The sequence below is a fragment of the Planococcus sp. VCh962 genome, from assembly GCF_057748275.1.
The window spans coordinates 687,341-918,026 of sequence record NZ_JBYLHS010000001.1 but is presented as its reverse complement, the minus strand read 5'-3'; the positions used below and the strand labels follow the sequence as shown (position 1 = coordinate 918,026).

The 230,686-nt window shown below is 42.9% G+C and carries 219 protein-coding genes, 1 tRNA gene, 2 pseudogenes and 2 riboswitches (2 of these 224 cut by a window edge); of the genes and pseudogenes, 86 read left to right on the top strand and 136 right to left on the bottom strand.

The genetic code is table 11. The annotated features are described in order from the left end of the window. From metG to acsA, 5 genes are all read left to right on the top strand, one after another. Positions 1-1,450: the 3' portion of a methionine--tRNA ligase gene (gene metG, locus AC3AQ9_RS04625; protein ID WP_488306270.1), read on the top strand. The gene continues 191 nt to the left of window position 1, outside the view; the window shows 1,450 of its 1,641 coding nt (coding positions 192-1,641); its start codon lies beyond the left edge, outside the window; its stop codon occupies positions 1,448-1,450. 388 nt (positions 1,451-1,838) lie between these two features. Continuing rightward, a riboswitch (SAM riboswitch) is annotated at positions 1,839-1,951 on the top strand. A 153-nt stretch (positions 1,952-2,104) separates the two neighbouring features. Beyond that, positions 2,105-3,094, top strand: coding sequence for an aliphatic sulfonate ABC transporter substrate-binding protein (locus AC3AQ9_RS04620; RefSeq protein WP_488306269.1), 990 nt, complete (start codon positions 2,105-2,107; stop codon positions 3,092-3,094). Between the two features lie 13 nt (positions 3,095-3,107). Next, positions 3,108-3,947, top strand: coding sequence for an ABC transporter permease (locus tag AC3AQ9_RS04615; protein WP_488306268.1), 840 nt, complete (start codon positions 3,108-3,110; stop codon positions 3,945-3,947). A gap of 14 nt (positions 3,948-3,961) precedes the next feature. Further along, positions 3,962-4,675 (top strand): ABC transporter ATP-binding protein, encoded by a 714-nt coding sequence (locus AC3AQ9_RS04610; RefSeq protein WP_488306267.1) that lies wholly within the window; start codon positions 3,962-3,964, stop codon positions 4,673-4,675. A gap of 1 nt (position 4,676) precedes the next feature. Continuing rightward, positions 4,677-6,401 carry an acetate--CoA ligase gene (gene acsA / locus AC3AQ9_RS04605; protein ID WP_488306266.1) on the top strand — a complete coding sequence of 575 codons (1,725 nt, stop codon included), beginning with the start codon at positions 4,677-4,679 and terminating at the stop codon, positions 6,399-6,401. Between the two features lie 163 nt (positions 6,402-6,564). Here acsA and AC3AQ9_RS04600 read toward each other — a convergent pair whose 3' ends face one another. Continuing rightward, positions 6,565-7,227 (bottom strand): class I SAM-dependent methyltransferase, encoded by a 663-nt coding sequence (locus AC3AQ9_RS04600; RefSeq protein WP_488306265.1) that lies wholly within the window; start codon positions 7,225-7,227, stop codon positions 6,565-6,567. A 53-nt stretch (positions 7,228-7,280) separates the two neighbouring features. Further along, positions 7,281-7,979 carry a DUF8832 domain-containing protein gene (locus AC3AQ9_RS04595; protein ID WP_488306264.1) on the bottom strand — a complete coding sequence of 233 codons (699 nt, stop codon included), beginning with the start codon at positions 7,977-7,979 and terminating at the stop codon, positions 7,281-7,283. Between the two features lie 395 nt (positions 7,980-8,374). Here AC3AQ9_RS04595 and AC3AQ9_RS04590 point away from each other — a divergent pair, with 395 nt between their 5' ends. From AC3AQ9_RS04590 to AC3AQ9_RS04495, 20 genes are all read left to right on the top strand, one after another. After that, the gene (locus AC3AQ9_RS04590) at positions 8,375-8,548 is read left to right on the top strand and encodes a hypothetical protein (protein WP_488306263.1); all 174 of its coding nucleotides are present in this window, start codon (positions 8,375-8,377) and stop codon (positions 8,546-8,548) included. Positions 8,549-8,791: 243 nt separating this feature from the next. Beyond that, positions 8,792-9,184, top strand: coding sequence for a hypothetical protein (locus AC3AQ9_RS04585; protein WP_488306262.1), 393 nt, complete (start codon positions 8,792-8,794; stop codon positions 9,182-9,184). Positions 9,185-9,885: 701 nt separating this feature from the next. Next, positions 9,886-10,455, top strand: coding sequence for a class I SAM-dependent methyltransferase (locus AC3AQ9_RS04580; RefSeq protein WP_488306261.1), 570 nt, complete (start codon positions 9,886-9,888; stop codon positions 10,453-10,455). A 205-nt stretch (positions 10,456-10,660) separates the two neighbouring features. Next, complete coding sequence (locus AC3AQ9_RS04575) at positions 10,661-11,044, top strand: DUF302 domain-containing protein (RefSeq protein WP_488306260.1); 384 nt, start codon at positions 10,661-10,663, stop codon at positions 11,042-11,044. Between the two features lie 172 nt (positions 11,045-11,216). Further along, positions 11,217-11,477: a metal-sensitive transcriptional regulator gene (locus AC3AQ9_RS04570; protein WP_488306259.1), complete on the top strand. Its 261-nt coding sequence runs from the start codon at positions 11,217-11,219 to the stop codon at positions 11,475-11,477. A 205-nt stretch (positions 11,478-11,682) separates the two neighbouring features. Next, complete coding sequence (locus AC3AQ9_RS04565; RefSeq protein ID WP_488306824.1) at positions 11,683-12,105, top strand: DsrE/DsrF/DrsH-like family protein; 423 nt, start codon at positions 11,683-11,685, stop codon at positions 12,103-12,105. A 24-nt stretch (positions 12,106-12,129) separates the two neighbouring features. Beyond that, on the top strand, positions 12,130-12,495 hold the full coding sequence (locus tag AC3AQ9_RS04560) for a rhodanese-like domain-containing protein (protein ID WP_488306258.1): 366 nt from the start codon (positions 12,130-12,132) through the stop codon (positions 12,493-12,495). 18 nt (positions 12,496-12,513) lie between these two features. After that, the gene (locus AC3AQ9_RS04555) at positions 12,514-12,810 is read left to right on the top strand and encodes a rhodanese-like domain-containing protein (RefSeq protein WP_488306257.1); all 297 of its coding nucleotides are present in this window, start codon (positions 12,514-12,516) and stop codon (positions 12,808-12,810) included. Positions 12,811-12,861: 51 nt separating this feature from the next. After that, a complete protein-coding gene (locus AC3AQ9_RS04550; RefSeq protein WP_488306256.1) occupies positions 12,862-13,431 on the top strand; it encodes a sulfurtransferase TusA family protein in 570 nt (189 codons plus the stop codon). 69 nt (positions 13,432-13,500) lie between these two features. Next, complete coding sequence (locus tag AC3AQ9_RS04545; protein WP_488306255.1) at positions 13,501-13,896, top strand: DsrE/DsrF/DrsH-like family protein; 396 nt, start codon at positions 13,501-13,503, stop codon at positions 13,894-13,896. 40 nt (positions 13,897-13,936) lie between these two features. After that, a complete protein-coding gene (locus tag AC3AQ9_RS04540; RefSeq protein ID WP_488306254.1) occupies positions 13,937-15,058 on the top strand; it encodes an MBL fold metallo-hydrolase in 1,122 nt (373 codons plus the stop codon). Positions 15,059-15,124: 66 nt separating this feature from the next. Then, entirely contained in the window at positions 15,125-15,352 is a 228-nt protein-coding gene (locus tag AC3AQ9_RS04535) for a sulfurtransferase TusA family protein (RefSeq protein ID WP_488306253.1), read from the top strand. A gap of 59 nt (positions 15,353-15,411) precedes the next feature. Beyond that, positions 15,412-16,188: a sulfite exporter TauE/SafE family protein gene (locus AC3AQ9_RS04530; protein ID WP_488306252.1), complete on the top strand. Its 777-nt coding sequence runs from the start codon at positions 15,412-15,414 to the stop codon at positions 16,186-16,188. 511 nt (positions 16,189-16,699) lie between these two features. Beyond that, positions 16,700-17,524, top strand: a complete 825-nt coding sequence (locus AC3AQ9_RS04525) for a hypothetical protein (RefSeq protein ID WP_488306251.1) — start codon at positions 16,700-16,702, stop codon at positions 17,522-17,524. Between the two features lie 62 nt (positions 17,525-17,586). Continuing rightward, a complete protein-coding gene (locus AC3AQ9_RS04520) occupies positions 17,587-18,270 on the top strand; it encodes a toxoflavin lyase-like VOC family protein (protein WP_488306250.1) in 684 nt (227 codons plus the stop codon). A gap of 104 nt (positions 18,271-18,374) precedes the next feature. Beyond that, a complete protein-coding gene (locus AC3AQ9_RS04515) occupies positions 18,375-18,833 on the top strand; it encodes a VOC family protein (RefSeq protein ID WP_488306249.1) in 459 nt (152 codons plus the stop codon). Between the two features lie 318 nt (positions 18,834-19,151). Further along, positions 19,152-19,580 (top strand): DUF4871 domain-containing protein, encoded by a 429-nt coding sequence (locus tag AC3AQ9_RS04510; RefSeq protein ID WP_488306248.1) that lies wholly within the window; start codon positions 19,152-19,154, stop codon positions 19,578-19,580. A 57-nt stretch (positions 19,581-19,637) separates the two neighbouring features. Further along, on the top strand, positions 19,638-19,853 hold the full coding sequence (locus tag AC3AQ9_RS04505; protein ID WP_488306247.1) for a hypothetical protein: 216 nt from the start codon (positions 19,638-19,640) through the stop codon (positions 19,851-19,853). Positions 19,854-19,965: 112 nt separating this feature from the next. Next, positions 19,966-20,106, top strand: a complete 141-nt coding sequence (locus AC3AQ9_RS04500; protein WP_488306246.1) for a hypothetical protein — start codon at positions 19,966-19,968, stop codon at positions 20,104-20,106. A gap of 327 nt (positions 20,107-20,433) precedes the next feature. Continuing rightward, positions 20,434-20,901, top strand: coding sequence for a DUF4306 domain-containing protein (locus AC3AQ9_RS04495; protein WP_488306245.1), 468 nt, complete (start codon positions 20,434-20,436; stop codon positions 20,899-20,901). 87 nt (positions 20,902-20,988) lie between these two features. Here AC3AQ9_RS04495 and AC3AQ9_RS04490 read toward each other — a convergent pair whose 3' ends face one another. Then, on the bottom strand, positions 20,989-21,762 hold the full coding sequence (locus AC3AQ9_RS04490; protein ID WP_488306244.1) for a Cof-type HAD-IIB family hydrolase: 774 nt from the start codon (positions 21,760-21,762) through the stop codon (positions 20,989-20,991). 246 nt (positions 21,763-22,008) lie between these two features. Between AC3AQ9_RS04490 and AC3AQ9_RS04485 the strand changes: the two genes are divergently transcribed. Further along, a complete protein-coding gene (locus tag AC3AQ9_RS04485) occupies positions 22,009-22,824 on the top strand; it encodes an undecaprenyl-diphosphate phosphatase (protein WP_488306243.1) in 816 nt (271 codons plus the stop codon). A gap of 147 nt (positions 22,825-22,971) precedes the next feature. Here the strand turns inward: AC3AQ9_RS04485 and AC3AQ9_RS04480 are convergent, their stop codons facing one another. Further along, complete coding sequence (locus AC3AQ9_RS04480) at positions 22,972-23,265, bottom strand: hypothetical protein (protein WP_488306242.1); 294 nt, start codon at positions 23,263-23,265, stop codon at positions 22,972-22,974. A 424-nt stretch (positions 23,266-23,689) separates the two neighbouring features. Between AC3AQ9_RS04480 and nikA the strand changes: the two genes are divergently transcribed. The 5 genes from nikA to nikE are packed head-to-tail and all read left to right on the top strand — an operon-like array spanning position 23,690 to position 28,805. After that, positions 23,690-25,312 carry a nickel ABC transporter substrate-binding protein gene (nikA, locus tag AC3AQ9_RS04475; protein ID WP_488306823.1) on the top strand — a complete coding sequence of 541 codons (1,623 nt, stop codon included), beginning with the start codon at positions 23,690-23,692 and terminating at the stop codon, positions 25,310-25,312. A gap of 19 nt (positions 25,313-25,331) precedes the next feature. Beyond that, positions 25,332-26,276, top strand: a complete 945-nt coding sequence (gene nikB / locus AC3AQ9_RS04470) for a nickel ABC transporter permease subunit NikB (protein WP_488306241.1) — start codon at positions 25,332-25,334, stop codon at positions 26,274-26,276. After that, positions 26,273-27,106 (top strand): nickel ABC transporter permease subunit NikC, encoded by an 834-nt coding sequence (gene nikC / locus AC3AQ9_RS04465; RefSeq protein WP_488306240.1) that lies wholly within the window; start codon positions 26,273-26,275, stop codon positions 27,104-27,106. The genes nikB and nikC overlap by 4 nt, the downstream gene beginning before the upstream one ends. Positions 27,107-27,121: 15 nt before the next feature. Continuing rightward, positions 27,122-27,949 carry a nickel import ATP-binding protein NikD gene (gene nikD / locus AC3AQ9_RS04460; protein WP_488306239.1) on the top strand — a complete coding sequence of 276 codons (828 nt, stop codon included), beginning with the start codon at positions 27,122-27,124 and terminating at the stop codon, positions 27,947-27,949. A gap of 34 nt (positions 27,950-27,983) precedes the next feature. Continuing rightward, entirely contained in the window at positions 27,984-28,805 is an 822-nt protein-coding gene (nikE, locus tag AC3AQ9_RS04455; RefSeq protein WP_488306238.1) for a nickel import ATP-binding protein NikE, read from the top strand. 88 nt (positions 28,806-28,893) lie between these two features. On the opposite strand, the gene AC3AQ9_RS04450 is transcribed toward nikE, so the two are convergent. Beyond that, positions 28,894-29,472, bottom strand: coding sequence for a YkuS family protein (locus tag AC3AQ9_RS04450; RefSeq protein WP_488306237.1), 579 nt, complete (start codon positions 29,470-29,472; stop codon positions 28,894-28,896). A gap of 300 nt (positions 29,473-29,772) precedes the next feature. Next, positions 29,773-29,881: riboswitch (SAM riboswitch) on the top strand. 194 nt (positions 29,882-30,075) lie between these two features. Between AC3AQ9_RS04450 and AC3AQ9_RS04445 the strand changes: the two genes are divergently transcribed. From AC3AQ9_RS04445 to AC3AQ9_RS04435, 3 genes are all read left to right on the top strand, one after another. After that, positions 30,076-31,461 carry an LLM class flavin-dependent oxidoreductase gene (locus AC3AQ9_RS04445; protein WP_488306236.1) on the top strand — a complete coding sequence of 462 codons (1,386 nt, stop codon included), beginning with the start codon at positions 30,076-30,078 and terminating at the stop codon, positions 31,459-31,461. Between the two features lie 186 nt (positions 31,462-31,647). Continuing rightward, a complete protein-coding gene (locus AC3AQ9_RS04440) occupies positions 31,648-32,100 on the top strand; it encodes a hypothetical protein (protein ID WP_488306235.1) in 453 nt (150 codons plus the stop codon). A 27-nt stretch (positions 32,101-32,127) separates the two neighbouring features. Next, positions 32,128-32,928, top strand: a complete 801-nt coding sequence (locus AC3AQ9_RS04435) for a S26 family signal peptidase (protein ID WP_488306234.1) — start codon at positions 32,128-32,130, stop codon at positions 32,926-32,928. Between the two features lie 80 nt (positions 32,929-33,008). Here the strand turns inward: AC3AQ9_RS04435 and AC3AQ9_RS04430 are convergent, their stop codons facing one another. Together AC3AQ9_RS04430 and AC3AQ9_RS04425 are read right to left on the bottom strand one after the other, a co-directional pair. Beyond that, positions 33,009-34,187, bottom strand: coding sequence for an MFS transporter (locus AC3AQ9_RS04430; RefSeq protein ID WP_488306233.1), 1,179 nt, complete (start codon positions 34,185-34,187; stop codon positions 33,009-33,011). Positions 34,188-34,255: 68 nt separating this feature from the next. Continuing rightward, positions 34,256-34,831, bottom strand: coding sequence for a TetR/AcrR family transcriptional regulator (locus AC3AQ9_RS04425; RefSeq protein WP_488306232.1), 576 nt, complete (start codon positions 34,829-34,831; stop codon positions 34,256-34,258). Positions 34,832-35,123: 292 nt separating this feature from the next. Between AC3AQ9_RS04425 and AC3AQ9_RS04420 the strand changes: the two genes are divergently transcribed. Continuing rightward, on the top strand, positions 35,124-37,058 hold the full coding sequence (locus tag AC3AQ9_RS04420; protein ID WP_488306231.1) for a fructose-1,6-bisphosphatase: 1,935 nt from the start codon (positions 35,124-35,126) through the stop codon (positions 37,056-37,058). Positions 37,059-37,163: 105 nt separating this feature from the next. Here the strand turns inward: AC3AQ9_RS04420 and AC3AQ9_RS04415 are convergent, their stop codons facing one another. Continuing rightward, on the bottom strand, positions 37,164-38,030 hold the full coding sequence (locus AC3AQ9_RS04415) for an STAS domain-containing protein (RefSeq protein ID WP_488306230.1): 867 nt from the start codon (positions 38,028-38,030) through the stop codon (positions 37,164-37,166). 255 nt (positions 38,031-38,285) lie between these two features. Here AC3AQ9_RS04415 and AC3AQ9_RS04410 point away from each other — a divergent pair, with 255 nt between their 5' ends. After that, the gene (locus AC3AQ9_RS04410; protein WP_488306229.1) at positions 38,286-39,044 is read left to right on the top strand and encodes an acyltransferase family protein; all 759 of its coding nucleotides are present in this window, start codon (positions 38,286-38,288) and stop codon (positions 39,042-39,044) included. Positions 39,045-39,131: 87 nt separating this feature from the next. Here AC3AQ9_RS04410 and AC3AQ9_RS04405 read toward each other — a convergent pair whose 3' ends face one another. Then, entirely contained in the window at positions 39,132-40,043 is a 912-nt protein-coding gene (locus tag AC3AQ9_RS04405) for a 1,4-dihydroxy-2-naphthoate polyprenyltransferase (protein WP_488306228.1), read from the bottom strand. Between the two features lie 270 nt (positions 40,044-40,313). Here AC3AQ9_RS04405 and AC3AQ9_RS04400 point away from each other — a divergent pair, with 270 nt between their 5' ends. The 6 genes from AC3AQ9_RS04400 to AC3AQ9_RS04375 all read left to right on the top strand — a co-directional run bounded on the left by AC3AQ9_RS04400 (position 40,314) and on the right by AC3AQ9_RS04375 (position 45,934). Next, positions 40,314-40,454, top strand: a complete 141-nt coding sequence (locus AC3AQ9_RS04400; RefSeq protein WP_488306227.1) for a hypothetical protein — start codon at positions 40,314-40,316, stop codon at positions 40,452-40,454. 84 nt (positions 40,455-40,538) lie between these two features. After that, a complete protein-coding gene (locus AC3AQ9_RS04395) occupies positions 40,539-40,967 on the top strand; it encodes an OsmC family protein (RefSeq protein WP_488306226.1) in 429 nt (142 codons plus the stop codon). Positions 40,968-41,317: 350 nt separating this feature from the next. Then, complete coding sequence (locus AC3AQ9_RS04390) at positions 41,318-42,679, top strand: ATP-grasp domain-containing protein (protein ID WP_488306225.1); 1,362 nt, start codon at positions 41,318-41,320, stop codon at positions 42,677-42,679. A gap of 388 nt (positions 42,680-43,067) precedes the next feature. Next, positions 43,068-44,363: a M48 family metallopeptidase gene (locus AC3AQ9_RS04385; protein ID WP_488306224.1), complete on the top strand. Its 1,296-nt coding sequence runs from the start codon at positions 43,068-43,070 to the stop codon at positions 44,361-44,363. 443 nt (positions 44,364-44,806) lie between these two features. Continuing rightward, complete coding sequence (locus tag AC3AQ9_RS04380) at positions 44,807-45,451, top strand: hypothetical protein (RefSeq protein WP_488306223.1); 645 nt, start codon at positions 44,807-44,809, stop codon at positions 45,449-45,451. A gap of 114 nt (positions 45,452-45,565) precedes the next feature. Then, complete coding sequence (locus AC3AQ9_RS04375) at positions 45,566-45,934, top strand: hypothetical protein (RefSeq protein ID WP_488306222.1); 369 nt, start codon at positions 45,566-45,568, stop codon at positions 45,932-45,934. Between the two features lie 69 nt (positions 45,935-46,003). On the opposite strand, the gene AC3AQ9_RS04370 is transcribed toward AC3AQ9_RS04375, so the two are convergent. Both AC3AQ9_RS04370 and AC3AQ9_RS04365 read right to left on the bottom strand, forming a co-directional pair. Next, a complete protein-coding gene (locus AC3AQ9_RS04370) occupies positions 46,004-46,219 on the bottom strand; it encodes a hypothetical protein (RefSeq protein ID WP_488306221.1) in 216 nt (71 codons plus the stop codon). After that, the gene (locus AC3AQ9_RS04365) at positions 46,216-46,728 is read right to left on the bottom strand and encodes a cysteine hydrolase family protein (protein ID WP_488306220.1); all 513 of its coding nucleotides are present in this window, start codon (positions 46,726-46,728) and stop codon (positions 46,216-46,218) included. The genes AC3AQ9_RS04370 and AC3AQ9_RS04365 overlap by 4 nt, the downstream gene beginning before the upstream one ends. A 210-nt stretch (positions 46,729-46,938) precedes the next feature. On the opposite strand from AC3AQ9_RS04365, the pseudogene AC3AQ9_RS04360 reads away from it, so the two are divergent. The 12 genes and pseudogenes from AC3AQ9_RS04360 to AC3AQ9_RS04305 all read left to right on the top strand — a co-directional run bounded on the left by AC3AQ9_RS04360 (position 46,939) and on the right by AC3AQ9_RS04305 (position 61,675). Continuing rightward, a pseudogene (locus AC3AQ9_RS04360) lies at positions 46,939-47,312 on the top strand (hotdog family protein). A gap of 160 nt (positions 47,313-47,472) precedes the next feature. After that, on the top strand, positions 47,473-48,894 hold the full coding sequence (gene cls / locus AC3AQ9_RS04355) for a cardiolipin synthase (protein WP_488306219.1): 1,422 nt from the start codon (positions 47,473-47,475) through the stop codon (positions 48,892-48,894). A gap of 261 nt (positions 48,895-49,155) precedes the next feature. After that, a complete protein-coding gene (locus tag AC3AQ9_RS04350; RefSeq protein WP_488306218.1) occupies positions 49,156-49,455 on the top strand; it encodes a hypothetical protein in 300 nt (99 codons plus the stop codon). A 690-nt stretch (positions 49,456-50,145) separates the two neighbouring features. After that, complete coding sequence (locus AC3AQ9_RS04345; protein ID WP_488306217.1) at positions 50,146-51,144, top strand: ATP-binding cassette domain-containing protein; 999 nt, start codon at positions 50,146-50,148, stop codon at positions 51,142-51,144. Continuing rightward, positions 51,141-51,983 carry an ABC transporter permease gene (locus AC3AQ9_RS04340; protein ID WP_488306216.1) on the top strand — a complete coding sequence of 281 codons (843 nt, stop codon included), beginning with the start codon at positions 51,141-51,143 and terminating at the stop codon, positions 51,981-51,983. The genes AC3AQ9_RS04345 and AC3AQ9_RS04340 overlap by 4 nt, the downstream gene beginning before the upstream one ends. A gap of 211 nt (positions 51,984-52,194) precedes the next feature. Next, positions 52,195-52,761, top strand: coding sequence for an NADPH-dependent FMN reductase (locus AC3AQ9_RS04335; protein ID WP_488306215.1), 567 nt, complete (start codon positions 52,195-52,197; stop codon positions 52,759-52,761). A gap of 328 nt (positions 52,762-53,089) precedes the next feature. Continuing rightward, positions 53,090-54,073: a ring-cleaving dioxygenase gene (locus AC3AQ9_RS04330; RefSeq protein WP_488306214.1), complete on the top strand. Its 984-nt coding sequence runs from the start codon at positions 53,090-53,092 to the stop codon at positions 54,071-54,073. 14 nt (positions 54,074-54,087) lie between these two features. Then, on the top strand, positions 54,088-54,681 hold the full coding sequence (locus AC3AQ9_RS04325; protein WP_488306213.1) for an NADPH-dependent FMN reductase: 594 nt from the start codon (positions 54,088-54,090) through the stop codon (positions 54,679-54,681). A gap of 320 nt (positions 54,682-55,001) precedes the next feature. Further along, on the top strand, positions 55,002-55,385 hold the full coding sequence (locus tag AC3AQ9_RS04320; RefSeq protein WP_488306212.1) for a DMT family transporter: 384 nt from the start codon (positions 55,002-55,004) through the stop codon (positions 55,383-55,385). Between the two features lie 629 nt (positions 55,386-56,014). Then, positions 56,015-56,296 carry a hypothetical protein gene (locus tag AC3AQ9_RS04315; RefSeq protein WP_488306211.1) on the top strand — a complete coding sequence of 94 codons (282 nt, stop codon included), beginning with the start codon at positions 56,015-56,017 and terminating at the stop codon, positions 56,294-56,296. A 365-nt stretch (positions 56,297-56,661) separates the two neighbouring features. Beyond that, the gene (locus AC3AQ9_RS04310; protein ID WP_488306210.1) at positions 56,662-57,219 is read left to right on the top strand and encodes a hypothetical protein; all 558 of its coding nucleotides are present in this window, start codon (positions 56,662-56,664) and stop codon (positions 57,217-57,219) included. Between the two features lie 277 nt (positions 57,220-57,496). Then, a complete protein-coding gene (locus AC3AQ9_RS04305; protein WP_488306209.1) occupies positions 57,497-61,675 on the top strand; it encodes a tetratricopeptide repeat protein in 4,179 nt (1,392 codons plus the stop codon). Between the two features lie 142 nt (positions 61,676-61,817). Here AC3AQ9_RS04305 and AC3AQ9_RS04300 read toward each other — a convergent pair whose 3' ends face one another. Continuing rightward, on the bottom strand, positions 61,818-62,447 hold the full coding sequence (locus AC3AQ9_RS04300; protein WP_488306208.1) for an HAD-IA family hydrolase: 630 nt from the start codon (positions 62,445-62,447) through the stop codon (positions 61,818-61,820). A gap of 295 nt (positions 62,448-62,742) precedes the next feature. On the opposite strand from AC3AQ9_RS04300, the gene AC3AQ9_RS04295 reads away from it, so the two are divergent. Next, on the top strand, positions 62,743-63,798 hold the full coding sequence (locus AC3AQ9_RS04295) for a glycosyltransferase (protein ID WP_488306207.1): 1,056 nt from the start codon (positions 62,743-62,745) through the stop codon (positions 63,796-63,798). A gap of 24 nt (positions 63,799-63,822) precedes the next feature. Here the strand turns inward: AC3AQ9_RS04295 and AC3AQ9_RS04290 are convergent, their stop codons facing one another. Together AC3AQ9_RS04290 and AC3AQ9_RS04285 are read right to left on the bottom strand one after the other, a co-directional pair. After that, complete coding sequence (locus AC3AQ9_RS04290) at positions 63,823-64,869, bottom strand: helix-turn-helix domain-containing protein (protein ID WP_488306206.1); 1,047 nt, start codon at positions 64,867-64,869, stop codon at positions 63,823-63,825. Positions 64,870-65,982: 1,113 nt separating this feature from the next. Next, positions 65,983-66,753 (bottom strand): alpha/beta fold hydrolase, encoded by a 771-nt coding sequence (locus AC3AQ9_RS04285; protein ID WP_488306205.1) that lies wholly within the window; start codon positions 66,751-66,753, stop codon positions 65,983-65,985. 211 nt (positions 66,754-66,964) lie between these two features. On the opposite strand from AC3AQ9_RS04285, the gene arsC reads away from it, so the two are divergent. The 5 genes from arsC to AC3AQ9_RS04260 all read left to right on the top strand — a co-directional run bounded on the left by arsC (position 66,965) and on the right by AC3AQ9_RS04260 (position 72,514). After that, positions 66,965-67,384 carry an arsenate reductase (thioredoxin) gene (arsC, locus tag AC3AQ9_RS04280; protein ID WP_488306204.1) on the top strand — a complete coding sequence of 140 codons (420 nt, stop codon included), beginning with the start codon at positions 66,965-66,967 and terminating at the stop codon, positions 67,382-67,384. A 237-nt stretch (positions 67,385-67,621) separates the two neighbouring features. After that, entirely contained in the window at positions 67,622-68,413 is a 792-nt protein-coding gene (locus tag AC3AQ9_RS04275) for a hypothetical protein (protein WP_488306203.1), read from the top strand. A gap of 142 nt (positions 68,414-68,555) precedes the next feature. Beyond that, on the top strand, positions 68,556-69,344 hold the full coding sequence (locus AC3AQ9_RS04270; RefSeq protein WP_488306202.1) for a hypothetical protein: 789 nt from the start codon (positions 68,556-68,558) through the stop codon (positions 69,342-69,344). A 369-nt stretch (positions 69,345-69,713) separates the two neighbouring features. Further along, positions 69,714-71,309: a long-chain-fatty-acid--CoA ligase gene (locus AC3AQ9_RS04265; RefSeq protein ID WP_488306201.1), complete on the top strand. Its 1,596-nt coding sequence runs from the start codon at positions 69,714-69,716 to the stop codon at positions 71,307-71,309. 482 nt (positions 71,310-71,791) lie between these two features. Beyond that, positions 71,792-72,514: a hypothetical protein gene (locus AC3AQ9_RS04260; protein ID WP_488306200.1), complete on the top strand. Its 723-nt coding sequence runs from the start codon at positions 71,792-71,794 to the stop codon at positions 72,512-72,514. 299 nt (positions 72,515-72,813) lie between these two features. Here the strand turns inward: AC3AQ9_RS04260 and AC3AQ9_RS04255 are convergent, their stop codons facing one another. Then, positions 72,814-73,026, bottom strand: coding sequence for a DUF3951 domain-containing protein (locus tag AC3AQ9_RS04255; protein ID WP_488306199.1), 213 nt, complete (start codon positions 73,024-73,026; stop codon positions 72,814-72,816). 224 nt (positions 73,027-73,250) lie between these two features. Between AC3AQ9_RS04255 and AC3AQ9_RS04250 the strand changes: the two genes are divergently transcribed. After that, the gene (locus AC3AQ9_RS04250) at positions 73,251-74,000 is read left to right on the top strand and encodes an oxygen-binding di-iron domain-containing protein (RefSeq protein WP_488306198.1); all 750 of its coding nucleotides are present in this window, start codon (positions 73,251-73,253) and stop codon (positions 73,998-74,000) included. Positions 74,001-74,240: 240 nt separating this feature from the next. Continuing rightward, on the top strand, positions 74,241-74,666 hold the full coding sequence (locus AC3AQ9_RS04245) for a hypothetical protein (RefSeq protein WP_488306197.1): 426 nt from the start codon (positions 74,241-74,243) through the stop codon (positions 74,664-74,666). A 50-nt stretch (positions 74,667-74,716) separates the two neighbouring features. Here the strand turns inward: AC3AQ9_RS04245 and AC3AQ9_RS04240 are convergent, their stop codons facing one another. After that, positions 74,717-75,550, bottom strand: a complete 834-nt coding sequence (locus AC3AQ9_RS04240) for an AraC family transcriptional regulator (protein ID WP_488306196.1) — start codon at positions 75,548-75,550, stop codon at positions 74,717-74,719. 261 nt (positions 75,551-75,811) lie between these two features. Between AC3AQ9_RS04240 and AC3AQ9_RS04235 the strand changes: the two genes are divergently transcribed. After that, positions 75,812-76,189 (top strand): VOC family protein, encoded by a 378-nt coding sequence (locus AC3AQ9_RS04235; RefSeq protein ID WP_488306195.1) that lies wholly within the window; start codon positions 75,812-75,814, stop codon positions 76,187-76,189. 422 nt (positions 76,190-76,611) lie between these two features. Here AC3AQ9_RS04235 and AC3AQ9_RS04230 read toward each other — a convergent pair whose 3' ends face one another. Continuing rightward, a complete protein-coding gene (locus AC3AQ9_RS04230) occupies positions 76,612-77,022 on the bottom strand; it encodes a GNAT family N-acetyltransferase (RefSeq protein ID WP_488306822.1) in 411 nt (136 codons plus the stop codon). A gap of 171 nt (positions 77,023-77,193) precedes the next feature. Between AC3AQ9_RS04230 and AC3AQ9_RS04225 the strand changes: the two genes are divergently transcribed. Next, entirely contained in the window at positions 77,194-77,730 is a 537-nt protein-coding gene (locus AC3AQ9_RS04225) for a cupin domain-containing protein (RefSeq protein ID WP_488306194.1), read from the top strand. Positions 77,731-77,781: 51 nt separating this feature from the next. On the opposite strand, the gene AC3AQ9_RS04220 is transcribed toward AC3AQ9_RS04225, so the two are convergent. From AC3AQ9_RS04220 to AC3AQ9_RS04150, 15 genes are all read right to left on the bottom strand, one after another. After that, positions 77,782-78,702, bottom strand: a complete 921-nt coding sequence (locus AC3AQ9_RS04220; RefSeq protein ID WP_488306193.1) for a bifunctional helix-turn-helix transcriptional regulator/GNAT family N-acetyltransferase — start codon at positions 78,700-78,702, stop codon at positions 77,782-77,784. Positions 78,703-78,828: 126 nt separating this feature from the next. Beyond that, positions 78,829-80,835 (bottom strand): ABC1 kinase family protein, encoded by a 2,007-nt coding sequence (locus tag AC3AQ9_RS04215; protein ID WP_488306192.1) that lies wholly within the window; start codon positions 80,833-80,835, stop codon positions 78,829-78,831. 212 nt (positions 80,836-81,047) lie between these two features. Continuing rightward, the gene (locus AC3AQ9_RS04210; RefSeq protein ID WP_488306191.1) at positions 81,048-81,554 is read right to left on the bottom strand and encodes a GNAT family N-acetyltransferase; all 507 of its coding nucleotides are present in this window, start codon (positions 81,552-81,554) and stop codon (positions 81,048-81,050) included. Then, the gene (locus AC3AQ9_RS04205; RefSeq protein WP_488306190.1) at positions 81,538-82,008 is read right to left on the bottom strand and encodes an NUDIX hydrolase; all 471 of its coding nucleotides are present in this window, start codon (positions 82,006-82,008) and stop codon (positions 81,538-81,540) included. The genes AC3AQ9_RS04210 and AC3AQ9_RS04205 overlap by 17 nt, the downstream gene beginning before the upstream one ends. 13 nt (positions 82,009-82,021) lie before the next feature. Continuing rightward, positions 82,022-82,810 (bottom strand): MBL fold metallo-hydrolase, encoded by a 789-nt coding sequence (locus tag AC3AQ9_RS04200; protein ID WP_488306189.1) that lies wholly within the window; start codon positions 82,808-82,810, stop codon positions 82,022-82,024. Between the two features lie 267 nt (positions 82,811-83,077). Beyond that, entirely contained in the window at positions 83,078-83,734 is a 657-nt protein-coding gene (locus tag AC3AQ9_RS04195; RefSeq protein WP_488306188.1) for a Yip1 family protein, read from the bottom strand. Between the two features lie 67 nt (positions 83,735-83,801). Continuing rightward, the gene (locus AC3AQ9_RS04190; protein ID WP_488306187.1) at positions 83,802-84,674 is read right to left on the bottom strand and encodes a phosphotransferase family protein; all 873 of its coding nucleotides are present in this window, start codon (positions 84,672-84,674) and stop codon (positions 83,802-83,804) included. 100 nt (positions 84,675-84,774) lie between these two features. Next, on the bottom strand, positions 84,775-85,311 hold the full coding sequence (locus AC3AQ9_RS04185; RefSeq protein ID WP_488306186.1) for a Rossmann-fold NAD(P)-binding domain-containing protein: 537 nt from the start codon (positions 85,309-85,311) through the stop codon (positions 84,775-84,777). Next, positions 85,299-85,811, bottom strand: coding sequence for an AAA family ATPase (locus tag AC3AQ9_RS04180; RefSeq protein WP_488306185.1), 513 nt, complete (start codon positions 85,809-85,811; stop codon positions 85,299-85,301). The genes AC3AQ9_RS04185 and AC3AQ9_RS04180 overlap by 13 nt, the downstream gene beginning before the upstream one ends. 124 nt (positions 85,812-85,935) lie before the next feature. Then, positions 85,936-86,388: an SRPBCC family protein gene (locus AC3AQ9_RS04175; protein ID WP_488306184.1), complete on the bottom strand. Its 453-nt coding sequence runs from the start codon at positions 86,386-86,388 to the stop codon at positions 85,936-85,938. After that, positions 86,385-86,528 (bottom strand): hypothetical protein, encoded by a 144-nt coding sequence (locus AC3AQ9_RS04170; RefSeq protein WP_488306183.1) that lies wholly within the window; start codon positions 86,526-86,528, stop codon positions 86,385-86,387. The genes AC3AQ9_RS04175 and AC3AQ9_RS04170 overlap by 4 nt, the downstream gene beginning before the upstream one ends. A 746-nt stretch (positions 86,529-87,274) precedes the next feature. Beyond that, the gene (locus AC3AQ9_RS04165) at positions 87,275-88,522 is read right to left on the bottom strand and encodes a hypothetical protein (protein WP_488306182.1); all 1,248 of its coding nucleotides are present in this window, start codon (positions 88,520-88,522) and stop codon (positions 87,275-87,277) included. An 864-nt stretch (positions 88,523-89,386) separates the two neighbouring features. Next, positions 89,387-89,836, bottom strand: a complete 450-nt coding sequence (locus AC3AQ9_RS04160; RefSeq protein ID WP_488306181.1) for an SRPBCC family protein — start codon at positions 89,834-89,836, stop codon at positions 89,387-89,389. A 109-nt stretch (positions 89,837-89,945) separates the two neighbouring features. After that, a complete protein-coding gene (locus AC3AQ9_RS04155) occupies positions 89,946-90,665 on the bottom strand; it encodes a 3-ketoacyl-ACP reductase (RefSeq protein WP_488306180.1) in 720 nt (239 codons plus the stop codon). Between the two features lie 475 nt (positions 90,666-91,140). Continuing rightward, entirely contained in the window at positions 91,141-91,512 is a 372-nt protein-coding gene (locus AC3AQ9_RS04150) for a nuclear transport factor 2 family protein (protein WP_488306179.1), read from the bottom strand. Between the two features lie 80 nt (positions 91,513-91,592). On the opposite strand from AC3AQ9_RS04150, the gene AC3AQ9_RS04145 reads away from it, so the two are divergent. Then, a complete protein-coding gene (locus tag AC3AQ9_RS04145) occupies positions 91,593-91,778 on the top strand; it encodes a hypothetical protein (protein ID WP_488306178.1) in 186 nt (61 codons plus the stop codon). 129 nt (positions 91,779-91,907) lie between these two features. On the opposite strand, the gene AC3AQ9_RS04140 is transcribed toward AC3AQ9_RS04145, so the two are convergent. From AC3AQ9_RS04140 to AC3AQ9_RS04120, 5 genes are all read right to left on the bottom strand, one after another. Beyond that, on the bottom strand, positions 91,908-93,140 hold the full coding sequence (locus AC3AQ9_RS04140) for an AI-2E family transporter (protein ID WP_488306177.1): 1,233 nt from the start codon (positions 93,138-93,140) through the stop codon (positions 91,908-91,910). Between the two features lie 208 nt (positions 93,141-93,348). Beyond that, complete coding sequence (locus AC3AQ9_RS04135; protein WP_488306176.1) at positions 93,349-95,445, bottom strand: sensor domain-containing protein; 2,097 nt, start codon at positions 95,443-95,445, stop codon at positions 93,349-93,351. 209 nt (positions 95,446-95,654) lie between these two features. Continuing rightward, complete coding sequence (locus tag AC3AQ9_RS04130; RefSeq protein WP_488306175.1) at positions 95,655-97,571, bottom strand: PTS fructose transporter subunit IIABC; 1,917 nt, start codon at positions 97,569-97,571, stop codon at positions 95,655-95,657. Then, on the bottom strand, positions 97,568-98,500 hold the full coding sequence (gene pfkB / locus AC3AQ9_RS04125) for a 1-phosphofructokinase (RefSeq protein ID WP_488306174.1): 933 nt from the start codon (positions 98,498-98,500) through the stop codon (positions 97,568-97,570). The genes AC3AQ9_RS04130 and pfkB overlap by 4 nt, the downstream gene beginning before the upstream one ends. Beyond that, entirely contained in the window at positions 98,497-99,249 is a 753-nt protein-coding gene (locus AC3AQ9_RS04120; protein ID WP_488306173.1) for a DeoR/GlpR family DNA-binding transcription regulator, read from the bottom strand. Before AC3AQ9_RS04120 ends, pfkB begins: the two co-directional genes overlap by 4 nt. 179 nt (positions 99,250-99,428) lie before the next feature. Between AC3AQ9_RS04120 and AC3AQ9_RS04115 the strand changes: the two genes are divergently transcribed. Both AC3AQ9_RS04115 and ptsP read left to right on the top strand, forming a co-directional pair. Continuing rightward, the gene (locus AC3AQ9_RS04115; RefSeq protein WP_036804699.1) at positions 99,429-99,695 is read left to right on the top strand and encodes a phosphocarrier protein HPr; all 267 of its coding nucleotides are present in this window, start codon (positions 99,429-99,431) and stop codon (positions 99,693-99,695) included. Further along, a complete protein-coding gene (ptsP, locus tag AC3AQ9_RS04110; protein WP_488306172.1) occupies positions 99,695-101,407 on the top strand; it encodes a phosphoenolpyruvate--protein phosphotransferase in 1,713 nt (570 codons plus the stop codon). The genes AC3AQ9_RS04115 and ptsP overlap by 1 nt, the downstream gene beginning before the upstream one ends. Positions 101,408-102,120: 713 nt before the next feature. Here ptsP and AC3AQ9_RS04105 read toward each other — a convergent pair. From AC3AQ9_RS04105 to AC3AQ9_RS04070, 8 genes are all read right to left on the bottom strand, one after another. Next, positions 102,121-102,936, bottom strand: a complete 816-nt coding sequence (locus tag AC3AQ9_RS04105) for an energy-coupling factor ABC transporter ATP-binding protein (protein ID WP_488306171.1) — start codon at positions 102,934-102,936, stop codon at positions 102,121-102,123. Further along, positions 102,929-103,792 (bottom strand): energy-coupling factor ABC transporter ATP-binding protein, encoded by an 864-nt coding sequence (locus tag AC3AQ9_RS04100; protein WP_488306170.1) that lies wholly within the window; start codon positions 103,790-103,792, stop codon positions 102,929-102,931. The genes AC3AQ9_RS04105 and AC3AQ9_RS04100 overlap by 8 nt, the downstream gene beginning before the upstream one ends. Beyond that, a complete protein-coding gene (locus tag AC3AQ9_RS04095) occupies positions 103,777-104,532 on the bottom strand; it encodes an energy-coupling factor transporter transmembrane component T (RefSeq protein WP_488306169.1) in 756 nt (251 codons plus the stop codon). Before AC3AQ9_RS04095 ends, AC3AQ9_RS04100 begins: the two co-directional genes overlap by 16 nt. Before the next feature lie 63 nt (positions 104,533-104,595). Further along, positions 104,596-105,198 carry an ECF transporter S component gene (locus AC3AQ9_RS04090; RefSeq protein ID WP_488306168.1) on the bottom strand — a complete coding sequence of 201 codons (603 nt, stop codon included), beginning with the start codon at positions 105,196-105,198 and terminating at the stop codon, positions 104,596-104,598. A 13-nt stretch (positions 105,199-105,211) separates the two neighbouring features. After that, positions 105,212-106,177, bottom strand: a complete 966-nt coding sequence (locus tag AC3AQ9_RS04085) for a nucleoside hydrolase (RefSeq protein ID WP_488306167.1) — start codon at positions 106,175-106,177, stop codon at positions 105,212-105,214. Between the two features lie 225 nt (positions 106,178-106,402). Beyond that, positions 106,403-106,768 (bottom strand): nuclear transport factor 2 family protein, encoded by a 366-nt coding sequence (locus AC3AQ9_RS04080; RefSeq protein ID WP_488306166.1) that lies wholly within the window; start codon positions 106,766-106,768, stop codon positions 106,403-106,405. 78 nt (positions 106,769-106,846) lie between these two features. After that, positions 106,847-107,803 (bottom strand): MBL fold metallo-hydrolase, encoded by a 957-nt coding sequence (locus tag AC3AQ9_RS04075; protein WP_488306165.1) that lies wholly within the window; start codon positions 107,801-107,803, stop codon positions 106,847-106,849. A gap of 123 nt (positions 107,804-107,926) precedes the next feature. Then, positions 107,927-108,670 carry a ZIP family metal transporter gene (locus AC3AQ9_RS04070; RefSeq protein ID WP_488306164.1) on the bottom strand — a complete coding sequence of 248 codons (744 nt, stop codon included), beginning with the start codon at positions 108,668-108,670 and terminating at the stop codon, positions 107,927-107,929. A gap of 150 nt (positions 108,671-108,820) precedes the next feature. Between AC3AQ9_RS04070 and AC3AQ9_RS04065 the strand changes: the two genes are divergently transcribed. The 4 genes from AC3AQ9_RS04065 to AC3AQ9_RS04050 all read left to right on the top strand — a co-directional run bounded on the left by AC3AQ9_RS04065 (position 108,821) and on the right by AC3AQ9_RS04050 (position 112,164). Next, on the top strand, positions 108,821-109,678 hold the full coding sequence (locus tag AC3AQ9_RS04065) for an NAD(P)H-hydrate dehydratase (RefSeq protein WP_488306163.1): 858 nt from the start codon (positions 108,821-108,823) through the stop codon (positions 109,676-109,678). Positions 109,679-110,274: 596 nt separating this feature from the next. Next, complete coding sequence (locus tag AC3AQ9_RS04060; RefSeq protein ID WP_488306162.1) at positions 110,275-110,973, top strand: Na-translocating system protein MpsC family protein; 699 nt, start codon at positions 110,275-110,277, stop codon at positions 110,971-110,973. Positions 110,974-111,047: 74 nt separating this feature from the next. Beyond that, positions 111,048-111,746, top strand: a complete 699-nt coding sequence (locus AC3AQ9_RS04055; RefSeq protein ID WP_488306161.1) for a Na-translocating system protein MpsC family protein — start codon at positions 111,048-111,050, stop codon at positions 111,744-111,746. An 82-nt stretch (positions 111,747-111,828) separates the two neighbouring features. Beyond that, entirely contained in the window at positions 111,829-112,164 is a 336-nt protein-coding gene (locus AC3AQ9_RS04050) for a hypothetical protein (protein ID WP_488306160.1), read from the top strand. Positions 112,165-112,249: 85 nt separating this feature from the next. On the opposite strand, the gene AC3AQ9_RS04045 is transcribed toward AC3AQ9_RS04050, so the two are convergent. The 3 genes from AC3AQ9_RS04045 to AC3AQ9_RS04035 all read right to left on the bottom strand — a co-directional run bounded on the left by AC3AQ9_RS04045 (position 112,250) and on the right by AC3AQ9_RS04035 (position 115,730). Then, entirely contained in the window at positions 112,250-113,242 is a 993-nt protein-coding gene (locus AC3AQ9_RS04045) for a bile acid:sodium symporter family protein (RefSeq protein ID WP_488306159.1), read from the bottom strand. After that, positions 113,239-114,642 (bottom strand): FAD-binding oxidoreductase, encoded by a 1,404-nt coding sequence (locus AC3AQ9_RS04040; RefSeq protein WP_488306158.1) that lies wholly within the window; start codon positions 114,640-114,642, stop codon positions 113,239-113,241. The genes AC3AQ9_RS04045 and AC3AQ9_RS04040 overlap by 4 nt, the downstream gene beginning before the upstream one ends. A gap of 386 nt (positions 114,643-115,028) precedes the next feature. Next, positions 115,029-115,730: a GDSL-type esterase/lipase family protein gene (locus tag AC3AQ9_RS04035; protein ID WP_488306157.1), complete on the bottom strand. Its 702-nt coding sequence runs from the start codon at positions 115,728-115,730 to the stop codon at positions 115,029-115,031. Between the two features lie 574 nt (positions 115,731-116,304). Between AC3AQ9_RS04035 and AC3AQ9_RS04030 the strand changes: the two genes are divergently transcribed. The 3 genes from AC3AQ9_RS04030 (at position 116,305) to AC3AQ9_RS04020 (ending at position 118,645) form a co-directional block, all read left to right on the top strand. After that, positions 116,305-116,571 carry a DUF378 domain-containing protein gene (locus tag AC3AQ9_RS04030; protein WP_488306156.1) on the top strand — a complete coding sequence of 89 codons (267 nt, stop codon included), beginning with the start codon at positions 116,305-116,307 and terminating at the stop codon, positions 116,569-116,571. Between the two features lie 248 nt (positions 116,572-116,819). Continuing rightward, positions 116,820-117,332 (top strand): GNAT family N-acetyltransferase, encoded by a 513-nt coding sequence (locus AC3AQ9_RS04025; protein WP_488306155.1) that lies wholly within the window; start codon positions 116,820-116,822, stop codon positions 117,330-117,332. Between the two features lie 737 nt (positions 117,333-118,069). After that, complete coding sequence (locus AC3AQ9_RS04020; RefSeq protein ID WP_488306154.1) at positions 118,070-118,645, top strand: TVP38/TMEM64 family protein; 576 nt, start codon at positions 118,070-118,072, stop codon at positions 118,643-118,645. A gap of 21 nt (positions 118,646-118,666) precedes the next feature. Here the strand turns inward: AC3AQ9_RS04020 and AC3AQ9_RS04015 are convergent, their stop codons facing one another. Continuing rightward, entirely contained in the window at positions 118,667-119,221 is a 555-nt protein-coding gene (locus AC3AQ9_RS04015) for a divergent PAP2 family protein (RefSeq protein ID WP_488306821.1), read from the bottom strand. 233 nt (positions 119,222-119,454) lie between these two features. On the opposite strand from AC3AQ9_RS04015, the gene AC3AQ9_RS04010 reads away from it, so the two are divergent. After that, on the top strand, positions 119,455-119,856 hold the full coding sequence (locus AC3AQ9_RS04010) for a DUF2512 family protein (RefSeq protein ID WP_488306153.1): 402 nt from the start codon (positions 119,455-119,457) through the stop codon (positions 119,854-119,856). A gap of 76 nt (positions 119,857-119,932) precedes the next feature. On the opposite strand, the gene AC3AQ9_RS04005 is transcribed toward AC3AQ9_RS04010, so the two are convergent. Both AC3AQ9_RS04005 and AC3AQ9_RS04000 read right to left on the bottom strand, forming a co-directional pair. Beyond that, positions 119,933-120,358: a DUF1259 domain-containing protein gene (locus AC3AQ9_RS04005; RefSeq protein ID WP_488306152.1), complete on the bottom strand. Its 426-nt coding sequence runs from the start codon at positions 120,356-120,358 to the stop codon at positions 119,933-119,935. Between the two features lie 79 nt (positions 120,359-120,437). Continuing rightward, positions 120,438-120,800 (bottom strand): GNAT family N-acetyltransferase, encoded by a 363-nt coding sequence (locus tag AC3AQ9_RS04000; protein ID WP_488306820.1) that lies wholly within the window; start codon positions 120,798-120,800, stop codon positions 120,438-120,440. A gap of 653 nt (positions 120,801-121,453) precedes the next feature. On the opposite strand from AC3AQ9_RS04000, the gene AC3AQ9_RS03995 reads away from it, so the two are divergent. Next, entirely contained in the window at positions 121,454-122,203 is a 750-nt protein-coding gene (locus tag AC3AQ9_RS03995; RefSeq protein ID WP_488306151.1) for an arylamine N-acetyltransferase family protein, read from the top strand. Between the two features lie 68 nt (positions 122,204-122,271). On the opposite strand, the gene AC3AQ9_RS03990 is transcribed toward AC3AQ9_RS03995, so the two are convergent. The 9 genes and pseudogenes from AC3AQ9_RS03990 to AC3AQ9_RS03950 form a co-directional block, all read right to left on the bottom strand. After that, entirely contained in the window at positions 122,272-123,174 is a 903-nt protein-coding gene (locus tag AC3AQ9_RS03990) for a proline iminopeptidase-family hydrolase (RefSeq protein WP_488306150.1), read from the bottom strand. A 172-nt stretch (positions 123,175-123,346) separates the two neighbouring features. Further along, positions 123,347-125,377 carry a Na+/H+ antiporter gene (locus AC3AQ9_RS03985; protein WP_488306149.1) on the bottom strand — a complete coding sequence of 677 codons (2,031 nt, stop codon included), beginning with the start codon at positions 125,375-125,377 and terminating at the stop codon, positions 123,347-123,349. Between the two features lie 77 nt (positions 125,378-125,454). Continuing rightward, positions 125,455-126,459 (bottom strand): HNH endonuclease, encoded by a 1,005-nt coding sequence (locus AC3AQ9_RS03980; protein WP_488306148.1) that lies wholly within the window; start codon positions 126,457-126,459, stop codon positions 125,455-125,457. A 169-nt stretch (positions 126,460-126,628) separates the two neighbouring features. Next, the gene (locus tag AC3AQ9_RS03975; protein ID WP_488306147.1) at positions 126,629-127,459 is read right to left on the bottom strand and encodes a carbohydrate ABC transporter permease; all 831 of its coding nucleotides are present in this window, start codon (positions 127,457-127,459) and stop codon (positions 126,629-126,631) included. A 12-nt stretch (positions 127,460-127,471) separates the two neighbouring features. Further along, on the bottom strand, positions 127,472-128,350 hold the full coding sequence (locus AC3AQ9_RS03970) for a carbohydrate ABC transporter permease (protein WP_488306146.1): 879 nt from the start codon (positions 128,348-128,350) through the stop codon (positions 127,472-127,474). An 86-nt stretch (positions 128,351-128,436) separates the two neighbouring features. After that, complete coding sequence (locus AC3AQ9_RS03965) at positions 128,437-129,702, bottom strand: extracellular solute-binding protein (protein ID WP_488306145.1); 1,266 nt, start codon at positions 129,700-129,702, stop codon at positions 128,437-128,439. Between the two features lie 383 nt (positions 129,703-130,085). Continuing rightward, a pseudogene (ade, locus tag AC3AQ9_RS03960) lies at positions 130,086-131,822 on the bottom strand (adenine deaminase). 33 nt (positions 131,823-131,855) lie between these two features. Next, on the bottom strand, positions 131,856-132,665 hold the full coding sequence (locus AC3AQ9_RS03955; protein WP_488306144.1) for an MBL fold metallo-hydrolase: 810 nt from the start codon (positions 132,663-132,665) through the stop codon (positions 131,856-131,858). Positions 132,666-132,837: 172 nt separating this feature from the next. Further along, on the bottom strand, positions 132,838-133,239 hold the full coding sequence (locus AC3AQ9_RS03950; RefSeq protein ID WP_488306143.1) for a peroxiredoxin family protein: 402 nt from the start codon (positions 133,237-133,239) through the stop codon (positions 132,838-132,840). A gap of 78 nt (positions 133,240-133,317) precedes the next feature. On the opposite strand from AC3AQ9_RS03950, the gene AC3AQ9_RS03945 reads away from it, so the two are divergent. After that, the gene (locus tag AC3AQ9_RS03945) at positions 133,318-133,731 is read left to right on the top strand and encodes a YgaP-like transmembrane domain (protein ID WP_488306142.1); all 414 of its coding nucleotides are present in this window, start codon (positions 133,318-133,320) and stop codon (positions 133,729-133,731) included. A 320-nt stretch (positions 133,732-134,051) separates the two neighbouring features. Here the strand turns inward: AC3AQ9_RS03945 and AC3AQ9_RS03940 are convergent, their stop codons facing one another. The 10 genes from AC3AQ9_RS03940 to AC3AQ9_RS03895 form a co-directional block, all read right to left on the bottom strand. Further along, positions 134,052-135,314, bottom strand: a complete 1,263-nt coding sequence (locus AC3AQ9_RS03940; protein WP_488306141.1) for a mechanosensitive ion channel — start codon at positions 135,312-135,314, stop codon at positions 134,052-134,054. Between the two features lie 232 nt (positions 135,315-135,546). After that, positions 135,547-135,634: transfer RNA gene (locus AC3AQ9_RS03935), tRNA-Ser, on the bottom strand. A gap of 138 nt (positions 135,635-135,772) precedes the next feature. Then, positions 135,773-136,924, bottom strand: coding sequence for a mannitol-1-phosphate 5-dehydrogenase (locus tag AC3AQ9_RS03930; protein WP_488306140.1), 1,152 nt, complete (start codon positions 136,922-136,924; stop codon positions 135,773-135,775). Further along, positions 136,925-137,362 carry a PTS mannitol transporter subunit IIA gene (locus tag AC3AQ9_RS03925; RefSeq protein ID WP_488306139.1) on the bottom strand — a complete coding sequence of 146 codons (438 nt, stop codon included), beginning with the start codon at positions 137,360-137,362 and terminating at the stop codon, positions 136,925-136,927. A gap of 39 nt (positions 137,363-137,401) precedes the next feature. Further along, positions 137,402-138,880, bottom strand: a complete 1,479-nt coding sequence (locus AC3AQ9_RS03920; protein WP_488306138.1) for a PTS mannitol transporter subunit IIBC — start codon at positions 138,878-138,880, stop codon at positions 137,402-137,404. Positions 138,881-139,398: 518 nt separating this feature from the next. Continuing rightward, the gene (locus tag AC3AQ9_RS03915; RefSeq protein WP_488306137.1) at positions 139,399-140,475 is read right to left on the bottom strand and encodes a YkvI family membrane protein; all 1,077 of its coding nucleotides are present in this window, start codon (positions 140,473-140,475) and stop codon (positions 139,399-139,401) included. Between the two features lie 29 nt (positions 140,476-140,504). Beyond that, positions 140,505-141,641 (bottom strand): o-succinylbenzoate synthase, encoded by a 1,137-nt coding sequence (gene menC, locus AC3AQ9_RS03910; protein ID WP_488306136.1) that lies wholly within the window; start codon positions 141,639-141,641, stop codon positions 140,505-140,507. Continuing rightward, the gene (locus AC3AQ9_RS03905) at positions 141,638-142,480 is read right to left on the bottom strand and encodes a GNAT family N-acetyltransferase (protein WP_488306135.1); all 843 of its coding nucleotides are present in this window, start codon (positions 142,478-142,480) and stop codon (positions 141,638-141,640) included. Before AC3AQ9_RS03905 ends, menC begins: the two co-directional genes overlap by 4 nt. A gap of 5 nt (positions 142,481-142,485) precedes the next feature. After that, positions 142,486-143,622 carry a M20 peptidase aminoacylase family protein gene (locus tag AC3AQ9_RS03900; RefSeq protein WP_488306134.1) on the bottom strand — a complete coding sequence of 379 codons (1,137 nt, stop codon included), beginning with the start codon at positions 143,620-143,622 and terminating at the stop codon, positions 142,486-142,488. Beyond that, positions 143,619-144,479: a MurR/RpiR family transcriptional regulator gene (locus AC3AQ9_RS03895; protein WP_488306133.1), complete on the bottom strand. Its 861-nt coding sequence runs from the start codon at positions 144,477-144,479 to the stop codon at positions 143,619-143,621. The genes AC3AQ9_RS03900 and AC3AQ9_RS03895 overlap by 4 nt, the downstream gene beginning before the upstream one ends. A gap of 206 nt (positions 144,480-144,685) precedes the next feature. Between AC3AQ9_RS03895 and AC3AQ9_RS03890 the strand changes: the two genes are divergently transcribed. Beyond that, entirely contained in the window at positions 144,686-145,333 is a 648-nt protein-coding gene (locus tag AC3AQ9_RS03890) for a chloramphenicol acetyltransferase (protein ID WP_488306132.1), read from the top strand. Between the two features lie 203 nt (positions 145,334-145,536). Here the strand turns inward: AC3AQ9_RS03890 and AC3AQ9_RS03885 are convergent, their stop codons facing one another. The 5 genes from AC3AQ9_RS03885 to AC3AQ9_RS03865 all read right to left on the bottom strand — a co-directional run bounded on the left by AC3AQ9_RS03885 (position 145,537) and on the right by AC3AQ9_RS03865 (position 151,032). Then, entirely contained in the window at positions 145,537-146,145 is a 609-nt protein-coding gene (locus AC3AQ9_RS03885) for a TetR/AcrR family transcriptional regulator (protein WP_488306131.1), read from the bottom strand. Between the two features lie 431 nt (positions 146,146-146,576). Further along, positions 146,577-147,068, bottom strand: coding sequence for a DUF1648 domain-containing protein (locus AC3AQ9_RS03880; RefSeq protein WP_488306130.1), 492 nt, complete (start codon positions 147,066-147,068; stop codon positions 146,577-146,579). 102 nt (positions 147,069-147,170) lie between these two features. Next, positions 147,171-148,772 carry a pyruvate oxidase gene (locus tag AC3AQ9_RS03875; RefSeq protein ID WP_488306129.1) on the bottom strand — a complete coding sequence of 534 codons (1,602 nt, stop codon included), beginning with the start codon at positions 148,770-148,772 and terminating at the stop codon, positions 147,171-147,173. 68 nt (positions 148,773-148,840) lie between these two features. Continuing rightward, positions 148,841-149,863 carry a zinc-binding alcohol dehydrogenase family protein gene (locus AC3AQ9_RS03870; protein ID WP_488306819.1) on the bottom strand — a complete coding sequence of 341 codons (1,023 nt, stop codon included), beginning with the start codon at positions 149,861-149,863 and terminating at the stop codon, positions 148,841-148,843. A 251-nt stretch (positions 149,864-150,114) separates the two neighbouring features. Then, a complete protein-coding gene (locus AC3AQ9_RS03865) occupies positions 150,115-151,032 on the bottom strand; it encodes an aldo/keto reductase (protein WP_488306128.1) in 918 nt (305 codons plus the stop codon). A gap of 112 nt (positions 151,033-151,144) precedes the next feature. Between AC3AQ9_RS03865 and AC3AQ9_RS03860 the strand changes: the two genes are divergently transcribed. After that, positions 151,145-152,173: an alpha/beta fold hydrolase gene (locus AC3AQ9_RS03860; protein ID WP_488306127.1), complete on the top strand. Its 1,029-nt coding sequence runs from the start codon at positions 151,145-151,147 to the stop codon at positions 152,171-152,173. 121 nt (positions 152,174-152,294) lie between these two features. On the opposite strand, the gene AC3AQ9_RS03855 is transcribed toward AC3AQ9_RS03860, so the two are convergent. From AC3AQ9_RS03855 to AC3AQ9_RS03810, 10 genes are all read right to left on the bottom strand, one after another. Then, positions 152,295-153,005 (bottom strand): class F sortase, encoded by a 711-nt coding sequence (locus AC3AQ9_RS03855; protein ID WP_488306126.1) that lies wholly within the window; start codon positions 153,003-153,005, stop codon positions 152,295-152,297. Between the two features lie 55 nt (positions 153,006-153,060). Next, entirely contained in the window at positions 153,061-154,401 is a 1,341-nt protein-coding gene (locus AC3AQ9_RS03850; RefSeq protein ID WP_488306125.1) for a copper amine oxidase, read from the bottom strand. Positions 154,402-154,713: 312 nt separating this feature from the next. Beyond that, positions 154,714-155,694: an aldo/keto reductase gene (locus tag AC3AQ9_RS03845; protein WP_488306124.1), complete on the bottom strand. Its 981-nt coding sequence runs from the start codon at positions 155,692-155,694 to the stop codon at positions 154,714-154,716. A 154-nt stretch (positions 155,695-155,848) separates the two neighbouring features. After that, the gene (locus AC3AQ9_RS03840; RefSeq protein WP_488306123.1) at positions 155,849-156,796 is read right to left on the bottom strand and encodes an L-lactate dehydrogenase; all 948 of its coding nucleotides are present in this window, start codon (positions 156,794-156,796) and stop codon (positions 155,849-155,851) included. A 75-nt stretch (positions 156,797-156,871) separates the two neighbouring features. Beyond that, positions 156,872-157,423 (bottom strand): alpha/beta hydrolase, encoded by a 552-nt coding sequence (locus tag AC3AQ9_RS03835; RefSeq protein WP_488306122.1) that lies wholly within the window; start codon positions 157,421-157,423, stop codon positions 156,872-156,874. Between the two features lie 128 nt (positions 157,424-157,551). Further along, positions 157,552-158,205: a vWA domain-containing protein gene (locus AC3AQ9_RS03830; RefSeq protein WP_488306121.1), complete on the bottom strand. Its 654-nt coding sequence runs from the start codon at positions 158,203-158,205 to the stop codon at positions 157,552-157,554. Positions 158,206-158,310: 105 nt separating this feature from the next. Next, the gene (locus tag AC3AQ9_RS03825; RefSeq protein ID WP_488306120.1) at positions 158,311-159,309 is read right to left on the bottom strand and encodes a macro domain-containing protein; all 999 of its coding nucleotides are present in this window, start codon (positions 159,307-159,309) and stop codon (positions 158,311-158,313) included. 238 nt (positions 159,310-159,547) lie between these two features. After that, on the bottom strand, positions 159,548-159,952 hold the full coding sequence (locus tag AC3AQ9_RS03820; protein ID WP_488306119.1) for a hypothetical protein: 405 nt from the start codon (positions 159,950-159,952) through the stop codon (positions 159,548-159,550). 51 nt (positions 159,953-160,003) lie between these two features. After that, positions 160,004-160,813, bottom strand: coding sequence for a M6 family metalloprotease domain-containing protein (locus tag AC3AQ9_RS03815; RefSeq protein ID WP_488306818.1), 810 nt, complete (start codon positions 160,811-160,813; stop codon positions 160,004-160,006). A gap of 6 nt (positions 160,814-160,819) precedes the next feature. Further along, positions 160,820-161,383 (bottom strand): hypothetical protein, encoded by a 564-nt coding sequence (locus AC3AQ9_RS03810; RefSeq protein WP_488306118.1) that lies wholly within the window; start codon positions 161,381-161,383, stop codon positions 160,820-160,822. Positions 161,384-161,723: 340 nt separating this feature from the next. Here AC3AQ9_RS03810 and AC3AQ9_RS03805 point away from each other — a divergent pair, with 340 nt between their 5' ends. After that, positions 161,724-162,269 carry an ECF transporter S component gene (locus AC3AQ9_RS03805; protein WP_488306117.1) on the top strand — a complete coding sequence of 182 codons (546 nt, stop codon included), beginning with the start codon at positions 161,724-161,726 and terminating at the stop codon, positions 162,267-162,269. Positions 162,270-162,605: 336 nt separating this feature from the next. On the opposite strand, the gene AC3AQ9_RS03800 is transcribed toward AC3AQ9_RS03805, so the two are convergent. From AC3AQ9_RS03800 to AC3AQ9_RS03780, 5 genes are all read right to left on the bottom strand, one after another. Beyond that, positions 162,606-164,657, bottom strand: coding sequence for a GAF domain-containing sensor histidine kinase (locus tag AC3AQ9_RS03800; RefSeq protein ID WP_488306116.1), 2,052 nt, complete (start codon positions 164,655-164,657; stop codon positions 162,606-162,608). A gap of 305 nt (positions 164,658-164,962) precedes the next feature. Beyond that, positions 164,963-165,241: a cupin domain-containing protein gene (locus AC3AQ9_RS03795; RefSeq protein WP_488306115.1), complete on the bottom strand. Its 279-nt coding sequence runs from the start codon at positions 165,239-165,241 to the stop codon at positions 164,963-164,965. Between the two features lie 379 nt (positions 165,242-165,620). Then, the gene (locus AC3AQ9_RS03790; protein WP_488306114.1) at positions 165,621-166,094 is read right to left on the bottom strand and encodes a cupin domain-containing protein; all 474 of its coding nucleotides are present in this window, start codon (positions 166,092-166,094) and stop codon (positions 165,621-165,623) included. Between the two features lie 102 nt (positions 166,095-166,196). Then, positions 166,197-166,673 (bottom strand): cupin domain-containing protein, encoded by a 477-nt coding sequence (locus AC3AQ9_RS03785; RefSeq protein ID WP_488306113.1) that lies wholly within the window; start codon positions 166,671-166,673, stop codon positions 166,197-166,199. Between the two features lie 448 nt (positions 166,674-167,121). After that, complete coding sequence (locus tag AC3AQ9_RS03780) at positions 167,122-168,138, bottom strand: M28 family metallopeptidase (protein ID WP_488306112.1); 1,017 nt, start codon at positions 168,136-168,138, stop codon at positions 167,122-167,124. A 262-nt stretch (positions 168,139-168,400) separates the two neighbouring features. On the opposite strand from AC3AQ9_RS03780, the gene AC3AQ9_RS03775 reads away from it, so the two are divergent. Beyond that, positions 168,401-169,264 (top strand): metallophosphoesterase family protein, encoded by an 864-nt coding sequence (locus AC3AQ9_RS03775; protein WP_488306111.1) that lies wholly within the window; start codon positions 168,401-168,403, stop codon positions 169,262-169,264. A 188-nt stretch (positions 169,265-169,452) separates the two neighbouring features. Here AC3AQ9_RS03775 and AC3AQ9_RS03770 read toward each other — a convergent pair whose 3' ends face one another. The 4 genes from AC3AQ9_RS03770 to AC3AQ9_RS03755 all read right to left on the bottom strand — a co-directional run bounded on the left by AC3AQ9_RS03770 (position 169,453) and on the right by AC3AQ9_RS03755 (position 173,962). After that, positions 169,453-170,076, bottom strand: coding sequence for a flavodoxin family protein (locus AC3AQ9_RS03770; RefSeq protein ID WP_488306110.1), 624 nt, complete (start codon positions 170,074-170,076; stop codon positions 169,453-169,455). 302 nt (positions 170,077-170,378) lie between these two features. Beyond that, complete coding sequence (locus AC3AQ9_RS03765; protein WP_488306109.1) at positions 170,379-171,797, bottom strand: sensor histidine kinase; 1,419 nt, start codon at positions 171,795-171,797, stop codon at positions 170,379-170,381. Next, the gene (locus tag AC3AQ9_RS03760; protein WP_488306108.1) at positions 171,784-172,461 is read right to left on the bottom strand and encodes a response regulator transcription factor; all 678 of its coding nucleotides are present in this window, start codon (positions 172,459-172,461) and stop codon (positions 171,784-171,786) included. The genes AC3AQ9_RS03765 and AC3AQ9_RS03760 overlap by 14 nt, the downstream gene beginning before the upstream one ends. A 517-nt stretch (positions 172,462-172,978) precedes the next feature. Beyond that, a complete protein-coding gene (locus AC3AQ9_RS03755) occupies positions 172,979-173,962 on the bottom strand; it encodes a ketoacyl-ACP synthase III (protein ID WP_488306107.1) in 984 nt (327 codons plus the stop codon). Positions 173,963-174,296: 334 nt separating this feature from the next. On the opposite strand from AC3AQ9_RS03755, the gene AC3AQ9_RS03750 reads away from it, so the two are divergent. Next, the gene (locus tag AC3AQ9_RS03750; protein ID WP_488306106.1) at positions 174,297-175,046 is read left to right on the top strand and encodes an SGNH/GDSL hydrolase family protein; all 750 of its coding nucleotides are present in this window, start codon (positions 174,297-174,299) and stop codon (positions 175,044-175,046) included. A 109-nt stretch (positions 175,047-175,155) separates the two neighbouring features. Here the strand turns inward: AC3AQ9_RS03750 and srtD are convergent, their stop codons facing one another. Next, on the bottom strand, positions 175,156-175,872 hold the full coding sequence (gene srtD, locus AC3AQ9_RS03745; RefSeq protein ID WP_488306105.1) for a class D sortase, LPxTATN-specific: 717 nt from the start codon (positions 175,870-175,872) through the stop codon (positions 175,156-175,158). 242 nt (positions 175,873-176,114) lie between these two features. Here srtD and AC3AQ9_RS03740 point away from each other — a divergent pair, with 242 nt between their 5' ends. Beyond that, entirely contained in the window at positions 176,115-176,708 is a 594-nt protein-coding gene (locus tag AC3AQ9_RS03740; RefSeq protein WP_488306104.1) for a CHRD domain-containing protein, read from the top strand. A 158-nt stretch (positions 176,709-176,866) separates the two neighbouring features. On the opposite strand, the gene AC3AQ9_RS03735 is transcribed toward AC3AQ9_RS03740, so the two are convergent. Continuing rightward, on the bottom strand, positions 176,867-177,358 hold the full coding sequence (locus tag AC3AQ9_RS03735) for a GNAT family N-acetyltransferase (protein ID WP_488306103.1): 492 nt from the start codon (positions 177,356-177,358) through the stop codon (positions 176,867-176,869). Between the two features lie 289 nt (positions 177,359-177,647). Between AC3AQ9_RS03735 and yyaC the strand changes: the two genes are divergently transcribed. Beyond that, positions 177,648-178,217: a spore protease YyaC gene (yyaC, locus tag AC3AQ9_RS03730; RefSeq protein ID WP_488306102.1), complete on the top strand. Its 570-nt coding sequence runs from the start codon at positions 177,648-177,650 to the stop codon at positions 178,215-178,217. Positions 178,218-178,567: 350 nt separating this feature from the next. Here yyaC and AC3AQ9_RS03725 read toward each other — a convergent pair whose 3' ends face one another. The 27 genes from AC3AQ9_RS03725 to AC3AQ9_RS03595 all read right to left on the bottom strand — a co-directional run bounded on the left by AC3AQ9_RS03725 (position 178,568) and on the right by AC3AQ9_RS03595 (position 206,723). Next, positions 178,568-178,723 (bottom strand): hypothetical protein, encoded by a 156-nt coding sequence (locus AC3AQ9_RS03725; protein ID WP_488306101.1) that lies wholly within the window; start codon positions 178,721-178,723, stop codon positions 178,568-178,570. A 209-nt stretch (positions 178,724-178,932) separates the two neighbouring features. Further along, complete coding sequence (locus AC3AQ9_RS03720) at positions 178,933-179,295, bottom strand: hypothetical protein (protein ID WP_488306100.1); 363 nt, start codon at positions 179,293-179,295, stop codon at positions 178,933-178,935. Between the two features lie 86 nt (positions 179,296-179,381). Further along, a complete protein-coding gene (locus AC3AQ9_RS03715; protein WP_488306099.1) occupies positions 179,382-179,792 on the bottom strand; it encodes a hypothetical protein in 411 nt (136 codons plus the stop codon). Between the two features lie 776 nt (positions 179,793-180,568). Next, on the bottom strand, positions 180,569-180,934 hold the full coding sequence (locus AC3AQ9_RS03710; RefSeq protein ID WP_488306098.1) for a CPBP family intramembrane glutamic endopeptidase: 366 nt from the start codon (positions 180,932-180,934) through the stop codon (positions 180,569-180,571). Between the two features lie 665 nt (positions 180,935-181,599). Beyond that, complete coding sequence (locus AC3AQ9_RS03705; RefSeq protein WP_488306097.1) at positions 181,600-181,926, bottom strand: IDEAL domain-containing protein; 327 nt, start codon at positions 181,924-181,926, stop codon at positions 181,600-181,602. A 25-nt stretch (positions 181,927-181,951) separates the two neighbouring features. Continuing rightward, a complete protein-coding gene (locus AC3AQ9_RS03700) occupies positions 181,952-182,602 on the bottom strand; it encodes a DsbA family oxidoreductase (RefSeq protein WP_488306096.1) in 651 nt (216 codons plus the stop codon). A gap of 577 nt (positions 182,603-183,179) precedes the next feature. Continuing rightward, complete coding sequence (tcuA, locus tag AC3AQ9_RS03695; protein WP_488306095.1) at positions 183,180-184,685, bottom strand: FAD-dependent tricarballylate dehydrogenase TcuA; 1,506 nt, start codon at positions 184,683-184,685, stop codon at positions 183,180-183,182. Between the two features lie 18 nt (positions 184,686-184,703). Continuing rightward, complete coding sequence (locus AC3AQ9_RS03690) at positions 184,704-185,555, bottom strand: alpha/beta fold hydrolase (RefSeq protein WP_488306094.1); 852 nt, start codon at positions 185,553-185,555, stop codon at positions 184,704-184,706. A gap of 305 nt (positions 185,556-185,860) precedes the next feature. After that, entirely contained in the window at positions 185,861-186,814 is a 954-nt protein-coding gene (locus AC3AQ9_RS03685) for a VOC family protein (RefSeq protein WP_488306093.1), read from the bottom strand. A gap of 53 nt (positions 186,815-186,867) precedes the next feature. Further along, positions 186,868-188,070, bottom strand: coding sequence for an acyl-CoA dehydrogenase family protein (locus tag AC3AQ9_RS03680; RefSeq protein WP_488306092.1), 1,203 nt, complete (start codon positions 188,068-188,070; stop codon positions 186,868-186,870). Between the two features lie 832 nt (positions 188,071-188,902). Beyond that, entirely contained in the window at positions 188,903-190,735 is a 1,833-nt protein-coding gene (locus AC3AQ9_RS03675) for a V4R domain-containing protein (RefSeq protein WP_488306091.1), read from the bottom strand. A 194-nt stretch (positions 190,736-190,929) separates the two neighbouring features. Beyond that, positions 190,930-191,778: an aspartate/glutamate racemase family protein gene (locus AC3AQ9_RS03670; RefSeq protein ID WP_488306090.1), complete on the bottom strand. Its 849-nt coding sequence runs from the start codon at positions 191,776-191,778 to the stop codon at positions 190,930-190,932. Positions 191,779-191,792: 14 nt separating this feature from the next. Further along, a complete protein-coding gene (locus AC3AQ9_RS03665; protein WP_488306089.1) occupies positions 191,793-193,172 on the bottom strand; it encodes an FAD-dependent oxidoreductase in 1,380 nt (459 codons plus the stop codon). 5 nt (positions 193,173-193,177) lie between these two features. Then, on the bottom strand, positions 193,178-193,627 hold the full coding sequence (locus AC3AQ9_RS03660; RefSeq protein ID WP_488306817.1) for a GlcG/HbpS family heme-binding protein: 450 nt from the start codon (positions 193,625-193,627) through the stop codon (positions 193,178-193,180). A gap of 21 nt (positions 193,628-193,648) precedes the next feature. Then, complete coding sequence (locus tag AC3AQ9_RS03655) at positions 193,649-194,383, bottom strand: SDR family NAD(P)-dependent oxidoreductase (protein ID WP_488306088.1); 735 nt, start codon at positions 194,381-194,383, stop codon at positions 193,649-193,651. An 18-nt stretch (positions 194,384-194,401) separates the two neighbouring features. After that, entirely contained in the window at positions 194,402-195,823 is a 1,422-nt protein-coding gene (locus AC3AQ9_RS03650; RefSeq protein WP_488306087.1) for an FAD-binding protein, read from the bottom strand. Further along, positions 195,820-196,716, bottom strand: coding sequence for an isocitrate lyase/PEP mutase family protein (locus AC3AQ9_RS03645; RefSeq protein ID WP_488306086.1), 897 nt, complete (start codon positions 196,714-196,716; stop codon positions 195,820-195,822). Before AC3AQ9_RS03645 ends, AC3AQ9_RS03650 begins: the two co-directional genes overlap by 4 nt. Before the next feature lie 17 nt (positions 196,717-196,733). Continuing rightward, positions 196,734-197,534, bottom strand: coding sequence for an adenylyltransferase/cytidyltransferase family protein (locus AC3AQ9_RS03640; RefSeq protein ID WP_488306085.1), 801 nt, complete (start codon positions 197,532-197,534; stop codon positions 196,734-196,736). 19 nt (positions 197,535-197,553) lie between these two features. Next, positions 197,554-198,507: a VOC family protein gene (locus tag AC3AQ9_RS03635; RefSeq protein ID WP_488306084.1), complete on the bottom strand. Its 954-nt coding sequence runs from the start codon at positions 198,505-198,507 to the stop codon at positions 197,554-197,556. An 831-nt stretch (positions 198,508-199,338) separates the two neighbouring features. Then, the gene (dmpG, locus tag AC3AQ9_RS03630) at positions 199,339-200,352 is read right to left on the bottom strand and encodes a 4-hydroxy-2-oxovalerate aldolase (protein ID WP_488306083.1); all 1,014 of its coding nucleotides are present in this window, start codon (positions 200,350-200,352) and stop codon (positions 199,339-199,341) included. Positions 200,353-200,364: 12 nt separating this feature from the next. Next, the gene (locus AC3AQ9_RS03625; RefSeq protein WP_488306082.1) at positions 200,365-201,243 is read right to left on the bottom strand and encodes an acetaldehyde dehydrogenase (acetylating); all 879 of its coding nucleotides are present in this window, start codon (positions 201,241-201,243) and stop codon (positions 200,365-200,367) included. Then, the gene (locus tag AC3AQ9_RS03620; RefSeq protein ID WP_488306081.1) at positions 201,240-202,031 is read right to left on the bottom strand and encodes a 2-keto-4-pentenoate hydratase; all 792 of its coding nucleotides are present in this window, start codon (positions 202,029-202,031) and stop codon (positions 201,240-201,242) included. The genes AC3AQ9_RS03625 and AC3AQ9_RS03620 overlap by 4 nt, the downstream gene beginning before the upstream one ends. 14 nt (positions 202,032-202,045) lie before the next feature. Beyond that, complete coding sequence (locus tag AC3AQ9_RS03615) at positions 202,046-202,522, bottom strand: flavin reductase family protein (RefSeq protein ID WP_488306080.1); 477 nt, start codon at positions 202,520-202,522, stop codon at positions 202,046-202,048. A gap of 25 nt (positions 202,523-202,547) precedes the next feature. Continuing rightward, the gene (locus AC3AQ9_RS03610) at positions 202,548-203,501 is read right to left on the bottom strand and encodes a VOC family protein (protein WP_488306079.1); all 954 of its coding nucleotides are present in this window, start codon (positions 203,499-203,501) and stop codon (positions 202,548-202,550) included. A 62-nt stretch (positions 203,502-203,563) separates the two neighbouring features. After that, positions 203,564-204,748, bottom strand: coding sequence for an acyl-CoA dehydrogenase family protein (locus tag AC3AQ9_RS03605; protein ID WP_488306816.1), 1,185 nt, complete (start codon positions 204,746-204,748; stop codon positions 203,564-203,566). Positions 204,749-204,842: 94 nt separating this feature from the next. Then, complete coding sequence (locus AC3AQ9_RS03600; protein ID WP_488306078.1) at positions 204,843-205,700, bottom strand: alpha/beta fold hydrolase; 858 nt, start codon at positions 205,698-205,700, stop codon at positions 204,843-204,845. Positions 205,701-206,087: 387 nt separating this feature from the next. Beyond that, positions 206,088-206,723, bottom strand: a complete 636-nt coding sequence (locus AC3AQ9_RS03595) for a GntR family transcriptional regulator (RefSeq protein WP_488306077.1) — start codon at positions 206,721-206,723, stop codon at positions 206,088-206,090. 307 nt (positions 206,724-207,030) lie between these two features. On the opposite strand from AC3AQ9_RS03595, the gene AC3AQ9_RS03590 reads away from it, so the two are divergent. Next, complete coding sequence (locus AC3AQ9_RS03590) at positions 207,031-208,365, top strand: MmgE/PrpD family protein (RefSeq protein ID WP_488306076.1); 1,335 nt, start codon at positions 207,031-207,033, stop codon at positions 208,363-208,365. 252 nt (positions 208,366-208,617) lie between these two features. On the opposite strand, the gene ppdK is transcribed toward AC3AQ9_RS03590, so the two are convergent. From ppdK to AC3AQ9_RS03575, 3 genes are all read right to left on the bottom strand, one after another. After that, on the bottom strand, positions 208,618-211,284 hold the full coding sequence (gene ppdK / locus AC3AQ9_RS03585) for a pyruvate, phosphate dikinase (protein WP_488306075.1): 2,667 nt from the start codon (positions 211,282-211,284) through the stop codon (positions 208,618-208,620). Positions 211,285-211,369: 85 nt separating this feature from the next. Next, a complete protein-coding gene (locus AC3AQ9_RS03580) occupies positions 211,370-212,194 on the bottom strand; it encodes a pyruvate, water dikinase regulatory protein (protein ID WP_488306074.1) in 825 nt (274 codons plus the stop codon). Between the two features lie 868 nt (positions 212,195-213,062). Further along, a complete protein-coding gene (locus tag AC3AQ9_RS03575) occupies positions 213,063-214,781 on the bottom strand; it encodes a M20/M25/M40 family metallo-hydrolase (protein ID WP_488306073.1) in 1,719 nt (572 codons plus the stop codon). A 217-nt stretch (positions 214,782-214,998) separates the two neighbouring features. On the opposite strand from AC3AQ9_RS03575, the gene AC3AQ9_RS03570 reads away from it, so the two are divergent. Continuing rightward, the gene (locus AC3AQ9_RS03570; protein ID WP_488306072.1) at positions 214,999-215,724 is read left to right on the top strand and encodes an SGNH/GDSL hydrolase family protein; all 726 of its coding nucleotides are present in this window, start codon (positions 214,999-215,001) and stop codon (positions 215,722-215,724) included. A gap of 233 nt (positions 215,725-215,957) precedes the next feature. Here the strand turns inward: AC3AQ9_RS03570 and AC3AQ9_RS03565 are convergent, their stop codons facing one another. The 10 genes from AC3AQ9_RS03565 to pglX form a co-directional block, all read right to left on the bottom strand. After that, complete coding sequence (locus AC3AQ9_RS03565; protein ID WP_488306071.1) at positions 215,958-216,926, bottom strand: NAD(P)-dependent alcohol dehydrogenase; 969 nt, start codon at positions 216,924-216,926, stop codon at positions 215,958-215,960. Between the two features lie 17 nt (positions 216,927-216,943). After that, positions 216,944-217,138, bottom strand: a complete 195-nt coding sequence (locus tag AC3AQ9_RS03560) for a hypothetical protein (RefSeq protein ID WP_488306070.1) — start codon at positions 217,136-217,138, stop codon at positions 216,944-216,946. Positions 217,139-218,116: 978 nt separating this feature from the next. Continuing rightward, the gene (locus AC3AQ9_RS03555) at positions 218,117-219,469 is read right to left on the bottom strand and encodes a PDDEXK-like family protein (RefSeq protein ID WP_488306069.1); all 1,353 of its coding nucleotides are present in this window, start codon (positions 219,467-219,469) and stop codon (positions 218,117-218,119) included. A gap of 230 nt (positions 219,470-219,699) precedes the next feature. Then, entirely contained in the window at positions 219,700-220,608 is a 909-nt protein-coding gene (locus tag AC3AQ9_RS03550) for a restriction endonuclease (RefSeq protein ID WP_488306068.1), read from the bottom strand. 32 nt (positions 220,609-220,640) lie between these two features. Next, on the bottom strand, positions 220,641-221,282 hold the full coding sequence (locus AC3AQ9_RS03545; RefSeq protein WP_488306067.1) for a hypothetical protein: 642 nt from the start codon (positions 221,280-221,282) through the stop codon (positions 220,641-220,643). Positions 221,283-221,489: 207 nt separating this feature from the next. Continuing rightward, complete coding sequence (locus AC3AQ9_RS03540) at positions 221,490-223,235, bottom strand: GTPase (protein ID WP_488306066.1); 1,746 nt, start codon at positions 223,233-223,235, stop codon at positions 221,490-221,492. Between the two features lie 4 nt (positions 223,236-223,239). Then, positions 223,240-225,408 (bottom strand): GTPase, encoded by a 2,169-nt coding sequence (locus tag AC3AQ9_RS03535; protein WP_488306065.1) that lies wholly within the window; start codon positions 225,406-225,408, stop codon positions 223,240-223,242. Between the two features lie 225 nt (positions 225,409-225,633). Further along, entirely contained in the window at positions 225,634-227,691 is a 2,058-nt protein-coding gene (gene brxL, locus AC3AQ9_RS03530; protein WP_488306064.1) for a protease Lon-related BREX system protein BrxL, read from the bottom strand. 16 nt (positions 227,692-227,707) lie between these two features. Further along, positions 227,708-230,266 carry a BREX-1 system phosphatase PglZ type A gene (pglZ, locus tag AC3AQ9_RS03525; RefSeq protein WP_488306063.1) on the bottom strand — a complete coding sequence of 853 codons (2,559 nt, stop codon included), beginning with the start codon at positions 230,264-230,266 and terminating at the stop codon, positions 227,708-227,710. A 71-nt stretch (positions 230,267-230,337) separates the two neighbouring features. Then, positions 230,338-230,686 carry the end of a BREX-1 system adenine-specific DNA-methyltransferase PglX gene (gene pglX / locus AC3AQ9_RS03520; RefSeq protein ID WP_488306062.1) on the bottom strand. It continues 3,176 nt past the right edge of the window, so the window shows 349 of its 3,525 coding nt (coding positions 3,177-3,525); the start codon falls outside the window, past its right edge; the stop codon is at positions 230,338-230,340.

Below are 230,686 nucleotides of genomic sequence, written 5' to 3'. Positions count from 1 at the left end.
CATAAAAGAGGTAGCAGACCATTATCACCAAGAATTTTCAAATGATTTTTCCCGGCTCGGATTCACCTATGATATCTACACAAGGACAGATGGTTTTTTTCATCATCAAACGGTCCAAAAAATATTTTTAACTTTGATGGATAATGGCCATATCTATAAAAAGGAAATTGATCAGATGTATTGTGAATACGACCAGCAATTTCTTCCAGATCGATATGTAGAAGGAATTTGCCCAGTCTGTTCACACACTTCCCGTGGAGACCAATGTGACAACTGTTCCACGATTTTGGATCCGTTGGATTTATTGGAGCCGAAATGTAAAATCTGCGGGAATGTCCCGACCGTGAAAAAGACGGAACACTTCTATTTCGCGTTAAGTGCTTTTCAGGAAGAACTTGCGGCTTACGTCAGAGAAGCAAAAAAGAAGAATGCCTGGCGCGAAAATGCAATCCATTTATCCGAACGTTATTTGAAAGAAGGGCTGCTGGACCGGGCCGTATCAAGGGATTTGCCGAATGGCGTGCCCTTGCCGGTAAAAGGCTATGAGGATAAAAAGGTCTATGTCTGGATAGAAGCTGTTTCGGGTTATTATTCAGCCAGCCGGCAATGGGCAGAAGAAAAACAGCAGGATGATCAGGAGTATTGGCAGGAAGAAACTATTGCTTACTACGTACACGGCAAAGACAACATCCCTTTTCATTCCATTATCTGGCCAGCTATTTTAAAAGGGATCGGGGTTGAAGGGCTGCCGACTCACATTGTGTCCAATGAATACTTAACGCTTGAAAAGCGAAAAATATCGACGAGTAAAAACTGGGCGGTTTGGGTCCCGGATATTCTGGAGAGGTATGATCCGGATTCGATCCGTTATTTCCTGTCGATCAATGCACCGGAAAACCGGGATACGGATTTTTCCTGGAGGGAATTCATTTATAGCCATAACAGTGAACTGTTAGGTGCATATGGGAATTTTATCAACCGCACCCTCAAATTTATTGAAAAAAGCTATGAAGGAAGGATCCCGAAAGCGGAAATAGAACCGGATTTAAAACGTAGAATTGAAGGGCTATATGAGAGCGTGGGCCAAAAAATAGAGGATGCTCATTTTAAACAAGGAATTGAAGAAGTTTTCTCCTTTATCCGATATGCCAATAAATACTTTGATGAAAAAGAACCTTGGAAGGAATTAAAGCAAAATCGAGCTTCTTGCGACCAAACGATTGCCAATTGCGTGCTGATTATCACCAATGTCATTCAATTATTGAACCCGTTTTTGCCGTTTTCAACTGAAAAAGTAAAAGGAATATTAGAAATCGAGAAGTTGACTTGGGAGTATACAACTTGCGAAGCAGAAGAAATATCGAATATCAAGCCCTTGTTTGAAAGATATGATGTGAAAAGAATTGAAGAAGAGCTAGACAAGCTAATTCGTCACTCCAAATCAAGTTAAGAGGTATTTCACTTAATGCTGCAAACGAATAAAAGTCGAAGAACACTAATGAAGAAAAAAGCAGCTGCAACCTAGGTGATACTAGCAACTTAAATATACTGGCTCGACCGCATGAGAGGGGAAAGCCCTTGCAGAGCTTGAATTCGGAACAACGAATAATCTTCCAGTGCCAGAAGGAAAATGATCGGGTCCATTCAAGGATAGGGCTGGAGTAGAATGGAAATTGAGCAATGAAAAATAGTAATGTAAATTCTTTCAAGCAATGTTTTAAAATTAAGGTAAAAGTAAAAAAAATCAAAAATTAGTTGACTTTTAAATTAATCTTATTGTATGATAATTCCCAATGGTTCGATTGATTGAAAATTTGTACATTTAAAAGTGAATAGTACTCTTATCAAGAGCGGCGGAGGGAATAGGCCCTGTGAAGCCCGGCAACCACCAGAATTATATTCTGGTAAGGTGCTAAATCCTACTGATTCGAAGGAATCGGAAAGATAAGAGGAGGATTTATTGCCCTCTTCTTAATTGAAGGGGGCTTTTTGTATGTTCAATCTAAAAAAGGAGGAAAGTCTATTTGGTAAAACCTAGTAAGCGAATTGGTTAAGTCTTCAAAACTTTAAAGAAAAAATAAAACTTATTTTAGGAGGAATCGGAATGAAGAAAATTATTGCATTGGTTTTGTTTATTGTAAGTGCGTCACTTATCCTGACGGCTTGTTCAAATGCACAAGGGGAAGAACAAGGAAAGTTGAAAAAGGTAGTTCTTGATTATGCATATTACTCACCTACGAGTTTGGCTTTAAAGGAGTTTGGATGGGCAGAAGAAATTTTTGAAGAAGAAGGCATTGAGGTTGAATGGGTTCTTAGCCAAGGAAGCAATAAGGCTTTGGAATTTTTAAATTCTAAAAGCGTGGATTTTGGCTCTACTGCGGGAGCAGCGGCATTAATCGCAAAATCGAATGGGTCACCGATCGAGTCGGTTTATATTTATTCGAAACCAGAATGGACTGCATTGGTAGCGACAGGAGATTCGCCGATAAAAACAGTCGAAGATTTGAAAGGAAAGAAAGTTGCCGCAACTTTAGGGACGGATCCGTATATCTTCCTTCTGCGCTCACTGCAGGAAGCCGGTCTTTCATCGAAGGACTTGGAAATTGTGAATTTACAGCATGCGGATGGTGCCAATGCCTTGTTAACTGGACAGGTGGATGCGTGGGCAGGCCTTGACCCGCATATGGCGAGAGTTGAAGTTGATTCTGGTGCAAATTTATTTGTGCGTGATCACGATAAAAATACATATGGCACATTGAATGTGCGATCAGAGTTCGCAGAACAGAATCCGGAAGTTGTAGAAAAAGTAATTGAGGTATATGAAAAAGCACGGAAATGGGTTGTGGAAAATCCGGATGAAGCAGCTGAAATCTTAGCAAAGCAAGCGGACATGAAGTTGGAAGTGGCGAAGAAGAGCATCGAGCGAAATGATTTTTCTGACCCGATTCCCGGTAATAAACAAATCGAGGCACTAAAAGAGGCAGGCGAAGTCTTGAAGGCAGAAAATGTGATCAAAAGCGATCAAGATATCGAAAAAACAGTGAATGAATTAATCATTGATCGATTTGCCAAAAAAGTGATCGCAACAGAATAGGGGGACGAGTTGGATGACGGTCAATGCTAAAACAAACGAATTTCTGATAGAGAAAAATAAAAAGTCAAAATCCCATGCAGATTCAACTAAAGCAAGAGGCCTTGTACTCGGCTCGGTATTGCCGATCGCTCTTTTGGTCGCATGGGAAGCGGCCGCCCGTTTTGGCTTGATAGACACCTATGTTTTTCCGGCCCCTACCACTATTTTTCAAAAGATTTTAGAAATGGCCCAAGATGGAACCCTTTGGGGGCATATCGGCATTACTTTTCTTCGGGTATTGATCGGATTTTTTGCCGGGGCTTTCACAGCGCTTGTATTGGGCTCTTTCGTAGGTTATTTCAAATGGTTTGAACAGCTTGTGGATCCATTAATCCAAGCCTTCAGATCCATCCCTTCCCTTGCCTGGGTGCCATTATTCATTTTATGGATGGGAATCGGAGAACCATCCAAAGTGCTGTTAATTGCGGTCGGTGTTTTCTTTCCGGTGTATTTGAATATCGTCTCTGGTATTCAAGGGGTAGACCGGAAGCTGATAGAAGTAGGAAAGATTTATCACTTTACTTCATTCCAAATTGTGCGCCGCATCATTTTGCCGGCTTCGCTGCCGTCTTTTCTTGTAGGTTTGCGCAGCGGCGTCGGTTTAGGTTGGATGTTCGTAGTTGCTGCTGAATTAATGGGTGCCGGCCAAGGACTCGGCTATTTACTGGTTGTAGGCCAGAATACGTATTCGCCTGAACTTATCATGGCAAGCATCATCCTGTTTGCCATACTCGGGAAAGCCACGGACGCTCTCTTGAAAGGGTTAGAAGCACGTGCATTGAGATGGCAGGATAATTTACAGAACCAACAATAAGAGGAGTGGTCAAGATGTTGGAAGTGAAAGAGGCCTCAAGAACGTTCAATAACGGACTGGCTGGATTCAAAAATCTGTCCTTTTCTATTCAAGAAGGTGAGACCGTTGGCATTCTGGGAACGAGTGGGTGCGGGAAAAGTACTCTTCTTCGGGTTTTGTCTGGGCTGGATCAGGACTTCGACGGAAAAATACAAATTGCTGAAGTGGGCGAGCAGCCCATTGGCATGATTTTTCAGGAACCCCGGCTTATGCCTTGGCTCACGGTCAAAGATAACATCTTGTTTGGAAATAAAGATGTAAATAAAGTTGAAGTTCAGGACTACTTGGATTTAGTGGGGTTAAGCGATTTCGGAGATTATTACCCGAAAGATTTATCAGGTGGAATGGCTCAAAGAACGGCAATCGCTCGCGCGCTGATAGGGCAACCCGGTGTTCTGCTATTAGATGAACCTTTTAGTGCACTGGATGCCTTCACTAAAATGCAATTGCAGGATTTATTATTGGAAATCCAAAAGAAGCAACTATCCACGATGGTGGTTGTGACGCATGACATAGACGAAGCCCTATATTTATGCGACCGCATCTTCATCTTGGGCGGCCAGCCGGGTTATCTTCAAGCTGAATTGGCAGTGGAAGCTGTAAAACCGAGAGATCGCGGAAGTGTACTTCTTGCGGAGAAAAAATCAGAGATACTGAAATTACTGCAAACTAGAAAGGCGGTCGAGTAAAATGGCGAACAGTACGATCATTTATCCGAAAAAGGATAATTATAATATCACAGAAGAGCTGTCGAACAGGGAAGCTTTCTCGTGGAAAGAAGTCGAGTCGAATTTTAGCTGGTCCCAAACAGGAAAAGTGAATATGGCCTATGAATGTGCAGACCGGCATGTTGAAGCAGGATATGGTGAAAAAACTGCACTTCATTATATTGGAGACAACGAAGAATACAAACTTACATATCGTGAATTAAAAGAAAAATCGGATTTATGGGCGACGGTGTTGAAAAATCGAGGGGTGAAAAAAGGAGACTTCGTATTTGTATTTTTGCCGAAGCACCCGGATTGCCATATTGCGATGCTGGCAGCCATAAAGCTTGGAGCTGTCGTAGGGCCGCTTTTTGAAGCATTTATGGAAGATGCCGTAAAAGAAAGAATCCAGGATTGCGGAGGAACTTTTTTGATCGCATCACCTGAACTGGTGAAACGGGTTCAGCGGGATCAATTGCCATCTTTAACAACCGTTTTAATTACAGCTGAACCGGAACAATGTACGGGAGATGAAATCTCTCTATTTGAAGAAGCAAGGAAAATTGAAGCAGAAGAAAACATAATTGAATGGGTAGATCTTGAGCATGGATTGAATATCCATTATACAAGCGGATCGACAGGCAAACCGAAAGGAATAATCCATGCGCATCGGGCGATGATTCAGCAATACATCACAGGCAGATGGGTATTGGATTTAAAAGAAGACGATATTTATTGGTGCACGGCCCACCCAGGATGGGTAACCGGGACCGTCTACGGCGTGTTCGCTCCATTGCTGAACCGCACGACGACTGTTATTCACGGAGGCAGATTTGGCGCCAAAGAATGGTATGACATTTTAGCGCGAACGGGTGTAACGGTCTGGTACAGCGCACCGACGGCCTTCAGAATGCTGATGGCACAAGGCGATGAACTGACAAAGAACTATGATCTTACAAAAATCCGGCATATTCTAAGCGTCGGTGAACCATTGAACCCGGAAATTGTGAGATGGGGAATAGAGACACTTTCAAACCGCATCCACGATACGTGGTGGATGACGGAAACAGGAGCTCAGTTAATCGTCAACTTGCCATCTGAAGCGATCAAGCCCGGGTCAATGGGAAAACCGTTCCCAGGAATTGAAGCGGCTATTTTAGGCGATGATGGTGAAATTTTAAAAGTGGGGGCTGTCGGCCAATTGGCCCTAAAAGCAAACTGGCCATCGATTATGCGTGAAGTGTGGAAAGATCCGGCTAAATACTCGTCGTATTTCCCGTTTGATGGCTGGTATTTATCCGGCGATTTGGCAACAATCGATGAAACCGGATATGTTTTTTTTCAAGGAAGAAGTGACGACATGATCAACTCTTCAGGGGAAAGAATCGGGCCATTTGAAGTTGAAAGTAAGCTGATTGAACACCCAGCGGTTGCCGAAGTGGGTGTTATTGGAAAGCCGGATGCCGTAAGAGGGGAAATAGTGAAGGCCTTTATCGTCTTGAACAAAGAGTATGAGGAAAGCGACGGGTTATTAGAAGAATTGCGCTTATTTGTGCGCAGCGGGCTTGCGGCCCATGCTGCTCCGAGGGAAATTGAATTTCTCGAAGAGCTGCCCAAAACCCCGATCAGTGGAAAAGTGCTTCGCCGTGAATTAAAAGCCAGAGAAGCTAAGGGAAAATCAAATCATTTGGTCAACTCGCAAAGATAGATAATCATTTTTACATTGACGAATTATTAGAAGTAAAGCAAAAATAGGGAGAAGTTTTATTAGAAAAGGGAGAAAACATGCTTTCTATCAGCATGTTTTCTCCCTTTTAATTTGCATCCTTTTCAATAAGCTTTAAAAGAAACATTTAGGAAACTTAAACAGTTCAAGGTTTATAAGCTTTGTATGCCCTCATTGTTCCGGCAATCGTCGAAAATTTTCCGGTTTCTTCAATGGCCGCAAAGCCGGTCTCCTTTAACAAGAACGGAATAATCCCTGTAACATGCGGTGAAGTGGTTTCGAATCCATCCAAGAACTGGACAGGGAGAAATGCTGCGCGCATCCAGGCGTTTTGCGGTTTTTCAAAATCAAGGACATGAAATTGGCCGCCTGATTTGAGAACTCGGCACACTTCTTCAAATGTTTCCTTTTTCTTCTGGAGCGTCAAGTGGTGAACAAACAAACTTGTGAATACATGATGAAACTGGTCAGCGGAAAATGGAAGCTGATCAGAAAAACTTTCTTTAAAGAAAACTTGATTGATTCGATTCTCTTTCATTTTTTCTTTGGCGATGGCTAATATTTGCGGATCAGCATCGACGCCCATCACTTGTACATTGAGGTGTGTTTGCTGGATTAAAAGGGCAAGTGTCCCGGTGCCACATGCCAAATCCAATGCCACCTCACCAGATTGAAGGGAAGCTTGATTGATCAAATGCATTTTCATCTTATTTTCCCGCATTCCCGAGGCAATTAACGGATCATAAAAGCGAGTCAGCCAATGGTATTTGAGCGCCGGTATATATGTTTCTTGTTTGTTTTCCTTCATGAAGAACGCATCCTTTCAGGAACTTCAGCCATCTCTAAAGGAATAAGGGAACATTAGTTGTTTTGTTCAGCAACTTCCACGATAAAAGGAAAGGCGAGGACTCCCGTATCAGCGAAGCGAAATTCCGCCCAAAGTTTGTAGAATCCTGAAGATGGAAATTGGGTTTGGAACACAGGATGGTCTGTTGATGCAGGATGCACATGGATAAATTGCTTCCCTTGTCCGTCCAGCACAACGACATGTCCCAATGCACCCAAATACGGCAAAGGGGTTTCTCCGTTTAAATCAAAAGAGAAAGTAGCCGGCTTGCCGGCAAACAATGTAGGCTGCTGTATAGTAACGGCCTTGCCCCTAATTTCTTTTGTCGGGCTGTCACTTTTCGCAAGCATGCGCAAATCGGTTATGGTGACTTCGGATGCTTCACCAACTGCTACAACCACCGGTTCGATGGTGTAAGACCTATTGACGGGATTAATATCTGTGAAAACCAGATAACGTCCGGTGGGGAGGTCCACCTCCACTTCAAAGTCCCCTACACTAGTTTCTGTAGGATGAACGTGTAAAAAAGTTTCTAAATTTGCACTGACAATAACCAGGTGCATGCTCTTTTCATGGGCTTTTGACAGCTCGACAACTTTGCCATTCGAATCTCGGACTTGAATCTTTATCCGGCCAGCGTTGTATACAGCATTCACATCGACTTTAGGCAGCTCGTTACCCATTTCATGATGTTGATGGTGTTCATGCCTCAAATGAAACGCCTCCTCTTTTATATGAACAATAGTCAATTACAAGGTGTTTTTCACTTACAGGATCCCTGCCACGAAGAACTTCATTAATCTAATTTTAACTAAATGACTTATGCTCATACTATAATATTAAATCTTTGCAAGATAAAAGACCTTTCAAAGGGCCTTTTGCAATTAATTATCTTATTGCACAACAAAATGCTTTACCACGGCCAATTTTTGCTAATCCTATTCCCATCGCCTTTAAACCTTAGGTTTTTCTTTTGGTAACGCTGGATTGGAGCAAGCTTTATATAATTAGCCACAGCTAGCGCCGCTTCATGACCCTTATGCTCCTTAAAGAATATTAAAGGAAACTGTTCTCCTATGTCGAAATATGGATAAAGGAGGGATTGCCGATGATTGATGGAAACCAATCTTCAAGCAGTAAGCATAACCAAACTATTAAAGAAATTGAAGCGAAGTTAAGCGACTTGGAGAAAGAGATTGGCGGAACAGATGAATGTGTGGCAATAATCAATAGAATGAGAAGTGACTTAAAGGCTTTAGTTCTTTATATTTCAAGAAAGTAAGTAATTCAGAGCGCTCTAACCGGCGTTCTTTTTTAATACTATAATTAAGACCATAACTTAATAACCGTTATGGGAGTTGCATGTGAATATTAGCCAGTTGGTTTAATAATGAAATGTATAATCGGTCAAATGTATTAAAGATTTTAAGTTTGTTAATAGATGAAATTTATAAAAATATTGTATTTATTACAATTAATGGGTAAAATGAGCGAGCTAGTAAAATTGGTTTTAAGGAGTGGGCAGTTGAAAAAGGCTATTGTAATTCTAGTGCTAGTCTCAATTTGTATGCTATTAGGCTTTATTGGAACGAAAACTTATTTTGGTCATTATGAAGTTCTCGCAAATCAGAAAATACAAGAAGTAATTGATTTACAAGGGGCAGATATAGAAAAAAGCATTTTGCAAGTGAATTTATATGATTACAAAAATGGAGTTTGGCTAAAGAAAATTCAGTTCGATAATGATCATGAGATAAGTTACTTCTATGAATTTGATAAGTCTTCAAACGAAGTGGAAGTTTCTGCTCTTTATAAGAATATGTCTTTGGATTTGGCCGGAAAAGATTCGAAATATCCTTTATTAACAGTAACTTTTAATGATAGTGGAAAAATCGAAGAGTTTAGAGAGAAAAAATAATAAAGACCCACTATTTAAAAGAGGGCTTAGAGGGTTTTAAGCAGGCACTTTGTGAAAGGAGTCAATATGAATAAAACGTATCTGCTGCTCAACACGTTGTTAATCCCTTTTTTCCATTTCGGTGTAGTGCTCGCTATGATTATGAGTATGTCGCAAGCTCATACAAATCAGGAGATAGTAGATAATCTTTATTGGATCATTCCCGTCAACTTTGCCTTTGCATCGATACCCAATCTATTGATAACATTATTTTATGTAATGAAAAAGCAAACAGCAGGACTTTTAAAAACATTTTTTATAGCTGAAGTATATGCGGTTTTCATACAACTCTTACTGCACTCACTTGTCATCTTGTACGTTATCACAGCAAGAAATCTTTAAATTTCACATTCAAGTGTTAAATAAAGGCTAGAGGATGATCAATCAGATTATCTCCAGCCTTTTTTCTTATGTGATATGAGATTACTAGAGCAGTGTTTTTTTGAGTCATTTTGATTTCATTCTTTGTCTATTTAGTTCCAATATGATTTTAAAGTGCTGAAAAAGGTAGTTAACTAATATAACTTGAATTCTCATAAGAAGGCATGCTTCTCGAGCAGCTGCAAACTATCTTCTAAGTCGTATTTGTTGTTTCTAAAAGAAATCAACGATATCCTTGTATTTGAATATACCCCACGGGGTTTAAAAGGAGAGATCTTACGATGTTGGAAAAGAGATTTGACCCAAACAAAGCAAAACTGTTAGTCAGTGAGGAGCGCCGCTCAGTACTTCCTGCAGAAGAAGTTATTCAGTATTTGAATCTAAAAAAGGAAGAAGAAATAGCGGACTTAGGTGCGGGAAATGGTTATTTCACCATTCCGATCGCCAAAAAAGTTGAAGGACACGTTTACGCAGTGGATATAGAAGGAAGAATGTTATCTTTGCTTAAAGAGAGTGCAGCAAAAGAAGAAGTCGGTAACATTCAATACATCCAAAATGATTTGGAAAACATTCCACTGAAAGCCCATTCAATAGATAAAGTTCTAGCTGCATTTGTTATTCACGAAGTGCCTGATATTCGAAAAACTCTTAGCGAAATGAAGAGAATCCTGAAACCTGGAGGCATTATGATGATACTTGAATGGGAAGCGGTTGAGGCAGAGAAGGGCCCTAAACTCGAAGATAAAATCTCATCAAAAGAAATGGTCGAATGGCTTGATCACATTGACTTTACATCAGAAATTATACACTTCAATAAGAATCATTATGGAGTCATTGCTAAACAGGCATAAGGAAAGGAGAGAAAATGCATGAGAAATTTTTGGAAATCCTTATGACCAGCACAAAGACTGGCATTCCTGGGAGGAATAGCTTTTCTGCTTTTTACAGTTCTTTCGAAGTTTTAAGGGCCTAAATGATAAATGAACGTTTTATTCGTACCATTGAGGGAATTTTGTCTAAGAATCGAGTTTATATCAAAAGAGAGGAGCAATAAACATGTTTAATTACACGGTGGAAACATCCAAAAGCAGGGAAGAAGCTGTCCGTGCACTTGAAGAAAATCTGAAAGAGAAACAGTTTGGGATCTTGTGGAATTTTGACTTGACTGCAAAACTTCAGGAAAAAGGTACAGACTTTGATACTCCTTATACTGTCCTTGAAGTCTGCAATCCGCAGGAAGCGAACCGGGTACTGTCTGAAGATTTAATGGTAGGTTACTTTCTGCCATGTAAAATCGTGGTCTATGTGGAAAACGATACAACAAAAATCGGAATGCCAAAACCGAGCGCGCTGATTGAAATGGTTCAGAACGAGTCGATTAAAAAAATTGCGCTTGATATTGAAGAAAGGTTGATTGGATGTATTGATAAATCAGTATAACCGTATGCGAGGGTGATCTATGCCATCAAAACTGCCGGCTTTAAAAATAATAAAGGGACATGGATCATCCTTTCATTGATTTTTGGGGATTAAAATTATTGAATTTATACCCGAAGGGGTATAAAATGAGTTTATTGACATTTATTTTATTAACAAAGGAGGCAAGCAACTGATGGAATACGATAAACAAGTCCAGAATCGGTTGAAGCGGATTGAAGGACAACTTAAGGGCGTATTGCGGATGGTAGAAGAAAAAGAAGATTGCCGCGATGTGGTCACCCAATTATCCGCTGTCCGGAGTGCAGTGGATCGTGCAATTGGTGTAATTGTCAGTGAAAACTTGGAACAATGTGTCCGGGAAAGCCTAGAAAAAGGCGAAAGCACTGATCAATTGGTGAAAGATGCAGTAAGCTTGCTCGTCAAAAGCCGATAACAAAATCCGTTAAACTTTCGGGTTGACGGATTTTTTATTAAATGCTAGTATACCTGAGGGGGTATAATTTTCGCAGCTGGAGCTATTTGATTTTTTATTTGAACTTTTTAATACCCTATAGGGTATTAAACATGGAGGGAACAAAATAGTGGAACCGAGAAAGACAACTAATATTATATTATTCAGCGGGGATTACGATAAAGCGATGGCTGCTTACATTATTGCGAATGGAGCAGCTGCTTACGATCATGAGGTCACCATCTTCCATACGTTTTGGGGATTGAATGCGCTCCGCAAGGAACACCCGCCGGAACTGAAAAAAGGGTTTTTGGAAACCGTGTTTGCTAAATTCATGCCGAGAGGTGCAAACAAGTTGGGGCTTTCCAACATGAATTTTGCCGGCATGGGGCCGAAAATGATCAAACAAGTAATCAAAAAGCACAATGCCATGACGCTGCCACAATTGATTGGAATGGCGCAAGAACAGGAAATCCATCTGGTGGCGTGCACAATGACGATGGACCTTCTTGGCTTGAAACAGGAAGAATTGCTGGAAGATGTTACGTACGCCGGTGTAGCCGCTTATCTTGCTGATGCGGAAGACGGCAACGTGAATTTATTTATCTAATTGAATTGGAAAGAGAGGAAAACTATGGATACTTGGTTGATGATTCTAATCGGAGCGGTTATCGTCTTGATCGGTTACCGTGCCATGTCGCAGGCGAAAGGCGTAAAATCCGTTTCGGTGGATGAGCTGAAGCCCGAACTCAAGAAAAAAGGCAAGCAATTCATCGATGTCAGGACACCGGGGGAATTTAAAGCGAACCGCATCAAGGAATTCAAGAACATACCATTGAATAAACTGTCTGCCCGCATTAGTGAACTCGATGCAAATAAAGAAACGTATGTCATCTGCCAAAGCGGCATGCGCAGCAGCAAAGCAGCTTCCATCCTGAAGAAAAAAGGCTTTAGTCAGGTAATCAATGTAAGAGGCGGCATGGGAAGCTATCGCCCGTAATCCAAAGGAGGACTATCAATGAATCGCATGACAACACAAGAAGTAAAAGAATATATGAAAAATCATAAAGATGTTTCCATTATCGACGTACGCGAAACGGAAGAGCTGAAAGCTGGGAAAATCCCGGGGGCGCTCAACATTCCGCTGAGCCTATTGGAATTCCGTCTGCAGGATATCGATAAGTCCAAAGAGCACATCCTAGTGTGCCGTTCCGGCAACCGCAGCGGTCAAGCGGCCCGTTTTTTGGAAAGCCGCGGCTTTCACGTCATCAACATGGACGGTGGCATGCTGGACTGGGACGGACCAATCAAATAATTTTTTTAAGAAAAAACATACCCCCATGGGTAATTGATAGGAGGAATTCACATGATTCAAACAGATAAAGTGCTGGATGCCAAAGGCTTGGCTTGCCCGATGCCAATCGTGCGCACCAAAAAAGCGATGAACGAGCTGGAGCCGGGCCAAGTAATCGAAGTGCAGGCGACCGACAAAGGATCGCTGGCGGACCTCCAAGCCTGGGCGAAAAGCAGCGGCAACCAGTACCTTGGCATGTCCGAGGAAGGCGACGTCCTGAAGCATTATTTGCGCAAAGCGGACCAATCGGAAGAAAAAGAGGAAGTTCTTTTCCCGCATACGGTGACGAACGCTGAATTGCAGGAACGGCTCGGCCGTGAGGATTTGATTGTGCTGGATGTCCGGGAACCGGCTGAATACGCCTTCGGCCATATCAAAGGAGCCGTATCCATACCGCTTGGCGAACTCGACAACCAGCTAAACAAATTCGAAAAAGATCAAGAGATTATCATCATCTGCCGTACTGGCAATCGAAGTGACATGGCATCTAAAGTTTTGGCAGATCAGGGCTTTAGCAACGTGAAAAATGCCATCGAAGGCATGTCGCAGTGGGCCGGTCCAATCGAGAAAACCGAAGCGTAACACCGAAACGCAAAAATAATACAAAATAAAGAACAAACCAAAAAACTCACCAAATGGAGGAATTTCAGCATGACCAAAAAAACAGCGATCATCGCATCAAACGGCACGTTATTCGACGCCTATAAAGTCTTTAACATCGCCACCGCGGCAGCGGCAAGTGATCACGAAGTCGCCATCTTCTTTACTTTTGAAGGGCTGAACCTCATCAACAAGGAAGCTTACGGCCAGTTGGCGCTTCCAGCAGGCAAGGAACAGATGGCCGAAGGCCTCAAGCAAGCGAATGTCCCGACCATCCCGGAACTCGCCGATATGGCGCAGGAACTGGGCGTCCAGTTTATCGGCTGCCAAATGACGATGGACTTGTTCGGCCTGGAAAAAGAAGCATTCGTCGAGGGCATTGATGTCGGCGGAGCGGTGACGTTCCTGGAATTCGCAAAAGATGCGGACGTCACTTTGACATTCTAAAAATTTTTATTCATAAAAATACCACAGGGGGTAAATAAATATGGCAGTAAAAGCATTAACCGCAAAAGAAGTGGCACGAAAAGTGATTGACAATGAACCCTTGTTCATCCTGGATGTCCGCAACGGCGATGCATTCGCCGACTGGAAAATCGAAGGCGGCAACATCCAATACCTGAACGCACCGTATTTTGATCTGTTGGACGGAGTCGAAGACGTGGTTTCCGCACTGCCGACAGACCGGGACATCCTGGTCGTTTGTGCGAAAGAGGGATCGTCGGTCATGGTAGCCGACATGCTTGCGGAGGAAGGCGTCGATGTGGCGTACCTGGCAGGCGGCATGAAAGCGTGGAGCGAGCATTTGGAGCCGGTGAAAGTCGGCGACTTGAACAACGGCGGGGAATTGTACCAGTTCGTGCGCCTTGGCAAAGGCTGCTTGTCGTACATGGCCATCTCAAACAGCGAAGCCGCACTAATTGATGCCACACGCATGACGGATCGTTACCTGGAGTTCGCCAAAGAAAAAGGCGCAGCAATCAAGCATGTGTTTGATACGCACTTGCACGCCGACCACATTTCCGGTTGGCGCCAAATTGCGGAAGCGACGGGTGCCACGTATTACCTGCCGCCGGCGGACGCGGAAGAAGTGGTATTTGACTACACGGAGCTGGTCGATGGACTGCAAGTGGTCGTGGGCCATACAACCATCGAAGCGCTGTATTCACCTGGCCACACAATCGGGTCTACTTCCTTTATCTTGGACGACCACTATTTGATGACCGGTGACATCCTGTTTATCGATTCGATCGGACGCCCGGATTTGGCAGGACTGGCCGAAGACTGGGTAGGCGATTTGCGGGAATCCCTTTACAGCCGTTACAAAGAGCTGGCGAACGGCCTGATGGTGCTCCCCGCGCACTTCATGATTATGGAAGAACTGAACGAAGACGGCAGCGTCTACAAGAAACTCGGCGACTTATACAACGAAAACCACGGCTTGAACATCGAAGATGAGCAGGCATTCCGCGACATGGTGACGAACAACCTGCCGCCGCAGCCGAACGCCTATGAGGACATCCGCAAAACCAATATGGGGAAAATCACGCCGGACATGGAAGTGCAGCGTGAAATGGAAATCGGGCCGAACCGCTGTGCGGTCCGCTGACATCCACTCATAGAATTGCGGAGCTTTTAATAAATAAACAGTTCAAATCAAAAGGAGAGATTTTTAATGCATTCAGATAAAGTATTAGACGCAACTGGCTTGGCTTGTCCAATGCCGATCGTCAAAACGAGAAAAGAAATGAATGGCATGGAGTCCGGCCAAGTCTTGGAAATCCATGTAACGGACAAAGGTGCCATAGCAGACTTGACGGCCTGGTCGAAATCCGGCGGCCACCATCTTCAGGATTATATAGAAGACGGCGCTGTTATAAAATTCTGGATCAAGAAAGGCTAAGAACCGGGACGGGGGCATCAATTGATGCCCTTTTCCCTTTTTAGAGAGGTGGAATTAACATGAATTTAGATTTTATGATCATTATTTTCCTGATTGGGTTTACCGGATCCTTCATTTCCGGGATGGTGGGCATCGGAGGTTCCATTATCAAATACCCGATGCTGTTGTACATTCCCGTGATGTTCGGTTTTGCGGCGTTCAGTTCCCATGAAGTGTCCGGGATCAGCGCGATCCAGGTGTTCTTCGCAACGATTGCCGGGGTCTGGGCATACCGGGGCAGCGGCTATTTGAACAAGACGCTTATCGCCTACATGGGAGGCGCCATTCTGCTGGGGAGCTTCATCGGCGGTTACGGCTCCACGCTGATGACGGAAGAGGCCATCAATTTCGTCTATGCCATCCTGGCAACGATCGCCGTTGTCATGATGTTCTTGCCGAAAAATGGGGTGGACGACATCCCGCTCGACCAAGTCCGTTTCAACAAATGGCTGGCCGCGGGACTCGCTTTCCTCGTCGGCATCGCGGCCGGCATCGTGGGAGCGGCCGGGGCCTTTGTCCTCGTGCCGATCATGTTGGTGGTGCTGAAGATTCCGACCAGGATGACTATTGCGACGTCGCTCGCGATTACGTTCATTTCGTCAATCGGTTCGACGGCCGGCAAAATCGTCACCGACCAGATCCTCTACGGACCGGCGGCGGTGATGATTGTTGCGAGTCTCCTGGCAGCGCCGCTTGGGGCGAAACTTGGACAGAAGATGAACACCAAGTATTTGCAGTGGATGCTGGCGCTGTTGATTTTAGGGACAGCCATAAAAATATGGGCAGAGATTTTGTAAAGATTTAAAGAAGGGAAACAAAAACCGGCTTTTTATAATTTACACACCTACACCATCAAATCGAATGAAAATATCAAGTTCTTCCTATGTGCCTATACAATATTCAACCGCGGTAAACGATGTAACTCTTGTTAGTAAAAATAGTTGTAAGATTAGCGTTCATTCCACGTGGAAAGAACGCTGTTTTTTTATTTTTTCCAGTCATACATAAAAAAACAATACATACTTTTTTATCAAAATTTAGTCATACCGTTGGTGTTAAACAATGAAGCCCCATCCTAATTGCGCCTAACGATTCGATTAAGAAGTTCCAATTTCGTTTTTGCGATATTAGTTCTTTTGCGAACTGCTACTTTTTAAAGTTGGACTTTACCTTGTAAGAAAAACAAGACCTATGGCTGAATAAAAATTGGAAAAATTGGGATATAATCATTTTGAATGATTTATATTATTTGGAATAAAAGGAATAAGAACACAAAAAACGATTTCGGTTTTTCAAAGGATGGAGAAAATGAAAAAATTTATTTGCACTACATGTGGGGTACAAGTTGAAAGCTCGAATGAGGCGCCGGAAAAATGTTCCATTTGTAATGAAGAAAGGCAATATGTGAGTCCCAGCGGCCAGACTTGGACAACGTTAGAGAACATGATCCAGTCAGGCAATTTCAGAAATAAGATTTCATTAGAAGAACCGGGACTGTATAGCGTTTCCACGTCACCGGGATTTGGCATTGGCCAAACTGCTTATTTTATCCAAGGGAAGAGTTTTAATGTATTGTGGGATTGCATATCGTATCTCGACCAGGAAACAATTACTGAAATAAAAAAATTGGGCGGAATTGATGCCATTGCTTTATCTCATCCCCATTATTATTCAACTCAAGTTGAATGGGCTGAAGCATTCGAAGCGCCGATATACATCCACGAAGATGATAAAGAATGGGTGACGAGACCCAGTGATAAAATCATCTTTTGGTCAGGGGAGTTTCTTGAATTAGCTGATGAAATGGTTCTTCATCGCATTGGCGGCCATTTTAAAGGAGCAACTGTCATGGAATGGAAAGATGGAAATGCTCAACAAGGAGTTTTATTGACAGGAGACATTGTTCGGGTCGTGGCAGACCGTCAATGGGTAAGCTTTATGTACAGCTATCCCAACTTCATTCCTCTGCCGGCGGCGACAGTTGAAGGGTTAGCCATCCAGTTGAATGAACTGAAATTCAATCGGTTATACGACGCTTTTAATCGCATCATTAGTAATGATGCAGGTGTGTCGGTTCAAAAGTCAGCCAAAAGATATGCGGATGCATTAAATGGCGTTCTCTTTAGCACTTGATACTTCTCTCCTTTTCTATTTCCTAAATGCGATTGACCCATTAACACCTTAAGGAGGAAAAAATGAAAATTTCCAGGGCAGTTTTACAAGTGAACGACCTTATACAAATGAGCGATTTTTATACAAAAACATTAGGGTTCAACTTAATAAGTAAAACAGCCACTTCGTTTGAAATCGAAGCTGGAGCAAGTATGCTTGCCTTCCAATTAGAACAAGAAAATGTCTCAAAGCAATACCATTTTGCATTCAATATTCCCGGCAATTTATTTGTGGAAGCAAAAGAATGGATTAGGCAATCCACTTCTTTATTGGTGCACATGGGAAAAGACGAAATCTATTTTGAAAGCATTAATGCCCATTCGATTTATTTCTACGACCCCGAAGAGAATGTGGTGGAACTTATCGCACGCCATTCGACTGCTCCAACTAAAAAGCTTAAGCATTTCTTGTCACAAGACATCATTGATATAGCAGAAATGAATTTAACAACAGACCAGGTTTTGGAGGTCGGAGACAAGCTTGAAGAAATAGGAATTGTAGAAAGGGACCATTCATTGCTTGATAAAGCCTCCCTTAACTTTCTCGGAGAACCGGAAGATGGCACTCATATTTTATTAGGGCCTAGCGGACGCAATTGGTTTTTCTCTCCGAAAGAGGCAGTGACAAGCCCGATTATCATCGAACTCGATAACCGGTACAGACTGCAGATGGATGCTGCAGGGGCATTTCTTATTGACAAGCTTTAGATTCAGATTTTCCCCTCAAAATCGGGTAGATGTAAGTAAATATCGTAACAGAAGTTGAGCAGCTTATATTTAAAATCTTTTTAAACAAGAGAGGGAGAAGAGCCGTGATTAAGGGACTTTATGAAGCACATTTACCAGTAAGCAATTTGTCGGAATCAATTGAGTTCTATAAAAATCTGGGTTTGGAAGTGGCTTTTCAAAAAGAAAAATTAGCTTTTCTCTGGATTGAGAAAGGCCGAAGCTGGTTAGGGTTATGGGAAACCGACAAAGTGGAGACACCGTATCATCCATCTTTGCGGCATGTCGCTTTTCAAGTGGACGTTGAAAATATTGATAAGGCCAAAGAATGGCTGGAGCGAAAAGGAATAAAAATAAGAACCGCTTTTGGTTTTCCGGCTGGAAAACAGCCTTTGGTTTTGCCGAATAGCCCTCATGCCCATGCAGCGATTTATTTTAAAGATCCTGACGGCAATTCACTTGAATTAATGACGCCATTGAGACTGGATTTTGAGGCGGAATTTCACATGATGTCATTAGAGGAGTGGAACAGCCAACATGATTGATGGTTTCTGCTTTTCCAGAAAGCAGGGAAGAATCGTCTGTAGATGCTATGTTTTAAATGTCGGAGAGAAGATGTCGTGTAAACGGCTCTTTTCTCCTTTTTCAATGATCAGGTAACGATACAAGCTGGAAAACCAGATAAAATACATAATATTTTATTTAAAAATTCAATCTTTTGTATTTAACACTGTATAAATCTGGTATATTTGAGAAGAGATGATACCTATTAAATTATTGGCGCGGAGGGATTTACGATGAAGTGGTTTCACTTATTATTCCTTTTTATGATAGGATTCATAGTTCTGTCAGGATGCACCGGCATGTCAGATGAAAACGGCAAAACAAAGGCGGAAGAAAAAACAAAGGAACAAGTCTGGGAGCAAAGCCCTCTTTTCAAATCAAATAATTTCCCGATGATCGGGGAGGAAGAGGTGGCAGGCTTTATCTTTGAAGACAATGAAGTAGACCGCTTTTATCCAAATCGGACCATTAAGTATATGTGGCATTTCTGGGGAAGTGAAGAGGAACTCACCGGAGCCTTTAAAGTAATCGGAACCCATCAGAAGAGCAGCGAGGCAATTATTGTAGTGCCGGAAAAAGAAAGAAGCTCTTCTCTTAGCCCAAATAATGGCGCAGATCACCATATACCATCGCTTATGGCACTGCCTGAAAAGGGTATGTGGAAGCTGGAAGCAGTTTTTGGTGACAAGGTGATTGGCACCGTATTTGTGGAAGTGCATGAGAAGTAGTGCAGGGAAGCTATTAAATTCTTTTGTTTGCAAAGAATTTAAAAGCAGGAGGCGATTATGAAGAATATTAAACTAAGAGCCACGTGGATCATCCCGAACATCTTTTCCTATGTAGCAGCTGTCGGTATTCTGTTATTTATTACAGCTAACGCTGATGGATTGCAAGAAATTCATAGGCTAGAATTTTGGATTTTCTTTTTGCTTTGTTTATTAGCAGCAAGTTTTTTTGGTTCCTATCAAATACTGAGTTGGATAAAACAAGGGAAAATGTAGACAGTTTGGCTATGGATGGATTAATATCTCACACAAAAAACACTTATAACGTAAAGAAAAGGCAGAAGCGGATGAATAATCTTAATCCAATTAAGCTGAAGGAGCATGCTTGTTGAAAAATATCACCTTATTTTTTCTAGGAATCTGCGGAGCTTTATATCTAGCCGTTGAAGGCTCTGATAAAAATGCAATATGGGGATTGTTGTTGCTTCCTTTCTTTTTTATCGGTAAACCTTGGTATAAGTTTTTATGAAATGAATATAAGGACTACTCAGCATAAAAGAGAAAAGGCGGCATTTCTCAGCCGCCTTTTCTCTTTTATGTTTGATTAGCTATAAATTTCGATAGTCGGAAATAACAGATAAGCAGTTTCCGGTCACAGTCCCGGAAGGATCATTTAATTGAATCCGCTGATTCCATAAGTTGCGAAGAATTGCATCCGCCTTTAAATAGACTATCTAAGTTCCAAGTATCTAAATAAATTTCCTCCTCCAAAGTTTTAATAAATTTACTATAATTGGAACTTTAGTGATATCTTTGCGTCTTAAAATGTAACGAAAAATAGAAAGTTGGTGGTTGTATGCCATTCAAAAGCATTGTCATGTTGACAGGGGCGTTTATAACCTTTATTTTGGCGACCCTCATAAGCTGGTATGAGGGAGGACAATTGCTGGACGAACCATGGGAATGGAAACATACAGCGGTTTTCTCTAATTGGGTTAATGATGGATTGACAAATTCCGATAATATAATAGTACTCGACCACTTTGTCTATGCAGCCAAATTTGAGCCGCTTTTCCCGTTTTTGATGGTCATTTCCTTCCTTTTTATTGTCTTCCGACTCTTTTTTTGGCTATTCAAAGAACGAAAAGCTGCTTTAAATGTCTTTTTACTGTTAACAACTGCATTCTCATTCACTATTTGCGGGGTCCTAATTGACTCTCCAACGACTGGGTTTAAGCTATTTTCCATTTTCTTTGGTGTGATTGGACTTTTTTCCATCTTAGGTATATTCCGAGTCGAATCTAAAAGAAGCAGAATCGCTTAAATGAACCGGCGAATGGCAAAAATATATATGCCAATTACAGAGGCTCCAAGTCATATGCAGAAAGCCCTACTGAATGAGAAAGAGCCTTTAGATAATTTGGAACGCTTTTAATGCATATTCGATCCCGTCATCTGACGCTTTTTTTGTGATAAAATCAGCAGCGTCTTTTAATCGTTCGGTCCCATTTCCCATGGCGATGCCCAACCCCACCATTTCCAGCATGTCGATGTCGTTGTCTCCATCTCCAAAAGCAATCGCCTCTGATGCTGCTATTCCAAAATACTTTAAAACACTTTTTATAGCGGCTGATTTGGAAACTTCTTTATCCAGAACATTTAATATGTAGGGGTGCCACCTTTTGAAGGTCAAGTGGGGAAATTGCAGGATATACCTTTCAGCCATTTCATCATCAGCAAACAAACAAAGTAAATACACTTCCTGATGAAGAATCAAAGGATTAATTGAGGGATATTCGTGTAGCGACAAGGTTTCAGTTAATGCAGCCGAAATTTTCGAACTTTTTACTCCGTTCATGCTCAATTCTTCTGTATAGAATGAAAGCGCGTGATTTTCAGTTTGCGCAAACTCGCTCACTTCTTGAAGTATGGAGGAATCCAGTGGAACTTTATGGATCACCTGCTTGCCGCCTTTTACATAGCCTCCATTAGAGGTGATAAAGACATCTATCCCTAATTCTTTGAGTTCTTCGCACATGGACAAGGGCCTGCCCGTGGCCGCCACCAGCTTGACTCCTTTACGCCTCAGTTCAGCGATTGCTGATTTTGTACTTTCAGAAATGTGTTCATCCTCGTAGTCCTTTATCGTCCCGTCAACATCAAAAAAAGCAATTTTATATTTCATAGGAGCTCCTTAATTATAGGATGTGATTCCATTTTTATGTAGATGGAGAAGTATTGAGAAAAATTTCCACAACTCTAACTTTATATTCTGACAATGAAGAAAGCAAGGTGTAAATGGATGGCCATTATGAATTTCCTTAAGAGATCTCCTTTCAACATTGCTGCCTCTAAAAATGAAATCGAGAAATAAGGAACAAATTTCACTTGATTTCGTTCGATAAAGTAGTGAAACAATTAAGGAGGATGTATGGAAAATTTAGACGTAATATTAATTATTAAAATGATTATTATCGGATTGGTCCAAGGCTTCACTGAACCGATACCAGTATCATCAAGCGGCCATGTCATGATCGCAAGTGAAATCTTAGGATTAGGTGAACAAGGTTTTACATTTGCCATATTAACCAATACGGCATCGCTGCTGGCGATCCTCTATATTTACCGCGAGGATATTGCAAGGTTATCTGTTAACTCACTTCGATACATAAGAACCAAAGACTCTGCATACAAAAGTGATTTCCGTTTTGTCTGCTACATAATTATTGGAACAATTCCCGCTGGACTGCTGGGCATTCTTTTGAGCGATGTTATAGCGGAGAGCGTCAGCATGACCACGATCGCCATTATGTTATTTGTCACTGGTATTGCACTTTGGTTAATCCGGAATAGGCATGGCTCCAAAAATGAAAGCACCATGACCGGCAAAGACGCTTTTCTTATCGGACTGGGCCAAGCGGCAGCACTGACGCCTGGCATCAGCCGTTCGGGTGCCACCATCATTTCCGCAATTGCAGTTGGCCTTAATCAAGAAACAGCTTTAAGATTTTCTTTTATGCTCTATATTCCTGTAAGTATAGGGGGAGTAGTGCTGGGAATCACGGATTTTTTGGATGAACCGAATAAAGCGGAATTGGCAATTCCTTATGCAGCGGCATTTATGGCGACGCTGTTTATGACTTATTTCGCTTTGCGCTGGTTCATGGGGATTATGAAAAGCGGCAAATTAGTTTATTTCACTTATTACTGCTTTATCGTCGGTACGCTACTTTTGATTTTCTTTTAAGATATGGAAGTAAACCCTAAACTTTTATAGTCGTAAAAAAATGCACGTCAACTAAAAAGCGAAAAGGAACCACTCATGGAGTGTCCTTTCCGCTTTTTTATGTGTTCTTTTTTCTGTTGTCCGCTCAGGGAGACGAACTATATTAAATTAGTTTGACTGCCGGAACGCCAGTATGGCAGCTTGCAGATCGGATTTTGCTTCATCCACGAGTTTGTCGATCATCAAATCTTGCTTCAAATCAGGGTGTGTGTAGTTGACCATCGTTTCGATTTCTAAATTAGCGGAAGAATCGGTGGCTCTTACCATGACCAGGTTTTTTAAATCGGAGTAAGTTTCATTATCGTTCCAGCCTTGGATTTTTATTTCCCAAAAAGGAAGACCCTCTTCCGTTAAGCCACGCTCAATCCCGTCTTTTTGGCCAATGTATTTCCAGAATTTCATCCCAATACCTGCTTTCCAGTTTTAATTGTTCTTATACACTTCTTTTTATTATAAGGCATAAAGGGCATTAATTCATTTTGCTTGTTATCCGATTTATTTCTTTGGCCGTTAAGCTGTCCTTTTAAAACCAGCTTGTTTCTCATTGTTTAATGGATGTCTGGTTACATAAATATTATTCTTTCTATATTATTCGGCGGTATTTTAAAAAAGGAACCTATAAACATTTATCCCTATTCACAACTCTATTGCCGTTTCTTTTATCAGAAATAAATCATAAAATCGCGAATAAAACAAAATAACATCAAAAACTATTTCTGACGCATCTAAAATTTGTATTGACAAAGGCGTCCTGCATTATTATAGTTGCAATAGTGATATTGAGAATCATTATCAATAGATTTAGTGAGAGAGGAATTAAATGAACATGTATAAATTTAAAGCTCGGCAGATTTTATTTACAGGAACCCTCATTATTATTATTTCCATTATGTTGGTGGGATGTGCCAATAGTGAAACTGGATCTTCGACTGAAGGAACAGCGAAAGAAGCAAATACAATCACCTTATCTTGGCCAAGAGACATTGGTGCTATGAATCCACATGTCTATAACCCTTCACAATTGATAGCCCAATCGATGATTTATGAGCCGTTGGTCAGCTATAAGGAAGGGGGAGAGATCCAGCCTCATTTGGCAGAGTCCTGGTCGATTTCAGAAAATGGCCTTGAGTATACGTTTAAGCTGCGTGAAAACGTGAAGTTTACCGATGGAACGCCGCTTAATGCGGCCACAGTTAAAAAGAACTTTGACGCTGTCATGAAAAATTCAAATTCTCATAGTTGGCTTGGCGTAATCAATGTTTTGGAAAAAACAGAGGCAGTTGATGCACTGACATTTAAAATGGTTTTAAAGGAACCTTACTACCCTGCACTTCAGGACTTGGCTGTAGTGCGTCCCGTCCGGTTCTTGGCTGAATCCGGATTTCCCGAGGATGGAGACACATCCAAAGGCATCGCTAAACCTGTAGGTACTGGCCCCTGGATGCTTTCAGATTATAAAAAAGACGAGTATGCCGTTTTCACCCGCAATCCGGATTATTGGGGTGAGAGTCCCAAACTGGAAAAAGTTACGATTAAGATAATCCCGGATGCTGAAACGCGGGTCATGGCTTTTGAAAAAGGGGATCTCGATTTGATATACGGGGAAGGCGTAATCAGTATGGATTCCTTTAATCAGCTTAAAGAAGCCGGTGAATATCACACTGAACTTTCCGATCCTGTCGGAACAAGAAGCTTGCTGTTAAATACAACAAATGAAAAATTGGCTGATTTGCGGGTGCGTAAAGCGCTGCAGCATGGCTTCAACAAACAAGAGATGGTTGAAGGCATCACATTGGGGCTAGAAGAGAAAGCTGACAACATCTTATCTAAAAATTTCCCATATACCGATATTGAAGTGGAACCCTTCGGATATGATGCGGAAAAAGCTGCTGCCTATCTTGAACAAGCGGGATGGAAGCTGCCTGCTGGAAAAGCGGTCCGTGAAAAAGATGGGCAGCCGCTTGAGCTTGAACTGATCTACGACAAAACCGATCCCATTCAAAAAGCGATGGCGGAAACCCTTCAGGCTGAGTGGTCCGCAATCGGAGTCAAGCTGAACATTACGGGTCTGGAATTGACCAGCCAAATTGAGCGGCGGAAAGCTGGCAACTTTGATGTTGATTTTTGGTACAACTACGGAGCGCCTTATGATCCGCATTCGTTTATCAATGTTGTGGCAGAAAAAGGATGGGGAGTTTCAGAAGCCCATTCCCGTCTGCAGATGAAAGCGGAATTGGATCAACAAATCAGTGAAGCGCTTGCGTCTACGGATGAAAAGAAGCGCCAACAACTTTACAGTTCCATTTTAGGGACTTTGCAGGAACAGTCGGTTTTCGTACCGATTTCCTATATTAAAAAGACCGTCATTTACCAGGATGATGTGAAACAGTTCAATTTCCCGGCAAACCGGGATGAACATCCTTTCAACGACATTGAAATGAGCCAGTAAATCACACGGAGGATACGTCATGGCAATCTATATTACAAAACGGCTCCTTGCTGTCATTCCCATTATTCTTTTTGCGATTTTCCTGATGTTTTCCCTTATACGCCTCTCGCCGGTCGACCCGGCGGAAGCGTATTTAGCGGCAGCCCATATCCATCCGACCGAGGAGGTTCTGGCTGAGAAAAGACAGGAGTTCGGCTTGGATCAGCCATTATTGATGCAATATTTCCATACTGTTAAAGAGATTGCTCAACTCGATTTTGGAAACTCTTTTGTAACGAACACGCCTGTCTGGCAGGAAGTGGCAGCAAGAATGCCCGCAACGATACAACTTGCCGTCTGCAGTATTCTGCTCGCCATTGCCATCAGCATTCCGCTCGGATTCTTGTCAGCCATATACAAAAACAGCCTGATTGATCATTTTAGCAGGCTGCTTTCTTTTTTAGGCGCATCCATTCCGCAATTTTGGCTGGGCTATCTGCTGATCTTTCTCTTTTCTGTCAAACTGGATTTGTTTCCGGTAGAAGGGAGAGGATCCTGGCAGCATTTTGTATTGCCGAGCATGACATTGTCGCTGGCATTAATTGCGATCTATACCCGCCTGCTCCGGGCGAGTGTGCTGGAAGAACTGGAACAGTTTTACGTATTATATGCAAGAACTCGAGGAATCAAAGAAAGAGTCATTATGGTGAAACACGTATTGAAAATTGCCATTTTGCCTATGATGACAGGTCTTGGCATGAATTTAGGGAAACTGCTGACCGGGACGATTATCGTTGAGCAAGTTTTTTCCTGGCCAGGCTTTGGCCGTTTTTTTGTAGAAGCGATTTTTAACCGCGACATCCCCGTTATACAATGCTATGTGGTTATGGCCGCTTGCCTATTTATCCTGTGCAACCTTATCGTGGATATTGTGCAATTGTACATGGACCCGCGCATTTCGATGAAGGGGAGGATCCCATCTTGATTTCAAGCATTCGAATTGCCGCAAAAAAACAGCCGGCTATCATCCTATGCTCTGTCATTTTATTGGCCTTTTTTCTGGCCGCTATTCTGGCGCCGTGGATTTCGCCGCATGATCCCATACAAGTGAATTTGGCACTCAAACTGACTCCTCCTTCACTGGATTATCCATTAGGCACCGATCATCTTGGCCGCTGCAATTTGTCGCGCCTTCTCTATGGTTCACGTGTCTCCTTAGGTTTTGCATCGCTGATTTTTATTGCTTCCTTGGGATTCGGGCTGCTGGTCGGAACGGTTGCCGGTTACAGAGGCGGCTTGGTCGATAGCATACTGATGAGGTTTTGCGAAGGCGTCATGGCGTTTCCAAATCTGGTCCTTGTTCTAGGAATAGTCGGTTTGCTTGGACCAGGGCTATGGCAAGTGGTTTTAGCATTGATGATGGTCCAGTGGGTCTATTATGCCAGAGTGATCCGCAATATGATCGTCGGCTTGAAACAGCAGAATTTCATACTGGCAGCACGGATCAGCGGATCTACGACGGGGAAAATCATCCGGCGGCATATGATTCCAAATGTGTTGCCTCCAATTCTCGTTATGGGAACGCTTGAAATGGGATGGGCGATCATGGACATCTCAGCTCTTTCGTTCCTTGGGCTGGGCATCCAGCCTCCGACTCCTGAGTGGGGCGCTATGATCCATGAAGGAAAAGGCTTTATACGAAGCCAGCCTGAATTGATGCTTTATCCCGGCTTGATGATTTTGTTTGTTGTCATTTCATTTAACGTGCTGGGCGAGTCATTATCGGAACGGTTTGGCGTGAAAAAACATTATTGAAAAGGACTGTGGCTGATGGAAAAACATCGCAATGTTTTGAAGGTGAGCGGCTTAAATGTCGCTGTAAAAACGGAGCAAGGCATGCTTTCGCTGGTTCACAATCTTCAATTGGACATGAAACCCGGGAAAGTGCTGGGCCTTGTCGGAGAAAGCGGGAGTGGGAAAACAATCACTTGCCTGGCTCTGCTCCAGTTGCTAAATCAGAAAACATCACAAGTAGAAGGCAGCATTCAATTGAATGGCCGTGAACTCAATGGACTAAAGCCGAAAGAGATGCGGAGCGTTCTTGGAAAAGAGATCGGATACATCATGCAAAATCCGATGAACGCTTTTACGCCTGTATTCACCATCGGCAACCAATTTATTGAAACCATCCGGAGCCATACAGACCTGACTAAGAAACAGGCAAGCGAATTGGCGGTTTCTTCTCTGGAAGTGTTGAATCTGCAAGAACCGGCCAAGATTATGAGGAAATATCCTTTTCAGCTGAGCGGCGGGATGCTCCAGCGCGTCATGATCGCGATTTTGATGTGCCTGCGCCCATCAGTCGTGATAGCAGACGAGCCGACAACAGCCCTTGATGTGACCAATCAGATGCAAGTGCTTAAGGAACTGGATCGGCTCCGGACGGAATGCGGCACTTCAATCTTGCTGATTTCACATGACTTAGGGGTAATTTCAGAACTGGCCGACGAAGTGGCCGTGATGCAAAAGGGCCGGATTGTGGAAAAAGCAGATGTCTTCCAACTGTTCGATCACCCTCAGCATATCTATACAAAAAAACTGCTCCAAGCCAGACCTGTTTTGCCGATAAACGAACAATTGAAAAAACTGGTTATATAGAATCGGCAGGGAACGAGCGGAAAGGCGGTAGTCTATGAGTTTACTGGAAGTCAAAAGTGTTACACATGCATACGGCCCGACCCGTTCTTTTTGGCGCAAGGAAAGAGCATCACCGGTTCTTTCCGAGGTGTCTCTTAATATCGAAGAAGGGACGTGTTTGGGGCTTCTTGGAACAAGTGGGGCAGGCAAGAGCACGTTAGGCAAAGTCATTCTAGGGGTAGAGCAGCCGAAAGAAGGAAAAGTCATTTTCCAAGGCCAAGACATTTATACAATGGATTCTATTACCCGAAAACGTCTCAGAAGAGATCTTCAAGTGGTCTTTCAGGATAGTTATTCATCGGTGAATCCGCGCATGACGGCGGAAAAGATTATCGGGGAGCCCTTGGAAAACTACGAAAGGCTGTCGGCATCGGAGATGAAACGAACGATTGCGCATTTATTGGAGATGGTAGGGCTGGATGCGGAAGACATGAAAAAATACCCCCGGCAGTTCAGCGGTGGGCAATTGCAGCGGATCAATATTGCCAGAGCGATCGCTTTAAAGCCGAAATTGATGGTCCTGGATGAATCCGTCAGCAGTCTCGATATGGTGAACCAAACAAATATCCTGAACTTATTAAATGAGCTGAAATCAGCCTATGGCCTTTCTTATCTCTTTATCACCCATGATATTAGAGCTGCCTATTCCATTTCGGATGCTTTAGCAGTCATGGAAAAAGGCAGGTTGATCGCAACCAGCCAAGACAAAAATGAAATGCTCTCATCGCAACAGCCTATTGTAAAGAAATTGGTGTCTTCCATTCTGTCAGAACATCCACGGAACCGAACGATTTCTTCGGACAGGAGATTCGTTTGATGCAGGATCAAGCAGACAAGCTGCCATAAGTGAAAAGCCGAAGAGTCCACTAGAAAGTGGACTCTTCGGCTTTTTTATCCTCGTTATTTTAATTCAATGATGAAGAATCTCTTGAAGTTTCAGTGCCTTGCTGATCGTTGGAAGAGCTGGAAACTTTCCCTTTAACTTGAGAAGTGGCTTCGGTGGCCTTTTCTTTTGCCTGATTAGCCAAGTCGGCTGCTTTTTCTTTTACTTGGCTCAGTTTTCCGCTTCCATCACTGCCGGCATTGCCGCTTGCCAATTTTTCTTTAACGGTCACTTGAAGTTCTTTGCCGCTTTTCGGTGCTAGAAGAAGGGCTATTGCCGATCCAATTGCCGCTCCGCTTAAGAGGCCTGCGAAAAATCCGCTGCCCGATTCACTTTTGGCTGCATCTGGCTGGCCTTGAATTTTTCCGGCGCGCTGCAAACGTTCTTCCACTTCGGCTACAATTTCGTTAACCGTGCGCCCACTCACTTCTACCAGAGATCCTTTAAAGCGAAGATGGTCATAGCTCTCCAAGCTGCGGACTACCAGCGCATCATAATGGGCGGCTTTTGTTTTCTGATCAAGCATGTCTGCCTGATAACCTCTGTTTCTTAGGGCTTGTTGAATGTCTGTAAACGGATGTTCTACTGCAATTCTTGGCATATTATCCAACCTCTTTCTTTATTATCGTTATTCTTGTGTCTTTCCCTAACCCGGCTATAAGTTAAACCTTCTTTACTTATTAATCGAATAAAGATCTTTTAGAAGAAATCGAGCAAGGCACTTACTTCCAATAAAAAAGCCGCGAGTTAGAGGGCTTTCTCTTCTAGAATATTAAAAAAGCATCCGTTATTCATCGCTTATACCGACTAATGTGATAAGACTTATAAGGTAAATAAATTAATTTTACGATATAGATTGACTTTCAATAGATTTAATATTATGATTATTTTTAATTTAATAATCTTATCCAGAGAAGCCGAGGGACTGGCCCATTGACGCTTCAGCAACCTCTGACATTTGTCAGAAAGGTGCTAAATCCAGCAAGAATTTTATTCTTGGGAGATAAGAGCGGGATTGTGTACATATACAACCTTCTTTTCTCTTTAGCCGAGAAAAGGAGGTTTTTTATTTTGTTCATGGTCCTCAAACTTAAATACGGCAAGTACATATAAAGAAAGGGCAATATCAATCCTCACATCAATCATTGTGTTAAAAAGATTAGTTGAAACACCAAAAACGGTGCACACAAAGGAGCGGATCTATATGACAAACAAACGGATTTATTTAAATGCATTTGATATGAATTGTGCTGGACATCAATCACCTGGGCTCTGGACCCATCCCGAAGATCAATCGCATAAATACAAAGACAGCGAATATTGGATAGAATTGGCGAAGCTATTGGAAAAAGGGAAGTTTGATGCTATCTTTATAGCAGATGTCCTCGGTACATATGATGTCTATAATGGGTCGAGAGATGCCGCAGTCCGGCAAGGTGCACAGTCTCCAGTCAACGATCCGCTGCTTGTCGTACCGCTTATGTCGGCAGTCACGAAACATTTGGGTTTCGGTGTCACAGCTTCTGTCACCCATGAACATCCTTATCCTTTTGCCCGCCGGATTTCTACGCTGGATCATTTAACAAAAGGCCGCATCGGCTGGAACATCGTGACGTCTTATCTCAAGAGCGCGGCTGTCAATATCGGGCTGGACGACCAAATCAAGCATGATGAGCGTTATGATATTGCTGAAGAGTATTTGGAAGTGTGCTATAAATTATGGGAATCCAGTTGGGAAGAAGATGCCGTGCTGCTGGATAAAGTGAATGGCATATATACAGACCCTGAAAAAGTGCATGATATCCGGCATGAAGGGAAATATTATAAAGTGCCGGGTGCCCATTTAACGGAACCTTCCAGACAGCGGACTCCTGTCCTTTATCAGGCAGGCGCTTCTAAAAAAGGTGTAGCTTTTGCCGGGAAACATGCTGAATGTGTCTTCATCGGTCCGCCAAATATGGAACTGGCGAAACAAACGGTCAACAAGATACGCACCGAAGTGGAAAATTCCGGCCGGAATAAAGATGACGTCAAGATTCTGACGCTGCTTACCCCGATTGTCGGAAAAACGGAACAAGAAGCAATTGAAAAATACAACGATTATAAAAAACATATCAGCCATGAAGGTGCCTTGGCATTATTTGGGGGGTGGACTGGAATTGATTTGTCCAATTATGCGCCAGATCAGCCGCTTGAGTACATTGAAAATGATGCCATTCAATCTGCTTTAGAAAACTTCACCAAAATTCTGCCAGGAAGAAAACCGACGGTCAACGACGTTAAGGAATATGTCGGCATCGGAGGACTTGGGCCTTTCACTGTCGGATCGCCAGAGCAAGTAGCTGATACGCTTGAAAAGTGGGTGACCGAAACGGGCGTTGACGGTTTTAATATCGCTTACGCCATCACCCCTGGAACTTTTGAGGATTTTATCGATCTTGTCGTGCCGATCCTTCAGGAGCGGGGGCTCGTTCAAAAAGAATATGAAGGGGATTCTTTGCGGGATGCTTTGTTTGGGGAAGGTGCGCATCTATCACCGGCTCATCCCGGAAAGCAATATACGCGTGTACCTGTAACAGTGAACAATTAACAGCAACGAGAGCAAAAGAGGGAAAGGCGCTCAAAAAAGCGCTTCTTCGCTCTTTTTTGTTTGCCAACTTGAATTGAACAAACGAACAGGAAATTATTTCAAATTAACGAAACCATCGTTCTTTTCCTATCGTATATAAGAAGACAATGTTTGGTTCCAGATATTCCTACGAAGGAGGAGATGGTTTTGAAGCGGTTTCTCTATTATTTTGGTTGGACAATGGCTCTCGGATTTGTACTGTATTTTGGTATGCAGCTTCAGGAGGTATTGAACGAAATGGCTCGAGTGACATTTGAGTCTGCTGCACTGAGAGTGTATATTGCGCTTTTCCCTGTAGCGATGGGGCTTCTGCTGCGTACCCCGAAATTTCTTCTAGAAGTGAAAGAGAATAAGCCCCGGAAGTTTGACTGGGTCATTTTCGCTGCAATTGGCTTGCCGGCCCTTTATATAGTTGTGATGACTTTTTTGCCTTTCTTGCCGATTGGCGCTGGGTGGCTTGCGCTTCCAGAAATCATAGTGATAGGTGGAACGACTGTGCCGACCATTGCTGGACTGGTGTTGGGCTACGCATTGCTGGATAGTTTCAAAACAGAAAATGATGGAAAAAGAAACCGCGTGTTATTTAAAGCTCACAAGTAAATCCAAGAGAATGGGAGGGATTATAAGTTGAAGAAATTTAAACGAAAACCAGATGAGTTTATCGGTGATTCCCCTCGCATCAAAGATCCATTAAAAGGAAAATTCTTAAGGGAGTTGAAAAAAGAGGACAAAACATCCGGTACAGTTTCCAGGAGAATCGGACTATTTAGATATGCAGCTGTTTTAGTGCTGCTCCTGGCAGCGGCAACTTTGTTCGCGTTTTTTTCATTGAGTGAAAAAAACACGGTTTCTCCTGCCGCTCCAGAAGGAAATCCGGTTCGCACCGAGCCAGATACAAAGGTAGAGATTCAGGTGTTTACGGACTATAAAGCGCCGCTAGAAGTCTTCGACTTTAAATACGACGCAATGGACAGGGGAAGTCATGAATACGCGGAATATCCACTATTGATAGACGCGCATGCCTATGCAAAAAAAGAGATTGGCAGAGGAGACGTCATCGTCTATGAAGCGGAATTTTTTGATGGAAGGAAGCGGACTGTAGGGAGAGTGGTGGGTCTGCCAGGGGAAACGGTGGAAATCATTAACGGCCAAATCTATATCAACGACCGGGAACTGGAGACATTCTATGGCCAGGCACACCGAGCAGGTAAAAGCTCAAACGAGGAATACAATGAGGCATTGATAGAGAACGGAGAAACACAGAATATTGACTCCATGAAGGAAATATTTGCTCAAACAACTAGTGAATTCCAACTAGCCGATGATGAAACTTTCGTAGTTGGCGACGATTGGTTTAGAGGCAGCCAGCACAGAATAAAGACTTCTGAAATTCAAGCGGAAGTATTAGGGTATTATCAAGGCAGTTAGTCAAATGCTAATGCCTGGTCAACTTCTGCTGAATAAAAGCCATGCAATCGCGATGAAGCTGAAAAAAAAGAGCAGCGAAGTTAATCCGCTGCTCTTAAAAGTACTGCTTTTGGTGTCTTCCAGACGAATGTTAACGCGATGCCGATAGCCAGAACGACAGTCGCGAAATAGAAGGGGTAGTTAAGGTCGATATCGAACAGAATGCCTCCTGCAATGGGGCCGATGATATTGCCGATGCTTGTAAACATGGAATTCATCCCGCCGACAAAACCTTGTTCGTTTCCGGCAATCCGTGACAGGTAAGTGGTGACGGCCGGCCGCATCAAGTCAAATCCGACAAAGACCACCATTGTTACCAATAAGATGGACCAGTAGCTCGTCACATAGGTCAATAACAGGACAAGCAGCGTGGAGACGATCAAACTGTAGCGGATCAGCCGGATTTCGCCCCACCAACGTGTGAAGCGGTCAAAAAAGCCGACTTGCACAATGACCCCTACAATGGCTCCAAGTGAAATGATAATCGCGATATCTTGCGGTGTAAAACCGAATTTACGATCCACAAACAAGGCGAAAAATGATTCAAACGAAGCGAGGCCGAAGGAAGAAATCAAGATGACCATAAACGAGACAAAATACAGCGGGGACAGGATACGTCCAAATCCGGTTTTCTGCTCCCCGTACAAATTTTGTTCATCGTTTTGGCGTTCAGGTTCTTTCAACAGCAAGAGAGATAGCAGCATCGCGAACAGTCCAAAGCCTGCGGCAAAGAAAAAGGGAAGCCGTGTGCCGATCTCTGCAAGAAATCCGCCAATGCCCGGACCGATGATAAATCCGGTCGAAATTGCTGCTGACATATAACCGAGTGCTTTTGGACGCGTCTTGAGCGTCGTGATATCCGCAATATAAGCCGTAACAGCCGGCATGATAAAGGCAGCACTGACCCCACCGAGAACTCGTGAAATGAACAGCACTTCAACCGTTTGCCCAAGCCCGAATAATAATTCGGAAACACTGAAGACGAACAGACCCAGGATGATCAACGGCTTGCGCCCATATTTGTCGACTGCCCGTCCAGCGAGTGGAGAAACAATCAGCTGAGCCAATGCAAAAGCGGAAACCATATAGCCGACGACCGTTCCGGAAATGTTCAATTCGTTCATAATCGTTGGTGTTACGGGTATGACTAGCCCAATTCCCAGGAAAGCGATAAATAAATTCAGCAGCAAGATAAATAAAACCAATTTGTAATTCTTCATGAATGAACCTCTTTTGCATTTTTTCTTCCTTATGAATAATAAAACGTCCTATATTTTTTAAATTTTTGTTACCGGACCAATCCACGCCAAAAAATCGGCCACACCGCTTCAAAACGTTTCCGGTATGCGCCTGTCCCGCCATAAACCAACTCTGTCATCGTCCCTTCCATGACCGTAATAAACGCTAACGCGCAGCTGGAAAAATCATCGGAATAAAGGATCTTTTCCCTGCGTTCGTGTTCTCTCATAACTCGGGTAAAATGCAAATGCATTTGATCGAACAACGGGTTGATCACTTCAGCTATTTCTTTCTCAAGCCGGGCAGGGGGAAAGTACATCGTTCTAAGAATGAACTTCATATGCTCATTGCCTTCCAAATCCTTGATGAACCAATCAAAATAGCCGCGCAATAAAGCTTCTAGCGGCTCACCTTTCATTTTAGTGAAATAGGTTGCCAAGTGGCGTCTTTCGCTTTTCAAAGCATATTCCATAGCCGAAAAGAACAAATCGTCCTTGCCGGAATAATGGGCATAAATCGAAGGCTTCTTGATGCCCACAGCTTCCGCAATTTTTGCAAGAGAAGCTCCTTCATAGCCATCGTTGGCGAACTGAACCACAGCATTCTGCAATATTTCTGCTTTCATTTTCTCACCTACCTAACGGTCGTTAGTCTACTATTGCATGAAAGTTTTTATAGGTCAACTGTTTGGCCTATCTTTTGCAAACGGCCTCAAGCAGCAGACAAAAAATTTGAAGGAGAGGCATGTTGTTTACTATTTTTCGCTGCAGTTGATTTAGTATTAACAAAAATGAAAATTTTTAATGAGAAAAAGCGGCTTTTTCAATTAAAAGAGAAAAGTCCGCTGGATTTCCTTTATAATGGAAGTATTACTGTATTAAATGAAGAATGACTATTGAGATTTGGAGGGGTACATCATGAAAAATTTAAAATACCTGGATTTGCTGGCTCAAAAATACGACAGTGAAGAAAAAGTGGCCACTGAAATCATCAATCTTGAAGCCATTCTGGATCTGCCTAAAGGCACGGAACATTTCGTAAGTGATTTGCACGGCGAGTACCAAGCTTTTCAGCATGTGCTGCGGAATGGTTCAGGAAATGTAAAGGTGAAAATTAGAGACCTTTTTGAGGATGTACTGGATGAAAAAGAATTAAATGGCTTTGCGACATTGGTTTATTATCCCGAAGAGAAAATTAAACTAATCAAAAGCAATTTCAGCAGCAAACAGGAACTGCATGAGTGGTATATAGAAACGATCGAGTGCATGCTGAAACTTGTTTCTTATGCTGCTTCCAAATATACCCGATCCAAATTGCGGAAAGCTTTGCCAAAACAATTTGTCTACATCATTGAAGAATTGCTGTACAAGACAGATGAGTTCAAAAACAAGAAAGAGTATTATGCAAAAATGGTCGAGCAAATTATTGCACTCGGCCAAGCCGATAAACTGATTATTGGCCTTGCGTATACGACTCAGCGTCTGGTTGTGGATCATCTTCACGTGGTCGGAGATATTTACGACCGGGGTCCCGATCCGCATAAGATTGTGGATACGCTTATCGATTATCATTCCGTTGATATTCAATGGGGAAACCATGATGTCCTCTGGCTAGGCGCTTTTGCCGGTTCCAAGGTTTGCCTGGCGAATATCCTCCGGATCTGCGCGCGTTATAATAATCTGGATATCATTGAAGATGTATATGGGATTAATCTGCGTCCATTACTGAATCTGGCAGAAAAGTATTATGACGACAATCCGGCTTTTCGTCCAAAACGGATTTCAGGTGAACAACTGACAGAGCAAGAACAGCTGCAAATCACCAAAATCCATCAAGCCATCTCCATCATCCAATTCAAGCTGGAAAGCCCGATCATCAAACGGCGCCCTTGTTTTGATATGACGAATCGGTTATTGCTCGAGAAAGTCGATTATGGCAGAAACGAAGCCACTCTTTATGATATAAACTACAAACTGGAAAACACATGTTTTGCGACGATCAATCCAGAGCAGCCCGACGAATTGTTGGAAGAAGAACAGCAAGTGATCGATAAACTGCTATTTTCAGTCCAGCATTCGGAAAAACTCGCCAGACATATGAATTTCATCATGAAAAAAGGCAGCCTTTATTTGAAGTATAATGGAAACTTGCTGATACACGGCTGCATTCCACTGGATGAAAACGGCGATATGGAAAAAATGGAGATTGAAGGTAAAGAGTATGCAGGGCGTGAGCTGCTGGATGTCTTTGAGCGTTATCTGCGATATGCCTTTGCTCATCCTGAAGAAACCGATGATTTCGCAACCGATATGGTCTGGTACCTATGGACAGGCGAAAAATCGTCACTCTTTGGAAAAAGAGAAATGACCACTTTTGAACGCTACTTCATCAAAGAAAAAGAAACGCATAAGGAAAGAAAAAATCCTTATTATTATTTGCGTGAAGACGAGGAAATATGCCGCAAAATGCTCGCTGAATTCGATTTGAATCCCGATTACGGCCGCATCATCAATGGGCATACGCCGGTGAAGGAAATTGACGGGGAAAATCCGATCAAAGCAAACGGCAAAATGCTAGTCATCGATGGCGGTTTTTCCAAAGCTTATCAATCGACCACGGGAATTGCCGGCTATACACTGTTGTATAATTCTTATGGGATGCAGCTGGTCGCCCACCAGCTTTTCAATTCAAAAGAAGAAGTACTAAGCAATGAAACCGATGTCTTATCTGTAAAGAGACTGGTGGACGAAGAATTGGAACGAAAAATGGTCCGAGAAACGAATATCGGCGAGCAGTTAATACAAGAAATTAATAACTTAAATAACCTAAGGGAATATCGATACATGAACTGACTTCCATGTAAATACCAAAAAGCGGACGTTTCGAGATGATTTTTCAGTCTCGAAAAGTCCGCTTTTATTGCATTAACTAGCAAAAGGACAATCATTAATTAGAACTTATTTTTGAGAAACTTGCAGATTATTTTGTTTCAATGCTTGTGCCAATTTATTGTAAACTTCAATCTCTCCAAAATTGATGCCTAATTGGATAGCAGTTTGTGCAATATCAGGGCTGATGCCCGCTATAGCTGTTTTCACTCCAATGATTTTTAGCCCTTCAATCAATTGGAAGATTTGGTGGGCAACCATTGTATCAACGATTGGCACACCGGATAAATCAATGAACAACCGTTCCAAGGAATTTTCGTAACATTGTTTCAGCACTTTCTCAAAAACAATCTGCGCCCGATATGTATGAATTTCTCCTACCAGTGGAAGCAAGCCGATCTCTTTTGTCAGCAAAATTACCGGTGCACTCATTTCAACAATCATTTCTTGTTGGGCATTCAGCCGGTTTTCTGCTGCATTTGTGCTTTGAATGGTAAATTCCAGAATGATGTCATTGATGGTGTCAACAACTGCCCTGTTCCATGCAGTCACTTGTTCCGGGGAAATTCTTTCTTCCTGTGCTTCCGCAAATTCTTCAATAAGCTGCAGATATTGCTTTTGGGTTCTGAAAAACTCTTTTAAGACGGCGTCAAGAGGCGTGGCTAAATGGCCTTCATCTTTAGCGATACGCATAATCCAATCCTGGAAGTCCTTTATGCATTCACTATCGTCTTTACTGAACATATGGCAAAAACGCTCATGAAACTCATGGTTTTGCTGCTTTAATTTTTCAATGGTTTCCGGGTTTGAAGATGCATATACACCTACGGCACTTTCCTCCAATGTATTAAACCATTGTTCCGTAAGCTCTTTGTTTTTTTCGCATAAATATTCGTGTAGTTTCTCATTCTTCAAACTAAATTGTTCTTTTAACATCATTTCATACTCCTTGTTTATCTAAATTCGCTAATCTTCTATTTCTATAGTATATGACTCTTCGGAGATATGCACATTTCTAAGTCTTTTTCTTCTTGAAGCCGACCTGGCTGGCGACTCGAATTGCGGAGAATTTCTTACTTCCAGATTTATCTAGCTATTCAGGCAGCGTCTTAGTATATTATTAAGAATAAATTATTTACCAAAGAGTCCAGTAACAACCACTGAAAATATTCTTGAGAAAGAAGTGAGTGCATGAATCCAAGCGAAACCATTTATTTTGGACTGATTGGGATAGCCGTATTGGCCGCCATTTTGGTCGTTTGGCTAATTTTTAGAAAAAGAAAAAGATGGAGGCTGTTATTGACGAGTGCACTGGTTATCGGATTTATTGGCTACTACCTCTATTTTCCGATCTTAAAGACAAATGAACATGATGAGCGATATGAAGTGCTTATTGACCACTTGTCAAAAAACTATCCGGATACTGAATTCGACATTGTGCCTGAACGATATGAAGCGGGATATTCAGTTGGTTCTTTTGAAGTTAATAAAGCAGAAACTCCGTTGTTTGGCGTCACTTTATACGTTGATGACGAAGGAAAAGTGAGCCAACCAAGCACTTGGACCAAAGGAGGCTATCCAACACAGCAAGATCTTTGGAGGGACTTGGAATATTCCTACGGGGGCGAGTATTCGCTGACAAAAAAAGTTCCGGTGATAAGTAAGGAAGATGAATGGATCGACGGGGGCCTCACTGCTTATGCCTTGGACATCGATGAAGCGCCTGCCATCGCTGTATACGATTATTCCCGGCAAGGATATGGCCTTTTAGGAATGGAAGAAGGAGAGAGAGGCGGAGTTGCTTCTATCGAATTAGAAGGCTATGTTTTTCTCTATATAGATATGGAATTTGCAGAGACGACTGTTACGATTCAATTGGAAAATGGGAAGGAGTATACAATAAACGCAGCTGAGCATAAAGGACAATTGATGGTTGAGAAAATAGATTAACATAAACGCCAAACAACGAAAAGAACCCCGAAGGGAAGAGAATCTAATCACTTCCACTCGAGGTTCTGGCCAAAAGGAAATTCTTTATCAAAACAGGTAGCTGATCAGTAAGCCGGCGGATAGCAGAAAACCGAAAATGGTATTGGTCATAGCCGTCGATTTCATAGCAAATCTCATATACTTTGGTTCTGTTACGCCTTTTTGGAACCCCTTGATGGCGGAAACCGGTTTTTTGAAACTAAGGAACACGACTAAAGCCCAAGGACTGATATAACCCATCAATACAATAGCGATAATCCAAAGATAGGCAACGGCAAAAGCAATCGCCAAACCGATAACCGCTTTTTCCCTCCCAAGCAGAATCGGCAGCGTTTTTCTTCCGCCTTTTGTATCTTCATCGATATCCCGGATATTATTCGACATGTTGATGGCACCCACCAAAATACCGACGGGGATGGAAATCAACACACTTTCAAGCGTAATCGCATTGGTTTGAATGAAAAAAGCGATCAAAATAAAGCCGGTTCCCATTGCTAATCCTGAAAACAATTCTCCGAACGGAGTGTATGCAATCGGAAGCGGTCCGCCTGTATACAAAAAGCCGATCGCCATGCCGACAAAGCCGATCACCACTAACCACCAGCTGCTGTTCATGCAAATATACAGACCGATAAATGCAGCTATAACATACAATAAAATTGCGACGGTTAAGACATTTTTAGGCTGCAATCCGTGCCGGACAATCCCGCCGCCGATTCCGACAGATTCAGCCGTATCCAAACCGCGTTTGAAGTCATAGTATTCGTTAAACAAATTCGTCGCAATCTGCAAAGCCAAGCAAGCGGCCATCATTGCAATGAATAAAAGCCAATCAATGTCCGTTACATAAAGCGCTGCCACCGTCCCAAGTATTACCGGCGCAAAAGTCGCCGTCAAAGTATGCGGACGCGTCATTGTCCACATTAATCTGGCAGAACTGATTTCCATTGTGTTTTCCATAGTTTTTTCTTATCTCCCTGCATCTTTAATCGTAATTTCAAACTGAAGCAACTAGGATACTTCTTCTTTACAATATCTTATTATAACAAAAAATCGCCCCTTTTTATTCCTCGTTGTTCAACAATTTGTGTCAGCGCTGTTAGTTTAAGAAGGTTTGTTGAAAAACAGCCACTTTCACGAACTGATGGCCAATGAAGATTTGGACACAAGAAATTAAAGAGGGAAAGAATAACGAAAGTTTCAAGTGCTTCAATAAGGAAACAGGAAGGGATGGCACAGGGATATAACGCCAAATCAACCTTTGTCATTTCCTCACAACTTCCTGCTTTTGGAATTTTTCAAGACGCTGCTTTTTTTCCTTTCTTTTTTATGGCAAAACCTACTCAGAAACTCATTTTAAATTTTGAATGAATCTGCTAAAGATTGGGGTATAGTAAATTAAAGGCAATAGTTTATCAATAGAAACGCTAATTTGAAAGAAAGGGAGAGATGAAAATGAAAGCAACGTTAAATTGGGATAGTGGAATGGCTTTTAGCGGGATGACGGAATCCGGACACAAAATCTTATTAGATGCCGATGCGGAAAGCGGCGGGTCAAATAGTGGCCCCCGTCCGACGGAGGTGCTTTTGCATGCTGCCGCAGTATGCACGGGGATGGATATCGTCATGATTTTGGAGAAAATGCGCTTAGTGATTGATGAATTTTTTATTGAGATCGAAGGTACACGCGCAGAAAACCATCCTAGACGTTTTACCGAAATTGCTATTAACTATCATCTGAAAGGCGATTTGCCGGAAGACAAAGTTGTCCGGGCTATCAAATTATCACGCGACACTTATTGCACAGTTGTTCATTCCATTAACGCCTCTATTCAATACAACTATGTATTGAACGGAGAGCCGAGTAAAACCCTGAGCAATTAATGCATAAGGATGAGGAAGAAATCAAATGAAAACGCGTAAGGTGGATATTAACTCATATCCACCTTACGCGTTTTAACTGCCGTTTTATTGAAAAGCAAACCACTTCCAGGATGTCCCGTTCGATTTCCGCCCGATATGCATCCTTCTATGAAATTAGCGAAACTATTGCCTTCTTTTTTCTCAGGAGCTAAAAGCTTAAAAGCAATAATTAATGGAAATTTCACTCAAATTTCATTATAGAGCTGCATAATAGGCAAATATAGAAGTTACTACACAAATAAATGGACCAAATGATTGCGCATAGTCATTTATTTATACTGAAAATCATGCAAGAGAAGAGGCGGAAGCTAATGAAAAAAGTAATGATATTAGGCGGCTACACACATATGATCGATGTGGTAAATACAGCGAAACAGATGGGGCTTTTTACCATTGTAGTGGACAGAGAGCCAACATCTCCCGCTAAAGCTTTTGCGGATAAGGCATATGACATTAGCACGGATGAAATTGATCGTTTAGTGGAGATTGCAGAAATAGAAAAAATAGACGGCGTCTTTAATGGTTTTGATGACTTTAATACCTGGAAAGCTCTTGAGTTATGCGAAAGGCTGAATCTTCCGCATTACGCAACACATGGGCAGCTGGAAATTTGTTCAGACAAAGAGCGGTTCAAAGAATTTTGCAGAAGTTTTGCTGTTCCGGTGATTGAAGAATATCAGATTGAAGATCTGCTTGCCGGAGAAAAAGCTGAAAAATGCATTTTTCCAGTAATCATCAAGCCCGTCGATAGCTATGCCAGCCAAGGCATTATGGTTTGTTACAACTTAGAAGACTTAAAAGAAGGCTACGAAAAGGCTTTGCGCTATTCCAAGTCAGGGCAGGTGATTGTCGAACGGTTTGTAGATAATGACTACGGCGTCATGATGTTCTACACTGTTAAGAATGGCCAAGTGGTATTGTCGGCCATGACAGACCGCCATGTCCATAAAGAGTATAAAGAACATCCGCCTTTACCAACAGCGACGATTTTCCCGTCGCAGCATTTGGGCCATTATACTGCCACGCTGGATATGAGAGTCAAGGCGATGATCAGTGGAATGGGAATTGAAAATGGTGTTTTATTCATTCAATCACTTTTTGAAGATGGAAATTTTTATTTTTATGAAATGGGATTCCGTCTGAGTGGAACACAATATTACACGATTCTGGAAAAACAAATGGGAATTAATTTACTTGAAATGATGCTGGATTTTGCAACCGGCGGAAACCTGGATAAGTATCCGATCGAGCGATATGATCAAGGATATTCGAAGTTTCCGGCATGCAACCTATCAATCCTCCTGGGTACAGGAACCATCAAAGAAATAAAGGGCTTGGAACAGATAAAAGAAATGCCCTCGGTCATTTCGTATATACCGGTCCAAGAAGCAGGAAATGAAGTGCTGTTGACCGGCACTTATGCACAAATGTTGGGACGGTTTAATATAGTCGCTGCCAATCTTGAAGAGTTCAATAAAACAATCGAAAAAATCAATCACGCTTTACAAGTCCTTTCAACAGAAGGCAAAGATATGATTATTGCTAAATATTCGCCTTCGCAGCAAACAAATCAGCCCTTTCAATTGGAAGGAAAAGAAGGGGTTGAAGCGGAAGATATCGCCTTCGAAAAGTTGAAAAACTTATTCAGGAATCAAATTGAAGTCAGTCTTTAAACGGCACCTGCAAAAGGAAGGAAGAAGGGCTATGTAGAAGAGCCGTTCTATCCTTCCTTTTTTATGCCCAATTGCTTGATCAGCTAGGGACAGGTTTTATGAACTTCATTCATTTTGTATCTTTGTACTGTCAACTCTTGTAAAAGACCGCGTTAAAGAAGGCAGGTCTTGATGCTGTTTCACTTTTAGGCTCTTATTCGGCAATCTTTTTATTTTAATAAAGCAGTCATAATAGAATTTCGCTTAAAATTGTATAGACTCTGAATCGGAAACCGTAGGAATCTGGCTAGATTCACAAAAATTATAAAAGAAAGTTTAAATTAATATGCCTTTTTTAGGAATTTCATGCTAATATATGTAAGAAATTTCATATTAAAGGGGAGAAATAATGAACAAAGCTACTATTCAGTCAGACAGAGAGACTTTGTATTTTGTCATAAGTCTGGCAATCAGTATTTTAACTTATCTATTGGCGATCGTTTCTATTATCGGTATTGCGGTGACAGTTGCACTCGTAGTGATATTGCTTTTCGCCAATGCCTTGATGCTTGGTTCTATTCGCGGAAACGGCATACGGATTCACGAAAAGCAATTCCCGGATGTCTACGATAGCGTACAAGCGTTATCGAAAGAAATGGGCCTGAAAAAAGTGCCCGATGTATTTGTTATCCAGTCCGAAGGAGCCTTAAATGCATTTGCTACACGCTTTTTCGGGCGGAATATGGTTGTTTTGTACTCAGAAGTATTTGAATTGGCACGCGAACAAGGGCAAGATGAATTAAACTTCATTATTGCCCATGAATTGGCCCATGTGAAACGCCGCCATGTCTGGAAAAATATATTGATCATGCCAGCCGGATTTATTCCGTTTTTAAGCCAGGCATACAGCCGGTCTTGTGAATATACTTGTGACCGCCATGCCGCCTACACTATTCAAAACGCAGCCGCTGCAAAACGGGCGTTGACCTTGCTTGGGATCGGCAAGAAAATGTATGCGGAAGTGAATGAGGATGCCTATAGAGAACAAATTGCCACTGAGTCGAACGGCTTTGTATGGCTAAGTGAAGTATTGTCTTCTCATCCGAATTTGCCGAAGCGCATTCAGTCCATACAGCAATTCGAAGGCAATCATGCTTCTATTTATACCCCGAACCGCGGCAAAATCGCATTAAGTGCATCTTTGCTGATTGCAGCAGTTGTAGGTGTTTATTTTCTATGCATTGCAATTTTTGCAGGCGGTACAATGGTCTACTCCCAGTTTATGCCGGATATTCTGGGGGATTCGATTTATTCTGATGAATTCCTGATAGAAGGAGAAACCCCGCTGATTACTGCTGTTTCAAACGGGGATCTTGCGGAAGTTGAGCGAATTGTAGCAGAAGGTGCCGATATACATGAAAAAGATTCTGAAGGCACGGATGCGTTGATGCATGCTGTCTACTCCGGAGATACGGCCATCATGTCATATTTACTGGAAGCTGGCGCAGATGTGAACACAGCTGACAATTACTCGACGGCATTGGGAACGGCCGTGATGTACGGCGAATATGAAAGTGTGAAATTACTGGTGGAAAAAGGAGCCGATCCTGCTCAGGAAGGCCCTGATGGAATGTCTGCAATGGATTATATGGGGGCATCGTCTGAAACAGAATTCATCAAATTAGTTGAATCGGATGCTTATTGAGTAATTGATGACAACAATAAGCTATTCAAAAAACAGGAGACGCTCGAATGAGCGGCTCCTGTTTTTTGATTTGTTTCAGCGCAGTCGGCAAGAATCGGGGCACTAAAGGTCTGGGCGCAGAAATAAAAATTTAAACGCAGATAAATACAATATACCGCAGATAAAAATTTTTGAACGCAGATAAATGTTTACATTAACCTTTTATTAACGAAGTGTTAACCAGTGCAAGGATTTATTACGGTAAAATGGTAATAATTATCATTTTATGCGGATGATCAGGGTGCTTGAATTTCAGATTTAGTTGGCATATTTATAGAAATTGCCTTTCGGTAGTTAGTGTATTATCGTATTGGATATAGAATGATTTTGGTTTTATGAGGGGCAGTTATAGTAGACTGCTCAGTAGTATAGGAGTAATGGTACAGGTAAGGGAATCATGGATCATGAAACATTTCGGTGTGACTATACAGAACAAAAAGGATGGATTAAAGCTTACAAGAGACAATTATATAAAAGTAAGTAATAAGAGCTCCCTGATTAAAGGGGAAATTTATTCTGAATCGATCATAGAACAGCATATTGAAGATTGCTTAACTAACTACGTTTGGAACATAGAGTATTTTCATTCATTGCCTAACAATGAATTTAATGAAGAACTCCAACGTTTTCTAAATAAAATTAAAGTCTTTAAGGAAATTACCGATCTTTCTGCTTTAAAAGGGGTTTCTGGATATTACATAATGGTTCTGGATGAATATGCCCAAGCTTATATTGGCAGAAGCCGGAATGTAACAAGCCGGATCCAGGGGCATTGGAGTAAACAAAAAGAATTTGACCGGTTAATATTCGGAAGAAAAGAAAATTCCATTTTATCAATTGACAGCTTTAGAGCTTATGATACAACAAGGATATTCGTATATGAAACAAGTGACATTCAAGGACGGGAAGATGAATTCATAAATTTATTCCATGATAAATATCTTTTGAATAGAACAAAGGGTGGAACTTTGCCTGGATTAAGAGAAGCTATAATGCATGGGAAAACAAGGAAGCTTGCATTTCATGATAAGAAGCTCTCAAAAGAATGAACCTGAAGTAGCTTGTATGCGAAAAGACTTCTTCAATATTTATAAATTCAATAATAATATCTCTGGAAATCAAAGTGGACTTCTTCATTATTTTCAAAGTGAGGTCAGCATCAGATGGAAAACGTATCAGCTGAAGATCAATCAGAATCCCTCAAGGCTATCCAATCGGCAATCCGCAAATCGGAAAACGCCTTGGCCAGTATGGTTCAAAAAGGCGCTAATACTGCCTTGATAAACAAGCGTCTCACCGCATTAAATATGGGTTTAGCAGTGCTTGAAACCGCTTGGAATCAAAAACCTCTTCATTACAGCCAGAATGACTTATCTGAAACTCGCTGTGTTTTGACAGGGTTATTTCCTTCCCTTGAAACCAGCTATGCCAAGTCTAAAGCCGGCAGTCCTCAAAAAACGCTTTTAGAGAGAAGAATTAAAGCTTTGCAACTAGCGATTCAAGCCAGTGAAGATCTTGAAGCTGAATTTTAGCGAAAAAGGACAGCGGTTTCTTTTAAACCGCTGCCTTTTTATTGTTTCAAGATTGGAAGGCTCTTTATTTCACCAGTTGTACTTATCGAAGAAAGCCATTGATTCTTCGTAACGGGTTCCATGTTCGGTCAGGCGGGGAACAGTCACAGTGAATCCGGCCTCCGCAAACGCTTCGCTAATCGGCCGCAAGCTTTGTAGGGTTCCTGTAGGACCCACTGTTACGACATGTCCGCCTTCAACTTTATACGGTTCCGCTCCGGTTAAGACTTCGAAATCCGCTGTCATCCAAAAATTTCCTTGGCATTTTTTATAGCCGCAAAAGAACCCCATACGCCATTATGATGATCGATGATCTGTTTCGCTTTTAGCGAATCGGAATCCCAAGTGCCGTGTCCGTCTCTCACCAGTGTCACTTGATAGCCAAGACTATGTGCTCGGCGACAAGTCGCATCGATGCAATACTCTGTCTGGTTCCCGGCAAGGATCAGGTTTTCAATAGCCATTGCTTTTAATGCCTGATCAAGGCCGGTTTCGTGGAACGAATCCGGTGTCTGTTTTTGGAAAATGGGTTCTCCTTGTTTCGGGCTAATGGACGAATGTATCTGCCAGGCATCAGTGCCAGCCACAAGCGCTTGGTCATTGTGCTGAACAAAAATAACCGGAACATCCACTGAACGGGCTTTCTCAATCAAATACCGAAGATTATCAAGCAGGTCATCTTTATTGAATACCGGATTAGATGCTGCAAACATTTCATTTTGCGCATCAATGACCAGTAGGGCGGTTTTTTGCATCGTTCACACCTCCAATTTTTCATTTCTCCATAAGGATATTCGGGATTTTATTCCAAAATCCTTTCGTTCACTCGCAATAAACTAAGCGATTCTGTTGTTGAAATATAGAAACCAGGAGAGAAGAAATCTAGGCAGGGCCATCGAAGCCTAAAGGAGAGCATTATTAAAAATAATGAGCGGCAGCGGATTGATTATAAGGAGGAATGAACTTTGCCTATAACTGTCGGTGATGTAATAACATTCGAGCGCATTTTCACAACGGAAGACGTTGAATTGTTTTCGAAGATATCTGGAGCTGAAGGTATTCATCACCTTCAGCCCGATGAACAAGGGAGACTGGTCGTCCAAGGCCTGCTGACAGCAACTTTGCCGACCAAAGTGGGAGGAGACCATGACGTACTGGCGCGGCATATGGACTTCGAGTTTTAAGGCCGGTATTCACGGGGAATACCATACTCTGCGAAGTGATCATCAGTGAATTTGAAATGCAAGAGCAAAAAACGCGTATTGCTGCTGCCTTTTCTTGCAAGAACCAGCAAGCTAAGGAAGTGCCGAGAGGCGGTTTTTCAGGAGTAATTCTATAGGAATTTTAAATGCTGCGTCTAGCTCGTTACTGGTTCAGCTGAAATACGACTAGCCATCTGTCATTTAGGGTAAAGAAAAGAAGACGGAAAACGAAAGGAGGTAATAGTTATTACTTCCGATTGGTGGAATTCTTTTCAATGGTGGAACACGATCAGCAATGTGTTTTTACTGACAAATATCGTCATAGCTTTCTCCATCCTTTTTGTCGAAAGGAAAAGAGCGACTTCTAAATGGGCCTGGTTTATGGTCTTGTTTTTTCTGCCTTATTTAGGTTTGCTGCTTTATTTATTGTTCGGCAAGCCACATAAAATAGATAAAGGTAAACATTCAAGCGCTTATTTGAACCCGGAAATTTTGAGTATTTCAGAACAGCAGTTATCTGCAATAGACGAAGGTTCCTATAGCTATCCAACAAAAGTGGCTGAAGAATGGCAGCCTCTCATCCGGATGAATTTGAAAAGTGGTGTGGCTCCGTTCACGCAGCATAATCGGCTAAATATCTACACTGATGGAAAGAAGAAATTCGAAGCGTTATTCCACGATATCGAAGCGGCAAAATCCCATATCCATCTCGAATACTATATGGTAAAAGATGATGCGATTGGCAAAAGTCTAATCACCCTTTTGACAAAAAAAGCCCGGCAAGGACTTGAAGTTCTTTTCCTTTATGATGATATCGGTTCAAATTCTTTGCCTAAGAATTACTTCGATGCATTTTCAAAAGCGGGTGGCCGTGCAGCTGCATCGCTGCATTCCAAACTGCCTTTCGCTAATCCGCGAGTCAATTACCGCAATCATAGAAAAATTGCCATATTCGATGGGAAAGTCGGCTATATCGGCGGCTTTAATATCGGAGATGAATATTTGGGGAGAAACGAAAAGTTCGGTTACTGGAGAGACACGCATCTTCGTTTTGAAGGGGAAGCCGTTCATTCTCTGCAGCATCGATTTTTAAGCGACTGGAACCAAACTTCCGAGACGCTACCCGTCCAGTACGAGGAAAGTTATTTTCCTGCTGTGGAGATTTTTGGCGGGGCAGGAATGCAGTTGATTGCCAGCGGCCCGGATGAATCGCTCGATCATATAAAAAATGGTTATTTGCGGATGATTGCCCAGGCCCGTAAATCGGTTTATATCCAAACCCCTTATTTGATTCCCGATTTGGCCATATTAGATGCACTCAGCACGGCGGCTCTTAGCGGCGTAGATGTGCGGATCATGATTCCCTGTAAAGCAGACCATATTTTCGTCTACAGTGCCAGCTTGTCATATGCCAAAGACTTAGTGAATACCGGTGTGAAAGTTTATACTTATGACAATGGATTTTTGCATGCGAAAACCATAGTAGTAGACGGCAAGGTTTTTTCCATTGGTTCTGCCAATATGGATGTCCGCAGTTTCTCACTCAATTATGAAGCAAATGCGTTCGTGTACAATGTGGAAGCCGCAGAAGAAATGAACTTGTTGTACTTAAACGATTTGAAACTTTCTACAGAACTTACACCAGAATATTTTCAGGAATTTTCGCTTATTAACCGATTTAGATTGCAAGTCGCCCAATTGGTTGCACCGATTCTGTAAATCTGAACGAATGCAGGCTCATGAATGTGACTTTATAAAGGAAGGCAGGATGAAACCGATCCTGTCTTCTTTTTTTGTTTTACTTCTTTGAGTGTAGCCACGAAAACAGTAAGTAGTATTCATGGCTTTGCTCTATTAAACTTCAAGCAACTACAATCATTAATCTTCAGTTCAGAAGCTCCATTTTTATTTAATAATTGGCTATTGTAGAAATCCTGCTAAACTGGTACTCTTTTTTTAATTGATTTAGGAGGAAAGACATTGGTTAAATTACTTTACTTTTTGTTAACTATTTCTATTTTATTGATTGTTAATTTTGCAGCCGCTTATTTTCTTCAGTACAACGTCATTGATCTGGCTTTGCCGGTAGGGATTCTGGGGATTTTAGCTACAGCTCCGAACAATCCCATGAGCGATCTTTTCAACAGTAAACCATTTATCGAAGCTGAAGAGGCAAGATACGTTAAGTTCGGCAATATTCCAATTTACGCTTCCGTTGCTTATACGATTTACGCCATCGTTTTTATTTTTGTTTATTACCGTAGTTATTTTTTCAGTTAATAGCTAACTGCCAAGTGCTGCTTAATTAGCGGCACTTTTGTCGTATAGAAGACCAGATCCATTTTCCGGACGGTTATTCATTCAGGCCTTGACTGTAGCAACACGAAATGAATTTATGGTCATGGATTATTGATTTTTTCGCTGTTTACTACATAAAACACAATATAACCGCAATTCGGAACACTGTAATTTTGCTTTTACAGCTGTTTGAATGATTAATCCTTCGACTTTTTTTATATTTGATTCGTGCCATCCCGCCCTAAAACAATTTCAGTAAAATAACAGTAATTGCCTTCAGACACGAACAAGTTAATCGTACAGAATCCATCTATTTGAACATGAATTTCCATGAAAGCTTGGTAGGTTAAATCAATGGCACCCATCTGGTGAAAGGCCAACAATTGAAATATAGGTTTTTCTGCCGATAATAAAAATCAGAAAATTCCATTATTAAGGTTTACATTAGATGCATAGGGGGAATCCTAAAAAGGTAGGAACATACGTTCCGTTCACAACTTTTCATAAAACTGAATCTTTCCTATACATATACGGCTCTATTCCTGAAGGCAACTAGATTTACTTTGTTAAAAGGCATTATTTATTCGTCTTCCCTGATCTTACAGATTTCCAGTTTATGCGGGAAAGCCGGAAAAATGCTGCTCAGCTATTTGAACCGAAAGGGTGAGAATCGTGAAAAATATAGAAAAGCAGCCGAAAATAAATGACTTGGCCATTGAAGCAAAAGGGCTTGTCAAAGTTTTTGGCAAGCACCGCGCTGTGGACGGAGTAGATTTAGCGATTCAGAGAGGAACGGTTTATGGTTTTCTAGGACCCAATGGTGCGGGGAAGACGACTACTATTCGTATGCTTGCTACATTGATGAAGCCTGATGAAGGATACGCACGTGTTTTTGGCCATGACCTTAGCAATGAAGGTGATGCTATCAGAAGCCGGATCAGTTTGACCGGCCAATATGCATCGATTGATGAAGATCTGACCGGCATGGAAAACTTGGTCATGGTGGCAAGATTGATGGGGTACCGACGCAAAGAGGCAAAATTGCGTGCAAAAGACCTTTTAAGTGCTTTCGGCTTGCAAGATGCAGCAAAACGCCAAGTGAAAAACTATTCCGGAGGGATGCGCCGCCGCATTGATATTGCAGCCAGCCTCGTCGTAACTCCAGATTTGCTGTTTCTTGATGAGCCTACATCCGGACTGGATCCCAGAAGCCGCAACCAAGTGTGGGATATTATTCGTGCGCTGGTCAGCGCCGGAACTACCGTGCTGCTGACCACTCAATACTTGGAAGAGGCAGACCAACTGGCAGACCGTATTGCCGTCATCAACCAAGGCAAAATCATCGCCGAAGGCACGAGCAGCGAATTGAAAGCGTCTGTAGGCAGCGGGACTTTGAATATACAGCTTGTCGATGCTGCCCAAAGAAGAAGGGCCGTGCAAATACTTGAAACCAGTCTTTCGGTTCCTGTTCACTTTGTTTCCGATTCCAATATGCTGACAGCCCAAATAAACGATCCTGCACTGGTGGCGGATGCCCTCAGGGACGTAGCGAGAGAAGACATTGTGGTCAGTGACTTTTCATTTGGGCGCCCAAGCCTCGACGAAGTATTTCTTACTTTAACCGGCCATACAACTACTGAGGAAACAAAAACCGAGGAGGGGGTATCATGACGGATTACATTGAACAACGTGAAAGAGAATCAAGTGATGGACGGCTTTCCGAATCCATCGCTTCAAGCACTCGGCCAAAACCGCCAAGCGCCATTTCTTCTACGCTCACTTTCGCTACTCGGGCACTGTTGCGCATCAAACATGTTCCTGAACAAATGTTTGATGTCACGGTTTTTCCAGTGATTTTCCTGCTGATGTTCACTTATCTATTCGGCGGCGCCATTGCCGGTTCAACTGCTGAGTACCTTCAATTTCTGCTTCCTGGCATACTGGTCATGACGGTTGCCCAAATTACCATGTATACAGGGATCGATTTAAACAATGACATTCGAAAAGGCATTTTTGACCGCTTCCGCACATTGCCCATTTGGCTGCCATCCGCTTTAGTCGGTTCCTTGCTTGTTGATGTCGTTCGCTATTCAATGGCATCCCTAATTATGATCGGCCTCGGATTTGCACTTGGATTTCGTCCTGAAGGAGGGCTTATGGGTGTTCTTGGCGCCATTATTTTGATTTTAATCTTCTCTTTCAGCTTGTCATGGATTTGGACAGTATTCGGGTTAATTGTGCGTTCCGAGAAATCATTGATGATGATCAGTTTCCTGTTCCTGTTCCCGCTTACTTTTGTCAGTAATGTGTTTGTAGACCCGCAAACATTGCCGACTTGGTTGCAGGCGTTCGTTGAGATCAATCCGATCTCGATACTGGCGACGGCAGTGCGCGGCGCGATGCATGGAACGGCTACGGCGGAACAAGTGGTGTGGGTGCTCATCGTCTCCTTGGCCATGACGGCTATTTTTGCGCCTATTACCATTTACCTTTACCGAAACAAGCAATGAAAAGTGAGGAAAAGAAGTTGAAGGATCATTTCAACTTCTTTTTAATTTGAACCTAAAAAACTTTTATACTCGTATATTGTTGCCAAAACATCAGACTTGAATAGTCAGAAATATCATTGAACTTCGGTCATTCTTCCTATATGATGAAAGCGTATCAATCAATAACTTTTCTTTCGATTCACTTTATTAAAGTTGAGGAGGAATGGAGAACATGACAAAAATCGGTATTATTACTGGAAGCACACGGCCGGGGCGCAAAAGCCTGCAAGTGGCACAATGGGTGAAAGGCATTGCGGACCAGCGGGGAGACGCAGACTATGAAATCGTGGATTTGGCAGAATATAACCTCCCGATGTACGCGGAACCTATTTCTGCCGCTTATAGCCAAGATTATCAAACACCTGAAGCGATTCCTTGGTCAAAGAAAATTGCCGAACTGGATGGTTATGTCTTTATTTGCCCTGAATACAACAGAGGGGTGACTTCAGCTTTAAAGAATGCAATCGACTATTTGTATATCGAGTGGAATAACAAAGCCGCGGGCATTGTCAGTTACGGCTCGGCAGGCGGAGTCCGCGCAACAGAGGCGTTGCGGATTATTATGGCGGAATTGCAAGTGGCGACAGTCCGGGCACATCCTTCAATGTCCTTATTTACAGACTTCGTGAATATGAGCGAATTTAAACCGGCAGCCGTCCATGGAAAATCAGTCAATGTAATGCTTGATCAAGTCAATGCCTGGACCAATGCATTGCAGCCACTACGAAATAAACAATAAAAAATGATACTTTTCATTTTATGAAGCAGCCTGGAATCTGAGGCTGCTTTTTTGTTTTATCCATCAAATTAAGAATATATTATTCTAGAACTATAATGTCGATTCAATTCAATAGGTTGACGTACAAATTTAAGCATGTTAAGATTATCTTGAATTAAAGATAAATAGTTTCGTAGTAATAATTTGAAACGGCATGCTCCATTTTATGAGCTTCGGATGAAAAATATAAAAATGACATCTAAAAATTGCCTATCAAGTGTTAAATTTTTTTAAATGTATATCTTGATTTCAAGATAATTGATAGCATTTAGTAAAAGGAGAGAAGAACATGAATGAAATAAAAGGAATTCACCACGTCACTGCCATCACAAGCAGCGCCGAAAAGAACTATGAGTTTTTCACCCATGTCCTGGGTATGCGCTTAGTTAAAAAAACGGTCAACCAGGACGATATCCAGACTTATCATTTATTCTTCGCCGATGACAAAGGCTCCGCCGGAACGGATATGACGTTTTTTGATTTTCCTGGAATTCCGAAAGGGACGCATGGGACGAACGAAATCTACAAAACGGCTTTCCGAGTGCCAACCGATGAAGCGCTGAGTTACTGGGTCAAGCGTTTCGATAAATACGGCGTGAAACACAAGGACATCCAGGAACTTTTCGGCAAGAAAACCCTGTCTTTCGTTGATTTTGATGACCAGCAATATATGCTGGTGTCGGACGAGCATAACGAAGGCGTTGCATCCGGCACTCCTTGGCAGAACGGCCCGGTGCCGTTGGAATTCGCCATTACCGGTTTAGGTCCAATACATGTGCGAATCGCTGAGTTTGACTATTTAAAAGAAGTGCTGGAAAAAGCCATGCTGATGCGCGAAGTAGCCAAAGACGGATCGCTGCATTTGTTTGAAGTCGGGGAAGGCGGAAACGGTGCACAAGTGATTGTTGAGCACAACGTGGTATTACCTGCTGGCCGTCAAGGCTTCGGAACTGTCCACCATGCGGCATTCCGTGTGGAAGACACGAGCGTATTGAAAGAGTGGATCGACCGTATGGAAGGGTTTGGCTTCGGCACTTCCGGCTATGTGGATCGCTTCTTCTTCGAATCGTTATATGCCCGAGTGGCTCCAGGAATTCTATTCGAGTGGGCGACAGACGGTCCCGGATTCATGGGCGATGAGCCGTACGAAACGGTAGGGGAAAAATTGTCGCTGCCACCGTTCCTAGAACCAAAACGCGAACAAATTGAAAAAATGGTACGGCCGATCGACACCGTGCGCAGTACGCGTACGTTCGAAAAAGAGTATTTGTGAGGAGAAGAAAACATATGGGTATATTTGATAAATTTTTCGGATCAAAACAACAGGAGGAAAAAACTATGACAAAACTAAACATCGGCATCATCTTGGGATCCACACGGGAAGGGCGCTTGAGCCCGCAGGTCGGAAACTGGGTCAAAGAACTGGCAGACAAACGCGGCGACGCAAACTACACGATCATCGACATCGCGGATTATAAATTGCCGCTATTGGGCGAAAACGGTGGCGACGCTACGGGTGCAGCTGCCTGGTCTCAAGCAGTTGCAGCACAGGACGGCTTCGTCTTCATCGCACAGGAATACAACCACTCGATCACCGGTTCTTTGAAAAACGCACTCGATTACCTGCGCGAAGAGTGGAACAACAAAGCAGCCGGCATCGTGTCGTACGGCTCGGTCGGCGGTGCACGGGCAGCGGAACATCTGCGCGGCATCCTCGGGGAATTGTCGGTAGCGGACGTCCGCGTCCACCCGGCATTGTCGCTGTTCACGGATTTCGAGAACGGCGCGGAACTGAAAGCGGCGCCGGTCCAAGCGGATTCGGTCAACCAGATGCTCGACCAGGTTATCCCATGGGCAACAGCCTTGAAAACCATCCGCTAATCAGTCTCAAAGCACAATAAATGTAAATACAATATAAAAAAGAAATCGCCAATTGGCGGTTTCTTTTTGTTTTTTAAAATCTTGTTTACCGGTAACTGCTTATAATTGATGCATCCGTTATAATTTGAATCATACAATGGGAAAGTACTTATAAGGTTCAATGTTCTTTGGTTTTCTCATTTTTATTTACCGCCGGTTTCAATCCGCGTATCATGATAAAGAAGGTGGATTTAATTGGTCATTCCAGATATTTTGCATAAGGTCGCTGTGTTTTTGTAGTTACCAAGTGATATTCAGCCAGTTTAGGAGGTTTATTCAACATGTCGTATCTGTACTTGTCACTAGCCATAATCGGAGAATTGATCGGATCATCATTATTAAAAGCTTCTGAAGGCTTTTCAAAGCTGCTTCCTACACTGGGTATGCTGGCGGCTTTTGTTTTTTCGTTTTTCTTTTTATCTTTGGCGCTAAAAAACATTCCATTGAATGCTGCTTACGCAATTTGGTCGGGGCTAGGGATGGTGGCTACCACGGTGATATCTGTTCTGATCTGGAAAGAGAAAATAAACTTTGCCAGCGTTACTGGAATCATTCTCATTTTGATAGGGGTAGTTATTTTGAATCTGTTCGGACCGGGACATAACGAAACAAAGAATGATGATAGAAGAGTGGCCGTGACTGCTTCAAGTGATTCTGCAGAATGAAGGCAGTTATAAGACTCAGTTTGATTTCTATTACTTTGAAGTGAAGTTTTCTAGCATTGTTTGCTTCCTGCTAATCGGAAAAGGAACTGATCTATGCCAAACACCGCTTTGAAAATATTTGATTACCAGAAATGGGCAAGTAATGAGGTTATTGATCATCTGCATGAACTGCCGGAAGAATTGGTGACGGCGAACTGAAAAACCGGGTAGACGCTTTAACCAAATAGGCAACTGACCATGCTCTTACCAAGATATGATGCTTTATGTTGTCAACCACGGAACCTAACATGGAGGCAATGTTACTTCCATGCTTAGGCAGCAGGGATATTCCGGATGCAACACGGACTACGGCTCCTATTTGTACGAAATAATAAACGCATACAGAAATTCCGTTATAATAAAGCCCCACGCTATTTAAAAGCATGGGGCTTTATTGTTCGAGATAAGGGAATACATGCGTTGTTTCCGTTCAAAATGTATGAGTTTTGGACAAAGCATAGATTGTTCATTAACACTAATTGAAAATTTAAAAACCTCTTGGTTAGAATTCATATTTATTGGTATACTAAATTTTAGTAAAAAAAACTAAAAATGGGAACTGAATGAATTTAAGAAAAGAGGATTAAAGAATGAAAATTGTTTTCCAAGCATTGATTGCTTCAGCTGCTATTCATGCTGTGTATTTTGTGATGACTTTTGCCGTTGATTTTGTAAAGACCGTTCTTTACCAGCCGAATAGGATTCGGGCATCGGCGCAGACAGAAATGCTTCAGCAAGAAGTTGCATTTGGCATGACTGTTTCGCCTTTTTTCATTACGGGCTCTTTTATCGGGGTGGCTTTGATATGTGGATTTCTTTTGTTTGCTTATAAGAAGATGACAGAAAGGGTGAACCGTCAAGAAGTGAAATAATGAAGTTAGAAGATGTCGAGAAAAGATCGTGCAGAGACCAAAACTGAATCTGAAAACGCCATCTTTTGAATGGCCCTATATCCGACTGAAAGTTGTTTTTACGCCGAATTTAATGTTGAGCTAATATAAATTCGCAGAAATTAACGGATGCTTCTTTTTTCTAGAGGACATTAACGGGGAAAGCTGGAGCGCATCTTTCCTCCAGAAGGCTTGGCGCGAAGCAAAGATAAGCAGTTACATTAAATTTATTACTTTTTATTACAAAATTTTTTTTAATGTTAAATAAATACTTTTTGCGCATATTTGAGAACACATGAGGTATACATTCCCTGTAAGATATTTTTTATAAGGGAGGAAGATATCAGATGAAAAAATCGCTTTTAAAATTTACAGCACCAGCATTAGCAATCGGATTGACTTTAGGTGCACAAGGCACATTAGCTGCAAGCCCTAACGCTGATGTAAAAGCCAATGCAGCAGTAAAAGTAGAGCAAGGCAACGCTATTAAAAGCGGGGCAGATTTAACTCATCGGCTAAATCCCATTGAAAAGCGAATTTCGGATGCAACTTCTCAAGTTTCTGGCATCACTTCAGAGTTGGAGAGTGTTGAGAATTTAAGTTATGAAGAATATCTAAAGTATCAAGAACAAATAAACTCTGTATTTGGAAAGCTGGGAGCTTCAACCAATCAGCTGGAAGCAGTGTTAAAGAAATTTGATGACAGTTCATCAGAGATTGTTGCGGTAAAATTAGGTTTAAATTCAGCATTTGAGTCCGCAGTTGAAACTCAAAGTCTGCTAGAGACCATTGATGTCATTGAAGAAGTACCTGAAGCTGTTGAACCCGGTGTAGATGAACCGGCAGTTGAACTGCCAGTTGAAGAACCGGTCGCGGATCCGGTTGAAGATTTAGTAAACTCATAAAAATCAATAGAAGACCTATAGATATCCCCTTTCCTCGTAGTGAGGAAAGGGTTTTTTTATCTATTCCTCAGTAGATGGGGGTATTTGGCTAAAGAAAAATCAACTTCACTTTAGCCGCAATTCTCTATATAAAAGCAATAAAATCTAAAGCTGCGATTAAGAAGTAAGAGCACAAAGTAAAGTAAATTTAATAGAACTAAAAAAGCTCTTGAAACCTATAATTTTCCAACATATAATGAATCAACCACAAATTTTGGGGAACAAGGGGAGAAAGAAAATGTATATCGATTTTACACCAAAAGACATAAAAACGGCAGATGATCTGATTGAAGCCATTCGCCAGTTGTGGGCGAAGCGCTCAATCAAGAATTTCCGAGAATGGCTAGCAGAATTAGAGACGGAAGACGATTTTTATCGCTTGATTCAACTAGGGGATCAAGCGGATCTTTATAAATACAGCAATTTATTGGCAACCCAGGCACACAAGCGTTTCGGTACGCTTCGGTCTTTTAGCTGGCATTGCGGCAGGCTCATGGAAACAGGGAGAAGCCTGGAAGCAGAAGAACGGATGCTCGGGCGGCTGCAAGGCGTTGCAAATGACAGTTATTCGGCTGACGAGCTAGCTTCTGCACATCAATTGCTGCTCCGCGTATTCAGCCAATTGAATCGGCTCCCGGAAGCCAAAGAACAGCTGGAAAAAATCAAGGAAATCAAAGGCATGATCTGGCCAGATCTGGAAAGCTTTTATTATGTGCACAGCGGGGAATGGGAACAAGCTGAATCGATTTTGAAACAAGCAATGGCTGAAAAAAATTCAGATCGGCACCGTTTTGTGCGGCTGGGTTATGCAGATGTACTGGCTATGACAGGAAAAAGGGCTGAGTCACTAGCTGTACTGGAGGAAGGGAATGCGCTCGATCCTGAAGATTGGACATACCGTGCTGAACTTGTCAGAAGCTATTTCCTTCTCGAGCGGTATGAAGACGCGATTCGCCAGATGAAAGAAATCGACGAAAAAAATCCGTTTCATGTGCACCGGGACTATTTTATTTATTTGACAGCGGCGTGCCTGTATAAGCTGGAACGATGGGAAGAATTGGGGCGCTGGGTCAATGCCCACCCAGAACCCTTAAAAAATACGGTGTACGGCAAGAACACCATCCGCAAAGATGAAAAAATAACAAGGCTTAAACTGACACCCAAGGTCCAAAAAATGAATTATTGTGTACCGGCTTCGCTGTCACTTATAATGGAAGCTTTCGGAAAAGAAATCAGCCAAGATGAAATCGCTTCGCATATTTTTGATGTAACAGGCACAAAGCTTCGGACTACCATGTCATATATGGAGTCACACGGTTTGAAAGCGCGGTATTTCAAGGGCTCATTGGAATTGTATAAGCAATTTATAGACAACGGGCTCCCCATCCTTCTCAGTATGATGGTCGAGAACAGTGCCCATGTCCAAGTGGTCATCGGCTATGATGACCGGCTCCAGGGACTGATCATTCAAGATCCAAACGATATGGCACCGTTTCTGCTGCCTTACTCGGATTTAACAGCAGCCTATAAAATGTCTGATTCCCTCAGCATGATTTTTCTGAAGGATGAACACCAGCATCTGTTGTCGCTTTTGGATGACAACGAGCACCGCTTTTTTGACGAGCTTTATAAATTCCTGGATGAAGAAGAGGAATCAGAAGAAGAAAGCCCGGCTTTTATCGCTTTCTTGAATGCCCATATTGAAGAGCGGTACGCGGCGGTCATCGGACTGGCCTCCCTGTTTTCTGATGAAGCCAAAGCGCTGCATGAAAAATGGCTGGAAAGGCTGCAGAAAGAGTTTGGGGATACAGACGAAGAAGTGGCCCTTTTGGCAGCACATATGCATTATTTGAAAGACCAGCTGCCGGAGGCGCTTGCTTGCCTGGCTCACGTGAACGGAAAAAAGAGCCCTTATGCCCTGTATTTGAAAGGCGCTGTTTTGATGAAACAAGATTCATACTTACAAGCGATTCCGCTGTTAAAGCGGTCAATCGAAATGGACCATTATCAGCCAGCCGCCTATAGCCGCCTAGCCCGCTGTTATCTTGAAATTGGAAAGACCTCTCAAGCCTATAAATGGTCAAAAATTGCATTGGATCAGCTGCCATCCGATATTCCCGTCCAAATCACCCATGGCTTGATCCAGTATGAAACAGGGGCTTATGAAAAAGCGCTGAAACGTTTCCGGAAATTGGCTGAGGAAGAGCCCGATGATGAATTTTTCGTCTACCAGGCTGGCTGCTGTCTGCAACAGCTTGGAGAAGACGGCCAAGCGATCGAGTCCTTCAAGCGATCCATTCAAATGGACCCTCTGCAGCCCTTTCCTTATTTGAGGATTGCAGAAATCCATATGGATGCTGAAGCTTGGCCGGAAGCCCTAAATGTTCTCAATGAGGGCATAGAAGTTGTCGAAACCCCTGATGTGCTGCATATGTACCGGGGCCACGTTTCCATGGAGCAGCAAAAGTTCAAAGCAGCGGAAGCCGAATACCGGAAAGCACTGGAACTTGATCCGGATGACTTGTTCGCAGTCACGCACATCGCTCATGCCCTCATCAAACAAGAACGGTTCATGGAAGCCAGTGAGTGGATGATGGAGTATGCGGAAAAAGGTGATACCGGCTATTTCATCCGAACTGCTTCGATGCTTTGGGAAGAGTGGCCGGAATTTAAAGGAAAAGAGCAGGCTCTGGTTCTGCTTGAAAACGGCCTTGCAGACCGGGACCGTGAAGAATTTCATGACCTGGCAGAAAAATATGCCGAATATGGGGAAGAACCTCTTTTCCGCACACGGGTGCTGCAAAAAATCAAAGAAATAAAAAGCGCTGAATCAGACGGAAAACTGCTAATCATTGAAGGGCAGCTGCATGAACATGCTGATAATCACCGCTATGCCCGCCGCTTGTACCAGCAGGCAGTGGAAATAGCGGAAGACCCGCAAGCTTATTACCGGCTCGGGCTCTTGGAAGAGAAAAAAGGCGATTTGGAAAAAGCGATTTGGAATTATGTCCGCTGTACAGAACTGGAGCCGGGTGTTACTTTGGCACATAGCGCCTTGATGCGCACGTATATGGCTTTAGACAACAAAGCTCGTGCATTTACAGCGGCCATGAACGTTTTTGAGAGCGATCCTTTGGAACTTGATTTTGTAGAATTTTTCTCCCTTGTCGATACCGACAAGTCGGTCAAGATCATCTCGAAAGCACTTGAAAAACTCGCGGAGAAAGTACCGGAAGAATGGCTGCTGTCTGCTAAAGCGCATTGCGCGGAAAAAGAAGGCAGATTGAAAGATGCCGAAAATCTTTTCATACAAGCAAAAACAGTCAACGGAGCATATACCTCGCATTTCGATCATGTAGAATATTGCGAACGCAGAGGCGATTTTAAACGAGCCGCCCTGTTATTGGAAGAAATGATCACAGAATATCCAGATTTGATGGGGCTGTATGAGAAATATGTCATGATGCTCAGCAAAATCGGCAAAACCAATGAAATTGACAAAAGGCTGAAGCAACAACTTTCCGGTGATGAACTGGCCATGGCTAAAATGTATTGTGCAGATTACTTGGCACTCTGGTACGAAGAATTTGAACAAGAAGAGCCTAAAGGCTTTATTTCGAAACTTCGGCATAATACACGTTCACTGCGCACCATCAGCCACATCATCGCATTGTATGAAGAAGCAATCAAACGCCTTCCGGAAAACGAAGTTCCAGTCATGCATTTGGCTACACTCTACCTGTCGAGAGGGATGGCAAAGGAAGCCATTGACGAACTGAAGCCTTTTGTCGAACGCACCAGCAATTACGAAGCGGCGTTGCTGCTAATCCAAGCGAATCTACAATTGGCGGAGGAAAAAGAGTCCTATAAGCTTGCCCGCGCAGCCGCTGTTCAGGCACGGAAACTGCATGAACAGCAGCCGTTCGATGCCCGGGTCCTGCTATTGAGAGGGGAAGCCTTGGCGGCAATCGGCGAAACCGAGAAAGCGCTGGAGCAGTATGAACTTGCCATCCACCTTGACCCTTATCATGCGGAAGGCTATATTCAGCTGCTGCATCTTTTGGCAGACCAACGCCCAGAAGAAGTCAAAGGCTTTGAAAGCCGTCTGCCGGAAGAGCTGAAAGACCATGAATGGGTCCGCCTTTCTCTCGGGATGGCGTATATTGCGGTGAACGAAGAGGCAATGGCACGCGGCATTTTGACTTCTTTAAAGGAAGAAGAAACGGATTACTTGCCGGCCTATTATGAACTGGCCCGCTGTGAAATGCTGCTGGGCAATCAACAAGCGGCGAAAAATCATCTCCAGCATGTGTTCAATATGGAAGAAGGGGCCCATTACATCCACACTGCAGTGGAAGAACCGCTTTTCGAACCGATTCTTGATGAACTGGAAGCCTTAATTGGAGAGTATGCCTGAGCCGAAATCAGGAAACCCCACCTGAAAAATGCCTTAATGAAAAATAGAACTGTTGAAAGAGCAATGGCCATCAAATGGAAGCCATTGCTCTTTATCAATTTCCAGAAAAATATTTTGTTTGTTCAAAAATGGAGGGCGCGAATCAATTTTTCAAATTTAAGGCCGCTATCAATTCCTTCGGCGTATGAACGACGAATTTCGGATTTTCCTTTTTTATCAACTCATAGCCATCGAGTCCCCAGCTGACCCAGGCAAAAGGCACAGAAACTTTGTTGCAGGCGAGAATATCCCGCACTTCATCTCCGACATATAATAATTGGTCAGCTGTGAGGTTCTGCTGTTTCATGAATTTACGGATGACGGCATCCTTGCCGAAAATACGGTTCGAAGTCAGTACTTGTGATACCGTCTCAATTCCTTCCTGCCGCAGAAACAACTCAATATTCTCTTGTGCGTTGGATGAAATGATTACGATTTTGTAGCCGTTGTGCGCCAAAGCTTCCAGCATTTCCTTGATTCCGTCAAAAAGAGCCACCTCATTCATATGCGCTTTGAAATATTGGTAAACCTTCGGAAGGATAATCGGTATTTTGTGCATCGGAAAGCCATATTTCTTTGCCCGTTGCTGAATCGTCAAGTTTCTGGAAGTCACCAGATCTTCTTGATTGACCGGCAGGTAGTTAAATTGTTTCGCAAACGTATTCCAAGCCTGCATAAAGAGTGGAGTCGAATCGGCTAAAGTCCCGTCAAAATCAAAAATGATGTATTTCATTAAATCCCACCTTTTCTTGGTTTTCACTTACCCTGCTTACTGCCCAAAGTAAAATGATGACTAGTAACATAATAAAAGCTGAGAATATCTTTTCATCTCCCATTCTATACTATTCTTGCCATTCTCTCCTGTTGGAGAATTATACAAAGACAACTAAAATTGCATAATTCTGTTTTCTTCTTTTTATAAAAAATTGATATACTGATTTGATAGAGGAAAATCAATTTGCTTCTGCTGAAGAATATGGATTAATAGATGGGGAGACACCACAGAGTTAACAGTCAGGAGGAGTACGATGGATTCAAATAAATTAGTCAGTTTGATTGTCCCGGTATACAACGCGGAAAATTATTTGCATAAAAGCATTGACAGTATGATCAATCAAACTTATCCCGAGATTGAACTGATTCTTGTAAATGATGGATCCATTGATAGCAGCGGGGAGATTTGTGAAAGCTATGCGAGAAAAGATAAACGGGTGAAAGTGATCCATCAGGCGAATGCGGGTCCATCTGCCGCACGCAACCGGGGAATTGCGGAAGCAACTGGTGATTATATCCAGTTTGCGGATTCCGACGATTTTATCGATCTCCAGATGACGGAACGGCTGGTCCAAGCTATGGAAAGCGGGAGCCAGCTTGCCATATGCGGCTATCAAAAGATCCTGACGCAGGGAGACCGCATCATCAAATCTGAGGTTTTTTGCATGCCGCGAAACGGCACATTTTCATACGAGCAGTTTTTAAAAGATTTTGGAGTGCTGTACCAGCATTATTACATCCACTTTAATTGGAATAAGCTGTATGTAACGGATCTGGTTAAAGATTCGGGCCTGTCTTTTGATAGAAAAGTAAGTTGGGGAGAAGATTTATTGTTTAATCTGCGCTATATCGAAAACTGCAAACAAATCAGCCTCATTCCTGATGCCCTCTACTATTACATCGATTCAAATGCGAGTTCCATCACCAGCCAATTCCGTCCGGACTTATACGACAATATGCAAATGATGCAAGGAGCCGTCAGGGAATTTCTGCAAAGAAACGATGCCTATTCCGGTAGCAATAAAGTGCTGTTCGAAAATTTCTATACCTCGCGGGTCATGACCTGTTTCTGGAATCTGTTCCATCCGAACAGCACATTGACGCCAGAACTGACAAGAAAGCATATAGGCGAAATCATCCATAATGAATGGCTGCATGAGCGAGCCTGTTATTTCCAGGAAGGCAATTTGGAGAAAAAGCTGATCGGTTCCATGATCAAGCGGCAATCGGTTGGCCTGCTGTACCGATATTATTCGCTTAAAAGCTATATGAAGAAAAAAAGCTTGCCGAAAGAGAAAAAGTGGGTTTAACGGGTGGGGCTGTAATCCACCGGCTTAGCTGCCGGTGGACAAATATTGAACAAGCTGCGCCGAAAATTCATCGATGTTGGCTTGATTGATTGAATAAACCCCTTTTTCCACTTGAATAAACTTGGCTGCTTTCAACAAGGAAAGCTGGTGGTGAAGAGTGCCTTTTGAGATGTTGAACTGGGTGCTGAGTTTCTGCAGGGATAAAGGCCCTTTTTGTAGCTGCAGCAGCAATTTCAAGCGGAGCTCATCCCCTAAAGCTTTATGCCCTTGAATCAATTCGTCCGAAGGGATGCCAGGCTCCAGTAGAAATTCTTCATTGGCCGGATAAAAGAACAGTTTGGTGTCGGCTGTACGGCAGGCAAATACCCATGGACGATAGGAAATCTGAGGAATCAGTTTAACTGTCCAGATGGAAGGTTCCGGCAAATAATCGACACTGCCGCTTGTCACTCGATGAATTTCTGTCAAAAGATCGTCAGTTTTTAATGTGCCGTGGTATTCTTCTTCAAAAGTAAGCGCCTGCATCCATTTTTCCCAAGACTCCTGTTGTGTAACCCAGGCACTCCATTCCTCTAAGACATTGATTAGAAGTTCGCAAAGTTCTTGTTGAGGATATTTTCCGATATTTAGAACATATCTGCCCAGATACTCATGACTATTAAAAAGTTCGGCATACTCTTCCAGCAACTTTTTTTGCAAGGGCTGCTGCGCTGCTTCCAATCTCATTTTTTCACAATGCCGGTCCCGATAAGGAAGAAGCAAGTGGTAAAACGTATTTGGAGGAGTTTCAATTAACCGTTTTTTAAATTCTTCCAAAGAACCGGCGGAAAACTGATTCTGCAGCAGAATCAGTCCATGCCATAAAGACATTTTTTCAACTTCTTTAAGTGATTCTGCTAACGCAGGAGACATGGAAATTTGATTCGCCTGCCATGTATCATCCAAATAATAGCTATCATGCAAGCGTTTATTCGAATACCCCGCAATTCCTAAAATCATCTCCCATACGGGGGAAAATTCAACTTTAACCGCTGCTGTTTCTTCTGGCTGAACGGAATATAGTTTTTTCATGGGTTTCCCTCCTAATTGATGTGAAAAGCGTTAATGATCAGTTTAAACTGATTTTCTTTATTGCTTTAAATTTATACGACGTAACTTAAAAGAACCTTAAAAGATTCTATTTTCTTAAAAAATTCATTCAATGTTTCGGTTATTGGTGAGCAAGAGTGGCTTTGACCGGGACAAGTCTTTAGATCTGCAAGAAGAGACAGCACTGCGATTTGAAAATCCCACCTCCAAGACAATTGTCTTGAGGGTGGGATTTTTGTTTGGCCAGAACCTGGTGAAGAGGAAAAGCGGTAAGATATTGGCTATGATGGACGCTTGGACATGCTTCTAAATCTAAAAAAATAACTTTATTAGGAGGTGGATGATTCCGGTGATTCCATAAAGGACCGCACTTACAGCTAAAACACCCGCCAAGAAATAGCAAAACAATTTCATCAGGTCACATAAGGCACCCGCCAAATCATCAATGAATTTAAGCATACGAGCCCTCCAGTCGAATTGTCTAATGCACCGTAAAAATTGAAACGGTGAGCATAACTGCAAATGAGTCATTTGAAGAATGGAAATGAGATCCTGTTATTCCACATTACCATATTCAGGGAATCAAAAAGATTTAGGTGACGAGAATAAGAAAAAAGTGGAGTGGAAGAGTGGAGATTTTGCTTATGAACTGTTTTTCTCTAAGAGTGAATATTTTGATTCCTTAAATACATCATTACATACGTGTATTTTGAAAATTAAAACAGGCAACCAAGCAAAAAAAGGCACATTCAATGAAAATCAACCCGATTGGCAAAAGTTTTATTCCTTTATTTGGATTTACTTTCCTTTCGAGGTAAAATACATTCCTTTCGCGCCAGAATACTTTCCTTCCCGGCGAAAATACTTCCCGTTTCACTGTTTGTTTATAAAAAAACGGCTTGCCTAAAGTTCAGGGGGGTTATGAAGGTTTTAAGAGGATGAATTCCAGAGCATATGGAGCCGAAGCAGCTTTTACCGGGTCTCGGCTTTTCTTTAGGCCCGCTTAAATCGCTGCTTTGGGTTCCGATATGATAAAACGGGTAGCTGTCCGCCGCACGGGTGGACAAGGAGAAAACTTTCCCCAAAAGATTTAAGTCAATCGGTTATCGCCATGACTTCATCAGGGAATTCGATGTCTGCCAGCCAATTTTCAATGACGCGGTTAAACAATTCGGGCTTCGCCAATGAAATGCCGTGTCCGATTTCTGGAAAGGTGATGGCTCTGCAATTGGGGTTGCTTTTCAAGATTTCCATCACCGACTCTTTCATGATGCCCCGCTCTTTGCCGCCAGCCGTTACAAGAATATCCGCAGAGGCAGCTTTGAAGTTCTCGGGCAGTGTAAACGACATATTTTCTTTCAGCAGGACAGCGAGTTCGTGTTTCTTCAATCGTGAGCTGTTCTGATAATAGCTTTCAAACTGCGGTTCTTCTATGTACAATGACTTTGCTTGAAGCCTGGAGAAGGTTTTGTTTTTCGTCAGTGGTTGAAGCAAGGTAGATGTTTTGATCAGGGCATCCGCAAACGGCAGCGATTTCACCAATGCGCTGTTGACCATTGCATAATCGACCAATTCCGGCTTTTTGCCAAGCACGGCCAATAAGATTTGGGCACCTAATGAAAAACCGATGGCGATGACCGGTTTGTTTTGCCGCTGTTTTTCTATAAAAGAAATGATCAGGTCGGCGCATTCCTGGATGGAAAAGGCTTCACCGGTCTCTAGGCCATTGAGTTCCGGGACCACTACATGATAACCGCTGAAATGTTCGACTTGTTTGTCCCACATCCAGCCGCCGACTCCGCCGCCGTGGATAAAAATCATCAACGGTGCGCTTTGATTTCCATACTCCTTATAAGATAACTTCATTGTCCAGCCTCTTTTCTTTTGCATCATGCTTATCCGCTTTATACTTATACGATTCATCCGTGCTGAAAGTTTCGTTTAACAGCATGCTATTCTAAGTTGAGTGAATTAAGTTTGACTCACAAAAATGAAATGCTTTATAGTTCAAGTAGTAGAGACAGACTTGTATCAGCAGGCAACAGACACCATTTGCTGAAAAAAAGGAGAAGTTCACATGACACAAAAGACCATTTACTTTTTATGCACTGGAAATTCATGCCGCAGCCAAATGGCGGAAGGATGGGCAAAGGAATATTTAGGAAAAGAATGGAAAGTATACAGTGCGGGTATTGAAGCTCATGGCTTAAATCCGAAAGCGGTGAAAGCAATGGCTGAAATCGGCATCGACATCTCCGAACAAACTTCCGATTTGATTGATCCGCAGATTTTAAACAACGCAGATTTAGTCATCACGCTTTGCGGAGATGCAGCAGACAAATGCCCGATGACCCCGCCTCATGTACAACGCAATCATTGGGGCTTTGAAGACCCGGCAAAAGCGGAAGGTACAGAAGAAGAGAAATGGAAAGTGTTCCAACAAGTGCGGGACGATATCGGCAGACGCATCAAGACATTTTCTGAAGATGGGCATTAATCCTACGGAACCGATGATCTCATTCATCGGCTTTCATATTTAAAGTGCAGGCGGAAATATGAAGAGATACCCCCGTAAGCCGACTATGTACTGGGAATGTCCCGGTAAAAAAACACAAGATGAAGCTGTCCTCCGGGCGGCTTTTTTGCGTTCAACCTGCTAGAATAAAGGAGTTGAGGAGATTTGACCCAGAATCATTTTTCAACAAAAAAGGACAAAAGATAGGGAGGTATCGTAGTGAACAAATTGGCAAACAGAATTCATTACCTGGCATTACTGGAAGATACCAACAGTAAAGATTTAAACCAACTGATTGAACGTGCCATGAGCGTTTACGAAGACTTTAATTTTGCGGATAAGATAGAAATCATCGTCTTCTTTACCGAACGGAAATATTTCACTGAATACATAAAAAATGAGTATGGCATAGAAGACGAATACAGCAAAGAAGGACGTGCGATTCACTATCCGCATGGGTTGAAGAGCATCATCGGTGTGGAAGCGATCAAGGGATTGACTGAAATGCTTCTGACCCATGAATTGGGGCATGCCATCGAGCATCACAAATTGAAAAGCGATATCACAAATTACGAAGACTGGAAGGAACGCCGGGGTTATCGGCTCTGGTCGGAGTTCTTCTGCCAAGCCCATGCTTCGTTGACTCAGCGGACACCGGAAGGCAATGACCTGTACCTTACCAATTTTCCGATGTTTTTGGAGAATAAGGGCTTGTTTTTTGACGACAAGCACATCCAACAGACTTTTCTTTACACGATTTATTCCATGGCGGATTTGCACCCCTACACAATGGAGAAAAACACCCAAGCCATCTCCTATTACCTTGACCGCTTCGAACAGGATTCGTCTCCCGAATTCATGAGCATCTATGAAACGCTCTACATGGAGCTGAACAGCTACCTGCTACGGAACGGCATGTTTTATAATGCCACGCACGAATACAGCTTCTTTGAACGGCTGGAGCAATACGAACAGGAACTCACCAACTTTTTTGCAGAAGACAGACACTGAGAGCCTTTAGGGCTCTTTTTTTATGGGAAATTATAGGGACAATGGGTAGCTGCTGGTATTTCGGGTATAGAATAAGAAAGCCGTTATTGGAAAGAGGTGTGAGTCCACACAAGGAAATTTACAGGGAATGGAGACAGTGGATATGAATAAAACAGCGACAGGCGTTAACTATCTAAACCTATCAGACGAATCAGAGGACTTTCAGGAAATGATTCTGGATGCGGAGCGGTGCTACCCGACGTTCAACTTCCGGCACAAGGTGAAAACCATCATCTTTTATACGGATCGAAGCGATTTTAGCCGGTACATCTGGAAGGCTTACGGCATGCCGGACAAGTTCAGCGGAGCGGAGCAGTCGGCGCATTACCCGCTTGGCGACAAAAGCATCATCGGCGTTGAAGTCTATGGCGGACTAACAAAAAGCCTGCTGACGTATGAGATGGGGCATGCGGTGGAGCATTACCGCTTGCAGATGGATTTCGAGAAATACGGAGAATGGAAAGACCGGGATGGCTATTTCTTCTGGTCGGAATTTTTCTGCCAGGCGCATGCATCCTTCGAACGGAAAAAGAGTGTTCATGAAAATGACATCTACTTGAATGAATTGCCGTTTTATCTGGAGGCAAAGGATGAGATGTTCAATGGAGAAAACATCCGCCGCACATATCTGGCTTTGATTCGAAGCATGAGCGATTTGTTCTATTATGTCGACAAGAGCGACGAGGATGCCATTCACTTGTATTTGGAGCGGTTTGAGCGGATGACCCAAGAACCGTTCATGGAACTGTACGACGAATTGTTCAATTACCTGATGGATTATTTCAAGAAGTACGGAAAAGACTACAGCAAGCCGCACAGCTACAAGTTTTTTGGAATTCTGGAGGATTACCAAGAGGAATTCAAGGATTATTTTCTCAAGTATCCGCTTTAAGAGCCCCTAGCGGCTCTTTTTTAATGGAGTTGCTTTAATTAAACCATTCGTAGACCGACATCTTTCCGGCGACTTTCATTACACAGGCTACTAAACCACGCGCTGGAGCGGTTATTCTTATGGTGTTGGACAGGAAATCGGATTGAAAACTTGAAGAGTATTGAACACTCGTATACTAAAGGCTACAGAGAAAAAGCCGTATCATTCGAACCCATTTTTTTACAAGGAGAAGTTGACATGCGTTACGAACGATTGCAGACAACAAAGTTTTCGTTCAATTCCGACAACTTTGTTGACACAGTTTAAAGCGGTTAATATACTGTTTTATAACAACTTATATAAAAATTGGGATTGAAAGGGGAAAAGAATATGTTTGCTGCATTGACACCTCTCGATTGGAAACGGCGTGCCATCAAGTATTATCCGGAGAAAATCGCAGTGATTGACGAAGACAAAAGTTTTACATACAAGGAATTCGGGAAGCGCACGGACCGCCTTGCCATCGCCTTACATAATGCCGGAATCCAAAAAGGCGATCACGTTGCAGTGATGCTGCCGAATACCCATTATATGCTTGAATGCTTTTACGGCATCTGCCAATTAGGTGCAGTCATGGTGCCGCTCAATTACCGGTTAGCGGCAAAAGATCTCGAATACATCATCAACCACAGCGATGCCAAGATGCTGATCGTCGATGCCGAGTTCGGGAAAATCATTGAAGACATTCAGGAAAAGCTTCCAATAGAAAAATATATTGTGGTCGAAGTGCCTGGATGCGAGTCGGCCATCCACGGTGTCACATATGAAGATTTCATTGATGAAGTGTTGGAAGATGCACGCGTCCCTGAAGTCGACATCGACGAAAATCAGATGCTGACATTGAACTACACAAGCGGGACTACGTCCAATCCGAAAGGCGTCATGTTGACGCATCGCAGCAATTACTTAAATGCCGCAAACTTCCTGCACCATTTGAATGTGGCCCATGACGATGTGTATCTGCATACCTTGCCGATGTTCCATGCGAATGGCTGGGGCGGTGTCTGGGCCATCACAGCAGCCGGTGCGACTCATGTCTGCCTGCGGAAAGTCGATCCGCCGCTCATTCTGGATTTGTTCGAACAGCTGAAGATTTCCATTCTTTGCGGTGCTCCGACCGTCGTCAACATGCTTGTCAATGAACCGAAAGCGAAACATGTAGAGATCACGACCAAACCGCGCATGGCGACAGCCGGGGCTCCGCCCGCTGCGGCATTGATCGGCAAAGCGCAAGAGATACTAGGGCTTAATATGATCCATGTTTACGGCCTGACGGAAACGTCGCCGTTCATTTTATACAACGAATGGAAAAAGGAATTCGAGTCGAAATCGCCGGAAGAGCAAGCAACCATCAAAGCGCGCCAAGGCATCGAACTGGCTTTTAACGGGGAGACGAAAGTGGTCAACCAGGAAGATGGCCAGGAAGTCGCCTGGGACGGCAAAGAGCTTGGCGAAATCGTCACTCGCGGCAACGTCGTCATGAGCGGCTACTACAAAGATCCGGAGAAGACGGCAGAAGCGATCCGCGACGGCTGGTTTTACACGGGCGATCTTGCCGTTACTTATCCCGATGGCTATATCGAAATCCAGGACCGCATCAAGGACATGATCATCTCTGGCGGAGAGAACATTTCCTCGACAGAAATCGAAGGCGTGTTGTACAAGCATCCAGATGTTATGGAAGTCGCCGTCATCGCAGTGCCGGATGAGAAATGGGGCGAAGTGCCAAAAGCGATCATCGTGCTGCAGCCGGGAGCACAAACAACAGAGCAGGACATCATCAATTATACCCGTGAGAAGATGGCGCATTTTAAAGCACCGAAGTCGATTGATTTTGTGGAAGCCTTGCCGAAAACGGCGACCGGAAAGCTGCAGAAATTCCGCCTGCGCGAGATGTACTGGAACAGTGCGAAGAAAGTGAATTAACGGTCTGGCCTGGAACTTAGACAGTTCCAGGCTTATTCATTATATAAAGCAGTATGAGCCAGATTTGTTTAATCGGTTCTATTTCATTCCTCCGCCTTTCGCCTGCCTTGAGCGGTGTTTGCTGTTTGGAGCAGGGCTCGGGTTTTCATAAGATTTTTGCTTTTGTCATGTGCCTTAATCTAGCGTGCATTTAAAGAAATATATTATATAAATTGGCAAATCGGCTAAAGGGCATTCGAGGCAGGCCTGAAATGGTGTAAAATCAAAGCGAAGAGATACTTCATAAAGAGGCAAAGGAGAATGTGATTGTGAGCGGAGGAATTGTTATTGCTGTTGCGGTATTCGGATTAATGGTCAGCGTCCCCGTGATTATGGTTTTAATCGTCTATAAAGGCAGTAAGAGAAACGAAAAGTAAGAAGATGTGGTCTGTCAAATGATTACGGTGGAGCAATAATTCCTAATCGGACGAGGAGATGAGGGAATGGATCATCAACGAAAGACAAGTACCGCAGCCAGCCAAATGGAAGCAAAAGAAAAGTTGAAGCTGGCGGCGATTGCGATGGTTTCGAATGGCACCCTTCACACAACACGGAATGAAGGAAAAAACGGTTCTGCAGATTTGATTGACATCAATCTTGTAAACAAAGTCCTGGACCACTGGCCTCAAGCAGCAAAAGCAGCCGCACAGAAGATTGTGGATTATTACGGCGCGCCCAATGAAATCACGCCAAGCCGCTTATTCTGGTACAATAACGGACCCTGGAAACGGACCATTGCCTACCGGGAAGAAGCACCTCATGATTTCCCGGTGCCGCATACGGATGTCTTGGAGCAAACCATCAGCTATCATGTGCCGGCAGAAAAAGTGGGGGATATCGGGTTGTTTGACGGCAGCCTCATCATTGCCCGGACCAAAGGGGAAGTGACGGCCAATTGTGACAATGAAGGCGCTAATATCCTGGCACTCAATATGATGCACGAAATCGTCACAGGAAAACGCACGCCACAACAAGCGCGTGATTTTGTAAAAGAAGAAATTGTGGCTTTTTTAATGGATCGCCCGGCGCCGTATGCGGAGAATTTTCAGTTTGATCTGCCTTCGGGTGTACAATGGGATCCGGATCATATAGGTGCCATCAGCGAAGTGTGGACGCAAGCGGTCAAGAAAGTGGTAGACACGCTCGGGTTAGGCAATAAAGAATGAAAACAAGACAGAAGCGAAAGTGCTTCTGTCTTTTATTTGGACTAAATAAAGTGCGGGACAGTATTTGTGCATTTGCGGACAGTAAATCATCGTTTTGGGACAGTATATCGCTGGAACGGACAGTATTTTAAGAAAAGCTGCTGCTTCAAATCAGATTTGGCGAATTAGGAAAGTATTTTCAACGGGAAAGAAAGTAATTAAACACGGAAGGAAAGTATTTCGTCTCGGAAGGAAAGTAAATCCCAAAAAAGGAAGAACGATTACTCGAAATCTGCACTCTCCCTCATTATAATTGCCTCTTAGCGGTCTTTGTCATCGCCTTCTTCCGGATCCTCGGCATGCGCTTCTTGCTCTTCATGAAATACCACTCCGGTTTGGCCGGTGATTTCGTCAAAAGGCGTGTAAAATGGCGTGACGGATTTTTTCTTCACGAATACTTTATAGAGGGCGATTAACACCAACACAATAATCATGACTGGAAAGCCAAGGGACATCAAGGCCATGGGATTCATCACAATCTCTCCTTTTTTAGTAAAGATAAAGACATTGTTTGATCCTACTGTATAGTGCTGGTCGTCAAGTTGCAAATAAAGATAAAATTTCTTGGTTTGCGAATTTCATTCCTGAACAAAATATTGTTATAAAAACAGAATATTGTGATAATTAACTAAAATATATTATACTGTTTCTGTAGCTACGTATACATAAATTTCTTCCAGAAAGGCGATGACGAAAAGTGGCCAGAATTGACGAAATCGCCCCAGATGTCTTCCGAATTTCCATTTATGTACCGGACTTTGGCATGCAGTTTAACCAGTTTTTGATACGGGATGAAGAACCCTTGCTTTTTGCGACAGGCTTTCGAATGTTCTTTCCAGAAATGCAGGAAGCGGTAGCCAGAATCATTGATCCTACCCAGCTGCGCTGGATCGGGTTCAGCCATTTTGAATCCGACGAGTGTGGGGCGTTGAACAATTGGCTGGAACTTTCGCCACAGGCACAAACGGTAACGGGATTCGTCAATGGAATGGTCAACATTAACGACTTTGCCAATCGGCCTGCCCATATTTTGCAAAATGGCGAAGTTTTGAGTATCGGCAAGAAGAAATTACGCTATATCAGCACTCCGCATGTCCCACATGGCTGGGATGCGGGCTTGTTTTACGAGGAAAGCGATCGTACCTTATTAACTTCAGATTTGTTTCACCAAAATGGCGATACGGAGCCATTGAGCAAAGGCAGTTTGGCGGAACGGGCACGGGAAGCTTTGCTTGGATTCGAGGAAGGGCCGCTCGCTGGTTATGTTCCGTATAACCAGAAGACCGATCAGATTTTGCTGAACTTAAGTGAACTTGAGCCCGATACATTGGCCGTCATGCATGGTTCTTCTTTTTACGGAAACGGCAAGAAAGAAATTCTGAATTTGCGAGAAGTATGGAAAAACGTCATGGAAGAAACGAAAAACCAAAGCCACTTTAGCAATTAACCAAGCAGCCACTGGTTTCACAAGAAATAGTATCAAGAATACCCGCAGCTTTAATCAAAGGGTTCCGGTATTGCACCGGAGCCCTTTTTTATGGGAGGGTTCCTGTATCAGACGAAGATCATTTGAAGATTAAAGGGTTTTCCCAAAGAACAGCGAATAAGAACGCACATGCAATGAGTGGAAGTTCGTAAAGGAAGGAGGTCTCTAGTACAACCAGGCAGTCAAGGAAGGTGGATGAACATGAAAAAAATGTTGGGTGTCCGAACCGCTTGCAACGTCATTCTTGTTATCAATACCTTGGCCATTGTCATGCATGTCTTGATCCTTGTGAAAATACTGCCGGCTGGTTTTATATGGGGCGGCAGACTCCAGAATGAATCACAGATTTTGGTATTTGAAATCATCTCGATTAGTGTGCAATGTGTTTTTATGTTCATCGTAGCGATAAAAGCCGGTTACGTTTTCAAAGGGCGGTTCAAGAAAAGTGTCCAAGTCGGCATTTGGCTGCTATGTGGAATTATGGTGCTCAATACCGCAGGCAATTTGCTGTCGAATTCCTTTTTCGAGACAATGGTGATGACGCCGGTTACAGGCATGCTAGCAGTGCTGCTGTTCAGATTGGGGATGGAAAATAAGTACGAAACAATTGAACCTGAATTGGAATGAGAGAAAACTTAAAAAGCCGCAGATTGCGACTCCGGCTTTTTATGATCTTTTTATGTAGTTGCATGTGCTTCTTTATTCGCTGTGCGGTATTTGCGCGGTGTCCGCCCGGTCGCTTTTTTAAAGGCTTGCTGGAAATGCGTTTCGCTTTTATAGCCGGTCCGGCGGGCGATTTGTTGGATATTCAAGTCGGAATGGATCAACAAGTGCTCAGAAACACGGAGTCGGCATTGAATGGCATACTGGATCGGGCTAATGCCTGTACAGTCCTTAAAAATATGGGCCAAGTAATATTTGCTTAAACCGACTTCTGCCGAGATGTCTTCCAAAGTCAGCGACCTGTGCACATTTTCTTCAATAAACCGTTTGGCCATGCGCACATGCTGCCGATGGTCATTTTCAGCAGTGAATGATGGGGCAAGGGAACGGTTCAAGATGCTAAGGAACCAGCCCAGCAAATGTCCGACCGTCTGCTGTTTATTGGCATGGGAGCTGCTGTTGTCTTGGATAATCTGCGTTAAGATCGATTGCAGTTGTGCAAACTCTGCCGATTGATGCACGGGAGACGCCTGGAGCGCTCTTAACTGGTTTGGGCCGCAGCCTTCGATTAAGTTGCCGGAGCAGCTAAGATAGAGGCTGACAAAGGGCTGGCCGCTTACAGAGGCTTCTGCATGCCAATCTCCGGCATTGATCAGCACCATTGAGCCGGCTTCGGCCGTATGAGCTTTCTGGTTGATGGCAAAGCGGCATTGGCCTTCCAATACGAGCATGATTTCACATGACTCCGGGTGGACGTGGAGCGGTTTCAAGTGGCGATCGTGGCTTGGATGCCGGATTTCACCTGCCGAATGAAAGAAGAAGGGAAGGTCGGTACCATTTTTATTCATTGCTGCAATTCCTTTCTGTAAAGGATATATCATCCATTATAACAAGAATTAATATAAAATATTGGAAAAACCCGGCTATATACAGATTTTCGTCTTATCTCAAGCAAGAATTGATAGGTTTTGAATGATTAAAAGCCTGTGGGAAATATAGAAAAGTTTGGAGGAAACTCTAGTAAATGTCTATCAACGGACATATAATGGCGGTAACAGCTTGTCCAGTCAGAAGCAGTTTAAATCCTAATATCAGAAAGGATGAATGCAATGACGAAAGAATTTTGGATCAATTTACCGGTGAAAGACCTGAACCGATCGAAGAAATTTTTTCAAGCGCTGGGGTATACGGTAAATGAACGTGAGCAAATGGCGGGTGTAGTCATCGGGGAGCAGAATTCACCAATTATGCTGATTCCGGAAGCGGCTTTCCAGAAATATTCAAATAATGGATTGGCCGATTCCTCACAAAGCACCGAAGTATTGCTGTCGATATCAGCGGATTCCCGCGAAGAAGTCCAGGAATTGTGTCAAAAAGTGACACAAGCAGGCGGAACAGTATTTAGTGGACCTGGAGAAACGGACGGCTTTTATGGAGCTGGATTCAGCGATTTGGATGGACACCGGTGGAATTTGCTGGTGATGTAAAGACATAACCAGTCAGCAGCAAAGATTCGTATGGAACTTGCAATGAGACCGGTTCAGCAAACTCCAGAATGACGGTCGCATATTTTAACGGCAGCTGAGAGATTTTAGCGGCATCCGAATAAATTCATTGAGACGAAGTCGATTCAAAAAAACTTTACAGAAAAAATCTCATGCATTTAATCTAAACACCAATAACAACAGCGCAAAATGCAGTTAAAGCGCAGAAAAGCGAAAAAGCCGAAAAACGCTCCAAAACAGTCGAAAAATCGATTTCGTCTCACTGTCTTAAGTATACTTACTAAGTGAAACGCAACTTCCGATAATTTATATTATGTAAACTAAAATATTTTTTGGAATTTGGAGGCTTTGCATCATCGGCCTCTCTTACTCTTCTCATCCGTCTTTAATGGCCATTTAACCGGTTACTCGCTTTTCCGTTTCCGTGTCATGCCCACTGCGAACTTTTCAAATCCCATCGTCTCATAATACGGCTCCAGGCTCTCATTGCACAGCAATTGCGGAATGATCCGGTGCCGGTCGCATTGTTTGATCAGCTGATCCATAAGTTGTCGGCCGATGCCAAGCTGTTGATGGTTTGGTGAAACGCCAAGCCCGCAAATAATTCCGGTAATCACGCCATCTGATATGATCCGGCCCATTCCGACCAGTTGATCGCCGTCATACGCATAACTGACATGCCAGCTTTGCTGACACATCCTGTCCAGTTCGTCTGCGGTTAATCCGAGCGAATCCCAGGATAACTCCTGGTACAGCTGAAAAACGGCTTTAAAATCGGCGGGCGGCTCTTTGGTGATCCGTATTTTATTTGGCATGCTCATTGAAATCCAACTCCTATCATTCTAAAGTAGCGCAATCTACAGGTCTTTCCAGTTTAATGAAATGAGTCGACATAAAGATTTCAACAGCGGCCTGTCTTGCGGGATTTTTAACCCTCTGTCAGTAATGGTCTGTCATTCAATTCATTTCATATGGAGGTTAGTTCAATGGCGACACATCAAAGCATTTTCAATCCGCGAAGTGGCCAAAGGATGATTTTCCGCAAGACGGCACAGGATACCAACGGCGCATACTTGGAAATCGAAACGTTTAACCCGCCATCGGATGAAAAAGAGCCGGAACATGTCCATCCGAAACAAGAAAGTTCTGTAGAAGTGCTTTCCGGCACCTTGCATTTTTCAGTTGGAGGGCGGATTCGGCTTGTCGGTCCGGGGGAAAAAGTGACGATACCGCCTGGAGTCCCCCACTTTTTCTGGAATGAAGGCCCGCAGGAAGTTCACTCGCTTCAACGCTTCCGGCCCGCTTTGACAATTGACCGCTTTTTTAAAACTTATTTCGCTTTAGCCCATGCCCAGAAGCTGAATAGCCAAGGGCTGCCGCCTTTATTGATTTTGTCTCGCCTGGCGCTTAGGCATCAGAACGACATCCGGATCATAAAACCGCCGTGGCCAATCCAGAAATCCCTTTTCTTACTACTGGCTCCTGTAAGCAAACTATTGATCCGTTCTAAAAGAATTACATGACTTCTTATATGCTGTTGGAGCACTCAGTGAAAAACTGAGTGCTTTTTTGGGCTACGAACCCAACTCAAGATCCCAGCGTTCTTCCAGCAATCCGTAATCTGTCCAATCGCTATTCGCTTTTTGCTCGGTCAAAGTGAAGCCGTATTTGCTATAAAGATACCGCGCAGTCTCGAAAATGTGGACGGTCCATAGAAAAACATGCCGGTATTGCTGTGCGCGGCAAAATGCCAGCGCGGTATCCATTAATTTCTGGCCGATGCCGTAGCCTTGGAAACGTTCATCCAGCACAAACCATCTTAACTGGGCACTATCAACATATCCAGTAATGGCAATCGAACCGGCAATCTCCCCGTCAACTTCCGCAATCCACAGCTCACCGTCCTTAGAATCCATCATGAATTCCGCCAGGCCTTTCATGACGTAGTATTCAAAGGCGGGACCGAATTGATAGGTCTTGCTGTACAACGCCCCGTGCAGATACGATACATAGCCCAATTCACCGGCCTGATACGGTCGGATGATGACACGCGGTGCTTCAATTTTCTCAAAGTTCAGCAAAGACTCGACCGTTCTCATGGCAACTGTCAATCGGTCCAATTGCTGCACATTAAGGGTACCGATCATCTTGCCGACTTCCCTGTTGGCTTCATTAACCAAATTGTGATGCACTTTTTCTCCGTATTCAGTTAACTGAATCAAATACTGTCGTTTGTCTGTGGATGCTTGTTTTTTGGAAATGATATTTTCTTCTTCGAATTTCTGAATCATACGGCTCATATAGCCGCGGTCGATGCCGAGTTTTTCGCGTATTTCCGTAGCGGTTGCATCTTTTTTGCCGTAAAGCTCGGCAATGACACGCACCTCGCTTAAAGGATACGGTTTTCGGTAGATTTGCTGATCGATTTTTCCGAGAACATTGGCATAATGCCGGTTAAATTTTCGGATCTCTTCTATGTACGTTAATTTGGACATTCTGCCCCCTCCTTTAATTTTCAAAATTTCGGAATTAATTAAAGAGTAATTCCACTAGTTGACTATGTCCACTATTTTTTGTTATGAAAAAACCACCCAGCTTATTGAACCAGATGGCGATAAAATTCAGCTATCATTGCTGCGCTTCATGTCCCGTATTGCCTGCACGGACAACCGGACCAGTAAAATAACACAAAGAAATAATCCGGTATAGGCGGCGGTATTCAAATAGACAGCATACGCCGCCTGGATAAACTGGGCTATGGCGAGCAATGCAGAAGACACGAGGCCGAACGTGATCCCCGTCATCAACAAGATGAAACGGGAAAACAATTGGGTGATAAAATTGGCATTTTTCCGGTCTGAAAAAACGTCATGATGCAAAATGATTTTTCCGCTTTCCACCCGTTCGACGAGCCGGTCCAGCCGTTTTGGCAATTTCACCATTTCGGGGATCAGCAAGGAAAGCTCGCTTTCGATCCGATCTTTGACGGCTTTCGGTTCCGTGAAAGGTTTCTTCAAGAAAGCGGTCTTGTATTTTTGCGCAAAGACTTTGGCTTCCGTAAACATATCAAACGATGGATCGATGGTATGCAAAGTGCCGTCCAATGTGATCAGGGAACGCAAGGCAGTTCCGACAGACGGATAAAACGACAGGCCGAAATCCCGCACTAAGTCGAACAGCGAATGGATAAGTTCAGTAGTAGGAATCCGGTTGACATACGAAATTTTCAATAAAATCTGCCCAATGGCTTGTTCAAAGCGGTGCCGGTCGATGTGCTGAGAATCTTCGACCAGCAAAGTGACCGCGTCATATATGACACTGGCATCGCCTTGCTCTACCCCGATAATGAACAGGCTGAGCCCTTCCTGCTGAGGAGCAGCTAAGCGGCCTACTGCACCAAAGTCGAGCAAAATCGGCGAACCGTCCCGTTCATCAATGAAAATATTGCCCGGATGCGGATCGGCATGGAAAATGCCCGACTCCAGCATCTGTTCGAAAAACGAAAACAGCACGGTCCGCGCAAAATCTTTTTGGTTGATGCCGAATTGCTTGAACACGGCGTTTCCTTGCGCAATGCTTTTGCCTTCCACATATTCCATGACGATCAGGCTGTCGTTGCTGTACTCCGTGTAAACGTGTGGGATTTTAACATGATACGGGCTGTTTTCAAGCGCATTCGAGATTTGGATCGTGTTGCGGGTTTCGATATTGAAATTGATTTCTTCACGGAGCCCAGCAGCAAATCCGATGGCCAGTTCCCGGAAACCGATATTCTCTGCCCAAGTCGATCTGCTGGACACCCACTCCGCAAATTCGACCAGGATATTCAGATCGTCCCGCATGATCCGTTTAATTTCCGGCCGCAATAATTTCACCACGACATGCTGGTTGCCTTTTTTCAAAATGGCTTTATGGACTTGGCCGATAGACGCTGCAGCTATTGGCTCCATGTCAAAATGCGAAAAAACTTCATCCAGTTCATCTTTTAGCGAATTCTGGAGGATGGTCTGCACTTGGATGCTTGACAGCGGTTTGACATTTTGTTGGAGGGTTCCAAGCTCTTCAACAAAAACGGGCGGAAACAATTCAGTGCGAGTAGACAGCACTTGGCCGAATTTGATGAAGATGCCGCCGCTTTGTTCCAGCGTATCACGGAATGCAATCGCCAATTCCCGGTCGTTTTCCCGGTGCCTGGCGTATTTCAGGGCTCTGGAAATGCCGTTGCGGATAGCGATTTCCACAACTTGGCGAAGCCTCTTTTGCCGCCGCCAGCGATGCTGAAGGCGTTTGATGATGAACTTTCTGCCGGTAATACGTTCTCCTTTTGCACCCAGTTCAATGGGATCAAAAAGTTCGAACAACAAGTAAAGCAGCATGGAAATAAGCAGGATGCTGCCGATCCATATAATCGTACTGACGTCGGTAGCTGTGTTAATGACACTTTCTGATAAGTAATCGGTATAACGCAAATAAGAATACCAGTAAACAAATGTCGTCAGCGAGACCCCGAGGACTACCGATAAAACGCGTTTCGTAAAGTTGACTTGTGCCCCCATCAGCCGTCCGCTGACAAAATAAATGAAAACAGTGATGAACAGTATTTCTAAAAGCAGGACTGCATAAACCAAAGTTTTGCCTCCTTTCTGCATCGAAATATTCGTAGGCATAAAATTAAATATTTCATCTTTTTAGTATATCAAATATCAGGCAATTCGTTTTGCGAGGACTTAGGCAATTAGTGAATTTTAGCAATCGATTCTGCATAACAGCAAAAAAGGGCCACTTGCTGGCCCTTTTCATTTTCAAAGATGGATAGGTTGGTGTCTGTCAGCATACTAATTCATTTCACTGTCAGTTCATAATAAGGTTCTTCTTGTTGAGTATCATCAAACCATCTCAGTTCAATAAACTGAAATCCTGTTTTCTCAAGTACTTTGATTGAACTTTCATGATTGGGAGCGGCGGAGGCGTAAATCGTTTCAACTTCAGGATGTTCTTGGGCCAATTCAATGCAGGCTCGGACGGCTTCCGTGGCATAGCCTTTGCCCCAGCTGTCTTTCGCAAAATGGTACAGCAATTCCACCACGTTAAGGGAATCGTGGGCGTTGAATCCAGCAGCGCCAATCAAGTCTCCGGATGCTTTCTCAACAACACCGTATACGGAAAGACCTTTTTCCGAATGGCAGCGCCTATAACCTTCCAGAACGCGTGGAAGAGCTTCTATAGAAGTTGCTCCCCCTGATTCTCCCATAACTTCCGGATTGCCCCAGAAGCGTTCTGCAGCGCTTAAATCGTCCAGAGATAATATTCTTAAATACAGTCGTTGCATTTCACATGCTTTTTCCAAAGCTTGTACCTCCTATATCGGTTAGGTGCTGAACCATCAATTCCAGACAGCCTGTCGGGTACAGCACGAATTCACTGCCGCTCCATGCAGAAATGGGAATCCATTTGGCTTGCGTAATTTTTTCGCCTTCTGTTACCATCATTTCGTTCAAACGGTATATTGCCGGATCTGTAAATTTCACGGCATACATTTGCGTGATTTCATGAGAAATCACTCCTTTAATCGTATAGATGGTTTCCAGGCAAGCTATGTAACGGTCAATTTCGACTTCTGCATCCAGCTCTTCCCGAAATTCCCGTATCAATGCTTCAGACGAGTGTTCACCGAGTTCAATCGTCCCGCCGATAGGCCGGTAAAATAAACCATCTCCTTTTGAATGGACGCCTCTTTGTTCTTCAAGAAGGACACTGTCTCCCTTGAACACCAGCCCTAAGCTATTTACTCGCGGTCCCATGTTCCACCTCCAGTCATTTTGCATTCAGGATGGAAGCCACAATATACCGAGAATCCCATTCACCCTTTGAGAACCCAATGATAGGATAATTTGCTGGAAATATCGTTTCATTGATTTCTCTTATAGACAAACCACTGCCATTCAAAGCATGCACTTTCAAACTGAGCTTTTCAAGATTGTCCAGTTTTTTCGCAAGCATGTCTTTGCCGTTTTCATAATAACCGGAGTGCCCGCAAAACATCGATTTGAAATCGTATTGCAGCAATTGCCGAATGGAGTTCATGATGAGCGGGATGGATTCACTGTCCATAATAACTTTGGTTTTGGCTGAAACAAATAAATCCCCCGAGAACAATTGTCCGGTTTCTTCGTTCAGAAACGACACATGATCTTCTGCATGACCTGGGGTATAGATCACTTTCCACTCATAATTGCGGGATCGTATGGTTGTCGGGAGCGGCAATGGATGGAACGCTTTTCGTCCGCCCCAGATTTGCTGCCGGTACGGCGGATATTCACCTGGTTTCTTGCAAACTTCTATGCCACTCGGATGCACATAAATCGGGATTTCTAGATTTTCCTGTATCCATGCTGCCGTTCCGGTATGGTCTTCATGATTGTGCGTAAGCGCCACCAGTTCCAGTTCGTGTTGTTGATAAAAAGGAATAAGTTCTTGTCCAAGTTTTTTCGGTCCTGTATCAACCAGCATGCCGTCGACGAGGTAAACAAATACGTTTCGGCTGAAGTTTTCAATGGTGCCTTCAACGCAAACTACATTTTCTTTGTGATCAATGCCGATCATCTGATCGCCTTCTTTCTTTTTAACTGGTAAGGCTTTTGTTTTCTTCTTTTAACTTATTGTATTGCCTTCTGGTATGTCTTCTGCCTGTATCGTGATTTCTCCTTCCCATCTTCTTTTCAGTTTTATTATCTTTCGTTTTTCATTTTTCGTTTTTCTGATTTTTTCTTATTACGTTTTCTGATTTATTATTATTTTCCTTATGTAGTTTTGTACATTTATTACTATTTTCTTCTCTATTTCGCCAAATAAAAAAGAAGACCGAAGTCTTCAAGCTGAAAAGCTGAAAAATAAAATCGCCAGCAAGATCGCAATTACCGCAATGATGAAACCGATAATGAGTGACGGAATCATAATGGTGAAAAAGCCTTTCCAGCTGGAGATGCGATGTGCTTCCCCGATGGCTTTGCTGTTGATCACGATGCTCCAAATCGTCACGACTGTTATGATGACGGTTCCGAGAAGGGTCAACAGGAGACCGCTTCCATCTCCTTGCTCTCCGGCAGGTTGAGCGAAATACGTTTCCGGCGCTGCCAAAATCCAGATCAGATAGACAGGGATTAGCCAAATTTGAGGAATCGTTGCTGCTCCTGTGGCCTTAAAAAGATCCTGGTAAGTTCCAACACCTTTAAACAGCTTTCCAGCGACCAGATAAATTCCTGACATGATGGCAAAAATCAACAGGATGAAAATCGGGCCCGCGATAATTGAGCCAAGTATAATGCCCCCTACCGGAAGAAATTGATTCATTTCCGTGTTGAATGCTGTGACCAGTCCACTGCTAATGCCGGACAGCATCATCAGGAGAATGACATAGCCCATTGATTTTTCTTCAATCACATAGCGGACAGTCTCTCTTGTTTTCAGCCAAATAGCTGTGAAAGGATTTACTTTTTCATAATTACTTTTATCTCTAATCTGTACCATGGCGTGTTCCTCCTCTTTCTTAAGTATTCATACGGATAAGCTTATTAAAAGTTTCAAAGGAAGGACTTTATTGGTTTTTCAACTTCAAAAATTTTGTCGACGTTTTTTGCCAATCAATTGGCAACTTGTTTCTCAGTGCATACAGCAGTTCATGAAAAATAGGCTGTAAGCCGTAGAATGCTTGGACTCTCTTAAAAATCGCTTCATGCTTTTCTGTTCCTCTATAGTTTTCCAGGACTTGTTGTGCGAATGCCGGCCCGTAGTCCCAATAGATTCCTGCGAAATCAAACGCCGCATCGCCGATTTGTGCATCGGTGAAATCAATGATGCCGGTAATCCGGTTTTCCGCACTATTGAAAACGATATTGGAGGCGGTCAAGTCTCCATGGATTACGGTTGATGAAATTGCTGCATAATCCAGTTGCAATAAAAAGCGTTCGAACGTGTCTTGTATTTCACATTGCATATTTTGTGTGAGATGCGGGAAAATTTCTTTCTGAACGTCCCGATAGAATGTTTCCCAATAAGCTGTGGTATGCTTTCTCTCCATATAATCCGGGAGATCGAGGCTATGTAATTGTGTTAGAAATTCCCCCAGCAATTTGGCGTTGTCAATCGTCCCTGCTTTTTCGAATCCGCTACACATACCTCCTTCGATCAAATTATAGCATCCGCAAACTATTTTCTTGTCCTCTCCATATAAAAGAGTGACATTCGGTATGCTCAGAGGCAGCTGTTTCCCTTTCAATAAGTCACCAAGCAATCTCGATTCCATTTCCGCTCTTTTAGCCACTTCTTTATTTTTAGGAAACCGAAAAACCTTTTTGTCATTGAGGACCACAATTTCATTGTCCCATCCGGTTTTCTTTTCTTCTATTTTGCAAATTTCTATGTCAGGCAGCGCTTGTTTGATGAACATTATTTTCTTTTCCAGTTCCATAATAGTCTCCTTTCTTTGTTTGCATGGTTTTGATTTTTCTGAATTTGCCTTATGTAGTTTTCTACATATATTAGTAAAAAAACGATTTGATTGATATTTTTTACCGTGGCCTTGCTTCATACGGTTCGATTTGCCCGATGATACTTGCCGTTTCCTTTGAATCGATTTGCCGAAAGATTCCTTTAGAAATTTCTTCATGAGTCAGCCATCGTGATTCTCCAGCTTCACGTATGTAACCGAGAAAGATTTTATGATAATGGCAGTTTGCGGGCAGCTTGATTTCTTCGTCGGAAAAATACCTCTTGCTTCCTTTGATGTGCAACAATTGAAAACCAGTGCTTCGTGCATTTAATGCACAAATCTTCTCCAAAGCTTGGTAATTTGGTGTCCAGCTGATAATCAAATTAAATGGTCCCCGTTCAGCTATTGCTTCTTTTACCAGGCCATAAACTCTTTCAGAGTTGTAATCGCTTTGTATAGGGCAGATCTTTTCTGGATATTCTTTTAATAAAGGGTTGAATTTATTTTCCGATCGGCCAATAACAGAAACATTCCATTCTTCGGCTGCCAACGCTTTACAGACTCCTGACAGCATACCGGTTCCACCGATGACAAGCGCGTGTGCTATCTGCTCCATAATTTCTCCTCCAGCCATGCTGTAATGTCTTCCTGGTTTTTCACGATGCATGTCTTCTTCTGATGCGGCTTCAGCTTTTGCATAAATTCCGGTTTCATCGTTCTCTCAAAATACCGGTTCCAACCGAACATCTTGTAAAAGATGTGGAGCGTCTGCCGGTAATTCGCCTTCTCCAACTTCAATTTCTGTTTGATGAACCGTTTGATGATGCGCCAGGTCCGGACGTTTGGCGGAATGTCGAGAAAAAGAATCATATCTGCCCGTTTAAATCCTTCATCGGTCCAACCGATATGGACACCTTCAATAACCCATTCCAGCAACCGGACCGCTTCTTGGAATTGAGTATTGCGCTTTTCTACACTATTGCGCAAATCTCCGCCTGCCTGCCGTTCCCATACAAAATTATCTGTTTCAAAACGGGGAATCCCTATATTTTTCGCTATTGTTTTGGCAAGCGTCGTTTTCCCGCTTCCAACCGATCCGATTATGTATATTTTCATTTTCCACGCATCTTTCTAATCGATTTTCCTTCTTTTTATTATAGCGAACCGCAATGCAGTTGTGGTTTCCATTTTTAAAAGAAAGGACCTGAACACCACCGTAACTGCGGCATGTCCAGGCCTTTTAATTTTTCAATGCTTGTTGTTCCACTTTCCCTATAAACTCATGGACGACTCGCATATTGCTTTTTTCACTTCCCAGCTTCAGCATGGCCCGACCCACAAAGTTAATGCCTTCGTTTTGGCCGGAATAGGTAAATTTCGTCCGGTTGCCGCTGATTTTTTCTAAGGAGACCGCATAGGTGACTTGAAATGCTCCTCCGAGGACAAAACTTGTCTGTTTAAATTTCTTTTCATCGGTGTCTTCATAAGCGAGCGTCTCCACCACGTAAGTCTCTACCCGTTTTCCTTCCCGGTATGTCTGTTCATGTTTCGCACCCACTTCATGAGGCTGCTTTTCAATCAATCGATGCTGCTCCACTTTCGGCATGATTTTCTGGATGTTTTCATCGGAAAACAATTGCCAGACCTTCTCGATATTCGCATTGATGACTTTTTCCTCGTTCCATTTGATCATGCTTCCCCGTCCTTTCCACTCGCTAAAAATTCATCTATTTCCTTGACACGCGCGTTCAGGCCTTTAATCTCCCCCAGCAGACTCTCCCGCTTTTTCAGCAGCAATGCTTCCGGAGTAAAAAATGACCCATCTTCCATCATGCGCTTCATTTCCTGGATGCTTAGCCCGAAGCCTCTCAGCTAAATCAATAAAACCGTTAGGAAATAACCGCTATCGTCATAATAACGGTATTTATTCATCGGAACAATAAAAGAAGGTTCCAACAGCTCCGTTTCTGCATAATAACGCAGCGTTTATTTTGATAATCCGGTGATGTGCGAAAACTCGCTGATTTTATACAGCCAATTGTCGATTGATTATCATGGAATAATAAAACATTAAAAAATCGATCAGGTTAAACACAACTTGATCGATTTTTTATTAAACTCCTTCTATATATATTTTAACATTGAACAAGATATTCCCGCCTTCTCATATTTCAAAAGCCCGACTGTACTCTTCTCGCTTTCATCTCATTTCCATTAGAAGAATGCCGATATGCCTTTCGAAATAAATAGCCGCACTTTTACGAATTTCTTCAGTGAACTTCAATCAACTGTTCGAGTATTTTACGAATCAGCTCAGTTAAAGAAAAAGTGTCTTCCCAAGGTGGTGCAACCTTAACTCTGACCGTTTCATATGGGTTCTTTCTTTCTATATTTTGCTCCCACTTAAAGCTGTCGATGTTACTGCTTACGAGCGGTTAGAAGCGAAATCCTTACTGGGGAGCGGGTGAATTGGCCCCCATTCTTGCATGTCTTTTTCTTGGCGGGTGACAGTATTTTCCCAATTGGCTCATTCGACACCTGTCAAGCCGTTTGAGCCTCATCGATGCATAACGGCTGTTCTATTCATACCGATCGATAACGGAACTGATATCACCGAATCCTAAAAAATACCATGCTGCCCAATCTTCCTCCGTCAGCCCTTCCGCCTCCAGGTAAGTGAAAAAATGGTCCATGGCGACACCGTTGGAATCAGACGCCTTTTGCAAGGAAACACTGGCTTCTTCCAAGCTGGCGGCAAAGGCTTCATCGGATGGACCGTCCCCTCTTTTAAGAAGTGCCCTTTCAAGGATAGCAGATGCTTCGCCCTGCCACTTCAATGCCTCGCGGAAGTTCTTTTGGAAACCGATCAGATGAGCCGCATTCTCACCAAGCAGTGTGAAATCCCAATCCGCCGCAATCTGGTCAAGGGCTAATCGGTAGCCCTGGCCCATCCGTAACAGGGCGATCGGGTCGTCCGTACGTTGTGACCCGAATCCCGTGATGATCGGCATGATGTAGAAGATTTGGGTTTTCTCGTATTCGTTGACGGCATAGGTGAGGTCGTTGATGAAGTAGATCAGGAAATGCTCCCTGTCCGTCAGTTGTTTCGGTACATTGGGTTCTGGCGGGTTCTGGCTCGCATCATCAAATTCAGGGAAACTGTCATATAGGGCGACCAGGCTGTCGTTGAGTCCGTCGATATGGGTATCGGATGCCGCCATCAACTTGTTGAATTTCTCGACTCTGCGGTACACCTCGTCATGCGTGGTGGTGCCATCTCCTTCCATCAGCCCCTCATGCAACACGAAAAGTGCGTTCGACCGAAGCGTAAGGGCTTGATACAGGTCATCCCCCGCTGCGTAAAGAAGCTTGCGGCGTTCGATTGAACCCGTGAACGTCATGGACAGCAGTTCGGTACGAAGTTGCTTGTAGTCAGTGATCAGACTCAGTACATCCTCCGTTACGTCCTCGCCGTTGGTCGTCCCCCAGAGTTCATCCCTTCTTTCATCCAATCCGTTCAGTCGGTCCAAGAGCCCCAATAGTTCAGGTTCAATATACGCAGCGAAATAATCGTAATCGGTGACCTTCTCCCAATCAACAGATGCATGGTCATCATTCCCTGGCATGGTGACCATCGGAGCAGAACTGCGTGTTGGCATTCCCGCATTATCATGGAAATTCATATTTTGCGCATTCGATTCGTTTTCATTTGGCAGGCCGGTTGACGCAAGGGGCATCTGTGCACTCCATCCACTTCCTGCCACCAAGGTCATGAGTGCAATGGTGGCGATCCGTCTGAATGCTTTGTTCGTTGATGAAGAAGTCATGGTGACTCACTCCGTTCGTTGGTTGAAATTTGTCCTTTTTCTGATTTGACTGGCAAAGGATTCTCTATTCACCTGTATTTGCAACTGCACTGTACGCAACATAGCCCAAGTCATGCCAAAATCTGCAAATCCTCCTGCCTCCATGTAACCGTATAGTTTGCTGATGGCAGCGTTTTTCCGCTCTAAAGCGTTAACTGAGCGTAGTACAACGCAATTTGTTCCATCGAATCGAATTCCGAAATTTTGCTCTTGCCGTCCCAGACAGCCACCCAATTCTCTTCCCAAGCCGTATCAAAGGATTCAATGGGCGGCGGCAGCGTTAAACTCTTCGCTAAATTCACTTATCCGTACATGGATTCCACTGTGTCACGGTGCCCATCCGTATCGCTACGTAGTTCAAACTGCGTACCACCGCCGTATGAAGATAATCCCTGAAGGCATAAAGATGTTTGGTATTTTCCGTTGTGTCCCCCCTCGAATTGCAGGCTGTACAGGCGGTCTCGCAGTCTTTATGTATTTTTACACCTTCATTATATTCTTAGCAGGCGACTTAGAGCAATAAAAAATTCAGAATATTCTATAATATTTAACAAAAACATCAAATAGATTCAATAAAAGTTTAGAATCATTGTTTTTTGCGAGTATAAAGATATATCTAACTGGTGTTTTTTATTAGGTTGACCGTAAGTAAACAAATCGTTTCCATTTTGACATACAGGTATTGAAAAATATGGCTATCGGTAGGTTCATTTCTGTTTCAATTAGCATTTATTTTTAGCCAAGTGGTGCACCACCCAGTCAACAATGCAATGAAAAATCCGGCAACCGCTTTACAGCAGATGCCGGATCCATTTGTCATGTCTATTATTTGGATGCTTCGGATTCGACTCTATCCATAAATGCCTGGACCGTTTCGTTGCGCTTCGCTTTGCTTCCGGAAAGCAGCATCGCTTTAGCGGATAAAGTCAGTCCTTGTTGGGTTCCTTCATAGATGAAAAGAGTTTCTGTTGCAGATACTTTTTCGAGTGTATAGCGATACTCCACTTTGAACAGCTGGCTCATGACAAAGCTGGTGTGCCGGTATTTTCGTTCCGGTAAATCTTCGTAAGCGATCGTTTCCACAATATAATTCTGCAATTGCTTGCCTTCATAATAACTCTGGGCATGTTTGGCACCCGCTTCGTCGTCATTGTTCTCCAACAAGATATGATCTTCTATTTTGGGCATGAGCCGTTTGATATTTTTATCCGCGAACAGGTTCCAAACCGTTTCAATATGTGCCGGAATGACCCGTTGTTCTTTCCATTTGACCATCGTTTCCTCTCCTCACTGATTCAGCAGCTGTTTTTCAATACCCATATCGTATCATATTCCGATACGAAAAAAGGCACCGGAAACTCTCGGTGTCCGGTGCCTTACGTTTTTAGAATGGATTCGTTGCCCACTGGCTGGAAGTCGGGATGAAAATCCGCGGATGCAGTTTCAATTGGGCGACCATGTATTCCGCGATGTCTTCCGGCTGCATGAATTTCTCTTTGCTGTTCGCCGGTTCTTCCCCGCTTCCGAAATTGGTGATGACCCGGCTTGGGGTCAAAGCGGATACCCGGATATTGTGTTTGCGCACTTCCTGGGACAAAGCTTCCGTCATGCCGAGGACGCCGAATTTCGAAGCGCTGTAGGCACTCGACCCAGCTGTCCCTTTCAAACCGGACATCGAAGAGATATTGATGATGTCGCCGCGTTTCTTAGCAATCAACTGTGGCAATACAGCGCGCGTGACATAATACATGCCTAGCAAATTGACGTCAATGGTCTTTTTCCATTCGGCCGGGTCGATGTCGAGGAATGGGCCGAAACTGCCGACCCCTGCATTGTTGATTAAAATATCTGCAGTGCCCAGCGATCCGGTTAAAGCAGTGACTGCTTTTTCCACTTGTTCCATCGAAGACACGTCAGCAACTGCAAACGCCGCCTTGATACCCAAAGCCTGCACTTCGTCCGCTACTTTCTGCAAATCATTTTCAGTGCGGGCAATCAGTCCGACCTCAACACCTTCGGCAGCCAACGCCAAAGCAGTTGCCCGCCCAATGCCTTTTCCTGCTCCTGTAATAAATGCAATTTTCCCTTTTAATGATTGTGCCATTTATACTCCGCCTTTCGTTTTCAATACTGAATAAGCTAGTTATTCCCTTTTTCATACTGCCTACACATGGAAGCCGCATATCGACAGAAAAAAGGACATTTGGAAAGCTAAAGCAGGCGATGCTTGAAAATCTGAGGCACGGGTAATATAATGGAAACAAGAAAACCGCCCGGTGCGTCAACACCGAGCGGCAAAGCAGCAATTGAAAGGTCCCGTCAAGGGAGATCAGCTTACAGGCTTTTTTATAGGATAACCCGCAGAGCTACCAACTCAAGGGCGGGTTATTTTTTTTGGTTTGATGACATGGCGACAAGCATCAGTCCTGCAAAAAACACTGCAAACATCAACGCTTCGTAAACCGTCATCCGCACCACCCCCTTTCGTTTGGGGATGGCCGACCACCCTTGAGTTTCCTATTCAATTGCCTAATTTTATTTTATCATACTATTCCATAGCATTTTCGCACCTAAATAACTCATTCTTTAACATCCAGAATAAACGAAGTCAGTTCCTTGATTTTACCGGATCCTTCATTTTCCAATTCATAGATATCACAATAGGTATAAACTTTTTCATTTCCTGCATCCGTACTGGTATGCATTTTCCCTTTCAGCGCTACGGCATTTCCGCTGGCAATCAAATTTTCAATGGTCAACACAACGGCAGTGTCATTGCCCATGCCCATTTCTTTGACACAATTGATAAACTCGTCACGGCCGACCGACTTATTGCCATACATCAACCACACCACATCATCCGCCACGTGGTCTGCCAGAAAATTGATGTCCCCTTCGATAAAAGCCCTGTTCACTTTTTCAAAAAACTGATGATTAGTTACGACTGACATATTCATTTCTCCTTTCAATCTTTTTCTTCTCGGCCCATTTAAGGTACACTAGAGATTCAATAACTGATGGAGGAACGTTTATGAAAACTTCGACGGTCTTAATTATCACCCTTGGCGTCATGCATGTCTTAACTTTGATCAACATCCTGCTGTTTGAAGGCATGTTCGACGACATTGTCTTTTTCTTTAATACAGCGTTTTTCTTTTTTGCCTTGGCCTTTTATTCCTGGAGAAAAGGAAAATCAACAAATCATACAACCGATTGATCCCTTAAATGAAATCATGCAAATGATTTCATTTTTTTATTTTGCAAATTTGTTGGTTTAAATCGTTAGCACCTCCTTCGTTTAAACAGTCCAGCAGTTTCTGAAAAAACCATTGATCATTATAAAATGCTATTGCAATTTTTTCCGAATCGACAGCTGCTTCCGCTTTTTCTTCTCCGATACCAGTGGCTTTGGAGCCGGATTGAAATTATCATCGTATAATCCGGTATAGGTCCGGTACCAAATGAATAAATGCACGAAAATGACTTTACTGACAGCGAATACCGGTATCCCCAAGACAACGCCTGCAATGCCGAATAGTTGCCCGGCCGTCAGCAATACGGCAATGATGGTCACTGGATGGATATTCAAATTGCTGCCTAGAATCAGCGGCTGGATGATACGGCCTTCGAGAGTCTGTTCGATAAAAAACACAATCAGCACTTTTACCAGCATAATTGGCGGATGAGCCACGATGGCCACAATGACAATTGGAATAAAAGCGATAAACGAGCCCAAAAAAGGAATGAGGTTTAGCGCGCCAGCCATGATGGCGAGGATCAAACCATATTCAAGCCCGATGATTGTAAAACCAATCCAAAACATTAATCCTACAAAAAACGCGACGAGCAACTGGCCACGGATATACTGGCTAATCTGCAAGTTCATTTCTTTCAATAGGACATACGTTTTTTCACGCATGCGGGAAGGCACTAAATTCATAATATGATAAGGCAGATTATGGCCGTCCTTTAACAGGTAGAACAGGATAATCGGCGTGGTAATCAACGCCAGAACCGTATTCGTTACGACACCTAATGCACTTCCAATGCCAGTGACGGTCGTATCGACCACTTCATCCGTCTGATCCGTGATGGATGTGGTAATGCCTTCTGTATCTCCTGTCAATCGGCTTTGCAGCTGGGACAACACATCGCTTCGGAGCAAAGAATCGATTTGGATGACCAAACTATCGATATAATCGGGCAAATTGGCGAGCAGGCTCTCAAATTGTTCCCGCAAAATGGGAATGAGGATGGTCACTCCCCAAATGATCAACCCGAGCAGCAAGCCGAACACCATAATGATGCTGTTCACCCTCGAGATATTTTTCGTTTCCATCCAGTCGATCAACGGATTCAGCAAATAAAAGAGGACACCGGACATAACAATCGGCAGGCCCATCACTTTAAAAAAACCCTGGATTGGCCAAAACAGAAATGCGAGTTTCGACAAAAGATAAAGATTCAAAAAAACCAACAACACGACCAACAGAATCGCAACCAGTTTATTATTCAAAAACCATCTTCCGAACCATGTGGCGACTGTCCGCATATTCAGTTTTTCTTTTTCGGGCTCCATCCTGCTATCCTCCTTGTCCAAAAGTACGAACGGCCAGAGCAGCATTCACGTAAAAAAACAGCCATACCGCAATCAATGAAGAAGGCAATCTGGCTACTTTCCGACAACAGATAAGAATCTTCCTAATAACGGAAGAATTTGTTAAGTGGTATTAATAGAGTTCCCTTTTCTACATAAAAATATTCCTTAAATCGTAAATTTCGAGACTTTAATAATTCTTGCTTCCAATAGGAAAAATGTGCTTTTCTGCCGGCAAGGGGCGGCTGAAATAATAGCCTTGCCCTTCGTCGCATAATTCTTCTTGAAGGTACTTGAGCTGGCATTCATTTTCAATGCCTTCTGCTATCACTCCGATATTCAATTTATGCGCTAAAGCGATAATCGAGGATGTAATGGCTTTGCCGTTCAAATCACGGTCAATATCTTCTATAAAACTGCGGTCGATTTTGACCCGGTCAAAAGCAAACTGGCGCAGATAGCTAAGTGATGTATATCCTGTTCCGAAATCATCGATCGACATGGATATGCCCATATCTTTTAACTGCCGCAAACTGTCTTTCACAACTTCTGTATTTTCCATCAAAATACTTTCAGTCACTTCCAGTTCCAGCCATTGCGGAGCAAGTTCCGTTTCAAGGAGTATGGCTTTTACTTTGTCCACAAAATCCGGGCGCTTTAACTGCATTGTAGAAATGTTTACACAGACTTTAAACGGGGAATGCCCTGCAGTTTGCCATTCCTTGTTTTGCCGGCAAGCCGTTTCCAGCACCCACTTGCCAATCGGGATGATTTGCCCGCTTTCTTCGGATATGGGAATGAAATTATCAGGAGCGATAAACCCGAGAGTGGGATGGGTCCAGCGCAATAAAGCTTCCATGCCCGTCAACTGGCCGGTCTTCAAATTGACAATCGGCTGATAAAACAGTTCAAATTCGTTGTTTTCAATGGCGGATTTTAAATCTTTTTCCACAGCTACTTTGAATATTGTTTTAAAATCCAGTTCTTTCGAATAAACCGTAAAATTATTGGAGCCGTGTTTTTTGGTATAGTACATGGCAGTATCCGCTTTTTTTATCAAATCGGAAGCCGTCTCGTCTTGACTGTCTATAAAAGCAATGCCGATACTAGCGGAAATGGACACCGAATGGCCGGCCACGTCAAAGGGTTCTCCCATCGAAGCAATCAGCCGCTCCGCTATTCCCGCCGCTTCCTGCCGTTCAGTAGTTGGCAATAGGATAACAAATTCATCTCCCGCAATTCTCGCCACTGTATCGCCTTTACGCAGATTCTCCGTTAATCGCTGAGCCACTAAAATCAAAAATTCATCACCTGACGAATGCCCTAATGAGTCATTGATAAATTTAAAGCGATCCAAGTCCAAGAAAAGGACAGCGGGTTCACAATCACTGATTTTCGCCATTTCTATGACTTGCTGCACCCGGTCTTCAAAAAGTCTCCGATTCGGCAATTTCGTCAAAGAATCGTAAAACGCCAAGTCTTCCATTTGTTTTTTATAAAGCAGCTTTTCTGTGACGTCTTTGGCGATGCCGTAAGCCCCTACAATTTCTCCATTCTGTTTCTTAGGAAAACTCGTGACTTCCAAGTGCAAATGGCTTCCGTCTTTATGGTAAATTGAAATTTCATAGCTATTGGTCGAACCTTGTAAGGCTTTTTCAAAATAATCCATCGTTTTCGGCAAATGTTCGGGCAGGATTAGCGGTGTAAACGACATTTTTAATAACTCATCTATGGTAAAGCCGGTTAAGGTTTCACAGCTTGGATTTACATCGACGAATTTCCCCGATAAATCAATGGCAAAAATAGCATCCGGATTCGTATAAAATAGCGAATGGAAACGCTCATTGTTTTCCTTCAGCTGCTGGTTCACCATTTCTTCTTCTGTCACATCTATAACAGTTCCCGCCATTACGATGACACCATCGATCACCGATTTGACAGAATGGATTTCGGTATAAGCTGAAGACCCGTCTTTTTTCACAATCCGGACGCGGTAGCGTGATTTAGCATCTTTATTTTCCAGTCGATTATGGATCGTCTTTAACACAATGGGCAAATCTTCCGGATGGATCAATTTGGCCAAAACATTTTGTTCTTTCATAATCTCCTCTTTCGTATACCCGGAAAAGTCGCAGAATCGTTTATTGACATAGCTGTAAGCCCCGTCTCTTAAGATATACATGCAGACCGCTGCTTCTTCCACTAAGCTTGAAAACATCTCCAATAAAAAATCCGGATTGTCTCCGCTGATGATAGAATGCAGTATATTGCTCTCTAGGTTGTCCAAACGATCACTCCCCGCCCTGTACGTAAGGCCTAATATTTTCTCTTCGAGCTTTCTATAAACTACACTTTATCACGTTTATTTAAAGCATGGTTTAATTGCAATAAAAAGTTCTGGATTTTTTTTACTTTTATTTCATTATATTAAACTATTGATAAAATAAAAACACAAAAAGCCGCTACAGACTATATATCTGTAACGGCTTTTTTCAATTAAGCGATTGCAACAGCTTTCTTTTTCAAGACACCGGCCACGATGGCCGTAACAAAGGCTCCGGCGATGATAGCGACAGCATACATCAATATTTGCACGATACCGCCGTCTACCAATCCCATGACGAACACCCCGCCATGCGGAGCGCGAAGGCTGACATCAAACAGCATAACGAGTGCACCGGTCACGGCCGCCCCGGCAACCGACGCCGGAATAACACGCGCTGGGTCTGCCGCAGCAAACGGAATGACACCTTCGGTAATAAAGCAAGCACCTAAAACGTAAGCGGTTTTGCCGGCTTCACGTTCCGGCTTGGTGAATTTGTTTTTGAAAATCGTTGTGGCAATGGCCATTCCAAGCGGCGGAACCATGCCAGCTGCCATAACTGTTGCCATAAAGTTAAAGTTCTGTGCATCCAGCATGGCAATGCCGAAAGTATAAGCGGCTTTGTTGATCGGGCCGCCCATATCAATGGCCATCATGCCGCCGAGCAATAGGCCGACCAGCACCAAGTTCGTACCGCCAAGGCTTTCAAGAAAAGCAGAAATCGCTGTGTAGATTTTCGTCAATTGTGGATTGACCAGCATCATGATGATTCCGGTGATGGCGATGCTGAACACCGGGAAGAACAGCACCGGCTTTAATCCTTCAAGTGAATTCGGCAAAACAGTAAATACCCGCTTAACGAGCAATGTCACATAACCCGCCAGGAATCCGGCGATCAGACCGCCAAGGAAACCGGAACCGCCGCTTGCTCCTTCAACACCTGTGACCGTGATGGCGATCAAACCGCCGATCATACCTGGAGCAAAGCCAGGCCGTTCCGCGATGCTCATGGCGATAAACCCGGCAAGCACCGGTACCATCAGGAAGAACGCATTGCCTCCGCCAATGGTGCTAAGCATAGCAGCAAATTCATTGTATTCCGGGCTGTCCGGATTAGCCGCATTGATGCCCCAGAAAAAGGAGATGGCGATCAGGATCCCGCCGCCGACAACGAAAGGCAGCATATTGGAAACGCCGTTCATTAAATGCTTATAGAACAATCCTTTCGATTCGGTATTTGAGGATTCATCTTTTGATTTATCGTGCTGATAAACCGGAGCATCTCCTGCGACTGCGCGGTTCAGCAATTGGTCCGTCTCATAGATTGCTTTGCCGACTTTTGTCTGGATGACCGGCTTGCCGGCGAAACGCGCCATTTCCACTTTAGTATCAGCAGCTACAATGATGGCGTCCGCTGCTGCAATGTCAGCGTCCGTTAAGCGGTTTTTCACGCCGCTTGAACCGTTTGTTTCCACTTTGATGTCAATGCCGAGCTCTTTTGCCCGGTCATTGAGCTTTTCAGCAGCCATATACGTATGGGCAATTCCGGTCGGGCAAGCTGTGACAGCCAAAATCCGTCTGGAAGATTCTGCCGGAGCGGTATGTTCATCTGTTGGTGCGACCGGTCCGTCTTCTTCTGTTTCTTTGTCAGTCACGGCTTGCAGGACTTCCTGTTTCGATGTAGCTGCAAGGATTCTTGTCCGGAATTTATCGTCCATCAAAAATGTGGCGAGGCGGGACAAGGCTTCCAAATGGGCGTCGTTGGCGCCTTCAGTAGCGGCAATCATGAAAAACAGGTTTGCCGGCTGGCCGTCCATTGATTCATAATCGAGGCCTTGTGCCGAACGGCCAAAAGCGATGGCCGGCTCTTTGACAGCGTGGGATTTGGCATGCGGGATTGCAATGCCTTCCCCGATGCCCGTCGTACTTTGCTGTTCACGCGTCAAAATGTCTTTTGTAAACTGGACCGGATCATTTAACTTCCCGGCACGGTCGAGCTGCTTGACCAATTCGTCAATCACTTCCGGTTTGGAAGAAGCATTCACATCCAGGATAATGGTGTTTTCAGTCAATAATTGAGTAATTTTCATGTCGTCACATCCTCTTTATTAATGGGGTGGAGTACAACTTGGCTGAGCAGCGCTTCTGCATCTTGTTTCTCACATAGATCGGAGCGAAAAGCTGTGGCACTGCCGCAAGCCACTCCGTATTGGAACGCATTTACAGCATTGGATTCTGTTGCATAGGAAGCGATAAAACCAGAAACCAGCGAATCACCGGATCCTACCGTATTGATGACTTGCCCTTTTGGCGCCTGCGCCGAAATTGCCTCATCTTTAGTCACCAGCAACGCGCCTTCACCGCCCATTGAAACGATGACATGTCCAAGACCGCTTTCAATCAGTTTCGAGGCATAGAACAAAGCTTGTTGTTTGCCGCTTATTTCAATATCAAACAATTCCCCCAGCTCATGTTCGTTCGGTTTGATCAAAAACGGTTTGGCTTTTACCAGTTCTTTTAATGCCGGACCGGATGTATCAAGAACAAAGCGGACTTCACGGTTTCGGCAGATGTCGGCAAGTTCCATGAAATAAGATATCGGAATCGAGGCAGGCAAACTGCCTGCCAGCACAAACCAATCGCCTTTTTCCATCGCCCGGACTTTTTCTGCCAATTCGCTGAGTTGTCCTTCGTTCAAGGCTGGACCTGGACCATTCAATTCAGTTTCTTCATTGGATTTGATTTTCACATTGATCCGCGTGATTTCTTCCGTTTTGATAAAATCGGTGGCTACACCTTCAGTTTGGAGAAATTCTTCTATATAATTGCCTGTAAACCCGCCTGCAAATCCAAGTGCCTGATTGGCAGTTCCCAGCCGGCTTAGTACACGGGAAACATTAATGCCTTTACCGCCCGGATAATAATGTACGTCGTCCGTGCGATTCAGTTTCCCGGTCTTGAATTTGGGTAAATAGGTGGTGTAGTCTATAGATGGTGTAATGGTGCACGTATAAATCATGCTTTTCCCACCTTCACTGTAGTCTTTTTTTCCATAATTTCAATGGTTTCACCGGATAATTCATCAACGACCAGAATTGCCTGATCCAAGTCCATAATCTTAGCAAAGCTCACTTTATTGGATTTTGAATGGTCGGCAAGCACATAAGTCCTGCGCGCTAGTGAACTGGCAAGCTGCTTAACAGCTGCTTCTTCCGGGTCTGGCGTCGTATATCCATAATCGGGATGAAATCCGTTGACTCCAAGAAAACAAACATCGAAGCGGTAATTTTTTAAAGATTGGATGGTCTGTGCTCCGACCAGTGCACCGGTCCGCGGCTTGACCCTGCCACCTGTCAGATAAGTGGTGATGCCATGCTCGTTTAATGATTCGACCAAGGTCAATCCATTTGTCACAACAACCAGGTCTTTTTCTTTTAAGAAAGGAACCATTTGAAAAGTGGTTGTGCCTGCATCCAAAAACACACTGTCGCCTTCATGGACGAACGCAGCTGCAAATTTCGCCAGCTGGATTTTTTCTTGCAGGTTTTGTGTAGATTTGTCAGCTACACTCGGTTCGGTCAGGTAACGCGCAGGAAGAACAGCTCCGCCAAAAACACGTTCCAATTTTTGCTGGTTTTCAAGTTCAGTTAAATCACGACGGATTGTCGACTCGGAAGCGGCCGTCAAATCCACAAGTTCTTGAATTTTAATCGTCTGCTTTTCTTCTAATAATTTCAAAATGAAGTCATGCCGTTCGTTCGTTAACATCCATTCACCTTCTTTACTGATTCATTTAAATAGATAATACTTGAAATCGCTTCCAAAATCAATCATAATCATTCATAAGCAATCAAAAACATTCATTCGCTTTAAATTTCTTTCAAAATCGTTCATAATTGATTAAGAATCGACCAAAAACAATCATTTATTTAGAGGAGGAATTTTACATGGTAGAAAAACAATTTACAATCACAGATGAAGCAGGTATCCATGCTCGTCCAGCTTCAGCATTAGTGGGATCTTTATCTAAGTTCAAATCAGACATCACATTAGAACATAAAGGCAAAAAAGTGAACCTTAAATCGATTTTAGGGGTTATGTCCCTCGGAGTGGCTTCCGGGTCCACTGTTACTGTGGCTGCAAATGGAGAAGACGAAGAAGAAGCACTTGCTCAAGTCAGCCAGGTTATGGCTTCAGAAGGGCTTTCAAACTAATGACCAAAACACTATCCGGAATCGCCGCTTCTAATGGCATTGCCATTGCAAAAGCATTCAGACTTGAAAATCCGGAATTGATTGTTGAAAAAACGATCGTAACGGATGCAGAGCAGGAAGTAGCCCGTTTAGAAGCCGCATTAACCCAATCCATTTCAGAACTTGAAACGATTAAAGAACAAACTTCTCAGCAGATCAGTGATAAAGAAGCCGCCATTTTCGGAGCCCATTTACTGGTGTTAAGCGACCCGGAATTGCTGGGCCCGATCAAGGAAAAAATTGAGACCGACAAAAATAATGCGGAATATGCTTTGCAGGAAACCGCAAATATGTTCATCCAGATGTTCGAATCAATGGACAATGATTATATGAAAGAACGTGCAGCAGATATCCGCGATGTCACAAAACGCGTGCTGTCCCACCTTTTGGGGGTGTCCATTCAAAGCCCAAGCATGATCTCCGATGAAGTCGTGATCATTGCGGAAGATTTGACCCCTTCCGATACAGTGCAATTGAATCCGAAATTTGTTAAAGGATTTATTACCGATATCGGCGGACGCACTTCCCACTCGGCCATTCTAGCCCGAACTTTGGAAATACCGGCAGTTGTCGGGGCGAAGACTGCAATGGAAGTTATTGAAAACGGAACAACCATCATCGTTGATGGACTCGATGGCCAAATCATCATTGATCCGGACCAAGAAACCATTGCTTCTTATGAAGAAAAGAAAGCGCAATATGACCGTCAAAAAGCGGAATGGGCAAAACTGAAAAATGAGCCGACCATCACAACGGACGGCCATGCAGTGGAACTTGGCGCCAATATCGGCACACCGAAAGATACGGTTGGCGTTTTGGAAAACGGCGGAGAAGCGATCGGTTTATACCGCACGGAATTCCTGTACATGGGCCGTGACCAGTTCCCGACGGAAGAAGAGCAATTTGAAGCTTATTCTTCGGTATTGAAAGCGATGGAAGGCAAACCGACGGTAGTCCGTACATTGGACATCGGCGGCGATAAAGAGCTTTCTTACTTGCAATTGCCGAAAGAATTGAACCCTTTCCTGGGCTTGCGGGCAATCCGTTTATGCCTGGAGATGGAAGATATGTTCCGGACACAGCTGCGCGCTCTCTTGCGTGCAAGCGTCCATGGCAATCTGAAAATCATGTTTCCGATGATTGCAACACTCGACGAATTCCGCCAGGCAAAATCGCTCGTTCTCGATGAAAAAGCGAAGCTGCAGACAGAAGGCCTTGAAGTCAGTGATTCGATCGAAATCGGCATCATGGTTGAAATTCCTTCTACTGCTGTTATGGCGGATACGTTTGCAAAAGAAGTGGATTTCTTCTCCATTGGCACGAACGATTTGATCCAGTACACGATGGCGGCTGACCGTATGAACGAACGCGTGTCGTATTTGTACCAGCCTTTCAACCCGGCGATTTTGCGACTGGTGAAAATGGTCATTGATGCTTCGCATCGCGAAGGCAAATGGACAGGCATGTGCGGAGAAATGGCAGGAGATGAAATTGCCATTCCGATCCTGCTCGGCCTCGGCCTCGATGAATTTTCAATGAGCGCTTCATCTATTCTGAAAGCACGTGCACAAATCAGCAAATTATCAAAAGCCGATATGGAAAGCCATATTGACCATATTCTAGCGATGGACACTTCAGTGGAAGTTGCCACTTACGTAAAAGAAAAAATGTAAAACAAAAGCCCCCAAGGTTCAAAAGAACCTTGGGGGCTTTTAAGTTGTTGAGAAAGTAAATTTACTTTGTTTTCATCACTTATCCTATATTCCGCCAACCAGCTCCGCTTGCCGCGGGCGAGCGCCAAGCCTCCTCAGCCGCTTCGCGTCTTGCGGGGTCTCGGCTGTCTCGTCGCTTACGCTGCCCCGCAGGCAAGACATTGGCCGACGCCTGCGAGGGCGAGTCTTTGCGACGAAGCAGCGAAGCGATGCAGGAGCAGTACGGTTTTCTCCGCTGGTTGGCTCCATATCTAGAGAGCAGGAACAAAAATTATAGAGCTTTCCAAAATACTCACACTTTTAGAGCATCTCTAAAAGTGACAAGCGGAAGCAGCATGCAGCGGAAGGCGGCGAAGGGCAAAGATGTGCTCCTGCAGCGCCAGGCGCTTCGTCGCAAAGGCACCACCCAACTATGGTTGGCTGATGCCTTTCCTGCGGGAATAGTGTGAGTCCTGAGACCCCGCAGGGAATGAGGTGGGCAAAAGCAGTTTGCCCACCTCATTTGCGACGAAGCTAGCGCAGCGATGCAGGAGCACAAGGCTTTTGTCAGCGAGCGAGGAGGCTCAGGGCCACACCCCGCGGAAAGCGTCCGCCCTGGAGCGAAATGATAGAAAAGCATAAGTGTCTTTCAACAGCCTAAAAGCTACAAGGTTCTTTTGAACCTTGTGGCTTTTTTAATGTCCGGTGCGCTGCTGCAGGATTGCATCAATCAATTGCTGCTTGGATAGGATGCCGTCCGGAAAATCCAGCATTCTCGCCATCTGAGCTACCGCTGGAGGCTTCAGCATACTTTTTTCCAGAATTCCGGCATCATAAAAAATTCTGTTCGCCTGGTCGTCGGCAACGAGCTTTCGGTTTGCCATGACAACAATCCGTCGGAAATAGTCGGTGACAAATTCCATATCGTGCGTGATCGTAATGACCGTCTTCCCTTTTTGTTCTAGCGTCTCCAGCAAGCGCCCAAGAATTTTCAATCCGATTTTGTCTTGCCCGGCCGTCGGTTCATCAAGGATGATAATATCCGAATCCATCGCTAGAACAGACGCAATCGTCACGAATTTACGTTCAGAGTATGGCAGATTATAGGGATTTTCTTCCGCAAAATCGGTGATCCCACAAATCTCCATTGCCCATTGTGTCAGCTCATCTACACGTTCCGTGTCAAACTTCATATTTTTCGGACCAAAACGGACCTCGGATTCCACATCATTATGGAAGATTTGATCATCCGGATTCTGGAAAACGTAGCCGACTTTCTTTGAAACTTGAGCCGTAGTGTATTGTTTGGTATCCCAATCACCGACAAGCACCGTTCCAGCCGTCGGTTTCAGTAAGCCATTCATCAGTTTTACTGCAGTCGTTTTCCCAGCCCCGTTCTGTCCGACAATGGCAACGCGCTCGCCAGTTCTGACCGACAAGGAAAAGTCTTCAAGCGCTTTTGTGCCGTCCGGATAAGAGAAACTGACATTTTTCAACAGAAGGTCAGTCACGGGCAATCACTCCATTCAAATTCAGCGCTTCTGCCAATTCGCGATCTCTTATCGGCAAAAACGCCAGTGGCATCCCGGCGTGTTGAAGCTGTAGTGCAAGTTCTGTAACGTGCGGATATTGTATTTCATATTGTGCGAATTGCGGATCTGCGAAAATGTCCCGAACGGCGCCTTGCATAACGAGTTCCCCTTTATGCATAACAAGCAAGTCATCGGCATATTCAGCAATCAAGTCCATTTTATGTTCAACCAAAATAATGGTTTTGCCCCGTTCTTTCATCAAGCTGATAATGTCGAAAATCTGCTCTGTTCCAATAGGATCGAGCTGGGAAGTCGGTTCGTCAATGACCAGAATATCGGGGTCCATTACTATTATGGACGCAAGGGCAACACGCTGTCTTTGGCCACCTGACAGCTCAAATGGGTTTTTATCGCGCAGATGGTCGATTTTAACGAGTTTCAGCATCTCCTCAACCCGCAAACGAATTTCTTCAACCGGTATCCCCAAATTTTCTAAACCGTATGCCACTTCTTCAAAAACATTGTCTTTAACGCCTGAAACTTGAATAAATGGGTTCTGGAAAACATAACCCACTTTCTCAGCCAATTGGCCAAGCTGCGTATCCCGTATATTGATGCCCTCAACAAGAACTTCGCCTTCCAGGTCTCCTTTATAAAAATGAGGAATAAATCCCCGGATGGCGTTGCAAAGAGTTGTTTTGCCTGAACTGTTATTGCCGATGATGGCAGTGAATTTTCCCTTTTCTATGGTAAAGGACACATTTTTCAATACATAATCATCACTTACCGGATAACGATATGATACGTTTTTTAAATCAATTATGACTGCGGCCATACGAAAACCCTCCAGACGAGTAAAGCGATGATGATTAAAAGAAAAACAATCGGCAGAATCCTGTCCAAATTGCTTCTTGTCAGCTTATGCAAGCTGGTCTTTTGGACCGGTGCCGAAAATGCACGGGACTCGAGTGTCAAGGCCCGTTCTTCAGTGCCGGCGATAGAAGACAAAATCAGCGGTGTTAAAGTTGGAATAAATGCTTTCGCCCGCACGAATAAGGAACCTTCCGTTTCGACGCCTCTTGTTTTCTGGGCTTCCATGATGGTATTAGCTTGGCGGCGCATTTCCGGGATTATTTGCAGCGTAGATAAAACCACATATGCACCCATCGGCGGCATACCTTTGTCCTCAAGTGATTTAACAAAATCCCGCACCTCTGTCATTCTAAAGAACAGCACAAAAGCAGAGCCGATCGCCAAGATGCGGGAAGTCAACAGGAGGCCGTAATAAATGCCTTCTTGCTTGATTTCAAAAATCCACCATTGCCACAGCACTTGTTCACCTGGAAAGAAAAAGATTTGCATCAGAAAAACAATGATTAATACGCTCAATAAAGCTTTCAAGACAATTTCAATAAACTGTTTGAATACGCCCGCCATTATGGAAATAGCCAGCAACACAAAAAATAGTGAAAAAGCAAATAGGTATCCTGGAACGATTAAAACAATCGCTAAAATGAAAAGTGCAAAATAAAATTTGGTCATCGGATGAAGCTGGAGCAATGTATTTGTTTTCATAAATGATGCCACCTCTTTTCCATAGCTGCACCTAAGTTGCTGCGAAGATCAATAAAACATTTTTTATATCCGGCTTCTGCGCTTCATATAAAGGTGGCCATATTTCAGCTTTGATAAATATCGGTCTGACATGCCTTTTACAATGAAAAAGACAATCAGGACAGACACCACTTTATCGGCGATTTCAACGATAAAGCTGGATGAAAATACGGCTGTCCATAATTGCTGTCCCGATGCCAGGAAAGTTGCCGTAATCAGAGAAGAGGTATTTCCTGTAGCGCCGCCGAATACCAAAACCGTAATCGGTGCTGATACGACAACGGCAATCAATGTAATAATGATGCCCGAAATGATCGTTCTCGGTACGCTTTTAAAAAAACCATATTTGGAGAGAAGTCCGGCTCCTACACCGATGGCCATTGAAGTTAAGGCATATGGCAAATAAGTTGGATTGAATATCGCATTGATCAAGTTGGTGATAAGTCCCGCAAGCAAAGCCACCCACGGCCCTGCAATGACACCGACTAAAATGGTGCCGATGGTGTCCAGGAAAATCGGCAACCGCAGAACATTTGTCAATTGAAAACCGACAATATTGATTGCGACTCCGATTGGAATCAACAGCATGGCCATTAAACTGAAATCTTCTTTAAAACTGCGCTTCATCTTTTTTCCCCCTTTAGTTATGGTCAACTTTCTGCAGGCTCATCTTTTTGATTGCATCGACAAATTGGGCGACAAATTTTTCCCGGTCGACCGTATGCAGCACTTTCGCATTGGCCGCCTTCCCGGAACGCTGGGCATAGTCGACGACAGTGGTCCCTGCCGTCAATCGGCCTTCCGTCTCGATTTGAACAAAACAGTCATCGCCGTCAAACAGTTCCGGAGTTAAGACATACGAGACTGCACATAAATCGTGCAGACGGATGCAGTTTTCGAAATCCGGCGTGTGAAATGCCGTCTGTTTTGCCTCTTTGATATAGAAGCGAAGCATTTTCAAGACTTTTAAGGCCAAATCGGAACCGATGCTTTCAATTTTTCGAAGTTCTTCCAGCGTTACATACGCTTTATGTGTGACATCCAATCCGCTCATAACAATCGGAACACCGGAGCGGAATACTAAATCAGCGGCATGAGGATCAACATATACATTAAATTCAGCGGTTGGGCTCATATTTCCGCCAACTGCTGCTCCACCCATATAAGAAATGAATTTAATTTTCTGTTTGACTTCAGGATGCGTGAACAGCAACGCTCCCAGATTTGTCAACGGGCCGGTTGCGATAACCACTACCGGTTCCGTGCTGTCCATTAATACTTGTTTCATTGCTCCAATAGCCGTTCGTCCGCTCAACTCCAGCGATGATTCAGGAAATTCCACATTCCCAAGACCGTTGTCTCCGTGGACAGCATCTGCAATTTCGAGCTCTTTGAACATCGGCTTGTCCAGACCTTTTGCGATTTCGATGTCCTGTCCCAAATAGCTGGTGAATGCTAATGCATTCGCTACTGTTTTTGCTTGCGTCTGATTTCCCGCTTCTGTTGTAATCAGCTTGACCTTCAGTTCCGGATGAGCAAAAGCTAAAGTCAATGCCATCACGTCATCAATACCGGGATCGCAGTCGATAATCACCGGAATAGCCATCTAATACCTCCTCCATATAGTTCCTGGCCTTCGTCGAACAAATGCTTTACCAAAATCGTACTCTCCCCTTTAAGCATTTATATCTGTCCTCCAAAGGTCATTAAGTAATTCGATTACGAACTGTAAAAATCCTGCACTGAACAAGAGTGGCATACGGTTTTCTTCCGGAAATATCCGGACATAAAAAAAGAGGAGATCGCTGTCTCCTCTTTAAGCATTGCTGAATTATTTGTCTTCATGGACGATGGATGTCAAATTGGTGATTTTCCCTCCAGTTTCCGAATTTACTTGGTATATGTCTTGATAGGAATAAGATTTGACATTGCCATCTTTTTCATTGACCATCATTTTTCCGGTTACAGTGGCTTGGAGACCTTCAGTTTTAACATTGTCAATTGTGACCTTCACATCATGGTTGGTTTCCATGGCGCCGACATAGCTCAAAAATTCTTCTTTCCCGCGAATGGTCTCTTCGCCTTCCATCTCCCAAATGATGTCATCCGCAACATGTTTTTTAAGAAAATCCAAGTCACCGATTACAAAAGCTATGTTCATTTCTTTAAAAAACTTTTCGCTTTTCACATCTGCCATATAGAATTTTCCTCCTTAAGGAAATCTTTTTTATTCAATACCCGATAGTTCACTTTTAAACCCAACTTTGCTGCTGATTTATTGAGTTGCCGCAGGCTTACTGCTTTTGTTTTTAGCCAAAAAATCAATGATGCCCATTGAGCTGACTTCCATATCAAGTTGGATAATATTGTAAACGTGATGATCATCAGCCACGTGCAGCGCCTTCAAATATTGCCTTACCCGATCCATCAATCTGGCCGTGATGCCATCGGAACCATAACCGCTGTCAACTGCCTTTTTCGCCTCATCCAAAAAGACCTCGAGCCAGCCGGAAACTTGTTCAAGCGCGTCCTTGGGGTTTTCGGTCATTCCGTAATGGCCATAGTAGATAACATCCAAGTTCTGTTTCAGCATCCGGTCAATCGCTTGTTTCATGGCAAGTGGATCAAACTGATTCGGGGAAGTCGACGGCAAAAACAAATCGATGCCATCCGGGACCAGCTGCTCGTAGCGGATTCCAGCCGTGTCTCCGGCAAACATGCCGTTGCTGACAGGATCATAGATGCCAAAGTGATGATTGGCATGGCCCGGCGTATCCCAAAATTCCAGCGTACAAGTCGGGCTGAGCTGCAATCGGCCGCCTTCCGTTCTGATCAGCAGCCGGCTTTCCGGAACCGGTATGATGGGATTGAATAATTTATCAAACTTTTCACCATAAACCAACTTGGCCCCAGCAGCCAAACGGCTCGGATCCACAAGATGCCGTGCCCCTTTTGGATGGACCACAATTTTGGCGTTCGGGCAATCTTGAAGCAACAGCCCTGCTCCACCGGCATGGTCAAGGTGGACATGGGTGACGATTATGTACCTCACTTGCTCCAGTGAATACCCTAAATCCTTTAGCCCGCTTTTTACATGCTGCACCGAAGGGCTCGCGCCTGTATCAATAATTGTTAAATCCTGCTCATTGATTACATAAGTTCCTGTCCTTTCTTTTAATCCTAAATCCCATCCGTCAATAATGTGAATGCGTTCGTTTAATTGTTTATGCACGGCCATCCTCCTTCAATTCAAAACTATACTGAATATTCTAACACTTACACCTACAAAAGCATACTTCTGTCCTTTGACTTGTCTTAAATAAAAGCCTTAAGAAATCTTTCTCAAGGCCTTATTTTATATTTGCTGAAGCAAAAGCGTAATAAAGATGCCTAATGCTGTAATGAACCCGATAATTGGTCCGCCTTTTTCATGGGCTTCAGGCAGCATGGTGGATGCCACCATAGCAATGATGCCGCCGGCTGCAAAGGCACTGAGCAGGGCTTGCACATCTAGTGATGCATTTTCCAGGAATGTGTAGCCGAAAAGGGAACTTAAAGCGGATGCCACCAGCACAAAAACCCACATCAACAGCACTTTCTTTTTGTGGAACCCGCCTTTTTGCAAACCGGTTGTACTGGAGATGCCTTCAGGCAGATTACTGATGAAAACAGCTGCAATCAAAGCAAAACCGATGCCTCCACCTTGGGCAATGCCAAGCCCGATCATAGCTGTTTCCGGGATAGCATCCATGATAGTGCCAAGAAAGATGGCCATGCCAGAACTTGCTTCCGAATTGCTGGGCGCATCCCTTCCATGCCCGGAGCGTTTGCGGTGCATACCGCCTTTCCGAGTAACCAAAATATCCAAAAAAGTAAAAATTAATGCGCCTCCAAGAAATCCCAGTGCTAGATACGTCAACCCGCTGATTTCCATCGCTTCCACCAAAAGCTCAAATGCCACGGCTCCGATAAGTGCTCCGGTACCAAGTGCCATAATATAACCGATGAGCTTTTGTGGAAGCGCGACGGCCATCACTATCAATGCGCCCAATAAATTGGCTCCGCCTGCAACTGCGCCCCAAAATAGCGCTTGCCCCATACACCCCACCCTTTCCTTTTCATTTCCATGCTTTACCGTTCCCGTAAATTAACAATCATAACCTCTAAAGAAATTCAAATTTTGCAATCGTTATTTTATTGCTCGGAACGGGTATGCCTTATTAAATGGATAATATGCTGGGAGATGAAGATGTTGGCAAATCATGATGAAAAGCTGCCTGTTTGGACCGGAATATCTGTCGAAAAAACCCTTCCGATCCGGAATCGAAAAAGCCATAAAGGAACCTACGGCACCGGGTTATTATTAGCGGGCAGTCGGGACATGCCAGGTGCTGCGCTATTAACCGGGCTTGGGGCTATGCGCTCTGGAATTGGAAAACTTGAGATTGGAACCGAATCGGACGTAATCCCTCTAGTGGTCCCTTCCCTTCCGGAAGCTACGTATATCCGAAATGGCATAGAGAGAGTAGCAGACGGCACGCTTGAACTGCATAAGTACCGTGCAGCTGCCATCGGGCCTGGCGTTGTTCCGAACCGGATAACGGAACATGCTATCGAACAGCTTGTCGATTGCGATTGTCCTGTTGTGCTCGATGCGGGTGCTTTATCCAAAAGGATATATGATGAGCGGCCAGCTCCGATTATTTTAACTCCTCACCCTGGAGAGTTTTCAAGAATTACAGGAATTTCAACACAGGATCTGGAGAAGCAACGCGGATACTACGCGTCCATGCATGCGAAAAAGCTGGGGGTCACCATCGTCTTGAAAGGACACCAGACAATCACTGCCTTCCCGGATGGTGAGACCTGGGAAAACTCTACCGGAAATCCCTCGCTTGCAAAAGGCGGCACTGGTGACACATTGACAGGCATGATTCTCGGGATGCTCTGCTGCCATGAAGACTGGAAACATGCAGTTTTAAACGCCGTGTTTCTCCATGGGGCTTGTGCAGACCAGTGGGCAGAAACACGTTCTACGCAAACAATGCTGGCTCATGAAATAACTGAATTTCTTCCAAGTGTATGGAAAAGATACGAGACCAAGTAACATAAAAGCACTTAAACACTAATGATATTGATCTTTTGAAAGCAAAACCAGGTAATGGTTTTCAACTGATTCTTGATATCAGGTGACTGCATTATTGAACTTTTTCCGCTTTATATGAAAAAATAGCGGTATAAAACAACACCGAGCTGTCTCTTCAATGCAAAAAGCCATGCCCATAGAAGTCAATAAAATCACCACATAACAGCCATGATAGATTTCACCGAATAAAGTATGCGTCCCTCGCCTTTTTCGTACTGAAAAACCCACAGCGCCTGACAGCAAACAGATGCTTCCTGCAATGATGTGGACAATGAGCGTCCCTGCGAAAAAGCTCATATAGCTATCACCGCTTTCTATAAAACTGGAAATCCTCTTTGATAGATTCGAGTTGCCGCCTCCCTTTCCCAGGTTTCTTCTGCTACACTCTCTTTCCCCTATCTGTTCGATTCAGACTCTCAACCGAAAGAATGCCTGTTTTTCTGCTATTCTTCAGGTTTCTGAAAAAGCTTAATTATTGCACGTTGATTGCTAATGCCACCTTTATCCCATATAATTGACCAAAATCGAAATGAAATTCTGATAAAAGGAGCCTGAAAATGACTAAAGAAAAAGAGATACACAATGAAATCGGCAAATATATTTCAACGGTTCTCCAGGATCAATTCGGTCAAGGCCCCCAATCAGTAATGGCAACAATCAAAAACCCATTTATCGTCATTCATTTTAGCGGCTTTTTAATGGCTACTGAAAAAGTCTTGATGCGACGGCAAGATTCAAAAAGAGTGATGGAAATCAGGGATTTATTAATGAATAGCATTAAAACGGAAATATTGAAAGGCATAGCCAAAATCAGCGGGTTGGATGTGGTGGAATTCTACGCAGACTGGAATCTTGAAAAAGAAACCGGCATGTTTATCATCGTACTGGATGAAACGTCTGATCCCACCGCATTTGAATGGCCAGCAGACCTTAACAAAGAAGCACTCATCGAGCAGATTGTCCAAATCAGCAAAAAAACCCAAAAAGCCCCGGATTCAATCACGGTTTATGCCTTAAACAACGATGTTCTGCTCGTAGAACGATCTGGCATCATGGTTGACATCGAAAAAGAATTGATTAAAAACGGTGTTATTGAAGAATTGCGGCTTGCTAAACGACCGCTGGAACACCGGATTATGAGTGCCTTGGAACTGGAGCCAATTTTGCATCGACCGATTTCTGAATTGTTCGTCGACTGGGATTTTATTAACGACAAAGCTTACCTGGTTTTCATCTTGGAACCGGTACTTCCATAACGACTAGCAAAAATACAATTTTCATTTAATATCCAGTGAAAATCGCGAATCCATTCATAAAAGGAGGCAGTAAAATGGCAGTGGATAAACCGATGGAAGCCGAAGTTGTTGCCTATATCTCCAGTTTATTGCGTTCGAATTTTGGAAAAGGCCCTACTTCTGTCTACGTCACCTTAAAAAGTCCTTTTATCACCATCCATTTTCGTGGCTTCCTGGCACCGATGGAAAAAATTCTGATGAAGCAGCAAGCGTCCAGACAAGTATTGGAAATACGAGATTTGCTGATGAACGATCTTCGTTCGGAAATTATTTTGGAGTTAAAGAAAATTACTGAACTGGACATACAAGAAATTTATGCGGATTGGAATCTAGATAATGAAACTGGAATGATCATCGCCGTATTAGATGAAGATCCTCGGGAAGAACAGTCCGGCTGGCTGGAAGAAATAGATCAAGAAGCTTTTCGGACAGAAATAGACAAAGCCAGCAAACTAGCCGAAAAACAGCCTGAACGAACAGAAGTCTTTTGGCTTAGTGAGCGCACTGTTCTCGTAAGGCGCTTCGAAATTTTAGTACAAATAGAAAAAGAACTCATCATTAACGGTTTTTCCGAAGAATTAAAGCTTGCCAAACGCCCGTTGGAACTTAAAGTATTGGAAGAAGTCCAACTCGAGAAGGTGTTGAAACGAAAAATCCTGGAAACTTTCGTCGATTGGAATTTTGATACAGCCGTCGGTTATACCGTATTCGTCTTGGAACCTCAAAAAAAGTAATGTTCTTCATGGAAAAACCAACTGCTAATTTATTCGGCTATGTTTGCTTTCACAGACGTCCATATGGAAAGGCGGAGCACTGATGAAGTTCATCCCTAAGACCTTATTATTCGGACTGCTTGTCTTGTCGCTCTCTGGCTGTATCGAACGTCCGGAAAATGAAATGGTTCAGGAAACAGAACGCACAGAACCGGCATCAGGCATTGACTTGACAACTCAAACGGATGGAATTTTTAAAGGTTTTGCCGACGCTGAAAAAGACGAAGTGATCATCGATATCAAAGGCACAGAAAAACGTTATCCCATTTCCAAAGACGCCACGGGCGATTTTAAAGTTCTTAAAAAAGGTGACGAAATCGTTTTCTCCACAAAGACTGTAGGTGGCATAGAGCGGATTGAATTTTTGCGGCAAAAATAAAAAAACGAGAAAAGCTGCTTGCCAGCTTTTCTCGTTTTTTGTTCTTTTCTAATTTCTCTTGGCTATCAGAGAGCAATTTTAGGCGTTATTTTCCTGCATTCGCACCGGAAGGAACCGCTTTATCAGAAGAAGTAGCCGCTGGATTATCTTCCTGGACGGGTTTTTTCGACCAAATTGTTGCAATGATCGGTCCGGAGATATTATGCCAAATAGCTCCCCACACGCTTGGAAGTGCAGCAAGCGGACTAAAGTGGGCTGTTGCCAAGGCAACTCCAAGACCTGAATTCTGCATGCCGACTTCAATTGAAATGGCGCGTCTATCGTTTTCATTCAATCCGAGCGCCATTGCCGTTAAATAACCGAGCAATAATCCGAAACCATTATGCAGGAACACGGCAATAAAGACGATGAACCCGGCACTGACGACATTCGAAGCATTGGCTGCAGTCACTGCAGAAACAATGATCAAAATGGCCAATACTGAAATCAGCGGCACAATCGAAACGCTTTTCTCTACTGCTGTCGGGAAAAACTTCTGTACAATAAACCCTAAAGCGATCGGAAAGATAATGACTTGAACAATGGACATAAACATGGATACCGGATCAACCGGCAGCCATTGCCCTGCTAATAACAAAAGCAATAATGGAGTCATAATTGGTGCCAGCAAAGTTGACATGGAAGTCATGGCGACAGACAATGCCAAGTTTCCTTTTGCCAAGTAAACCATCACATTAGAAGCTGTTCCACCCGGGACGCACCCCAAGAGCACCAAACCTGCAGCAAGTTCTGGAGGCAATTTCAGCAAATAGGCAATGGAGAAAGCGGCTAGCGGCATGATGATAAATTGCGCAGCTACTCCGATGATGACGGGAATTGGGCGCATGAGAACAATTTTAAAGTCCACCGGTTTTAAAGTCAGCCCCATTCCGAACATGACAATCCCAAGCAAAATGGTGATATAGTTTCCGAATGGCAAGAATGGCTCGGGAATCAAAAAGGCGATGATAGCAATGGCAATCACCCAAACAGCGAAATACTTACCGGCAACAGCACTCATTTTTTCAAGCAGTTTCATTGGGAGACCCCCTTTTCCTCGGATTTGACATTTTTATTCGGATTCAGCAAATTGTGGGGATCCAATGCCTGTTTGATTTTCTGCATCACGAAAAGCGCATCGCCGTGTTCCTGCTGCTGATATTTCTGTTTACCGATGCCAACGCCATGTTCTCCTGTACAGGTGCCGCCCCGCTCAAGCGCGTAGAGGACAATCCGTTCATTGAATTCCCCGGCCTTCGCAACTTCTGTTGCATCCTTCATATCCATCATCAGCAGCACATGGAAATTGCCGTCTCCGACATGTCCGACGATTCCGCCGATCAACTCCATGCTTTCCAGGTTTTCACGGGCATGGGCAACGGCTCCAGCAAGTTCGGATATCGGCAGGCAGACATCGGTTACCATCATTTTCTTGCCTGGATAGCCGTGGATGAACGCATAAGCCAGATTGTGCCTGGCTTCCCATAGTTTGTTGCGGCCGGCAGTATCGGTTTCAAATTGAATTTCCTGGCAACCGTGCCCCAAAACGATGTCATTCATGAATTCAACATCTTGCTTTAAGCCAGCTTCGTTTCCATGGAATTCCAAAAACAGAGTCGGTTGTTCCTGGTATGTTGTTTCGCTGTAAAGATTGACTTGTTTCATCGACGGTTCATCGACCAGCTCGACACGCGCTACGGGAATGCCTGCCTGCAGTATGGACACTACCGCTTCTACAGCGTCATTGACAGACGGGAAGCAGGCCCGCGCTGCAGATACATGCTCCGGAATGCCATACACGCGCAGCGTCATTTCCGTAAAGCAGCCGAGTGTTCCTTCAGAACCGGTGAATAATCCATTCAAGTGAAGGCCGGATGACGATTTAGCGGCCATATTGCCTGTGTGGATGACCATGCCATCGGCAAGCACCACTTCCAAGTCGCGCACTTGATCACGCATGACGCCATATTTGACTGATGTAGTTCCACTGGCATTGGTCGCTACCATTCCTCCGAGCGTCGCATCCGCTCCAGGATCTACACTAAAAAACAAACCGTATTTCTTCAGTTCCTTATTTAACTGAGTGCGCGTCACGCCAGGCTGTACTTTTACCAGAAAATCATGTTCCTTAACTTCAAGCACTTTGTTCATCAATGAAAAATCAATCGTGATTCCTCCATTAATTGGAATGACATGGCCTTCCAGACTCGACCCAAGGCCGAATGGAACAACCGGCACCTTAAATTTGTTGGAGATTTTCATAATTTCGCTGACCTGTTGGGTTGTTTCAGGAAAAACGACAATGTCCGGTAATTGAAGAGCATGATAAGATTCATCTTTGCCATGCAATTCTCTTACCGTCTCATTGACCGTGACCTGTTCTTCTGCTAATGCCGCTTTTAAGGCATCGATAATTACGGTGAGGTTCTGTAGGGTCATAATCTTTCGCTCCTTATGTATAACGATTCCCGGTAAAGAAATAAAGAATATCTAAAATCTCCTGTTATTTCAGTCCGGTTAATAGTGTTCATTATACATAATTATCAGAAAAGTTAAAAGGAATATAATATTAAAATAATAATAAACAGCTCAAACTTTGATTTTCTGCCGCGTTATGGATCAAGAAACAATTTGCTAAAAAACTAATAATAACGGATCCCTTAAAAAGCTCATGTTGGTATATATCAGTAAAGTCCAATCTTGCTGCAGCTTTTTTATGGAGCTACGATCGCTATTGCCATCCTCTATTTGTTGCTTCAATTGATTTGCATTGAAAAAGGCCCCTTGGTATGTCATACCATTGGGCCTTTTCTATATTAACCCCATCAAGATTGATTCGCTCTTTCTGGGGGATTAATGATAATACCGGTAGAATCTAAAGTTTTCATCAATAATTCATGCATTAACTTATAACCGGCGTCATTTGGATGAATCGCGTCGAGCCAAATCTCCGGATTTTTCCCCATAATGTCCGTGCGGGAAACAATGACATCTTTCTCACCGATTGATGAGTTCCATAGCCGCAATAATAGATCCGTAAAGCCAAAATACTGTACTTCTTTTTTCATCGAATTATACAAATTGTTCTGGACAATTAAGATAGCTTCATTGAGCTCCCGGATCCGCTTATAAGTTTCAAGCAAATTCTGGCGGAACGTCCGTTTAATGGAGGAAAATTGGCGCACCAGCCCTTTCGCTCCGTATCCGCGGAAGCCCCGGAGCAAATCATTGCCGCCGATATTGATCAAAACCATATCTGCAGAGGCAATTGTTTTGTCCCAAATGCCTGAACGCAGACGTTCTACCATTCCATTGCTTGTCAATCCGTTTATGCCCAAATTAGTCACTTTGCTATTTTGAAAGGTTTCTTTCAAGTATTTAGCGATGCCGCCTTGTGTACCGTAGCCATAAGCGACTGAATCACCTAGCAGTACAATGTGGTTTATATAAAGCATTTTTTTCTGCTTTTTTGGATGCGAGAAAGGCGCTCCTGTCAAAAGGGCGCCAGGCTGAGAATTGGTTTTCATCCTGCAACACGTCCCTTTCTAGTTGGATATGCACTAATTTTATCACAAAAATACCAGTTCTTCGATTTTATCGCTTTGCTGAAAATGTGTAATATTTATGTCTATTTTCTTGTCTTTATATCAAGCTATTCCATCTGATATGTTTTAAAGGAATAATTTAATTTTACATAAGATATTGAATGTACTCAAATTCTTTTGGCTTTTTCTATGCATTTCCCCCGTTCACTTTGCTTGGAAATGAAATCATCTAACGTTTTTTCAGGCACACTCAGGCGAAGAATGCTTTTTCCTCTTTAGTCTATTATAAACCTTTCTTTAAAATAGAACAAGTGTTCTGTTCCGAGAAGGAAACAACTTCTGAATTAGAAAGAACAGATGAACGATTGGTCAAAGCAGCTAAAGAAGAACCAGTGATTGATCCACGCCGTCCGCTACACTGGGAAGCGGATGTCTTCTCAACTTATAACGAAAAAAGTCATTTCTTCAATGTAATGTAAGTAAATGGTTTTCGTCCAGCTCTGCTGGGTATATACGAATTAACATGCTACGGCAAAATATAGGAAGGAGGAAAAATATGAAAAATCTGAATGTCTTTTCATTGATTTTAGTGATTATTGGAGGAATCAATTGGCTTTTGGTCGGCTTATTCAAATACGATATTGTGGCAAGGCTGTTAGGCGGCCAAGCTGGCCAAAAATCAAAATTATCCAGATCGGTTTATTCACTAGTAGGGTTAAGCGCTTTGTACTCCCTTAAGTTGATTCCATATGTAAACCGTAAAAATGCCTATGAGCCCAAGCCCATTGCCACTGGCCACGATGATCAACCGTTTATTATGTAAGCTAGACATAAGCCATAACTTGCCATTACTGGCCGGAGATGGCTTTTTATATGCCTCAGAACACTGGACTGGGCAAGGATTTCTTACCTCATACAATAAGCTTTTAGAGTTCGGACTAATTTTGGCGTCATTGTATGTATCGGCTGCAAAAAACTTAATGGGTGAAGTTTCATGTGATTATAAATAAAGAACACGAATTGACGCTAAGGAATCGAAAGAGTTTAACTTAAGAAGATGTGAGGTGTAACGTGATATTTAGAAAAAGCGAAGTAATGGATATCGAAAAAGCGAACGCGCTTTTTCGAACTTGTATGGCAGATTTGCTTGCGCGGGAAGGGTTTAATGACCAAATTTTATATGAAGAAGAAATCGATAGGCTAAATAAAGCCGTGACTAAAAGTTTCGCGGAATCAGCAAATCATTTTTATATTGCTCTCCAAGAAAATCAACTTGTAGGAACGATTGCCCTGCAAATTCCCTGGGACCTGATAGAGTCAATGGTTGATGTAGATTCAGGGCAATACGAAGTAGCGTGCGTATATGTACACCCTGACTATCAGCGACAAGGAGTGGGAGAATATCTATTGCAAAATGCAATTAACCAACTAAATAGTTTTGGCAAAACAAAGTTCTATTTAGATGCTGGATTTTCTAGTTCTCAGCAGTATTGGTTAAAGAAACTAGGGATTCCCAGCCGTCTGATTGAAGATTATTGGGGAAAAGGAAAACCGCATATGATTTGGATCAAAGACATTGAATAAGTCTTAGCTTTAAATTTCAACATTTATCCTTTAATTACATAAACAGCCCCAAAGCTCTTAGCTTCGAATGACATGGGGCTATTTTTAGCTGCCATCCCGATGCTGAAGCACCGTTTTTCAACAATGATTTAACGGAAGTGAAACTCAAGCAAATCGCACACCTAGATCTGGGAGAAAATCACACTCCCCTACCTCTCGCTGTGCAAATTTTCCTTAAAAAATCAACGGATACAGGTTTCTCCCCTATTTCTCTCAACCACATAGAAAGTCGCCCGGAAAGATTGATGTGATGTGCAATCACATGGTGGATCGCATCGCACCAAATTAATCGATCGACTTGACCGTTCGGCAGCTGCTCTTCAAGAATACGATTTTTTATCTCAGGCTGCCAATTTGCGAAAATTCTCGAAATCTCTTGGAAATCCGCTTTTCCTTGCAAAAGGTTTTGCCAAGCTCCATTCAACATCCGACATATGAAAAAGGGTCTTTAATATGCTTCTCTGACCATCCAATTATACTGAAAGAAACTCTGCAAATTATTCACTCCATTCCAAGGACTGTCATACATAAAAAACTACAAGCAACTCTCTTGTTCATTGTCCCTATATTTTTATGATTTCAAATAACGCTGAATAAATGGATTGCTTGCAAAAGGCTTGAAGAAATCCTCTTACTTGCTTTTGCGGTTTTAAAGGCTTATTCTTCAGAGTTAACAAGATATTAAATGGGGTATAACAATGGATCAATTTGAATACACGTTGGAAACTATTATTGAAGGATTCGGCTGGCTTGCCCCACTTCTCTTTGTGCTATTGCATTTGCTGCGGCCTCTCTTGTTTTTGCCTGTTATACTGGTCTGTGTCATAGGCGGATTGGTATTCGGTTTTTGGGAAGGGGCATTATTGTCTTTTATCGGCCTTTCATTAATGAGTTTGGTGTCGTATTTACTGGTTAACAAATTCCCGAAGTTCCGGAAAAAAATGTCTGACTTAAAAAAAAGAATGTTTGCAGATCGCAAAATTTCTGTAGGCCAAGTGATGATCTTACGCATAATGCCTTTTGTCCATTTTCACCTGCTTTCTCTTTATTTAATGGAAATGACGAAAACCCGCCAAGAATATATGTATTACTCCATGCTTGGCCTGATTTTACCTGCTATCATTTATACAGCGTTCGGTGAAGCAATTACCGAATTCCCGTGGTACGTAAGCTTAACCTTATTCCTTATTCTAGCGTTGGCATATGTATTTATCGGAAAGATGAATAAAGTACGTTTGAGCATTGATTTAACGAAACCAAAAAAGCGCACCTGAGAAGGTGCGCTTTTTTGGTTTTTATCTTTTGACAGGCACATAAACTTCATTTGATTCTAAACGGAATCTGGCGACTTCTTTTCTGCGCTCTCTTCTCTTTTTGCTGCGTTCATCATTTTCAATTTTCGCAGAAACAAGCCCGAATAGTACCCCGAATATAGCTCCGCCTAAAACTTCTATCGGTTGATGCCCAAGAATCTCTTTCAGCTCTTTTTCCCGCCTTTCAAATTCAAGGCTTGGGAATTCTCCTGTAAGAGAAACAAAACTATCTTCAAGATCATTGACCAGATGAGCAATTTCTCCAGTATGGCGTCGAATTCCTTGCGCGTCATACATCACGATCGTTCCGAAAACTACAGCTAAAGCTGTTTCGGTATGTCCTGTACCTTTATTCGCAGCTACATAAGCCGCAAGTGCTGATACACCAGCTGAATGGGAACTTGGCATTCCACCCGTGGTAAAGGCCTGTTTCCAATCCCATTTTCCGGTCAGGTTCTTATGTGTAAGTACTTTTAATCCTTGTGCAATTCCGATAGCTGTAAGTGAGGTCGCTATCCCTCTGTTCATTCGCTGCAATTCCATATCCCTCGTCCTCCACTCTGCATCTCAAATAACTTGCTACTTTCAAGTTTCAAGTTCTACTCCTTTTTATTACCCTAACCTTGTTCGATTTATGCAGAAATTGAAGAAAAATAGCTCAGCCTTTATCAGCGTGATAAAAAAAGCGGAATGTTGTATTTTATTGATTTAACTATTTATATTTCGGGGTAAAGATTGACTATAACAATAAAAAATAGGAGGAGATTCGGTTGAGGCATATTATGGCATTAGCGATTAAGTTTGTAATGATTGCAGCAGTCTTATTAATTATTTTAACCGGTTTTTTTGATATTTCGTTTGTGGATACGTTATTGATCAGCCTTGCTTTGACGTTAATTGCATATGCGATGGGCGATTTGATGATTTTCCGGAAATCTGGGGAACGTTCGGAACAAACAAAACGCAATTCACTTGCGACTATAGCAGATGTAGCAGTAGCCATTTTGGTGATTTGGCTTGTAGGAGAAGCGCTTGTACCTAGCACTACTGACATTATTACACCGGCAATCATTTCAGGTATTTTTATTGGTGGAGGCGAATGGTATTTCCACCAGTTCCTGGACAGCCAAGTATTCCGTGAAAGAAACCGCCGCAGAAGTTCAGCAACATAATGGCTAACTCGCCTTATGGCAAATTTAAAAGGGTTGCGGAATGTAAAATCCGCAACCCTTCTTACTTATAAACATACTATTGATCCCATGTCTTTTCCATCCACAATTCTTTTTGATCGATGTATTGCAAAGCTGAAGCGAGACGTGCCGCGAAATTTACCGGCGGCTCCATTGATTCAATATTAACCGCTATAATATGAGTATTTTCTACTTGCCACTGGCGAAAAGATGAAGGAAATGAAATTTCATGCTCCATTAAAGCAAAAGTGAAAGCTTTCAACTCTTCCGGCAACAAAAGAATTTCGGCTTTATTAAAAGCAATCCCATTGTTGTGCATCCGTTTAAAAAAAATATCCAATTCAAGGGTGCAAGTAAAACAGATATCTTCTGTGCATATTTGAAGTGTTCTATTCTTTTTAACGATGTATCGATCAGAATTCCCTTCCACTTCCGCATCTAAAAGAAGCCCTACTTTTTCCGCCACTGTTTCCACTAGCTGCATATCCTTCATTCCTTCCACATTTCAAAATAAACAAATGTCGGGCTCTTTGTTTACCTGAACTTTTTCAAATTAGCTACACTCAGTTCACGCTTTTTCTAACTTTCCTGCATGCTTCAATAAATTCTTTTGTTTCATCGACAGCTCGAATTTCCCGTGGCTCCATAATTTGCTGGATTTTTTCAACCATAGCATGTCCGATTCCTTCTCCTCGGTAGGATGGCATCACCGATATATGATGCACCGTGAAATGATTATCGCTCAGTTCCACTCCAATCAATCCGATAAAGTCATCTCCTTTTTTCCAAAGGTATAAATGGCAATCGGCATTCTCTTCATATTTTTGCATCGTCTGCTTTAATTTTTTTATTTCTTTCTCTCCTGGCATAAAAGAAAGCAATCCCATGGCAATTTTCTCACAAGATTTTTTGTACCTGATTAACATTCCGGCAAACCTCATTTCCAGTGTTCTGATCTCTTGAAGTGCTGTAGCCAACTTTCTTTCCCTCCAACGCATCCATTCATGCAATAACAACTTACAAATATCCTGCTTAAAGTTGGCAGAAGCTGTATTGCAAATGAATATATAATTTTCGAATAATAAATATTTGTAATTTATAAAGTTCCATGGCCTTAGAAGAAAAATTTCGGTGTAAAAAATCAACCAAAAGTAATGAAGTTTTTTTAATTGTCTATATATTACTAAAATTTCAGTAAATAATAAAGGGAACTTATACCTAATAAATTATACATATTGCTCGATAATAGCTAATTTTTTAAAATCTCAGATAAATTAACGTCAAATAAAAGCTTATCCGATAAAAAACAAAAATTCTTTTGCCAATGGCTAACAAAAATTATTGAAGAATACAGATCGAATAAAACATTTAATCCTTTTTTTGCTGAAGTTATTTCACTGCTTAAGTGAGAGATTTTCATCCGCAGAGCTGCTCTACTGTTGAATGGCTAAGAGCGAAGAAATTCAGAAAGAAATTTTATTGATGATTTATACTTCAACCAAATTCAAATTCCGTGTCCAATGAATGTTGCCATGCTACTATTAGAGGAGATTACGATTGAAAGGAATGGATATAAAATATGGATACGGTCGCTTATTTGAAAAGATTCAATGCTTATCCAGTGGAGGAATGCTACTTACAAGACCTAGCCCGGCTACAATCTTTGCATATGCAGAACGTCCCTTTTGAAAACCTGGATGTCATCCGGGAAGTTCCAATTTACTTGAATCTTGAATATATATATGAAAAAATCGTCACCCAGAAGAGAGGCGGTTATTGTTATGAAATCAATGGATTGTTTCACTGGCTGCTCCAAGAACTGGGGTTTGATGCTAAACTGATTTCCGCTACCGTCCAAAAGCCGGATGGTGACTGGTCGAAAGCGGATACCCATGCCGCAATCCTGGTAAATTTGGATGTGCCTTATCTTGTCGATGCAGGATTTGGGGATTCTACGATCAGCCCAATACCACTTGGCGGCGAACGGCATACCGACCATAGCGGCACCTACACCATTAAACAAGCTGATGATGAGTTTTATGACCTGGTCCGGGAAAATGATGGCGAAGAACGAACGCTTTATCGCTTTAGCCTGGAAGAAAAACAACTTGCCGATTTTCATGAAGGCTGTGTCTTTAATCAGGTTTCCAAAGATTCTCCTTTTACTCATGATGATCTGGTAACCAAAGCAACACTGGAAGGACGCGTCACTTTGTCTGACCATCAATTGACCCGTTCGGAAAATGGACAGAAAGAAAAAATACAACTTTCACCGGAAGAAAAACTAAAAGTGCTTAAAGAAGAATTTGGCATAGTTTTAAACGCTTAGACTCAAACCTTCAAATGAAAAGCCGGATTCGCTGGAAGGCTATCACCTTTTTCGAATCCGGCTTTTCATTATTTTTTCTGACTTTCCATTTTTCCATCTTCCACTGCATGCAAAAAAGATAGGATGTGTTTAAAATAGGCTTCCGTATCATCCCACATGGACAGCAAACTGCCTTTTTCACAAAAAGCTACCCGGGAAATCGGAATGCGCCTGCCCATTTCCTCGATATCCCCTTCATAAAGTGCATCATGGCGTCCTGCTAGCACCAAGGAAGGACTGGTTATTTCGTGAAGGTTTTCCCATCGATCCCAGTCTTTTAGCACGCCATTCACATCAAATTGTTGATCTCCCATCAATGTTTCCAATACATTTAAATTGATTCGCCTTTCTGTCCGAACTATAGGTTCCGGCTTGATATCCAATCTGCAGACATGCTCCTTGCCGTAGTATTCCCAGAACAGATTTTCATATTCCTCTCCTTCACTGTTGCCTGCCTCTTCTAAAGACTTCATTTGATCAACGACTGCTGCCGGCAATGCATCTCTTATTTCATTCGCACATTTTACAAATGATTGCGTACTTGGAGTGGTGTTAGAGATGATTAGCCCTTTTAAGGAATCTCCATATTTCAGTGCATACTCAATCGCCAGCATGCCACCCCATCCATGTCCATAAAGATAAAAATCTGAAAGCCCTAATCCTATACGCACTTCCTCCACTTCGTCACAAAAACGCTCTATGTCCCAAAGTTCAGGCTCATCCGGTTGATCGGAATAAAAAGAGCCCAATTGCTCATAAAAATAAATTTCAATTTCTTCAGGCGGCAAATGCTCCTGAAAAATTTCCATGTAATCATGCGACAATCCCGGCCCGCCATGCAGCAACAGTATCTTAATAGGACTTTCTCCAACTTTTCTGGTCCAGACATGGTAGCCATTATTCAATCTGATAATATTCGTTTGCCCTTCCATCTTTCCCCTCCTTAATAGACATCTTCTTCATTTAAATTATCTTATTATTCTGATAATTTAACAAGAACTATTTAAGAAAATCTATTTTGGATGCTCCAGCAGTCTTTGCTCAAAAAATAAAAAGGCTGCACAGCTGCTTGAATAAGAGCCTGCAAACCTTTTCAAATTCGTTTTAATCCCCTCGTTCATAAAGCGTTATGCTTTCAATGTAATTCACAAACCTTCTCAATTCTCTTGCTTGTTCCCGTGTGATATCTCCTGTTTCGTACATGCTATTTATCTCAGCTCTACTGGTATCCATCACGATCAGGCGCAGTTCTTCTTTTTGCAATTCGAATTGATCGTTGAACTGTGCTTCCGGACGTTTTAGACCGCTGATCATTTGATTATAGTCGGAAATAACCGAGTCGATAATTTCTTTATCATCCGAATTGTTTTTAAAGTCCTCCAGCTTCTTTACAGCAGCTTGCAGTGCTCCTAATTGAACTTCTTTGCCAATTTGCATATTGACTAAACGAGTTTCTTCATCTTTCAAAAATTGTCCTCTGAACCTTTTCCATGCCCTAATAAGTTTACCTTGTAAATGCAAAGTGAAAGAACGAATGTTTTTCCTGACTATTTCTTCCCGGCGTTCAAGAGATTTTTCAAATGCCTTATATACCTCATCATTCATGCCTTTTTTCCGGAATTCTTCAATATAGTCCCTCTCCGCATTCAAAGCCATCAACCTGATTTGTTTGGACTTTCTCCTGCGTTTTTTCGTTTTATTGGACGCAATTTCTTTTTCTGAATATGTCTGCTGAAGCCGGAATTTATATTCATCCATCAGTTCATAAGCCGCTATTTCGTTTTCTTCGTCCATTTCAGATTTGATTTTTTTTATGGAAGCCAGCAGAATACGCCTTCGGGCTTCTTCTGTATCCAAAAAGTCCGTTTGTTCGCCTTCTTCCAGCATGCCTCTACTCAGCAATGGCAGTAGTACTGTGGCAGCAATTAAAGTGAACAAAATCGTTCCAGCAGCTAAAAAAATAATTAATGAACGATTTGGAAAAGCTTCTTCATTTTCCAGAAAGAAAGGAATCGATAATACACCGACCATTGTAACGGTTCCGCGAACGCCTGTTAAACTGATAAATGAAATTGTTTTAAGACTGGGCTTTGGACTGTCTTTTATTTTCCCATAACGGTATTCATAAGTTTCAAATATATAGGCCCAAACAAAGCGAAGACCTAAAATAACAAGAGCTATTGCGATTACGTAGCCAAACAGCATCCATTCGTTGATATTCGGATTCTCCAGCACGCCACTCATTGAAGAAGGAATGCTTAATCCAAGCAGAAGAAAAACAATGCCGTTCAGTACGAATAGCATAATCGTCCAAATGTTTTCAGCAAGCATCTGTTCTTCCGCCACCAGGGTTTCAGTTCGCTCCCGGATCAACGAATGGACGATCCCGGCTACAACGACAGCAATAACTCCGGAAGCATGAAGCACATCTTCTGTAATGATGAAAATGATAAAAGGAGTCATGATATGGAGAAGTGATTGAAAAGTGACATCATTGATGCCTTGCCGGCGCAGAATAAAACGGATCCAAATGACAAACAGGCCTAAAACAATACCCAATATTGCTCCTGCCACAAATTTATAAGAAAAGTCCAATGCCGCTTCGGACAATGAAAAGTATCCTGTCACTACTGCGGCAACAGCGTAATTGAAAGCGACCAGTCCGGAAGCGTCATTGATCAACGATTCTCCCCGAACCAGATTCAGCACTTTTTGAGGGATATGAATGCGCTGGGCAATCCCATTGACTGCCACCGGATCAGTAGGTGATAAAATCGCAGCTAATGCAAAGGCCGCACTTAATGGAATATCGGCTATCATCCAATGAATAAAATAGCCACCAGCCACGGTTGTAATTAAAACAAGCAATACCGCATTTCCTAGTATCGGACCCCTCATTTTCCACAATTCATCTCTTGGAAAATGGCGGCCATCGTTGTATAAAAGCGGAGCGATAAAAAGCAGTAAAAACCATTCCGTTTCGATGTCAAACGTAATATCATCAAAGATAAAAACAATAATTATGCCTAATGCCACTTGAATTAAGGCTGTCGGGATAAATGGCGTATAGTGGCTAATAATATTGGAAATCAGCAAACAACTGATCAACAGCAATACCGTCATTAAGATATCCATATAGGCTCTCCGTTCTCCAGGGGGTTAAGTTGATATTCTTGTATACCCGGAAAAGCTCGGTTCACTGCATGCCTTTATTAATTTTTCTCTATTGCTTCCACTTTTGGGTTGATTTCTTCCAGCATCTTTTTTTCTTCATTCAGATTAGTCCGACGAATTTTTTTATCAATGAAAACATTCTTTTTATGCCATTTAAAGTAAGAGCTGTTTTCCGGATAGACTGTCACTCTTAAACGTGCGGACAAGCCATAATCGCTGTATTTCTCTTCAGGAATCTTTGTTGAAATTTGTAATTTTCCATTCGCATTTATGGTAATGAGTCCAGCCGCATACATAGAATCATGATTGCTGCACAACAAAACACCGTTATATGGATCCAACCGTTCAAGGTCTGAACTGTCTTTCCAAGGTTTTGCATAGCTTGCTTTTAATACAGGCTCCAAGTCCATCCCGCAAATAGGGCAAGATTTGTTCCATAATCGCGTAAGCCGTTTTCTGTGCTGCTGTTCCCCGCGCTGCATCTTTGTTTTCGCTTCCAAGATGGTTTCAGCAATCAATGGCACAAGCGGATTGTGTTCCGTTGTCCTAATCACTTCGATCGCTAATTCCAGCTGCTCTTCTTCCGGCATATATATATTCAACATACTGATGCCTTCCAGAAGTTTAATGGCAAGCTCTTCATTGCACGGGTACAAATAACCCGAGTTGCCGCTCCCATCCTCCTGAAATGCAGCGTATTTAATTGGCTGTAATTTTGAAAGCTCTTCAATCCGCTCGCCTATGCTTAAAGGCTGCTCCAATTCATGGTATTCCACAGAAACAAAATAATCCTTTTCTACGCTGCCGTTAACCACGTCCGTTGCAACCGGTTTATGTCCCAGCCGGCAGTTCTCTTTCGCTACGCTAAGAGCAACAATATAACCTTTTACATAATGGAAAATTCGATCGCCCTTTTTTATTTCTTGCATCCTTTTATAGGAATGTGGCACCATTCCGGACTTATCTTGCTGAGGGGCCCATAAAATTCCCATTCTTTTCTCTTCCTGATATGTTTCACCTTGCATGACTATAAAGCTATTCAATTAATTTCCCTCCTAAACAAATCAAAATTACGGTTTTACCTTTCCCTTGCTTTAATCATAGCGTAAAAATGCACCACCTGTTTAAAAGTTTGCCCGGATTTTTAGCAATACGCCTCGAAAACACAAAAAAGCGTGCACCTTTTGCAAGATACACACTTTAAATGGAACATTATTTAATTCCTGAACTGATAACACTTCGGACAAAGTATCGGTTGGCGGCTACAAAGATGATCAAAGCCGGCAAAGTGGCGACTACTGTTGCGGCCATCATTCGGCCGGGATTAACGAAGTTTGCTCCTTGAACAAGGTTCGCCACTCCTACTGTAACAGTTTTCATTTCGTCGGCACTGGTGACGACAGATGGCCATAGAAAGTCATTGTAAATCGTCAAAAAGGTCAAAACAGCTAAAGTGGCAACAACTGGCCGGATGGCCGGAAAGATGACAAAACGCAAGATCTGCCAAAGTGAAGCTCCGTCAATAACGGCCGCTTCTTCCAAATCTCTGGGAAACCCTCTTAAAAAACTATAAATCAGAAAGACTCCCATTGTGTTTGCTGAATAAATTAAAGTCAGCGGCGCAAACGTATTGATCAAATTCAATTCCCGGAATATATAAAACATCGGAAACAGCGTAACGATTCCCGGTATCGTCAATGCCACTACTACCATGGTGAAAAAGAACTTTTTCCCAGGAAGATTCAATCGTGCTAAAGCATAGGCAGCCAGCACATCGACGAATACAACCAAAGCGGTTCCAAAAATGGTCACGAATCCTGTATTTAACAGCCATCTTATGACCGGTACACCAGCAGCGACTCCAAAAATGCTGCCATAATTCTCCAAAGTCCATAACCTTGGCAACAATGCGGAAGAAGACATCGCTTCCCCTAAGGTCTTAAAGGAAGTGAACAGCATAAATATCAGAGGCAACAGAAACAAAAAAGCGAGTATAGTAGCAAAGATAAGAATGATAGCATTTTTACCTTTTGATCTCTTCATAGTTCTACCCCCTTATCCTTTCCGTAAAGTGTAAACATATTGAATGGCGACGATCAGAACCATTACGAGTCCCATGAGCATCGACATGGCTGACGCCATCCCCAAATTATTCTGGTTGAAAACCATTTGCTGGATGACCATGATTAAAGTGGTCGTGCTTTGTGCCGGGCCTCCTGCTGTTATCAGCAAGGTCTGCCCATATAAATTAAATGAAGCGATCACTGTAATAATCGTCAGGAAGATGAATACTCCTTTAATAGAAGGGAAGGTTATATTGCTGAATTTTTCCCACCAGTTCGCGCCATCGAGGCTTGCTGCTTCATAAAGGTTTCGATCCACTTCATCCAATGCATTGATAAAAAGGATCATATTGAATCCGATCGTCCACCATACAGTTGCGATTAAAATGGCGATCCAGGCCAATGGCTGGTCATTTAACCAATTGGGCGTACCTAGACCGAAAGTGTTGAATACATTGTTTACGTAACCTCCATTTCCGGTAAACAGCCATTTGAAAATGGCAGAAACAGCTGTTACGGAAACAGCATAGGAAATAAAGAAGATGGTCCGGTAGAAAACCTTGAATTTATCCGGGATGCTATCAATCAATAAGGCAAGTGCTAAAGAGATGATCACTAACGGAATTACACTGATCGCTACAAAATACAAGGTGTTTTTTAACCCATTATAAAATGCATTGCTATACACATTGCCAGGAGTCAATATGGACACATAATTTTCTAGCCCGACAAATCCGCCATTGCCTCCGAAAATGGACCATTGATGAAGGCTGATATAAATGCCATAAACAAAAGGGACCACTAAAAACAACATAAAACAGATTAAAAACGGCAAAAACAAAATGATGGACCAAGTTCTTGATATGCGCATAGTTTCATTTACACCTCCGATATTTAAATAGAACGGCATTCCATTGTATTTAGAATGAAATGCCGCCCAACTATTATTAAAACTATTTATTGAGGTGCCGTTTCTGCAATCTGTTTCGCTTGTTCTGTAGCTTTTTCCAATTCACTCATCAATTTTTCTTTTGTCAATCCTTCTTCACCGACCACATGCGGGTAAACATTCTCTACCGCATAACGTACTTGCTCACGGTATTGATAAAGTTTCGGCGCACCTTGGAATGAATCGAATTGTTTGGTGTTTTGGGCAGCCAGCGGATATTTCTCAGGATCCGCTTCTACTAATTCCATAGTGGGCATATGTGTAGGCGCTTGTCCGCTATCCGCCCAATTGATCAAGTTTTCAGGAGTATACATGTATTTAAGGAATTCGGAAATTCCAGCCATACGTTCTTCATCCGTCACAGATGCCGGCATTGCAATCGTATGTCCACCGCCGTAAACACCCGGCTGTTGACCGATTACAGGAGCTGAAGCGATTCCCAAGTCATCGCCGTACGCTTCCTTAACCGCTTGGTAATACCAAGGACCCGTTAAAGCAGTGGCTGTTTGGACTGCACTGCTTCCTTCATCGACCTGCTTCATGAATGCCTGGAACTCCCCGTCCAGCCCTAAGCCTTTAGGAGAGATATTGTCTTTATAGATCATGTCGTGGTAGATCATCAAGGCATCCGCTAACTCTTCCTGCGCGAAGTTCACATAATTGTCTTCAATCATGGTGACTCCATTTTGAGCAGCGACTGTCATGATGAACCATTCGCCAAGACCGGCACTTGGAATTCCAGTTGCGAAGAGGTTTGGATCCTGTTGTTGAAGGGTCTTGGTTAAATTAGCAAAATCCTCGTAAGTTTGAGGAGCTTCAGGAGACAATTTTTTGTTATAGAACATTGTCATAGGGTGAATGTCTAGGGGTACTGCAAAGACGCCATCATCAAACGTAACTTGTTCTTTAGCAACAGGATGGAAATCATCCGGACTGATCCCGGCAGTTTCCATGACGCCGCTGATATCCTGGATCATGCCATCTTGCCGATAAGTATCAAGATTGTCTGTGTGGATTAAAACCAAATCGTAATTACCCGTTTTAAATTTCGTATAATGGTCTTTTTCCTGTGATTCTTTGATCACGTACTTATCCTGTGATTCGTTAAAGCCAGTGGTGATTTTTTTCATGTAATCCCCATCACCGCCGGTAAATCCGTTAATGAAAGTCAATTCAATTTTTCCATCGGCAGTTTCACCGCTGCCAGAACCCCCGCCACAGCCTGCTAATATCAAAGCTGCAATCAGTACTAGCAAGAACGAAATCTTTTTCATCAATGAAGCCCCCTTTTTAATATGTCAGCATTTGCAATAAAATATGAATTTAACGTCTTCACCTCCTATAAAACTGAAATTTCGGAAAATTAAAAGCGTTTTTTTAATATTATAATACTTCGAGCTACAAAGCAAATTGATTAATAAAACATGTATCTTCTGCACTAATTCCTCCTTCATGGATTTTTTAAACTTAATTTTCAGAAACCGGTGTTCCTCACTTTTTCAATGGGCCGTTACTCTGTATTTAATGTCCTTGATTCATTTGTTCGGCGCATAAAAGCTAAAGTCAGTTCCTGCAAGCCAAAAAAAAGCCATATCCTTAAAAGGGATATGGCTCTGAAACTTATTTTTATTAGAAATTTTAGAACAGGACTTTTTATTTACTCAATAGCTTTTTCTTCTACTGGAACATCGATATGCTTGAATGCCGCCATTTCAAATAAACCGGAATCTGTAATTTTCAAGTGAGGAATAACCGGCAAAGATAAAAATGACAATGTGAGAAAGGCATTAAAATGAGTCGGTGCACCAATTTTTGAAAGGCCGTCATCCACTTGCTTTAACTGTTGATAGACTTTTTCATAGGATTCTTCAGACATCAGCCCTGCTACCGGAAGCGGAAGTTCCACCAACACTTTTCCATTTTCCGCTATTGCCAATCCTCCTTCCATTCTCTTAAGCGCGTCAATAGCACATAAAATATCCTCATCATTGGTTCCTACAGAAATAACATTATGCGAATCATGTGCTACGGTAGTCGCAATGGCTCCCCTTTTCAGTCCAAGCCCTTTGACGATTCCAAGGCCTATATTTCCGGTTGCCCGATGCCGTTCAACCACTGCTATCTTAAGCAAATCTTTTTCTATGCTTGGAAAGAAATAACCATCTTCCGCTTCTACTTCTTCGATTAAATGCTCCGTGATAAGACTGTTCGGGTTGATTCCGATAATATTGGCTTTTAAACTTTTTCCCAAATCAATCTGCAGATCCTTTACGTTTATTTTACTGACATTCATCGTTTTTCGAACTTTATCAGTCGCTGTGCCTGATACCGCGGGTCCCGCATAACGGCTATCTTTCGCTGCGAGTTTACCATTTTTATAAACTTCAAAAATCGTGAATTCTTCCAGACTGTCCAGAAGGATAAAATCTGCATCAAATCCTGGTGCTATTGCACCTTTTGTATGCAGCCCGTAGCACTGGGCAGCATTAAGACTTGCCATCGAAATGGCAGTAATCGGATGAATGCCATGCCGGATAGCAGTCCTGACGTTAAAATCGATGCTTCCTTCTTCGATTAAATCATCCAAGTGTTTGTCATCCGTACAAAAAAGGCAGCGGTGAGCATTGTTCTCATTAACTGCTTCCAGCAAGGCCGACAAATTTTTGGCTACAGAACCTTCTCTTAACATGACATACATGCCTCGCTGCAGCCGCTGCAGCGCTTCTTCTTTGGTGACGCATTCATGGTCTGTCAATATACCGGCAGTGCGATAGACATTAATATCATTCTCTTTTAACCCTGACGCATGGCCGTCTATTTGCCGGCTAAGCAATAGCTTATCCAGCATTCCGTCGGTTCCATTCAAAACGGAAGGGAAATCCATCACTTCTGCTATTCCCAAAACCCGCTCACGGCCGATAAACTTCTGCAAATCAACTGAAGTCAGTGTAGCGCCTGAATTTTCAAAAGAAGTAGCCGGTACACTGGACGGAAGCATGATGAGAACATCAAGCAAGGCAGATTTGGAATCGCTTAACATAAATTCAATGCCATCGGATCCACTGACATTCGCAATTTCGTGCGGATCGGTAATGACGGTTGTCACTCCATGGGGCAGCACTACCTGAGAAAATTGATGGGGAGTCACCATGGATGATTCTATATGGACATGGGCATCAATCAAGCCTGGGCAAATATACCGGCCGGCAGCATCAATTTCCCTTTTGCCTTCGTATTCCCCGATCTCAACTATCACTCCGTCCGTAATGGCGATATCTCCCTAGGTCAGTTCTTTCGTAAAGACATTCACGATTTTTGCATTGCGAATCACTAGTTCTGCTGGGTGTTGTTTATTTGCTGAGAAAATTCTCTTTTTCAATTGTTCTCGATCCATAAATTCTTCTTCCTCCTTATTTTGCCTGAAACGTCATGTGGAAAAGAAATTTCCATTCAGCGCATCAATATACCGTTGAGCCGACTTTCGCACTTTTTCGTTTGCATTTTCCTCCATGATCCGGTGGAAAGCATCATAAACCCGAGTGTATCTGATTTCGCTCAAATAATCTGCCATCCTTAGGACTGTTGATGCCGGTAATGGAATGAAATTAGGATAGCTGTACATAAAAGTGGCCCAATTGCCGTCCGGCGTCACCCGCACAATATCTCCTGTAAATAATATGCCTTTTCGGCATTCGAGCACAGCTGCTCCTTTAAAATGCCCGCCAAGTCTATGCAGGATTAAACCTTCATGCAGTTCAATCGACCGTCCTGACCAAAAAATGATTTTTTTACTTTGACGGGGCACCCACTGCCTGTCATCTTCATGGATGTAAATATTGACATTGAACGCATCAGCCCATTCCACTTGGCTTGCATAATAATGTGGATGAGATAAAGCGATCGCATCGATACCTCCCAGCTCCTTTATTTCCTTCATAGTGGTTGGATCAATATAAGTAATACAATCCCATAGAAGATTAAACCCTTTCTCTCGTACTAGATAAGCTGTCTGTCCAATAGCAAAACCGGGTTTCGTAACAATGCTGTAGACCTCTTCTTCATCTTTCACAATCCAATTCTTATAAGGGGCCTCTTTCATCATTCTGTCCAGAGTTGTCCAGCTTTGGCCGGAAGGGTTAATGTATTGCCGTGCTTCGTTGCAGATTTTGCACTCGTTCGGTGGAACAGCACAACTCCCGTATTGCACTCCACAAGTTTCACAAATGTATCTATGCACGAATATCCCTCTTTTCACGTTCCTGCAGTTCTGGTGGAATAAGTATAATGCAATATTCAGGTAATTTATATCCTCTTTTAAAAAGCTGGCACATTAAATAAAGCGGATTCAATTAACGAATCCGCTTTTACCTGTATTTAGACAGTTTGCAATTTCTTTTTGATGAATTTTATTAGCTGCTGCAATTCGTCTGCAGAAGGGCGGCCATAAGGATTGGTCTGCCTTTGCTGAAAAAGCAATTTTCTTTTTCATTTATTAAAAAGTATGCCGGTTCACCATATGTCCCTGTATCCTCGTATGGAGCATTTTCGTCATGCGAATAAACGTCATATTGATTTAAAAATGCTTGGTCTTCATCTGCTAATACCGGAAAAGATAACTGAAGTTCATTTGACATTTGCTTCAAGTCTGCTAAATTATCAGTCGCAATAGTAATCAAGTGAATATTTTCTTCTGCAAAAAATGGTTTATTGTTTTCCAGATCTTTAAGTGCTTTAATGCATGCAGAGCACCAGGAGCCCCTAAAAAACACGATGAGATGCCACCCTTTTTCTGTTGTTTTCTGAATGAGCAAATCGTTGAATGAGGTTTATAATCCGTGATTAGCGGAATAATACTTCTTAAGACAGAAAATGAAAGCAGGTAGAATCACATGGCCATGGAAATCGAAACTTTACCATCAACACAGTCCAGAGTTGCCCAGCATACCCCCGATGTTATTAACGAAGAAATTGAACGTCAGATTGAAGCCAACGTAAATTACTTTAAAAGGCAAGACAGAGAAACCATTCAAAGCCGTATTCTTGAATTGGAAAAGGAATGGGATGCAGAGCGCTTAATAGAAGTTAATTTAGCCTCCATTGCATTAGCCTCTTCTATTCTCGGCATAATATCCCATAAGAACTGGATGTACTTGAGTGGAGCTGCGAGCCTAATCATGGTGCAGCAGGCTGTACAAGGATGGTGTCCTCCTTTGCCGCTGATCCGAAAGTTGGGGGCAAGAACAGTGAATGAAATCAATCTGGAAAAACAGGCGCTTAAAAATCTGCTGGATGAAATGCACTAAGTTTAAAAAAGAGAATGCCTTTTAAAAGGCATTCTCTTTTCAGGCTGTCGAGAAACTCTCGATAACCCTTTCTCATTTCGCTCCAGGACGGACGCTTTTCGCGGGGTGCGGCCTAAGCCTCCTCGCTCGCTGGCGAAAACCTTGTGCTCCTGCATCGCTTCGCTGCTTCGTCGCAAAGACTTAGCCTCGCAAGCTTCAGCTAATGTCTTCGCAGCTGGTTGGCGGAATATCGGTTAAGGAGGGATCACTAATAGAAACTTTAACTTCCTTAACAAGCTGAAAAGAGAATGCCCATTACAAGGCATTCTCTTTTCTTATTCTTATAAATTTCCATCATTCGGTTTATTGTCTTCTGCTTGGGCTTTCGCTTCAAATTTATCTAACTGGCGTTTGGCAAAATCACGTCCACCGATACCGAACGAGATGGCGAAGGCTACAGCCAGGCCGGCAATGATAAACAGGAATGCCAAATTGACAATGCTTGTCGCAAAATTCAATTGGTCAAGCGTCATAAATACTGCAATGATGATAATTGCATATTTTACTATGGCGCCGTACATGCGATTACCGGATGCACGCTGAATGTAGTTGCCAAGCAAATTAGCACCAATTATGCCGAGTCCTAAAATAATGAGCCCACTCAAGACAAGTGGCAAGTAGCTAATGATGGAAGAACCGATATTGTTTAGCACTTCCAGCTGTAATACGTTCAACGCTTCAACCGTGAAGAAAACGATGATTAATACTTGAACAATTTTGCCGATGATAGTAGCTAAATCAAACGTTGGCATATTCGGTCTGGAACCTGAGTTCAAAGACTGGGAGATGTTATCGAGCCCGGTGCCTTTCAATAGGCTAGTCAACAAGTCGCCGATAAATCTTCCGATGGCCACCCCGACCAGAATCAGGATGATTGCAACAAAGATGTTCGGAATCATATTCAAAACTTGGTTAAGCATATCGGAAACCGGACGTGAAATCGAATCGATGTTCAAAGTCTCCAGTGCCACTGTAATGATCGGGATCAATACAAGGACGAAGACAACATTTGCCAGGACATTGGCTAATGTGTTCTTATTGCTAGCTGACATTTTTTCAGGTGTCCCTGTTTTGTTCGTCAATTTGTTGAACCATTTGTCGATATTGATCGTGGTCAGAATGGTAGCAACCAGGTTCTTAACGAATTTAGCGACGAAATAACCAAGGATGAGGATGATTGCTGCCATCAACAAGTTTGGTATAAAGGCTAATAATTTATCCATCATGTTGGTAATCGGTGCTGCCACTGCTCTCATATTCAATTGCTCAAATACACTTGGCAAGAACAGGATAAAAATCAAGTAGTATAAAATTTTGCCGATCGAGTCCAGTTTGCTGCTCGCATCTTCCTGCGTCTTTGCCATATGGCCTCTGACCATCGCATTGGGTGCTCCAGCCTTTTTAAGTCCTTTCGTAAAAATTGCACGGACAATCGTAGCAACGAGCCAGGCGACCAATAACAGCAAGATGGCGCCGATGACATTGGGCAGGAAATTCACGATTGTGGTTCCCATGTCCCGAAATGCCCCAGTAAATTGATTCATAATCTTCTCCCTCCATTTTGTCAATTTTTAATACAATTTATAAATGATTGCTACTTCCATATTCCCCGTATCTTTCCATTTAAACAATAAATATTTTCTATTTGAAAAAATTTCTGATATAACTTTTGTATAATTTTCTTTACCCTTTCTCCGAAATTTCTAACAACTTTATTCAAAAAAACAGCAGCTGAAATGTATTTTCAGCCGCTGGAATACTTTTTAATGATTTTTACGGAGATGAGAGGATTCGAACCCCCGCAGCGCTTGCACGCCCTAACTGATTTCGAGTCAGCCCCCTTCAGCCTCTTGGGTACATCTCCAGGATGTCCTAATGGTTTTAGTTCTATTGACAACTTTATAAACCATCAAATATCTGCTGAATAGCTCTTTGTTTTATAAAACCGACACAAAAAGAGGCAACCCAAATTGCCGCTTTTTGTGTCGCAATGCTACAAGCTTTATTTTTTCATTTTTTCCAACTGCTTCATCACTGCCGGAATCAGCGGATCGTCAACCGGCAATCCCGAAACTTGCCGGAATGCATCTGCGTACCCTTTGTCATTGACCAATTTCTGCAATTCACGCGCTTCATCGTCTTCATCATTTTCATAAAGCAGAACGGCAGCGATTACAGTGGCCAAGTTGACCGGCTCTTTTCCGGTCAGTTGCAGATAAAGGCCTGCAGGACGTACCAGACGGTCATTATTACCTAATTTCCGGATGGGACTTCTTCCAACACGTGTAACGAAATCTGAAACATATGGATTTCGGAACCGGCCGATGATTTTCCGGATATATTCTTCATGCTGGACTCTGTCGAAAAGATGCAGTTGAATCAGTACTTCACCCGTTTCTATAAGCGCCCCTTGGAGAATACGTTCAATTTCTTCATCATCCATGGCTTCATTGATTGTTTGATAGCCTTTATAACGCCCTAAATATGCAGGTACCGTATGCCCTGTGTTGACTGTAAAAAGCTTGCGCTCAATATAAGGGCCTAAATTATCCACATAGGTAATGCCTTTTACGGGCGGACGTTGTCCTTTGACTGCCGGCTCTTCAACAACCCATTCATAGTATGGTTCTACAGCTACTCCAAGCAGATCGCCACTGCGCTGATCCGGGACTATCCGGTCTACCGCAGCATTAGGAAAGCCGATCAGTTCATCTGCCATATTTCTTTCTTCTTCGGATAAATGCTTGTAGACATGCTCTTTTAATAAAGAACTGCCATTGATCATATTTTCACAGGCGATGACATTCAATGGCTCCGGGCGGTTCTGAAATCTTCTTTTCAGCCCTTCGGCCAGCAGCCCTGAAATCGCAGGCAACACATTCGGCCCTACTGCTGCAGTTACAAGATCCGCTCTGCTCAGGAATTCAACGGCTTCTTCAGCATTCGTCATGCTATTGATCCCCAGGACGTTAGTGACCCGTATCACTTCTTTTTCCGTTGCAGATAAAGTGACTTCATATTCCTTCTTTTCGTTAATTGCATTAATGACGGAGTCGTTAACATCGAGAAAAAGCGTACTGTATCCTGATTGGCTGAGGAGCAGGCCGATGAACCCCCTACCAATATTCCCTGCACCGAAATGAACTGCCTGCATTTACCCCACCTCGCTAAAGAGTTCCAGAATTTCATCTTCTGACCGGGCATTCAAGATTTTATCGATGTTTTCTTCTTCTGAACACACAATTGCGATATTTGAAAGAATCTCTAAATGTTCGTTTCCTTTGCCGGCAATCCCTATGAAAATCTTAGCTAGATTGCCGTCTCCAAAGTCCACTCCATCGGGGACCGTCACCACACAAATTCCCGTTTCAAAGACATTTTTTTTGGCATCTTCCGTACCATGCGGAATGGCCAGGTAATTCCCCATATATGTGGAAGCCATTTCTTCCCGCTCAAACATCTTCTCGACATATCCTGCATCGACATACCCCTGCCTTACGAGGATTTCCCCCGTATAACGAATAGCTTCTTCTTTTCCGGTCAAAGGTACATTCAGTTTGATGTTTTCTCTGCTCAATACTTCCTTTGCCATTCAAATCACTCCCACTGGATATTTTCTTTTAGGTTGCTGCTACTCGTTTTTCAATCTTCTCGCCAGCTTATCGTATTCAGGGCTGTTCATGAAATTCTCTACAGAGATATGTTCAGCATTTGGCAATTTCGCTTTTGCGCGGTCCGTTAAATCTTTATGCGTAACCACTATATCGGCATCTTCAGGAAGCTGGTTGATGGCGGTATTGGAAACCGGTATATCGATTTTTTCCTTTTTAAACTTGTTTCTTAGAAGAGAAGCACCCATTGCACTTGAACCCATTCCTGCGTCACAAGCAAACACGACTTTTTTGATCTCTTCCGTATTTTTCAACGGAGCCGCATTGACCGGCTGCGTATTATCAGCTTCCACCCGGTCGCCTGCAGTCATTCCCACTACTTCCTTCGCAGGTTTTGGTGTCAAATAGCCAGTCGCGTCGCTTTTTTTGCCTTTCATTTCTTCCATTCTTCCCGCTGCCGAAGCTAAATCTTCATCTTCCACTTTGCTCGTTTTCAATACGACAGATGCAACGGCAAACGATACCGCTGCCGCTACGATCACTCCGGAAATGACGCCCAGGTAATTTCCTTGTGGCGTCAAGGCAAGCAAGGCAAAAATACTGCCGGGCGACGGTGTTGCCGGCAACCCCGCATTGAACACTGTAAATGTGAACACGCCGCTCATCCCGCCCGCAATGACAGCTAACAGCAAAATGGGTTTCATTAAGACATAAGGGAAGTAAATTTCATGGATCCCACCTAAGAATTGAATGATTGCAGCTCCGGGCGCGGACGCTTTTGAAATCCCTTTGCCGAATACCGAAAAGGCCAATAGCACACCGAGCCCTGGACCTGGATTTGTCTCAAGCAGGAACAGGATGGATTTACCAGCATCTGCCGCCTGTTCCACACCCAATGGACTTAGAATTCCGTGGTTAATGGCATTGTTCAAGAACAGGATTTTCGCCGGTTCAATGATGATGCTCGCAAGCGGCAACAAACCCATATCAACTATCACTTCAACGCCATTGGCCAATGTATTCGTCAACGTATTAACGATTGGCCCAACGAAGAAAACGGCGATCCCCGCCAGGAATGCCCCTAAAATACCGGCGGAAAAGTTATTATAGAGCATTTCAAAACCGACTCTGATTCTATGCTGGAACCAGCCGTCTATCAGTTTCATCGCAAACCCTGCAAGCGGACCCATGATCATGGCTCCAAGGAACATCGGAATTTCAGCTCCGACAATAACCCCCATCGTTGCAATGGCACCAAGAACACCGCCGCGGAAATCATAGACGAGCCGGCCCCCTGTGAAGCCGATCAGCAAAGGCAATAAATAGGTGATCATCGGGCCAACCAGTGAACCCAAAGTTTCATTCGGGAACCAGCCATCCGGTATGAACAAAGCAGTAATAAGACCCCAAGCAATAAAGGCACCGATATTTGGCATGATCATTCCACTCAAATAACTTCCGAAGCGCTGGATTCGCGCACGGACGCTTGCATCAGCCATGTTTATCCCTCTCTTCTTGAATATTATCAATGCAGTCATTTTGTTCAGCAAAACACCAAAGGCACGTCATCTCGCATGGAAATATTGCTGATTGGGCTTGTTCTTTTTTCCTTCGTTATCTTTAGATTAAACGCATAGAAAAATGAAAGCGCTGGACTTGCAGTCCGGAACAACACCTCAATTCTTTAAAGGATAGAGTAATATAGGAAGTACGAATTCATTTAAATAGTAGCATATTCCTATCAGATAGGATAGAAAATAGCTGAATTTTCAGACTCTAGAAAGCAGAGTTTGAGACATCCACTCAAGTGAATGGAATATGCCATTATTCGCACCTAGTTTTATGTTCCCCCAGACCTCTCCATAAAAACTTCTAATTGTGCAGAAACCGGCCAGGTGCTGGGAGCAAGAGGCTTCGAAATAAAAATAGAGCAGATGAGCAGAATTGGCAAAAAGAAATAGCCCCTTGCATCCTGTAAATGCAAAGGACTATTTCTCCATACTTTAACTCCAAATATTTAATTGAGCGCTTGTTTGGCCACTGGTACTTTTCTTTTCCGGAACCACGCGATGACAATTGCCGCAATCAGCGTGAACCCTAAATATCCCATTACCGGATAAACAGTCCCGACCAGCGTTACAAATCCGACAAAGCTGGAAGCGAATGCCACTGTACCAAACGCGATGACCGACACATTAAATTTCGGACTTTCAGGTTTGACAATTCGTGCTGTAAAAGCATAAAGCATCCCGACAGCCGTATTATAGATCATGCCAAGCAAAATGACCGACATCAATGCTCCCGCCAGTGGGCTGATATTATTGGCCAGCACCAGCATTGGCATCGGCACCGCCGCAATTTCTTTCAGCTGAGTCAGCATTGATACATTGATAAGCAAGATCAGCAAACCAAGCCCCAATCCACCCATGATCCCACCCCATGCAGCCACTTTCTCATCTTTGATCGTCCCGCCCATTACTGTCATCATCGCAGCGCCTGCTGCCAGATTATAAGAGACATAAAGGACGGCGCCTAACAGCCAATGGGGAGCGGCTTGACTGTTTGCAGCCGTGGCTGTTGCAGCTTCAATTTCCGCTGCCGACATTTCGAAATTGAATAGAGAATAAGCGGTTATGATGATGACGATAACCAGCAATGCCGGCGTAAAGGCGCTGATCAGCGCAATCACTTTCTGGACACTTAGCATAACAGAAGCGATTACTAGAACGGCCATCAGCACATTCCCGACCGATCCGGGAATGCCGAATTGCTGTTCGAAAATGGCACCGGATCCTGAAAACATGACGACCGTCACGCCGAACAAGAAAAATGTAATGGCAACGTCAACAACCGGACCCAAATACTTGCCACAAATATGATGAATGGCATGCTGGTGGGATTTTGTCTGAAGGCGGCTGCCAAGCTGCGTCAGATTCATCCCAAGAAAAGCGAATAAAGCCATAGCGACAAATGAGCCGATCACTCCAAAAATTCCGAAACTCGTAAAGAATTGCAGAACTTCCTGTCCGGAAGCGAACCCCGCACCAACGATTACACCAATAAAAGCACCGCCAATTTGAAAACTTTTTCTCATATTCTTTCCCCCGTTTGATCAAATGTATTTTATTGTCCGGTGCCGGCTGCTGTTGGCTGTGATTTGAAGATCATTTCTTCAACGGTGAACTTGTCCATGGCTTTTTGATTGATTGCGTAGCCAATTCCATAATCCTTTGGAACGGTGATGAAACCATTTTCCACAACCACTTCCGGAGAAATGACGTCTTCTTCCCAGTAGCGCGACGAACCGGCAGTGTCTCCCGGAAGGATGAAGTTCGGCAAAGTCGTAAGAGCGATATTATGCGCACGGCCGATTCCGGATTCAAGCATCCCGCCGCACCAAACAGGAATCCCTTGCTCCATGCAATAATCATGGATTTTTTTCGCTTCCGTCATTCCTCCGACACGGCCGATTTTGATATTGATGATTTTGGTGCTTCCGAGCTCCACCGCTTTCCGGGTATCTTCTAATGAATGAATGCTTTCGTCCAGGCAAATTGGTGTAGCAAGTTCCGGCTGCAATTTAGAGTGGTCGATAATATCGTCCGAAGCCAGCGGCTGTTCGATCATCGTCAAATTGAATTCATCCAATTGCTTCAGCAAATCGATATCTTTCAGCCGATAAGCGGAGTTGGCATCCGCCATCATCGGCACATTCGGAAACTTGGCGCGCAGCTCCCGCATCACATTGACATCATAGCCCGGCTTGATTTTCACTTTGATCCGTTTATAGCCTTCCTCCACAAACCCGGCAACCGTTTCGATTAAGTCATTGACATCTTCATGGATTCCAATGCTGATGCCGACTTCGATTTTGCCGCGTGTGCCGCCAAGCGCTTCAGCAAGGGTTATTTTATTGCGCTTTGCATAAAGGTCCCATATGGCTCCTTCGACTGTCGATTTCGCCATATTGTTCTTGCGGAGATGGCTGAATAGTTCATTGACTTCTTCAGGATGATTGATTTCATTTTCCAGAACGATCGGCACTAAAAAATCCCTGATTATATGCACATTGGTTTCAAGCGTTTCCTCATTGTACCAAGGAGAATGGAATGCAACCGATTCTCCCCAGCCGGAGTTGCCGAGTTCATCTTTTGCTTCTAACAACAGGAAATCCTTCTCCTGGAATGTCCCGAAACTTGTCGTAAATGGTTTTTTCATCATCATCTTCATCTTCCGGATCCTAATTTCTGTAATTTTCACTGCCCATCGCCTCTTTCTATTGGTTGTAGCGGAATCGAGTCTGCTGGAACGAATTGATAATAATGGACGCTTTCCTCAGCCTTTCGGACACCGGTGACTGCGAACCCGGCTGCGAATAACTGCTGGAACACCGAGCGGATCTTCATGCGCCAGTCCATCGCCAGTTCAGGATCTAGTTTTTTAATCTTCTGGAACTCCTGCGGTACCGGCACTTCAATGCCTTCCGCTTGAACCGGAAGCTCATTGCCGTCATAATCTAGCACTGGAAAGCCATCGGCGGCCCGGCTGATTCGAAATGGTTGACTGTATTCTGCGATTTCAGGAATCCAGCCGACTTCTACACGATGGCTTGAAATCCACCATTCAATCTGCAGCCGATCCGTCGGCAGCCCCCGGTTCAAGCCATCATCCATTTCGCCATAGCAATTTTCAATATAGGTGGTGCTGATGCCGAATAATTTGGAAGTATTGAGATGCGCATTGCGGCTTTCCAATGGATCAAATGTCCACGTAATCAGATCATAGCCGATTTGCTGCGCGATTTTCCGCTGTTCCAATTTCAGCTGTTTGCCGATGCCCATCGATTGATACGCCGGATGGATGCCCATCATATGAGAACATAGATAGGCTTTGCCGTCTTTAAATCCTGCGAAACCGTAGCAATAGCCGACCAGCTTTTCACCGTCAAAAGCCCCCACCAGAACCCCGCCATTTTTAGATGCGGTAAATGTCTGATGCGTCGGAACTGGTGACATATCCCAAACTTCCCGCTCAAGCTGCTGGATCATGCGCATATCCGCATTGGTTTCGAGCCTGCGTATTATGATTCTATTTTTCATGCTTGTCACTTCCCTCGTTCCAAATGTTCAAAAGTGCGCTGGACTGTGCGCGCTAGGATTTCAATGCCGACTATCAAACTCTCCTGATTAAATGTCATTGCCGGGTGATGAAGGCCGGGAGCCAAATCACAGCCAAGTCCGAGCATTGTCGCTTTGACCGAAGGTCGTTTCAGTGTATAAAAATGAAAATCTTCTCCTCCTGGAGTGACAATTGGCGGCACGAGAGACTCTTCCCCTAGAGTTTCAGTTATGGCTTGTGCCATAATTTCAACAGCCATGTCATCCACTTCAGCCGCTGCAATTTCTGCCACCACTTCATAAGGGATTTTCACACCTGCCATTTCTGCTACAGATTTCATGGCTTTAGTGACTTGGGCAAATAATTTATCCATGACGCCATTGGTCTGTGCGCGCATATCAATGCTGAAAATTGCATTTCCAGGGATAATATTCGCCGATTCCCCACCTGCCTGAAACATCGTCAATTTTGCAGAATGCGGGACCATTGGATTGATATGGATGGAATGGATGGCCTGTACGAGCAGCGCCATCACTTCAATGGCATTTTGTCCTTCATGCGGCCGTGCACCGTGAGCATCCGTCCCTCGAATCGACCCTTTGATCATTTTTGCGGAACCATGCATAATGGCGGGAGAAGCGAAGCCATGGCCAATTTCTTGAATTGGACGAAGATGGACACCGTATAAAAAATCGATATCGTCGACAATTCCTTTATCGACGAATGATAATGCACCAGTGCCTTTTTCTTCTGCTGGCTGGAAAATCACTTTTAAACGGCCTTGAGCCGGTATACCGATTTTTTTCAAGGTAAGAAGCGCTCCGACAGCGAGTGTCATATGTGCATCGTGGCCACAGGAATGATTTGCCTGATATTTGCCATTCACTTCCTGCCACAAAGCATCGATGTCGGTGCGGAGTCCGATGCACGGTTCGCCGCTGCCTACTGTGACAACCAATCCGGTAGAATCATCGAAAGTCTGTACTTCGAATCCTTCTCGCTCCAGCAGATTTTCCAAGTAGTTGGTGGTCTCCACTTCTTGCCAGCTGATTTCAGGATGTGTATGCAAATGCCGAAATACTTCTTCAGCCACTGGCTTAATTTCTTCTAAAACTTCTTTCATAGACGATCTTCTCCTTCCATAAATAAGAAATCGCTGTCTAAAGACCGATAATCCTCTTGCCGTTTCCGGAACTTTCCTTTAACCTTTACCACGACACCAGCCACTACCGCATTCAGGAAAGAAAATAAGGCCGCTGTTGCATCAAGCGTCGATTTGTTCGGTGAATAAATTGGCAAAAGCACATCACTATGCTCCTGGATCGGCGCCAGCGGGGAATCTGTCACCCCAATGATGAAAACTCCTTTACGCCTTGCCAATTCCGCAATTTGGACTGGTTGTTTTAGATAACGATGGAATGAAATTACGACCAAAACGGAATTACTGTCCATTTCACTAAGAGTCTGAATGACATCTTCTGTCTCAGGGCGGATTTGATATACGTTCCTCCTCACTAGGTTAAGCGTAAATGTCAGCCAATGTGCCGCCGCGAATGACGAACGGAGCCCCAATATATAGACCGAATCTGTTTGGGCTAATTCCTTGACCGCCATGTCATATTGCTGCTCGTTCATCTGTTCCATTGTTGCTGCAATAGCGGAACGATCCCGCTCCATCACTTCCTCCAAAAAATGCGGCTGCTCTTCCAATTCCATCTTCGATTGCTGATAGGCACTCAAGCTGCTTTCTTTTGAAAGCAATTGTTCTCGGATGGCTTTTTGCAGCTCTGCATAACCTGACAACTCCAGACTGTAACAAAAACGGATTACCGTGGTTTCGCTGACTCCAATGGAATCTCCAACATCTTGTGCAGGTTCCAACGCGATTTTCCTTGGATTTTCCAAGACATAGCCAGCCACCTTTTTTTGGCTTTTTGATAAATTGCTGTATTTCTCTTGAATCAGTTCCGACAATTGCATAAGTATCTTCCTCTTTTGAAGTTATGACGTCTTTATATATTTTTTTGAAGCCTACGCTTCATTATTTATTTTATTTAACTTATCACACAATTCTTTCAACTGCAATATATTGCATACAAATATTTCGAAAATTTCTTATGTTAATTACTTTTGTCTCATAAGGCAAATTGAAAGAAGATAAAAATAAGCAAGGAGGGACTGCAGCGTTGTTGATTTACTTAGAAGGTCCGAGCGGAGTCGGTAAGACTTCAACATGTAACGTTTTAGCCGATAAACACCATGCTTTCGTGATACCAGAAGTGAATATGCTTTTCTCGCCTCCCTGTTCAGCTTCGAAAAACTGGTATTTCGACAGACAGGTGGAGCGCTGGCAGATGGCATTAGAAAAGCTGGAATCCCATGAAATAGTGATCCTTGACGGTGATCCATTCCAACCGATTTGGTATAACTGGATTTTCCCTGGTGAACAGGCTGGTGACTCCACACATCCTTTAGAATATTACCGAAGCCATTTAGCCAATAACATCCTCAGCTTTCCTGATCTCTATTTTTATTTGTATGCAAATGAACAGGAGTTACGAACACGCAAGCACCAGGATGTTACAAGAAGACGAAAGAACTTTGAAAAACACCTGCGCATGGTCTTTCCTCAAAAAGCTTATTTCAGGAACTTGCACAGGAAAGCCCCTGGCCTGGTTCACTTTATCGACAGCGTCAATATTGAAAGTAATGTGCTGAAAATAGAGAGTGTACTTTCAGGCCATGTAAATAAGAGGCTGAAAATTGATCACTTGAAACTGTTTGAGGAAATTACTCAATGGCTGGAACACAACGTCCCAGAAAGGTTCCTTTAATAGTCAAGCCCTTCACTTCATCAAAAGCGAGCTATAAAAAATCCAGCCCTGTATAAGCGGCTGGATTTTTCGTTTTATTCACGAGCAAGGATTTAAGACCGAGATAATAGCGTAACATGTTTACATAATAAAAATATTTATTGTTTTAAATTTATGCATCTTTATGCAAAAGCTCCGTTTTCGCGATAGCTTTACCACTTCAGCTACCATCCCGTTGTCCCAAATTCTTCAGTGCAAGCCGAATTTAAATGATAAATGATAATTCTCTTCATCCTGTTTGCTTCCAATAATTCCGGTCTGATCATGGCGTCAAGCGCCAGGCCATCCATCAAACAATAAAGCCTTTCCGTTTCCAGATGCAGATCGGAGTCCTTTTTCAACAAATTCAGCAAGACAAGATACGACATCACTTCTTTAATCGCCAGATATACGCTGTCCTGCTGGGCATCAAATTTGTCTCCTTTATGCCGTGTATAAACCTTGAATACCAGCCTGGCTTCCACTTCTAACCTTTTCTCCTCAGAAGATGGCAATAGATTGAGCAACACCTGGACGATCTTATCTTTCGGCGGCATATCAAGCTTAAATACTCTTCTCATCCTTTCTGCAGTCCTTTTATAGACGAGCTCCCTGGAATATGCGACCAACTCTTCTTGGCTGGAGAAATAATAGCGCAGCGCCCCTAATGATAATCCCGCCTCCTTAGCAACTGCCCTTACGGATGCTCCTCCCAACCCTTGTTCTAAAATGACTTTCCACGCGGCTTCAGCAATCGACTGTTTAACTTCTTCATGATTCGTTAGTTTTGGCATACTCCTATTTTATCAGAATACTATTAATATTCAATATATTAATACAACTGTATTAATTAAATTTATCCCATACCCACTTTTTAATACAGTTGTATTAGCAAAAAGTTAATAACTTTAAGGTGCTGGGGATAACTTATAAAACTTGTGGGTTACTCACACCAATGGCCTCTATTTAACTTATACCTCCCTTTTTCGGCGTGGATAGCCGAAGTTTTCAGCTAGATTGCTTTTTCTCATCCTCTTTTGGCCTTCTGGCAATTACGCTGTTCTTTTTATTTCCTGCATCACCCTTGATGCACATAACGGCAAAGAAATGCCAGTATAATGCCCTTTGCTCCCCTCCCCTTCCAGGCTGTTTTTTTAAAAACTTGCTGCCCCACAAAAAAAGAATGCAGGTTTCCTGTTGAACCGGAAACCTGCATTCTTTTTCTTTACAGGCGAACCATGCGAATCACGAATACTAAAAGGGAGCCGAAAATCAATGCAAGGAAAACCGGCATGAATCCTATACCTAAGCCTTCTGCTTTTCCAATTGCCACTTCCATGTTCCGATAAGTGATGAAGCAGAATATTAAGATCATTTCATTTTTTAGCACATTCATCATGAGAATCCCATTTCTATATTGGGCTTCTGCATTTTTCTCTGTAAGATTCAAATAATTATAGAGGTGAGGAAACTTTTCCATAACGGCCATGAAGCCCCATAAAGCTGCTCCGATAATCGGCAAAAGGAATAATTCAATTTTACTTCCCCATCGGTCAACTTCTCCTGCACCGTTATAATGTCCTGGCACTCGATCCGGCAATGAACCATACTGGCTGATCAAGTAAATGAGCAAAGCAGCAAATGTGAGGATTGCAAGTGCATCCAGCAAAATCGTCACGCGAGGTTTGGCAATATCGATTTTCGGCTGATTATTCAATTCAGTCCCCTCCCCTCTCTTTCCATTTTACGAAAAAAGACAGACTGGTTTCATAAAAAGAAAAATCCTTCATCTCAAATAGACAAAGGATTTTACAAGCTGCTATTCCAGTGGGGAGATATCTTCGACATAAGCATCAATGACAACCGGTTTTGTGCTTTCTTTCGCTTTAGCCAGTGCTTCTTTCAATTCTGTACGGTTTTTCGCGGTAAAGCCGATTCCTCCGCAAGCCGCTGCAAAAGCTGCGAAATCGATGTTGGCGATTTCCACATTCGTTGCCGGATTGCCTTTTTGCTCTTGTTCGTGTTCGATCAGCTGAATTTTTTGGTTGTTGAATACAACAAGTGTCATCGGCAGGCTGTATTTGACCGCCGTGACAAAATCCTGCATTCCCATCGAAAAACCGCCATCGCCAATCAAGCCGATCACTTGCCGTTCCGGGTAAGCCAATTTTGCTGCAATAGCTCCTGGCAACGAACAGCCCATAGTCGCAAGCCAAGCAGAGACGACGAGAGATTGTCCCGAGAGCTGCAAATAACGGGCAGTCCAGATGGTGACGCTGCCTACATCCAAGGATATGACTGCGTCTTTCTCCATGATTTGCTGAACTTCCGCTAATACATGCTGCGGTTGGAGAACCGGAGTTTCTTTGTTCATATCCTGCTGCAGCTTAGCGCGCCAAGCTTCCCGTTTCTGCATGTATATCGCTAAAAAATCAGCTTCTTTCTCATTTACTTGCGCCGTAAACCACGATATTGCGGGTCCAAGATCACCTACAATCCCAACCGTCACAGGATAATATTTGCCGATCACCCGCGGTTCAATATCGATTTGAATGGACGGAGCATTGTCCGGCAAATAGTCACGGTAAGGAAACGCAGTGCCTGCTAAAATCAGTAAATCCGCTTCTTTCATCGCTTCTTCTGACGGCTGGGTCCCCAATTGGCCGAGCTGTCCGAGATTTTGCGGATGGTCGTCCGGGATAATCCCTTTTGCAGGAAGTGAAGCAATAATGGGCGCTTTGATCTTTTCAGCAAATGCCATCAATTCCGCTTCAGCACCTCTCGCCCCTTTGCCGGCTAAAATTACCGGTTTTTTCGCTGCCTGAATCAAGCGGGCACCTTCCTGCAGATCATCTTCCGCAGCACGTATTTTAGGGACCGCATAGGCCGAAGAAGTCAAAGGAGTTTTCCGTTTGACCTTTTCAGCGAATAAATCATCCGACACGATCAGTACGGCCGGACCTTTTTCAGCGTAAGCAGTCCGGATCGCCTGGTTCAGCATGTCCGGCAGCTGATCCGCCGACTGCACGCGACGGTTGTACACTGCCACATCTTCAAACATCGATTCAAGTTTCAGTTCTTGGAAGGTATCCGTTCCGACCGATGTGCTGCTCACTTGGCCAACAATCGCCAATACTGGCGTTTTGTCTTTTTGCGCATCGTATAAGCCATTTTGCAAATGGACCGCTCCCGGTCCTGCAATCGACATGCAAACGCCGATCCGTCCGGTTAACTTGGAGTAAGCGGATGCAGCCAATGCGCCTGTTTCTTCATGGCGTATCTGAATAAAACGGATCGCCTCTTCTTTTCGCAGTTCTTCCATAAACTCATTGATGGAATCCCCCGGCATCCCGTATATGTGTTCTACGCCCCACTCTTTTAACAAATCAATCACATAACTGCCAGCCTTGTTTTCAAACATTGCTTCCCCTCATTTCTCAATTAATTTTACTAGAGCCCGCTTTACTGCCGCTGTTCACTTAAAAATACTTACTGTTCAAAAGGGCCTTCCAGCACTATTTTTCCTATGGTCCTGCCCGTCAGCAATTGTTCATATGCCTGTTTCAAATTCTCGATATTTATTGGCTTGAAGTGTTGATTCAGCGTAGAACGGACTTTCCCCTCATCAATCCATTCCGCCAAGTCATTGAGATAATGGTGCTGCTCAATCATATCTTCTGTTTGAAAAATCGACCGGGTGTACATCAATTCATAAACAAATGTTACACTTTTAGAAAAGAATGCCATAGAGATCGGCTTTTGAGCCGGAAGAATTGAGCAGACTTTTCCTTGCGGCAAAATCACTTTCCCCATGGCTTCCATGTGGTCGTCGGTATTTGTCAGGCAGAAAATATAATGTACACCTTCTAAACCAAGCTCTTTTAGCTGTGCCTGAATCGGTTCCCGGTGATTGATGACATAATCAGTTCCGTGGTCTTTTGCCCATTCGACCGTTTCCTTCCTTGAAGCAGTACCCACCACTTGAAGGCCGGCCAGTTTCGCAATCTGGGTCGCTACGGATCCGACACCGCCAGCAGCGCCGATAATCAAGATTGTTTTTCCACTGTTATCCGCTGCAATGCGGGAAATGCCTAAACGGTCAAACAGCGCTTCACATACCGTTAAGCTGGTCAGCGGCATAGCCGCTGCATGTGCAAAATCGATGCTTTGCGGTTTTTTTCCGACAATGCGTTCATCCACTAAATGAAACTCACTTTGCCCTCCCGGTGCGGCACTCGTGCCTGCATAGAAAACTTCATCACCCGCTTTAAATAAAGAACAGTTTTCTCCCGCTTCTACGACCACACCGGCAACATCCCGGCCTACAACCGTCAATGATTCATCGTTGTCCTTTTTAGCATCGCGTGTCCGCAAATCTGTTGGGTTCACTGATATGGCCTGCACTTTCACGAGCAGATTCCTGCCGGCCGGAACTGGTTTATCAATTTCAATGAATTGAAAGTCCGGAGAATTTGAATGATTTCCAGGCTTGTAAAAACCCAACGTTTTCATCTTTCCTTGGCTCACTGGCTTCGCCTCTTTTCTATAAATAGTATTGCCGCTATTGCCCTGGTCTATTTCTATGCCAAATTTCCATTTTTGGTCCTAATTACTGCTTACCCGAAAAGGGTTATGAAAAACGCAAATAATTCCTGCGTTTGAAGCAACTCAAAAAAAGCATCCCTAATATTAGGATGCCCGGATTCGTAAAACCGCTATTAGAAATCTCTATGACCTTTATGCTGCGTTCAACCTGTTATAGATTACGGCAAGACATTTCCGGCAGCCCAATAAATTTCGTACCATTCCGTTCTCGTCAGCTGGATATCTGAAGCTTTGGAAATGGCAGTCAGCCGCCCAGGCCGCATTGTTCCGACAATGGCCTGGATTTTCGCTGGATGGCGCAAAATCCAGGCAACTGCAATAGCCGACTTCGTGACGCCGTATTTGTCTCCAATCTCCTGCAGCTTGGCATTAACCTCCGGCATGTCTTCATTATCTACGAAAAAACCTTCAAAATGGCCGTACCGGAAAGGGGACCAGGCTTGTACCGTCATATCGGTCAGGCGGCTGTAATCCAGCACACTGCCCTCCCGATTTATGCCGTTTTCGTTTTTGGTATTCACTTGGAGCCCCACATCCAGCATCGGGGTATGCATAACGCTCAGCTGCAGCTGATTGACTATCAAATCCTGATCCAAATGCTTCTTCAGCAATTCAATCTGCATAGGGTTATGGTTGCTGACACCGAAATGGCGCACTTTGCCGCTGGCATTCAGCCGGCTGAATGCTTCCGCTACTTCTTCCGGTTCCACCAGAGCATCCGGCCGGTGGAGCAAAAGGATGTCAATGTATTCCGTTTTCAAACGCTTCAAAGAGCCATCCACTGACTCCAGGATATGTTCTTTTGATTGGTCATAATATTTCCTGCGAATGCCGGTCTTCGTCTGGATGATCATGCTTTCACGGATGGACGGCTCCATGCCAATCGCATCCGAAAACACAGATTCTGACTGGCCTGCCTGATACATATCGGCATGATCAAACATATTGATGCCTAGATTGAATGCATTGCGGATTACTTTCTCAGCGTCACTTACAGAAAGATTGCCGATTCCTGCACAGCCAAGAGCAATTGCAGATGCCATCAATTCACTCGTTCCGAGCTTGATCTGTTTCATTCGATCACTTCTTTCCTCAAAATTACTTTAATGCGCCTATGATAGATTTACCTAATTCCAGAGATTAAAATGAGTATAATGATAGAAACAGATGCATCAGAAAGGAGTCCCCATGTACAAAAATCCATATGAGCAGCTTTCCGGGAAGATCACAGCTTCCAAAATAAAAAAAGCCGGCTTTGTAGAACGTCAATTTGATAATGGGCAGGTCAAACTCAATCACGTGGTTGGCCCGAATAATGGTCCTCCATTAGTGCTGATTCCCGCTCAAATGGGCATATGGGAAAGTTATCAAAAAGTGATGGTGCCTTTATCACGAAATTTCCAGGTATATGCACTTGATATACGCGGCCACGGGAAATCCAGCTGGACTCCTGGAGATTATTCCTGGAAGTCGGTCGGCTTTGATATGAAAGCATTTTTAGAAAAAGTGGTAAAACGGAAAGCCATTGTCGCAGGCAATTCTTCAGGCGGAATCATCGCTTTATGGTGTGCTGTTAATGTCCCGCAATTTGTATCAGCCATCGTACTGGAAGATGCGCCGGTTTTTTCGGCCGAAATGCCCCGATTTAAAGAACAGGATCGCTTTGTCTATAATGGATTGAAGAAGCTCGTCGATAGTATAGGTGATCCGGAAAATCGGGACCTCGCCCAATACTTCAATGGTATGGAAATGCCGGTATCAGACACCCGGGTCAAACGGCTGCCGTCGCAGTTTGTCCGTTACCTTTCCAAAAAAATCCGTACATTCGAAGAGGCCCATCCCGGCCTGCCGGTAGAAACAGGGTTCCCCAGTACATTGAGGCTGCTGCTGAAATCGCTTTCGATGTTCGATCCGGATTTCGCCCGGGCTTTTGTTGATGGCCGTTTTTATGAAGGGCTTGACCATGCATCTGCGCTGCAAAGTCTCCGGTGTTCCGTTCTGGTGCTTCATGCTGACTGGAATCGCTATGCGGATTATGGACTGGTTGGAGCCATGGATGATCAGGATGCCGAACGAATTCTGGAATTGGTTCCCCAAGCCCGCTACCAAAAAGTCCATGCCAACCACGTCATCCATGCTTTCGAGCCGAAACAGTATATTGTGGCTCTTACAGAATTTGCATTGGAAATTCAGTTAATAGAAAAAGCTGAAAAATAATTTCTTCTCTTTAATTCTTTAATCTGCTTATATAAAATAGCAAAGAGAAAGATCCTTTCTGAAAATGGAAGGAAATCTTTTTCCTTTGTTTTCAGAAGGATCTCCTGTTTAACGAGCTGCATTATTTCCTATCATTCGACTCAACGAGCTCCGTATATACCACGAGCCGTTCTTCATAATGGCCGATTTTCCGGTTGAATGAACCGGTGCACGTGATCAAATTCAATTTAGCTTTTGGGTTGTCGCCAAAAATCTTCAACAAAGGCGCTTCATCCGGAAAATACTTTTTTTTCTTTGTAACAACGAACGTCAGTTGATTGCCATCCGCATCGGCAATGTGGATTTCATCTCCTTTTTTCAGTTTGTTCAAATCGAAAAAAATTGCCGGACCGGATAATCCGTCCACATGCCCTGCCATCACTGCATTTCCAGAATCACCCGGTTCCGTGCCGTGTTTGTACCAGCCGACGGTCTCGATATCTTCGGGCACTGCCATACTGCCATCTTTGGCTTTGCCGACATGGACGATAGTCGCCTTAACATCAATAGCCGGAATCTCGATGGCTGACGGCACTACTCCTGGCGATTGAGGCTGGATGACCGGATCCATTTTCACCGGCAGCTTAGGATCAGGAGTGTTCTTATCCTCAAATTTCTCTCTTCGCAACTGCCTTTCCCATATCCGGTCGCTTAAGTTTGAATTCATGATTTCAGGCGCGTTGCCTTGATTGCTGCTTGCCAATGTCTCCATATGCTGGCCTGGATTGCCATTGATAGTCGTAAACAGAAATAGGAAATATAGGAGGAGTGATTTTTTGGCAAACGATGTCAAACACATCACCTCTCTTAAGAAAAAGAGGGGTATTTCCCCTCTTCTTTCACTTCATTCATTCAAATACTTTCCTTCTTGAAAATACCAGTAAAGCTGCGATTACAAGGAAAGGCAGGCTCCAAAGAAGCGAATTCATATCAAACACTCTAGCCATGCCGCCCATTCCAGTTTCAGGCATCGCTGGGACACCTGCGAATTTATCAGGAAATTGCTGGACAAATGCCGCACTGAACACCTTTGCCGTAGCAAACATATGGGCATAGCCTTCACGTGCGGTTGTCCAGGCGGCACTATAATCAGCCGCCGCAAAACTATCAAATGTACCAAGTGTTGTATCGATATGCATTTGAAGGTTTTCCGATACTGCAGCCGCATCTAGGATGCCTTCCGTCGCCGTGCTCATGAATTGAGAAAATTCATCACGGAACTGGCCAAGATTTGCCACGGCCGCCTCTTTTTCTTCTGCATTATTGTTTTTAGTGGCATCAACATATTGCAGATAGTATTCATTATGGCTGTTCCAAAGTGCCGCAAACTGATTCCCTGCTTCTTCTCCGTATATGGAAGTTATGGCTGCAGCAACTTTGCCCGTATTGGCATTCAGTGCTGCAAGGCTAGCTTCAAAATCCGGTGCATCCTGGAAGCGTTTTTGCATAACTGTTCCGGCGACAGCAAAATGTTCACCGAGCAGCAGGTTCAGATCTGAGCGGAGATTGCCCGCGACGGTCAACGCTTTCGAATTATCGTATTTTTCAGGAAATTGCTCCGCGTATGCTGTGGATAGCGTTTTGCTCATCGTATTCACTAAATATGCCATCGCTTCGCTTTGCATCGAGTAGGAGGTTGGATAATCGCCTGCTACATATGCATCAAATGATGCTTTCACTTGCTGTTCATGCGTCATGAGCATTTCTGCAACAACGGCTTCAGACAATCTCCCTTCTGACAGCTGGGATTGGAGAGCGGCCATTTTATGGGCGCCTTCTTCCATTTTAACCATTGCATCCTGCATCGCTTGCTGGTCATTATTTGTGGCAGCAGTTGCATATTCTACAAATAAAGCATTGTGCTCGTTCCAGAGTGCAATGAATTCATCTGCAGGCCCTTCCCCAAAGACAGAGGCAAATCCGGCACGAAGATCCTGGCTATTCATATTAGCCAGTTCTTTCAGCTGCTCGACATCCGGCTCTTTGTTGAAAATCTTGCGCATCAATGTAATGGTGCCAAAGCCATGTTCCGATAAAATACGGTCAACTTCACTTCTCATTTCCAAAGCCGGTGTTTCAACAGTCGCTTCGCCACTTTGATGGCTGTCTGCCAGCGCTGCGCCTCCGCCAAGCGGTATCAGAAGCACTAAAATCAACAGCAGAGTCGTTGCAGTGTTCATTGCTTTCATTCCAAAACCTCCTAATATTTTTTTGGCAGCCAGGACCTGCTGTTTATGTATGGCCAAGGAGAACATGCTAGCAAGCGCAGGCAGCTTTTATTCAGTTTCCCTTCCGGTATTTTCCTTAAACGTATTTAACTAAATATTCTGACTATATTAACACTTTCTTTGCTAATTTGAATAAAAATACCGTATTGTTTAGTAAAATAATACAGATTTATGAGTGCAATCTTTAAATTTTTGCTTATGTTTTATGCCATTCATCCAAAATAAAAAGCGCCGCATCAGCGACGCATGTTTTGAAATCAAGCTGCTTCTTTTTTACCGGTTAACGCTTCTCATATCCGAATACCGGTCGCCTGCAGCAATGCCTCGAGGCGCGATTTCATTGATTTGCGTTAAGTCGTCTGGTGTCAATTCCACTTCCAATGCCCCGATATTTTCATCCAAGTATTTCACTCTTTTGGTTCCAGGTATCGGAACAATGTCTTCTCCTTGTGCCAACAGCCAAGCAAGTGCCAGTTGAGCTGGGCGGCAGCCTTTTGCCTCGGCCATTCCCTTCACTTTTTTCACCAGATCCAAGTTCTTTTGGAAGTTTTCACCTTGGAAACGAGGCGAATGGCGGCGGTAATCGTCTTCAGCTAAATCTTCGAATTTCTGGATCTGCCCCGTCAAAAATCCACGGCCGAGCGGACTATAAGGAACAAATCCGATGTTAAGCTCCCTGCATACCGGCAAAATCTCTTCTTCCACTTCCCGGCTCCATAGCGAATACTCGGTCTGAAGTGCTGAAATTGGGTGAACTGACGCTGCTTTCCGGATAGTTTGCGGCGCTGCTTCCGACATGCCAAGAAAACGGACTTTCCCTTCCTTGACCAAGTCGCTCATCGCTCCAATTGTTTCCTCGATTGGCACATGCAAGTCGACCCGGTGCTGGTAATACAAATCGATTGCATCTATTCCGAGCCGTTTTAAACTGGCATCGCAAGCTTTTTTGACGTAGTCGGGATGGCCATTGATGCCTTTAAAAGAACCATCTTCCCCTCTGACATTGCCGAATTTGGTGGCAATCACGACATGATCACGCCGTCCTTTAACGGCCCGTCCCACCAATTCCTCATTCGCGCCCACACCGTACATATCAGCGGTATCCAGAAATGTAATGCCTCGGTCTATCGCATGGTGGATCGTTTGAATGGATTCGTTGTCGTCTCTACCGCTGTAAAACTCTGACATCCCCATGCAGCCAAGTCCGATGGCGGATACTTCAAGACCTTGCTGTCCAAGTTTTCTTGCTTCCATTGAAATCACGCTCTTTTCACTTTGGATTTTTTCTTAATCCCTTAAAAGATTCGAAAATGTTCAGCAACTGCGAAGTTGAAGGGTTTCTTCAGCAAACACATTCCCTGATAAATTCTAATTTAGTTAAGTGAATTCATTGACTGGCCGATTTTAGTTACAGCACGGAAGCCATGGTCTCTTTAAGCACTTTCACCGAATGGGCGAACTGCTCCTGTTCTTTTTGATTCAATTCGATTTCCACCACTTCCCGGATACCCGTCCGGTTGATGACGGCCGGAACTCCGACAAAGACGTCTTGCTGTCCGTATTCCCCGTCCAAATATACCGATACAGGAAGTACACTGTTTTCATTCCTCAGAATGGCATTTGTTATCCGGACAAGAGACATTCCTATGCCATAATAGGTAGCGCCTTTTCTTTCTATAATGTGATAGGCGGCATCCCGGACATTGAGAAAAATATCATCAAGATCTTTCTGAGTGTACTTGCCTTCCTTTCTTAATAAAGAATCTACACTGTTCAGGCCTATATTGGTATGGCTCCACACCGGAAGTTCGGTATCGCCGTGCTCGCCAATAATCGCGGCATGCACATTTCGAGTATCCACATTAAAATACTGTCCGAGCAAATAGCGGAACCTGGCAGAATCCAATGTCGTGCCGGATCCAATGACCCGCTCTTTCGGGAGACCCGATTCTTTCCATGCCACATAAGTTAAGATATCCACTGGATTGGTAGCAATCAAGAAAATCCCATCAAACCCGCTTGCCATAACTTGTTTGATGATGCCGGTAAAAATCTCTGCATTTTTTGACACAAGATCCAACCGGGTTTCTCCAGGTTTTTGTGCAAGTCCAGCTGTTATAACAATCAAATCAGCAACTCCGCAATCTTCATAAGTGCCATTCCAGACATTGACGGGCGCAGGAGCAAAAGGCATGCCGTGGTTGAGGTCCATGGCTTCGCCTTCCGCTTTCTTTGTATTTACATCAATTAATACCAGTTCCTCTGCTACGCCTTGATTGATGAATGAATAAGCATAACTGCAGCCAACAGCCCCAGTGCCGATTAAAACTACACGATTCACGCTTTGTTTTTTCATCCCTTACCACTCCTTTTCCTGCACTGTGGATCATAGCAATTTTCTGCTTTTGCTTTGTTTACCTTTCTCGCGTTGCTATAAACCTTTCATTTCATCTGTCAGTTCTTTTAACCCTGTTTCGAAAAGGTGGCTATCGCCAGAGATGCTTTTGATAGCTGCAGAAGGAAGAAGTTCTGCATATTTTTCAAGATGCGAGTAAGGCACAATGTTGTCGCCCATACTATGGAAAAGGGCGATCCGCCGAATTTCCGGTAGTTTTGAAGCAAAATCATCAGCTAATATAAAATCTTCTTTTCCCCAGTCCTTTTCAAACCCCCATATTGGAGATGCAACAAGGAAAAGCCCTGAAAACGGTCCAACTATTGGCTCTTCCGACAAGAATTTCAGCAATGCTGAACCGCCGATTGAGTGGCCAGCCAAAATCGCATCTTTCCTGAGTTGAGCGAACTCATAGGCCAATTTTTCCTTCCACTTTCCGTAAACAGGGTTCTCCGGATCTGGCATATCGGGATGAATCAGTTCAAATTCATCGCCCAGCTCTTTCGCCAAAAACCGGATGAGTCCGCTGCTTCCTTGATCAATCCCTTGAGGGCCTGCACTGTGAATAAACAAGATTTGCCTTTCCATCTTGACCGCCTCTTTTCGTTTTTCTTCTATTGTATGAGTGGTATTCGTTCATGTCCATGAGGCCAGTTCAAAGACGGATAGAAGTAAAATAAAATACGGATCCTTCTATGTGAAGGGTCCGTTCTTTATCATTTCCGTTTCCGTTGTTCAAAATCAGTTTCAATATCTTTTTTCCAGGAACGGTCCAGTTGTTTGCCGCGGCGGAAAGAGCTGATCGTTTCACTCATCACTTTGTAATTCAACTGGGTGCCCGCTTCATCAGCGTGGTAGTTGACCGCAAATTCTTCTGCGATGCCGAAATCGCCGGCTGTTTTCACAGCATCAATATTGGCACCCATAAAGATGAATTCCCAATTGTATCGTTCTTTCTGATGGCTGATCATTGACTTGATCTTATTGTAACTGTATTCACAGCTGGCGTTTTCCATGCCATCCGTCGTTATGACGAACATCACTTTTCCTGCCCGCTGGTCTTCACTGGTGCGTTTTTGTACATTGCCGATTTTGTTGATCGTCGAACCGATTGCATCGAGCAAGGCCGTGGTGCCGCCCACTTCGTATTCCTTTTCCGTTATTGGCGAAATGCCTGTAATCGGCAATCGGTCATGGAGCAGTTCATAATCTTGATTGAACAGGACTGTCGTTACTTTCACATCACCGGGCTCCTTTTTCTGTTTAGCAAGCAGCGCATTGAACCCGCCGATCGTATCGCTTTCAAGCCCGCCCATCGAACCGCTTTTGTCGAGAATAAATACCAATTCCGTACTGTTGTCTAATGCCATTTTATTTTCCTCCTTGAGTTGTGGTCCGGATCTCTTTCCGGTTAAACTTTACAACTTAAGAATAAGCTTTCGGGAAAATAAAAAGGTCGCTTGAAAAGCGACACTTTATGCACCCAGCAGCTGCTGGTCGAACGCGAACAGCGCTTCATTGATTTCATGTATATTGTAGTTGCCACGTTCGATGAAATATTCAACGATGACATCGAATTTGCTGCTTTTGGATAAGGCGTAGCCAGCAGCCTCCAGCAATTCTTCCGTTTCAACCAAATCAAGCTCCAGCGCAATCGCGAATGCGATGACCGTCTTCTTCATCGGCGTGTAATTCGTGGAACTGCGGATTTTTGAAAACAGTTTGCGGTCGATATTCGCTTTTTTATACGTGTCCACATCAGTCATGTTCTTTTCATCAATGAAACGCAGCAATCTGGCAGAAAAAGATTCGTTGATTTGGCCAACGATATCTTCCAGGCTTCTTTGGTGAATTTCCAGTTGCAGGGATTGTCCATAGACCTGTTCCGACTTGATTTCTTGTTCAAAGACGCGCCGGTAGTTGGGAAAGCGCAATTCATGTTCGTCGATATAATTTTCATCGACATATTGCTTGATGGAGTTGTATATTTTTTCGCTGATGCCGAACGATTGCTTATCAAAAACCACGATATACACGAGTATTTCATGCTGCATCAAAAAACCATGGATTTCGGATATCGCAACCTGCAGCGCCTGCTCTTTCGGATACCCGTAAATGCCGGAAGAAATGAGAGGAAAGGCAATTGACCCACAACCGAGAGATGCGGCTAACTCCAGAGAATTTTTATAGCAACTGCGAAGCAGGTGCTCTTCTCCGTGATTGCCGCCTTGCCAAACCGGTCCGACCGTATGGATAATGTATTGTGCCGGAAGGTTAAAAGCATCTGTGTATACCGATTCCCCAGTAGGACAATGGCCAATTTTATCGCAAGCTGCTTGTAATTCCCTGGCTCCGGCTCCACGGAAAATGGCACCGCATACACCGCCCCCCATTCGGAGCGCTTCGTTTGCTGCGTTGACAATGGCATCGGCTTGCATGTTAGTAATATCATTTCGTACGATTTCCAAAGGCATCTGCTTCATCCCCTTATACAAAAAGTTTAAAATCGATTCTCTTTACCGTTCTCTTATAAGAGCTTTCTGCTGTTAGGACTGATAACTATACCATTTATTATACCAGTACGATCATCTTAAAATAGAGCCGGGAAATTAAGAGCCAGACAAATTGGAACTTTCCTTTTCTCAAAAACATATCATTCGCCTAAAAACCGCCGCGTTAGGCATGATTGCCTGACACGGCGGTTGCTTTATCTTATTTGCTGCTTGAATTGCTGGTGTAGAAGAATTTAGCGCTAATCGAACCGTCTTTGTTTTCCGCGATGTCGGTTACATGAATCCCGGAGTCTGCCGGAATTGCGCTATTGTCTTTCCAGAAGTAATACGAACCGGTATGAACCTTGCTTGAGACCGGGGTAATTTGACTGCCGGTTTTAAAGAAGTCACCGGCATCACCGCGGTTCTCGTTTTTCTCTAACTGGTATTTGCCGTCCGCTTGAAGCAAAGACAGACCATAATGGGTTACTTTTGTTCCATCGGCAGCTATCGCAAACTGATTGTATTGATAGCGTTTGTTCATCCAATTCTCGACATTATTAGGACGAAAGCCAGCTGCCTGGTACAAATTAATGATATTCTCATCGACATGCCAAGCAAGCAAACCATGGGCATCCGTTCCTTGACGTCCTAATCCTTTATTGAAGCCTTCCTGCTAAACGTTTTCAAATAAGAAGTACTCTGTACCGTTTGAACCCGGCACTTCCATCTTTACAATACCATTATCCGCTTTTGCATTATTGATCGCCGGCAATGTAATTTGCTGCACACCGCTTTCCGGCTCCACTTCAATCGGGTTTACCCAACCTAAGAAGATTTTGGAGAACGGATCAAAATGTGTTGGTGCATTTCCTGAATATGCTGCATTATCCGGATAACGCATCCATGAACCGCCTGCCATCATTGAGTAGTTCCCTACACCTTCAGACGAATAGACGGTGTCATAGAAGTCTGGCAATCCTAGGGCATGGCCAAATTCATGGGCATAAACGCCAGGCTGAGCAGGGAAAGGCCCGGTCTTTGCTGCATCCGAATACGAACCTGTGGCTGCATCATATCCAGATACGTTGCCGCCGATACCCGGTTGGAGATTGTAGTTATTTATCAATACGCCGTCATAGGTCATGTCTTCAGCAACCGTTTCATCGATCCACTGCTCTTGGCTTTTGCCTTCATAGACATCGGCCGGCTGTCCGGTTTCATAATATTTCCCGTAGTATAATGCGCTTAATAAGCTCCATTTATGTGACCACAATTGAGCCGGATCAGAGCTGAACTCCGCTCCTGTACCTTCATGGACAACGAATATATTTGGCACTTCTCCATCTACCGCATATTGAGCGAAATCAACTTGATCATCAGCGGCTTTTAGTAAATCCCGGACAAATTCCCCTGTATGGGCATCTCCGTTGACATTGCCATGTACATATTTCCCTCCTTGTGCATATGTTCCTTTTTGATCCAGGTAATACTATGCGCCTTTCGGCAATTCCACCCATAGGTAATCAGTGTTTTCTTTGCGAATCAGATTCACTTTACCATAGGAAGATTCTTTGTAGACATTTTGCATCGTACTGTCCGTAGGAACTCTAACTCCATTAAATTCTGCGTACTTCTTTAACTGAGGCAGTTCATATGGATTGTATTCGCTTCCAAAAATCAAGTCTTCGTAGTATTCAGCTGGCACTTGGCCAGGCATATCCCCGATGGGTTCATCGCCTTCTTTATATTTCGCCAAAATCACAAGGACCGGTACATCTCCTTGAGAAACTTTATAGGCAACACGGTTATCATTTGGCGTATGAAACTTTGATCCCGCTTGATCCGCTTTTTCGGCAGGATCTTTTTTAGAAAGATCGATCCCCATTTTCTTGGCCCTTTCCGCAAGTTCGGGTGAAGCTCCTACGTGTTCAGCCAAAGATAATTCATACTTGCTGTTTTGGACTGTGGCAGTATCGTTGCCATTTAATCCTGCAAATAAAGCGCTTCCAATTAGAGCAAAAGATAGCACCGAAGCCAACAACACTTTCAACATACATATTCCCCCTAAAAATTTAGTTTGCTGTAAAATCTTATAAATAATTCAGTATATTTGAAATAGGAAAATGTAATTGTTTGGAGAAATAATTAGAGTGCCGAAATAATTACTCCATATAAATCATTCAATGGATTTGAAAAAATCATAATAACTAAGCTTTTATCTAAAAGACCTTCGCTTTTGAAAGTTGAATTAACAAGAGCGCGATATTGAGTGTTGTAACTCTCGTTTTCAATCTGACCATTAAGAATTTCACCATATTGATACTTTTAACTAGGCCAATCCTTTGCTAAAGTTAGCCTTATTATAAAAACTGACAATAAGGAAGGTTAAGATTATGCAAAAAACAACTACTCCATCGCCCGCTTACTCGCGAGCCCGAACTTTTGATTTAATTCTTACGGCGATGTCAATTGCCCTTGTCTTTGTCGCTACACTGCTGCTCAACATCAAATTGCCGATCACAGCGAATGGCGGATTGGTGCATCTTGGTACAGCCATGCTCTTTATCATATCGATGTTATTTGGCCCTAAAAAAGGAGCTATCGCTGGAGCGGTCGGAATGGGCTTGTTCGATTTGATTTCCGGATGGACATTGTGGGCACCGATCTCCATTCTGGCACGTGGCCTGCAAGGTTATATTGTCGGGAAAATCGCCTGGTCGAATGGACGAAACGGCGGAAGCAAGACTTTCAATTTGATTGGCGCCATCGTTTCTATTCCTTTCATGCTCGGCATTTATTATATTGGTGAAGCCATCATCTTCAATAGCTTTATTGTCCCAGCGGCTTCAATTCCCGGAAATATCGTTCAAAACGTCGTAGGACTCCTGGTCGCCATACCGGCAGTAATTGCACTTAAAAAAGTGCCGTTTTTTAAATAATTGCATATTTCTTAAAAATAAAAGTGGCACAAGCATCTTAGCTTGTGCCACTTTTTTAGTTTTTAGATGAGTTGCTCGTATTTGGCAAAAACTTGCTCGTATTCAGCCGGAAGTTGCTCGTATCTGGTATTGAGTCGCTCATAATGAATCACTTGGGACACAAGCTATTCAAAGCAATCTGTTTTCTCTGCTATGCACCGCCTATCGGAAGAACTAGAACAAATAATTGAGAATAAACTTTACCAACTATTTGAACAGCTAAAAGGAGAATGTTTGAAGTTATCAAACGTTCTCCTTTTTTAATTCCACTATATTTTTGCCGTTCTTTTAAAAGAACTATTCTTCGGCCCGATTACAGAATGTAGTATAGAAGATAGTGCCCCCCGGCCCTGTCTCGATATCAATTTTCGCATTGTGACGTGCGGCAATAGCATAGCTGATGCCGAGTCCCAATCCGGTTCCATTATCTTTTGTTGTATAAAAGGGAGTTCCGACTTTTTCAAGAACTTCAGGCATAATCCCTTCACCTTCGTCCTGGATAGCCAGTACGACACATCCTTCCGCATTCTGGTAAGTGCTGATGGTCAAAACTTGTCCTTCAATCATCGCTTCAAGCCCGTTGCGGCATAAATTTATGATCAATTGCCGAATTTCATTTCGGTTCATCAGCATTTCAGGAATTTCCTGGGTATTGAATTCGATAAGTTTGTTTTGGTTAAATGTATCAATTTTTATTAAAGGTGCAATATCGCTGATCAAGGAATTTAAATCCATCTTTTTCAAATCAGAGGACCTTGTATTTCCCATGGAAAGGAATTCGGTGATAATTGAATTAGCGCGGTCCAGCTCTTCAATCATCAAATCAAAATAACTAAAATGCCTGTGCAGCTCTTCTTCTTGTTTTAATAACTGCAAAAATCCCCGGACGGTCGTCATTGGATTTCGGATTTCATGACTGATTCCTGCCGCCATTTGGCCGATTAAATCCAATTTAGATAATCTTTTCAGTTCCTTTTCATATTTCCTTTTTTCAGCTATGTCTTTAAACAAACAGCAAATTCCCTCGTCAAACGGGTAAGCGACAACTTCATACCAAGATTCTTCCGTTAGAGAAGGAATTTCGAATTGCACCGGTATACGCTCAAACATCGCCTGGTGAAATTTTTCATACATGATGGCAGCGATATTTTGAGGAATAACATCCCAAATATTCTTCCCTAACACTTCTTTGGGCGACTTATTATCCGGCAAACATTGATGCTTGTTGATATAGATGAATTCCCACTCTTTATTCAACGCAAAGAACCCATCAGTGATGCTTTCTATGACACTGGTCACTTTTTCATTTGCAGCCGCGAGCTCACTTGTACGTTCTTCTACCATATTTTCCAATTGGTCCATATACAGCAGATTTGAAAAAGTAGGTGCTGTGGTATCAACTATAGATTGAGCCAATTGAATTTGGCTGTTGTCGTAGTCTCCGCCCGAATTCAAAACTGTCATAACACCAAGAACTTCTTTCATTGAAACTATCGGTATGAGAAGCAATTTTTTAGTGGTCCGATAGGAAATAGACATCGTTTTTCTGGAGTAAATCACTTTTTGAATCAGGCTTACATAACTCTGATCCAACTGCAGACCAGGAAGATTCTTTATGCAGTCCACTTCTGTCCAATTGCATCCTTCACTCACCTTAGTCAAGGAAATGTTCGATTTATCCAACGGATCCAAAAGATGGGCGGCCATGTTATTGCTTCCCAGAACTTTTGATAAATAGTAAAAACTTTTTTCAATGCTTTCCTGAATAGAAGAGCACATCGATAATTCCTTGGATATATTAAGCAATAATTGATTTTCGGCAATCAAGTTCTCTTTCTGGGCCAAGTTTTTCGCATTCTGGATCGCGACAGCAGCCATATTGACGTATGCCTCCACACTTTGAATTTCAGATTCCGTCAAATTCATCGGTGCGCCATGATCAAATAAAAAAACCAGCCCAAACAACTCTTGTTCAAAAGAAATAGGCAAGCCCAACAGCGATTTTATCTCGAAGGCTTCCACCGATCTTGGATCGGGGCGATGGTCTTTTGAAGTATCCGGTATATAAATCGTTTTCTGTGTTTCAATTACTTCTTTTGCCAACAAATCCTTTTCAAGATCAAGCACTTGTGAATCAAACGAATTGTCGTTTATAAACTCCGGTTTTCCGACGAACGCGCGGAAACTACCGTCTTCGTGAGGCAAAAAAATGCCTACGGAGTTGCATTGGACAATTTCTTCAGAAATCGCGGTGGTTACATGCTGAAGCACTTTCCGCAATTCGAGCTTCGTATTGATGACTTTAGTGATATTGGCAAGCCTGGAATAGCGTGTCTGTTCCTTTAGCATCCACTTGTTCTCCATTCAGAGGATTTAGAAAGTCAATTCTTGAATCCCCAGTAATTTTAATATTTTTCATACTATTTTCATTTCCTGTAATCTTTTACCTTTTATTTTACCCGTCTTTCTTTCAAACGAACAGAGAAAACTATCAATTTCCCATATAATTCGTAAGTGGAAATACTTTGCTTATTCTTATGTACTCTCTTTCCATTTAACAATATAATTAAAACCCTGCATCACTTTGAACCTTTTCTGTTGTTCCTGGCAACAGAGAAGTTCATTTAAATGCAGGGTTTAATGAATCTTTATGGTTAACCTAGTATTTCGACTCCATACTTAGAGGCAGCCGCGAATAGCTTGTCCAGATCAATATCACTATCAGTTGCAGGGAGCTTATATTCTGGTGCTGGAACACTGGTTTCGATGAAAAAATTCTCTAGTCCCGCAGGGGTTAATATTGATAGAATTCTAGCCGGCACAGTTCCTTCGATTGTGTACATGTGAGCAATATCTCGGGGGGCGAAAAGAAAAGTTCCCGGGTTCGCTGAAAATGTTTTTTCGCCGATTGTGAATGTCGCTTCGCCTTCCAAGATGTAAAAATATTCTTCTTCATTATGGTGTATATGCAAAGGTGTGGAAACTTTGGCGGATCAATTTCTTCAAGCAAACTGAATGCTCCATTCGTTTCTTGACCTGTTACTTTCACTTCCAAGAGTGTGCCTAAAAACCAGAAGATTTTCCCTTCAGCTTGTGCAAGCGCAAATGCTTTGTTTAATGGAAAATCCATTTTTCTAACCTCATTTCTTTATGCCGCTAAACTAAGTATTTAGCGGTTTCTTCCTTTCATAGGCCCATGGATTTTTTGGCAGACCAAAAGAGGCTGCTCAGCAAAAATGCAAAGCCGCATTTCGTCCGCGCCTTATGAGCTCCATAACGATAACGCGTAGATCTTAACCGCATTGTTATAATTCACCCCAAAATCTCTACACCGTATTTCTGTGCAGCCGCCGTAAATTTCTCCATATCGGTATCGATTTTCGATGGCAATTTAAATTCATCAGCTGGCACTCCGGTATCAATAAAGAATTGTTCGACTCCAGCAGGTGTAAACATGAAGAGCACTTTCGCAGGTGAAGATCCTTCAACTTTGAATTTATGTTCCACATTGCGGGGCACATAAACAAAAGTTCCCGGTTTTCCCGTAATAGTTTTTTCACCAAAAGTGAAAGTTAATTCACCTTCCAATACAAAGCAAATGTCCTCTTCATTTTGTTTCTTATGCAGCGGCGTCTCATAACCTGGCGGCAGCAGTCCTTCAATCAAACTAAAAACGCCATTGGTGTCTTCGCTCGCTGCTTTTATTTCCATCAACGTGCCATTAAACCAATAGGCTCTGCCTTCCCCATGCGCAAACGTGAAAGCGTTATTCATTTGCTGTTCCATTTTTATTGCCTCCCAATTTTAACGGTGCTGGATTGAGCAATCGGTAACTTCTACACGTGATCATTAAGGGAATTTGGAATACTCTTTCGCTTCATTCATCATTCATCCCAGAAGTTCTATACCGTATTTCTGAGCAACCGCTAATAATTTGTCCATATCAGGCACAAAGGTTTCCGTTGGCAACTTGTGGTCATCTGCCGGCACACTCGCTTCAACAAAAAAGTGCTCTCCTCCAGCTGGTGTCAGCATGATAAGAATTTTCGCTGGCGTAGATCCTTCTATTTTAATCTTGTGCTGAATATTTCGCGGTCCGTAAAGAAACGTTCCCGGTTTTCCTTTAATTGTTTTTTCCCCAACTGTAAATGTGGCTTCACCTTCCACTACATAAAAGGTTTCATCTTCATTGCGATGTAAATGCAATGGAGTCTCATAACCTGGTGGAAATAGTTCTTCAAATAAAGTAAAAGCGCCATTCGTATTTTCAGCAGTTGCTTTCATTTCGAGTAACGTACCGGTAAACCAATACGCTTTGCCTTCTCCACGTGCAAGCGAAAAAGCATTATTCATTTGCTGTTCCATTTTCCTTACCTCCCAACCTTAATACCAAAACTGAATGTTAGGCAATTCCTTCTGAAAATGTAATTAGCGCAATATTTGATCTGAACTTTTAATCAGAACCGTGGAAAAGATGTGATTGTTTGAGTTTAGAATTTTTAAGGGCTTTTGCATCAGCATCCTCCTCTTCAATTCAAAACTAGACGCTTAATCTTTCAGCAGAAAAAAATCTTTACTAAGCATCTTCTCTTGTCAAAAGCCGTTGCTTCTATTATGTATAGTAAATGACTTTCTTTCGCTTCAAATTATACTCCTATTTTATAAACAATTCTATATTTTCTGATAATTTAACATTGAAAAGTATTCTCTACATTTAAAACTAAAAGACTCCTCTAAATCGAGAAGTCTTCTAGTTTTAATTTTGATTCAATCATTGATTGGACATGGAAACACTTGCTTGTATTTCCTTTCTTCACAATCCTTTTAACAAAACCTTCAACATCAACTGCACTTTTCGAAGAGAGCTTTTTTTCTTCCTTGAAATTGTGTGCATTAAAACACCAAGGACGGGATCAATTGAGCGGATCGGCGGCAATTCCATTCCGACTAGCCGGCTCACTTCAACCAATTCATCTTCTCTGGTAAACTTCTTCAATAAAACCGCATCTTTTTTGACGTTAGCATCAATCCGAAAAAGTGTCTCTCTTAAAAAATCAGCTACGTCGGCCACTTTGGTTACGTTCAACCTTTCGAAAGTGTCTTGAGGCGTGTGGTAATGAGGCCAATGGCCACATGACAGAAAGATATGCGGTTGATCATGAATATCAAAAACATAATGGTCGGAGAGATGTAATCTAGTTCTGCCCAGGATTTGATAGACCAATAAGCGTTCATTCCCTGCTGCGGCTTCTGCGATGCTGGCAGACAACAATGGGCTCGAATCGGCCCCGATCGCAAAGAGGGAATGCTCGCGCCCTTTTATCGCGATATCGTGTCCGCATAAATCCAGAACAATTGCACCCTTAAAATATTCCATTTCAAGAGTGTCTGGTAAATGATTGTAAAAATAGACGCTTCCCATCTTGTCGGATAAAAAGTACGGAGGTTCTTCCAAGTCGAAAATACCGAGCACAATATTTATGTTGTGAGACATTTGAGCAAGCGAAGCGATTACATCGAAAATGATTCCGATGGAAGCAGCATTGTCGTCAGCACCGGGAATATTTTTAAAATGATCATAATGCGCCCCTAGAAGAATCCATTCCTTGGCATTTCCTTTTTTAAAAGCCAACAAATTTTCTCCTGTTATTTCTTTTGAGACCGGAAACCGCTGTCCCCAGCCCTGGTCTGTTAAAGGCTCTAGCTTCAGTTCTTCAAAATGCTGGACAATCAACTTTTTTGCAGCTTGATGACCGTGAGAGCCTGGCGCCCGTCCCCCCAATTTTGGATCTGACAGCTCTTTGATCATGTGAATGTATTTGCCGTCCATGCTCTATTCCTCCCTGGAAAGGTGAGACTTCTTTTTGCACACAATATCAAACCCCGGCTGTTCGATTCTTGCTTTTTCTAAATACCATACCCCATCAGCCTCTGTTAAAGTCTCCCTTTCTTAAGTGATTTTCATCATGAACTTAATCGGCACAAGAAAGGTTGGCCAATTACTTAACAATTCTTTACAATTCCTTTAAAACTGCTAAACAATATAATGAGATACTTGAATTATCAGAAAACAGAAGGGGATGAAGACGAAGATGAAAATTGCTGTGATCGGTGACTTGCATTATCCAACATTAAAAGATGGGTGTGCTTATATTGAAGAAGACCGCCAAGTTTTTTATGAAACGTTTCTTGAACGTTTTTTCTCAATCCCGGCTGATTTGTATGTATCCATAGGCGATTTAACGAATTTTGGGCGGAGAGATGAATTAGAGGAAGTTTATGCAATAATCCGAAAGCACAATAAACCATTCAAACATGTTTTAGGAAACCATGATCTTTACTCCATGTCCCGGGAAGCGGTTCTTTCTATCACCCAGCAAAAGCATTTTCATACAGTTTCCACCGATTCAGTAATTCTGGCCTTTCTTGATACAGCACGTGAACAGGATTACGAAGACTGGGGAGGAACGATGGACGGTGTACAGCAATACTGGCTGGAATCTATTGTAAAGGAATCGGAGGAACTGCCGCTCATCCTTTTTGCTCATCATCCCGTCTTCTCCACCACCATAAATTCAGAAAAAGAAAAACGATGTATCCATCCCGATATCCCTATTTGGGATATTCTGAACAAAAAACAAGGCGCCGGGCTTTATTTAAATGGCCATAATCACTACAATTCACTGGCAGCCAGAAATCAATGGGTTTTTCTTCAATTGTCAGCCGTACTCGATGATCAAGCAGTGCGGATTATTGAAGTTACCGATTCTTTTATTTCCATAGATTCTGTGACGGTTGATGATGCTAATCTGCGAAAGCATGCAGAAGAAATTGGAAATGCCATTAAGCATTTTACTTTAAAACAAGAAACGGTCGGAAAAGCGGCTTATTTTAACTATATGATTCCATTGCCGGTTCCAGTTGAAGTCCCTCCTCAAGTGAAAGTTAAGTTATAGACCTTTAACTAAATAGTTACCAACGAATCAGCCGTATGCTTTTATATCATAAAAGCATACTTTTTTTTCGCTTAGTCATTCTGCGATTACTTGAAAAGATTTTGAAAATCTTTTAGTAAAGGATAATTTCTACAACAAAAAACCACCTTTATGAAAAGGTGGTTTTTTTAAAATAAATCGCTATGCTGTTAGTCCAGAGTGTTCCCTTCAGCTGGAATAGGATTGTTTTTAAGCAACCCTGCCAAATGATAGGTGTTGTAGGCTAACCGTTTCACTGCCGCTTTTGTGAAGTCATTATCGCGGCCTGCTTCAATATAAGAAGCTCCCGGCCCCGCTTCACCTACCCAATAAGCATCGACATTCGGTGGAACCAAATAACCGATATGAGACAGGCCATAAAGCAAAGAAGCTGATGCATGTTTGGCACCGTCTTCGTTGCCGGTCACCAGTGCACCTCCAACTTTATTATAGAAAATCGCTTGTCCTTTATCATTCGTGATGCTGCTGCTGCCGTACAGCCGTTCAATGGCAAGCGTGGCAAGCGAACTCTTTTCGCCCAGCCAAAGCGGTGTCCCAATAATCAATATATCTGCAGCCTTGACCTTTTCAAGAATCGATGGCCACTGATCATCTCCGCCCATATCTTCCTGAACGCCAAAAGCAATGCGGTGATCGGCCAGCCGGATAATCTCGGATTCCACACCTAACTGATTATAATGAACTTGTACATCTTTCATGAGCCCTTCAGTATTGGAAATTTCATCAGAGCTCTTTAAAGAACAATTTAAAAATAACGCCTTTAATTGCTGCATGTCTTCATTTCCTTTCTTCTAGCAAGTCGCTTATTCAAGAAATCCCTACATTACCTCTTCTTCCCTGTTCGCTTTTAATTAAACTGTTAAGCATATCTCCACTTTCCCAAATCACTTTAAAAATGCTCCTTCGCAAAGAAACCTCTCACCATTGCGAAAAAATACATGGCTGCAAATTTTTTAGTTCTTGCCCGCATGTTAAAAGGCCAGTGATGGAATAAGCGAATCCATCACCGGCCTTTTTCGACTTCCCAAACCATTCTTTGTCATCTTAATAAATTTCTTTCTGTAAAACATGAAAATCAGGAAAGTGTTTGATTTAAATCCGGGCTCGGCATCTGCATGAAGTTTGAACTTTCAACTATAAAAGGAATTCTCACATTGAAAACCGTTCCTTTTCCTGCATCGCTTTCCACCATGATTTCTCCGTTATGTGCCGAAATAATAGATTTTGCGATAGACAAGCCAAGACCATAACCGCCTTCTTTCCTTGAGCGCGTTTTATCGGCTCGGAAAAAGCGGTCGAAAACTCTTTTCTGGTCTTCAGGAGAAATTCCGATGCCGCTATCTGCGACGGACAAGATAAATTCACTGTGTTTCTTAGCATGCTGCTGTTCAAGACGGATTTCCACCTGGCCTCCGGATGGAGTGTATTTAATGGCATTGTCCGTTAAGATATACATCAGCTGGATGAGCTTATCCCGGTCCCCGACCATTTCAAGTCGCTTTGGCGCAACCAGTTTCAGATGGATTTCCTTTTGGCTTATGGGTTTGTTGAATGATTCGACCATCTGCTCTGCTGCCGGGCAGATATCAAATCGTTCTTTTTTCACCTGCATCGCAGCCTGTTCCGAATCAGTCTTGGCAAGGGCGAGCAATTCTGTAATCAACCCCGACATCCGTTTCACTTCATGCTTTAAAGTGCCGAGCATCTTCTCTTTGAACGGATTGGTTTTATCAGACTCCATGCCGAGGGCTTCCACTGCTGATAAAATAACGCTGAGCGGTGTTCGCAATTCATGTGAAGCGTTCGATACAAAGTCTTTTTGAAGGTTATACGCCTCTTTGACCGGTTCAAGCGCCCGTTTAGACATCCAGTGGCTCAATACTACACCGCCAGCAGCAAAGACAATAGCAATAGACACGAAAATCAGAACCACCCATTTTATCATATTGCTATAAAATGTATTATCGATTGCCATATACATCATAGCGATTCGCTTTCCCTCGTGTATGACCGGCCTAGCAAGCACCATCACTTCAAGTTCCATTTCAGAAAAATCTTCAAACAACGGGTCGTTTTCTGGAATATCGATTTGCACTTGTTTGACTTCGATGGCTTCTGTCACCCATCCATCAGTTAGATTTAAGTATAATTCCCTTAGCTCTTCATGATCATCGTTATTGATGATCAGCTCTCCTTTGACATCAGTAATGTAGTAGAAGATTTGATTGCCGGCAAGTGCACGTCGCTCCTGTTCTCTCCATGCTCCGCCGCTGCCGTCCAGTGCCCGTTCCGCCATGCTCACTTCCCGGTCCGACAATAAGCGAAGGGTTTGTTCCTGATCATTGGTAACGACGATGTAAAATACAAATAGCGTCAATGCGACAAAAACAGCCAGGAATAACGTAAGAATCGTGCTGTAAAAAAGGGTCAATCGGTTCCGGGTTTGTGCAAAGACGTCTTTTTCACTCTTTTTAAAGACTTCAGGTTTTTTCAACTTTATAACCTACTCCCCTGATGGTTTCGATTAAACTGCCGCTTTCATCTCTGTCAATTTTCTTACGCAGCAATTTTACGGTGGCATCTATGGTTTTCATCGACACATCCGTATCGAATCCCCATATTCGGTCAAATATCAACTCCCTTGTCAGCACGGTTCCTCGATTTTGGACTAACATGTCCAAAAGCTGGAACTCCCGGGGAGTCAAGTTGATTTTTTGGTCTCCTCGGCTGACTGAATGTGCAGTACGGTTAATGTTCAATCCATTTACCTCTACCACTTCTTCTTGTAGAGGAGAATAGGTGCGCCTTGCCAGAGCACGAAGCCGTGCCCACAATTCTTCAATTTCAAAAGGCTTGGCTAAATAATCATCCGCTCCGGCATCCAATCCTTCCACCCGATCATTCAGCGCATCTTTGGCAGTGAGCATCAATACCGCTCCTCCATATCCACTTTGCCTAAGTTTTTTGCAAATAGAGATCCCATCGCCATTCGGCATCATCCAGTCCAGTATGATAACATCGTAGAACGACGCAGCGGCATAGTCATAAGCGTCTTCCCCTTCCGACACCCAGTCAACCGTTTTGGCTCCTTTTTTCTTCAGCAAATGAACAACTAATTCGCCGAGCATTTCATCATCTTCTGCCAATAAAATTTTCACAACAAACACCCTTTCCCAACGGCGTTATTATTTCTAATTCCAGTACACCATAAAAAGGTTAAAGAAAGATTAAATTTTTCTTTTAAATTTAAATTTAGTGAAATATTCTAATTATTTTAACAAAAATAAAAACAAGCTGTACCACTTCGTCACGGCACAGCCTGTTTTTTGTGTGTTTTATGCACTATGGCTTTCACCGATAGGGTTCTCGTAACAAAATTGAATAACCGTAGTTGAATTCCACTATCGAATAGGCACTTAAATCTCCCCCTGTCTCATAATCCAATATGATCTTAAGCAAATAAAAGCTGGTTAAGTTTCCGCTGATTTGTTAATGTTGCACGCCGCTTGAACAGAAATCCATCTCGTAAATAAAAGCTTTTTCAGTTCGATTTCTTTCCATACCGTCACTTTAAAGAGCTTTGATGAAAATCAAGTGAAAATCAAGTAATTGATTAAAAACTAAAAAAGTCTTCCTCAACATCGAAGAAGACTTTCCCGTACTGTATTTCCTATATCAGATCGTCCAATTGACAATTATTCCTGCATGCGTTAAACCGCCACCGAATCCGTATAACAGCAATTTATCATCGGCTTTGATTTTTCCTTCCTTCACGCCTTTATCCAATGATAAAGGGATCGAAGCTGCGGAGGTATTCCCGTAATACTCCAGACTGTAGATTGTTCGTTCAAGAGGGAGCCCATTTCGGCTGCAGATTGATTCAATAATACGCAAGTTTGCACTATGCGGAACAAACCAATCCACTCTATCATTGTCAAATCCGGCTTTATCCATCAACGCCTTCATCCCTTTTGGTACAGTATTGACCGCCCATTTGTAAACCTCACGGCCGTTTTGTGTAACAAACCCATTGACCGCCAATTCGTTGCCAAACATTTGGTTGGAAAGATCCGTGCAATAAAGATTTTTTGCCAATTCCCCGTCTGTCCCCATATGAGAAGCGATGAAGCTTGGTTTTTCTTCATCGAATTCGACAAGTACGGCACCGCCGCCGTCTCCGAACAAGATGCAAGTCGATCGGTCACTGTAATCCAGAATTTTAGAAAACGTTTCAGCGCCGATCACTAAAACTTTTTTATTTAAGCCGGCTGTGATCAAGCCATTCGCCATATGAAGGCCGTATGCGAATCCCGAACAGGCCGCATTCAAATCGATGGCACCGGTATTTTCTATGCCAAGCTTGGCCTGTACAAGCGCGGATACACTAGGCGTCTTAAAATCCGGCGTCATCGTACAGACGATAATCATATCGACATCGTCAAGAGATTTCTGATAGCGTTCCATTAAATTTTCAACAGCTTTAATGCTGATGTCGCTCGTGAATTCAGTTTCCGCTGCAATCCGGCGTTCTTTTATTCCAGTCCGTTGGACAATCCATTCATCGTTCGTTTCCACTAATTCTTCCAGGTGATGATTCGTCAGCCTCTTTTCCGGTACGTAAGATCCGATAGCTGTAATTCTTGCTTTTGAAGTATTCATGTATTCCGCCCCTTCTTGATGTACTCGCTCTATTCTACCATCAACTATTAGTATTAGGTACTAATATAGCTAAGCAATGCGTTTTTTTGTATAATAATGAAATTTGATTGGAGCAAACGACGGTTTTTATCTATGAAGCATTTATTTGGAAATGACTAAACTTGAGAACAGCGAGAAATACGTCCGAAAATTTAGAGGCTGTGAAAAATTCTGCTTTCATTCTCGTTTCTTGTTCCAATTCTTTTAAAATCTATATCTTAACGTAAAAATCAAAAAGTTAACATATGACTACGTCTTTATTATGCTTAAATTTAAAGTAAGCAAGAGGTGACTCATGAGTAAACTAGTCAAAATTTTTGCTGCCGTTTTGATTACATTGTCGCTTGGAACATTTTTAACTAATTCCGAATACTTTAGCAGCAAAGATCCTCTTGTCGCTTTGGACGATTCCATAACCTTCGGCTACAACCTGTGTCCAAATAACAGCAGTCCTGCCGAATCTGCTTTTCCGTATTTGACCGGAGATGATGCTGGTTTGCGGGTACGCAATTTGGGAGTTCCGGGTTGGCAGACACTCGACTTGCGCGTGGCATTGGAAACAAACCAAGAATTCCGGCGAGCTGTCAGCCAAGCGGATTACATGACGTTAAACATAGGAAACAACGATTTTCTGGAAAATGTAAGGATTGTAAATGCTGAAAGCGATGTAAATCAGCAACTTTTTCAGCAACTGCTCGCACAAGAACTGGCAAGCAGCGATGTATTTGACAATATTGCTGGAATCATTGAAGAAATACGCTTAATGACAGACGCCCCGATCATTCTTTATAATGTCTACAATCCGTTCCAATTAGATAATCCAATGCACACGATTGCAGACCGTTTCTTGCCGCAAATCAACGCTGCTTATGCAGATCTTGCGGAAGCCAATATTGGTGTAGAATTGGCTGATGCTTCTAGCGCATTTGGCAATAACCAAGCAACATATATATTACCTCGTGATATCCACCCAACTGTTGCGAGCCAGGAAGTGTTGGCTGACATCGGCTTGGAAGCTATTTGTTCCATGGATAAAAATAATTAACCAGAAAAGCAGCAACCCTTTTATATGATAGGGTTGCTGCTTTTCTGGTTGCTGCCTTTTTTAAATTATCCTTTTGCCCACCCGATTATTTTCATAACCAACTTTAAATTTACATATCCGTCTTTTCAATTAGCGGCGCTTCAATAATATAGCGATCTGGCGCAGCTCCTATGAATCGGAATGGATAACAAGTAGTGAGCGTCAGAGTCGGCTTTTCTTTATTGACGATTACTGTTCGATCTTCCGCTTCTGTTATCCATGTTTTTTTTATTTCGTACTCATACTGGACTCCTTCAAACTGCACATACATCTTTGCACCCTCTTTTAATTCACCGAGTTCCCGGAAAACCGTATCCCGGTGTCCAGATAGCACTGTGTGGCCGAGCCCATCCGGTGGTGTAGTAAATTTCCCCACATGATAGCCAACGCCTTGAGTCAAGGTCTCGTCATCTGTTCCCCAATACAGCGGATATTTCATGTCAAGTGAAGGAATGAGAAGCCATCCGATTTTTTCTCCTTTGTTATACTCTCCATAATCACGGGGTTTTGGTTTTGCAATTCTTTCTTCCCGCTTTGTTTGATTAGAATAGATCAATGCTTCTTTTTCAAGAAAGTCTTCAGTCTTTTCATCAGAAGCTTCTTCTTTATGAAACCGCTCAATAGCTGATTTTTCTTCCTCTGGATTCGTAGCTTTATCCGCTATGACGATATCATTTTCTCCAATGGTTTCTCTGCCGGAAGAACTCTCGGCCATCCATAAAAACCCGTTCCATCCAGCGAAGACGATTCCTGCTAAAATGAGCATCATTGCGAATTTATTCTTCACTTCCTCTCCTCCTAATAATCATGTTATAGAACTTCAATTTAAATCGCTTCCGGCTAATTTCATGAATACTTTTGCGAAAATATGGGAACAAGCAAAAGATAAATGACTTTTTATTAGGAAGTAAAATACTTTTAATTATGTTTATTTAATCATTTTATCAGAATTTTCACTATTTTATGAAAAATGTGTTATAAATTATAGTATCGCCCAATGGCGAAATATGCAATAAAGGAGATTGGTACATGAAAAAAAGAATGGTTTTGCCGTTGACAGTATTGTTGGCAGTCGCAGGATTTGCAGGATCGGTTTTCGCCGCTCATGAAGGTCAGGCGTTTATGGCACAAATGACACCTGATCAGGAACCTATGCAAGTGGAAAGCAATGCATCAGGGGACGCACATATCCAATTCAGTGAAGACGGTATGTCACTAGAGTTTACGGTAAATGCTCAGAACTTGGAAAATACATTAGCTGGGCATTTCCATAGTGCGCCTCCTGGTGAAAACGGACCAGTAGAATTACTCTTATTTGAAAATGCAGAGCCTATGGATTATAACGGAGAGGTAGCAAGCGGCACACTGACTGAAGCAGACTTAGCCGGAGACATGAGCTGGGATGAATTTACGAAAGCACTTGTAGCAGGCAATATTTACGTGAACCTTCACACAGAACAGTACCCTGAAGGAGAAATCCGTGGACAAGTTGTAATGGCTGGCGAAGGTGACGAAATGCCGACTACTGCATCAAACGGACCGCTTTACACAATGCTCGGTATGCTCATAGCCTTGACTGGTGGATTCATGCTCATCGGCCGGCGCAATAAAAAAGCTGCTTAATCTTTGTCCCTAAAGAGCTGAACTTCCATACTGCTTCCATCCTCATCTAAGACACCAGTTCAGCTTTTCTATTTTTCCTCTCACGTATAAATCATCCTTCTTCTCAATTTACCTCTATTCATCTTTTCTTCTATAAGTAATTCTTTAGCTTTCCGTTTCTAACTTTTTCCCTTCAATTTTTTCTTTTTAACCATCGTTATAAATTCAGCAGCATCAGTTCTAAACTGCTTTTCCTGAACAAAACCAAGTTTTTTATAGAGATGGATCGCCCTTTTATTGAACTCGGCCACAGTTAGACGAATCGGTAGTTCTCGATGACTTTCTTCTATATAGTTAAGCACAAAAGAACCGAATGCCGCGCCTTCTCCCTTGCCTACCCGTTTTGGATTCATTCCTAGGCCCATATCAATACAAGCCGCCTCATAAACACCATACTGGTTGCCGATTGGAACTTGAGCGCTCGTTCCTACACAGAAAAACCCCGCTGTTTCTTTATTTTCATCAAGTAACGCAAAGTATGTCCCATTTAGAAGTTCTGACATTCCTTCATCAGTCAGTTCATTGTCATAAAAGTCATAGGGGGCATCGTACTTCCACTTCAATATTTCTGTTGCTATAGTTTTATTCATTGTTTCTACTTTTAAATCCAAATTGCATCCTCCTTTTCATTGCGCTTAGGGAACTACAGCATAAACCTTGACTGCCTTTTACTTACTCATACTTTACTAGTGGTGGATAATTCAATAGCCTGATGATCTTATTATGGCATATTCCTTATTTTCTAATGCTATTTACCAAGCTTTTATATGAGATGTTTTTATTTCCTAAATAAAGTTATTGTTTTTCCCCTTGTATCATCTCTTCAGCTCCTCTATTATAGAAGAAAAAAGTTTGCAGAAATAAAATCTTAAATAGAGATGCAGGTCGAGGGGGGAAGAAATGTACCATATTAGAGGGCGAAAGCTGCTAAAGAAAGAAGAAAAGATTATTTATCGCAGCAGTTTAGAGGAAGCGGAAGAAGAAGGGGCAAGAATAACATTTGAACTAAAGAAAATCATCACACAAGCTTCTCATGATGTTCTTTTTTTATGTATTGGGTCAGATCGTTCTACTGGAGATTGCTATGGCCCTCTGGTTGGGACAATGCTAAAAGAAAACCATCTCCCGTTCCCTGTCTATGGCACTTTATCTGAACCCGTCCATGCCCTTAACCTGCAAAAGGTATTAAAAGTCATAAAGAGAAAGCACAAAAATTCACTCATTATAGGAATTGATGCCGGCCTCGGCGCTTATCATCAAATTGGCTCCATTTATTTAAAAGAAGGTTCTTTCAAACCTGGCAAAGCATTAAATAAAGGGCTGATTGATATAGGTGATTATCATTTAACAGCAGTTGTAAATTATCTGGATGCTCAATTTCCCCATCATTCTTTAAACAGCACAAGATTAGATACTGTGATGAATTTAGCTAAAGCAACTGTAAAAATGATAATTGAAGCTAAGGAATAAATGGATCTCAGTCAGCTTGAGTGTTTGAAAACCATGAATTATAACGTTAAAAAGGTGAAGAACATGCTGGATTATCAGCTTGTTCTTCACCTTTTTTCTTTACTTTTAGTTAAATAAGGTCTGTGATTCTATTTTCAGTGCGCGCTGTTGAATTTTTGTCGTTCAAATACTTTTTAATATCTACCAAGCTCTCGTACCAAACTTCCCCCGATTTTCTTTCCGTCAACTCTCTGCTGATCGGAAAATTGGCATGCCTTTTTTCTGATGTATAGACAGATAGAGTCTCCCCGATTATATCAACGTGCTTATGGGAAACAAGTTTTTCAGTTGTAAGGTGACTTAAATCGACATCACTTTTCATCGCTTTCAGCCTTGGCAGCTTTTGTATATTGAGTCACTCTTTCCGCTTTGTACTGCTTATAGCCTTTGACAAATTCCTGATACATTCGCAAATAAGTTTTAGTTTGTCCATCCATTCTTTTTTCTTCTCTGATCACAGCATTCATATAATTCATCCTCCTTAGTATGGGACCGCTAGATAATTACTCTCAAATCCGTGGCACTGGTTCATTTCTACAAAACATATTGGCAGATTGCAAAAGCTGGTATAAATGGTTAATGAAAAATGCTATTATTTCGAATTCTATTTCAGATAAAAAATTATAGCTCCAAATAGAATCCGTTTGTTCCTACTTCAGCTATGCTTGAAATGATGTCAGGTGATGAAATTTCCCCGGTGGGACTTACGATGAAAAGGTGTCACGAAAAAAAGTTCGTTCGGACAATACTTGGTTAATTGATACAAAGTATAAAAGACGTTTTGTTTAAGCTCGTAATGCTGCACGCAATTCGGTAATGCTCTCGCTTTTTCAGATGCTTGTTCCAGCTGCACCTCATCCGTTTTCATCCAAACAGTCTGAACTTCCATTTGTTTCTGCCCCTCTTTTTCATGAAAGACTTCCCGAGTCAGACGTGCAAAGAAAGTTATAAAAGAAGAACCATTTTTTGTTTGTACATCTTTTGATTTAAGAAAATGATAGCTAACTGACTTTTGAGGTATATGTCGTATTTGTGCCATCCATCTGCTCCCCTTCATACTGTTAATCTAGGTTTCCAAGAAACAATTGTCCCAATTTCAGCATCGATTCTATATTATATGGAGTTTTATCCAAGAGAGCGAAGCACTCCGACAAGGCGTTCAGTAAACTCTATTGGTGATTCCTGTGACTCTAAACGGACGCAATACATTCCACGTTCCATTGTGAGTTGCTGGGAATAATTTGTAGGAAGCAAAATGGAATGCTGTATAAGGGCCATTAAAAAAATTGGCAGCTCTTCTGGAAGAAGAAAAACTTCGGCTTCGTTTACTGCTTCTCCATCTTTATTGAGCAGACTAAAAGAAATGGCCAGATCGAGCGACCATCTTACGCACACATTGGAGCTTTTCTGTGCTTCGACCATCCGCTGTTTTTTAAACTGACAGATTTCAGAATTCATCTCAACTTCTGTATCCATCAATTCACTTACTTTCTCAATTACTGAAACCAATGAATCCGTCTCTACCACTTCAACCATTCCTTCCACCCCAAGTTGATTGATTAAAAAGTAATATTAAATAATTATTTAGAAAATTAGAATAAAATATTTTATTTTTCGAAAAACAAATAACCAAACTTTTTACCTACAAAGAATTAATTTGTATAAATAAATTTTTGTTTTTCGATACCTTAAGCCTATTATATGGCATAAAATATGTAAAGGGTTATAGAATATTCTTTTAATTCTGAATATAATAATGTTTTTCTTATATACTTTCTCCACTCTGAAAAGTTATATTTTTAGAAAAGAAATCAACTTTGTTTCATCCTTTTCTTCTTTTCGAGAAGATTTTGAAATGAAAAAAAGACCATCCATTAAACTGACTATGCAATTCTTTACATCAAACTGTATAAATATAAAAAGCTCTATTTATACGAGGAAATCCCTGTTTCGGGTTAGGTTCCAGCAATTTTTTAAGACTGGAGCAGGACAAAGAAAAAAGCGAAGAATGCTTTAGCACCAGCATCTTCGCCTTCTTGTATTTTCTATAGTTTAATTATTTTCCGGACTATTTCTACTATAGTGTAATAAGTTAACATTTTAATCGAAATTTTATTAAGATAAAAAAAGAGAGAGATTTTTTTAATAAATTTTCATTGCTTTTTTAACATCGAAGGGCATTTTGTAATTTCTTTTCATGAAATCTATTTGAAAGTAATTATCTTTTTCAAATAGCCGCATGATATTTATATAGTAAATACGAGGAAAAATATCCAAATTATGTAGAGTGTTATTTTTAAAAATTGCCGATTTTATATCAACCCACTTAAAACCATCAGTATATTTAAGACCACATGCCATAAGATTGCCGGGAGAATGCTGTTGGATTTAATCGTGATTCCACCGAAAAACATGCCTCCAATCGAAAAAGCAAGACAAACAAGCCAGGGAAATCCAAGTGAGTAATGCTGCAATCCAAAACCTAAACTCGTCAATGCCACTGCCCAGCGATCACCGAATAGCTCAGAAAAACGGCTCAAAAGAGTGCCTCTCCAAATCAACTCTTCTAAAACAGCGTTTGTGATGGCAAATAAAAGTGCCCATAACCATATTTCCTGGATGAATGGCCAGCCGTTCAAGATGACGAAAGGCATAAAGATGGCAATATTGACTGTCAACGCTATTAAAAGAAATGATTTTGCTTTTATGCGATGAAACCCTGTCCATATAAAAGGAAAATAGATAAATTCATTCCATACTGGTTTTTTCCAATATTTTATAGACGGAGCATTAAAGAATAGAGATATGCCAAGTAGCGGTACTAAAATGGACAGTAAAGATATTCGGCTTAATAAAAGCCGCCATTCCCTGGGCTCTATTTGATAGAGCCAGTTATAATTTGCATACAAATAAAAAAAGAAGCCTACGCCAAATGCCAATTGGATCAAGATGAAGGACTTTAAAGGCTTTCCCGATTTGATAAATAAGGCAAAAGAAAGCAATGCCCAGACCCCTAAAAGAAAGTAATTTTCAAGTTGAAGTGAAATAATCAGGAAAATAAATAATGACAAGCAAAATAAATTTCGTACAGTTGAATTACCTATGCTGCTCCCTCCCTCAAATACACTTTTCTTCTTTAACTTTGGTACTTCTTCATACGAGCGTGCTCTCATTTAGTTTCAATCTTATACTTAATAAATTTAAAAGAGACGCATCACTGAATCTGCAAGACTAAATAATCGAAAAAAAGCACCTCCGATCCGCGGCTTCAGTTTATTAAAAGCCATGCGGATGAAAATGCTGTTTCGAAATGTATTAAGTTGAAAATCCATTTATTAATATTTTAGTTTACCGATTGTTTCTTCGAGTTCAACTCAGCAGAAAGCTCATCGAACCATTCTTTATCGCCTGTTGATAAAGCCAGATCGATTAAAAATTCCAGCTGTCCGGCATCTTTGTTTTTTGCTGCCGGCATGATTTCAACTTGTTTGATGGACATCGGAATCGTTTTTCCAATCAGTTCTTCATTATCACTTTCAGCTACCACGACATATACGGCTTCCTGAATGATGCTCATAGAATCGATGAAACCAATGATTAGCTCATCATTACGGGAAATGCCTTTCACCCAGTCACTCGTTTTTAGGATAGTTTTATTGTCATTCATCATAGGCTTACACCTTCTTTCTAATATTTCAACAGAATCCGCCAGGTCCGCAAGCCATTCCTTCGAAAAGGACTTTAGGCTTTTGCTTTCCCAGTTCTTCTTCGATGATTTGTTCAATTGTTTCCTTCGAATGAATACCTGCAATTGCTGTTTCGCCGATCACAAAGGTTGGAACAGATGTAATATTGGCTTCTTCATAAGCGTGTTTCAGCGCTTGCTGATGTGCTTCTTTGTATTTTCCGGATTCCAGAGCTTCTCGATATTGTTGTGCATCTAACCCAATTTCTCCTGCAAGCCCAGACAGTATCTCAATATCCCCGATATCCAGCCCTTCTTGGAAAAACGCTTGAAGCATACGCTTATTATATGCTGTTTCCAAGCCATATTCTTTAGCATACTGATAACCTTCAAAAGCTAAATGGGTATGTGGCTGAGGCGATACATCCGGCAATACAATATCAATGCCCATGTTCTTAGCCATTGGATACACCGACTGTGCCCAAGTCGTCTGTAGGTAGTCGTCTTCAGGACGCAAAGTCGGGGTAGGTGCTGGCCGAAGCTCGAACGGCATCCATTCGACTTCAACATCTTTATTGTTAACAGCTTCCGCTAACGGTTGTTCTGCGAGGAAGCAAAATGGACAAACATAATCCGAATACACTTTCACTTTTAAAGCCAAATCGGAAACCACCTTTCATTTTTCAATAATCTATTACATGAACACTATATTATAGTAGCTTTTCAATCAATAAGAATAAAACGACGCGTAAATAGCCGATAATTAAGAGCTGGAAACCTTTTAAGCAATGTCTATAAGCCCCCTAGATAAAGAGATTATCTACTTTATAATAGGTTTATGATTTAATGGGTGGGCCATTTTAAATTGCTGTTAAATAAAATCCTACGCGTTCATAAGTTATATTACAATTTTTTTGCCTTATTGATGAAATAAGCTTGTATTTTCATTCGTTCCCTGTTTTGTTTGAATGTATGCTTAGCTACCACTATAAACAGATTTAACTTTAAAAGTGAATCAAACTTCAAATAAGTTTACATATTATAATTATTATGGTTTTATCAACAGTTTTAGATTATTCCGCGGGAGGACTGGTACAAATCTAAAAAAGTTTATTTTGCATCTCTAATTAAAGACGCAACTTGCGTGTCTCCGTAGTAATACCTTCGAAAAAAACGCCTTCCGGCATCTCGGCAAAGAGAATTCCAGAAAGCGTTTTGATTTGAATATTACGAGGCACTTAGACCTCCTCAGCCACTCCGGATTTCACGTAGTGGGCCGCCTGTTCACCGGCGATTTTTCCAAAGACGGCACCGGCCATCAAGCCAGCGCCACCCGGATAATTATCATAGAACAATCCGCCAGCCGCTTCCCCAGCAGCATACAGGCCGTTGATTTTTTGATACATCGTGTTTTGGACTTCTGCCTGTTCGTTGATCTTCAATCCGCCGAACGTGAACGTGATGCCGCAAGTCACGGCGTAGGCTTCAAACGGAGCGGTGTCGATGCGGTTCGCCCAATTGGTCTTAGGCACCTCAAGCCCTTCCGTTCCCCGGCCGTCTTTCTCGTTCGGATTGAACGGCACCGCTTCATCGATCGCAGCATTGTATTGAGCAATTTCCTTGAGGAATTTTTCTTTGTTGACGCCTTCCATTTTATCCGCAAGTTCTTCAAGTGAGTTCGCTTTCACTTTCGTCACTTGTTTCCCTTTATACTCTTCTCGCAATAAATGAGAAACTTTGCCGTCGAAGATCTGCCAAGCGCAATTGTCTTTTTGCTCCAAGATCAAGCGGCCGTATTTGGCATACGTATAATTCCGGAAATCAGCGCCTTCATCCAAGAAGCGCTGGCCGTCCGTATTGATTAAAATGCCAAAAGGATAGCTCAACCGCTGGAAGCCCTCCTGAAAATCAGGCAAGTAACGATCTCCTGTCACGGCATGCGCCATCGACCAGTTGCCAGCTGACAGCGCTCCGATATCCAAAGCCATCTGAATGCCTTCGCCGGTATTGTAGCGGCTGCCCCGTGTATGGACAACATCCCATTTAGGTCCAAGGTATTTGGTGCGCATTTCAACATTGGCATGGAAACCGCCGGAAGCCATGACAACGGCTTTTGCACGGATGATTTTGCTGCGCCCTCGCTCTTTCACTTTGACGCCTTGAATCCCTTCGTCGTCTTGCAGCAATTCAACGGCCATCGTATCATATAAGATTCGGACGCCTTGGCGGGTAGCTTCGTTATGCAAAGCTTCAACCAATCCATGGCCGCCGCCGACTGATTCCAGGATCATGCCTCCCCAAAACTTAAATATGCCATTGATTTTAAACGCCTGCCGACCGTAAATCGGAATGAAATTAATGTGGTGCTGTGTCAGCCACTTCATCGTTTCAAAACTCTCGCCCGTAAGAATCGAAGCTAATTCAGGATCAGTCTTGTAATTGGTCATGCGGCAAATGTCTTCATAATACTGCTCTTCACTATAACTTCCGAAATCTGTCATACGGAGATCCTCTTCTTCAAGATCCGGGATGATCGCCTGTATGTCTTCTGTTCCGTTATACGCAAAACGAATCGAACCATGGGTGTATGTAGTGTTGCCGCCTTTTTCTTTTTCAGGCGACTTTTCAAGGACGAGGACTCGCGCACCTTGTTCCTGTGCAGCCAGTGCCGCACACATCGCCGCATTGCCGGCCCCTACAATCACTACATCCGCTTCATATTGGGTATCAGTTCTGGACTCCATATAGCCACTTCCCATTGCTTATATTTTCTTGTTAAAGAATGATTGGATGAGTACATGGAAACTGTCTTTCTTTTCAAGCTGCGCCCAATGCCCGCATTGGCCGAAAACATGCAGCTGCGCATTTTTTAAATGCTCTGCTAAATAATAACTCGACTCGACTGAACAAACCTTATCGTTCAATCCATGGATTAGAAGCACTTCGTTCTCGATGCGGTTCAGCGCCACTACTGGCACCGGGACAGCCGCTGTCGAGAAAATCGAATCGTTTGAGCGCCGCACTTCCGGCTGCATCGCTGTTTCGTAGCGGACATCCACAATGTTGTCGATGACCGGCTGCATCTCTTTTTCATCATAAACAAACCAGCTCATGATCTGCTTTAATTTCTTTTTGGAAGGATTGTCGTAAAACCCTTTCGCCCGAGCCAGCTCAAGACTCAATTTGGTATTAGGCGTGCCTCCAGGGCCCATCAATACCACTTGCTCAAAACGTTCCGGGTATTCCAGCAATAATTCAAGAGCAATCGAGCAGCCCAGGGAATTGCCGACCACATGCACTTTTTCAAGTTTCAAGTGATCCAGCAGTTCAATTGTCTGCTTGACCCATTGATCCGTCCATTGCTGGCGATTTTTCAGCGGTACATCCGGGTGGCTGCTTTTCCCAAAACCATAGAGGTCCGGCGCCAAGCAATGAAAGTTTTCTCCCACTTCTTCAAGCGCTCTCCGCCAGTTGGCGAAAGCAGTCACTCCTGGACCTGAACCGTGCAAGAACAAAATCGTCTCCGTGTTCTGTTCACCTGAACGATTTAAATAAGTAGCAAAATTCTCCGTTTGAACAATTTCCTGAGTCACGCTATTCGTCAATAAAGTCATTTTTTTGCCCCTTTCTATTGTCGATACAAGTTGAACTTATGAATTATCCTTTTGTATTCCGCGTCGGACGCTTTGGGGTAAGGCAAAGACTTGTGCTCCTGCGCAAGCTCGTCGCAAATGAGGTGCCCAAAATCTTTGGTCACCTCATTGACTCCCGCGATAAGACGAGAAGAATACTCGTCTTATCGCTCCGTCTCACCCGTGGACGCGCCTTCGCTGGAGAAGCTTTCTTAAAAAGAGAGAATCATTTAGATAGCTTTATGAATTTCAATAGTTGAATCATCACTAAGCTAATCACATTTTTTTTACAATGCTTCAATCGTCTCTTTGACAAGCTCTTTGTTTGTGATGCTGTCACCCCAATACGTATTGCCGAAAGCACGTTCACTTTCGTGCCAATGGATTGGCTCCCAGTCAGGCTCGAATATCAAATAACTGCCTGTGAACAATTCTACGCGGCAACCGCTGCCTGGATCAGTCACATATAAGTACAGGGCTTGGGAAATGGAATGCTTTCCAGGACCCACGAATTCAAAATTATGTTCCCGCAGAATATCAGCTGCGCGCAGAATATCCTGTGAGTCGTCCAGCCAGTAAGAGATATGGTGCAGACGCGCTTTCGTCGGCGTTTCCGGCCGTGAAACGAGCGCCACGTCGTGCACTAATTGCGTAACGCTCATCCAGCCAGCAAGTACATCTCCCGCATCGTTCGCCAAGAACTCACGCATTTTAAACCCGAGTACATTCTCCATAAAGGAATAAGTGTCGGATGAATCCGCCGAAGTATGGAGATTGACGTGATCCAGCCGGCGAGGCGACACTCCTTTTGCCCATGACTTATACGTCTGATTTTTCAATACGGAACGTCGATGCTCATCCACCGGCGGCCGCTCCACGTCATAGTAGAAATGGAAAGTATGACCGCTTGGCACTTGAAATGCGATGGATGCCCCGATACCCGGCGTTGTCCAGGCTTCTATATCGGCCGCTTCTACACCGTTCGTTTCCAGAAGCTCTTTAAAGCCTTGAATATCCTCTTTTTTCTTGGTGCGCCAGCCGATATGCTTTACATGTCCGCGGTCCCCTTGTTCGATGGACAAGGTATGATGCTGAAAATCTCCCCATGCCCGCAAATAATGGACCCCGTCTTTTTCTTCTGTCTCTTCCAAACCGATTACTTCTTTAAAAAATACTAATGACTTCTCCAAATCTGCCGATACCAATGAAATGTAGCCCAGTTTTGCAATTTCAGGTTTCACCGGAAAACCTCCTTTAACTATGGAATTTTTGTAAGCGTCTACATTTTTCGGTTTTAATAACGCACTGCATTTGATTCGAGGCCAGACAATACGCGCCCAAAGTTTTCTTTTGTGATGATTGGCGACAATGAACGGTGAGAATGCAATACCAGAAAATCAAGCAGAATTCGCTGCATCGGGTGCCCGTTATAAGCAAATCCAGATCCGCTGGCTGACATTAGTAAATCCATCGCTTCTTTCAGCAATTGATTGGCATAGCCGATATCCGCTAGAGCTTTCACGCGTGCATGGCGGGCCATATATTCTTTCGCTTGTGCGCTGGCATCCAAATCATCCGCCACTTTAAAGAAGAACATCTCTGCTGTTTCAATCTTCAATTCCGCTTCGGCAATAACCGCGTGCGTACTTGCCGCATCTTTGACAAATTCAACTCCCATATGGGCTGCACGACGATTTGGCAAACCTTGTTTGAAAAACTCCATCGCTGAACGAAGCATTCCCACTCCTGGCAATCCAAGCGATAAGATCAATGCCGGGAAAAGGGCTGTATGGTAAAGCGGAATATCGCGCAAATGTTCAGATTCGAAATCGCCATCAAGCGCTTTGACAAACGATGTACAGCGATGCTCCGGAATAAAGACATTGTGCATTTTCACGCTATTGCTGCCGGTGCCTTTCAATCCCATAACATCCCAGTCATCCATGATTTCCATTTCACTGAATGGAAGCGTCATCAGGACCTGGTCGACCATTTTACCTTCTTCATTGATGATCGGCATCCCGAAATATCCCCAAGTAGCGTGCTGGGAGCCTGAACAGAACATCCAGAATCCTTCTTCAATCAAATACCCGCCATCCACTTTCTTGGCGATGCATTTACGGGGTTCGTAAACTCCTGCAAAAAGGACATCGTCTTCGTCTTTTCCAAAAATTTCTTCATGCGTCTTTTCGCTGAAGGATTCGGCTACCATCAATTCACGGATGGCACATAATGCCACGATCCACCCTGTCGATCCACAGCCTTTTGAGATTTCAACAATGGCTTCACTGTAAGTGCGCATATTCTGTTCCTGACCGCCGTAGCGTTTAGGGCGAAGCATCTTGAACAATCCCAATTCTTTCAATTCATTCATCGTCGCTTCAGGGATGCGGCGGATTTGTTCTGTTTCTTTTGCTCGTTCTCTTAAAGACGGGATCAGCGATTTCGCCGCTGCTACCACGTCGACTTGGTTATCTTGTTGGATTACAGGATTCATATTCGGTCCACTCCTCTGCATCTTTTTCTTTCTATACTCAATTTAAAGAAATTTCAGAATTAATTAAAGATGAAAAACCATTCGATTTCCGTACTTTTTCCAATAAAAACTATTAGTTTTTTTCTTGAGAATCTTCTTTTCCATCATTTTTCCGTTAATTCTTTTTAATAAATGCGCAAGAGCAGTAAGAGATTGAATTTAAATGGAGTCCTTGTGTACACCGCTTCGGACGCTTTGGGCAGGACTCCCGCCATGAGTCGAGAAGAGCACTCGTCTCATAGCTCCGTCTCGCCCTTAGACGCGCCGGCGCTGGAGAAGCTCTTTAAAAAATGAAACCTGAAATTGCTCTATTATTCTATAAAAGATTTGGCATAACGGAACAAACTCACAGAAATAAAACGTGCTCTATAGCAGGGATAATCTTTATTGGAGTGAATAGTACTTACAAACTCCAACCTATCGATTTCTAGCTAAATCATGCACCAGCAGCAAGCATGAATTGTTCGTTCAACTTAAACACTTGATGTAAAAATACAAAACGGCGGCACGCCGTGGGACTATGTATTATCAATTTCTTCTATAAGAAGTGGTTTCACCGTTTATTACTGCCATAAAAGCTGCTCACTAAGAGAGGCGCGTAAAAGGGCGAGGCGAAGCAGGAAGATTAGCGGTCTGTGCTAAGCTTCTTGCGGGAGCTATGCCCCAAGCGACCGAACGACCTTAAAATAAATTTCTGTTTTTTTAAAACAAAATATAAAAAAGGCCATCCAAAAAAGTCAGTGAAAAGACTTTTCTGGTTGGCCTCCTGTATACAGCTGGCAATTGGGAAGTTCTATACATCAATATCGCCGAGAATTTTCAATGCGTCCAGCATCAGCAGAAGCTCATATGCCACAGTTGGGTTGCGCAAATCTTTGTCCAGCAATTTTTCAATGCGCGTGATGCGGTACATCAGCCCGCTCATCGACAGAGATAAATCGCTGATCGATTGCTGCAGATTTCCGCCGTTCAGCAAGAACACATACAGCGTCTTCAACAATTCGTCTCGCTTATGGTCTTTCAGTTCGAAAATCGGATTTAATTCTTTTTTAGCGATGCGCCGGATGGTCAGCATATTTTTTGAATTGATCAACGAACCGATGATACTGACTTCTTCAAAAGTGGCGATTTTGTCGGCTGTATTCAAGCGCAGCGCAACTCTCGATTCTTCCAGACCTTCATCGATCGTCTCGATGGTTTCATGCTGGCTGCTCATGCCGACTTGGAAAGCAATATGGCGGTGTTCATGGCTTAAGTGCTTCAGGATATTTTCCAGCATATAATTGAGCCGCTCCACTTTCGGCAGCAGCATGACAATCGACCCTTCATATTCGGTAATCAGGATTTTATAGCTTTGCATTTCCAAATAGCGCGTTATGGAATGGATGATCTGATCGAGAAGTTCCACTTTGGTAACATCCAGATGTTCAGAAGTGCATTTTAAGCTGGCGATGTAAAATGGTTCTTTCAAATCGATGCCCATATAGTATCCCCGATAAACAATGCTTGGAACCGAGGAATACTGCTTTTGCAATAATTGCTCAAAGAAATAGGCTTTGATGTTTTCCACCGCTTCGAGGCTGGTTTTCTCGTTCAAAAAGTACAGTGCTGCTGAAGTCGCGGCACGCTGGATGAACATGGTTTCATTTTCCGCTTCGGCATCTTTGTCTAAATAGAAAAACGTGATATAGCCGATTGGCTTTTTCTGGACGATAATCGGCGACACAAGCCGCTTATGGGCTTTCCCCCGGATCACAAAGGTCTTATCATAGGATGAATAAAGGATCTTACCACTTTTGGTTTTATTGATGGAGTTTAAAAAGTCTTCGCTGAAAACCTTATACTGAATCTCATCGATTCCCCGGTACACTCTAGGATGGAAATTCAAATCTTCAATCGAGACCGGAATATTCAATGCTTCATAGATGGTGCTGATCATTTCTTCGATCGAGTCTCCATCGGATAATCTAGTTGTCAGCGTGTCATGGAAAGCCGATGCTTTTTCGATGAAATTTTTTCGGTCGAGCAATTGTTCATACGTATAATTGAGTTCATCGATAAAGCGGCTTTCCTGGTACAACTGAATTTCTTCTTTCATTTCCACATCGTCCCAGTCTTCTTCCAGCTTCATTTCAAACATACATGAGGCATCCCCTTTGCCTCGGCATTCAATTTCCCGGAGAAAAACACGGCGGCCGGTAATCGTCGAAGTGAAACCGCTTCCAAAACCTGTCAGCGTATGGCATACCGGACAATCTGAAATCCCGTGGTTTTTGACATGTTCCGCCACTTCAAAAGAATCCATCCATTCTCCGCAAGCTGAAATTCGTGCTACTTCCCCGTGCTCATCCAAAATCACTTCACGCTTGGATACCAGACGGGATATTTGCCCTGTTTCATAATGCAATGCCCCTGCTTTTTCCAGCATTTGTTCGGTCGTACCGCCGACTTTCAGTACATCTTTTGCATGGGCTTTCCCCAGATTCCAACCATAACGAAGCAAAAACGACTTTGCCCGCTGAACTCCCAGATTTTCAATCAATTCTTTTCTTAATAACCCGAAAGTGGCAGAAGTCGTCGAGATTTTTTTATCTTCACTTTGATCAAATGTATCAATTTTTCTCATGAAAATCCCCCTTGTAGCCATAGTGGTCTCTAAGAACGTGAACTCCAGCATTTTCCCCATCTCATCTAGAAGCGTATACAAAATATATGCTTAAAGGAATTATACGAAATTTTTAGATAAAATACTCTTTTATTTTGAAACAAGCTGCATGCCAAAAAACCTGCGGCCAAAAAGCCGGAGGTTTTTCTGCAAAGTCAGATATTGACGCCCGCTTTAACAGATAGTCCGTAATCCAGACCGGCATGAATATCGCTTTCCTGGTTATAGAACGCTCGCAATTTTTTCACTGCCTCTTCTGGCGGCTTTGCATTGAAATATCCTTTGCGTGTAAGCGTTACGCCTGAATTCACTTTAAGGTCTGTTAAGCTTTCACACATCTTGATTCCCGCTGCAAAAGAATCCACAACCGGCACATCGCCGATCCGGGAAATCCCATGGGCAGCTAAAAAGACATTCAATGGTCCTTCGCCAGGTACGATAACATCAGCGCCAAGAGCGATTGCTTTCTCCGCACTTGCGATAAAGCTGTCGATAACCGGTTGGGGATTTTCAAAGCCTGCCAGCACATCGTAAAAACCGATGGAAGTCTGAACAATCGGCCCTAATTTATTGCCAAGGCCGTAGCGTTCCGCATTGCTGCGCAATTGGTCCTCCAGCGGCTCCAGGAAATTGACGATGCCGATGCGGTCCCCGAGCATGGAAGCAATATGTAAAGAAGCCTGCCCATACCCGATCACCGGAATATCGACCAATGTCCGTGCCTCAAGCAAACCGACATCCGGAATAGTGCCGATGAACATGCAGTCATAGCCGGCGCTTTCCGCAATCAATGCATTGCGGATAAATTGCTCTTTGTGCAGGTTCTGCAAATAAGCATAGGTGATAAAATGGCCCGGATAATCGCTCGGATAAGTTTCACTTGCCATGCCGTGAAGCACAACTTCCACGTCCGGACGTGCCACTTTCTGGATATGGCTGATGACCGCATCCCGGTAAGCCGGCACTTGTTCAATAGACGTCAAACTCTGATGCCAAATTTTCAAAACCCTCAGTCCCCCTAAAGAACAGCCTGTTTTTTTAATGCGGCTTGAACGGCTATCCTGCCAAAAATAGCAGCTTTGCCGAGTGAACTTCCTGTCATATAACCCGCACCGTGAAACCCGCCGGCAATTTCACCTGCAGCGTACAAGCCTTCAATCGGTTCATTGAACGCATTCAAGACATGGGCGGATTTGTCGACGCTGACTCCGGCGTATGTCGCAAGCATAGCCACTGTTGTCCGCATCGCGTAAAACGGTGCGCTGTCGATTGGTGCCGGTGTGCCGAAATGATGCGTTAATGTAGTTCTTCCGAATTTACGGTCTCCACCATTTTGGATATCGCTATTATAATCCACTACAGTGGATTTCAGCTTTTCGGCAGGAACTTGAATAATATCCGCTAGTTCCTCCAGCGTATCCGCTTTTTCAATCAACCCGAGAGCCACCAGCTTTTCGAAATCGTAAAGAGCATCGCCTGGAACGCCTTGGTCCATAATAGGCTGATCCCAAATCTGATAAGTGATTCGTTCCGGCTGCAGCAAAGCTTCCGTACCAATCAGCTTATAAGAAATCGATTCATTGACGAAACGCTCTGCGAATTTATTGATGATGATGGCTCCTTTATAAAAAGCCAAAGCCTGCGATTTTCTGGGACCGTCTGCGGTTGGATGGAATCCATACGTCCCTTTTAAATAAGGGAAATCACGCAGCCAAGCACCTTTTTCGCTGGCCAATTTGATGCCGTCTCCGACATTCCCTTTGCCGCCGATACGAATGGCGCCGGTTAATTGCGGGGCAAAATTCTCAAGTAATTCCTCGCTTTTCGAAAAGCCGCCTGAAGTGAGCAATACACCGTTCTCAGCTGACGCTGTTTCTGTCTTGCCGGCATGTTCAAAAACCACTTGTGAAACACGCCCATTATCATCTTTGCGCAGACGCTTAACGACCGCTCCCGTTCTAAATGCCACAGTTCCGGATGCTGCTGCCGCCTCATACAAAGCGGTAATAGCCTGCTGCGGCGTAATCGTGTGGCCCCTCGGAACACTATGGCCGCTTACTGCCTGGACTTTATGGAATTGAACTCCGATGGATACGAGCCATTTATAAGTTTCAAATTGGTGGTCGCCGTAAGCTTCCACCAATTCAATTTCGTTCTTTCCTTCGCCCACTGCGAGCATATCTTCAACCAGAAATTCTGATTTATCGTCGATGCCTTCTTGTTTCTGAAGATCGGTTCCGGCGAACGCCATATAGCGCCCGCTGAGCAATGAACTTCCTCCGAAATCTTTCTCTTTCTCAAGCACCAGCACAGTAGCTCCTTGTGCAGCTGCTTCCGCCGCTGCACATAAGCCCGCCATTCCGGCACCGACAATGATCAAGTTATACGTATCTTGCATAGGCTTTACACTACCTTTGAAGTCAATTCGCTTAACGCTTCTAAAGCCGCTTCGCATACTTGCATATCATGTGAATAATGGCCGCCGCTGACGCCGATGCCGCCAATCAATTCATCGTTGATTTTGATCGGGTAACCGCCGCCAAAGATTACCAGACGCTCTGTATGGACTAAGCCATGCAATAGGGGTGGATCGTCTTTCAAGCGGTCGTACCATTCATGAGTGGCACGGTTATAAGTTGCTGCGGAGAACGCTTTGTTCTGTGCAATGTCAAGGCTCAATACAGGTGCATTGTCCATTGCCGAGAAAGCTTTCAAGTTACCTACACGGTCCACGATGGCGATGCTGAACGGGATGCCCATTTCCTTGCCTTTTTCTGCTGCTGCTTCCAGTAATTTTGTGGCTAATGCCAGGCTAATGTTTTTCGACTCGATTGCTGTGATGAATTCGCTAATTTTAATCTACCCCTTTTAGTTTTATTGTTGTGAAACTGCGACCGGCTGGCCGGCCCCGAATGCTTCAATGGATGCTGCTGTAACGGCCACCATTTTTGGCAGGCAAAGATCGACAATGACGTGCGCGATATCAATCGGCTGCAGCCAGCTGGATTTGTTTACTCCGGCGCCAAGCACCGCCATCATTTGCGTATCGACTGGCCCCGGACAAACGGCGTTTACCCGGACCCCATAAGGCTTCAATTCTTCGCCTAATGCTTTTGAAAATCCGATAATGGCATGTTTGGATGAAATATAGGCGCTGCGATTCGGTCCGCCTTTTGTCCCCCAAATGGAGGAAATATTAATGATGACGCCTTCTCTTCTTTCAATCATTTCCGGAACGACCGCTTTGCTTAAATAAAACGGTGCATGGACATTGATGTCATGGACCCATTTCCATTCTTCGACGGACAGTTCGGTGATCGGCTTCATGCTCATGACTCCGGCATTGTTGATCAAAATGTCAATTTTCCCGAAGCGCTGCTTCACTTGATCAATTGCCCGGTCTACTGCTTGTTCATCTCCGACATCGCAAGTAATTGCAATGGCTTCTAAGCCGTATTGCTCTTTGATTGCCTGGACGACTTCTTTGCATTCTTCTTCGCTTCTGGCACAAACTGCCACATTGGCTCCGTGAGAAGCCAGCAGCAGGCTTGTTTCACGGCCGATTCCCCGGCCGCCGCCTGTGACGAACGCCACTTTTCCTGTTAACATATGCTTCACCTCCTTATGTTATGAATAAGTTTTCACCGTTGAAGCGATATACTGGACAGCATGTTCTCCTGCACGTTTTCCAAACACCAGGCTGCGCAATACCGATGTGCCCCCTGGGTATTTGCCGTAATATAAACCGGTCATTTCCCCGGCAGCGTATAATCCCGGAATCGGCTCGTTGTCATTGGAAACGACGCGGCCATGGATATCCGTCGCGATTCCGCCGTTAGTGAAAACATTGCAGCAGACGATCGGATAAGCGATAAAAGGACCTTGGTCAATCGGAATCGCCCAGTTGGATTTTGGCGGTTCAATGCCGACTGCCTGCTTGCCGTCTTTTACATTCCATAAGAATTGCCCAGGCTGCACAGCTTGGTTAAATTCTTCGACCGTTTTTTTCAAGTTTTCCGGTTTGATGTTCAGCTGCTCTGCCAAGCCCTCGATCGTATCGGAAACAATCGGCGGCTGTTCGGTTTGCAGCGCTTCCTCGTAATTCGGGATATCATACATTTTCTGATCTGTGATCATATAAGCGATATGGCCAGGCTGGTCATAGAAGATTTTTCGCGCCACGGCTTCGTACTGCTCGTCGATTGTCGCTTCCCCTTCATCGGTGAAGCGTTCTCCGCGCTGGTTCACGAGAATGGCGTATGGATAAGTCATGACGCCTGCTTCTTCGCGTTTACTGCGCGGGTCGACCGGTTCGGCATGGAACGAATCCCACTGGCCGGTTCCTTTAGCTCCTAATTGCTGCGCCATGCGGATCCCTTCGCCTTTGTTGTAATAGCCGCCTTCCGCAACCGGCGGAATCTTATGGGCGTCCCGGCCGATATACTGGGCCATCATTTCCTGGTTGCCTTGGAAGCCGCCAGCCGCCAAAATAACGGAATTCACTTTTAGTGCCAGACTTTCTCCGCCTTTGACTCGGATTTTCAAGCTTTCAACAGCACCTTCTTCATCGAGTTTCAAGTCCCAGGCTGTCGCTTCATAAATAATTTCAACATTCAGCGCCCGTGCACGCAGCGACAGCGTATCGATTAAAGCGCGCCCGCCTCCAACCGGCAATAGTCGAGGTTTTGAAGCAGTCAGGAACATTGTCGGCAAATAACCGAATTCGACGCCTTTCGATTCAACCCAGCGCAATGTAGGCCCGGCTTCATCATATAAAGTCTCAATGTACGCACGGTCAGAAAAATTATCCGAAAAAGCGAGCATATCTTCTTTGAAGTTTGCTGCTGGCTGGTCGATGTTTTCCATTCGCATATAAGCGGCTGTCCAGCGTGAATTGCCGCCACGGTTATCAAAATCGGCCCGTTCAATAATGGCGATTCTGATATTCTTGTTTTGTTCTTTCGCTTTTTCCGCCGCTGACAAAGCCGCTGCTGTACCTGCAGCTCCACAGCCAATAATGGCGATATCATAATCCACTTCTCTTGTCATCGTTTCGGCGCCTCCTCTGCTCTATCAAATTCAAGGTACTCTTTTTCCCATTGCTTGATTTGCTTCAGCTTAAACAGTTCTTGCCTTTCTTCCCATGTACAGATTAAATCATGGATATTTTGCTGCGATCGCTCCTGCTTTAAGACACGCAAACTTTCCTGTATCCCTTTAATGGCGGAGCGCAGCACCGTATTGGCGCAAAGCATGATTTGAAAGCCCATTTCCTCCGCTTCCTCCAGCGACACAAGCGGCGTACTGCCACCTTCCACCATATTGATGATATGCGGAATATCGGGTACGTTTGCAGTAATTTCCATCAATTGCGCGATGGTTGTCGGCGCTTCCACAAAAATCACATCAGCACCAGCTTCTTTATAAGCATTTGCCCGCTCCAGCGCTTCGCCCATACCGTACACAGCCAAGGCGTCCGTCCGTGCAATGATGGAGAGATTATCGTCTTTCCGTGTATCCACTGCGGCCTTGATTTTGTAGACCATCTCTTCTTTTGAAATGACTTGCTTCCCGCCAAAATGGCCGCATTTCTTCGGCGCCACTTGATCTTCAAACTGGATAGCGGAAGCGCCCGCCCGTTCGAGCTGTTTCACGGTGCGCATCAAATTGATGGCATTGCCGAATCCGGTATCCCCATCAACGACGATTGGCACATTTGTGACATCCGACATCCGGCTGACCACATCCGCAATTTCTGTGACAGCCGTTAATCCTACATCCGCCCAGCCAAGCTGAGCATTCGAGATTCCAGCTCCTGTCGCATAAATGGCGGGAAATCCTGATTCTTCTATTAAACGCGCCGTCATGCCGTCATATGCTCCTGGCAAAATAAATGCATTTGGCTGCTGAAGCAGCGCTTTGAATTGTTTGTTCTTTGACATCCAACCATCCTTTGTCATTAAGTCATTAAACTGAAAGCAGTTTCTTCCACTTCTTTATGCCATTTGATTGTCATCATCCGATCTGAGATAAAACCGACTCGGTTGAAATTGATTTGCTGGTCAGCTGTCACTTGCAGAATGCCTACGATTTCCCGGTCATGGCATTTCACCGTGGCGACATATTCTCCTCTTGCCGGCAAAGTATATTGCGGCAATAATCCATTCTCCGGACACCATTCCACCGTGTAAGGTTCTCCGAGCAAATTCTGGATAAATTCAATATCACCTATTGCCAGGCTTTCACGGATTCGGGTTGAACTGATTTTGTCTCCACAAAGATCCACCTTTGCAACTTCAGTAACGCCATAATACCCGTTGCCGTGTGCATAAAGCGTATTGACGTTGCCGGCTCCTCTGGATCCATAAGTGTAGTCATAACCGCATACCACATGCTTTGCTCCAAGTCCGACCAGATAATGTTCAGCGAATAGCTGCGGGGAAAGAGAAGCGAAATCCAGACTGAATTCAACAATCAAGAAATAATCGACGCCCAGCTCTTTAAGCCGCTGCTGCTTTTTTTCCAGTGGCATCAGATACTCGACATGTTCCTGCCCTTTTGACAACACACTCTTCGGATGCGGGAAGAAGCTCATGACCGACAAAGGCAAGCCCAATTCGTCCGCTTTTCTGCGGGCGGCTTCAATCACTTTCCGATGCCCTTTATGGAGTCCGTCAAAAAATCCCAAAGCGATTACATGCGGCGGAAGCGTTTGCTGGCAATGCTGCAAATTGGCGTGATTGATCTCGATTGTTTTCATAGGGTTTCGCCTCTCTTCCTTATTTTGCTTCGATTGTGATATTGTTCAATTCCTTGTCCTGGACAGTATCGCCCCAATACGTATTGCCGAATGCCCGATCTTTCATCGTCCATTCCACCGGTTCCCAATCCGGCTCAAAAATCAAATAGCCACCCGTGAATAATTCGACTCGGAAGCCGCTGCCTGGATCCATGACATATAAGTAAAGCGCCTGTGAAATGCCATGCTTGCCAGGTCCGATAAAATCGATATTATGTTCGCGGAGAATATCGGCTGCCCGCAAGATATCCTGTGAATCATCCGACCAATACGATATGTGATGTATGCGTGCCGGAGTCGGCAAGGTTGGTTTTTGCGCTACCGCAATATCGTGGACCAGCTGTGTAACACTCATCCAGCCGGCGATAACGTCTCCATTGTCATCCCGCAAATACTCCCGCATATTAAAGCCTAATTGCTTCAGAAAATCGTAAGTGATGCCTGCATCTGTGGAAGTGTGAATGTTGACATGATCAAGCCTTCTTGGCGATACACCTTTAGACCACGATTTATAAGTCTGGTTTTTCAAAATCGACTTCCGGCTTTCTTCAACTGCCGGCCGTTCAACATCGTAATATAATTCAAAGGTATGGCCGCTCGGCAATTTAAAACGGATGGCTTCACCAATGCCCGGAGTTGTTCCGGCTGCTAAGTAGTCAACAGGAACTCCGTCTTGATCCAATAACTTCCGGAACCCTTCTACATCTTCACGGTGCTTCGTACGCCAGCCGATATATTTCACATGCCCGCTATCGCCTTTTTCGATTGATAAAGTATGGTGCTGGAAATCACCCCAAGCCCGCAAATAATGGACTCCATCGATAACCGTTGTTTCTTCGAGCCCGATTACTTCTTTAAAAAAATGCAAAGACTTTTCTAAATCTGGAGTAACCAAGGCCACATAGCCCAATTTCGCAATTTCCGGATTGCCCATTTCATCCCCGCCTTTTGTATGCGTTTACAAATCAATTTAAAGAATTTGTTGAATATACTGAAATATTACACAAACAAAATATTACATACTAGAGTAGAAATTATTCGATTCCCAAGGAGTTTTCCGTTGGTTTTTGTTGGTTTTTGATTTTCAAGCTTTAAGTCTCTAAAATTAATAAATAATAAAATTTTTCTGCTCAACTTTCCCTGCTTTATTGAACGTTGATAAATCATTTAGTTGTGGACTCGATCAACCGATATTCTGCCAGACAGTTGCGAAGACATTAGCTGAAGCTTTCGAGGCTAAGTCTTTGCGACGAAGCAGCGAAGCGATGCAGGAGCATATGTTTTAGTCGCGGGCGAGCCCCAAGCCGCTTCTTTGCTGCGCTAGCTTCGAGATATGAAAGAGCGTTGCAGGGTCTGGGCTGTTTGGCTTCATATCTGAAGAGCACGAACAAAAAATAGAAAGCTTTCTCGAACAGTCACTGTTTTAGAGAACTGTTAAAGAAAACTAAAGGAAGCTGAATGCAGCGGAAGGCGGCGACTTCTGCGGGAGCAGCGTAGCGAGGCGAATCCTGAGACCCCACAGGGAATGAGTTGGGCAAAAGCAGTTTGCCCAACTCATTTGCGACGAAGCTAGCGCAGCGATGCAGGAGCACAAGGCTTTTGCCAGCGAGCGAGGAGGCTTAGGTCGCCCCCCGCGAAAAGCGTCCGCCTAGAGCGCAATGAGACCAGAACCTAAAAGTTTGTCCATAACCTGAAAAAACGCTGGAAAGATTTCTCTTCCCAGCGTTTTGCTTACCTATAGGATTCCATTATTCACGAATGCTGCTTAAAGAGCTTTCTTCACAGCAAAACTTTGAGCCACATCATAAATTAAATCTTCTTGACCGCCGACCGCTTTCATGCGGCCCAGTTCCACGAGGATATCGCGTTCATCGACGCCGAATTTCTTGGCAGCTGTTTGCGTATGCAGCAAGAAGCTGGAATAGACACCTGAATAACCCATGATCAAACTGGATCCGGTGATTTCTTGTGGACGCTGCATGAAAGGAGCCACTACATCATTTGCTACGTCCATGATTGAGTACAAATCGATGCCGGTCTGATAGCCGAGGCGTTCAAGCACTGCAACCATCACTTCAGTCTGCGTATTGCCGCTGCCTGCACCTAATGCGCGCAGGCTGCCGTCGATATATGTAGCACCTGCTTGGACTGCTGCTATGGTATTCGCCATTGCCATCGATAAATTATTATGGCCATGGAAACCGATTTCACAGCCGACAGATTGTTTCAAAGCGCTGATGCGCTCTGTCACTTCATGCGGCAACATATAACCCGCTGAATCCGTGACATAAATAACTTCAGCGCCGTAGCTTTCAAACAGTTTGGCTTGTTCGACAATTTTTTCCACCGAGGCCATATGTGCCATCATCAGAAATCCGACCGTCTTCAAGCCCAGTTCGCGCCCGAGCGCAATATGCTGCGCTGCGACGTCCGCTTCCGTAACATGCGTCGCAACGCGCACCATTTTAGCCCCGGCTTTCACCGCATCCTGCAGATCTTCCTTGATGCCGATTCCAGGAATAAGAAGCACCGAAACTTTCGATGTCTTGCAGACACTTGCTGCCGCTTCAATCAGCTTCAGTTCGTCCACTTTCGATAACCCGTATTGCAGTGAAGAACCGCCCAGGCCATCTCCATGCGACACTTCAAAATAATTCACACCAGCCTGATCAAGGCCTTTTGCTGTATCAATCACTTGCTGTTCCGTAAAAGCATGCCTCATCGCATGGCTTCCGTCACGCAAAGTGACATCCAATATTTCAAATGAGCGTTGTGACATCCGATTTCCCTCCTACACTTCAGCGGCTGCCAGCTGTTTCGCAAGTTCGTTTGCTACTTTGGCCGCGGCTGCTGTCATAATATCCAAATTTCCTGAGTAAGGCGGGAAGAAATCGCCTGCCCCTTCCACTTCCAAAAAGACCGATACTTTCCGGCCATCGAATTGCGGAGTTCCGCGCAAGCGGTATCCTGGCACATAACTTTGCACGTCTTTCACCATGTCATGGATCGAAGCGATAATTTCTTCTTCTTTTCCATCTTCAGCAATTAAGGCGTGAACTGTATCCCGCATAATGATCGGCGGTTCAGCTGGATTCAAAATGATGATGGCTTTGCCTTTTTTGGCTCCGCCCACTTGCTCGATCGCTTTTGAAGTCGTGCGCGTGAATTCATCGATGTTAGCACGGGTACCCGGTCCGGCACTTTTGCTGGAAACGGTCGCTACGATTTCTGCATATTCCACTTCCACCACGCGGTTGATGGCGTTGACGATCGGAATCGTCGCCTGGCCGCCGCAAGTCACCATATTCAAATTGGGCTCAGAAAAATGCTCATTTAAGTTTACAGTCGGAACGGTGAACGGCCCGATTGCTGCTGGTGTCAAGTCGATGACTTTTTTGCCTGCCGCCACCAATAGCTCGCTATGGTGCTTATGCGCTTTGGCGGAAGTGGCGTCAAAGACGATATCAACCAATTCCAGGCGTTCCATCAAACCGTCGATGCCGTCCGCAACCACAACATAACCTCGGTCTGCTGCACGTTTCAGTCCTTCCGACTCCGGATCGATGCCGACCATAACACTCATTTCGAGCGCATCGCTGCGTTCGATTTTATACATTAAATCGGTGCCGATATTACCGGAACCGATGATGCCCACCTTTAATTTCCTCACACTTTTTCACCTTCCCTTACAAACGTAATGGCGACTTCACCCAGTTCACTGAAATCGGCTTTAAACACATCATCCGCTTCAAACGGTACAGCTTTGGATAATGCCCCGGCCAAGATGAAATAGCCGGCGCGCAATGTAATGCCGTAATCCGCTACAGCATTAGCTAGCCAAGCCACCGCTTTTGCCGGATGGCCCATGACCGCTTCACCTTTAGCGGAATCAAATACTTCACCGTTGCGGTAGACAGTCATTTCAACTGCAGCCAAATCGACAGCTGTAAGAGAAGTTCTCTTGGTTCCAAGAATCGCACCCGCTGATGATCCATTATCTGCTACGGTATCTTCAAATTTGAACTGCCAGTTTTCAATGCGGCTGTCGATGATTTCAATTGCCGGCACGACGTAATCGGTGGCCGCCAAAACATCTTCTACTGTTACGCCAGGGCCTTCAAGATCTTTTTTGAGAATAAAAGCGATTTCGAATTCCACTTTCGGCTGGATAAATTGATCCATATTGACGGCTTTTTCTTCGCCGTAAACCATCGAATCAAGAACATGGCCATAATCAGGTGTTCTAACATTGAACATGTCCTGCATCACTTTGCTCGTCAATCCGATTTTCAATCCTTTGACTTGGGCTCCTTGCTGCAGCTTTTCCTGAATCTGCAGCAGCTGGATCCCATAAGCATCCTCAACAGAAATTTCTTCTGCTGAGGATGTAAAAGGAGGAATCGGCGTTTTATCTTTTTCAGCTTGCGCCAAGAGATTTGCTGCTTTTTGAATATCCATCCTTTTCCTCCTTTTTACAAAATGGCTGTTTTCTCTGCTAAAGCGTGGTATTGGCCGCTGAAGAAAATCAGCGGATTGCCTTCTTCCAAACGGATATCCAGCACTTCACCAATCAATAATGTGTGGTCTCCTTCGATATGTTCAGCGACCACTTTGCAGCTGACTTGCGCTAAAGCTTTTGGCACGACCGGAAGCCCGGCTAGTTCAGCGAATTCGATTTTACTGTCGTCTTTCAATTGGCCGGCAAACATTCTTGAATAATTCTCCTGGTCTGCTGCCAGGATATTTACTGCGAATTTTTGTGACACTTTCACTTTTTCTAAAAAGCGCGCTTTGTGCCCGATTGACACGACTACCAGCTTCGGTGTCAAAGAAACTGACATAAAAGCATTGGCCGTCATTCCGGCTGGCTCGTTTTCAAATTCCGTTGTCAGCACCGTGACTCCTGTTGTGAATTTTCCCATTGCGTCTCTAAATAAACGGTCATCCATAGTTGTTGCCTCCTCGAGTATCTTATTATGCTTTTATTGTTGGATTGTTTTCTGTTGAAGCATCCATTTGGTCGCCCCAGTAAGTAAAGCCGATATCCATTTCATCCAATGTCCAGACAATTGGTTCCCAATCCGGTTCAAAGATCAAGTAGCCGTTAGTGAAGATTTCCACACGCAGACCGCTGCCCGGGTCGATTGCGTAAATATACATCGCCTGGGAAATTCCGTGCTTTCCTGGGCCTTTGAAGTAAATGCCATTTTCTTTTAGAATATCCGCGGCACGCAGCAAGTCCTGCGCATTGTCCAACCAGTACGAAACGTGGTGAATTTCGTTTGTTGAAGCTGCATTTGGATCGAAGCTGATGGCAATATCATGCACTAGAGGCGTTACACTCAACCAAGCGCCGACTAAACTGCCGTCCGGAGCTTCCACACATTCGCGCATTTTGAAGCCCAATTTCTCCATCAGGAAATCCGATAATTCATTTGCCGGCAATGAAGACAGCAAATTCACGTGATCGATGCGGCGAGGTGATACTCCGCGTGCCCAAGAACGATGCGACTGATTTTTTAATACAGAACGGCTCTTAGGATCTGCCAGCGTTTTTTCCATCTCGTAATAAAGTTCCAGTGTATGGCCGCTTGGCATCTTGAAACGGAAAGCTTTGCCTTGTCCTGCTTCAATGCCTTCTTCATTCCAAGTGATTTCAGTGCCTGATTCTTGTAAAAGCTGAGCAAACGCTTCAACGTCTTCCGGTTTTTTCGTACGCCATGCAATATGGTCCAATTTCGCTTCTTCACCTTGTCGCACTGTCATCGTATGGTGCTCAAAATCTCCCCAAGCCCGCAAATAATGCACGCCATCTTTTTCTTCTGTTTCTTCAAGGCCTAAAATTTCTTTGAAGAACCACAGTGATTTTTCAAGATCTGTTGATACTAAACCAAAATGCCCTAATTTCGCGATTTCTGGAATTGCCATTCGAATTTCCCCCTTATGGTTGGTTGATTAGTTGAAATGGGTTTAAGTTACTTCTATATAATTTAAACGAAATATGTGTTAGGTTCCTGTCCGCACATGACGCGTCCGTATGTTTCGATCAAGCTGGATGGTGTGATGAAACCGTGCAGGTGCATCGACAGGAAATCACGGTAGACCAGCTGGAACAAGTTGTTGTTGTAAGAGAACACCGATCCTGCAGCTTCTGTCAGTATGTCGACCGCTTCTTTGCAGAGCTGGTTAACATAGCCGAAATCCGCTTTCATGCGAATGCCTTCTGCCATCGTCAGCTGCAGCCCTCTCACCGAATAATCATCAAGCATATCTACTGCCCGGTATAAGTGAAGTTCAGCAGAATCGATTTTCAGCTGCGCTTGTGCCACTTGCAGGTGGGTGATCGGTGCTTCGCTCATTTTGTTATAGAAGGTATTGCCGATTCCCGCTTTTCCAACGCGTTCCATGTGAAGGTCCAGCGCCGCCTGCGCCAAGCCTAAAGCCGGTGCAACGATTGACAAGGTCAATGAAGGGACGAAAGGTGTTTGGTAAAGCGGGATATCTTTTAACGGTTCGATCATGTATTCGCCTTGTCTCGCCAAACGGTCAAGCGATACGCGGTGCTCCGGAAGGAAGACATTTTCCACGCGGACGCTGTTGCTGCCTGATCCTTTTAATCCCATTACGTTCCAGTCATCGAGAACCGTCACTTCATGTCTTGGCAGCACCATGATCGCCATTTCCATTCCGCCGTTTTCGTCAGCTACCGGGAATCCGAAATAGAACCAGTCCGCATGGGGGCTTCCAGATACGAATGGCCATTGCGCTTCTTTGATGAAATAGCCGCCATCCGCTTTTTCAATTTCACATTTGATGGGTTTGAAGTTCCCGGCCAAAATGACGTCTTCCCCAGGCCCGAAGATTTCATCCAGCGCCTGCTGCCCGAATGCATAAGAGATCATGTAATCGCGGATATTGCTCAATGACACAAACCAGCCGGCCGAACCGTTGCCCCGTGAAATTTCAGTTACCACTTCGGTGAATGTCCGCATATTCGTCTGATGCCCATCGAAAATTTCCGGACGAAGTACTTTCAATAAGCCATTTCTTTGAAGATCATGTACCAATTCATCCGGTATTGCACTGTTGCGATCAATGTCAAAACTCAAGTCTCTCAGTTTTGGAATTAACGCTGTGCCGTTTTCAACCAGTTGTTTTTTAATATCTGTCGCCATTTGAGTCAATATAGCCACACCCCTTATCATTTTTTATCTGTATCTGTATCTGTATCTGTATCTGTCATTTGACTGGCTGTTTGTAAATATTGGATTAAACCTTGTTAAACACTTTACTGCGGTCGAAGAAGTCATGAGTCAATTTAACAAATTGCTCTTTCTGCTCAATTTGCGCCCAGTGTCCGCAGCGTTTGAATACATGCAGTTCGGCGTTTTCCAGATAATCCATCGCATAAAGGCTGCTCGCTAATGGAACAAAACGGTCCTGATGGCCATGGATCAATAGGAATTCATGCTTCATGCGCTTCAAAGCGGACGGCGGAACCAGCATATCCGATAATTGCGTGTTCTTGAAGTTAGCTTCATAAGATCTAAGAACTTCCGGACGGTTAAACATTTCCATGCGCTGTTCCACAATGGCATCTAGTTTATCTTCCATGCCGGTCGTGTCATAAAGGAACCAGCTCAACAAGTTGCGCAGCGATTTCGCTGTCGGGTCTTTATGGAAATTCGCCAGTTTGCTGAGTTCCGGAGTCGGTTCAGTCAATCCGCCGCCTGCGCCCATCAAAACGATGCGGTCAAAGCGGGCCGGCGTATCCATCGCAAGGAATAAAGAAATGACGCCGCCAAGTGAATTCCCGACCAAATGGGCTTTTCCGACATTCAAGCTGTCCATCAGGTTCAATACTTGTTCGATCCGCAAGTTCATCCATTGCACACCATTCGCCGGATATTCTGCCGGGTGATCTGTCTCGCCAAACCCAACAAGATCCGGTGCCACTACATGATAGTCGTTGGCATAATGCGCCAATACATCCTGCCAGTTCGAACTGGCACTTGCACCAGGTCCGCTGCCGTGAAGGAAGAGGATCGTTTCGCTGTTGCCCACTCCACCTTCATGGATCAATGTTTCGTATGTTCCTGTTTTCACTTTGCGTGTCGTAATCGGCATTTATATCTGCTCCTTTTTCACTGAAATTTTAGTTTCAAGAAATTATCAAACATCAATTTAAAAACTTGTAGATTTTTCATCTTTACGTTAAAACTAAAATTCTAATATTTTAGTATGTGTAAATTCCAGCGCCTTCCTGACTTCATCTGCCGCAAACCATTTTTTCAGTTTCGAAGAAATAAAACGCTTACATTTTGTGTGGAGACGATCCGCTGATTTTACCGGCCCTCCTTTCCGCTTTCTCTTTCAGCTTTCTGTGGTTCTTGTTTTTGATTCTATGCTGAATGCCTTGAACTTTCAATCAATTTTGAAAACTCAATAAATAGTTACTTAATTCTTTTTCGTTTTCTGTATAAAACTTACTGAAAATCGGATCGTTTTCTGCTTTTAGACATTCACTTGCTTGTATTTTTCGGTAATAAATTGCGCAACTCGCATTAAATGCTTTTTCATCAAAAGCTCCGTCAATTTCGTGTCACGGTCTTTCAATGCATAATAAATCATCCGGTGTTCCGCTTGGGACTGTTCCCGGTTACCGCCTTGGAACAGCTCATCGGAAATGTTGACGTAGTTCAAATAATCCCAATTGATTTTATTGGACCGGAAAGCAAAATCGTTGTTTGCCGCTTTGCAGATAACGGTATGGAATTGCACATTCAAAGCCTCATACTCTTCAGAAGCCAAACTGGGATTTTCCATTCTTTCAAGCACTTTTCTCAACTCTTCCAGCTGGAATTCATTGATTGAACGCGCCGCCTGCTCAGCTAAAAAGACGTCAATGGCCACACATAATTGCAGGCGATCAAAGATTTCCTTTTGGTCGGGGCGACGGACAAACACGCCCACTTGCGGTGTGATGGTGATATACCCTTCCCGTTCCAATTGCGCCAGCGCTTTATGGACCGGCGTCCGGCTCATGTTCATTTGCGCTGCCAGCTCATTGATGCTGATTGATTCCTGCATGGTGAATTTTCCGTGGACAATCATATTTTTGATGTTCTTATAAGCTTGTTCTTCTTTCATGAAAACCCCTCCACTTTTTCGAGCTAATATTTTAGTATAGTTGATTCCCCTATAAACATAATTTTCAGACATCGTATTCGAACTATAATGGGAACCTGTTTCATTTGTCAATATCAGTTCTATACTCACTATCCCTTCAAACCAATCAAAATCAGAAATAAACATAGAGAACGTTCCAAAATATGATGCGCTTTTTGTGTTTTCATTTCTTTGAATAAAGCCATTCATCAGCTCCGGCGTCCAATAAATAGATTGTCCAGAACTCTTCTTAAGGTTAGTATGGAACTAATATTCTGATAAGGAAGTGATGGATTTGCCGCTAAGCGTTGAACTGGTCCGTGCCATTCGCATTCGCCAAAATAAAGGATTGCCTGATGAAATTCTCGATAAAGCAAGGCTGCATATTAAAGATACCGTCGCGATTTCTCTTGCTGCCCATAAAGGAGCGCCTATCGCCAAGCAATCAATCTCCGCATTTACTCTGGGCTCGGCAGGCTCCTCCCAAGTGATCGGCAGTGCCCTGCGCCTTCCGCCAGGCCATGCGGCTTTTTCCAATACCGCTTTGGCACATGCGTTGGATTTTGATGACATCAACGATTTGTCCAGAATCCATCCGACACCCGTGACTTTGGCAGCTGCTTTAGCGGCAGCTGATATTGGAAAACCGCCAGCCATCGATCTGGTGACAGCTGTCGCCATTGGAAATGAAATCATGTGCCGGATGGGCAGAGCCATTGAACCAAAAGGCATTGGTGCTGATGCAAACTGGTTCTTAAGCCAGCTTTTCGGCTATTTTGGTGCAGCCATCACCGCTGGCCTCGTTCTCGGCTTGACCGATGAGGAACTCGTGCACGCTATCGGCCTAGCCTATATGCAGGCAGCGGGTGGAAAAGAAGCCGGCGTCGGCACGGGTTCTCAGGCCAGGTCGATTTATCCGGCATTCGCTTCGATGGGAGGCGTTCAAGCTGCATTATTGGCCAGCCAAGGAGTGACTGCTCCTGCCAGCAGCTTGGACGGGCCGACAGGATTTTTCCCGATTTATTTCGGTCGGAATCTTGCTGAACATCAGCGGGAAATTTTACTCGATACGGACAGCTGGACTTTTTCCGATACGTCCATCAAGCTTTTTCCCAGCTGCCGCTATTCCCATCCTTTTATCCATTCGGCAATAATTCTCCGGAACACCATCGAAGTGGGTGAAATCAATAAAATTATTATCGGAGTCAACGAAACTGCAGCGATGCTTTGCCGTCCTTTAGCGGACCGTTGCCGTCCCCGGACATTGCAGGACGCCAAGTTCAGCATCCCGTTCATGGTGGCATTCGCTTTTGTCCACGGTCGAGTGGATCTGAATAATTTAACGGAAAAAGCTTTGGATGACGCAGCGGTTTTGCAGCTTGCCGCTATGATTGAAGTAGAGCCAACTCAAGAAAATGCTCCAGGTTTGCCGCCTGGGGATATACGTGTTTTTTCCAAATCAGCAGAGCACAATCACACATATATCCTTGGACCTGAAACGGCTTTGGATAAAGTGAAAAACAAGTTCATCCAATGCTGCTATTTTGCTGAAATTGAAGACCCTGAAGCATTATGGGACAGGCTTTCTCAGCAATTGGATGATGGGCTGCTGACGCTTCGATGACACGGGCATTGATGTCAATAGAGATGTATTTATCCCTGCATACACAAAAACCGATGGGTTCCTAGTCCATCGGTTTTTGTGTATGGTTAATAGATATTGTTATTGAAGAAAACTGTATTATAGTCCAATTATCGAGGATTTATAGGAAGACAGCAGACCATTTGCTTTATATATTGCCGTCTAATCGCAAAAGAGGATGAATTAAAGAGTCCAACATAAGGCAGTTTCCCTTGAGTCGGACTCTTTCTGTTGTTAGCTTAATGTGTATACCGTTTTTTTCAGTTGATGTTTTATAGCCGCTTGTGCAGCTGCTAAGCGCGCTAATGGAACGCGGTATGGTGAGCAGCTGACATAATCCAGCCCTTGAAGGGAACAAAATTCAATCGAACTTGCTTCTCCGCCATGTTCTCCGCAAATCCCTGTTTTTAATGTAGGCTTTGTTTTTTTGCCAAGTTTAATGCCTGTTTTGATAAGCTCGCCAACGCCGGCTCGATCGAGAACAGCAAATGGATTATCCGTCAAAATTTTATTTTCTACATAATCTTTCAAAAACTTGCCTTCTGCATCATCCCTGCTGTAACCGAAAGTGGTTTGCGTTAAATCATTGGTGCCGAATGAGAAAAAGTCGGCTTCCGTCGCAATTTCATCCGCAGTAAGCGCCGCACGTGGCACTTCAATCATGGTTCCTACTGTATATTCGATTTGTACCCCTGTCTTCTGCTGGACTGCAGCTGCCGTCTCAATGACCAGCTGGCGCATTATTTTTAATTCATTTACATGGCCAACAAGCGGAATCATGATTTCCGGGATTACAGTAATCCCTTTGTCCTCCAATGATGCGGCTGTATTGAAGATCGCTTCAACCTGCATCTGATAAATTTCAGGGAAACTGATGCCGAGGCGGCATCCCCGGTGGCCAAGCATCGGATTGGATTCATCCAATTGGCGTACGCGCTTCAGCAGTTTTTCTTTTTCAGTGAGTTCTTTAGAACCCGGATTGGTTATCTGCAGTTTTGCCACTTCTACCGCCAAATGTTCTTTGTCCGGCAAAAATTCATGAAGCGGCGGATCCAGGAGCCGTATCGTTACTGGAAGCCCCTCCATTGCTTCAAAAATCCCCTTGTAATCACTTTCCTGCATAGGCAATAGTTTATCCAACGCTTGTTTTCGTTGTTCCTCGGTTTCAGCTAGAATCATTTGCTGCACAATCGGAACCCGGTCGGCTTCCATAAACATATGCTCAGTCCGGCATAAACCGATGCCTTCTGCTCCAAATTCCAAGGCTTTTTTCGCATCTTTGGGATTGTCTGCATTAGCACGCACGCCAAGCGTCCGTTCTTGGTCTGCCCATGACAGCAGCAGCTCGAATTCCTTCGAAAGTTCAGGATCGATCATCGGGATTTCACCTATGATAATTTCTCCTGTTCCGCCGTCAATTGTGATGGTATCCAACCGTTTTACGATCGTTTCCCCTACTTGAAACTGCTGCAACTGCATGTCGATTTTCAACGCTTCACAGCCGCAAATACATGATTTCCCCATTCCTCTGGCTACAACTGCGGCATGACTTGTCATGCCTCCCCGGCTGGTGACCACACCTTGAGCTGCATGAATGCCATGAATGTCATCAGGCGTGGTTTCAGTACGGACCAAGATCACTTTTTCACCATCGTTGTTTAGTTGTTCAGCTTCATCCGGGTCAAAAACGACACGTCCCGTCGCCGCTCCTGGAGAAGCCGGCAAGCCTTTTGCCAAAATTGCTTTCTCGAACTTATCGTCAATGCGGCGGTGAAGCAGCTGATTCAGCTGTTCCGGTTCTACGCGGCCAATCGCTTCTTTTTTGGAAATCACACCTTCTTCCACCATTTCGACCGCAATCCGAAGGGCTGCTTGGGCAGTCCGTTTGCCATTCCGGGTTTGAAGGATAAACAATTTTCCATGCTCCACGGTAAATTCAATATCCTGCATATCGTGGTAATGCTTTTCAAGCCGGCGGCACACTTCCACGAATTGTTCGAATACCTCAGGCATATCTTTTTGCAGAGTCTGTATTGGATTAGGGGTTCGTATGCCCGCAACCACGTCTTCTCCTTGTGCATTGATGAGATATTCCCCGTACAGCAGCGATTCACCGGTGGATGGATTTCGCGTGAAGGCAACGCCTGTGCCAGAATCTTCTCCCATATTGCCAAATACCATGCTCTGTATATTGACCGCTGTACCGTAATGCCCTGGAATTTTATTCAATTGGCGGTATATAATCGCCCGCTGGTTATTCCATGAATCGAATACAGCATTGATGGAAAGGAAAAGCTGTTGCATCGGATCCTGTGGAAAGTCTTCCTTTGTATGTTTTCTTACAATTTGTTTGTAAGTCGATATGACTTCCTTCCAATCTTCAGCTGTCATTTCGGGATCACTGTGATAACCTTTTGCTTCTCTGATTTTTTCCAGTTGCTGCTCAAAGTAAAAGACATCTATTTCCAGCACCACATTTGAGAACATCTGGATGAACCGGCGGTATGAATCATAAGCAAAGCGCGGATTGTTGGTTAAACGGGCTACCGCCTCCACGGTCTGATCATTCATCCCCAGATTCAAAACCGTATCCATCATCCCCGGCATGGAAAATACAGACCCGGAGCGCACTGAGACGAGTAAAGGATTGTCGGTACTGCCCAATTTTTTCCCGGTCTTTTCTTCCAGTCGGCCCAGCGATGCCAAAATTTCCGATTTCACTTCCTCTTGTATGCGCTTGCCTGATTCGTAGTAATCATTGCAGGCTTTGGAGGAAATCGTAAAACCATACGGAACCGGCAGACCGATATTTGTCATTTCAGCTAAATTTGCCCCTTTTCCACCCAGAATTTCCTTCATGCCGCTATTGCCTTCGTCGAACATATATACCTTTTTATCCATTCTCCAAGCCCCCTATAAAGTAAATACGCTATTTGAAATGTGGTGTCCGGTTCAATTCTATTTCGGTATTGAGGTTTTTTATCCTTTAAAGTGAATAAATGCTTTTTTGTACATTAAGAATATCCATCACATCATTGGCGGTTTCTTCAATTGCTTTATTTGATACATTAATGACAGGGCAGCCGACCCGTTTCATAATTTTCTCAGCATAATCCAATTCTTCTAAAATGCGGTCTAATTTCGCGTAATCAGCATGTGGCTGGAGCCCCAGCTTTTTCAGCCTCTCCTTCCGGATGGCGTTTAAGCTATCCGGTTTAATAATTAGACCAATGCATTTGCCTTTTGGAAGTTCAAAAAGTTCGGTTGGTGCAGGCACTTCTGGAACCAACGGGATATTGGCTACTTTGTAGCCTTTATAAGCTAAATACATCGATAACGGCGTTTTCGAAGTCCTTGAAACGCCGATCAGCACAATATCCGCTTTTGCAATTCCTTCAATATCCCGGGCGTCATCGTATTTCACGGCAAATTCAATCGCTTCGACCCTCTGGAAATACTTTTCATCTAATTTCCTTGTAAGCCCCGGCTTATGGGCTGGTTCCTTCTTGAACTTTTTAATGAAGACGTTCATGAGCGGCGACAGCAAATCAACAGCTGCAATGTTTTCCTCAAGTGCCCGCCTATTTAAATAATCCCTTAGTTCGTCGACCACAATCGTATAAACAAGTATCGAATCATTTGTTTTGGCTTTTAGAATAACGCGTTCAATATCCGCTTCTGAACTGACATGCGATGTTTGGTGGATTTCAAATTCTTTTTCAATGAATTGCGCGGCTACTGCTTTGACCACAAACTCAGCTGTTTCACCACTTGAATCAGATAAGAGATAGACAATTTCCTTCTGGCTCATTCTGCATGCTCCTCATGTTCATTTATTGGAATAGAAAAAATGCTCCGCTAATAAAGTAGAGCATTTTTATTTTTTATGCTTGAAATTCAAAAATCTTTTTTTATTCGTCAATAGAAGCAAGCTTTTATGAAACTAAAGTTATTCCTGCGGAAGCGGTTCCATTACTTTCAAGGTCAAATTGGAATGGCCCATACATCTTTTACGATTAATACGCAATGTCCATTTTTCAGGAATGAAACTGTTCGACTAGATGCAAGTGTTACAGGTTTTCGCTGTGTCAATCTCCTTCGGCACTCCAATAATCATTTAAATCTCCCTCCTTGAATTATGTATTCTCCGCAGTACAAGTTTTCCCTCTTTTTAACTTATCTTTTTTAACCTATCTATAGTCGACTGCTAAGATTCTATTGCCAGTATATGATGTAATTCCTTTTACTACATTAGACATAAAGTTAAGTGCGTCCCCCTCTTACTAGACAATCTTCTGTGATTCCCGGTACATTAAGGGCCTGCCAAGCTGTTAAGCCATGGACAGTGACAGAACTCTTATAAGTTAGCCTTTCATAAAAAGGATTTTCTAGCACAAAAAAAGAAGAGAATCCGCTTTAGATTTAGCAGCTCCTCTTCATCTCTACTTCTGTTTGTACTTCGCTCATGCATGCTCTCCGGCTTTTACACATTCATCAAAATAGCATTTCTTACAATTATATGAATACATACAGTTGAAATCGGCAGTCCAGCATTTCCAGCCACTCCATGTGCTCTGGATGCTGGACAATCAGACCAGATACCTGTATCAATATCGGCATACTCAATAATGTATATTTAATGGTTGAAATTAAGTAAGAGTGTGGTGAAAGAATAAGAATCAGTCTCCAGAAATTTTCGGTTCCCCTGCCACAACATTACTGAATTCTTTAAAGCTTTCCATTGCTTGCTCTTCCAATAATAACTCAACCACTCTGCCAGTTAAGTTTGGAACAATTTCATGTGAATAAGTCATCTCAGCTCTTTCCAGTTTTTTATGCGCATCAACACCATACGGACCAATATTGATGACAGGTATATTCAACCCTCTGATATCTTCATAATTCACATAATGCTTGGTTCCCCATGCCGGATTGTTGTTGGACAATGCCTGGATTCCTTCTTCGTCATCACTTACTGCTACGAAACTCATATCGGAAATGTGGGGAAAGAAGTTTTTGATGACAATCGGCTGTGAGTAAAATGGCTGAACTTCTTCAACTGCCTTGTTCAAGGCGTTTATCAACGCCTCTTCTTGCGGTGTTTTTCCGGTTATTTCAATTCTTGGCGAATACAGCGAAGAGTAAAATAAAATAATTGCAGGGGATTTATCTTTCATCCACTTCCATGCTTCTTCCACCACTTTAACCGAAAACATCCTGGTGTCCAATTCGTTGTTTTGCAGAAGAGCCTCTTTGAATTCGGCCATATGGGAAATAAACGCTGCGCCGTTTTCACGGATCAGCCCTTTTTCCATTTCTTCATAGCTAAGCACTTTCGGTTTCCAGCTGATGCCCGGATATGGATCCCCGGACATAGCACAAAATTGCTTGTATCTTTTTTCATAAGAAGCCAGAGCATTCTCAAAAGCTATCAGAGCCTGCTCTTTTAATTTGCCCAATACATCTTTTGGAGTCCAGGAATGAACAAAGAAGTTAAAATACACAAATGCGGATAAAGCAGTTTGAACTGTATAGCTTGGTTTCAAATCGGTCTGTTTTAATGTAACGGGAGGGACAGTGATTTCGCCGAATGCTTCATCGCAAAGTTCTGGATTGTAATTGATCTGTCTTGTCAGCTCAGCAGCGATAAAGTTGGGATCCAGCCCTTCAAAACAAGAGCCCACATGCGTTTCCGCGCCGGTGATAAAAAAGGAAGGCAGCAATTTCCCTACCGTTCCCCGGTAAATATATCGATTGGGGTCATTTTCATGCCGTGGTGAAACAAAGTCCGCATTAATCGCTGCAATGTAATCAATTCCATATTCCTTTTTCCATTGCTGAAAAGTCGACAAGGCGGAAAGGATCCCATGTGAACCGTCTTCTTCATCGCATTCTGCCAGAAAAACAATATTGCCTTCCAATTTTTCAGGTTGCTCAGAATAATACTTCAGAAGATATAAATTGCTGGCAACACCGCTCTTCATATCAAGGACACCCCGTCCAAAAAGCCAGTCCTCCGACTCTAAATGTTCTTTTGCAAAAGCGGGAATTTGTACATTTTTAAGCCTCTCCTTCAACTTTACAGGATCGAAGGCAACATCTGTCAACGTATTAAAATCCTCGAATCCGACTGTATCGAGGTGGCCCATCAATACGACTGTTCGTTGGCTCTCACTTTTTGTCCCTTTCACGAAAGCCATGACATTATACCTTTCCTGCTCATCTCTATGCGTTTGAGATAACTGGACATGATCCGGATTCGTTTTAAAGTAAGGAAAAGATGAAATCAAGGCATGCATTGCTTTTGCAAGTTCCTTTTCCCCTTCAGTGTTCACAATGCTTTCTATTTCAACCAATTGTTTCGTAATAGCCAATACTTCATCGCGACAAGGTTTCATTGATGACGACTCCTTCAGTTAGATATTCAAAATTGTCCGTTAACAAAAGAATAACATAAACCGCCATTTCCTCTGCCAAGCTTTTCTATCATTATTCCGCAAAAAACGATCACTGTGCTTTCTAGGCGTGTTCTTGATCTGCTGCATATTCAAAGAACACAGCACCTCTGGCTGAAGTTCATGTTATATTGGAAAAAAATAAAAAAGGAGATGCGCTATGATAAAAATCAAGCGGGCCATCCGGAGTGCTTTGATTGCCTTTTCCATAGTCTTTCTGAGCGCCTGCACACAAGAAGACGCCACTCAAGCGACTCTTGTGGCATTAGGCGATTCCATTACTTACGGCGCCAATCTCGAAGACAGCGGCCGATCGGCTTACCCCTATCTAATTGGGGAAGATGCTGGATTTGAAGTGCATAACCTGGCTGTATCAGGCTGGCAAACTGCACAGGTCAAGGAAGCTCTTCTCGAAGACGAAGAATATCGGCAAAAGGTCAAAGACGCGGATGTGATCGCCATGACAATCGGCGCAAACGATTTACTTGAAATCCTCCGCCTCGCCGAAACTGCGAGTGCCGGTGACCCGGAACGGATGGAAGAAATCATGCGCCAAGAGCTCAGCAACAGCATTGTTTTCAATGAAATCGGTGAACTCATTGAGGAAATCCAGTCACTGACAGACGCTCAAATCATTCTTTATAATATTTACAACCCTTTTCCGCCTCACAGCACCATGCACCAAATCGGCGAGGCCCTTCTGCCTGAAGTGAACGCCGAATTCCGGAAGGTGGCAGAAAGCTACGAGAACGTCTTTCTGGCTGATGCCTATTCAGCTTTCCGCGACAAACAGGAAGACTATATTATTGCCGGCGATATTCACCCAACAGAAGAAGGACAGGCTATACTTGCTGAAATTGGGCTGGAGGTTATAGAAACCGATTAAAAAAAGCATTGCGCAATCGGCAATGCTTTTTCACCTTTCTGGGTTTCATTTTGTCGTTTTCATAAAAAACCTTTTGGCTAAGTCAATTTATTTAAACATAAATTTTATTTCACTTGTAAAGTCTATCACTGACTGCGTTGTATTCCTCCTGTATTACTATCGTATAACTTGGATTGTGTTCATCACAGAAAGCCGGTTTCTAAATAAACAGGTCAATTAAAGATATAAACTTATTAATCCATCGTGATGACCACTTTTCCTTTAGCTTGCCCTTCTCCAAAATACCGGAGAGCATCGGCAGCCTTAAACAAGGGATAGCTTTTATCGATGACAGGCACGATTTTACCCTTTTCGAAAAGCTCTTTTATCACATTTAAATCCTGTTGGTTTGGCAAATGAATAAGAATTTTCATCTTCTTTTTAGTCATTAGTGAAACCAATGGCCCCAGTACCGCAAACTGAAAAATCCGGGCAGTGGTGCCTCCGATTACTACATAGATACCTTTCGGTTTTAATGAGCGTTTACAGTCGAAAATCGAGCGTTTAGCGACAACATCCAGAATCAAATCATACTGCTGGCCATTTTCAGTGAAGTTTTCTTTTGTATAATCAATGACATGGTCTGCACCAATCGAACGCAGCATAGCCAATTTCTTTGAATCATCCACACCGGTTACTTCTGCACCGAACGTTTTTGCGATTTGCACTGCAAATGTACCGACTCCTCCGCCGGCACCATTTATCAAAACTTTTTGCCCTTTTTTTATCAATCCTTTATCGCGGAGCCCTTGTAAGGCGAGGACTGCTGCTTGAGGAATAGCAGCTGCCTGTTCGTTTGTCATGTGTGCTGGCTTTAATGCCACTGCATCTTCACGGACACATACATACTCGGCAAAACCGCCCCATCCGGCTCCTGAGATATCGCCAAATACCTCATCGCCTGGCAAAAACTGCTTTACATTTTTGCCTGCCGCTACGACCTGCCCTGCAATATCAGCGCCAAGTATTTGGTATTTCGGTTTAAACAGCCCTCCTATCCGGTTCAATAAAGGTTTCCCTCTTAAAAGATCCCAGTCCCATGAGTTCACGGAAGCTGCGCGGACTTTTATTAGAACTTCATTGTCCTTAGGAGAAGGTTTTTTGACCTCTTTGAATCGAAGAACTTCAGGCAACCCATATTTCGTTGCTACAAGTGCTTTCATTTTGCCACTCTCCTTTTTTAGGCAGGCGCTTCAGTTTCTGCGTTCACGGGAACAACTTCAGATATTTCTTTGGAATCAATCACATGGAAATCGTCAAGAACAAGGATGAATTTGGATGGAATGGCCGAAATGTCATTGATCAGAGCCGTAAGAATCGGTTCGATTGGCGGTGGCTGTTGAGATTTAAAACAGATCCACCACGCCGGTTCCAAGGTCTTCCTTAAACGTCTGCAATGCAGCAATAAAGTAAGCCTAGAAGCAGGTAGGATCAATATCCCCTTTGGCAGCAACCGGCTGCACATTCGCTAATCAACGCCGTCTTGCCAAATCCGGCGGAGGCGGCGATATGCGTCAGCTTACGATTCACTCCAGCATTAAGCCGTTCAAACAGGCGTGGCAGCTGGACACTGTTTGGCCTTGGTTGTAGAATATAAAGTTCGGTCTATAAAATCGGAATATTCATAAAACTATATTACCATGAAAACTTTCTTCCTCCCATAAAGATTTTTCCTTTAAACGAATACACCGAATACTATGGAAGTTTCTTGAACAAAAATACAACCGCCAAAACAAAATAACGAATGATCAAGTGGGTGCTGCCTGAAATTGATGCCATGCAAAAAAGGAGTCTCGTAGACTCCAATGAAAACATTTTGTCGATGCAGAAATTGCTAAAGGGCTGTATAGCTGGTTTAGTATTCATTGTGATTTATGAAAAATCGAGGAAAACTCTGGCGGAAATATGCAGTTAGTATATGGAGGAGCAGAGCCAGGAAGAGGTTTAAGGTTTAGGTAGTGGTATGTCTGTGGTAAAATATCACACACATTTTTACTGTTTTCCACATTATACCAGAGGTACACAAATGTTCCCTGTGACCACCTCAATTATGAAAACTTTCCATTTACCTTATAATTGCATGAGAAAATCGCTCTATTGTTTGCTTCGTTGGATTCCTCTTGCAGTATTATTGCATATCTTGAATTGTGTCCAACATAGGGAGTAAATTAATCAGTGAGTAGATTTCAATTAACTCATTAAGTGAAGGATATAGATATCATGTAGTCCTGCTTATAAAACGAATGGAGAAGTTCGTCCCTAAGGGTGAACTTCTCCATTTTCTTATCTTTTTAACTTAATTTCTATTGGACTTTATATCTGACAGTTCTGACGCAAGCAAAACTGTCAGAATTTATTCACTAAGCTCTTTTGCTAGCATTTTAACACTGTCATTTATTCTTTTAATATTACTTTCAAATTGATCACTGTTCGTTAATTGCTCAATGGCTGTATGTACTTGTTCAACACTGGTCCAGTCTTTCACTTCAACTTGATCAGAGAAAATACGGGTATACATCGAATTCGAAGATTTTGAAGATGGTTTAATAGAATAGCCATTTTGTTCTAGATAATGTAGCAACTTGAGTCGGATATCATATTCTAAGTTTCCAACTTCGATGATGATATTTAACCTGTTATTTGCTGCTCGTTTCATAAATATGATTAACCCTAACTTCAACCAATATGGAGCTTTATCAGTTAACCGTTCTAATATTTCAGAATGATTTTCCCATTCAGGATGGGTAAAGCTCGGACTAGATTTTGAAGCATCAAACCGAAATACCTTTTTCTGATTATCTTTTTCTATAAATCTTTCAAAAGCTTTTTTAAGAGTTAAAGAGCCTTCTGTATAAATAAAATCAATTGCTTCTTTTGAAGCTTGGTAAGCTTTTCTCATCCAATCTTCCTCAGCAATACTTATATTCTTTAGCTGAAGCTTATAAGGCTGGTGATGATTTAAGAATTTTATGCCCGGGTTATTCAACAAATATAGATATGTGATTGCTTCTCCATGCGATTCATAAATCTCTTCAGCAAGAAGCAGCCGCTCCGGGTCAGGAGCAAAACGTTCATGCAAAACCGCCAAATAATTTTTTAGGAACACAAATACTTCTTCACTGATGGATTCCTTATAAAACTGGAGAATAAACTCAAGAACATTAGCTACATCCGCATAATTTAATGTCCAATAAAGTTCATTTGCTGGTTCTTCATCCAGTAGTGTAAGAAACACAGGTACAATTGTATATCCTGGATATTCAATTTTCACATAATCCAAGTAATCATTCAATTGATTAGCAGACTGAGAAGAATAGAATTTGTTTTCAATAATGATGACAGTTTGGTTATCTTCTGAACTCAACAATAAATCAATATATCTCTTTTTACTTGTTTGCTTTTCCCGCTCCACTTTCCAATCAGCAAACTTCAAACCAAGGATTTGAAGGAAAAACTCTGAATCAGTGATTAATGAATTATTCTGAGGCTTCATAAGCATTTTGCTGATTATTTTTTCAATAAAGACTGAATTTAGTCCGTGATTTTCTTCGTGGTCCAGTAACCAGGCCAAAATATTGGAATGTCTGATTTCATGACTGTCCATTCGCAGCACCTTTAGTGGATTAAACTTTTTAAACATCCGGTTCAGCTCTTCGAATTCTCTACTATGTATCAGGTTTGCGATGTTTTTTACTTCGATAGTCATCTCATAATAACCCACTTTCCATAAGTTAAGATTCTAAAATTTTTACTTCTAAAATACCTTAATAGATTTGTGCAAAGTGAATTTCATCTATACCGTCTAATTTATAAATAAAAATAATATGTAAACTAGAAGAACTACTAATTCTTTTTAAGAATTAGTAGTTCTTTAATTCAGTTATGGTCTTTTACAGAATTATCTAAGTAGAAAATTTTTTATATTAATTAGTGGAGTCAGTCTTCCCCAAAATAATCCTCATCCACTTTTTTAATCACAAAAGTCTCTTCATGACTAACACCAATATTGTAAGTAAACATAAATTCCATAAGTGCATCACCATCAATTAATATGATTTTCTTATCAATCATTTGCACGTATTCCTTCGCTCCATCTGAAAAAGTAGAAGTCGTTATGAACACTCCTTTTCTAGCACGTTTACCGTCAAGGCTACCAGAGAATTTTTGAAGCTCTGGGCGGGTAACTGTATTCTCCCAACGCTTAGCTTGAAGATATATCATATCAAGGCCAAGAATATCTTCTTTGATTATTCCATCGATTCCCTCATCGCCAGATCGTCCAATTGCTTGGCCAGCGTCTTTCATCGTGCCACCGTATCCCATTGCTACAAGCAAGTCCACAACAAGTTTTTCGAAGAATAAAGGTGTGCCAGTCATAACTTTATCCAACAATTCTTCTTTTGCTTCTTCTTTTAAGATTTTGTAATTGCGTTCGATTTCCTCTAAAGGCGTGATTTCGTTTTTTACAGGGGAAATAATTAAATCTTTTTGATCTTCACCTTTGTTTTTAAACTGCCGGAATTCCTGAAATTGCATAAGAAAAGCATTGTCAATTGCGGTGACCCTAGTATCATTGAGAACATGTCTACCACGGTCAGTAATCCTAAAGACTCCGGGGCGAATAGTGTCTAATAGCCCCGCTTTCTTTAAATATGTTCTCGTCCATCCTACACGATTATGTAAAATGCGCTGCTTGCCGCTTGGCAGTAATTCTTCTCGTTCCTGCTCCGTGAGATTAAACTCCTCTGCTAGACGGATATATGATTCGCGTAATGAATGCTCTTGCCCATCTTCGAGCATTTTTAAGAACGGATACATGAATTCTTGATAACCTGGAATTGCCATAATGCCACCTCCGCTTATATTCTGAGTTTTAATTAATTATTGCCGTTTGGTTTTGAAAAATATATTTGATTCCTTAACAACAAAAATATTTCTTCCGTTATTTTATCGTAATGATTTTTTAAATTACCATTAGAATCTATTAAATTTTCAATTTCTCTAGGGTTTATTCTCTGTCCGCTCTCAATTCTATCATTTCTAAGATTAATTAATTTTTTCTTTCCAAAAGAATAATCCGAGAACTTTAAAAGTATTCTTTTTAACTGCTGATAGTGGTTTTCTTCAATAAACAACCTTGCCTTTTCCACTTTTTCTTTTGTCTCTCTTAACTGCTTAGCAAAAGCGATCAAATTTTGATTATCTGCATGTTTCCATAAATCATCTGCTTTTTGCTTCAAGTCTGTCAAAGAGGACCAAAATTCATTATATAACTTAAATTGCTCATCGGAGTACCGCACATAATTATTCAGAGTAATTTTGTGGTCTTCTATTTGTTTTTGATATTTATGTTCTAAATTTCTCAAATTTTCTTGATTAATCGTTCTAATCTCCTCTAATACTTTCTCATTATTATTTTTATGTATCTGGCTTAAACTATTGATTAATAAATTTTGTAGAAAGCCAATAATAACGGCACTTCCAAATATACTTGTTAATATTGTTATAATAGTTTCCATGAAGTTACTCCTTAAATTTTTTTGTTTAATTAACTCCTTGGCCCTTATAAACCGCATTTACAGAAATCTAATAAAATACAAGATACATGCTAATAACAATGGCGCATTTTAGAACTGATTTGTCTAAGCTCCTGAACACAATCGGATATGACCATCTTTAGCTAATTTATCGGTCAGGTTTCGATTTAATCTTGAAACAAGTTTTAACTAATTTGCCTTTTTAATTAAGACATCACATTCATTAATAATTAATTCTAATTCTTTAACATAGTCACTCTTTGCAAGTTCTGTATTTCGGAGTTCCTTTGAGTTAATTGAAATATTCTCCAATTCTTTATCATGTACGTTATTTAACACACTTTCTAGATGATTAATATAGTTTTCTTTAACAGACTTAGACATTTCATTAAACTTATCTCTCGCTTCTAGCCTTGTTTTTTTCAAATTTTCTGCATACTTCACCTCTTGATTTTCTTCATATATTGCAAGAGCTGGAGCAATTATTATTTGTGCTGCCCCCATAACTCTACCTACTTTCACAGCATTTTCGCCAAATTTCCCAAGTTTCAAAGCCATTTTTTGAGCTTCATAAGGTTTAAATTTTTTGCCAAAAAAATGGCCAATTTCCAATATTCCCTTATGAGCGTCGCCACCTGCAATAGCCTTCAAGCCAGTTTCACCAACTTTTTGTGAATTAACTGTCCAATCTTTAAAGTTCTTTCCGACTATATTCAATAAGCCACCAACTCTTTGTAATACTTCAGGAGCTTTTTTAGCTTTCTCATTTAGCCTTTTATCTTTAACATCTACCTGATAATCAAAGGAAATATTCAATGTTTCCCTCAAGTCCTCCGCAAGTTGAGATTCCATTAATTCATTTATTTCGTTTAAAAGGATACTTAGTTCTTCCTCGATTAAATCGTCAATTTTTATTGATGTCTCAAAAAAAAGTTTATCAATTTCCATATTTATTTCATCGCTTTTGCTTTCTAATACTTCTTGTTCAATCGAAGGTGTAATTAACGATACTAGTTCATGACCTTTTTTAGTTATTGTAGTTGACAGCCTGTGTACTTCGCTGAAAACCTTTTGCTCTAACCTTTTTCTGCTTTCTTTTACTATAAATTGTTTTTGTCGAATTAATTCTTGGAGTTTAGATACTTCCTCCGTGTCAGAAGTCAATTGATTGATTATCTGATTTGAATAAGTTTGAACCATGTTAAGCGGGGCAATAATTCTTCCCATCAGCCCTTTTTCATTTATAAAGATATCCAGTTGCTTATGGAATTCATTAAAATTACTTAATTCTATTAATTCTTTACCATCAAGAGTATCGATCTCATAACTACCATCAATATAGTCTTGAGCGTCTATACATATAAATCCTATTTCCTTCGGTGTCAATGGCTCAATAACAGGTTTAATAGATTCTTCCCAATTAGCTTTGTTTAAAGAGGTTTCGGTAGATAATTTGTTCATCAATAGAATCATTCTAGGAAACCGATTCTGTTCAAATGCTAATTTTCTGAAATTTTTCCCAATTATGTCATCAAATCCATTAACAGTAATGACATATACCAATAAATCTGCTTTATCCATGTATCTTAAGCTTAAAGAGTCATGTTCTTCATTTCCTGCAAGAATTCCCGGGGTATCTACCAACAGAACATTTCCCCATTGGTAAGGTTGTGGATGGGCAGTCGTAATATCTTGTCCAATTTTAATGTCATTATTTTTAGTTAATGCAGAAATAATTGTTGATTTCCCTGCAGAATATTGACCAATAAATGCAATTTCTAATTTCATTTTCGATTCCAGATCTGCTATTTCTTCTTTAGCTTCGTTTAGTATATGTGCTACCTTCTGCTCTTCAATTAGATTTATTGTAGAGTGAAAATTATCAATTATTTTCTTGCATCTTTCTTCATAAACTTTAAAATTTATATTCCCCATTTTGTTATACCTCCAAAATCTCAATAGAACAGTCTAATAACTTACTTGTTGACTTAATATGTCTGCCTTTTTTACCTATGATTTTTCCGATTTCTTTTTTTGGAGATTTAACAATAAATTTTTTTTCTTCATATATATATACTATCTGTTCTGTAGAGAGTGAAACAGGAAACATTGCTCTCTTAAATAATTCAATAGGATCCTGATCAAAAGAAACCGTAATAACTCTTTCCCCTAAAATTTTTTCTAATTCTTTTCTATTTTTATTAATAAATATTGATTTTTTATCTTTGTACAATATTTTGGTTAAAGTACCTTGTTCTCTTGCAATTGAAGAAAGTGAATATTTAATATCTATTCCAAATGATTCCAAATATAATTCTCTTATTAATTCTTTGTTTTCAGCCATTATTTCTTTATCGATAGTTTTCGATTCTTTTTCTAACTCATCTAACAACTTTTCCATTGTTTTTAATGATACAAATACTTGAGTGGATAAATTCCTTTTAATTGGAGCTAGAATATCAGTTTTAAGCCATTTTTTTAATTCCTTTTGTATCTTGTATTCCTGCTTTTTCAATTCACTTGTCATCTTATGTTTGACTTTATCTTTTTCCTTTTCATGACGTTTGGTGTCATCTCCAAAAATCCATCCGAAAATACTTACAGTTATAGCCGCAATTCCTAGTGCACCCATTACCCATCCAGCTGGATTCCAAAAATTCATAATCGCTCCAAAAACTAAAGCACCTTCTGCTACACCAAGTGCTGCTCCTCCCCATCTGGCAACTTTACCCATTACACCTTTTGCAACATCATTCACGCCATAACTCATAGTTTCAAAATTAATCGACTGAATTTCAAAATTCAACTGTCTTGAAAATTCCATTATATAAATTTTTAATTCCTGCTCTAAATCATTGCAAATAGTTTCGATTTTACTATGTATAGCTTGGCTATCCATTATTTTTTTCCATTGGTTTTCTGCATCTTTTCTTCCTGCATATTCATCAACAAAATTTCCGATTTCCGAATAGATCGGAGCAAAAATTTGTTCCACTCTACTATCAATCATATCTAACCCTTGCTTATCAAACTTATTTAACCATTGTTTAAATTTATTGATCTTAGTTTTCATATAGAAAACACGTGGTTTAATATTTCTATAAGAATCCCAATAAACACTACTCAAGCTGTTAAGATAATAAATATGGGTATCATGAAAAGTTTTAAGTCTATGTTGAGTACCTTCATTTACTACTATATCCTGTAAAGTTTCTTTTATCTTTTCTAATTGTGAAGCTTCATATAACAACTCTTGAAGGATTTCATCATTTTCCTGTGTACTCAAAAAAGCCGCCTGGGCATGAAATGGGATTATCTTAACTTCATTTAAGCCAAAGTATTCTTTTGTATATTTTCTTATCCTTTCAATATGGCCTATTTGCCCTTCTTCACTTACTATATTTATCCAGTTAGATAAAAACCTCTTTCTTCGAATATTATTCGTAAGATCCTGCTTTACATTTAATAAAATTACTATTGGTTTGTTTAGCGATTTTAACTTTGATAGTTGTTCGAATTCCGATTCTTGAATTCCATCTGTTGTTAATAAGAACAATATTACATCTGACTCATCAATTACTGATTCAGCAAGGGCTGTATCTTCGTCCCCTTCATATGCTGCAATACCGGGTGTATCAATAATTCTAAGAAGGTTCCATTCGTATTCCTTTATTTCTCTAGTAGTTCGTTGTAATCCTTTACCAATGCTCAGCCCATCTCCTAGAGTCAAAGCTTCTCTAATTGTACTTTTTCCAGCTTTTGTCCTCCCAAACAGAGTTACAGTAAAATATCTAAGGTGTTTTTGTTTTTTATTAAGAGAATCTTCCATATGCCGAAGACCTACATTTAATTGTGAATCGATAGATTCAGTTAAATTCAACAATAATTCTTCTAATTGCGGATCATTGAAATCCTTTTGAGAAGAAGACATTCCCACAAATTCTTCTAAATTATTTTTGCTTTGATTTAGTAAGTTTCTTATTTTAGGTAATTTTTGATTCATTATATTATTAGCTTGTTTTTCAGCAATACTTCCACACTCATGGAGCTTTTTTATATATTTTTTTTCGTTATAAATTTTACTTGAACTTTCTTGCGTAAATGCCACTTTCCTCGCCCCCAAGGTAATTTCTGTTACTTATATAGTTTTATATCATATTAGTTAAATTATAACTTTTAAACTGTTACAAATGTATCATATTCCCTGTATAAGTGTCGTTTTATTTTAGTTAGTTCTGTTAACTATTTTCAACCCATAAAAAAACGATAGAAAGATGGGTTAAAAACCCATTCTTCTATCGCCTTAAATAATTCTTTAAAAGTATTATAAAAATTAATTTACCCCCAACGCCTTATAAACCGCATCAACCGGATCCGAATAAAACACCGGCTGCACTTTCACCAATAAATCCGGTGGAACTGTCTGCAAATCCATGACAGAAGCAGCAGGAATCAATACTTTCTTCGCTCCCGCATCTACACAAACCTGCAGCACATTCGCAAACTCTTCCACTTTCGCAATCGTACCCCCTACCGTCATATTGCCTATAACGATAGTACTTTCTTGAACCGGCTTATCTAATGCGCCCGAGCAAAGACCAATCAATTCAGCAATAGCCAACTCATCTGTTAATCCAATCCCCTGCAAATCACTTATATGCATCAAATAATCTTTCGTTTTAATAGCGATAGCATTACTGATACTTTTGCTATTTGCTGTAAAGAAGCGGAATGCGGTGTCTAAGCTTTCACGAGCTTCGCGCGATGAACTAACACCGGATTTATCGAACTTGCCTGTGCCGCTTACAACTTGGTTTTCAAGTTTATATATACCAATCATCCCTGAATTACCATGACCAGCTACATAAACATGGCCGGGTTTTCCCATGCCTTCCGGAATCAGTTTTCCGCCACCTTGTTCTGGCACGGAAGTATATTCTTCCTCTAATGTTTCTTTATCGATATAAGAGAACATGACATCGTAAAATTCCATGCCGCCGATTTTCTTGAGTTGTTCTTTTACTCGACGACGTCCTTCTAGTGCATAATGCAAAATTTCTTCTATATCTTCTTTTGTATAAATGCCGTTCGGATAAATGAGCTTCACCATTCCAGATACCGTTTTGCGGACCGCAATCGTATCCCGCTGGTTCAAGTTATTACCTAATTTGAAATATCGGTCAACCGAATCGGCAAATGAGCGCTTGCGCATTTCCCGGAAAAATTCTGCGATATAATCGACAATAAAGCCATAGTTATCCGTAAAGAACTCTGGACGCATTTTCGGGATTTCCCAGCCTGGCAAATAATAATGCATACGGTCAAAAAATGCCGTATCATTTGCCATTTCTTCAGGGAAAGGTGCAAAAAGATGGGAAGTCTTCAATAAGACATCGACACTTTGATTGATGTTGCCTACAAAGACCATCGAAGCCGAAGCGTTCTTCTCTTCTTTCCCTCTAGCAAATGATCCGGATGCCATATAGTCTTTCATAATTTGAATGCCGTCTTTGTCTTTAAACCTTATTCCTGCCACTTCATCAAATGTGACGCAATCCCACATGCCGACAAGCCCTATTTTTCGGGAAGTCATGTTATAAAATAGGTTAGCGACAGTAGATTGGCCGCCTGATACCAATATCGAATTCGGTGAAATTTCTTTATAAACATGTGATTTACCAGTCCCACGTGGTCCCAGTTCACACATATTATAGTTATTTTCAACAAGAGGCACGAGACGCAATAAAAGATGCCATTTCACGCGGTCTTCTAAGTGAGTCGGCTCCATACCAGTCGAACGGATCAAAACATCAATCCATTCATCTTTCGTAAATTCTTTTCTTCCTTCAAAGATTTCTTGAATATCCATATTTGGCATTTGAATAGGCTGCAAACTGCTGACACTAAATGGATTATTATTTCTTGCTTCTTCGTCGTAATAATAATCGAGTTTTACCATGCACCAGATACCACCAACCAACAGCTTATCGTACTCTTTCACAAAGTTGGAACCTACCGGCACACCTTTTAATCCTAAGTTCGAAAATTCAGCTTCGTAGATATCCAACTTCGGATTTAGAACCACCGATACTTTATCGATGATCGAGTATTGGCCAAGCTCACGGATACGCGATTTGATTTTCTCCGCTTCGTCAGGCCGCACAAAATTATCGGAAAGGATCTTCTTGACGCGTTCCACACCTTCACTGATGCTGTCTTCATCATCGGTTGCTGCGTACATGCCAAGCAAATATTCCAGCACATAGACTGGAACGTTTGCCCCTTCTTTAATCAGCTTGGTTAAGTCTTTTCGGACAACGCGGCCCGCAAATGCACTGTTCAACTTTTTATCAAGATCAACCGTTAAGGATACTTCTGTTTTTCCTTCCATTTACACACCTCCTCCATTAAAAGTCAAAGTCACTGACGATGCCTAAGTTAATCGAAAACGGAATTTTGTCAGTCACCATTCCGGTTTCCGTATCTTTGAACATTAAATAATAGGTCTTGCTGCGGTCATATGTGATGCTCTTCAATACAAATCGCAATTTAAATGTCCGGTCGGCCGGATTATCGAAAGGACGGTCGCCGATAATCGTTTCTTCATTTGATAAAATTCCACCATCTTGATCGGCCATATAAACCACTACAGTACGCGGCACCATTTTGTCTTCCACTTTTTCAGTTTGGAAGAATTCCAAATTGAAAATACTGTTTGTTATTTTTCGTGTTGTATTAGTTAATTTAATATCAACTTTTCGGATAGCTTGAGAACCTCTTTGTCCAGTCCGTTTATTTTTAAATGAAATTAACGGAATCACAACTTCTTGTAGACTTGCTCCTCCGTGGACAAAATTCACTCCTGAGCCCTGCATCCGGTAACGGATTGTCGCATTCGGAACGTAAGCGGTCAATTCCTGTTCATTTTTCACAATAGACGACAAGTTAATGGACAATTGTCCAGAAACATCCCGTTTTTCTTTTGATAAAATATAGCGCCGTTTTACTTCAATAGCGTCCATCGATTCTTTGCCAATTTTATCGCTTTCTTCTAAAGCGTCTCGTTGATATAAGAACCCATGGTCAGCTGTGATATAAACATTCGTGCCGCTCAAATCATCCCGGATGATTTTCACTAAATCATAGAGCTGGTTCAAAGCGGTCTCGACTCCATTGAATGTATAAATTTCTGTCGAGCCTTTATCGCCCATAGCATCGATTGTGTCATGGTAAAGGTAAATCAGTTTTTTTCCTTTGAACGTCTCTCTCCGAGCCGCTTTATTCATAGCTAAAACATCATGGAAATGAAGGGCGATGTTATCTTCAACTTCTGACTCAATGATTTTCCTGCGATTTTCAAGTCCTGCTGAATCTTTTCCATCTACTAGTACTCGACCATTTTCATCAAAATCTAGACTCCGATGCGGAAGCAATGCTGCCATTCCAAGCTTCGTAACGGAAGGCACTACTCCAAGCATCGTTTGGATATCACAAACACCCATCGTTTCAGAATTCAACCGTTCTGCCAGTTCCACTCCTACTTCATAGCGCATCGCATCTGAAACAATAACAAATACTCTTTCATTGTTTCGCATATGCGGGGCAATGATAGAAGAATAGAAGCTTTGCTGCGATCGAATTCCTGGCAATGACCATTGAGTAGATATTTCTGAATGGACTGCTTGCGACCAATGAGAACTCAATTCGCCCATAAACCAGTTTGAATACAAGTTCTCAACCATTTCTTTCAGCTTTTTCAGTAATTCACGATTGCTTTCTTCGTCATAAGCTACATAAAACTTTCGGTAATACGTATCCATTTTATGATAGCCACTCACATAAGCCACGTAGATATCCATCGCTTGAGCTTGCGGAATCCCTTGCCGATGTTCATTGTAGAATTCATGCATTTTCACGGTGTAATAGAGCGCTTCATATACAGCAGCATAATTGTCATAAAAATGTTTCACTCTTCTAAGCTTAATGAGCTTTTTATACTCCTCATAATCTTCCAGTTTTTCTATCATGCTATTCGCAATATGAATAATGATAGCCCGGTCAATATATGGAAAGATATCCGCTTGCTTGAACTCTTCCAAAGGAATTCCATTAATAATCTGAGAAAGATTAACTTCTTGTTCCGCCATTTCAACATACTCATCAAATTTCGGATAATCTGTTTTGTGATGCATCCAATGATCGATAAACACCAAAGCATTGGTTTTGCTGCGCTTAGCAATAAAATCATCTAGTCCAGTTAAATACTTTTCATCGACAGAATGGCTGAAGGCCGTTACCGATAAATGAATGAATAAAGTCTTTAATGTTTTAACTTCACGCTCATATCCGCAATAGTTTTCTACGTATGACCAGAAAACTTTCAGGTCAAAGAACCGCTCCATCAAAGAAAGATATTTATTTTCCGCATCATCTAAAGTATCCATCAAGATGGTTTTTAGGACGTCTTCAAAATTCGGTGTCTTTAAGTTACATAAGACACTCATAATCGAGAGTTCTATTATTTCTTCGGTAAACAACTCAATCCCGAATGCTGCAAACTTTTTAAAACGGTCTTTACTGTTAAAGAATCGCTCGTATTTTTTTACTGTCATTCGCAGCGATGGATCAATATGTAAATCACTTAAAATTAGCGATATCCGATCCGCATAAAAAGTCTTCGAATACATGACGGTATCTGCTAACCAATTATCTTCAATTCCTAAATCTAAATTCGTATAAATCAAATAAGAAGAAGCTACATCTTCTTCCTCCAGTAAATGCTTCGTATAAAATTGATTTCTATCAGTCAGCGAATGGACCTTTACTCCGTCTATAACCAGTTCATCAATTTCTTCCGTAAACTCCTGATCTTTATCAACCCAAAAAACAAGCTTCCTCTGTTCTTCTTCTTTTAAAGGCTCTTTAAAAATGTCTGATAGAGCAGACACGATTTGTCCCATGTTCATGTCAGTCACCTGCTTTCTCTATCCATTATAAAACAAAGATACATCAGAAATCTCCGATGCATCTCTGTTTTTTATATTTTGGCAACTAGCCCTTCAAACTTCGCATAGTTCACCGCTACACCATCATCCAAATCAATTTCGATTTGCTGATCTGCCATGTGATGCAACAACTCATCATAAGCTTTCAGCTCATCAATCTTCTTGTCGAGTAATTTTAATTCTTTCTTCGCATTGCTAATTTCTTTTGGAGTTGACTCCCCTTCAATAATGTTAAGCAAATCTACTTTCTCTGCATCCATTCGAATTTGAACTTCATGTAAATAGTCTGTACGAATGCGGGAAAGAGTAGTTTTGTCGTAGCGATGCATGTAAATCAAGCAATTAAAAGCCTTTTCTTTACCTGATGTGAATAACCAATAG

Bases quoted from the DNA above. Each gene is read 5' to 3' on its own strand.
- AC3AQ9_RS03945 (WP_488306142.1), top strand. From the start codon at position 133,318: ATGGCCATGGAAATCGAAACTTTACCATCAACACAGTCCAGAGTTGCC.
- AC3AQ9_RS04240 (WP_488306196.1), bottom strand. From the start codon at position 75,550: ATGAATAAAAATGGTACCGACCTTCCCTTCTTCTTTCATTCGGCAGGT.
- AC3AQ9_RS04305 (WP_488306209.1), top strand. From the start codon at position 57,497: ATGTATATCGATTTTACACCAAAAGACATAAAAACGGCAGATGATCTG.
- AC3AQ9_RS04050 (WP_488306160.1), top strand. From the start codon at position 111,829: ATGAAGTTCATCCCTAAGACCTTATTATTCGGACTGCTTGTCTTGTCG.
- AC3AQ9_RS03755 (WP_488306107.1), bottom strand. From the start codon at position 173,962: ATGAATACTTCAAAAGCAAGAATTACAGCTATCGGATCTTACGTACCG.
- dmpG (WP_488306083.1), bottom strand. From the start codon at position 200,352: ATGTCACAACGCTCATTTGAAATATTGGATGTCACTTTGCGTGACGGA.
- AC3AQ9_RS03970 (WP_488306146.1), bottom strand. From the start codon at position 128,350: ATGCGCATATCAAGAACTTGGTCCATCATTTTGTTTTTGCCGTTTTTA.
- AC3AQ9_RS04080 (WP_488306166.1), bottom strand. From the start codon at position 106,768: ATGGCAGATGTGAAAAGCGAAAAGTTTTTTAAAGAAATGAACATAGCT.
- AC3AQ9_RS03680 (WP_488306092.1), bottom strand. From the start codon at position 188,070: ATGAATCCTGTAATCCAACAAGATAACCAAGTCGACGTGGTAGCAGCG.
- AC3AQ9_RS04160 (WP_488306181.1), bottom strand. From the start codon at position 89,836: ATGGTCAAATGGAAAGAACAACGGGTCATTCCGGCACATATTGAAACG.
- AC3AQ9_RS03785 (WP_488306113.1), bottom strand. From the start codon at position 166,673: ATGGAACAGCAAATGAATAATGCTTTTTCGCTTGCACGTGGAGAAGGC.
- AC3AQ9_RS03865 (WP_488306128.1), bottom strand. From the start codon at position 151,032: ATGAAACAGATCAAGCTCGGAACGAGTGAATTGATGGCATCTGCAATT.
- AC3AQ9_RS03740 (WP_488306104.1), top strand. From the start codon at position 176,115: ATGAAAAAAAGAATGGTTTTGCCGTTGACAGTATTGTTGGCAGTCGCA.
- AC3AQ9_RS04400 (WP_488306227.1), top strand. From the start codon at position 40,314: ATGGCACAGGGATATAACGCCAAATCAACCTTTGTCATTTCCTCACAA.
- AC3AQ9_RS04100 (WP_488306170.1), bottom strand. From the start codon at position 103,792: ATGGCCGCAGTCATAATTGATTTAAAAAACGTATCATATCGTTATCCG.
- AC3AQ9_RS03615 (WP_488306080.1), bottom strand. From the start codon at position 202,522: ATGGATGACCGTTTATTTAGAGACGCAATGGGAAAATTCACAACAGGA.
- AC3AQ9_RS04095 (WP_488306169.1), bottom strand. From the start codon at position 104,532: ATGAAAACAAATACATTGCTCCAGCTTCATCCGATGACCAAATTTTAT.
- AC3AQ9_RS03610 (WP_488306079.1), bottom strand. From the start codon at position 203,501: ATGGCAATTCCAGAAATCGCGAAATTAGGGCATTTTGGTTTAGTATCA.
- AC3AQ9_RS03655 (WP_488306088.1), bottom strand. From the start codon at position 194,383: ATGTTAACAGGAAAAGTGGCGTTCGTCACAGGCGGCGGCCGGGGAATC.
- AC3AQ9_RS04270 (WP_488306202.1), top strand. From the start codon at position 68,556: ATGAATAAAACAGCGACAGGCGTTAACTATCTAAACCTATCAGACGAA.
- AC3AQ9_RS03715 (WP_488306099.1), bottom strand. From the start codon at position 179,792: ATGGTTGAAGTGGTAGAGACGGATTCATTGGTTTCAGTAATTGAGAAA.
- AC3AQ9_RS03885 (WP_488306131.1), bottom strand. From the start codon at position 146,145: ATGCCAAAACTAACGAATCATGAAGAAGTTAAACAGTCGATTGCTGAA.
- AC3AQ9_RS03720 (WP_488306100.1), bottom strand. From the start codon at position 179,295: ATGGCACAAATACGACATATACCTCAAAAGTCAGTTAGCTATCATTTT.
- AC3AQ9_RS03550 (WP_488306068.1), bottom strand. From the start codon at position 220,608: ATGGCAATTCCAGGTTATCAAGAATTCATGTATCCGTTCTTAAAAATG.
- AC3AQ9_RS03575 (WP_488306073.1), bottom strand. From the start codon at position 214,781: ATGAAACCTTGTCGCGATGAAGTATTGGCTATTACGAAACAATTGGTT.
- AC3AQ9_RS04480 (WP_488306242.1), bottom strand. From the start codon at position 23,265: ATGAAATTCTGGAAATACATTGGCCAAAAAGACGGGATTGAGCGTGGC.
- nikD (WP_488306239.1), top strand. From the start codon at position 27,122: ATGGAAAAACATCGCAATGTTTTGAAGGTGAGCGGCTTAAATGTCGCT.
- tcuA (WP_488306095.1), bottom strand. From the start codon at position 184,685: ATGGAGTCCAGAACTGATACCCAATATGAAGCGGATGTAGTGATTGTA.
- AC3AQ9_RS04510 (WP_488306248.1), top strand. From the start codon at position 19,152: ATGTCAGATGAAAACGGCAAAACAAAGGCGGAAGAAAAAACAAAGGAA.
- AC3AQ9_RS04070 (WP_488306164.1), bottom strand. From the start codon at position 108,670: ATGGGGCAAGCGCTATTTTGGGGCGCAGTTGCAGGCGGAGCCAATTTA.
- AC3AQ9_RS04085 (WP_488306167.1), bottom strand. From the start codon at position 106,177: ATGGCTATTCCGGTGATTATCGACTGCGATCCCGGTATTGATGACGTG.
- AC3AQ9_RS03645 (WP_488306086.1), bottom strand. From the start codon at position 196,716: ATGTCAAAGAACAAACAATTCAAAGCGCTGCTTCAGCAGCCAAATGCA.
- AC3AQ9_RS04610 (WP_488306267.1), top strand. From the start codon at position 3,962: ATGTTGGAAGTGAAAGAGGCCTCAAGAACGTTCAATAACGGACTGGCT.
- AC3AQ9_RS04385 (WP_488306224.1), top strand. From the start codon at position 43,068: ATGAACAAAGCTACTATTCAGTCAGACAGAGAGACTTTGTATTTTGTC.
- AC3AQ9_RS03775 (WP_488306111.1), top strand. From the start codon at position 168,401: ATGAAAATTGCTGTGATCGGTGACTTGCATTATCCAACATTAAAAGAT.
- AC3AQ9_RS04340 (WP_488306216.1), top strand. From the start codon at position 51,141: ATGACGGATTACATTGAACAACGTGAAAGAGAATCAAGTGATGGACGG.
- AC3AQ9_RS04445 (WP_488306236.1), top strand. From the start codon at position 30,076: ATGACAAACAAACGGATTTATTTAAATGCATTTGATATGAATTGTGCT.
- AC3AQ9_RS03665 (WP_488306089.1), bottom strand. From the start codon at position 193,172: ATGCAAGATACGTATAACTTGATCATTGTCGGTGCCGGAATGGCGGGC.
- AC3AQ9_RS04330 (WP_488306214.1), top strand. From the start codon at position 53,090: ATGAATGAAATAAAAGGAATTCACCACGTCACTGCCATCACAAGCAGC.
- AC3AQ9_RS04375 (WP_488306222.1), top strand. From the start codon at position 45,566: ATGGAAAACGTATCAGCTGAAGATCAATCAGAATCCCTCAAGGCTATC.
- AC3AQ9_RS04425 (WP_488306232.1), bottom strand. From the start codon at position 34,831: ATGAAAGCAGAAATATTGCAGAATGCTGTGGTTCAGTTCGCCAACGAT.
- AC3AQ9_RS04205 (WP_488306190.1), bottom strand. From the start codon at position 82,008: ATGGGACCGCGAGTAAATAGCTTAGGGCTGGTGTTCAAGGGAGACAGT.
- AC3AQ9_RS04410 (WP_488306229.1), top strand. From the start codon at position 38,286: ATGAATCCAAGCGAAACCATTTATTTTGGACTGATTGGGATAGCCGTA.
- AC3AQ9_RS04495 (WP_488306245.1), top strand. From the start codon at position 20,434: ATGCCATTCAAAAGCATTGTCATGTTGACAGGGGCGTTTATAACCTTT.
- AC3AQ9_RS03640 (WP_488306085.1), bottom strand. From the start codon at position 197,534: ATGAAAACAATCGAGATCAATCACGCCAATTTGCAGCATTGCCAGCAA.
- AC3AQ9_RS03770 (WP_488306110.1), bottom strand. From the start codon at position 170,076: ATGCAGCAATTAAAGGCGTTATTTTTAAATTGTTCTTTAAAGAGCTCT.
- AC3AQ9_RS04570 (WP_488306259.1), top strand. From the start codon at position 11,217: ATGGAATACGATAAACAAGTCCAGAATCGGTTGAAGCGGATTGAAGGA.
- AC3AQ9_RS04165 (WP_488306182.1), bottom strand. From the start codon at position 88,522: ATGACTTCTTCATCAACGAACAAAGCATTCAGACGGATCGCCACCATT.
- AC3AQ9_RS04045 (WP_488306159.1), bottom strand. From the start codon at position 113,242: ATGAAACTGCTTGAAAAAATGAGTGCTGTTGCCGGTAAGTATTTCGCT.
- AC3AQ9_RS04560 (WP_488306258.1), top strand. From the start codon at position 12,130: ATGGATACTTGGTTGATGATTCTAATCGGAGCGGTTATCGTCTTGATC.
- AC3AQ9_RS04285 (WP_488306205.1), bottom strand. From the start codon at position 66,753: ATGAAGTTATCTTATAAGGAGTATGGAAATCAAAGCGCACCGTTGATG.
- AC3AQ9_RS04535 (WP_488306253.1), top strand. From the start codon at position 15,125: ATGCATTCAGATAAAGTATTAGACGCAACTGGCTTGGCTTGTCCAATG.
- AC3AQ9_RS04225 (WP_488306194.1), top strand. From the start codon at position 77,194: ATGGCGACACATCAAAGCATTTTCAATCCGCGAAGTGGCCAAAGGATG.
- AC3AQ9_RS03895 (WP_488306133.1), bottom strand. From the start codon at position 144,479: ATGCAATTGTCGGAACTGATTCAAGAGAAATACAGCAATTTATCAAAA.
- AC3AQ9_RS03925 (WP_488306139.1), bottom strand. From the start codon at position 137,362: ATGGCAAAGGAAGTATTGAGCAGAGAAAACATCAAACTGAATGTACCT.
- AC3AQ9_RS03930 (WP_488306140.1), bottom strand. From the start codon at position 136,924: ATGCAGGCAGTTCATTTCGGTGCAGGGAATATTGGTAGGGGGTTCATC.
- AC3AQ9_RS04260 (WP_488306200.1), top strand. From the start codon at position 71,792: ATGGATCATCAACGAAAGACAAGTACCGCAGCCAGCCAAATGGAAGCA.
- AC3AQ9_RS04115 (WP_036804699.1), top strand. From the start codon at position 99,429: ATGGTAGAAAAACAATTTACAATCACAGATGAAGCAGGTATCCATGCT.
- AC3AQ9_RS04550 (WP_488306256.1), top strand. From the start codon at position 12,862: ATGATTCAAACAGATAAAGTGCTGGATGCCAAAGGCTTGGCTTGCCCG.
- AC3AQ9_RS03750 (WP_488306106.1), top strand. From the start codon at position 174,297: ATGAGTAAACTAGTCAAAATTTTTGCTGCCGTTTTGATTACATTGTCG.
- AC3AQ9_RS03800 (WP_488306116.1), bottom strand. From the start codon at position 164,657: ATGCTAAAGGAACAGACACGCTATTCCAGGCTTGCCAATATCACTAAA.
- AC3AQ9_RS03845 (WP_488306124.1), bottom strand. From the start codon at position 155,694: ATGGAAGCAAGAAAACTTGGACAGCAAGGTCTTGAAGTATCCGCCATC.
- AC3AQ9_RS04590 (WP_488306263.1), top strand. From the start codon at position 8,375: ATGATTGATGGAAACCAATCTTCAAGCAGTAAGCATAACCAAACTATT.
- AC3AQ9_RS03675 (WP_488306091.1), bottom strand. From the start codon at position 190,735: ATGAGAAAAATTGATACATTTGATCAAAGTGAAGATAAAAAAATCTCG.
- AC3AQ9_RS03590 (WP_488306076.1), top strand. From the start codon at position 207,031: ATGGATTTGCCGCTAAGCGTTGAACTGGTCCGTGCCATTCGCATTCGC.
- AC3AQ9_RS04335 (WP_488306215.1), top strand. From the start codon at position 52,195: ATGACAAAAATCGGTATTATTACTGGAAGCACACGGCCGGGGCGCAAA.
- pfkB (WP_488306174.1), bottom strand. From the start codon at position 98,500: ATGATTTATACGTGCACCATTACACCATCTATAGACTACACCACCTAT.
- AC3AQ9_RS03995 (WP_488306151.1), top strand. From the start codon at position 121,454: ATGGATACGGTCGCTTATTTGAAAAGATTCAATGCTTATCCAGTGGAG.
- AC3AQ9_RS03600 (WP_488306078.1), bottom strand. From the start codon at position 205,700: ATGCCGATTACGACACGCAAAGTGAAAACAGGAACATACGAAACATTG.
- arsC (WP_488306204.1), top strand. From the start codon at position 66,965: ATGACACAAAAGACCATTTACTTTTTATGCACTGGAAATTCATGCCGC.
- AC3AQ9_RS03915 (WP_488306137.1), bottom strand. From the start codon at position 140,475: ATGAGAAAAAGTTTTCAAATTGGCGGTGCTTTTATTGGTGTAATCGTT.
- AC3AQ9_RS04295 (WP_488306207.1), top strand. From the start codon at position 62,743: ATGGATTCAAATAAATTAGTCAGTTTGATTGTCCCGGTATACAACGCG.
- AC3AQ9_RS03920 (WP_488306138.1), bottom strand. From the start codon at position 138,880: ATGGCTGATGCAAGCGTCCGTGCGCGAATCCAGCGCTTCGGAAGTTAT.
- AC3AQ9_RS03570 (WP_488306072.1), top strand. From the start codon at position 214,999: ATGATAAAAATCAAGCGGGCCATCCGGAGTGCTTTGATTGCCTTTTCC.
- AC3AQ9_RS03940 (WP_488306141.1), bottom strand. From the start codon at position 135,314: ATGAATCAATTTACTGGGGCATTTCGGGACATGGGAACCACAATCGTG.
- AC3AQ9_RS04180 (WP_488306185.1), bottom strand. From the start codon at position 85,811: ATGAAAATATACATAATCGGATCGGTTGGAAGCGGGAAAACGACGCTT.
- AC3AQ9_RS04155 (WP_488306180.1), bottom strand. From the start codon at position 90,665: ATGGCACAATCATTAAAAGGGAAAATTGCATTTATTACAGGAGCAGGA.
- AC3AQ9_RS04545 (WP_488306255.1), top strand. From the start codon at position 13,501: ATGACCAAAAAAACAGCGATCATCGCATCAAACGGCACGTTATTCGAC.
- nikA (WP_488306823.1), top strand. From the start codon at position 23,690: ATGTATAAATTTAAAGCTCGGCAGATTTTATTTACAGGAACCCTCATT.
- yyaC (WP_488306102.1), top strand. From the start codon at position 177,648: ATGTACCATATTAGAGGGCGAAAGCTGCTAAAGAAAGAAGAAAAGATT.
- AC3AQ9_RS04065 (WP_488306163.1), top strand. From the start codon at position 108,821: ATGTTGGCAAATCATGATGAAAAGCTGCCTGTTTGGACCGGAATATCT.
- AC3AQ9_RS04320 (WP_488306212.1), top strand. From the start codon at position 55,002: ATGTCGTATCTGTACTTGTCACTAGCCATAATCGGAGAATTGATCGGA.
- AC3AQ9_RS04005 (WP_488306152.1), bottom strand. From the start codon at position 120,358: ATGCAGCTAGTGGAAACAGTGGCGGAAAAAGTAGGGCTTCTTTTAGAT.
- AC3AQ9_RS04055 (WP_488306161.1), top strand. From the start codon at position 111,048: ATGGCAGTGGATAAACCGATGGAAGCCGAAGTTGTTGCCTATATCTCC.
- AC3AQ9_RS03965 (WP_488306145.1), bottom strand. From the start codon at position 129,702: ATGAAAAAGATTTCGTTCTTGCTAGTACTGATTGCAGCTTTGATATTA.
- AC3AQ9_RS04575 (WP_488306260.1), top strand. From the start codon at position 10,661: ATGTTTAATTACACGGTGGAAACATCCAAAAGCAGGGAAGAAGCTGTC.
- AC3AQ9_RS03650 (WP_488306087.1), bottom strand. From the start codon at position 195,823: ATGACAAGAGAAGTGGATTATGATATCGCCATTATTGGCTGTGGAGCT.
- AC3AQ9_RS04030 (WP_488306156.1), top strand. From the start codon at position 116,305: ATGAAAAATCTGAATGTCTTTTCATTGATTTTAGTGATTATTGGAGGA.
- AC3AQ9_RS03825 (WP_488306120.1), bottom strand. From the start codon at position 159,309: ATGCCTTTGGAAATCGTACGAAATGATATTACTAACATGCAAGCCGAT.
- AC3AQ9_RS04290 (WP_488306206.1), bottom strand. From the start codon at position 64,869: ATGAAAAAACTATATTCCGTTCAGCCAGAAGAAACAGCAGCGGTTAAA.
- AC3AQ9_RS03805 (WP_488306117.1), top strand. From the start codon at position 161,724: ATGCAAAAAACAACTACTCCATCGCCCGCTTACTCGCGAGCCCGAACT.
- AC3AQ9_RS04490 (WP_488306244.1), bottom strand. From the start codon at position 21,762: ATGAAATATAAAATTGCTTTTTTTGATGTTGACGGGACGATAAAGGAC.
- AC3AQ9_RS03565 (WP_488306071.1), bottom strand. From the start codon at position 216,926: ATGAAAGCACTTGTAGCAACGAAATATGGGTTGCCTGAAGTTCTTCGA.
- AC3AQ9_RS04580 (WP_488306261.1), top strand. From the start codon at position 9,886: ATGTTGGAAAAGAGATTTGACCCAAACAAAGCAAAACTGTTAGTCAGT.
- AC3AQ9_RS04505 (WP_488306247.1), top strand. From the start codon at position 19,638: ATGAAGAATATTAAACTAAGAGCCACGTGGATCATCCCGAACATCTTT.
- acsA (WP_488306266.1), top strand. From the start codon at position 4,677: ATGGCGAACAGTACGATCATTTATCCGAAAAAGGATAATTATAATATC.
- brxL (WP_488306064.1), bottom strand. From the start codon at position 227,691: ATGGAAGGAAAAACAGAAGTATCCTTAACGGTTGATCTTGATAAAAAG.
- AC3AQ9_RS03900 (WP_488306134.1), bottom strand. From the start codon at position 143,622: ATGAAAGAAGTTTTAGAAGAAATTAAGCCAGTGGCTGAAGAAGTATTT.
- AC3AQ9_RS04300 (WP_488306208.1), bottom strand. From the start codon at position 62,447: ATGAAATACATCATTTTTGATTTTGACGGGACTTTAGCCGATTCGACT.
- AC3AQ9_RS04235 (WP_488306195.1), top strand. From the start codon at position 75,812: ATGACGAAAGAATTTTGGATCAATTTACCGGTGAAAGACCTGAACCGA.
- AC3AQ9_RS03860 (WP_488306127.1), top strand. From the start codon at position 151,145: ATGTACAAAAATCCATATGAGCAGCTTTCCGGGAAGATCACAGCTTCC.
- AC3AQ9_RS03905 (WP_488306135.1), bottom strand. From the start codon at position 142,480: ATGAAAAATAGAATCATAATACGCAGGCTCGAAACCAATGCGGATATG.
- AC3AQ9_RS04555 (WP_488306257.1), top strand. From the start codon at position 12,514: ATGAATCGCATGACAACACAAGAAGTAAAAGAATATATGAAAAATCAT.
- AC3AQ9_RS04195 (WP_488306188.1), bottom strand. From the start codon at position 83,734: ATGGTACAGATTAGAGATAAAAGTAATTATGAAAAAGTAAATCCTTTC.
- AC3AQ9_RS04265 (WP_488306201.1), top strand. From the start codon at position 69,714: ATGTTTGCTGCATTGACACCTCTCGATTGGAAACGGCGTGCCATCAAG.
- AC3AQ9_RS04415 (WP_488306230.1), bottom strand. From the start codon at position 38,030: ATGTTAAAAGAACAATTTAGTTTGAAGAATGAGAAACTACACGAATAT.
- AC3AQ9_RS04485 (WP_488306243.1), top strand. From the start codon at position 22,009: ATGGAAAATTTAGACGTAATATTAATTATTAAAATGATTATTATCGGA.
- AC3AQ9_RS04390 (WP_488306225.1), top strand. From the start codon at position 41,318: ATGAAAAAAGTAATGATATTAGGCGGCTACACACATATGATCGATGTG.
- ptsP (WP_488306172.1), top strand. From the start codon at position 99,695: ATGACCAAAACACTATCCGGAATCGCCGCTTCTAATGGCATTGCCATT.
- AC3AQ9_RS04200 (WP_488306189.1), bottom strand. From the start codon at position 82,810: ATGATCGGCATTGATCACAAAGAAAATGTAGTTTGCGTTGAAGGCACC.
- AC3AQ9_RS04620 (WP_488306269.1), top strand. From the start codon at position 2,105: ATGAAGAAAATTATTGCATTGGTTTTGTTTATTGTAAGTGCGTCACTT.
- AC3AQ9_RS03990 (WP_488306150.1), bottom strand. From the start codon at position 123,174: ATGGAAGGGCAAACGAATATTATCAGATTGAATAATGGCTACCATGTC.
- AC3AQ9_RS03555 (WP_488306069.1), bottom strand. From the start codon at position 219,469: ATGACTATCGAAGTAAAAAACATCGCAAACCTGATACATAGTAGAGAA.
- AC3AQ9_RS03875 (WP_488306129.1), bottom strand. From the start codon at position 148,772: ATGTTTGAAAACAAGGCTGGCAGTTATGTGATTGATTTGTTAAAAGAG.
- AC3AQ9_RS04395 (WP_488306226.1), top strand. From the start codon at position 40,539: ATGAAAGCAACGTTAAATTGGGATAGTGGAATGGCTTTTAGCGGGATG.
- AC3AQ9_RS04000 (WP_488306820.1), bottom strand. From the start codon at position 120,800: ATGTTAATCAGGTACAAAAAATCTTGTGAGAAAATTGCCATGGGATTG.
- AC3AQ9_RS03780 (WP_488306112.1), bottom strand. From the start codon at position 168,138: ATGGACGGCAAATACATTCACATGATCAAAGAGCTGTCAGATCCAAAA.
- AC3AQ9_RS04140 (WP_488306177.1), bottom strand. From the start codon at position 93,140: ATGGAGCCCGAAAAAGAAAAACTGAATATGCGGACAGTCGCCACATGG.
- AC3AQ9_RS04565 (WP_488306824.1), top strand. From the start codon at position 11,683: ATGGCTGCTTACATTATTGCGAATGGAGCAGCTGCTTACGATCATGAG.
- AC3AQ9_RS03690 (WP_488306094.1), bottom strand. From the start codon at position 185,555: ATGACTTTATTGACGAATAGCGTGACTCAGGAAATTGTTCAAACGGAG.
- AC3AQ9_RS04130 (WP_488306175.1), bottom strand. From the start codon at position 97,571: ATGAAAATTACTCAATTATTGACTGAAAACACCATTATCCTGGATGTG.
- AC3AQ9_RS04145 (WP_488306178.1), top strand. From the start codon at position 91,593: ATGAAAACTTCGACGGTCTTAATTATCACCCTTGGCGTCATGCATGTC.
- AC3AQ9_RS03635 (WP_488306084.1), bottom strand. From the start codon at position 198,507: ATGGGCAATCCGGAAATTGCGAAATTGGGCTATGTGGCCTTGGTTACT.
- AC3AQ9_RS04430 (WP_488306233.1), bottom strand. From the start codon at position 34,187: ATGAAGAATTACAAATTGGTTTTATTTATCTTGCTGCTGAATTTATTT.
- AC3AQ9_RS03840 (WP_488306123.1), bottom strand. From the start codon at position 156,796: ATGAAAAAACAAAGCGTGAATCGTGTAGTTTTAATCGGCACTGGGGCT.
- AC3AQ9_RS04540 (WP_488306254.1), top strand. From the start codon at position 13,937: ATGGCAGTAAAAGCATTAACCGCAAAAGAAGTGGCACGAAAAGTGATT.
- AC3AQ9_RS03850 (WP_488306125.1), bottom strand. From the start codon at position 154,401: ATGAAAGCAATGAACACTGCAACGACTCTGCTGTTGATTTTAGTGCTT.
- AC3AQ9_RS04060 (WP_488306162.1), top strand. From the start codon at position 110,275: ATGACTAAAGAAAAAGAGATACACAATGAAATCGGCAAATATATTTCA.
- AC3AQ9_RS04040 (WP_488306158.1), bottom strand. From the start codon at position 114,642: ATGACCCTACAGAACCTCACCGTAATTATCGATGCCTTAAAAGCGGCA.
- AC3AQ9_RS04530 (WP_488306252.1), top strand. From the start codon at position 15,412: ATGAATTTAGATTTTATGATCATTATTTTCCTGATTGGGTTTACCGGA.
- AC3AQ9_RS04090 (WP_488306168.1), bottom strand. From the start codon at position 105,198: ATGAAGCGCAGTTTTAAAGAAGATTTCAGTTTAATGGCCATGCTGTTG.
- AC3AQ9_RS04220 (WP_488306193.1), bottom strand. From the start codon at position 78,702: ATGTCCAAATTAACGTACATAGAAGAGATCCGAAAATTTAACCGGCAT.
- AC3AQ9_RS03725 (WP_488306101.1), bottom strand. From the start codon at position 178,723: ATGAATGCTGTGATCAGAGAAGAAAAAAGAATGGATGGACAAACTAAA.
- AC3AQ9_RS04175 (WP_488306184.1), bottom strand. From the start codon at position 86,388: ATGATCAAATGGAACGAGGAAAAAGTCATCAATGCGAATATCGAGAAG.
- AC3AQ9_RS03620 (WP_488306081.1), bottom strand. From the start codon at position 202,031: ATGGATATTCAAAAAGCAGCAAATCTCTTGGCGCAAGCTGAAAAAGAT.
- AC3AQ9_RS04325 (WP_488306213.1), top strand. From the start codon at position 54,088: ATGGGTATATTTGATAAATTTTTCGGATCAAAACAACAGGAGGAAAAA.
- AC3AQ9_RS04370 (WP_488306221.1), bottom strand. From the start codon at position 46,219: ATGACAGCGGATTTCGAAGTCTTAACCGGAGCGGAACCGTATAAAGTT.
- AC3AQ9_RS03870 (WP_488306819.1), bottom strand. From the start codon at position 149,863: ATGAAAACGTTGGGTTTTTACAAGCCTGGAAATCATTCAAATTCTCCG.
- AC3AQ9_RS04525 (WP_488306251.1), top strand. From the start codon at position 16,700: ATGAAAAAATTTATTTGCACTACATGTGGGGTACAAGTTGAAAGCTCG.
- AC3AQ9_RS03790 (WP_488306114.1), bottom strand. From the start codon at position 166,094: ATGGAACAGCAAATGAATAACGCTTTCACGTTTGCGCATGGGGAAGGC.
- AC3AQ9_RS04190 (WP_488306187.1), bottom strand. From the start codon at position 84,674: ATGGAACTGGAAAAGAAAATAATGTTCATCAAACAAGCGCTGCCTGAC.
- AC3AQ9_RS04255 (WP_488306199.1), bottom strand. From the start codon at position 73,026: ATGAATCCCATGGCCTTGATGTCCCTTGGCTTTCCAGTCATGATTATT.
- AC3AQ9_RS03975 (WP_488306147.1), bottom strand. From the start codon at position 127,459: ATGAAGAGATCAAAAGGTAAAAATGCTATCATTCTTATCTTTGCTACT.
- AC3AQ9_RS04245 (WP_488306197.1), top strand. From the start codon at position 74,241: ATGAAAAAAATGTTGGGTGTCCGAACCGCTTGCAACGTCATTCTTGTT.
- AC3AQ9_RS04600 (WP_488306265.1), bottom strand. From the start codon at position 7,227: ATGAAGGAAAACAAACAAGAAACATATATACCGGCGCTCAAATACCAT.
- AC3AQ9_RS04020 (WP_488306154.1), top strand. From the start codon at position 118,070: ATGGATCAATTTGAATACACGTTGGAAACTATTATTGAAGGATTCGGC.
- nikE (WP_488306238.1), top strand. From the start codon at position 27,984: ATGAGTTTACTGGAAGTCAAAAGTGTTACACATGCATACGGCCCGACC.
- AC3AQ9_RS04420 (WP_488306231.1), top strand. From the start codon at position 35,124: ATGAAAAATTTAAAATACCTGGATTTGCTGGCTCAAAAATACGACAGT.
- AC3AQ9_RS04520 (WP_488306250.1), top strand. From the start codon at position 17,587: ATGAAAATTTCCAGGGCAGTTTTACAAGTGAACGACCTTATACAAATG.
- AC3AQ9_RS03810 (WP_488306118.1), bottom strand. From the start codon at position 161,383: ATGTTGAAAGTGTTGTTGGCTTCGGTGCTATCTTTTGCTCTAATTGGA.
- AC3AQ9_RS04185 (WP_488306186.1), bottom strand. From the start codon at position 85,311: ATGGAGCAGATAGCACACGCGCTTGTCATCGGTGGAACCGGTATGCTG.
- AC3AQ9_RS03605 (WP_488306816.1), bottom strand. From the start codon at position 204,748: ATGGCGACAGATATTAAAAAACAACTGGTTGAAAACGGCACAGCGTTA.
- AC3AQ9_RS03580 (WP_488306074.1), bottom strand. From the start codon at position 212,194: ATGAGCCAGAAGGAAATTGTCTATCTCTTATCTGATTCAAGTGGTGAA.
- AC3AQ9_RS03540 (WP_488306066.1), bottom strand. From the start codon at position 223,235: ATGGGGAATATAAATTTTAAAGTTTATGAAGAAAGATGCAAGAAAATA.
- AC3AQ9_RS03545 (WP_488306067.1), bottom strand. From the start codon at position 221,282: ATGGAAACTATTATAACAATATTAACAAGTATATTTGGAAGTGCCGTT.
- AC3AQ9_RS04310 (WP_488306210.1), top strand. From the start codon at position 56,662: ATGAAAAAATCGCTTTTAAAATTTACAGCACCAGCATTAGCAATCGGA.
- pglZ (WP_488306063.1), bottom strand. From the start codon at position 230,266: ATGAACATGGGACAAATCGTGTCTGCTCTATCAGACATTTTTAAAGAG.
- AC3AQ9_RS04405 (WP_488306228.1), bottom strand. From the start codon at position 40,043: ATGGAAAACACAATGGAAATCAGTTCTGCCAGATTAATGTGGACAATG.
- AC3AQ9_RS03705 (WP_488306097.1), bottom strand. From the start codon at position 181,926: ATGATGAATGACAATAAAACTATCCTAAAAACGAGTGACTGGGTGAAA.
- AC3AQ9_RS04315 (WP_488306211.1), top strand. From the start codon at position 56,015: ATGAAAATTGTTTTCCAAGCATTGATTGCTTCAGCTGCTATTCATGCT.
- AC3AQ9_RS04365 (WP_488306220.1), bottom strand. From the start codon at position 46,728: ATGCAAAAAACCGCCCTACTGGTCATTGATGCGCAAAATGAAATGTTT.
- AC3AQ9_RS04450 (WP_488306237.1), bottom strand. From the start codon at position 29,472: ATGCCAAGAATTGCAGTAGAACATCCGTTTACAGACATTCAACAAGCC.
- AC3AQ9_RS03835 (WP_488306122.1), bottom strand. From the start codon at position 157,423: ATGGAAAGGCAAATCTTGTTTATTCACAGTGCAGGCCCTCAAGGGATT.
- AC3AQ9_RS03985 (WP_488306149.1), bottom strand. From the start codon at position 125,377: ATGGATATCTTAATGACGGTATTGCTGTTGATCAGTTGTTTGCTGATT.
- AC3AQ9_RS04170 (WP_488306183.1), bottom strand. From the start codon at position 86,528: ATGATGGAAGATGGGTCATTTTTTACTCCGGAAGCATTGCTGCTGAAA.
- nikB (WP_488306241.1), top strand. From the start codon at position 25,332: ATGGCAATCTATATTACAAAACGGCTCCTTGCTGTCATTCCCATTATT.
- ppdK (WP_488306075.1), bottom strand. From the start codon at position 211,284: ATGGATAAAAAGGTATATATGTTCGACGAAGGCAATAGCGGCATGAAG.
- AC3AQ9_RS04230 (WP_488306822.1), bottom strand. From the start codon at position 77,022: ATGCCAAATAAAATACGGATCACCAAAGAGCCGCCCGCCGATTTTAAA.
- AC3AQ9_RS03595 (WP_488306077.1), bottom strand. From the start codon at position 206,723: ATGAAAGAAGAACAAGCTTATAAGAACATCAAAAATATGATTGTCCAC.
- AC3AQ9_RS04035 (WP_488306157.1), bottom strand. From the start codon at position 115,730: ATGAAAACCAATTCTCAGCCTGGCGCCCTTTTGACAGGAGCGCCTTTC.
- AC3AQ9_RS04380 (WP_488306223.1), top strand. From the start codon at position 44,807: ATGAAACATTTCGGTGTGACTATACAGAACAAAAAGGATGGATTAAAG.
- AC3AQ9_RS04120 (WP_488306173.1), bottom strand. From the start codon at position 99,249: ATGTTAACGAACGAACGGCATGACTTCATTTTGAAATTATTAGAAGAA.
- AC3AQ9_RS04615 (WP_488306268.1), top strand. From the start codon at position 3,108: ATGACGGTCAATGCTAAAACAAACGAATTTCTGATAGAGAAAAATAAA.
- AC3AQ9_RS03830 (WP_488306121.1), bottom strand. From the start codon at position 158,205: ATGGCATTAGACAACAGTACGGAATTGGTATTTATTCTCGACAAAAGC.
- AC3AQ9_RS04150 (WP_488306179.1), bottom strand. From the start codon at position 91,512: ATGTCAGTCGTAACTAATCATCAGTTTTTTGAAAAAGTGAACAGGGCT.